Genomic DNA, 228,631 nt, shown 5'->3' with positions numbered 1-228,631 from the left:
AGGACCGGAGCGACCGGCCCCTCGGCCACACCCAGCCCGACCAGGCCTGCGGCCAGGTCCGCCGACCAGGTCGGCGAGCCGACCTGGTCATCCACCACGGAGATCGTCTCGCGCTGCGCCTGCAGGTTGGTCATCGTCCGCACGAAGTTGCCACCGTGCCGGCCGTAGACCCACGCCGTCCGGACGATCGACGAGTCGCCGTCCACCTCCTGGACGGCACGCTCCCCCGCCGCCTTCGTCCGCCCGTAGGCCGACCGGGGGGCCACAGGCGCATCCACCGGGTAGGGGATGTCGGCGTCGCCGCCGAAGACGTAGTCGGTCGACACGTGAACCAGGCGGCCGCGCCCGTCGAGCTCCTGGGCCATCCAGCCGGGCGCCCGACCGTTGACCACCAGGGCGGTCTCCTCGTCGGCCTCCGCGGCGTCGACCGCGGTGTAGGCCGCCGCGTTGACGAGGACCCGCCGGTCCACGTCCGCAGACGAGGCGATCCACGCGCGGACCACGGACCTGACCGACGACTCGTCCGTCAGGTCCATCTCCTGCCGGCCGACGGCGGTGACGGCGTCGCCGGTCCGGTTCGACAGGACGTCCAGCAGGTCGTGCCCGAGCTGGCCCCGGGCGCCGGTCACCAACCAGGCGGTTCTCACGAGCGCGCCGTCGCGGCCGAGGCCTTCAGCGGCTCCCACCACGACCGGTTGTCCCGGTACCACTGCACGGTGAGCGCGAGGCCGTCCTCGAACGTCATGCGGGGGGCGTAGCCCAGCGCGCCGGTCTTGGAGTAGTCGACCGAGTAGCGCAGGTCGTGCCCGCCGCCACGCGGGTCGACGATCTCCTGGACGAAGCTCCAGTCCCGACCGGTCGCCTCCAGCAGCTTCTCCGTGAGCTCACGGTTGGACAGCTCCCGACCGCCACCGATGTTGTAGTACTCCCCGGGCTGGCCCTTCTCCACGACCAGTTGGATCCCCCGGCAGTGGTCGTCGACGAACAGCCAGTCCCGGACGTTGGCGCCCTCGCCGTAGAGCGGGACCTTCTGCCCGTCGAGCAGGTTGGTCACGAACAGCGGGATGACCTTCTCCGGGAAGTGGTACGGCCCGTAGTTGTTGCTGCAGCGGGTGATCGAGATGTTGAGCCCGTAGGTCTTGGCGTAGGCCCGGGCGATCAGGTCGCTGCCGGCCTTCGCGGCCGAGTAGGGCGAGTTGGGCTCCAGGATGTGGTCCTCGACCCAGGAGCCCTCGTCGATGGAGCCGTACACCTCGTCGGTCGAGACGTGCACGACCCGGCCGACGCCGTGCCGCAGCGAGGCCTCGAAGACCTGCTGGGCGCCGAGCACGTTGGTCAGCACGAACTCCGCGGCGCCGGTGATCGACCGGTCGACGTGGGACTCGGCGGCGAAGTTGACGACGACGTCGTGACCGGGCAGGGCCGCGTCCAGGTCGGCCGGCACGCAGATGTCGCCCTGGACGAACCGGTAGCGCGGGTTGTCGGCGACCGGGGCGAGGTTGGCCAGGTTCCCGGCGTAGGTGAGCTTGTCGAAGACGGTGACCTCGGCGTCCTCGTACCCGGGGTAACCCCCGGAGAGCATGGTCCGGACGTAGTGGGAGCCGATGAAGCCGGCGCCGCCGGTGACCAGGATGCGCATCGAGTCGGTGTCCTTCGCAGTGGGTGGTCGGAGCAGACGATCGGGTCCGCAGTCTTCCAGAGACCGGGGCGCAACCTCGTCCTCCCCGGTCCTCGACGTATCGTCAGGCCTCGACTCCGCGCGCCGGACGACCCCGGTGCGGCACCACGGCGCACCGGCACGACGTGAGGACACCCGTGAGCAGATCCGACGACAACCTCCGCCCGCTGCCCCCGCGGCTCGACCCGCGCGCCGGGCGGGCGTCCCGTCATGCCGCCGCCGAGCCGGCCGGCCGGCCGCGGTCGGGAGCCCGGACCGGCACCAGCCGCGCGGCCGTCGGGGCCCGCCTGGTGGCCGGGTTGGTCGCCGCGGTCCTCCTGGGCACCAGCGGCTGGGGCTGGTACCTGGGCCGGGTGGTGGAGGCCAGCGTGAACCGCACAGACGCCATCCCCGCAGACGGCAACGAGGACGGCGCCGGCGTCGACGGCGAGGCGATGAACCTGCTGCTAGTCGGCAACGACAGCCGCGCCAGCGCCACCGATGAGCAGCTGGCCGAGCTCGGCACCGAGGCCAACGAGGGCACCAACACCGACACGATGATCCTGGTGCACATCCCGGCCAACGGGGCCAAGGCCTCCTTCGTCTCGTTCCCCCGCGACTCCTACGTCGAGATCCCGGGCCACGGCCAGGACAAGCTCAACGCCGCCTACGCCTACGGCATGGCCGACGCCCCCGCCGGCGCGACGGACGCCCAGACCCAGGCGGCCGGGGCCCAGCTGCTCATCCAGACGATCAGCCAACTCACCGGGCTGGCCATCGACCACTACGCCGAGGTCGACCTGCTCGGCTTCTTCAACCTGTCCTCGGTGATCGGCGGGGTCGACGTCAACCTGTGCAACGCGGTGCAGGACGACTTCTCCGGCGTCGACCTGCCGGCCGGCGTCTCCACCATCGAGGGCACCCAGGCCCTGGCCTTCGTCCGGCAGCGGCACGGCCTGCCGCGCGGCGACTTCGACCGGATCATCCGGCAGCAGTACTTCATCGCCGCCATGATCCGGAAGATGCTGTCGGAGAACGTGCTGCTCGACCTCGGCAAGCAGCGCGAGCTGGTGCAGGCGGCGGCCGACTCGCTGACCGTCGACCAGACCCTCGACCTGTTCGACCTGGCCGCCCAGATGCAGTCGGTCAGCGCCGGGAGCATCGACTTCCAGACCATCCCCTACGTCGGCGACAGCGAGGACGACGCCGGCCGGTACATCCTGCAGCTGCAGGACGAGGACACCCTGCACACCTTCTTCGCGAACCTGTCCGCCGACGCCGCCGCGCCGACCGAGGCCCCGGTGAGCGAGGCCCCGGTCGAGACCGTGGACCCAGCCGACGTCTCGGTGGCGGTCTTCAACGGTTCCGGGGTCGGCGGGGTCGCCGGGACCGCCGCCGACGACCTGACCGCCGCCGGGTTCACCATCGCGAGCACCGGCAACGCCGACTCTGCCGCCTACACGGCGACGGAGATCCGCTACGCCGCCGGTGACGAAGCGCTCGCCGCGACCCTGGCCGGCCAGATCCCCGGGGCCACCACGGCCCAGGTGGACGACGTCACAGCGGGCACGGTCCAGCTGGTCATCGGCTCGGACTTCAACGGCATCGGCGCTGCTCTCTCGACCCCGGCCGCCGCGACGTCCGAGGCGACCGTCCAGGGCGAGGACCCGCGCACCGCCGACGACACCGGGTGCATCAACTGATGCCGGTCCCCGCCGACCTGCTCGCCGCGGTCGTCCGCCGCGACGGTGCCGCGCCGCTGATCACCCACTACGACGACGCGACCGGCGAGCGGGTCGAGCTGTCCGGTGCCACCACGGCGAACTGGGTGGCCAAGACGGCCAACCTGCTGCAGGACGAGTTCGACATCGGGCCCGGCAGCCGGGTGGCCCCGGCCCTCCCGGTGCACTGGCAGACCGCCGCCGTCCTGCTGGCCGTGTGGTCCTGCGGGGCCGCCGTCGTCGACACCGCGGCGGAGGACGACGGCCACCTGGCCGACGTCGACCTCGTGCTCGCCGAGCAGGGCCGGCTGGCCGCGATCGAGGAGCAGGGCGCCGCCGAGCTCGTCGGGTTGTCGCTGCACCCGCTCGGCCTGGGCATGACCGGGTACGCCGGCGAAGCCCGAGACTTCGCCCTCGAGGTCCGTGCCCACGGTGACCACTTCGCGCCCTACGTGCAGCCGGACCCTGCCGCACCGGGTCTCCTGGTCGCCGGGCTCGAGCTCACCCTCGGCGGCCTGGTCGACTCCGCCGTCGCGCTCGCCGACCGGCTCGGGATGGTGGCCGGCGACCGGGTGCTCGTCGACGAGCGCACCGCCACCGAGGCCGGCCCCGTGGCCTGGTTGCTGGCCCCGCTCGCCGCGGGCGCCTCCCTCGTGCTGTGCCGCAACCCGGTTTCCGCCCAGTTGCAGCACCGGGCGGAGACCGAAGGGGTCACCGCTACCCTCGGCCTCAGGCTCGACGGGATCCGCGAGCTGGGCCGCCCCGCCGCGAGCTGATCCGCCCAGCCACTCGATGGATGGTGGTCGCTGCATGGACAAGGTCGTCGCCAGTGCTGCGGAGGCGGTGGCCGACATCGGCTCCGGCTCGTCGTTGGCCGTGGGCGGGTTCGGTCTCTGCGGGGTGCCGATCAAGCTGATCGACGCCCTGCTCGAGCAGGGCGCGGACCGGCTGACCACGATCAGCAACAACTGCGGGGTCGACGACGCCGCCCTGGGCGTGCTGCTCTACGCCGGTCGGATCACCCGCACGATCTCCTCGTTCGTCGGGGGGAACAAGGAGCTGGCCCGGCTGTACCTGTCCGGCCAGCTGGACGTGGAGCTGACCCCGCAGGGCACGCTGGCCGAGCGGCTGCGCGCCGGCGGCTGCGGCATCCCCGCCTTCTACACCCCGACCGGGGTGGGCACGATGGTCGCCGACGGCGGCATCCCGGTGCGCTACGACGCCGACGGCGACGTCGTCGAGACGTCGAAGCCCAAGGAGATCCGCGAGTTCGACGGCGTCCAGTACGTGCTGGAGACCGCGCTGACCGCCGACTTCGGGCTCGTCCGCGCCGCCGTGGGCGACCGGCACGGCAACCTCGTCTTCCACTCCTCCGCCCAGAACTTCAACCCCCTCGCCGGGATGGCGGGGAAGGTGACCATCGCCGAGGTCGAGGAGCTGGTCGAACCCGGGGAGATCCCGCCCGGGTCCATCCACCTGCCGGGGGTCTTCGTGCAGCGCGTCGTCGAGGTCGGCCCCGAGGGCAAGGACATCGAGAAGCGCACCACCCGCCCCCGCCCCACCACCGGACAGGAGAACTGACGTGGCCCTCACCCGCGACCAGCTCGCCGCCCGCGTCGCCCTGGACCTGGCGGACGGCTCCTACGTCAACCTCGGCATCGGCATGCCCACCCTGGTGCCCAACTTCATCCCCGACGGCGTGCACGTGGTGCTGCAGTCCGAGAACGGCGTCCTCGGCGTCGGCCCCTACCCCTTCGAGGGCGACGAGGACCCCGACCTGATCAACGCCGGCAAGGAGACCGTCACCCTGCAGCCCGGCGCGAGCTTCTTCGACTCCGCGCTGTCGTTCGGGATGATCCGCGGCAAGCACATCGACGTCGCCGTCCTCGGTGCCATGCAGGTCAACCCGCGCGGAGACCTGGCCAACTGGCTCATCCCCGGCAAGATGGTGAACGGCATGGGCGGGGCGATGGACCTCGTCCACGGCGCACGCCGGGTCATCCTGATGATGGAGCACGTCGCCCGCGACGGGTCGCCCAAGCTCGTGCAGGAGTGCACCCTGCCCCTGACCGGCAAGGGCTGCGTCGACCGGGTCATCACCGACCTGGCCGTCGTCGACGTCACCGACGGCGGCTTCGTGCTCCGGGAGACCGCACCCGGGGTCACCGCCGACGAGGTCGTCGCGGCCACCGGCGCGCCGCTGACCGTCGCCGACGACGTGCGGGAGATGCAGCTCCCCCTGAGCGCCTGAGGCGGCTGCGGGGCCGTCCGGTGGACGGCCCCGCGGCGCTCAGCGCAGGATGTTGCGCGCGATCACCATCCGCTGGATCTGGTTGGTGCCCTCGTAGATCTGGGTGATCTTCGCGTCGCGCATCATCCGCTCGACCGGGAAGTCCTGGGTGTACCCGGCCCCGCCGAACAGCTGGACGGCGTCGGTGGTCACCTGCATCGCGACGTCGGAGGCGAACGCCTTGGACGACGCCGACACCATGGTCAGGTCCGGCCCGCCGGTCTCCCCGCGCGCAGCGGCGACGTACACCAGGTGCCGGGCGGCCTCGATCTTCATGGCCATGTCGGCGAGCATGAACTGCACGCCCTGGAAGTCCGAGGTGCTCTTCCCGAACTGCTTGCGGTCCTTCGTGTAGGCGATCGCTGCGTCCAGAGCGCCCTGCGCTACGCCGACGGCCTGCGCGCCGATGGTCGGCCGGGTGAAGTCCAGCGTCTTGAGCGCGGTCTTGAACCCGGTACCGGGCTCGCCGATGATCCGGTCGGCCGGGATCGTGCAGTCGGTGAAGTGCAGCTCGCAGGTCGGTGATCCCTTGATCCCCATCTTGCGCTCCTTGGCGCCCACCTCGAAGCCGGGGTCGTCGCGGTGCACGACGAAGGCGGAGATGCCGTTGGCGCCCTTGTCCGGGTCGGTGACGGCCATGACCGTGTACCACTCGCTGACCCCGGCGTTCGTGATCCAGGCCTTGGCGCCGTTGAGCACCCAGGTGTCGCCCTCCAGGCGCGCCCGGGTCTTCATGGCCGCGGCGTCGGAGCCGGCCTCCCGCTCGGACAGGCCGTAGCTGATCATCGCGTCACCGGCGGCGATCGAGGGCAGCACCTTCTGCTTGAGCTCCTCGGAAGCCGACAGGATCACCGGGACCGAACCCAGCTTGTTCACCGCGGGGATCAGCGAGGCGCTGACGTCGACCCGGGCGACCTCCTCGATCACGATGCAGGTCGCGATCGCGTCGGCACCCTCGCCGCCGTACTGCTCCTCGATGTGGGTGGCGTGGAAACCCGCCGCCGTGAGCGCCTTCTGCGCCTCGATCGGGTACCGGGAGTCCGCGTCGCACTCAGCGGCCCACGGGGCGATCTCGCGCTCGGCGATGTCACGGACCGCCTCCCGGATCGCCTGGTGCTCCTCGGTCAGCGCGTACAGCCCGCCGGCGTTGTTACCCACGGGTACAGATTAGGCCGCCGTCACTCCGCGGGGGAAGACAACCGCTGCTGCAGCTGCGCGTCGCGGGCCACCACGGAGTCTGCGAGGTCGGCCTGGAACTGCTCGACCCGCGCCCGCAGGACGTCGTCCGAGGCCGCCAGGATCCGGACGGCGAGCAGGCCGGCGTTGCGGCCACCGCCGATGGACACCGTCGCCACGGGGACGCCGGCCGGCATCTGCACGATGGAGAGCAGGCTGTCCATGCCGTCGAGCTGGCCGAGCGCGCGGGGGACGCCGATGACCGGCAGCGGCGTGGCCGCGGCGACCATGCCGGGGAGGTGGGCCGCTCCCCCGGCGCCGGCGACGACCACCCGCAGTCCTCGACCCGCGGCCCCCTCGGCCCACTCGAGCATGCGCCGCGGCGTGCGGTGCGCGGAGAGGACGTGCGCTTCCCAGCCGATCCCGAACTCGTCGAGGGCTGCGGCCGCCGGCTCCATGGTGGGCCAGTCGGAGTCGCTGCCCATGACGATGCCGACCAGAGGGGTGGTCATGCCGGGTGCTCCTCAGTGCTCGTCGGGGAACGTGAAGGCCGGGTCGACGACGCCGTCGGCCAGGTAGCGGGCCGCGGCGACTGCCCGGGCGCGGACCTCACCGACCTCGTCGCCCAGCGCGGTCACGTGGCCGAGCTTGCGGCCGCGCCGCTGACCCTTGCCGTACCAGTGCAGCTTCACGTCGGGCCAGTGCGCCATGAAGTGGTGGATGCGCTCGTCCAGCCCAGGCCCGGACCAGTCCTCGGCCGCGGCATCCCCGCCGAGCACGTTGGCCATGACGACCACGGGGGCCGTCATCGCCGTCGAACCGAGCGGGTAGTCCAGAACCGCGCGCAGGTGCTGCTCGAACTGGCTGGTCACCGCCCCCTCGATCGACCAGTGCCCGGAGTTGTGCGGGCGCATGGCCAGCTCGTTGACCAGGACGCCGTCCTCGGTCTGGAACAGCTCCACGGCCAGCATCCCGACCACGCCGAGCCGGTCGGCGATCCGGATCGCCAACTCCTGTGCCGCCGTCGCGAGGTCGTCGGCCAGCCCGGGCGCCGGGACGAGCGCCTCGTTGCAGACGCCGTCGCGCTGCACGGTCTCCACGACCGGGTACACGGCCACCTGGCCGAACGGGGAGCGGGCGACCTGCGCGGCGAGCTCGCGGACCATCACCACCCGCTCCTCGGCCAACAGGGTGCCGTGCCGTTCGACCAGCTCGACCGCGGTGCTCGCATCGGGGACGACGAACACCCCCCGGCCGTCGTATCCGCCCCGCGGGGTCTTCAGCACGACCGGCCAGCCGTGGACAGCGGCGAAGGCAGCGACGTCAGCACCGGAGTCGACCTGCGCCCACGCCGGCTGCGGCTCGCCCGCCGCCGCGAGCGCCCGGCGGAGCACCAGCTTGTCCTGGGCGTGGACGAGCGCCCCGGGGCCCGGCGCCACCCGGTGCCCGGCGGCCTCCAGCGCATGCAGGTGGTCGATGGGCACGTGCTCGTGGTCGAACGTGACGACGGTTGCGCCGTCGGCGAAGGCGACCAGGTCCTCGAGGCTGGTGTGCTGCCCGATCCGGACATCACCCGCGACGAGCGCGGCCGACTCCGCCCGGTCGGCGGCGAGCACCCGCAGTGACTGGCCCAGGGCGATGGCTGCCTGGTGGGTCATCCGCGACAGCTGACCGCCCCCCACCATCGCGACCACCGGCACGGAGGTTGGGGCATCTACGGGCGGAGACATGGTGCCCAGAGGTTAACCACCGCGGACCAACTCCGGCGCAGGCCGCTGCCCGGTGAGAGCTGACGCATCGGACGGCGAGAGTCGTCAGGTATCGCCCGAGACCATGAATCCGACACTCCAAGCGCGCTCTGTGACGGACCGTCCTCACCACGTAGCGTCGTGTTGCCCTCGAGGGTGTGGCGGTCCACATCCAGGAACCGCCACGCCGAGGTGCCGCTCACGGGGAGAACCAGATGACACGCATGCGCCGACGACGCCTGTCCGTCACGATCGCCGTCCTGGCTCTCGCCCTGGCGGTGGCGACCTGGATCGTCACGACCCGGACGACTCCCGGGTCCGCAGAAGCCAGCCGACGCGGCCCGACCAGTACCTCCAGTGAGCCCTCGGCGATGCCGACCATCGCCCCGACCCCACCGCCGGCCGCCACGACCTCGGGCGTCTACGGGGTCTCGACGACGGGGCCCATCCCGACGTCCGTCCCCGGGGACGTGGCAACCGACCGCCCCGTCGACGTCGGCTCGGGCTCGCGGGTCGTCGTCACCTACGCAGCGTGGTCCTCGGACACGGGGAAGATCGACGCCAGCGCGTACGTCGCGGGTGTCGTCGAGGACGGCGGGACGTGCACCGTCACCGCGACCTCGGCCGCCGCCACCCGCTCGGCCAGCTCGGCCGCGTCGGCCGATGCGACCACGACCGTCTGCGCCGACCTCGTGGTGCCGTGGTCGGCAGCCGACGGCAGTCCGTCCGTGGTCGTCGGCTACCAGTCCGCGACCACCTCTGCCCAGAGCGACCTGACGACCGTGGAGGTCGACCGATGATCCGCTCCGCACTCCGCAGCCTCGTGGCAGGCACGCTGGTCCTCGCGGCCGTGCTCGTGCCGGCCATCGCCCGGCTGGACGGGCACAGCGCGCAGGCCGCCGACCTGAGCACGTTCTCCCCCGGCAACATCATCAGCGACGCCGTCTTCTTCGACTCGCTGTCCATGGACGCAGCTCAGGTGCAGGCATTCCTCCTGGCCAAGGGGTCCTCGTGCGTCGCCGGCGAGATGCCGTGCATCAAGGACTTCCGGCAGGACACCTCGACCCAGGCCGGGGACGCCTTCTGCTCGGCCTACCAGGGTGCAGCGCAGGAGTCCGCCGCCGCGATCATCGCCAAGGTCGGCGTGGCGTGCGGCATCAACCCCCGGGTCCTCGTCGTCCTGCTGCAGAAGGAGCAGGGCCTCATCACCGGCACCCGTCCCGCGGCGCGCAAGTACGACAAGGCCACCGGGTTCGCCTGTCCGGACACCGCGGCCTGCAACCCGGCCTTCTCCGGTTTCGTGAGCCAGGTCTACTTCGCGGCCCGCCAGTTCCAGCGCTATGCCGACGGGCTCGCCGGGAGCTACCGCGCAGGACGCACGCAGAACATCCTCTACAACCCCAGCGCTGCATGCGGGAGCCAGCCGGTCTACATCGCCAACGTGGCCACGGCCGGGCTCTACAACTACACGCCCTACGTGCCGAACGCCGCCGCCCTGGCCGCCGGTTACGGGACGGGCGACAGCTGCTCCGCGTACGGCAACCGGAACTTCTTCAGCTACTTCACGGACTGGTTCGGGTCCACCCAGTCCCCCGGTGGCGAAGCCATCCTTGCCCTGTACCAGAACTCGGGTTCGGCTGGAGGTGCCCTGGGGACGGCGGCCGGACCGATCCGGTGCGGCCTGGTGGGCAACGGATGCGTCCAGACCTTCCAACGCGGGAACATCTACTGGAGCGACCGGACCGGTGCCCAGGTCGTCCTGAACGGCGCGATCAGTAGTAGCTGGGCGGCTCGGAGCTACGAGGCCGGACCACTGGGTTACCCCAGCAGCCCTCAGGTGTGCGGGCTGACTGGGGGCGGCTGCCTGCAGAGCTTCCAGAACGGGACGCTGTACAGCCTCGCGTCGCTCGGCACGTCGGCGGTCATGCGGGGCACGATCGCCGACAGGTGGGCCAGTCAGATGTGGGAGGCCGGCGCGCTCGGCTACCCCACCGGCGACCCGCGGTGCGGCCTGGTGGGCAGCGGGTGCCTGCAGAACTTCCAGGGCGGGACCATCTACGCCACCCCGGCCACCGGCGCGCAGGTCGTCGGCAACGGGGCCATCGGGTCCTACTGGGCCGCGCGGGGGTGGGAGGCCAGCCCTCTCGGCTACCCGACCGCCGCCCAGTTCTGCGGGCTGGCAGCGGGTGGGTGCCTGCAGAGCTTCCAGGCAGGCACGGCCTACACGACCTCGGCTGCCGGGACGTGGAGTGTCATGACGGGGCCGGTCGGATCGGCCTGGGCCGCGCAGCGCTGGGAGTCCGGTCCGCTCCGGTACCCGACCGGCGACCAGACGTGCTCGAGCAGCACCGACTGCGTGCAGCCGTTCCAGGGCGGGCTCCTGACGGTCAGCCAGGCCTTCGGCGCGCGCACGGTGCCACTGGGCCCGATCGCCGACGCATGGGTCGCTCGAGGTGCGGGTGGCGGGGTTCTCGGTCAGCCGACCCGGGATCAGTTCTGCGGCCTGACCGCAGCCGGCTGCGGCGCCAACTTCCAGGGCGGCTCGTTGTACACCACCGCAGCGACAGGGACGCACGCCGTCCTCAACGGGCCGATCGGTACTGCCTGGGCCGCACAGCGATGGGAGAACGGGCGGCTCGGCTACCCGACGGGGGAGCAGAGCTGTACGAGCGCGACGGACTGCACGCAGGCGTTCCAGGGTGGGCTGTTGGTGACCAGTTCGACCACCGCTGCCCAGGTCATACCTCCTGGCGCCGTGGCCGATGCCTGGCTCGCCCGCGGCGGGGCCGCCGGTGTGCTGGGGGCGCCGACCCGGGAGCAGTTCTGTGGCCTGGCAGGCAACGGCTGCGTCCAGAACTTCCGCGGCGGCTCGCTCTACACGAGCCCGGCGAGCGGCACCCATGCCGTCCTCGACGGCCCGATCTCCGCGCGCTGGGCGAGCCAGGGATGGGAGGCGGGGGCTCTCGGTTACCCGATCAGCGAGGCCCAGACGACCGCAGGAGCGGTGAGCCAGGACTTCCAGGGTGGCCGCCTCGTCCTCGACACAGCCACCGGACAGGTCCGGACCACGTCCACGCCGGCCCCGACCACTGCGTCGGCGACGGCACCGGCACCGGCCACGCAGCCTGCTCCCGCGGCGACGACCGGCCCGTCCAGCCCGTCCAGCAGTTCGTCCTCCCCAGGACCGACCGAGGACGCGGGGACCACGGGCCCGGCAACCCCGACGGACGTACCGTGACGCCGTGACCCAGGGCACCCACACAGACCCGCGGTCGATCAGGAAGTGGTCGCCGCGACTGCGCGAGCTGAGCGCGTTCGTCGTGGTGGGCGCACTGTGCTCCGTCCTCGACGTCGGGCTGTTCCAGCTGCTGTACGTGCACGTCGGCCTGGGTGCGGTGACGGCCAAGATGGTCTCGACACTGGTGTCCATGACGGCCGCGTACTTCGCGCACCGAAACTGGTCGTTCAACCACCGAGCGCAGACCGGCATCCGGCGCGAGTACTCGCTGTTCCTGGTCATCAACGGCGTGACTCTCGCGCTGGGGCTGGCCGTCGTCGCCGTCGCCCGCTACCCCCTCGGTCAGGACGGGGCGCTAGTGCTGCAGCTGGCGAACGTTGCGTCGATCGGGCTGGGGACGGTCATCAGGTACGCGAGCTATCGCACGTGGGTGTTCCCGGCCGAGCCGGCGGCGGAGCACCGCGACCCGGTCGACTGACGCACCTGGGCCGACCCCGTGCGGTGCTCGCCCACAGCACTTCCGGGCATCGGCGCGCGTCGTCCTCCAGGGGCCTGGGTGCGGTCATCCTGGTCACGCGTGCGCCCGGAGGCGCTCGACCGCGTTCAGTCCGCCATCCACGGACCGGCCTGCGGGCACGGACACCCCGGCCTGCCCGCGCGCCGATGCCGGGCGGGCCGGCTCAGCCGGTCCACCTCGACCGCCAACCACCGGCCATCAGCTCGCGATCGCTGATCCCGACCGACCTGTGGTGACCTCCACGCGGCTGGGGATGCGGGTGCGCAACTCCTCGACGTGGCTGACCACCCCGACGGTGCGGCCCCCGCGGCGGAGCTCGTCGAGCACGTTCATGACCGCGTCCAGCGCCAGCGGGTCGAGCGATCCGAAGCCCTCGTCGACGAAGAGGGTGTCGATCTGCACTCCGCCGGACTCCGCGGTGACCACGTCGGCCAGCCCCAGCGCCAGCGCCAGCGAGGCCATGAAGCTCTCCCCGCCCGACAGGGTCTTGGTCGGCCGCTGCTGACCGGTGTACTCGTCGAGCACGTCGAGGCCGAGCCCGCCGCGGGCACCGTTGCGGCCGGCGGCGTCGCTGTGCCGGAAGGTGTACCGGCCGCCGGACATGTCCTGCAGCCGGATGCTGGCCACCTCGGCGACCTGCTCGAGGCGGGCGGCGAGCACGAAGGACTGCAGCCGCATCTTCAGGGTGTTGCTGCCGCGGCCGTTGACCAAGTCGGCCAGCGACCCGACGTGGTCGGCGTCCGCCCGGCGCTCGTCGAGCTCCACCTGGACCGCGGTGAGGTCGCCGGCCAGACGGTCGAGCTCGGCCAGGCACCGCCCGGCGGCACCGGCTTCGGCCACGGCCAGCTCCCGCCGCTGCGCCGCGGTGCGGTGCACCAGCTCGACCGCGACCAGGTCGGGCCGCTCCCCCAGGTCGGTCAGCTCCGGTTCGGCGAGCACGGCCCGGGCCACTGCGGTGGCCCGGTCGTGCTCGGCCACCCGCTGCTCTGCCCTGGTCGCCTCACCCGGCTCGAGGAGTGCCTCCGCCGCGGTGCCGAGATCGGTGAACCCTGCCGCAGACAGGCGCTCCTCGGCGCGGGCCGTGGCTGCCCCCAGCTCGGCACGGGCCCGGCGGTCGGCCGCCGCGGCCTCGATGTGGTCCTCGCACCGCTGGGCCTCGTCCGCGAGGCGACGCCCGCGGGCCGGCAGGTCGACGTCCCCGCCCACCGCGGCGGCCAACCGGTCGCGCAGCTCCACCCAGCTCTCGGCCACCGAGTCCCGTTCCGCCTGCCGGGCCGACAGCTCGGTGCGGGCTGCGCCGAGCTGCTCGTCGGCGCAGGCGGCTTCGGCCAGGAACACGTCCAACGACCGCTGGACGGTCGGCACGCTCCTCGCCAGCCCGCTCGCCGCGTCGACAGCCGCCAGGGCCTCGGCCTCCGCAGCCTGCAGCTCGTGGACGGGCAGCTCACCGGCCACGGCCTGCAGCGCGGACAGCTCGGCGCCGAGGTCGGCCCGCTCGGCCTGGGCGGACGTGAGCTCGACGTCGACCAGCTCCACCCGGGCCCGGGCGGCGTCCTCATGGTCCGCGGTCACGGCCGGTCCGCCGGCGGTGGCCGGGCGGGGGTGCTCGGCGGACCCGCAGACGGGACACCCGTCCCCCGGTCGCAGACCGGCCGCCAGCTCCGCCGCCATCCCGTCCAACCGGGCCGCGCGGAGGTCGGCCACCAGCTCCCGGGCCGTCACGAGCGACTCGCGCAGCTCGAGGACCCGCGCGTCGGCCGTCGTGATGCGGGTGGCCACCGTCCGGGCGGCCACGGCCGCCCGGACCCGCTGGGACCGGCGGTCCTGCTCCGCGACCAGCCCGGGGAGCTGCGCTGCTGCCTCGGCGCACAGCGCGACCTGCCGCTCGAGCTCTGCCTGTCGGGCAGGACGCCGGGGCGCCGTCTCCTCGGCCTCGACGATCTGCCCACGCAACGCTGCGATGCGCCGGTCGAGGGCGGCGACCCGCTCCGCGAGCTGTGCCGCCCGGCGGGTGTCGGCCCGCAGCTCGGTGACCACGGCGGCCTCGTCCCGGAGGGACCGGGCCACCACGGCGTCGGCGGGCCGGCCCGCCGAGATGCGGTCCCACGCGGCGGAGGCGGCGGCCAGGGCGCCGGCCGCCACCTCGGCCGCGACCGCGCACCGGTCAGCGGTCTCGAGCACCTCGCGGACCCCCTCGGCCCGGCGGCCAGCAACCACCCGCGCCCGCAGCGCCGTCACCGCCGGCTCGACGGCGCGCAGCCGGTCGGGGTCGGCAGCAGCCCTGTCCCGGCGGTCGTGCCGCCCCGCCGCCGAGCGGGCAGCGGTCAGCACGGCCGCCGCCGCGCCCAGGTCCTCGCCGGTCTGCGCGACGGTGGCCCGCGCCCGGTCGTCGCGGGCGTGGGCGGCCGCGGTCGTGACCCGCACCCACCGGTCCACGGCACCGTGCCCGGGGTCGTGGGCCAGCTCCTCGGGCAGGTCACCGCCGGACACCTGGGCGATCCGCGCGAGCAGGGAGCCCAGCGCCCCCCGGGCCAGCTCGAGTCGCTGCCCGGCCGTGCGGCGCTCCTCGGCCAACCACTCCTCGGCCCGGGCGAACCGGCCGACGTCGAACAGCGTGCGGAGCAGGCGGCCGCGGTCGTCGGGCTCTGCCCGGAGGAAACGGGCGAAGTCACCCTGCGGCAGCAGCACCACCTGGCAGAACTGCTCGGCGGACAAGCCCAGCCGGGTGCGCAGGTGCTCGGACCCCTCGTCGATGCGGGTGCTGACCGGTTCCCACCCACCGTCGGTGAGCCGCTGCACCAGCAGCATCGCCTGCTCGGTGGTCCACCCGGTGCCCCGCTTCTTGGGGCGGACCTGCTCGGGCCGCCGGGTGATCCGCAGCCGCTCACCGCCGATCGTGACCTCGCACCCGACCTCGGTGCGTACCCCGGCCACCGCGTGGTCGCTCCGCAGGCGCTTCTCCTGCCCCCGGGGGCCGGGCACCGAGCCGTAGAGCGCGAAGACCACCGCGTCGAGCAGGGTGGTCTTGCCCGCCCCCGTGGGACCCCAGAGCAGGAACAGACCGTCGCGCCCGACGTCGTCCAGGTCGACCGACACCGTCCCGGCGAAGGGGCCGAACGCGCTCAGCGTCAGCGAGTGCACCCTCACCGGGCTGCCTCCTCGCGGTCGGCCACCGCGAGGGCACGGCCCAGCAGCTCGCGCTCGGCGGGTGTCGGCCCCACCCCGCCGCGGACGTGCCCCACGAACTCCCCGGCGACCGACAGCGGGTCGCGGCCGCGGAGCCGCTCGGTGTAGCTGCGCTCGTCGGAACCCGTGGGCGCCCCCGACCACTCCAGGTGCACGCAGTGCGGGAACCGGCTCTGCAACCTGCGCATGGCGTCGGTCGGGCGCACCGGGTCGGTGAGCCGGGCGGACACGAAGTGCTCCACCACGTCCTCGTGGGCGGGGTCGTCCAGCAGCTCGGCCAGCGTGCCGCTCAGGACGGACAGCTGCCGGGGCACCGGCAGCGGGACGGCACGGACCTCGGCGAGGCCGGTGGCGTCGAGGTCGACCAGCCAGACCTGCTTGGTCTGCCCCGCCTCGCCGAAGGAGTACGGCAGCGGTGAACCGCTGTAGCGCAGCCGCGGGCTCAAGGTCTGCGGACGGTGCAGGTGCCCCAGCGCGACGTAGTCGACGCCGTCGAACACCGACGGGCTGACCAGGTCGACCCCGCCCACGGCGATGTCGCGTTCGCTCTCGCTCGGCAGCCCACCGCCGACGAACGCGTGCGCCAGGACCACCGAACGGGCACCCGGGCGGAAGTACAGGTCGGCCCGCACCTTGTCCATCGCCGCCGAGAGCACGGCCTGGTGGGAGCGGGCGAGATCGGCGCCCAGCTCGTGGCGGGCGACCTCGGGCTCGAGGAACGGCAACCCGTAGACGGCGACCTCACCGTGCTCGTCGGCCAGCAGGACCGGCTCGTCCAACGAGGCCGTGGTGGCCCGGACGTGCACGCCGGACACGGCCAGCAGCCCGGCGGCGAAACCCAACCGCCGGGCGGAGTCGTGGTTGCCCGGGGTGAGCACCACGGTGGCCCCGGCAGCTCGCAGGCGGGACAGCACCCGGTCGAGCACCCCGGTGGCGTCGGCCGAGGGGACCGCGCGGTCGTAGACGTCACCGGCGACGAGCACGACGTCGACCCGCTCGGCGCGGACGACGTCGGCCAGCCGGGACAGCACGGCCTCCTGCTCGGCGAGCAGGTCGGTCCCGTGCAGGGACCGGCCCACGTGCCAGTCGGAGGTGTGCAGGAACCGCATGGCCACGACGCTAGGCGGCCCCTCCGACAAAAGCGCCCCCGGTGGGACCGGTGGGGCCGACGTGCAGGTCAGCGCTGGGGCGGGACCGGCCCGGTCTCGCCGCGGTAGTACTGGCCGATGTAGCCGGCGCTCTCCTGCGCCCGCCGGTCGGCGTCCTCCTCGACCATGTGGTTGAGCAACTGCTGGACGCCGTCGGAGTCCGGGATGGCCGACCAGATCGTCGACCCGCCCTCGCCCGCGGTCTCGATCGTGAGCGTGCCGGAGTTGATGATCCGGTCCCACAGCGTCTGGCTGTAGGAGACGTCGGTGATCCGGGACAGCCCGATGTCCCGGCCGGTCCGGGAGAGGATCCCGACCCGGTAGAGGATCCGGTGCGAGGTGATCACGTAGTGCGTCGTCCGCCACTTCAGCACCGGGACGACGACGAACGCGACCGCCAGCAGCACGGCCAGGACGACGATCACCAACCGGTAGACCCCCTGGTTCGACCCCTCGGGGATCAGGGCGGCCCCGAAGGAGCCCAGGCCCACCAGGACCAAGAACGCCACGATCGGCCAGAAGACGGTCAACCAGTGCGGGTGCAGGTGCCGGATGACCCGCTCGTCGTCGGCCAGCAGCTTGTCGGGGTACGCCACGGCGACAGGATGACCGATGCCGGGCCCGACGTCACCCAGCCTGCGTCCGACCCCGGACGTGTCGGACGTCGCCTGCCGCTAGGTCGTGACGGCCCTCCGGGGTGCGGACGACGAGGCGGCCGTCCCAGTCCACCGCCTCGGCCACGCCCTCCAGCGACGAGCCGTCGGGCAGCGTGACCACGACGCCGGCACCCACCGTGGAGCACCAGGCCAGGTAGTCCGCGGCCAACCCCGACGAGACCGGGTCACCGGCGTGCTCGACCCACCGGCGGTAGCGGATCTCCAGCGCGCGGAGGTAAGCCAGCAGCACCGGGGCACGGTCGACGGGGCGACCGGCGACCTCGCCCAGGGAGGTGCCGGTGTCGGGCAGCTCATCGGCGCGGGTGGACACGTTCAGCCCGACCCCCACGACCACCCCGCCGTCGGCGACCTCGGCCAGGATCCCGGCCAGCTTGCGCCCGTCCGGCGCGAGCAGGTCGTTGGGCCACTTGAGCGACGTCCGAGCCGTGTCGGCCACCGACTCGGCCAGGGCGATCCCGGTGAGCATCGACAGCCAGCCACGGCGGGCGGCGGGGACGTCGGGGCGCAGCAGCACCGAGACGGTCACCCCGGCCCGCGGCGGCGACGTCCAGGTGCGGTCCAGGCGCCCCCGGCCGGCGACCTGGTGCTCGGCGACCAGCACCAGCCCCTCCGCCTCGCCGTCGGCGGCGCGGACGGCGAGCGCGGCGTTGGTCGAGCCGATCTCGTCGACCACCTCGACCGCTCGCCACAGGCCGTCGCCGCGCTGCAGGGCTGTGACCAGCGCCACGGCGTCCAGCCCGGGGCGGTCCAGGTCCCGATAGCGCCCCGCGCCGGTGTCACCCATGTCCCCTACGCTACGGCCGGTGCAGGCGGGTCCCGCAGCGGAGCGGGCACACCCGAGCGAGGCTGATGGCCTGGGAGGTCCCGAGTGAGCGCGGCTGAACTGCAGGACGCCGGCGAGAACGTCCCTGACGACGTCGACGTGCACACCACCGCGGGCAAGCTCGCCGACTTCGCCCGGCGCCAGGCCGAAGCCCTGCACGCGGGCTCGGACAAGGCCGTGGAGAAGCAGCACGCCGCCGGGAAGATGACCGCCCGCGAGCGGGTGGAGTTCCTGCTCGACGAGGGCTCCTTCACCGAGTTCGACGAGTTCGCCCGGCACCGGTCGACGAACTTCGGGCTGGAGAAGAAGCGGCCCTTCGGCGACGGCGTGGTCACCGGCTACGGCACGGTCGACGGACGTCCGGTCGCGGTGTTCAGCCAGGACGTCACCAGCTTCGGCGGCAGCCTCGGCGAGGTCTACGGCGAGAAGATCGTCAAGGTGCTCGACTTCGCGCTCACCAACGGCTGCCCGGTGGTCGGCATCAACGAGGGCGGCGGTGCCCGGATCCAGGAGGGCGTGGTCTCCCTGGGCCTGTACGGCGAGATCTTCCGCCGCAACGTGCACGCCTCCGGGGTCATCCCGCAGATCTCGCTGATCATGGGCGCCAACGCAGGCGGGCACGTCTACTCCCCCGCGCTGACCGACTTCGTGGTGATGGTCGACAAGACCAGCCAGATGTTCATCACCGGGCCCGACGTGGTGAAGACCGTCACCGGCGAGGACGTCACCCTCGAGGAGCTCGGCGGCGCGCGCACGCACAACACCAAGTCCGGCGTCGCGCACTACCTCGGCTCGGACGAGGAGGACGCCATCGACTACGTCAAGGCGCTGCTGTCCTACCTCCCGGCCAACAACCTGGACCCGCTGCCGGCCCTCGACGTGGCCGCGGTCGACACCTCGGTCGAGGGCGTGACCGACGAGGACCGGGAACTCGACACCTTCATCCCGGACTCCGCGAACAGCCCGTACGACATGCACGCCGTCCTGGAGCACGTCCTGGACGACGGTGAGTTCCTCGAGGTGCAGGAGCTCTTCGCCCCCAACATCCTCACCGGCTTCGGCCGGGTCGAGGGCCGGCCGGTCGGGGTGGTGGCCAACCAGCCCACCCAGTTCGCCGGCACGCTGGACATCGACGCCAGCGAGAAGGCCGCCCGGTTCGTCCGGACCTGCGACGCCTTCAACATCCCGGTCCTGACCTTCGTCGACGTGCCGGGCTTCCTCCCGGGCACGTCGCAGGAGTGGGACGGCATCATCCGCCGCGGCGCGAAGCTCATCTACGCCTACGCCGAGGCCACGGTCCCGCTGGTCACGGTGATCACCCGCAAGGCCTACGGCGGCGCCTACGACGTCATGGGCTCCAAGCACCTGGGCGCCGACGTCAACCTGGCCTGGCCCACCGCGCAGATCGCCGTCGTCGGTGCCCAGGGCGCCGTCGGCATCCTGTACCGCCGCGAGCTGGCCGACGCCGAGAACCCGGACGAGCGGCGGGCCGAGCTGATCGCCGAGTACGAGGACACCCTGGCTAACCCCTACATCGCCGCCGACCGGGGCTACGTGGACGCCGTCATCCTGCCCTCCCACACCCGGATCCAGGTCGCCAAGGCCCTGCGGGTGCTGGCCAACAAGCGCCAGACCCTGCCGGCCAAGAAGCACGGGAACATCCCGCTGTGAGCGACGACGTCGTGCGCCCTCTGCTGCGGGTCGTCCGGGGCGAGCCGTCGGCCGAGGAGCTGGCCGCCCTCACCGCCGTCGTCGCCGCACTGTCCCAGCGCCGGGACCGCCCCCGGCCCACCCCGGTCGGCGCCTGGGCGTCGCGGTCGGACGCCGTCCGGCGGCCCCTGCACCACGGTCCGGGCGGCTGGCGCGCCTCGGGACGGTTCGCATGACCCGCCGGCTGGTCCTCGCCTCCGCCTCGCCGGCCCGGCTGCAGCTGCTGCGCCAGGCCGGGCTCGCTCCCGAGGTCGTCGTCAGCGGGGTCGACGAGACCGCGACCCGCTCCCCCCGGGTGGCCGAGCTGGTCGCCCTGCTGGCCACAGCCAAGGCCCAGGCCGTGGCCCGGCAGGAGTCCGACGCGCTGGTGATCGGCGCGGACTCCGTGCTGGAGTTCCGCGGCCAGCCGCTGGGCAAGCCCGCCGACGCGGCCGACGCCCGGCAGCGCTGGCGCCGGATGGCCGGGCGCAGCGGGGTGCTGCACACCGGTCAGGCCCTGTTCGACGTGCAGGGCGGTGCGGTCGCCCGCCGCGACGTGGCCGTGTCGTCGACGACGATCCACTTCGCCACCCCCACCGACGCCGAGATCGACGCCTACGTCGCGTCCGGCGAGCCGCTGCAGGTCGCCGGGGCGTTCACCCTCGACGGCCTGGGTGCTGCGTTCGTCCGGAGGGTCGAGGGCGATCCCACCGGCGTCATCGGGCTGTCGCTGCCGCTCCTGCGGGTCCAGCTGGGCCGCCTGGGGCTGACCATCACCGAGTTCTGGGACCACTGAGCCTGCTGGCCGGAGTCCGCCCACATCGAGGAGGCTGTGCACTGTGCAGAAGGTCCTGATCGCCAACCGTGGTGAGATCGCCGTCCGGGTCGCCCGCGCCTGCAAGGATGCCGGGCTGACCAGCGTCGCGGTCTACGCCGAGCCCGACCGGGACGCCCTGCACGTGCGGGTCGCCGACGAGGCCTTCGCCCTCGGCGGGAACACCCCGGGCGAGTCCTACCTGGTGATCGACAAGATCATCGAGGTCGCGAAGGAGTCCGGCGCCGACGCCGTGCACCCCGGCTACGGCTTCCTCTCCGAGAACGCCGACTTCGCCCAGGCCGTCCTCGACGCCGGGCTGACCTGGATCGGCCCCTCCCCCGCGGCGATCATCGCCCTGGGCGACAAGGTGCAGGCCCGGCACATCGCCACGAAGGTCGGCGCTCCGCTGGTCCCCGGCACCACCGACCCGGTGAACGGCGGCGACGAGGTCGTGGCCTTCGCCGAGGAGCACGGTCTGCCCGTGGCCATCAAGGCCGCCTTCGGCGGTGGTGGCCGCGGACTCAAGGTCGCCCGCACCATGGAGGAGATCCCCGAGCTGTTCGACTCCGCCGTCCGCGAGGCGGTCTCCGCCTTCGGCCGCGGTGAGTGCTTCGTGGAGAAGTTCCTGGACAAGCCCCGGCACGTCGAGGCCCAGGTGCTCGCCGACACCCACGGCAACGTCGTCGTGGTCGGCACACGGGACTGCTCGCTGCAGCGCCGCAACCAGAAGCTGGTCGAGGAGGCCCCGGCGCCGTTCCTCACCGACGAGCAGCGCGAGCGCATCCACTCCAGCGCCAAGGCCATCGTGCGGGGAGCTGACTACGTCGGCGCCGGCACCGTGGAGTACCTGGTCGGGGTGGACGGCGACATCTCCTTCCTCGAGGTCAACACCCGGCTGCAGGTCGAGCACCCGGTCAGCGAGGAGACCAGCGGCATCGACCTGGTCCGCCAGCAGTTCCGCATCGCCGACGGCCTGCCGCTGGAGATCACCGAGGACCCGACCCCGCGCGGGCACTCCATCGAGTTCCGCATCAACGCCGAGGACGCCGGCCGCAACTTCATGCCGGCCCCCGGCCCGGTCACCGCGCTGTCGGTGCCCCAGGGCCCGGGCGTGCGGTGGGACTCCGGCGTCGTGGCCGGCGGCGAGGTCGCCGGGGCCTTCGACTCCATGCTGGCCAAGCTGATCGTCACCGGTGCCACCCGTGCCGAGGCGCTGCAGCGGGCCGCCCGGGCGCTGGACGAGCTCGTCGTCGAGGGCATGCCCACGGTCATCCCGTTCCACCGCGCCGTGGTCCGCGACGAGGCCTTCACCTCCGAGCCGTTCACCGTGCACACCCGGTGGATCGAGACCGAGTGGGACAACCAGGTGCAGCCGCACGGGGCGGCCGCGGAGACCGAGGAGCCCGAGGAACGGCAGACCGTCGTCGTCGAGGTCGGGGGACGCCGGCTCGAGGTCTCCCTGCCGGCCGGCCTGGCCGCCGGGGGTGGAGCATCCGCCGGCGCCAAGGCCAAGCCCCGCAAGCGCGGTGGCGGATCCGGTGGCGCTGCCGCCTCGGGTGACAGCCTCACCTCGCCCATGCAGGGCACGATCGTCAAGGTCGCCGTCTCCGACGGCGCGACCGTGGCCGCCGGTGACCTGATAGTCGTGCTCGAGGCGATGAAGATGGAGCAGCCGATCGTGGCGCACAAGGCCGGCACGATCTCCGGCCTGTCGGCCGAGGTCGGTGCCACCGTCACCAGCGGCGCGGTTTTGTGCACGATCACGGAGTCGCAGAACTCCTGACTGCCCGGTCCCGGCCGCGTGGTGACGATTCACGCCGTCGTGATCGATCGACACCCCAGCGCAGCGTGCCCAGCAGCCGGATCCACGTCGATGGCATAGACGCACACCGAGTGCACCCCCGGCGCCACCCGCGCGGTGTAGGAGAACCCGTGCCGCGAACCGCCACCAGGGAACCGCGCAGCCACATCACCCCGCTCACCATCAGCAGTCACCGCCACACCCACACCATCGACGTACACGTGCACCGCACCTGACACAGACACCTGATCCGGGTCCACCGACCAACCCGACACCACCACCTGGCCACCCACGGCCGACAAGGACTCCCAACTGGCCACCGGGGACGCCAACTGCGTCGTGATCGACCGACACCCCAGCGCAGCGTGCCGAGCAGCCGGATCCACGTCGATGGCATAGACGCACACCGAGTGCACCCCCGGCGCCACCCGCGCGGTGTAGGAGAACCCGTGCCGCGAACCGCCACCAGGGAACCGCGCAGCCACATCACCCCGCTCACCATCAGCAGTCACCGCCACACCCACACCATCGACGTACACGTGCACCGCACCTGACACAGACACCTGATCCGGGTCCACCGACCAACCCGACACCACCACCTGGCCACCCACGGCCGACAAGGACTCCCAACTGGCCACCGGNCCCCCACGGAGTTGCCCGCCCCCCCGGCAACGCCGTGGGGGCGGCGGTCGTCGTAGGAGCAAGGTCGGTGCTGGGCTCCGCCGTGGTCGCGGCGGGGGTGTCGGCCTGGGCGGCCGGCGCGACGACGAAGGACGCCAGCACGGCTGCGGACGCGGCGAGCACGGTGCAGCGCAGCGCGCGGCGACGTCGAACCTGGGACACGTGTGACTCCTGAGCAGTGGGGACCTGCCAGGTGATCGGCCCGGCCGGGGCTCACCTTGAGGAGGGCACCCGTCCGAGGCAGTTTCGAGCCACCTGACCCGCCCGCGCCCCGTACCCGCCGCCGAACAGCACCGCGTGCAGCAGCAGCGGGTGCGACCGGTGCCCCCCAACCGGTCCTCCCACCGGTCGGCCAGAGGTCGCATGTCCCGGTAGCCGCGATCGACCTCGTCGAGGACGGGCGCACCGAACAGGTGGAGCAGCGCGAGGTCTGCCTCCGAGTGCCCGGCGTGCACAGCCGCCGCGTCCGCCAACCAGACCTGGCCGTCCGTGCCCCACACCAGGTTGCCGCTCCACAGGCCGCCGTGCAGCAGGGACGGCGGCTCCGCCGGGGCCAGTTCGTCCAACCGGGCGCACACCGCCTCCACCGCCGACGCGGCGTCCCGGTCCACGTGCCCGGCGTCCACCGCCAACCGCACGAGGGGCAGCAGGCGGGCCTCGGCGAAGAACGGCGCCCTGAGCTGCGCGGATCGCTGAGCGGTCGAACCGCGTGCCGTCCAACGGCACCGTCGCCACGAACCGGGCGCCCCCGAACGCGTTCTGCGGCGCGGCGTGCAGCCGGGCGAGCTCCGCCCGAACCTCCGCGCTGCGTCCGAGGACGGTGCGCCAGCCTCGAGCCAGGCGAGCACCAGGGACGTGGGTCCTACGTCCATGACCTCGGGCACCGGCGACCCGCAGCCTGTCCAGCCCCTGCGCCTCGGCGGCGCGAGGAAGCCCTCGGGCGCCCTGCCCAGCTCCTTCACGAACACCGGTCCCCCGGGCCGCTCCTCCCGGTACGCGACGCAGATGTCCCCGCCCGGGACGGCGACCCGCCGGCTCAGTCGTCCTGGCTGTTCATCAACCGCCGCCCGGCCTCGGTGATCGAGCCCGACAGCGACGGGTAGATGGAGAACGTCTGCGCCAGGTCGTCGACGGTCAGCCCCTTGCTCACCGCCAGCGTGATCGGCAGGACCAGCTCCGAGGCACCCGGAGCAACGACCACACCCCCCACCACGACCCCGGTCGACCGCCGGGCGAAGATCTTGACGAACCCGTCGCGCAGGTCGCTCATCTTGGCCCGCGCATTGGTCGCCAGCGGCAGCTGGACGCTCTCGATGTCCGACCCCTCGGGCAGGGTCTTCTCCTGCACGCCGACCGTGGCGATCTCCGGGTGGGTGAAGACGTTGCCGGCCACCGTCTTCAGCCGGATCGGCGAGACCGCCTCGCCGAGCGCGTGCCACATCGCGATGCGGCCCTGCATGGCCGCCACCGAGGCCAGCTGGAACACCCCGGTCACGTCGCCGGCGGCGTAGATGCCCGAGACCGACGTCCGCGAGACCCGGTCCACGACGACGTGGCCGGACGGCGAGGTGACCACCCCGCACTGCTCCAGGTTCAGCCCGCCGGTGTTGGGCACGGTGCCGACGGTCATCAGCGCGTGCGACCCGGTCACCACCCGGCCGTCGGTCAACCGCACCTCGACGCCGGTCGCGGTCCGCTTCACCGACTCCGCGCGCCCGCGCTCAGCGATCTTGCCGCCGCGGGACTGGAACACCTGCTCGACCACGGCCGCGGCGTCGGCGTCCTCACCGGGCAGCACCTGGTCGCGGGACGAGACCAGGGTGACCGGCACGCCGGCCTCCAGGTACCCGGACGCGAACTCCGCCCCGGTGACGCCCGAGCCCACGACGACGAGGTGCTCGGGCAGCTCCTCGAGCTCGTACACGTCGCGCCAGGACAGGATCCGCTCACCGTCGGGCTCCGAGCCGGGCAGGACCCGCGGGTCGGCGCCGGTCGCGATCAGGACGACGTCGCACTCGATCTCCTGCTGAACCCCGCCGTCGAAGTCGCAGACCTCGACCCGGTGGGCGATCAGCCCGCGGATCTCGTCGGAGAGCCGGGCCTGGCCGCTGACGCAGCGCACCCCGACGCTCTCCAGCCGGGCGTGGATGTCGGCCGACTGCGCCACTGCCAGGCCCTTGATGCGCTGGTTGACCGTCGCCAGGTCCAAGCTGACGGTGGCCAGGTCGGTGCCCTGCAGGCCGAGGACGGCGGAGTCGCGCACCGCGGTCATCGCGCCGGCCGCGGCGATGAAGGTCTTGGACGGCACGCAGTCGGTCAGCACGCTGGCGCCGCCGAGGCCGTCGCGCTCGACGACGGTGACCTCGGCACCCAGCTGTGCGGCGACCAGGGCGGCTTCGTAGCCGGCCGGTCCGCCGCCGATGATCACGATGCGGGTCATGGGTGAGCTCCAGGGCAGTGCGGGCGGGGTTCCCCTCCAGTGTCCCCGGTCCGGAGCCCGACGTCCGGCGTCAGGGGGTCGGGTCGGCCAGGAACGTCGTCAGCAGCTCCCGCGCCGCCAGCGCCGGCGTCAGCTCACCGGCCAGCACCTGCCGCTCCAGCTCCCCCACCGACGCCCGGACGGCGGGGTGCTCGCGCAGCCGGGCGTCCAGGCCGTCGCGGACCAGCTGCCAGGTCCACCGCACCTGCTGCGCCTGCCGCCGCCGCTCGAACTCCCCCGACGCCCGCAGCCGCTCCTCGTGCGCGACCACCTGGGCCCACACCTCGGCCAGACCCTCCCCGGTGAGCCCGGCGCAGGTCAGCACCGGCACGTCCCAGTCCGACGCACCGCGCAGCATCCGGATCGCCCCGGCCAGCTCGCGGGCCGCCGTCCGGGCATCGCCCGCGGACGGGCCGTCGGCCTTGTTGACCGCGATGACGTCGGCGATCTCCAGGATCCCCCGCTTGATGCCCTGCAACGAGTCACCGGTGCGGGCCAGCGTGAGGAACAGGAAGGTGTCCACCATCTCGGCGACGGTGGTCTCGCTCTGCCCCACCCCGACGGTCTCCACCAGCACCACGTCGTAGCCGGCGGCCTCCACGACCACCATCGACTCCCGGGTGGCCTGGGCGACCCCGCCCAGCGTGCCGGCGGTCGGCGAGGGCCGGATGAACGCGGCGGGGTCCGCCGACAGCCGGGCCATCCGGGTCTTGTCGCCCAGGATCGAGCCCCCCGACCGGGCGGACGACGGGTCCACGGCCAGCACCGCCACCTTCGACCCCTGAGCCGTCAGGTCGATGCCCAGCTGGTCGATGAAGGTCGACTTGCCGACCCCCGGCACCCCGCTGATCCCCACCCGGCGGGCACCACCGGCGTGCGGCAGCAGTTCGACCAGCAGCTCCTGCGCGCGCTCCCGGTGGTCGGCCCGCCGGGACTCCACCAGCGTGATCGCCCGGGCCACCGACCGCCGGTCGGCAGCCAGCACCCCTTCGGCGAGCTCCATCAGTGACCGAGGCGGGACGACAGCTCGCGCAGCAGCTCCTGCGCCGCCTGCGCGATCACCGTCCCGGGCGGGAAGACCGCCGCTGCCCCCATCTCGCGCAGCGTCGGCACGTCGTCGGGCGGGATCACCCCGCCGACCACGATCAGCACGTCCTCGGCGCCCAGCTCGGCGAGGGCGTCGCGCAGCGCAGGCACCAGGGTCAGGTGGCCCGCAGCCAGCGAGGAGACCCCGACGACGTGCACGTCGGCCTCCACCGCCTGCCGGGCGACCTCCTCCGGCGTCTGGAACAGCGGCCCCACGTCCACGTCGAAGCCCAGGTCGGCGAACGCCGTGGCGATCACCTTCTGGCCGCGGTCGTGGCCGTCCTGGCCCATCTTGGCCACCAGGATCCGCGGACGACGTCCCTCGGCCTCGGCGAAGGCCTCGGTCAGCCGGCGGGTCTCCTCCACCGGACCACCCTCCCCTGCCTCCTCGCGGTACACCCCGGAGATCGTGCGCACCTGACCGGCGTGCCGGCCGTAGACCTCCTCGAGGGCGTCGGAGATCTCCCCGACCGTCGCCTTCGCCCGCGCGGCGTCCACCGCGAGGGCCAGGAGGTTCATCTCCAGCTCCTGCCCCCGCTTGCCGTCCGCGGCGGCCCGGGCGGCCTCGGTCAGCTTCCGCAGCGCCGCCTCGCACGCCGCGGTGTCCCGCTCCTCGCGCAGCTCCCGCAGCCGCTGCACCTGCTGGGCCAGCACGTCGGCGTTGTCCACCCGCAGCACCTCGATGGCCTCGTCGGCCTCGACCCGGTACTTGTTCACCCCGATCACCGGCTGCCGGCCGGAGTCGATCCGGGCCTGCGTGCGGGCGGCGGCCTCCTCGATGCGCAGCTTGGGGATGCCGTCGCTGATCGCCTGCGCCATCCCGCCGTGCGCCGCGACCTCCTCGATGTGCGCCCAGGCCTTGCGGGCCAGGTCTGCGGTCAGCTTCTCCACGTACGCCGACCCGCCCCAGGGGTCGATGACCCGGGTCGTGCCCGACTCCTGCTGCAGCAGCAGCTGAGTGTTGCGGGCGATCCGGGCGGAGAAGTCGGTCGGCAGCGCCAGCGCCTCGTCCAGGGCGTTGGTGTGCAGCGACTGCGTGTGGCCCTGGGTGGCGGCCATGGCCTCCACGCAGGTGCGGACGACGTTGTTGTAGACGTCCTGCGCGGTCAGCGACCAGCCCGAGGTCTGCGAGTGCGTGCGCAGCGACAGCGACTTCGGGTTGGTCGCGCCCTCCCGCTCGACCAACTTGGCCCACAGCAGCCGGCCCGCCCGCAGCTTCGCGACCTCCATGAAGAAGTTCATGCCGATGCCCCAGAAGAAGCTCAGCCGCGGGGCGAAGGTGTCGACGTCCATCCCGGCGTCCCGGCCGGCCTTCAGGTACTCCACGCCGTCGGCGAGGGTGTAGGCCAGCTCCAGGTCGGCCGTCGCCCCGGCCTCCTGGATGTGGTACCCGGAGATCGAGATCGAGTTGAAGCGCGGCATCCTCTGCGACGTGTAGGCGAAGATGTCGCTGATCACCTGCATCGAGGGCCCCGGGGGGTAGATGTAGGTGTTGCGGACCATGAACTCCTTGAGGATGTCGTTCTGGATGGTCCCGGAGAGCTGCTCCGGCGCCACCCCCTGCTCCTCGGCCGCCACGATGTAGAGCGCGAGCACCGGCAGCACGGCGCCGTTCATGGTCATCGACACGCTCATCCGGTCCAGCGGGATGCCGTCGAAGAGCTGCCGCATGTCGTAGATCGAGTCGATCGCCACCCCTGCCATGCCGACGTCGCCGGGCACCCGCGGGTGGTCGGAGTCGTAGCCGCGGTGGGTGGGCAGGTCGAAGGCGACCGACAGGCCCTTCTGCCCGGCCGCCAGGTTGCGCCGGTAGAAGGCGTTGGACGCCGCGGCGGTGGAGAACCCGGCGTACTGGCGAACCGTCCACGGCTGGGTGGTGTACATCGTCGGGTAGGGCCCGCGGCCGAACGGCGGCAGCCCGGGCAGCCCGTCCAGGTGGTCCAGCCCGGCCAGGTCGTCGTCGGTCAGCAGCGGCGGGACGGCGATGCCCTCGGGCGTCTCCCAGGTCGCCTCCCCCACCGACCGGCCGGTGCGCTGCGCGAACTCCTCGGCCCACGCGGCGGCCGGGGCGGGGTCGGTGGTGCCCAGCTCGAGGGACCCGAAGTCGGGGATGCCGCTCATGCCCGTGCTCCCAGCAGCTCGTCGAGGGTGGTGGTCAGGACGTCGACGGCGTCGCAGCCGGCGAACACGTAGCCGTCGACGCCGTCGACGGCGAGGTCGGGCTTGCCGGCCAGCCAGACCCGCTGCGCACCGGCCGCACGGAGCTCGGCGGCCAGGTCCGCGGCGGCGGCGTAGTCGCGGTCGGCGCCGCAGATGCAGGCGACCGTGGCCCCGCCGAGGTCCGCGGCCCCGTCGCCGGACGGCGTGGCGAGGCCGCCGGCCTGGAACAGGTTGGTCGCGAACGACAGCCGTGCGGTGTGCGCGGCGGGCTTGCCGAGCGTCGCCAGGTAGCCCGCCGGCCGGTCACCGGGTGCGTCGGACCGGTCGCGCAGCTGCTCGAAGGCCTGCGCGGCCCGCACCCGCGGCAGCCCGCCGGGCCCCGGCGGGAGGGCCTCCCCCGCCGGCCGGCGCTCGGGCAGCTTCTCCGCCAGGTTGGGGAACTCGCTCACCCCGGTGATCGGGTCCCGGCGGGTGGCCAGCCGGCGGGACCGGTCGGCCCAGGCGGCGGCGACCCGGTCGCGGACCAGGCCGGAGGCCAAGGCCGCGGCGTACCCGCCGGCCCGCTCGAGCTCGGTGAACCAGTCCCAGGCGGCGTGCGCGAGGGCGTCGGTCAGCGACTCCACGTACCAGGAACCACCGGCCGGGTCGAGCACCCGACCCAGGTGGCTCTCCTCGGTCAGCAGCGCCTGCGTGTTGCGGGCGATCCGGCGGGCGAACGCGTCGGGCAGGCCCAGCGCGGCGTCGAAGGGCTGCACCGTGACGGCGTCGGCGCCGCCCACACCGGCGGCGAAGCAGGCCACGGTGGTGCGCAGCATGTTCACCCACGGGTCCCGCGCGGTCGTCATCACCGAGGACGTGACGGCGTGCTGCCGCATGCCCCGCACCTGCGCCGGGACGCCGGCCGCCTCGCCCACCCGGTCCCACAGCCGGCGCGCCGCCCGCAGCGTCGCGATGGTGGTGAACTGGTCGGCGGTGGCGGCGAAGCGGAACTCCAGCTGCTGCGCGGCCTCGGCCACCGACAGGCCCTGCTCGGTCAGCGCGCGCAGGTAGGCCACGCCCGCCGAGAGCGCGCAGCCCAGCTCCTCGACCGCGGTCGCACCGGCGTCGTGCACGACCGTGGCGTCGACGACGACGGTGCGCAGGTCGCCGTGCTCGGCGGCCCGGCGGGCGAACCCGGCCAGCCCGGACAGGTCCTGCTCCTCACCCGAGGCGGCCTGGACGCCCAGCGGGTCCAGGCCGAGGTTGCCGCCGGGCGCCAGCTCGCGCCCGGCGACGAGGTCCAGGAAGGCCTCCGCCGCGGCGGGGCCGCCCTGCAGGGTCACCGGCGCCAGGTCCAGCAGCACGTCGGCCAGCACCTCGCCCAGCGCGTCGACCGGGACGCCGCCCTCGCCGAGGACGAGCCACAACGACGTGACGCCGTGCTCCAGGTCGGCCCCGATCGCGTCCCTCGTCGTCCCCACGTCGGGGTCGGCGTGGCGCTGCCGGACGTCCCAGCCGGCCGGCGTGCTGGTGGCGGCCTGCCCGTCGGCGGCCGCCGGGGCCGGGCGGACCACGCGGGACCCGCGCACGAACGGCGGCAGGCCGGGGGCGCCGGTGCCGGGCAGGTCGGCGGTGTCGGCCGCGGTGTAGAGCGGCCGGACGGAGACGCCGGTGGCCACCGTGCTGCGCAGCGCCTCCTCGACCGGCTCGGGCAGGTCCTCGCGGCCGGCCTTGCGCAGCACCCCGGCGACCAGGTCGCGCCACTGGTCGAGGGTGGGCTGCGGGAAGTCGGCGGCCAGGGCCAGGTCGTCGGGCGGTGCGACCGGCGCGGTCGTCGCGTCGGGGGTGGGGTGGCTCATCGTCGAATCACCGTTCTCCTGCTGTGTGCAACGCCGGGGTGGGCGTCGCCGATGTGTCTACCGGACGCCACCGACGACGGCGCCCGGACCGGCTGTCGCGACCGTCACACCGTCCCGGCGCGGGAGGGGGCTACGGCGTCCGCAGCCAGGGAGTGCAGGGCGGTCCGGGCCATCAGCCGGACGCCGACGCCGATCGCCCGCTCGTCGACGTCGAACGTGCCGCGGTGCAGGTCGAGCGGGTCGCCGCCGCCGTGGGTGCCCAGCCGGGCCAGCGCGATGGGCAGCCGCTCGGCGAACCAGCCGAAGTCCTCCCCGCCCATGCTCTGCGGGGACAGCACCACGCCCTCGCCGCCGACGGTCTCGATCGCCGCGGACCGCAGCAGGGCCACCCCGCGCGGGTCGTTGACCACCGGGGGCACGCCGCGCACGTACTCGACCGCGACCGTCGCCCCGGAGTCCTCGCCCACCCGGTGGACCAGGCGGCGGACGAGCCCCTCGGCTGCGTCCCAGACCTCGCGGTCCAGCACCCGTACGGTGCCGCGCAGCGACCCGGTCTCCGGGATGGCGTTGGCCGCGACGCCGGCGCCCACCGCGCCCCAGACCAGGGACATCGCCGCGCGCGGGTCGACCTGTCGACCCAGCAGGCCGGGCACCTCGGTGACCACCCGGGCCAGGGCGTGCACCAGGTCGACGGTCAGCTGCGGCCGGGCGGTGTGCCCGCCGGGACCGGTCAGGGTGACCTCGAGCCGGTCGCAGGCGGCGGTGATCGAGCCGGTGCGCAGGCCCACCCGGCCGACCGGGACCGAGGGGTCGCAGTGCAGGGCGAAGGCCCGGGTCGCGCCGTCCAGCGCCCCGGACTCGAGCACCTGCAGCGCACCGCCGGGCACCTGCTCCTCGGCGGGCTGGAACACCGCCCGCACGGTGCCCGGCAGGTCGCCCTGCGCGGCCAGCGCCCGGGCGACCCCGAGCAGGACGGTGGTGTGCACGTCGTGCCCGCAGGCGTGGCACAGCCCCGCGCGGGTGGACGCGTAGGGCACGTCCTTGAGGTCGGGCAGCGGCAGCGCGTCGATGTCGGCCCGCAGCACCGTGACCGGCCCCCCGGACCCGATGTCGCACACCAGACCGGTTCCCCCGGGCAGCCGCTGCGGGGTCAGCCCCGCCCGGCGCAGCTGGCGCTCCAGGTACGCGGTGGTCTCGTGCTCGGCGAACCCCAGCTCGGGGTGCGCGTGCAGGTGCCGACGGGTGGCGACCAGCTCGTCGGTGTGGGTGTCGACCCAGCGGTCGACGGCGTCGGCGGCGCTCACGCAGGCGCCGTCGGCAGGCCGTCCACCAGCTCGGCCAGCAGGCTGTCCACCACCGGCTCCAGCCGCCCGTCGTGGGCCGCGGCCACCGCACGCTGGCGCTGGTAGGAGCCGCCGACCTCCAGGATCCGCAGCACGTCGTGCAGCTCGTCCAGGCAGTCCAGCTTCTTGGCCGTCGGGGTGAGCTGGTCGACCAGGTCGCGCAGGGCCTCCCGGACCGGCTGCACGGTGCCGCGGTCGTCGACGATGATCTCGGCGTCCAGGCCGTAGCGGGCCGCCCGCCACTTGTTCTCCCGCAGCACCCAGCTCGCCGGCACCGGCAGCGTGTAGCCGCGGTCGATCTCGCGGTCGAACTGCTCGACCAGGCACTGGCTGAGCGCGGCGACCGCGCCGATCTCGTCGAGGGTGGGCAGCCCGTCGCAGATCCGCAGCTCGACGGTGCCGAAGTCCGGGTGCGGGCGGATGTCCCACCACACCTCGCGGACGCTCTCGATGGCGTGCGTGGAGATCAGCGTCTCCATGTAGCGCTCGAAGCCGTCCCAGCCCGACAGCTGGTAGGGCAGCCCCGCCGTGGGCATGCCCTCGAACACCTTGGACCGGGCGCTGGCCAGGCCGGTGTCGGCCCCCACCCAGTACGGCGAGGACGCCGACAGCGCCAGGAAGTGCGGCACGTACTGGGTCAGCGCGTTGACGATCGGGATGATCTTGTCCGGCGAGCGGACGCCGACGTGCACGTGGACGCCGAAGATCTGCAGCCGGCGGGCCAGCCACTGCATCTTCTCGATGAGCTGCTCGTAGCGCTCCTTCGGGCTGATCTGCTGGGTCTGCCAGTCGGTGATCGGGTGCGTGCCCGCGCACATCACGCCCAGCCCGCGCCGGTCGGCCGCCGTGACGACCTCGGCCAGCGTGCCGGCCAGGTCGGCCTTGGCCTCGGCCACCGTGCCGCAGATGCCGGTGATGATCTCGATCGTCGACTGCAGGAGCTCGTGCTTGGCCTTGGGGTGCTCGTCGGCGTCGTCGGGCTTGAGCTCGGCGAGGATCTCGGTGGCACCGGACGTGAGCTGACGCGTCTCGCGGTCGATGAGCTGCAGCTCCCACTCGACCCCCAGGCTCGCGCGCTCGGACGAGGTGAAGGGGATCTGCACCGGGCGAGTGTAGGAGCGCCGCGGACAGCGGGCCTGCTGTCGGTCCCCTCCGCTAGCGTGCCGGGGGTGAGCCAGCCGACCGAGACCTCCCCCACCGACCCCGCCGCCCTGGCCGCCCGCGCCGCCGAGGACCTCGTCGCCGCGCTCGGCGATGGCCACGACACCGCCGTCGTCATGGGGTCGGGCTGGGCACCCGCCGCCGACGCGTTCGGCGAGACACTGGCCAGCGTGGGCATCGGCGAGCTGCCCGGTTTCGCCGCGCCGACCGTGCAGGGGCACGGCGGGGAGATCCGCTCGGTCGTCGTCGGCGACCACAAGGTGCTGCTGTTCCTCGGCCGCACCCACCTGTACGAGGGCCGCGGGGTCGAGCCGGTCGTGCACGGCATCCGGACGGCGGCTGCCGCCGGGGTGCGCACCGTGCTGCTGACCAACGCCGCCGGCGGGCTCTCCCCGCAGCACACCGTGGGCCAGGCGGTGCTGATCAGCGACCACCTGAACCTCACCGCCCGCTCGCCGCTGGTCGGCGCCCGGTTCGTCGACCTCACCGACCTCTACTCCCCCCGGCTGCGCGAGCTGGCCAAGCAGATCGACCCGTCCCTGGTCGAGGGTGTCTACGCCGCCCTCCCGGGCCCGCACTTCGAGACCCCCGCCGAGATCCGCATGCTGACCACCCTCGGCGCCGACCTGGTCGGCATGAGCACCGCGCTGGAGGCCATCGCCGCCCGCGCCGAGGGCCTGGAGGTCTTCGGCCTGTCGATGGTCACCAACGCCGCGGCGGGGATGACCGGCCAGCCGCTGGACCACCACGAGGTCCTCGCCGCCGGCCAGGCCGCGGCCACCCGGCTGGGTGCCTTCCTCGTCGACCTGATCGGCCGCTCGTGACCGGCCCCGTGCTGGTCACCGGCGCGGCCGGCTACATCGGCCGGTTGCTGCGTGCCGGGCTGCCCGAGCGCGGGCACGCGGTCCGCAGCCTGGACGTCGTCCCGATCACCGACCCGCGCCCGGGCGAGGAGCACCTGGTCGCCGACGCCACCGACCTGGCCGCGGTCACCGCCGCCGCACAGGGCGCCGGCGCCCTGGTGCACATGGCCGGCATCGCCACCGAGTCCTCCTGGGCGGCGATCAGCCACGCCAACATCCAGGGCACCTATGTCGCGCTGGAGGCCGCCCGGCTGGCCGGCGTGCGCCGGGTGGTGCTGGCCAGCAGCAACCACGCCACCGGGATGTCCCCGCGGTCGGAGAACGCGCAGACCGACGCCCAGCCCCGGCCGGACACCTACTACGGGGTGTCCAAGGTGACCATGGAGGCGTTGGGCTCCCTCTACGTCGACCGCTACGGCCTGGACGTCGTCTGCCTGCGCATCGGCTCCGCGCTGCCCGAGCCGCGGGCCCCGCGCCACCTGTCCACCTGGCTCTCCCCCACCGACACCGTCGGCCTGGTCGAGGCGGCCCTCACCGCACCCTCCCCCGGCTTCGCCGTGGTCTGGGGCGTGTCGGCCAACACCCGCGGCTGGTGGGACCTGACCAGCGCCCGGGCGCTGGGCTACGACCCGGTGGACGACGCCGAGTCCTACGCCGCGGCCATCACCGCCGCGCACGGCGAGCCGACCCCGGGCACCGTGGAGTTCGACCGGGTCGGCGGTGAGTACGCCGGACCCGACTTCGCCGTGGACGCGGTCGCGGCCCGGGCCCAGCAGGCATGAGCGCGGTGGACCGGGCGGCCGTCCAGGAGTGGATCGCGGCCGACCCGCACCCCGGTGACGCCGCCGAGCTGCAGGCCCTGCTGGACGCCGGCGACTCCCCCGACGCCGCAGCCGAGCTCGCCGCCCGGTTCGCCGGGCCGCTGACCTTCGGCACCGCCGGCCTGCGCGGTCCGCTGCGGGCCGGCCCGGGCGGGATGAACGCCGCCGTGGTCGCCCGCGCCGCGGCCGGGCTGGGCCGGTACCTGGCCGACCAGGGGCGCGGCGGGCAGGGCGTGGTGGTCGGCTACGACGGCCGGCACCGCTCCGACGAGTTCGCCCGGGTCACCGCCGAGGTGCTCAGCGGCGCCGGGTTCGCCGTCCAGGTGCTGCCGCGCCCGCTGCCCACGCCGGTGCTCTCCTTCGCCGTCCGCCACCTGGGCGCGGTCGCCGGCGTCATGGTCACCGCCAGCCACAACCCGCCGCAGGACAACGGCTACAAGGTCTACCTCGGCGACGGCGCCCAGCTGGTGCCCCCGGCCGACCGGGAGATCGAGGCCGCCATCGCGGCCGTCGGACCCGCGCGCGACCTGCCCCGGGCCGACGACTGGCAGACCCTCGGCGACGACGTCGAGGCCGACTACGTCGCCGCCGTCGTGGCCGCGCTGCAGCCCGAGCGGGTGTCCGGCCGCGGGGACCTGACCATCGCCTGCACCGCGATGCACGGCGTCGGGACGGCGACCACCCGCGCCGTCTTCCGCGCCGCCGGGTTCGCCGAGCTGCACGCGGTGCCCGAGCAGGAGCACCCGGACGCCGACTTCCCGACCGTGGCCTTCCCGAACCCGGAGGAGCCCGGCGCGGTGGACCTGCTGGTCGCCCTCGCCGAGCGGGTCGGCGCCGACGTCGCGCTGGCCGAGGACCCCGACGCCGACCGGTGCTCGGTGGTCTGCGGTGGCCGGCAGCTGACCGGCGACGAGGTCGGAACCCTGCTCGGTGACTGGCTGCTCCGCCGCGGCGTCGCGGGCACCTACGCCCGCTCCCTGGTCAGCGGGTCGCTGCTGGGCGAGGTGGCCGCCGCGCACGGCCAGCCCACCGAGGAGACCCCGACCGGGTTCAAGTGGATCATCCGGGCCGGCACGCCGGCGGCGCCGCTGGTCTTCGGCTACGAGGAGGCGCTGGGCTACGCGGTCGCCCCGCAGGTGGCCCGGGACAAGGACGGCATCTCCGCCTCGCTCGCCGTCGCCCTGCTGGCCGCCGAGCTCGCCGCCGACGGGCGCACCCTGCTCGACCGGCTCGACGAGCTGGCCGCCGAGCACGGCCTGCACGCCACCGGTCAGCTGTCGGTGCGGGTGACCGACCTGTCGCTGATCACCGACGCGATGGCCCGGCTGCGCGCCGCGCCGCCCACCGAGCTGCTCGGCCGGCCGGTCGCGGCGCAGGACCTGCTCCCCGACGTCGACGGCGTGCGGCTGACCGGGGACGGCGTCCGCGTGGTGGTCCGGCCCAGCGGCACCGAGCCCAAGCTCAAGGCCTACCTGCAGTCCGTCGTCGAGGTGGCCGACGGTGTCGACGCCGCCCGCGCGCAGGGCACGGCCGACCTGGCGCGTCTGCGCGCGGAGATGTCGACCGCCCTCGGGCTGTGACCGCCCGGGGTCAGCGCCAGTCCGACGGCGGGTAGTCCGGCGCCCGGTCCGCCGGACCGGGGACCCACGGCTGGTCCGGGGCGACGACGGGCCCGGCCACGGCCGGACCGGTCGTCGGCGGGCCGTACCGGTTGGCGACGGGCTGGCCGGGCACGAAGCCGCAGATGCCCAGCAGCGCCAGCTGCCCGAACAGCGGGACGGCGTTGAGCAGCAGCCACCAGGCCGACCGGCCCAGGTCGTGCAGCCGCGCGGACTGGGAGCTCAGCGTCGGCAGGATCGTCAGGTAGCCGATGACGGTGGTCGCCGCGCCCAGCTCGAGCACCGTCTCGCGGCCCTCGGCGACCGCCATCAGGTTGGTGTCGCCGAAGGACAGGTCGACGCCGACGGCCAGGATGGTCAGGAGGGTGGTCGGCAGCACGTAGTGCAGCCAGAACACCCGGCGGTCGATGCGGCCCCGCCGCACGTACCAGTTCACGAACTCCACGACGCCCCCTCCGACCCGGTCCCCGGTGGACGACCGTACTGGTTGGCACCCGGGGTGCCCCGCAGGAAGCCCACGGTCACGACGAGCACGAGCCAGCCGACCAGGGGCACGAGGAACCACAGCAGCCAGAGCGCCGAGTGGTCCCGGTCATGCAGCCGGCAGACCAGCGCGCCGACGTTCGGCACCAGCAGCAGCAGGCCGGTCACCGCGGTGACCGGTCCACCGGTGTCCGGGAAGGGCCACAGCACGTCGAACCCGTCGTCCCCGCGGACCTGCGGGAAGGCGTCGGGGAACCAGGTCCGGTCGACCCAGGTCGTGAGCAGGCCGAGCAGCACGAACGCCACCACGTAGCCCAGCCACCACCGCCGCCGCGGGATGCGGCCGCGCGGCAGGTACCAGGACCCGGCCATCAGACCTGCTGCCGCGCCCCCGCGGAGATGGCCGCCTCGGCGGCGGCCAGCACCCGGACCTGCTCGGCGCCGTACGCCGCGTCGCACGGGTGCGCCCCGCCGGTCAGCGCGGCCGCCTGCAGCTCGGTGACCGCCACCGCGTGCGCCAGGTGGGCCGTGCGGCCCTCCTCGGGCAGCAGCACCAGGCGACCGGCGTCGCCGTGCACCCAGAACTCCTCGCCGGCCGACAGCGGGGAGGCCGTCGCCGAGAGCGTGAGCGTGCTGGTCTGCCCGGCCTCGTGCTCCAGGATCACGTTCACGGTGCCGTCGGCGGCCCGACTGCCCTGCGCGGCGACCACCGGCCCCAGCACGGGGGTGAGCAGCGAGAGGGCGTGCGGGCCCAGGTCCCACAGCGGTGCGCCGGGCTCGGCCCGCCACTGCGACCCGCGGAACGGGCTGTCGGCGGCGAAGGTGCTGGCCAGCCAGGTCACCGCGCCGCCCACCAGCGTGGAGCGGGAGGCCTGCTCGAGCCAGGTGGTCGCCGACGTCCGGAAGCGGTAGGTCAGGAAGACCACCGAGGCGACCCCGGCCGCCGCGGTGGCCGCGGCGACCCGGTCGGCGTCGGCGACCGTCATCGCGACCGGCTTCTCCAGCAGCAGGTGGCAGCCGGCCTCGGCGGCCCGCACCGCCAGGTCGGGCTGCACGGACGGCGGCACCGAGATGCTCACGGCGTCCACGTCGGCCAGCAGCGCGTCCAGGTCGTCGGTGCCGTGGACGTCGTAGCGCGCGGCGGCGGCCTGCGCCTTGCCGGCGTCCCGGCCCCAGATGCCCACGAGCTCGGCGTCGGGGTGCTCGGCCAGCGACGCGGCGTGCACCTCAGTGGCCCAGAACCCGCTGCCCAGGACGGCGAAGCGCATCAGACGGCGCCGAACTGGCGGTCGCCGGCGTCGCCCAGGCCCGGGACGATGTAGGCGTTGTCGTTGAGCTCGACGTCGACGCTGGCGGTGAAGACCCGCAGCGGCAGCCCGGACTCCTCGAGCCGGGTGAGGCCCTCGGGGGCGGCCAGCGCGCACAGCACGGTGATCGAGGTGCAGCCGCGCGCGGTGAGCAGCGAGCAGCAGTGCACCAGCGAGCCGCCGGTGGCCAGCATCGGGTCCAGCACGAACACCTCGCGGCCGACCAGGGATTCCGGCAACGACGCCATGTAGGCCTCGGGCTCGAAGGTGACCTCGTTGCGGGCCAGCCCGACGAAGCCCATCTGGGACTCCGGCAGCAGCGAGTGCGCGGTGTCGGCCATGCCGAGACCGGCCCGGAGCACCGGGACGATGAGCGGGGGTGCGGCGAGCCGGTAGCCGGTCGTCGTGGTCACCGGGGTGGTGATCTCGTACTCCTCCACCGCCAGCTCGCGGGTGGCCTCGAAGACCAGCAGCTCGGTGAGGTCCCGCAGCGCGGCGCGGAACGCGGCGTTGTCGGTGCGCTCGTCGCGCATCCGGGTCAGTCGGGCGCGGGCGATCGGGTGGTCGACGACGGTGAGCTGCACGGCGGTCACCGTAGCGGCAGGCAGCTGTCCTGTCGGCGGCATCGGGGATGATGGCGGGCATGACGCACGTGCTGGACCCCACCGCGCTCGGCGACCTCCCGGGGCCACCGCCCCGCGGGACCCCCGACGCGTTCGCCGACGTCACCCGGTCCGACGCCGCCTTCCGCGCCTTCCTGCACGGCCTGCCGGGCGTGGACCAGGTCGGCGCCGAGGCCCGAGCCGCCCAGCTGGGCACCCGCTCGATCAAGACGACGGCGAAGGCCTGGGCCATCGACACCGCCATCTCGATGGTCGACCTGACCACGCTGGAGGGCGCCGACACCCCGGGCAAGGTGCGCTCGCTGGCCGCCAAGGCCCGCCGTCCCGACCCGACCGACCCCGGCTGCCCCGCCGTGGCCGCGGTCTGCGTCTACGGCGACCTGGCCGGGGTGGCGTCCGACGCCCTGGCCGGCACCGGCATCCACACCGCCGCCGTGGCCACCGCCTTCCCGTCGGGCCGGGCCAGCCGGGAGGTCAAGCTCGCCGACGTCCGGGACGCCGTGGCCAACGGCGCCGACGAGATCGACATGGTCATCGACCGCGGCGCGTTCCTGTCCGGCCGCTACCTCGACGTGTTCGAGGAGGTCGTGGCGGTCAAGGAGGCTTGCGGGTCCGCGCACCTGAAGGTGATCCTGGAGACCGGCGAGCTGCGCACCTACGACGCCGTCCGCCGGGCCTCGTGGCTGGCGATGCTGGCCGGCGGGGACTTCATCAAGACCTCCACCGGCAAGATCTCCCCCGCCGCGACCCTGCCGGTCTGCCTGGTGATGCTCGAGGCGGTGCGCGACTTCCGCGCCGCGACCGGCGTGCAGATCGGCGTCAAGCCCGCCGGCGGCATCAAGACCACCAAGGACGCCGTCAAGCACCTGGTGATGATCAACGAGGTGGTCGGGGAGGACTGGCTGTCCCCCGACTGGTTCCGGTTCGGCGCCTCCAGCCTGCTCAACGACCTGCTCCTGCAGCGCCAGAAGCTCCGCACCGGCCACTACTCCGGCCCCGACCACGTGAGCGTCGACTGATGAGCCTCTTCGAGTACGCCCCCGCCCCCGAGTCCCGCTCGATCGTGGACCTGCAGCCCAGCTACGGCCTGTTCGTCGACGGCGAGTTCACCCCCGGCCAGGGCACCCCCCTGAAGACGGTCAACCCGGCGACCGAGGAGGTGCTCAGCGAGATCGCGGTGGGCACCGACGCCGACGTCGACCGCGCCGTCCGCGCCGCCCGCCGGGCGTTCACCCGGGTCTGGGGCCCGATGCGCCCGGCCGACCGCGGCAAGTACCTGTTCCGGATCGCCCGCCTGCTGCAGGAGCGGGCCCGGGAGTTCGCGGTCCTGGAGACCCTGGACAACGGCAAGCCGATCACCGAGTCGCGCGACGTCGACGTGCCCCTGGCCGCGGCGCACTTCTTCTACCACGCAGGGTGGGCCGACAAGCTCGACCACGTGGGCCTGGGCGCCGCCCCCCGCCCGCACGGCGTGGCCGGCCAGGTCATCCCGTGGAACTTCCCGCTGATGATGCTGGCCTGGAAGGTTGCCCCGGCCCTGGCGGCGGGCAACACCGTCGTCCTCAAGCCGGCCGAGACCACCCCGCTGACCGCGCTGCTGTTCGCGGAGATCTGCCAGCAGGCCGACCTGCCCCCGGGCGTGGTCAACATCGTGACCGGCGCCGGCGACACCGGCCGGGCGGTCGTCGAGCACCCCGACGTGGACAAGGTCGCCTTCACCGGCTCGACCGAGGTGGGCAAGCAGATCGCCCGCGCCGTCGCCGGGACGCAGAAGGTGCTGACCCTGGAGCTCGGCGGCAAGGCGGCGAACATCGTCTTCGACGACGCACCGGTCGACCAGGCCGTCGAGGGCATCGTCCGCGGCATCTTCTTCAACCAGGGCCACGTCTGCTGCGCGGGGTCCCGGCTGCTGGTGCAGGAGTCGGTGCACGACGAGGTCATCGCCTCGCTGCAGCGCCGGATCGGCACGCTGCGGGTCGGCGACCCGCTGGACAAGAACACCGACATCGGCGCGATCAACTCCGCCGAGCAGCTGGCCCGGATCCGGGAGCTGGTCGACATCGGCGAGGCCGAGGGCGCGCACCCCTGGCAGCCCGCCGGCGAGCTGCCCGAGCGCGGCTTCTGGTTCAAGCCGACCGTCTTCACCGACGTCTCCCCCGCGCACCGGATCGCCCGCGACGAGGTGTTCGGCCCGGTGCTGTCCGTGCTGACCTTCCGGACGCCGGACGAGGCGGTCGCCAAGGCCAACAACTCCACCTACGGGCTGTCGGCCGGCATCTGGTCGGAGAAGGGCTCGCGGATCCTGTCGATCGCGAACCAGCTGCGGGCCGGCGTGGTGTGGGCCAACACGTTCAACCAGTTCGACCCGACGTCGCCCTTCGGTGGCTACAAGCAGTCCGGCTACGGACGCGAGGGCGGCCGTCTGGGCCTGCGCGCGTACCTGAAGGAGTCCTGATGCCCGAGCGCCTCGAGGTCCGCAAGACCTACAAGCTCTACCTGGGCGGGAAGTTCCCCCGCACGGAGTCCGGCCGCACCTACGAGGTCACCGACGGCCGCGGCCGGTTCCTGGCCAACGCCGCGTGGGCCTCGCGCAAGGACGCCCGGGACGCCGTCGTGGCCGCCCGCGGCGCCTTCGCCGGCTGGTCGGCCGCCACCGCCTACAACCGCGGCCAGGTGCTCTACCGGGTCGCCGAGGTGATGGAGGGCCGCGCCGCCCAGTTCGCCGAGGAGGTCGCCGCCGGCGAGGGCCTGTCGGCCGCCAAGGCCCGGGCCGCCGTGGACGCCGCGGTCGACCGCTGGGTCTGGTACGCCGGGTGGACCGACAAGCTGGCCTCGGTGCTCGGCGGCACCAACCCGGTCGCCGGCCCCTTCTTCGACTTCTCGGTGCCCGAGCCCTCGGGTGTGGTCGTCGTCCTGGCGCCGCAGCGGTCCTCGCTGCTGGGCCTGGTCAGCGTGCTGGCCCCGGTGCTGGCCACCGGCTGCACCGCCGTGGTGGTCAGCTCGCACGACCGGCCGCTGCCGGCGATCACGCTGTCGGAGGTGCTGGCCACCTCCGACGTGCCCGGCGGGGTGGCCAACCTGCTCACCGGGGACGCCGGCGAGATCGGCCCCTGGCTGGCCGAGCACGACGACGTCGACGGCATCGACCTGGCCGGCTGCACCGGGACGGCGGCCATGGAGCTGGAGCGCTCGGCGGCCGGCAGCCTCAAGCGGGTGCTGCGCGCCCCGGCCGAGGAGTCGGACTGGACCGCCGACCCCGGCCTGTCCCGGATGACCCCGTTCCTGGAGACCAAGACGGTGTGGCACCCGATCGGCGTGTGACCGGCGGTCAGGGGCGGGCGAGGCGTTCGAGCACCGCGATCAAGGCCGAGTCGTCGGCGGGGCCGGGCAGCCCGGTGAGCCCCTCCAGGTAGAGGCCGTCGCCGACCAGCCGGACCAGCCGGGCCACCACCGGGTCGGCGATCAGCTCCTCGAGAGCAGCGCTCCAGCCCCGCTCGACGTCGGCGATGGCCCGGCGGGCGCTGGGCTGACCGGTGCCGGCCAGCCCGAGCAGGGCCTGGTACGTGCGGGACAGCCCGGCCGCGACGTCCTCGTTCGCCGTCCGGACCCAGTAGGCGACCGGGCCCTCGGGTGCCGCCCGCAGCCGCTCGACGTCCTCGGCGGCACGCGACCGCAGCCGGTCGGCCAGACCGTCGACCAGCGCGTCCTTGCTCGGGAAGTGGTAGAGCAGCCCGCCCTTGGACACCGCGCCGGCCTCGGCCACCGCGTCGAGGGTGACGGTGGCCCCGGCCCCCTCGACCAGCAGGGTCTCGTAGGCGTCCAGCACGCGGTCGCGGTTCGACGGTCTCGCCATGGTCAATTACTGTACCGTCTGGACGGTACGAACCACACCGACTGATCGAGGGACCATGAGCACCACCCCGACCGCCGCGGCGGTCGACGCCAGCACCCCCCGGGCCGGACGGCGGGAGTGGACGGGCCTGCTCGTCCTGATGCTCCCGGTCCTGCTCGTGTCCGTGGACGGCACGGTGCTGACCTTCGCCGTCCCGTCCATCACCCGCGCGCTGGTGCCCACCGGCACCGAGCTGCTGTGGGCGGTGGACGTCTACCCGCTGGTGCTGGCCGGCCTGCTGATCACCGCGGGCACCCTGGGCGACCGGTTCGGCCGGCGCCGCATGCTGCTGATCGGCGCCGCCGGGTTCGGCATCGCCTCCGTGCTGGCCGCCTACGCCCCCGACGTCCGGTGGCTGATCGCCGCCCGCGCCCTGCAGGGCCTGTTCGGCGCCGCGCTCATGCCCTCCACCCTGTCGCTGCTGCGCAACCTGTTCCTGGACCGGCAGCAGCGCCGCCTGGCCATCGCGGTGTGGGCGGCCGGCTTCTCCGGCGGCGCCGCCCTGGGCCCGATCCTGGGCGGCTGGCTGCTCGAGCACTTCTGGTGGGGCTCGGTCTTCCTGGTCAACGTCCCCGTGCTCGCCCTGCTGCTGGTGGTCGGCCCGGTCCTGCTGCCCGAGAGCCGCGACCCCTGCCCCGGCCGGCTCGACCCGGTCAGCGTCGCGCTGTCGCTGTCGACGATGCTGCCGGTGGTCTACGCGATCAAGACCCTCGCCGCCGGCTCCGCGCCGCTGGCCGGGGTCGCCGCCGGGGTGGTCGGCGTGGCCAGCGGTGTCGCGTTCGTCCGGCGCCAGCTCACCGGCCCCGACCCGCTGATGGACCTGCGGCTGTTCCGCTCCCGCGTGGTCAGCGCGGCGATCAGCGCCAACCTGCTCAGCATCGCCGCGCTGACCGGGCTGCTGCTGCTCACCTCGCAGTACCTGCAGCTCGTGCTGGACGTCAGCCCGCTGGACGCCGGCCTGCTGCTGGTGCCCGGCCTCGTCGCCTCCGTGCTCGCCGGCCTGGCCGCCGTCCCGCTGGCGAAGGTCGCCCCGGTGCGCTGGCTGGTGGTGGCCGGGCTGCTGCTGGGTGCGGCGGGCTACGTCGTCGCCACCCGGCTGGGGCCCGACTCCGGCGTCGCGCTGGTGGTCGTGGCGTTCGGCCTGGTCGCCGCCGGCGCCGGGCTGTCCGAGACGCTGACCAACGACGCCATCCTCACGGCCGCACCGCCCGAGCGGGCCGGCCAGGCCAGCGCCGTCAGCGAGACCGCCTACGAGCTCGGCACCGGTCTGGGCGTCGCGGTGCTGGGCAGTGTCCTGGGCGCGGTCTACACCGCCCGGCTCGTGCTGCCCGAGGGGTTGGACGCCGGCCAGCGGGCCGCGGCCAGCACGCTGGGCGGCGCCGTGGACGTCGCCGAGGGCCTGCCCGGCGGCACCGCGACCGCGGTGGCCGACAGCGCCCGGGCCGCGTTCAGCGCCGGCATGGACGTCGCGGCCGGCATCGGCGTGGCCGTGATGGTCGCCGCCGCGGTCCTCGTCGCCACCGTCTGGCGGGAGCGCTCCGTGCCCGCGGTGGACCCGCAGGGCTGATCCCAGCCGGACACGGCAGGATGTGCCCGTGGCCAGGCCCAGCATCGTCCCCATCGCCCTCACCCTCGACGACCGCACGGGCTACACCCTGTGGGCACCGCCGTGGGAGGAGGACGGCGAGGAGTGGCAGGCGTTCCTCGGCGGCACCAAGGGCGACACCTCCGTGGTGCACCTGTTCCCCTCCCCCGCGGCGCTGGCGGTGTTCTGCCGCACCCGCACCGACCACGACCTGGCCGACCACCCCGTGTGGCCGGTCGTGGCCGGGCTCGACGCCGCCGACGTCACCCCCGACGACGACCACCGGTACGACCTGGACGGCGTCTACGACGTCATGGCCGAGAACCCCGACCGCTGGGCCGTCGAGGAGCTCGCCGCGACGTTCGAGATCGTCGGCCGGCTCGCCGAGGTCTGCGACACCGCCCCGGACGACGACGAGGACGACGACGAGGACGACGACGACACCGCGTTCGAGTCCGTCGCCGAGCTGATGGCCAAGCCCGAGGTCGCCATGCTCGGCCTGGGCATCGACGCCTTCGTCGGCCGGGCCGGCGAGGACGCCTGGATCCGCCTCGGCGGCGCCGTCGACGAGCTCTGGGAGGACGTCGTCGAGGAGCTCGACGAGCACCTGGACTGGACCGGCGCGGGCACCACCGAGCTCGACGCGTACCCCTCGGCCAGCGAGTCGGCCGCCGTCGAGCCGGCCGGGGACGACGAGGTGGACGACGACGACGAGGACATCGAGGTGGTCGAGGGCGACACCGCCGCGGCCACCCCCACCAGCACGATCAGCAGCGGCAGCCGGGTCGCCGTGGACCCCGCAGCGGTGGCCGCCGCGGCCGGGTTCTGGGAGGGCGTCGGCATCCTGCCCGTCGAGGTCGTCGTCCCCGAGGGCGCCGGGCTCACCCTGCGCTGCTACGTCGAGGACGACTCCCGCTTCCTGGGCGCCGACCGCGAGGTCTACCTGTTCGGCACCCCGGCGGAGCTGCGGGCCTTCGTCCGCGGCGACGAGGACCACGACCTGACCGAGGTCGCCTCCTGGCCCGAGGTGGCCGACACCGACACGCTGCCGCTGCCGGTGGACCAGGACCGCTACGACCTGGTCGAGGTGGCCGAGGTGCTCGCCGAGGTCGCCGACGGCGCGGCCGGGCTGGTCGACCACAGCGTGCTCGTGCAGCCGCTGGAGGGCGTCCGGGACCTGGCCGAGTACGCCCGGCTGGAGCGCGTCGACGCGCTGCTGGCCCCGGGCACCCCGCTGGGCCAGGCCGCCGCCCGCGCCGAGGCCACCCCCGGTGCGGCGCTGCGGGCCGAGGACGCCGCCGTGCTGACCGGTCCCTGGGACGAGCTGGTCCGCGAGATCAGCACCGCCCTGGTCTTCCGCGACTGAAGAAGGACCCGGGGAGCAGCCTCCCCGGGTTCGGGACCCGCGGCCGCGGCGGCCACGCCGCCCGGCAGCTGTTGATCATCGTCAGGTGCAGGGGTGACACGCCGTCGGGCGGCGCGTCCGGCCTGCAGATGACGATGATCAACCCCTGCAGGGACCCCACGACGACCGACGGCCGGTCCCCCCGTGGGGGGACCGGCCGTCAGCGGTGGATCAGCTCAGAACGAGCGGGCCGGGCGCGGCGGGCGCCCACCGGCGCCGCCGCCCTGGGGACGCGAGCCCCCGGGGCGCCGGTCGCCGTAGGAGGGCCGGTCACCCGACGGGCGGGCGGGACGGTCCCCGTAGGCGGGGCGGTCCGAGCGGACCGGGCGGTCGCCGTAGGCGGGGCGCTCGGTGCGCTCGCCGTAGGCGGGCCGGTCACCGGCCGGGCGGGCCGGACGGTCGCCGAAGGAGCGGGCCGAGCGGTCGCCGTCCCGACGCGGGGGACGACGGTCGCCGTCCCGGCGCGGGCGGCCGCTGCCCCGGCCGCCCCGCGAGGGGCGGGCGGGGCGCTCGACCGGCCCCACGTGGACGCCGGCGGCGACCAGCTCGGCGATCGGGGCGTCACCCGGACGGATCCGGGAGACGTCGGTGTTGATGGCGGCCTGGCGGAACCGGCGCTTGGCCTGGCCCACCTGGTCGGGCAGCAGCAGCGACACGACGACACCCGCGGCACCGGCGCGCGCGGTGCGGCCGGAGCGGTGCAGGTAGGTCTTGTGGTCGGCCGGCGGGTCGTAGTGCACGACCAGCGAGACGTCGTCGACGTGGATGCCGCGGGCGGCGACGTCGGTGGCGACCAGGACCGGCGAGCGGGCGTCGGTGAACGCCTCGAGCGCGCGGCGGCGGGCCGACTGCGGCAGACCACCGTGGATCGGCTCGGCCTTGATGCCGACCTGCTGCAGGTTGTCGGCGAGCCGGTCGGCACCGTGCTGGGTGCGCACGAAGATGATCGTGCGGCCCGGGCGGGCGGCGAGCTGCTCGGTGACCTTGAGGCGGTCCGGGAAGGACACGCTGTAGGCGCGGTGCTCGGCCGGCGGGGCGGCGTCGGCCGCGGTGACGACCGAGTGGCGCGCCGGGTCCTTGAGGTAGCGACGGACCAGGCTGTCGACCTCGCCGTCCAGGGTGGCCGAGAAGAGCAGGCGCTGGCCGTCGGAGCGGGTCTGGTCGAGCAGCTCCTTCACCACGGGCAGGAAGCCCAGGTCGGACATGAAGTCCGCCTCGTCGATGATCGAGATCTCGACGTCGGTGAGCGAGCACTCGCCCTGGTTGATCAGGTCCTGCAGGCGACCCGGCGTCGCGATGACGACGTCGACGCCGCGGCGCAGCTGCTGGATCTGGCGGTACATCGAGGCGCCGCCGTAGACCGCGGCGAGCTGCACGCCGTTGGACTGGCCCAGCGGGGCCAGCGCGTCGTGCACCTGCTGCGCGAGCTCACGGGTCGGCACGAGGACCAGCCCGCGCGGGGCGCGGCGGCCCTGCTGGACGTCCTGGCCGAGGCGGTGCAGCAGCGGCAGGCCGAAGGCGAGGGTCTTGCCCGAGCCGGTGGCTGCCTTGCCGAGGACGTCGCGGCCGGCCATGGCGTCGGGCAGGGCCGACGTCTGGATGGCGAAGGGGTGCTTGATGCCCTTGCGCTCCAGGGCGGTGACCAGCTGCTGCTGGAGACCGAGCTGGGCGAACGAGGGGCCGGTGGGCTCCGGGGCGGTCTCGACGGCCTCGGGGGCGGTCTCGACGACGGCCTCGGGAGCGTCGGTGGGAACGGTGGTGCTGGTGTCGACAGTGTCGAACGAGGACAAGCGGGGACTCCGATGCGTATCGGGCGCGTCCCGTGATGTAGTGCCGGGCCCGCCTGGGGGGCGGGACTCACTGGGCGACCCCAGGATGCGTCTGCGGTGACGCGGGAGGTCTGCACGGATGCGCTCTACCCCGGGCAGAACCGCCCGGGAGGTGTGGCCGGCGAACGCCGACTCGCCCAGGTTAGCAGCGATCCGGGCTCCGGCATTCCCGCGGACCCGTGGGGGTGATCACCCCGGGAGGGCGGCGTACCCCTCGCGCACGCGCGCCAGCAGGCGGGCGCGGTCGGCGTCGTCGAGGAAGGCGGCGGCCACGGCGCGCTCGGTCACCGTCTGCACGTCGTCCCGGGTCCAGCCGTGCGCCTGGACGACGGCGGCGAACTCGCTGCTCACCGACACCCCGCTCATCAGGCGGTTGTCGGTGTTGAGGGTGACGGCGAACCCGAGGCGGTGCAGCCGGCCGACGGGGTGGCGGGCCAGCGAGGAGTAGGCGCCGGTCTGCACGTTGGACGACGGCGCGACCTCGAGGGTCACCTGCTCGTCGAGCACCCGCTGGGCGAGCGGGCCCAGCGGACCGCCGTCCTCGGGCACCTCGTCGGCGATCCGTACGCCGTGGCCCAGCCGCTCCGCGCGGGCGCCGTCCAGGGCCCCCCGGATGCTCCCGACCCCGTCGGCCTCGCCGGCGTGGATGGTGCGGTGCGCACCGGCGGCGTCCAGGGCGGCGATGGCCGAGGGGTGCCGGTCGGCGGGGAACCCGATCTCCGGGCCGGCCAGGTCGAAGCCGACGACGCCGGCGTCGCGGTAGCGGACGACGAGGCCGGCCACCTCGTCCCACCGGTCGGCCTGGCGCATGGCGCACAGCAGCGCACCGACGCCGATCGTGCCGGCCTCCCGGGCACCGGCGGCGTAGCCGTCGAGCATCGCCTCGACGGCGGCCTCGATCGGCATCGCGGTGAGCAGCTCGGGGGCCATCCGCACCTCGGCGTGCACGACGCCGTCGGCGGCCAGGTCCAGCGCGCACTCCCGGGCCACCCGCTGCACGGCCTCGGGGGTCTGCATGACCGCGACCGTGTGCGCGAAGGTCTCCAGGTAGCGGACCAGCGAGCCGGAGTCCGCGGCCTGGCGGAACCAGGCACCCAGGGACTCCGCGTCGTCGGCCGGCAGGCCCGTGTAGCCGATCGCGTCGGCCAGCTCCAGCACCGTCTGCGGCCGGAGCCCGCCGTCCAGGTGGTCGTGCAGCAGCACCTTGGGGGCGCGGACGAGGGTCTCCTGGGTCAGCGGTGCGGGCATCCCCGGGACGCTACCCGGCGGCCTCACCCGTCCGCCTTGTCCCGCCAGCGGAAGGTGCGCACGCACAGCAGCAGGCCGACGGCCACCCAGGCCGTGAGCACGAGCGCGACCCGGCCGAGCTCCCACGAGCCGGCGGGCTCCTGGGCGGCGAGCACGTCGGGCAGGAAGACCGACCGCAGGCCCTGGGCCATCCACTTGAGCGGGAAGACCGCGGCGATGGTCTGCATCCACTCCGGGATCTGGTCGAACCGGAAGAACACCCCGGAGATGAACTGCAGGATCAGCGCGAACGGCGTGACCGTGGCCGAGGCCGAGCGGCCGTTCTTGGCCAGGCTGGACACCGCGATGCCCAGCAGCGTGCACGCCGCGGACCCCAGGACGGCGACCCAGGTGAAGGTCAGCCACTGCGTGCCGCTGGGCAGGTCGATGCCGTAGAGCACCACGCCCACCACCAGCAGGATCACGATGGTGGCCACGGTGACCGCCACGACCTGGGCGATCTTGCCGACGAAGTAGGCGCTCTTGGGCATCGGCGTCCCGGCCAGGTTCTTCAGCGTGCCGTCGCTGCGCTCGGTGGCGATGCCGATCGCCATGTTCTGCAGGCTGGCGCCCAGGATGCCGGCCGCGATCACCCCGGCCATGAAGTACTGGGTGAAGGTGACCCCGCCGCCGATCTCGTAGTCCAGGACGGCGCCGAAGACCACCAGCAGGATCACCGGGAACATCAGGGTGAAGACCACCGACTCCCGCTGCCGGAAGAACTCCTTGAGCTCGACGCCGGCGCGCACCCGGTAGACCCGGGCCAGCGCCGGGAGCTTCGTGGCGGTCGAGGGGGCGGTCACGATGTCTGGCCGATCATCTGCAGGTACACGTCTTCCAGGGTCGGGCGGGCGACGGCCAGGTCGGGCACCTCGCCGGGGAACCGGGCGGCGAGGTCGGCGACCAGGGCGGTGGGGGTCTGGGTGGCCTCGGTGCGGCGGCGGCCGTCCTCGGTCCAGCTGACCACCGCGGGCGCGGTGCCCCGGCCCCCCAGCTCGGCGGGGACGGCGACCTCGACCAGCCGTCCGGCGGTGATGACCCCCACCCGGTCGGCCAGCTCCTCGGCCTCGTCCAGGTAGTGGGTGGTCAGCAGCATCGTCGTCCCGAGCTCGCGCAGGGAGCGGATCAGCGACCAGAACTGGCGGCGGGCCTCGGGGTCGAACCCGGTGGTCGGCTCGTCCAGGAACAGCAGGGCCGGGCCGCCGACGATGCCCAGGGCGACGTCCAGCCGGCGGCGCTGGCCACCGGACAGCGACCGCCCGCGGGCGCCGGCCTTCTCGCTCAGCCCGACGAGCTCGAGCACCTCGTGCGGGTCCCGCGGTGCCGGATAGTACGACGCCTGGGCGGTGAGCAGCTCCAGGCAGGTCAGCTGGCTGTCGCCGGCGCCGGCCTGCAGCACGATGCCGATGTCGGAGCGCCAGCGCCGTCCGCCCACCGCCGGGTCCACGCCCAGGACGGCGACCTGGCCGCCGTCCCGGCTGCGGTAGCCCTCGAGCACCTCGACGGTGGTGGTCTTGCCGGCGCCGTTGGGGCCCAGCAGCGCGAAGATCTCCCCGCGCCGGATGTCCAGGTCCAGGCCGTCGACGGCGTTGCGGTCGCCGTAGCGCTTCACCAGCCCGCGCACGCTGATCGCCGCATCGGGGTCCAGCGGGGTGGTCGGCTGCTCGGTGACGGGCGCAGGGGTGGTGCTCACGAGGGACGAGTGTCCCCCATGACACTGCGACGCTCCGCGCCGCACCGCGATCAGGAGCCGTTCCCCGGCCGCGGCGAGCGAAGCTGCTCCCTCCTCGGGGAGGGGACTCGTGCCTCGCCCCTCCCGTCGTCGGGAAAGGACGAGTCCTTCGTCGGGGGACCCTGCGGGCCCCCGCTCCTCAGGACGTGATGCGGTCGACCACCAGCGGCAGCACGGTGTCCTCGGTGTCGACGCCCACGGCGCCGTCCAGGGCCGCCAGCGCCCGCTCGATCCGCGAGGCGTCGTCGGTCTGCAGCTCCAGCAGCGGCTGGCCGGCGGTCACCTGCTCCCCCACCGACGCGTGCCAGACGACGCCGGCCGCGGCCGACACCGGGTCCTCCTTGCGCGCCCGGCCGGCACCCAGCCGCCAGGCGGCCACGCCCAGGGCGTAGGCGTCCAGCCGGGTGAGCGTGCCGGTGGCCGGCGCGGTGACCACGTGGCGCTCGGTCGGCTGCGGCAGCGGGGCGTCGGGGTCACCGCCCTGGGCACGGATCATGGCCTTCCAGGAGTCCATGGCCCGGCCGTCGGCCAGCGCCGCGGCGGGGTCGACGTCCGGGCGCCCGGCGCCGGCCAGCATCTCGCGGGCCAGGGCCAGGGTCAGCTCGACCAGGTCGGCCGGTCCGCCGCCGGCCAGCACCTCGAGGGACTCCGCGACCTCGACGGCGTTGCCCGCCGAGCGGCCCAGCGGACGGTCCATCGCGGTCACCAGGGCCACGGTGCGCACGCCGGCGGCCTCGCCGAGGCCGACCATGGTGCGGGCCAGCTCGCGGGAGCTCTCGACGTCCTTCATGAACGCGCCGCTGCCGGTCTTGACGTCCAGCACGAGCGCGTCGGCGCCCTCGGCGATCTTCTTGCTCATGATCGAGCTGGCGATCAGCGGGATCGACTCGACCGTGCCGGTGACGTCGCGCAGCGCGTAGAGCAGCTTGTCCGCCGGGGCCAGGTCGTTGCCGGCCGCGCACACCACGGCACCGACGTCGCGGAGCTGGGCGAGGTACTCGTCCTCGGTCAGCGCCGCCCGCCAGCCGGGGATGGCCTCCAGCTTGTCCAGCGTGCCGCCGGTGTGCCCGAGCCCGCGGCCGGACAGCTGCGGGACGGCGACGCCGCACGCGGCGACCAGGGGCGCCAGCGGCAGGGTGGTCTTGTCCCCCACGCCGCCGGTGGAGTGCTTGTCCGCGGTCGGGCGGCCCAGCCCGGACAGGTCCTTGCGGACGCCGGAGTCGATCATCGCCTGGGTCCACGCGGCGAGCTCTGCCGGCGTCATGCCGCGGAAGAACACGCTCATCAGCAACGCGCTCATCTGCTCGTCGGGCACCTGGCCCGCGGTGTAGGCGCCGATGACCCAGCGGATCTGGTCGCCGGACAGCTCGACGCCGTCCCGCTTGGCCCGGATGACGTCGATCGCGTCGTGGGTGCTCATGCCCGCTCCGCCGCCTTCACCAGGTCCTCGGGGCCGAACGCGTCGGGCAGCACCTCGCGCATCGGCACGATCCCCAGCGACACGGTCTCGATCATCATGTCCGCGCCGCCGAACTCCCAGAGCAGCTGCCGGCACCGGCCGCACGGCATGAGCGGCTGGCCGTCACCGCCGACGCAGGCCACCGCGACCAGCCGGCCGCCGCCGGAGCGGGCGAGCTCGCTGACCATCCCGCACTCGGCGCACAGCCCGATGCCGTACGAGGCGTTCTCGACGTTGCAGCCGGTGACCACCCGGCCGTCGTCGACCAACCCGGCGACACCCACCGGGAAGTGCGAGTACGGCGCGTAGGCGTGCGTCATGGCCTCGCGCGCCGCGGCGCGCAGGGCATCCCAGTCGATCAATGTTCGCCTCTCCGGTAGACCAGTCCGTCGGCCTTGGGCATCCGCAGCCGTTGGGAGGCCAGGGACAGCACCAGCAGCGTGGTCAGGTGCGGGGTGAAGCTGACGATGCCCTCGGGCAGCTCGTCGATGACGATGTAGCCCACCAGCGAGGCGGCCGCGAAGGCTGCCGCCGTCACCGCCTGGGTGATCTTGCCGCGGGCGCCCTGCACCACCGCGACGGCCAGCAGCAGGATCGCCACCAGCAGCAGCAGGGCGACCACGCCGGTGCGGCTGCGCAGCTGCAGGGCGTCGGCGAACCCGAACAGACCGGCGCCGGCGGCCAGGCCACCGGGGCGCCAGTTGCCGAAGATCAGCGCGGCCAGGCCGATGAACCCGCGGCCGTTGGTCTGGCCCTCGCGGTAGATGTTGGCGATGAAGACCAGGAACACCCCGCCCAGCCCGGCGAGCGAGCCCGAGATGACCACGGCGATGTACTTGAGCCGGTAGACAGGCACGCCCAGGGAGTCCGCCGCGGCCGGGTTCTCCCCGCAGGAGCGCAGGCGCAGCCCGAACGCGGTGCGCCACAGCAGCAGGTAGGCCCCGGGCACCATGAGGACGGCGACGACGGTGAGCACGCCGACGCCGTTGGTGAACCCGCGCAGCACCCCGGCCAGGTCGCTGAGCAGGAACCAGTGCAGGTTCTCCAGCTTGCCCAGCAGGTCCGGGCCCGAGGAGAGCACCGGCAGCGAGAACGTCGGCGGTCGGGAGGACATCGCCGGGGACTGGGTGACGCCACCGCCGGCCGGGTTGTCCACGTAGATCGACTCGGACAGGAAGCGGACGACGCCGGCGGCCAGGATGTTGATCGCGACGCCGGAGATCACGTGGTCGACGCCGAAGGTGACGGTGGCGACCGCGTGCAGCAGCCCGCCCAGGGCGCCCATGAGGATGCCGCCGAGCACGGCGCCCTGCCAGCCCCACTGGTAGCCGGCGAAACCGGCCCCCCAGGTGCCCAGGATCATCATCCCGTCCAGGCCGATGTTCACCACGCCGGCCCGCTCGGCGAACAACCCGCCCAGCGCCGCCAGCAGCAGCGGCACGGCCAGCAGCAGCGTGGCGGCCATCGTCGAGGACGACGTCAGCGCCTGCTGCCCGGAGATGACCCGGACGGCGGAGACCAGCAGCAGCAGGCCGACCAGGATCCAGGTGAGCCGGCGCCCGCGGCCGCCGCCCATGAAGAGCTCGGTCACCGGGCCCCGGGACGGGGCGGTGGTGCCGGCGGTGGTCGCGGTGCTCACGAGGCGCTCCCCATCGGGTCGGTGCGGCCGGTGGCGCCGGAGGCGTTGCTCAGCGCGGGCCCGCTCGGCGGACCGGCGTCGGGCTCGCCGCTGCTGCCGTCGCCGGCGGCCGGCGGGGCGACCGCCGTGCCCGACTCGGCCTGGCGGCGGGCGATGCGGCGGGCGACCTCGTTGGCGATGACCACCGCGAGCACGATCGTGCCCTGGATGATCGTGACCACCGAGGACGGGATGTTGGCGATCTGCAGCGGCACCGACGCCCGGTCCAGGAAGGCGAAGAGCACCGCGGCGACCGCGATGCCGATCGGGTTGTTGCGGCCCAGCAGGGCGATCGCGATGCCCAGGAAGCCCAGCCCGGAGGTGAACTGGGTGCCGTAGTTGTGGTCGGCGCCCAGCAGGTCGGGCAGGCCGATCAGCCCGGCGATCGCACCGGAGATCAGCATCGTGGTGATGACCATGCGCTTGGCGTCCACGCCGCTGGCCGAGGCCGCCGACGCCGACAGGCCGGTGGCCCGCAGGTCGAAGCCGAACCGGGTGCGCTTGAGCAGCACCGCGACCACGACGCCCACCACGACCGCCACCAGCAGGAAGCCGTAGAGCTGCCGCGGCGGGTTGGCCAGGCCGAGGGCGCCGAAGACCCCGTTGAGCGAGGGGAACCAGCCCGACTCCGGGATCTCCTTCGTCGTGACGATGGAGGCGCCCGGCTCGCTGCCCCGCAGCGGGCCGGTGAGCAGGAAGGACGCCAGCCCCAGCGCGATGAAGTTCAGCATGATCGAGCTGATCACCTCGGACACGCCGCGGGTGACCTTGAGGACGCCGACGATGCCGGCCCAGATCGCGGCCATGCCCATCGCGACCACGATGATCAGCAGGACGTGCAGCGGGCCCGGCAGCGACACCGAGGCCCCCACGCCGGCGGCGACGACGGTGGCCATCCGGTACTGGCCCTCGACGCCGATGTTGAACAGGCCCATGCGGAAGGCGACGGCCACCGCCAGCCCGGCCAGGAACAGCGGGACGGCGCGGTTGAGGACGACGACGATCGCGGTGACCTGCTGCGAGGGGGTCTCGCCGAAGTCGGTCATGACCGACAGCGCCCGCAGCGGGTCGACCCCGATGGCGGCCATGACCGCCCCGGAGATGACCAGGGCGATGACCACGGCCAGCAGCGGCGCGAGCAGCGCCTGGCCGGTGCGGCGCAGCACGGTCACGCCGCACCCGCCGCGGTGCCGGCGACCGCGCCGGTCATGTACCCGCCGAGCTGCTCGGGGGTGACCGCGCCCGGGTCGAGGGTGGCGACCACGGCGCCGCGCAGCATGACCTGGAGGGTGTCGGACAGGCCGATCAGCTCGTCCAGGTCGGCCGAGATCAGCACGATCCCCATCCCCTCCGCGCGGGCGTCCTTGAGCAGTTCCCAGATGACCGACTGCGCGCCGACGTCGACGCCGCGGGTGGGGTGCGCGGCGATCAGCAGCCGCGGCTTGGCGCTCATCTCGCGACCGACGATGAGCTTCTGCTGGTTGCCGCCGGACAGGGCGACGGCCAGGGTGTTCGGCCCCGGGGCGCGGACGTCGTACTCCCGCATGATCCGCTCGGTGTCGGCCCGGGCGGCCTTGCGGTCGATGAACAGGCCGCGGGCGTTGGGGGCCTCGGTCTGGTGGCCCAGCACCCGGTTCTCCCAGAGCGGGGCGTCCAGCAGCATGCCCTGGCGGTGCCGGTCCTCGGGGATGAACCCGATGCCGCGCTCGCGCCGGGTCCGGGTGGTCCAGGCGGTGATGTCGTCGGTGCCGAGCACGACCGTCCCGGCGGCCAGCGGGCGCAGGCCCATGATCGCGTCCACCAGCTCGGCCTGGCCGTTGCCCTCGACGCCGGCGATGCCCACGACCTCGCCCTCGCGGACGGTCAGCGTGACGTCGTCGACGGCGGGGCGGGCGCCCTGGCCGGCCACGGTGACCCCGCGCAGCTCCAGCACCGGGGTGTCGCGGACGGTGGAGGTGCGGGTCTCCGGGGTGGGCAGCTCGGCGCCGACCATCATCTCGGCCAGCTGCTTGGCCGTCGTCGTCCGCGGGTCGGCGGTGCCCACCGTGGTGCCGCGGCGGATGACGGTGATCGAGTCGGCCACCTTCCGCACCTCGTCGAGCTTGTGGGAGATGAAGATGACCGTGAGGCCCTCGCGCTTGAGCTCGGCCAGGTTGCCGAACAGCTCGTCGACCTCCTGCGGCACCAGGACGGCGGTGGGCTCGTCCAGGATCAGCGTGGTCGCGCCGCGGTAGAGCACCTTGGCGATCTCCACCCGCTGCCGGTCGCCCACGCCGAGGTCCTCGACCAGGTCGTCGGGCTCCAGGCCCAGGGCGTAGGACTCGGAGATCTCGGTGATCCGGCGGCGGGCGGCGGCACCGATGCCGTGCGCCTTCTCCGCGCCCAGGACCACGTTCTCCAGGACCGTCAGGTTGTCGGCCAGCATGAAGTGCTGGTGCACCATGCCGACGCCGGCCGCGATCGCGTCGCCGGGGCTCTTGAAGACGACCTCGCGGCCGTCGAGCAGGATCTGGCCCTCGTCGGGCCGGTGCATGCCGTACAGGGTCTTCATCAGCGTCGACTTGCCGGCGCCGTTCTCGCCCACGATCGCGTGGACCTCGCCGCGGGCGACCCGCAGCTCGATGTCCTTGTTCGCGACGACCCCCGGGAACCGCTTGGTGATCCCGCGCAGCTCCACCGCCGACGGTGCTGACTCCGTCACTGCCACTCCCGGTGCTCCTCGGTGGACGATCTTCGGTCGGCTGGGCGCTGGGCCCGCCGGAGTCCCGACGGTGGGACGGTACACAGCAGAAACGACGGGCCCGGGCGCTACCGCCCGGGCCCGTCGTCCTGCTGCTGGAGGCGACCCGACGTCAGTCGGTCGGGGTCTCCGGGACGGTGATCTCGCCGTCGACGATCTGCTGGGTGTAGTCGTCGATCGTCGACTGGATGTCGTCGATGAACCCGCCGGAGTAGGACAGGCCCACACCCTCGGTGGACAGGTCGTTGACCACGTCGGTGCCGCCCTCGACGCTGCCGTCGACGAAGGTGCCGATGTAGGCCTCGACCGCGTTGTCCACGCGCTTGAGGACCGAGGTCATGATCACGGCCTGCAGCGAGGCGTCGCCGACGGTCTCGTACTGGTCGGAGTCGACCCCGATGGCCCGGCCACCGGAGGCCGCGGCGGCCTGGAAGACACCGATGCCCGAACCACCGGCGGCGGCGTAGACGATGTCGGCGCCGGCGTCGAACATGCCCTGGGCCACGATCTGGCCGCGGGCGGGGTCGTTGAACCCGGAGAAGTCACCGGCCGGCGAGATGTACTGCCGGTCGATGATGATCTGCGGGTTGACGGTCTGCGCACCGGCGACGAAGCCGGCCTCGAAGGCCTGGATCAGCGGGGTCTCGACGCCGCCGACGAAGCCGACGTGGCCGGTCTCGCTCTTGGTCGCGGCCGCGACGCCACCCAGGAACGAGCCCTGGTTGGCGGCGAACTGCAGGCCGGTCACGTTGTCGGCGACGTCCACGCCGGTGGAGTCGACGATGGCGAAGTCGACGTCGGGGTACTGCTGGGCCACGTCGCCGATCACGTCGCCGTAGGCGAAGCCGACGGCGATGATCGGGTTGAAGCCCTGGTCGGCGAGCTGGGTCAGCAGGTCGGCCCGGTCGGAGGCGTCGCTGTTGGGCGAGACCTCCTGCACGGAGCCGCCGTTGGCCTCGATGGCCGCCTCGACGCCGGCGTAGGCCGAGTCGTTGAAGGACTTGTCGCCGCGGCCGCCGGTGTCGTAGGCGAGGCCGATCTTCGGGCCGTCCTCGCTGCCGCCGCTGCTCGCGCTGCCACCGCTGCCGCTGGTGTCCTCGTCGCTGGCGCAGGCCGCCAGGGCCAGGCTGCCGGCGATGGCCAGGGCGGCCAGCTTCATCCCACGCGCTCGGCGCAAGGGGTTCTCCTCTCGTGTGGGGCGACGCCCACCCGGAGGGGGTGCGCCCCGGGGTGTGCTCTCGGGTGTCCCACCGCCCCGGGCCCGCGGAGGGGCGAGGCGGCGATTCCGGCACGCTAGCCGCGGCCGGTGTCCCCCCGGCACCACCGCAGGGACACCGAGACCCGATCGTTAGGACCCGGCGACGTGGCCGACACGTGGCGCCCGCCCCGGCACACCCGGCACATGCGTCACGCGACGGAGCCGACACGCACCCGGGCCACCCCGGTCCGCCCCTCCCACGGTTAGCGTCGCGCACCATGCGATCCCTGCTGCCCGGTGCCCGCGCGGCCGCGGTGGCGCTGGTCACGGGCGTCGTCCTGCTGGCCGGCGTCCCGGCCGCCCTGGCCGAGGACACGTCCCGGCCGACCGTCGACCCGGCTGCCCTCGACCGACTCGTCCTCGGTGGTGCCCTCCACGACGAGCGCCGGGNGCGCGGGACCGCCCCCCAGGACGGCGGTCCCGCGCAGGGCCACGCCCCCGACGGCAGCACCGTGGGCGGCGACGGCCTGGACACCCGCGGCCTGGTCACCGTCGCCGGGGCACCGGCCCTGCCCGAGGGCATCGGCGCGCGCGGCTGGGTGGTCGCCGACCTGGACACCGGCGAGGTGCTCGGCGCCCAGGACCCGCACGGCCGCTACTACCCGGCCAGCACGCTGAAGACGCTCACGCTGCTCACCCTCGCCCCGGCGCTGGACCCGGCGCTCGTCGTGGAGGGCACCACCGAGGACGAGTCGGTCGAGGGCAGCCGGGTCGGCCTGGTGGCCGGTGGCCAGTACCCGGTGTCGCTGCTGTTCGACGCCCTGGTCATGCAGTCGGGCAACGACGCCGCCAACGCCCTGGCCCGGGCCGCGGGCGGGGTGCCGGCGACGCTGGCGGCGATGAACGCCACGGCCCAGCGGATCGGCGCCCTGGACACCGTGGCCGGCACGCCGTCCGGGCTGGACGTCGCGGGCCAGACGTCCTCGGCCTACGACCTGGCGCTGATCATGGCCCAGCTGGTGGACGACCCCACGACCGCGGCGATCCTGCAGCAGACGACCGCGCAGATGCCCGCGGTCCCCGGCAAGAGCGACGGTTACCAGATCCAGACCCAGAACACCCTGCTCACCGAGTACCCGGGCACCCTGGGCGGCAAGACCGGCTTCACCGACGCCGCCCGGCACACCTTCGTGGCCGCCGCGCAGCGCGACGGCCGCCGGTTGGTGGTCAGCCTCATGCAGACCGAGCGCTACCCGGTCTCCACGACCCAGCAGGCGGAGCGGCTGCTGGACTGGGGCTTCGCCACCCCGACCGGCAGCGGGGTGGGCACCCTGGTCGCACCGGGCGAGGTCGGCAGCGACGCCGCGTCGGCCGACCTCGCCGTCCCCTCCCCCGCCGACGGCACGCTGAGCTCGGCCGAGGCCGCCGACGCCGCGGCCGCCGCACAGAGCGCCGCCGTGCAGCCGGCGTCCACCCAGGCGCCCGCCGAGTCCGTCCTGCTGCCCGTGGCCCTCGGCACGGCGGCGGCGGCGGTCGTGGTCGCCACGGTGGTCGGCCGCCGGCGGGCCGTCCGGCTGGTGCCGGCCGGCGGGTGGTCCGACGACCGGGCGGTCAGGCGTCCGCCGCCGCGTCGGGACGACGGGCCGGCCGGCGGCCCCGGCGACGGACCACGGCGGGGACCCGGCGCCCTGCCGCCGCACCCATCAGCGCCCCTGCCCCCAGCAGCCCCGCCGCGAGGGCGAGCGGAGCCGGGCGCGGACCGCGTTCGTCGACCAGCACCACGTCGGGCAGCCGGGTCGGGCTCGGCGGGCCGTGCGGGACCCCCGCGGCCGAGTGCTCGACCGCCGGGAGGGTCGCGGTCCACGCGGCCGTGAAGAAGGCGAACCGGGCGACCACGTTGATCCAGATGATCAGCCCGACGAACCCGCCGAACGCCGAGACGGTCACGTTGCCGCTGAGGATGTTCAGGTAGTAGCCGCCCACGAACTTCAGCACCTCGAACCCGACGGCGCCGAAGACGGCACCCGGCAGCAGCATCCGGATGCCGAAGGGCGTGTTCGGCACGCCCTTGAGCACCCACAGGAAGACCAGGGTGTCGCCGACCAGGGCCAGCCCGATGCCGAGCACCCCGGTGAGCAGGAAGAACCCGGGTACCTGGTCGATGCCCAGCAGGTCGAAGGCGTAGCCCGCCGCCGCCGTCGTCCCCGTGCTCAGCGCGATGGACAGCACGCCGGCGCCGGCCAGCCCGAGCAGCACCAGCAGGTCCTTGAGCCGGTCGCCGAGGAAGTCGGGCTGGTCGGGTCTGCCGCGCCAGACCACGTCCATCCCGACCCGGAGCTTGTCCACCGCGCCCAGGCCGACGACCAGGAAGCCCACCAGCCCGATCACCCCCGTGGTGCTCCGGGCGTTGATGGCGCCCACCACGGCCTGCGCCAGGTCGCTGCCGGTCTTGCCGGGGACGGCGTCCTGGATGGCCTCGACCAGCTCCAGCTGCAGCGCGGTGTTCCCGGCCAGCACGAAGCCGGCGATCGAGGCCAGCAGCAGCACGACGGGGAACAGCGCCAGGAAGGCGTAGTAGGTCACGGCCGAGGCGAGGACGTCGCCCTGCGCGCGGTTGTAGTGCCCGCCGGCGTGCACCAGGTGGTCGAACCAGGGCTGGGCGGCCCGGCCGCGGTGGATCAGGTCGCGGACGCCGTCGACGGTCCGGGTGATCACGTTGCCGCCGGGGGCCGGCTCCTGCGCTGTGGTCACGGCGCCGATTCTCCGGGTCGGGGCGGGCGGGCGCCGACCGGGACGGTCAGGCGCGCGGCGGGCCGGTCAGCGGGTGCCGGCGGGCCACGGCCCAGGCACCGCTGGGCTGCTGCTCGAACTCGGTGAAGTGCCCGACCGGGAAGGTGCACTCCAGCCCGGCCAGCTCGGTGGCCGCCATGTCGAGGGCCTCGGCGGGCACGTCGTGGGCCACGGTGACGTGCGGGTGGTACGGGAACGACAACGGCCGGGCCAGCGGGCCGCTGCGGACGTCGGTGGCGATCGCCGCGCAGTCGGCGACGCCCGCGGCGACGGCCACGAAGACCACCTCGGAGACCGGCCGGAAGGTGCCGGTGCCCTGCAGGCGGATCTCGAAGGGCGGGTGGCTGCGGGCCACGGCGGCCAGGTGGGCGGAGATCAGCGACCGGTCGACGGTGGCGACCTCGGTGGGCGGCAGCAGGGTGACGTGCGGCGGCACCACCCCGGCCTGCGGGTCCCCGCACTTGGCGCGCCAGTTGACCAGCAGCTGCGCCCAGGGCTCGGGGATGTCCACGACGACGCCCAGCACGGCGGTCGCGCCGACGGCGCGGTGGGCGTTGCGCGGGACGAACGTGTCGTCGTGCCGGCGCGGGGGCTGCTGTCGGGGAGGGGGTACCGGCCTGGTCACCGGGCCCCCGAGGGAGGCAGGAAACCGATCCGGTCGTAGACGGCGGCCAGGGTGGGGGCGGCGACCTCGCGGGCCCGGGCGGCACCGGCGGCGAGCACCAGCTCCAGCTCGGCGGTGTCGGCGAGCAGCTCGGCGGTGCGGGCCTGCACCGGGGCCAGGGCCTCGACGACGACCTCGGCGAGCTCCTTCTTCAGGTCGCCGTAGCCGCGGCCGGCGAACCGCTGCTCGAGCTCGGGCACCGGCACCCCGGAGAAGGCGGAGTGGATGGTCAGCAGGTTGCTGACGCCGGGCTTGCCCTCGGGGTCGAACACGACCTCGCGGCCGGTGTCGGTGACGGCGCTGCGGATCCGCTTCCCGATCACCTTGGGGTCGTCGAGCAGGTTCACGCAGCCGGCCTCGGGCAGGCTCTTGGACATCTTCTTGTCCGGCTGCTGCAGGTCCAGGACCTTGGCCGCACCCTGCGGGATGTAGGCCTCCGGCAGCACGAAGGTCTCGCCGAACCGGCTGTTGAACCGGGTGGCCAGGTCGCGGGTCAGCTCCAGGTGCTGGCGCTGGTCCTCACCGACCGGGACCCGCTGGGCCTGGTACAGCAGGATGTCGGCGGCCTGCAGGATCGGGTAGGTGAACAGCCCGACGCTGGTGCTGGACTGGCCCTGCCGCGCGGACTTGTCCTTGAACTGGGTCATCCGGCCGGCCTCGCCGAAGCCGGTGATGCACTGCAGCACCCACCCCAGCTGGGCGTGCTCGGGCACGTGGCTCTGCACGAAGAGCGCGCTGCGGTCGGGGTCGACGCCCAGCGCCAGCAGCTGGGCGGCGCTGACCAGCGTGCGCCGGCGGAGCACCGCCGGGTCCTGCTCGACGGTGATCGCGTGCAGGTCCACGACGCAGTAGAAGGCGTCGTGGTCGGCCTGCATGCTGACCCACTGCCGCAGCGCCCCGAGGTGGTTGCCGAGGTGGAAGGAGTCCGCCGTCGGCTGGATGCCGGACAGCACGCGGGGAGCAGGCACGTCCCTCATCGAACCACGCACCCCACCCGTCCCCCGCCGGACCCGCCTAGCCGCGGACGATCTCGTCGAGGGCGGCCAGGAAGACGTCGTCCTCCTCGGGGGTCCCGACGGTGACCCGCAGGCCCTCGCCGGCGAAGGGGCGGGTGATCACGGCCCGGGCCTCCAGGGCAGCGGCGAGCTCGGCGGTGCGCTCGCCCAGCGGGAGCCAGACGAAGTTGGCCTGGCTGTCGGCGACGGACTGCCCGCGCTCCCGCAGCGCGGCGGTCAGCCGCTCCCGCTCGGCGGTGACCTCGGCGACCCGGGCGCGCACCTCGTCCTCGCTGGCCAGCGCGGCGACCGCGGCGGCCTGGGCGACCATCGAGACGCCGAAGGGCACGTGCGTCTTGCGCACCGCCTCGGCCACGGCGGGGTCCTCGGCCAGCAGGTAGCCCACCCGCAGGCCGGCCAGCCCCCAGGCCTTGGAGAACGTGCGCAGGACCGCGACGTTGGGCCGCCCGCGCATCAGCTCGACGCCGTCGGGCACCTCGGGGTCGGTGACGAACTCCCGGTAGGCCTCGTCCAGCACGACCAGGGTGGTGGCGGGCACGGCGTCCAGGAAGCGCTCGAGCGCCGGCCGCCGGACCGCCGTCCCGGTCGGGTTGTTCGGGTTGCACACGAGGACGACGCGGGTGGTCTCGTCCACCGCGGCCAGCAGGCCGTCGAGGTCGTGGGTGTCGGCCCGGCCGCCGTCGGTGCCCGGCACCAGCGGCACCTGGACGGCGGTGGCGCCGGCGACCCGGGCCAGCAGCGGGTACATCTCGAAGGACCGCCAGGCGTAGACCAAGCCGGTGCCGGGGTCGCAGTAGGCCTGGGCCACCTGCTGGAGCAGCGTGACCGCACCGCACCCGACGGCCACCTGGCCGGGGTCGACGCCGTAGCGGCGGGCGAGGTCGCCGGTCAGCACCGCGGCGCCGTTGTCCGGGTAGCGGTTGGTCTCCCCCGCCACCTGCGAGATCGCCGCGACCACGGCCGGCAGCGGCGGGAAGGCGACCTCGTTGCTGGCCAGCTTCACGGCCTTGGGGACGCCGATCTCACGGGCCAGGTCGGCCGGGTTCCGGCCGGGCCGGTAGGCCGGGAGGGCGCTCACCGCCGCGCGCGGGCTGACCATGGGGACGTCCTCCGTAGGCTGGGGACATGCGAGTTCTCGTCGCCGGCGGCGCCGGCTACATCGGCAGCGTAGTCACCGCGGCCCTGCTCGACCGGGGCCACGAGGTGACCGTGCTGGACGACCTGTCGACCGGCCACGCCGACGCCGTCCCCGAGGGCGCGACCTTCGTCCGGGCGTCCCTGCACGACTCGGGCCCGGTCCTGGCCGACGTCCGGCCCGAGGCCGTGCTGCACTTCGCGGCCAAGAGCCTGGTCGGGGTCTCCCAGACCCAGCCCGAGGACTACTGGCACACCAACGTCGGCGGGTCGCTCGCGCTGCTGGAGGCGATGCGGGCGGTGGACTGCCGGCGGATCGTCTTCTCCTCCACCGCGGCCACCTACGGCGAGCCGGAGTCGGTGCCGATCCGGGAGGACGCCCCCACCCGCCCGACCAACACCTACGGCGCCTCGAAGCTGGCCGTGGACCACATGTTGACCTCCTACGCGGTGGCGCACTCCTTCGCCGCGGTGAGCCTGCGGTACTTCAACGTGGCCGGCGCCGGGTTCGGCCGGGGCGAGCGGCACGCCACCGAGACCCACCTCATCCCGATCGCGCTGCAGGTCGCCGCCGGCACCCGGGACGCGATCACCGTCTTCGGCGAGGACTACCCGACCCCCGACGGCACCTGCATCCGCGACTACGTCCACGTGCTGGACCTGGCCGAGGCGCACCTGCTGGCCCTGCCCGCCCCCGCGCCGGGCGAGCACCGCGTCTACAACCTGGGCAACGGCACCGGGTTCAGCGTGCAGCAGGTGGTCGATGCCGTCCGCGAGGTCACCGGGCACCCGGTGCCGGTCGTCGTCGGCGCCCGGCGGGCCGGCGACCCGGCCCAGCTGGTCGCCTCCTCGGACCGGATCCGCGCCGACCTGGGCTGGACGCCGGAGCACGCGGACCTGACCACGATGGTCGCCGACGCGTGGGCCCAGCTGAGCCGCTAGCTGGCTGCGTCCGCTCGGAGGGTGTCGCCGTCGACCTCCGGCGGCGGGGCGGGTGACACCGCGATCCGGGCGATGCGCCGGCCGTCGAGCTCGGTGACGGTGAGCTCGCGCCCCTCGTGCGACGCGGTGTCCCCGACGGCGGGGATCCGGCCCAGCTCGGCCAGCACCCAGCCGGCCACCGTCTCGTAGGGCCCCTCGGGCAGGTGCAGCCCGGTGGCCTCGGCGAAGTCGTCCAGGTTGAGCAGGCCGTCGACGTCGTGCGGGCCCTCGGCGGGGTCGTCGTTCTCCGGGACGGCGTCCTCGTCGTACTCGTCGTAGATCTCCCCGATGACCTCCTCGATGAGGTCCTCCAGGGTCACGATGCCGTCGGTGCCGCCGTACTCGTCGACGACGATGGCCAGGTGCTGGCTCTCCCGGCGCATCTCCGACAGCGCGGTGAGCACCCCCGCCGTCCCCGGCAGCTGCTTGACCTCGCGGGCCAGGTCGCCCACGGTGGCCGCCCGGCCCGCCGGGTGGTTGGGCAGCAGCAGGTCGCGGACGTGCACGAAGCCGACGACGTCGTCCTGCGTGCGGCCGACCACCGGGTACCGGGACCGGCCCGACTCCGCGATCAGCTTGGCCGCGCGGCTGGCCGTCATCGAGGCGTCGAGGAAGTCGACCTCGGTGCGCGGGGTCATCACCTCGCGGACCTCGCGGTCCCCGGCGCGGAAGACCTCGTCGATGAGCCGGCGCTCGTCGCTGGACAGCGACTCGTGGGCGGCGACGAGGTCGCGCAGCTCCTCCTGGCTGATCGACTCACCGCTCTGCTTGGGGTCCCCGCCCAGCAGCCGGACCAGCAGGTCGGTGGACCGGGACAGCAGCCAGATGACCGGCCGGAACGCCGAGGCGATGCGGTTGAGCGGGCCGGCGACGACGAGGGAGAAGCCCTCGGCGCGCTGCAGGGCCAGCCGCTTGGGGGTCAGCTCGCCGACCACGAGGGACAGGTAGCTGATGGCGATGGTGACCAGCACGAAGCTCAGCGGGTCGGCCACGCCCTCGGCCAGGCCGAGGGACACCAGCCACTCCCCCAGCGGGGCCGACAGGGTGCTGGCGCCGAAGGCCGCGGAGAAGAACCCGGCCAGGGTGACCCCGACCTGCACCGCGGCGAGGAACCGGTTGGGTTCGCTGAGCAGCTTGGTCAGCGCGGTGCCGCGCTTGCCCTTCTCCCCCAGCGCGCGGACCTGCGACTCCCGCAGCGAGACCAGGGCGATCTCCGCACCGGCGAACGCGCCGCCGATGAGGACGAAGACGACGACCATGACGATGTTGAGCCAGACGTCGCTCACGAGCGGGCGTGCTCCTTCGGGGGTGCGGGGCGGGACGGGCGTCCCAGGATCCCGGTCGGGACGCGGACGGTCCACCCGGCAACGGCCGGCCGGCGGCGCACGTTCCGCCGCGCGGGGCCCAGGCCCGGTTAGGGTCGACGGCCATGACCGATCCCGGGCGTGACCGCCGGCTGCTGCGCGGGCTGCCCTGGGGACGGCGGTGGGTGCCCGCCCTCGCCGTCCTGGCCGTGCTCGCCGTCCTGGCCGGCGTGCTCTGGACGCTCCCCGGCCGCACCGACCCGGTGCCGGCCGCGGCGACCTCCCCGAGCGCGACCACCACCAGCGCTGCGCCGACCACCACGGCGGCCCCGACCACGACGGCCGCCTCGACCACGCCGCCCACCACCGAGCCGACCACCACTCCCCCGCCGGCGCCCGAGACCTCCCCGGCGGGGGAGTGGTGGTCGGCTCGGTGGTGGGCNCCTGCTCCGGCCCCGGCTCCCGCCGCGAGCCCGGGACCCGAGGGCGCCGTGCTGGACCTGGTCAACGCCGAGCGCGCCGCGGCCGGCTGCGGGCCGGTCGTCGCCGACGGCGGGCTCGCCGCGGTGGCCCGGGCGCACAGCGCGGACATGCGCGACCGCGGGTACTTCAGCCACACCACGCCCGACGGGCTCAGCCCCTGGGACCGCGCCGCGGCCGCCGGGGTGTCCGGCGCGAGCGCGGAGAACATCGCCCAGGGCTACGGCGACGGCGCGTCGGTCATGGCCGGCTGGATGGACAGCCCGGGCCACCGCGCCAACATCCTGGACTGCGGCAACACCCGCCTGGGCGTCGGCGTCGCCGACGGCTCCGGCGGCCCCTGGTGGACCCAGCTCTTCGGCCGCTGACCCCGGACGCACGACGGCCCCCTCCGCGGTGCGGAGGGGGCCGTCGGGGCGACTGCGTCAGGCCATGGCCTTCTGCAGGTTCGCGTCGATCGCGGCGAGGAAGTCCTGGGTGGTGAGCCAGGGGGCGTCCTTGCCGATGAGCAGGGCGAGGTCCTTGGTCATCTGACCGCCCTCGACCGTCTCGACGCAGACGCGCTCGAGGGTCTCGGCGAACTCGGTGACCTCGGGGGTGCCGTCCAGCTTGCCGCGGTGGGCCAGGCCCCGGGTCCAGGCGAAGATCGACGCGATCGGGTTGGTCGACGTCTCCTTGCCGGCCTGGTGCTGGCGGTAGTGCCGGGTGACCGTGCCGTGCGCGGCCTCGGCCTCGACGGTCTTGCCGTCCGGGGTGGCCAGCACCGAGGTCATCAGGCCCAGCGAGCCGAAGCCCTGCGCCACGGTGTCGGACTGCACGTCGCCGTCGTAGTTCTTGCACGCCCAGACGTAGCCGCCCTCCCACTTGAGGTTGGCCGCGACCATGTCGTCGATCAGGCGGTGCTCGTAGGTGATCCCGGCGGCGGCGAACTTCTCCGCGAACTCGGCGTCGAAGATCTCCTGGAAGATGTCCTTGAAGCGCCCGTCGTAGACCTTGAGGATCGTGTTCTTGGTCGACAGGTACACCGGGTAGTTGCGGGCCAGGCCGTAGTTCAACGAGGCCCGGGCGAAGTCCCGGATCGAGTCGTCGAGGTTGTACATCGACAGCGAGATGCCGGCCGAGGGGGCCTGGAAGACCTCGCGCTCGATGGTCTCGCCGCCGTCCTCGGGGGTGAAGACGACCTTCAGGGTGCCCGCGGAGGGGAACTTGAAGTCGGTGGCGCGGTACTGGTCGCCGTAGGCGTGGCGGCCGACGATGATCGGCTTGGTCCAGCCCGGCACCAGGCGCGGCACGTTCTCCATGATGATCGGCTCGCGGAAGATCACGCCGCCGAGGATGTTGCGGATCGTCCCGTTGGGCGAGCGCCACATCTGCTTGAGGCCGAACTCCTCGACCCGCGCCTCGTCCGGGGTGATCGTCGCGCACTTGACGCCGACGCCGTGCTCCTTGATGGCGTTGGCCGCGTCGATCGTCACCTGGTCATCGGTGGCGTCGCGGTTCTCCATGCCCAGGTCGTAGTACTCGAGGTCGACGTCGAGGTACTTGAGGATCAGCTCGTCCTTGATGAACTGCCAGATGATCCGGGTCATCTCGTCGCCGTCGAGCTCGACGACCTTGCCCTGCACCTTGATCTTGCTCACGTGTGGGTGATCCCTCTCTGTTGGAGGCCGACTCAGAGGTCGGCCACGTCCGCCTGCTTGGCCCGTACGGCCTCGGCTGCATCGCGCAGCCCGGCCAGCTCGTCGTCGGTCAGGTCGCCCTCGACCACCCGGCGCACACCCTCTCGGCCCAGTTCGGCCTCGACCCCCAGGTAGACCCCGGAGATCCCGTACTCGCCGTCGACCCACGCGCACACCGGCATGACCGCACCGGAGTCCTCGATGACCGCCTTGGCCATCCGGGCCGCGGCGGCCGAGGGCGCGTAGTAGGCCGAGCCGGTCTTGAGCAGCGCCACGACCTCGGCCCCGCCGTTGCGGGTGCGGTCGACCAGGTGCGCGATGCGGTCGGCGGCCAGCACGTCGGACAGCGGCTTCCCGTCGACGGTGCACCGGCTGGGCACCGGGACCATGGTGTCGCCGTGGCTGCCCAGGGTCAGCGTCCGCACCGAGGCGGTGGGGACGCCGAGCTCGCGGGCGACGTTGTCGGTGAACCGGGCGGTGTCCAGCATCCCGGCCTGGCCCATGACCCGGGCGGTCGGGAAGCCGGTGGCCAGCTGGGCCAGCGCGGTCATCTCGTCCAGCGGGTTGCTCACCACGATGACCACGGCGTCCGGGGAGGTCCGGGCCACGTTCTCGGCCACCGACCGGACGATGCCGGCGTTGGTCTCGATCAGGTCCATCCGGCTCATGCCCGGCTTGCGCGGCAGCCCCGCGGTGATCACGACGACGTCGGAGCCCTCGGTGCCCTCGTAGGACCCGCCGCCGACGCCGACGACCTCGGTCTCGAAGCCCTCGATGGAGCGGGACTGGTTGATGTCCAGCGCGAGGCCCTCGGGCTTGCCCTCGACGATGTCGGTGAGCACGACCGTGCGCACGATGTCGTACTGCGCGAGGCGCAGTGCGGTCGTCGAGCCGTAGAAGCCGGACCCCACGACGGTGATCTTGCCGGTACCGGGCTGCGCTGCCATGGCCGCCAACCTAGCGCCGGAGCCCGTCGGCTGCGCCCCCGGCCCCGATCAGGTGGGCGGGATGGCCAGCGCGACGAGGACCAGCGCGATCCCGCCGCCGGCGGTCAGGACGACGTCGGTGGTGCTGCTGCGGACGGCGAGGAACCCCACCCGGCGCACGGGCAGCAGCATCCGCAGCACCGCGGCGCCGACCAGGGCCAGGCCCATGACGACCAGCCCGCGCCGCCAGTTGCCCGCGGCCACCGTGACCAGGCCGACCGCCACGACCACCAGCACCGCCGTGAGCGGCAGCTGCCGGAGGACGCCGGCCAGGAACGGCCGGCGGGTGTACAGCGGGGCGCGGGCCACCGGGGGCCTCAGGCCGTCGCGGGGGCGGCGGACCGCTCGGCCAGGGTGACCACGTTGCTCAGCAGCATCGCCCGGGTCATCGGACCGACCCCGCCGGGGTTGGGGGCGACGTGCCCGGCGACCTCGACCACGTCGGCGGCGACGTCACCGGCGATCTTGCCGTCGACCCGGCTCACGCCGACGTCGAGGACGGCGGCGCCGGGCTTGACCATGTCGGCGGTGACCAGCCCCGGCACCCCGGCCGCGGCCACGACGACGTCGGCGCGCCGGGTGTGCGCGGCCAGGTCGCGGGTGCCGGTGTGGCACAGCGTCACGGTGGCGTTCTCCGACCGCCGGGTCAGCAGCAGGCCCAGCGGTCGGCCGACGGTCACCCCGCGGCCGACGACGACGACCTCGGCCCCGGCCAGCGGGACGTCGTACCGACGCAGCAGCTCCACGATGCCCAGCGGGGTGCAGGGCAGCGGGCCGGGCACCCCGAGCACGAGCCGGCCCAGGTTCGTCGGGTGCAGGCCGTCGGCGTCCTTGTCCGGGTCCATCGCCTCCAGGACGGCGGCCTCGGAGACCTGCGGGGGCAGCGGCAGCTGGACGATGTAGCCGGTGCAGGCGGGGTCGGCGTTGAGCTCGGCCACCACGGCCAGCACGTCGGCCTGCGAGGCGTCGGCGGGCAGCTCACGCTGGATGCTGGCGATGCCGACCTGGGCGCAGTCGGCGTGCTTGGCGTTGACGTACCACCGGCTGCCCGGGTCGTCGCCGACCAGCAGCGTGCCCAGCCCCGGGCGCCGTCCGGCAGCGGTCAGTGCGGCCACCCGCTCGGTCAGCTCGGTGCGGATGGCCCCCGCTGTGGCCTTGCCGTCCAGTCGCGTCGCCGTCACCCGCCCAGTCTGCCGCACCCCGGCCGTGACCGGCTGGAACGGCCTCGTCCCAGGGCCCCACGGCGCGCGGAGCGTGTCGTGGGGAGGGACGAGGTCCTCCTGCTTCTCCTAGGCTCGGCGGCAGAACCGGTCGACGCCCCAGGAGGACCCGTGAGCGAGCCCGAACGGACCGATGCCGACCGCACCCAGGTGTTCGGCGCGCCCGGACCCGGCCCGGACCCGGCCGACCAGCAGACGACCGAGGTGCACCCCGTGGCGCCCGCCCCCCGCCCCCCTCCCCGGCCACGCCGGCGGCCCGCAGCCGCTCGGCGCCGCCGCCCGCNGATGTTTTTTTTGTTAACGCACGGGCGACCACGGGGACTGCGAGTCGTCGGAGGTGTATATCGGAGGTAGGTGTATAAGAGCCAGCCCGGCGCCCGCGGACGGGACGTGGCGGCCACCGGTCGACCCGGCGACGACCGCGCCCGCCTGGTCCACGAAGCCCGTGGCGGTCCGCCGCGGCGACGCGTTCGGCGCACTGTGCCTCCTGCTGGCCGGCGTGGCCGCGGCGCTGAGCCTGCTGCTGCCCTGGACGCCGGACGGCCCGACCGGCCTGGACCTGGCCCGCGACGTCGTGGACCAGGCCCGCACCGACTGGACCGGGTTGTTCGACCGCGGCCTCTGGCAGCCCGGTGCCGTGCTGGCCGGCGGCGCGGTCCTCTTCCTGCTCGGGCTGCTGCTGCTGGTGCCGGCGCGCGCGCACCGCGCGCTGGGCGTGCTGGCCCTGCTGGTCGCCGGCCTGGTGGTGGCCGCCGTCCTGGTGCCCTCCTACGACCGGGACTGGCAGCTGGGCACCTTCGACCTCGGCTTCTACTTCGCCCTCGGCGTCGCCGGCCTGGGCCTGCTCGGCGCGCTCAAGGCCCTGCTCACCGGCCCGAAGGTCCGCTGACCCGCTACCGGACGCCGCAGGACCGCAGGATCGCCAGCACCAGCGCGCGGGTCACGGTGACCACCTCGTCGAGGTCCACGGCCTCGTCGGGGCCGTGCGCCAGCCGGACGTCGCCGGGTCCGTAGTGCAGCGTCGGGATGCCCTGCCCGGTGTACTGGCGCAGGTCGCTCCCGTAGGGCACGCCCCGCTCGCGCAGCGGCGCCCCGCCGGCCACGTCGGCGTGCACACCGGTCACCAGGTCGCGCAGCCCGTGGCCGGCGGGCAGGTGGCCGCCGGCGAACTGGCCGCCGGACCAGGTGACCACCGGCGGGTGGTCCCGCAGCCAGGGGTCGCGCGCGGCGACCGCGGCGATCCGCTCCTCGAACTCCCGCCGGGCGGCGTCCGGGTCCTCGGTGATGCGCAGGCCGAACCGGCCCTCGGCGACCAGCCGGTCGGGCACGCTGCTGGACCAGTCACCGGTCTGCAGCCGCCCGACCACGATCGGGTAGGGCACCGGGTACTCCCGCATCAGCGGCTCGACCACCCGGTTCCGCTCGGCGGACAGCTGGGCCAGTGCGTGGTGGAGGGCCACGTAGGAGTCCAGTGCGCTGTGCCCCGCGTAGGGGGTGCTGGCGTGCGTGGCCTGCCCGGCCAGCTCCAGGGTGAACGTCAGCGCGCCGGCCGCCCCGGTGACCACCGTGCCGCTGGTGGGCTCGGTGATGATGCAGGCGTCGCCGGTGTGACCGCGGGCCAGGGTTCCGAAGGCCCCCAGCCCGCCGTCCTCCTCGCCGACGACGAACTGCAGGGCCAGGCCGCGCCGCAGCCGGGCGCCGGACCGCACCCCCGCGGCGTAGGCCGCCAGGTTGGCCACGACCCCGGCCTTCATGTCGCAGGCGCCGCGGCCGTGCACCGTGTCCCCCCGCCAGGTGGGCTCGAACGGGTCGTCCCGCCACTGCGCCCGGTCCCCGGCCGGGACGACGTCCACGTGGCCCTGCAGCACGAGCGCCGGCCGGTCGCCTTCACCGTGCTCGGTCCCCACCAGCCCCCACGCCTCGGTGCGCTCGACCTCGGTGCCGGGGAAGCCGGCGGACGCGGCGAGACCGGGGAGGTCGAGCTGCCAGCTGTCGACGTCCAGGCCTGCCGACACCAGCTGCTTGCCCAGCAGGTGCTGGACGTCGGACTCGGCGTCGCTGCCCGAGACGCTCGGGACGGCGAGCAGCTCGGTCAGCGTGCGGGCGACGGCGTCGCGGTCGACGGCGTCGAGCGCACGCGCCTCGGTGGGGGTGATCGGCACGGGTTCCTCCTGGGCTCGGGGACGACGCGAGCGTAGGGAGGCCCAGGTGCAACCGATCGCGGCGACGCACCTCGTCCATGCACAACTTCATTGCGTTGTCAGCTGTCCAACGCAAGGTCCTATCGTTACTGCGTGGACGACATCGACCGGCTGCTGCTCACCCGGCTCGCGGCCGACGGCCGGGCGCCGTACGCCGAGCTCGGCAAGGCCGTCGGCCTCTCCCTGTCGGCCACCAAACGACGGGTCGACCGGCTGGTCGCCGAGGGCACCATCCGGGGGTTCACCGCGCTGCTGGACCCGGCCGCCGCCGGCTGGGCGCTGTCGGCGTCGGTCGAGCTGTTCACCACCGGCACCGTCGCCGCCGACCGCATGCGCCGGGACCTCGCCGCCATGCCGGAGGTGGTGTCGGCGCACAGCGTGTCCGGCGCCGCCGACACCCTGCTGCGCGTCGTCGCCGCCGACGCGCAGCACCTGGAGCGGGTGATCAGCCGGGTGCGCGACCTGCCCTACGTGCAGCGGACCAGCACGGTGCTGCTGCTCAGCGACCTGCTGACCCGGCCCGCGCCGCTGAGCCCCGACCGAGCCCCGACCTAGTGCGCGAAGTGCCGGGTGCCGGTCAGGTAGAGGGCGATCCCGGCCTCGGCGGCGGCGGCCACGACCTCCTCGTCGCGCACCGAGCCACCGGGCTGCACGACCGCGGTGACCCCGGCGTCCAGCAGCACCTGCAGCCCGTCGGCGAACGGGAAGAACGCGTCGGAGGCCGCGACCGACCCGGCGGCCCGCTCCCCCGCCCGCTGCACGGCCAGCCGGGCGGCGTCCACCCGGTTGACCTGGCCCATGCCGACGCCCACGGTCGCGCCGTCGGCGGCCAGCAGGATCGCGTTGGACTTGACCGCCCGCACGGCCCGCCAGGCGAAGACCAGGTCGTCCAGGGTGGCCGCGGGGACCGGCGAGCCGGTGGCCAGCGTCCAGGACGTGGGGTCGTCGCCGTCGGCGGTGATCCGGTCGGCCTGCTGCACCAGCAGCCCACCGCCCACCGGGCGCAGCTCGACCGGGTCGGCGACGGCGTCGGCGGGCATGCGCAGCAGCCGGACGTTCTTCTTGCGGGTCAGCACCTCGACCGCGTCGTCGGTGAACGACGGGGCGACGACGACCTCGGTGAACACCTCGGCGATCTGCTCGGCGGTGGACAGGTCGACCTCGCGGTTGGCTGCGATGACCCCGCCGAAGGCCGACACCGGGTCGCAGGCGTGCGCCTTGCGGTGCGCCTGGGCCAGGTCGGTGCCCACGGCGATGCCGCAGGGGTTGGCGTGCTTGATGATCGCCACGCACGGCGCCTCGTGGTCGTGCGCGGCCCGCCAGGCGGCATCGGTGTCGACGTAGTTGTTGTAGCTCATCTGCTTGCCGTGCAGCTGCTGCGCGTGGGCGAGACCGGACTGGCCGTGCCGGTAGAGCGCGGCCGCCTGGTGCGGGTTCTCCCCGTACCGCAGCACGTCGGCCCGCTCCCACACGGCGCCGCGCCAGGCCGGGAACCCGCTCTCGTCGGGGGCGACGACGTCGCCGAGCCAGGTCGCCACGGCCAGGTCGTAGGACGCGGTGTGCCGGAAGGCCTCGGTGGCCAGCTGCTGGCGCTGGACCAGCGTCGTCCCGCCGTCCCGGACCGCGGCGAGCACCTCGTCGTACCGGGCCGGGTCGACGACGACGGCGACCGACGGGTGGTTCTTGGCCGCGGCGCGCACCATCGCGGGGCCGCCGATGTCGATCTGCTCGATGCACTCGTCGGGGGTGGCGCCCGAGGCCACGGTCTCGCGGAACGGGTAGAGGTTGACCACCACCAGGTCGAAGGCGGCGATCCCCAGCTCCTCCAGCTGCGCGACGTGGTCGGGCTTGCGCCGGTCGGCCAGGATCCCGGCGTGCACGCCCGGGTGCAGGGTCTTGACCCGGCCGTCCAGGCACTCGGGGAAGCCGGTGACCTCCTCGACCGGGGTGACCGGCACGCCGGCCTCGGCGATCCGCCGGGCGGTCGCGCCGGTGCTGACCAGCTGGACGCCGGCCTCGACCAGCCCGCGGGCCAGCTCCTCGACGCCGGTCTTGTCGTAGACGCCCAGCAGCGCCCGGCGGACGGGGGTGCGATCGGTCATGGGGTGCCACTCCTCGAGCTGGTGAGTGTGGTGATCGTGTCGACGAGCAGCGCCCGCTCGACGGTCTTGATCCGGTCGTGCAGCCGGGCCTCGTCGTCGCCGGGCAGCACGGGGACCGGGGTCTGCGCCAGGACGGGGCCGGTGTCCAGGCCCGCGTCGACGAGGTGGACCGTGGCGCCGGTCGTGGTCACCCCGGCGGCCAGCGCGTCCCGCACGGCGTGCGCGCCGGGGAAGGCCGGCAGCAGCGCCGGGTGGGTGTTGACCAGGCGGCCGCCGAACCGGGCGAGCACGGCCGGCCCCAGCAGCTTCATGAACCCGGCGCACACGACCCAGTCGGGCTCGTGCGCGGCGACGGCGTCGGCCAGCGCGGCGTCCCAGGCGGCCCGGTCGGGGTGGTCACCCAGCCGCAGCACGAAGGTCGGCAGCCCCCGCTCCCGCGGACCGGCGAGCCCGGGCGCCTCCCGGTCGGCGCCGACGGCGACCACGGTGAACGAGGGCCGCCCGGCGTCCAGCAGTGCCGCGCACAGCGACCCGGTGCCCGACAGCAGCACGACCACCCGGGCGGGGGCGGCCGGGCCGGTCGGCGCGTCCGCGGCGGTCACCCGCCGTCGGCCGTGCCGACGGACTGCAGCAGGCCCTCGTACCAGGGCACCTGCGGGGCGTCCTCGGCGATGCCGGGGGTGCGGGCGGGCTCCTCGCCGGCCACGACGGTGCCGTCGGCCACGATGACCAGCCGGTCACCGGGCAGCACGAAGTTCAGCCGCTGCCGGGCCTGCTGGGCCAGGTAGGCGGGGTCGCCCTGCCGGTCCAGCTCGGCCTGCAGCTGCTGCTCCTGCAGGGACAGCGCCTGGTTCTCCGCGGCCAGCTCGGCGAGCTCCTGCCGACCGGCCACGAAGGACCGGACCGGACCGGCCAGGGTGAGCGCCAGCAGCAGGACCAGGACACCGAGCAGCACGGCCCGCCCGGTGACCAGCGGGCTGCGCCCGGTGGTCGAGGTGCTGCGGGCCGGCCGGCGGGTCCGCCGCCGACCCTGCCGGGCGTCGGCGGCGCCGCGACCACCGGCCGCGGCGGGCCGGGCGGCGGCGCGGCGACGGGGTGCCGAGCGCCCGCCCCCGCCGGGGGACGTGCCCCGGCGGGAGCGGGCGTCAGCCACGAACGGTGCCCGGGGTCAGGACGCCGGGGTCAGCCGCGGGAAGGCGGCTGCACCTGCGTACCGGGCGGCGTCGTCGAGCTCCTCCTCGATGCGGAGCAGCTGGTTGTACTTGGCCACCCGCTCCGAGCGGGCCGGGGCGCCGGTCTTGATCTGCCCGCAGTCGGTGGCGACGGCGAGGTCGGCGATCGTGGTGTCCTCGGTCTCGCCCGAGCGGTGGCTCATCATGCAGCGGTAGCCCGAGCGGTGCGCCAGGTTGACCGCGTCGAGGGTCTCGGTGAGCGTGCCGATCTGGTTGACCTTGACCAGCAGCGCGTTGGCCGCGCCCTGGGCGATGCCGTCGGCCAGCCGGACCGGGTTGGTGACGAAGAGGTCGTCGCCGACGATCTGCACCCGGTCGCCGAGCGCGGCGGTCAGGTCGACCCAGCCCTCCCAGTCCTCCTCCGACAGCGGGTCCTCGATCGAGACGATCGGGTAGGCGTCGAGCAGCCCGGCGTAGTACTCGGTGAGGTCACCGGCGGTGAGCGTCTTGCCCTCGAAGGCGTAGCCGTCCGCCGAGTGGAACTCGGTGGCCGCGACGTCCAGGGCGTAGGCGATGTCGGTGCCCGGGGTGTACCCGGCCTTCTCGACGGCCTCGGTGATCAGGTCGAGGGCGTCGCGGTTGCTGGGCAGCGACGGGGCGAAGCCGCCCTCGTCGCCCAGGCCGGTGGACAGCCCGCGCTTCTTCAGCACGGCCTTGAGCGCGTGGTAGACCTCGGCGCCGGTGGCCAGCGCCTCGGCGAAGGTGGCCGCCCCGATCGGGGCGATCATGAACTCCTGGACGTCGACGTTGGAGTCGGCGTGCGCTCCGCCGTTGACGATGTTCATCATCGGCACCGGGAGCACGTGCGCCGAGGGGCCGCCGACGTAGCGGTACAGCGGGAGGCCGGCGGAGTCGGCCGCGGCCTTGGCGACGGCGAGGCTCACGCCGAGGATCGCGTTGGCGCCCAGCCGGGACTTGTCCGGGGTGCCGTCGAGGTCGATCAGCGCCTGGTCGACCAGCCGCTGCTCGGACGCCTCGAAGCCCATCAGCTCCGGGCCGATGACGTCCAGGACGCCGTCCACGGCCTTGGTCACGCCCTTGCCGAGGTAGCGGTCACCGCCGTCGCGGAGCTCCACCGCCTCGAAGGCGCCGGTCGACGCGCCGCTGGGCACCGCTGCCCGCGCCATCGTCCCGTCGTCGAGGAGCACCTCGACCTCCACGGTGGGGTTTCCGCGCGAGTCGAGGATCTCCCGCGCGCCTACTGCTTCGATGGTGGCCACGGCCAGCAGCGTATCGGGACCGGACCCGCGCCGGTGACGCCGCCGGTGCGGGACCATGGCCGGTGATGACCCAGCCGACCGCCCCCCGTCCGCACACCCGGGCCCGCACCCAGCTGCTGGTGGGGCTGGTCCCCGTGCTGGTGGTCGGCGTCGTCCTGCTGGTGGTCCTCGCGCTGCGGCTGGGCACCACCCAGGAGCCCCTGGCCCGGGCGAGCGCGACCGCCACGGCGACGGTCTCCGACGTCGCCGACCGCACCGTGTCGGTCACCTTCACCGACGCCGACGGCGCCGACCGCGACGGCCGGCTCGAGCTGCGGGAGGCCGTGGACATCCCGACCGGGGCGGAGATCGCCGTGCAGTACGACCCGGCCGGGGGTGTGGTCGTCTACGCCGACGGGGACGCCGCGCACGCCGCCGTCCAGGACGTGCTGTTCGGGATCGTCCTGGTGGCGCTGACCGTGCTGGTGGTCGGCCTGCTGACCGGGCTGCGGCTGGTCACCCGGCCGCGGCTGGTCCGGGCGCCGGCGACCACGGCCACCGCCACCCACCTGGTGGTCCGGCAGGGCCTGCTGGTGCGCAGCTGGCTGGAGCTGGTCACCGGTCGCGGGGTGCGCTGGCTGCCGGTGCACTGGAGCCCCGAGCTGGACCGGCTGCGCCCCGGCACGGCGGTCACCGTGCACGGCGACCCGGCGACCGACCCGCGGGTGCTTCCCGTGGTGGACGGGCAGCAGCTCTGGCCCTCGGGCCGGCTGCGGCGGTCCGAGCCGCGCGGGGACATCCGGCAGGCACCGGTGGACCCGACCGCCGCCGACGTCGGGATGGCCCGCCAGCTGCGCGGGGACGTCGTGGCCGTCGCGCTGGCCCCCGTGGTCGGGCTGCTGTGGGCCTACGTCGACGGCAGCGGCCCGGCCGGGTTCGCGGTGGCCACGGCGCTGGCGGCCGCCGTCCTGCTCTGGCTGCCGCAGCTGCTGGGCTCCTCACCGGCCTCGGCCGCCGATCAGGGCTGAGCGACCCCGGCGGCCGCGTCGAGCTCGGCGGCGTACCGGCGGACGGCGGTGCGCAGCGCGTCCTCGACGTCCCACCCGCGGTCGGCCGCGGCGGCGACCACGCCGAGCAGCTGCTCCCCCAGCGCCGCCTGGTCGGCGACGGCCAGCTCCGCCGGCGGCGGCGTGGGCAGGCCCGCCCGCCGGGCCCGCGACACCAGCGCGGCACCCCAGGCGGCCGCCGACTGCGTCGAGGAGACGCCCTCGGTGGGCGACCGGCGCTGCTTCTCGGCCTTCTTGATCGCCTCCCACCCGGCCTCGACCCCGGCGACGTCGAGGTCGCCGGCGTCGGCGAACACGTGCGGGTGCCGGCGGACGAGCTTGGCGACCAGGCCGTCGGCCACGTCGTCGACGTCGAAGCCGGTCGGGGACTCGGCCGCCACCCGGGCGTGGAAGGCCACCTGCAGCAGGACGTCGCCGAGCTCCTCGCGCATGGCCACCGGGTCCTCGTCGGTGATCGCGTCGTAGGCCTCGTGCGCCTCCTCGAGCAGGTACCCGCGCAGCGAGGCGTGGGTCTGCTCGGCGTCCCAGGGGCAGCCGCCGGGCGAGCGGAGCCGGTCCATCACGGCGACGACGTCCAGCAGCCGGGCGCCGGTCGGCTCGGGGGCGCCCACCACCACCGACGCGTCGCCGGCCTCCTCGGCGGTCAGCAGCACGACGTCGCCCGGGCCGGCCGCGGCGGCGTCGGGCACCTCGCCGACCGCCACCCCGGCATCCCGCAGGACCGCCGCCGTCGCCGCGGCCCCGGGCAGCGCCACCACCGCGGGCGCCCGGCCGAGCAGCTGCCAGGCGGCGGGGCCCAGCAGACCGGGGAGGCGGGGGCTGACCGTCAGGAGGAGGGGCACCCGGTCAGTCTCCGGCAGCCGCCCCGTCGGCCGCGTCGTCCGCCGTGTCGTCACCGGACAGGATCTGCACGACGCCGCCGTCGCCGGCCACCACCGAGCCGTCCTCCAGGGTGCCGAAGCGGGGGTTCACCGTGACGTCGAGCCCGGCCTCGAGGTCGTCGACCAGCGGCTGGGCGGCGTCCGAGGCGTCCTGCCGCGCCTGGCCGGTGAGGTCGTCCTCGAGGTCGGCCAGCGGCGGGAAGGACACCTGGCCGACCACCACGCCCCCGGTCTCGGCGACCGCGACGGTGAACACGCCCTCGGGCAGCGCGCCCTGGACCGGGCCGGCGAGCACGTCGGGCAGCTGGTCGGCGGTGCGCAGCTGGGGCGCGGCCAGGGTGTACGTGCCGGCGTACTGGGTGGCCAGGGCGGCGTAGCTGGTCGGGTCGGCCCGCAGCTGGGCGGCGACGGCGTCCGCGGTCGCCTGGTCGGGCACGGTGATGTAGCCCAGGTCGAACTGGCCGCCGGCGGTCTGCGCGTCCTCGTAGGCGGCCTGGATCCCCTCGTCGGTCAGGTCGGCCAGCCCCTCGGCCTGCGCGACCTGCTCGCGGACCAGCAGCTCGCGGATGATCTCGCGGGCGTCGTCGGGCAGCAGGCCCTGCTGCTGGGCGAGCTGGGTGAACAGCGCGTCCTCGTCCTCGCCGGCGAGGAGCTCGGTGATCCGGTCGCGCACCTGGCCGGGGGTGACGTCGATGTCGTAGCGCTCCTCGACGGCGTCGTAGACCCGCTCGCCGATCATCAGGTCCAGCACCTGGCGGGTGAAGGCGCCCTCGTCCTGGCCCGCGGCGTAGGCGGCGACGTCGTCGTCGGCCAGCCGCTCCGCCACGGCGTCCTGCAGCTCGGTGACGCCGACCCGGTCGTCACCGACGTAGGCCGCGACGTCGGGGGACGTCCGGCAGCCGGCCAGGCCGACCACCGCCAAGCCCAGGACCAGCAGGGACACGATCGGACGACGGCGCACGAGGTGACCTTCTCACGCCCGGGGTGATCCAGGACTCACCCCGACGCGGGCGCGGCCTGCTCCCGACCGGTGCCGAGCAGCCGGACGGCGGCGACCAGGGCCAGCGCGCACCCGGCCACGGCCGGGATCCCCCACCCCGGGCGGACCCCCTCGGCCAGCAGCCAGTGCCCGACCGCGGCCGGCGCGATGGTGCTGACCACGTACATGATCGCCAGCACCGGGACGGCCGGTGCGCCGGTCAGCCCGCGGGTGAGGTGCAGCTGGCCGAGCAGCAGCCCACCGGCGGTCAACGCTCCGGCCAGCCAGGAGCTCGCCGGCAGCTCCCACACCTGCCACCACCGGGTCGGCAGCTCCGACACCAGCACCCGCGCGCCCACCGCCCCGACGGAGAAGGCGATGCCGGCCAGGGTGCCGGCCACCCAGGTGCTCGGCGGCAGCAGCACGCCCACGACGGCCACCAGCAGCCCGGCGGCGAGCCAGCCGAGCACCGCTCCCCCGCGGACGACGGCCGGCCCGGTCAGCGTGGCCGCCGACAGCAGGGCCAGCCCGGCGATCGTCCCGACCACCGCCAGGACCTCACCCCGCCCCCACCGGCGGGTGCCGGTGAGCCGCTGCAGCACGGCGGGGACGGCGAGGGCGGCCACGATCGCGGACTGCACCACCAGCAGGGGCAGCTCGCGCCGGGCGACCAGCGCCAGCAGGAAGGCCCCGGCCTGCAGCCCGGTCCCGGTCCACCAGGCGCGGGACCGCAGGGTGGGGCCGGCCGCCTGCGCGCCGACGCTCAGCCGGTCGCCGGCGACGCCGTAGCAGAGGACGGCGCCGGCGAGGGCGACCACGGCGAGGATCACGCCGAGGCCGCGACCGGCTGCTCCACCACCGACGTCATGAGAGCGTGCAGCTTCTCCAGCAGCGCCACGTCGCGCAGCGGGGTGCGGCGGTCCGGGCCGACCGGCACCTTGATCGACACCAGGTTGCCGGCCGACTTGTAGGACGCGCCCTCGGCCAGCCGGGCCAGCTTCATCTGCTGGGACTCCCGCAGGTCGACCGGGCTCAGCCGCACGTTGCGCCCGGCCATCGACACCTCGGTGATGCCCAGGCCACGCATGGCGGCCCGGAAGCGGGCCACCGCCAGCAGGTTGAGCACCGGGGCGGGCGCCGGCCCGTAGCGGTCGGTGAGCTCGTCGAGCACGGCCTGGGCCTGGTCGTCGTCCTGCACGGAGGCGACCTTGCGGTAGGCCTCCATCCGCAGCCGCTCGCCGGGCACGTAGTCGTGCGGCAGGTGCGCGTCGACCGGCAGGTCGACCCGGACGTCGGCCGGCTCCACGGCCGGGGACTCCCCCGTCGCCCGCGCGCGGTAGTCGCTGACCGCCTCGCCGACCAGGCGCACGTAGAGGTCGAAGCCGACCCCGGCGATGTGCCCGGACTGCTCGCCGCCCAGCAGGTTGCCCGACCCGCGGATCTCCAGGTCCTTCATCGCCACGGCCATGCCGGCCCCGAGGTCGGTGTTGTTGGCGATGGTGGTCAGCCGGTCGACCGAGGTCTCGGTCAGCGGCCGGCTGGGGTCGTAGGTGAAGTAGGCGTACGCCCGCTCCCGGCCACGGCCGACGCGGCCGCGGATCTGGTGCAGCTGGGAGAGCCCGAAGGTGTCGGCCCGGTCGACGATCAGGGTGTTGGCGTTGGGGATGTCCAGCCCGGACTCGACGATCGTGGTCGCGACCAGGACGTCGTACTCCTTCTCCCAGAAGCCGACCATGATCTTCTCGAGCTCGTGCTCCTTCATCTGCCCGTGGCCCACGGCCACCCGGGCTTCGGGCACCAGCCGGCGGATGGTGGCCGCGGCCTTGTCGATGGACTGCACCCGGTTGTGGATGACGAAGACCTGGCCGTCGCGCAGCAGCTCGCGGCGGATGGCCGCGGCCATCTGCTTGTCCTCCCAGGCACCGACGTAGGTCAGCACCGGGTGCCGCTCCTCGGGCGGGGTGAGGATCGTCGACATCTCCCGGATGCCGGTGAGGCTCATCTCCAGGGTGCGCGGGATCGGCGTCGCGGACATCGACAGCACGTCGACCGCCGTCCGCATCGACTTCAGGTACTCCTTGTGCTCGACCCCGAAGCGCTGCTCCTCGTCGACGATCACCAGGCCCAGGTCCTTGAACCGGGTGGTCGGCTGCAGCAGCCGGTGCGTGCCGACCAGGACGTCGACCTCGCCGTCGGCCAGCTTGCGCAGCGTCTCGTCGGACTCGGTCTTCGACTGGAAGCGCGACAGCACCGCGACGGTGACCGGGAACTGCGCCATCCGCTCGGAGAAGGTCTTGAAGTGCTGGTTGGCCAGCAGCGTGGTCGGCACCAGGACGCCGACCTGCTTGCCGTCCTGCACGGCCTTGAACGCTGCGCGGATGGCGATCTCGGTCTTGCCGTAGCCGACGTCGCCGCAGATGATCCGGTCCATCGGCACCGGCTGGGCCATGTCGGCCTTGACCTCGTCGATCGCGGCCAGCTGGTCGGGGGTCTCCTGGAACGGGAAGGCGTCCTCGAGCTCGCGCTGCCACACGGTGTCCGGGCCGAAGGCGTGGCCCTTGCTGGCCATGCGTGCCGAGTACAGCCGGATGAGCTCGGCGGCGATCTGCTTGACCGCCTTGCGGGCCTGGCCCTTGGTCTTGGCCCAGTCGGCCCCGCCGAGCTTGGAGAGCGCCGGGGCCTCGCCGCCGACGTACCGGGTGAGCTGGTCCAGGGCGTCGGTGGGCACGAAGAGCCGGTCCGGCGGCTGGTTCCGCTTGCCGGGGGCGTACTCGACGATCAGGTAGTCGCGCTGCCCGCCGTGCACGGTGCGGCTGACCATCTCCAGGTACCGGCCGACGCCGTGCTGCTCGTGGACGACGAGGTCGCCGGGCTGCAGCTGCACCAGGTCGACGGCGTTGCGGCGGCGGGCCGGCATCTTGGTCGCGTCGCGCATCGAGGTGCCGCGCTGGCCGGTGAGGTCGTGCTCGGTGAGCAGCGCCAGCTTCACGCCCGGGAAGGCGAACCCGGCCTCCAGGTTGCCCTGGGTGACGTAGGTCAGGCCGCTGTCCTGCGGGGCGGCGATGTCCGGGACCAGCCGGACGCCGAGGTCGGCCTCGGTGAGCTGGTCGGCGGCGCGTTGGGCGGGGCCCGGGCCGGCGAAGGTGAGCACCACCCGCCAGTCCTCGCGGCCCCAGTCGCGCAGCGTCGCCTGGGCGGCGTCGGCGTCGCCGTGGAACCGGTCCACCCCGGTCGCGTCCAGGGTGATGTGGGTGTCGTCGTCCTCGCTGGCCAGGGTGAACGCACCGGTGGTCCACCACGGCAGACCGCGGCCGCGGGCGTCGTCGGCGACGTCCTCCAGGTCGCGGAAGGAGGAGGCGCCCAGGTCGATCGGGGCCTGGCCGGCCTCGGCGGCGGTCTGCCAGGAGGCGGCGAGGAACTCCTCGGCCGTGCGGACCAGGTCGGCGGCCCGGCTGCGCACCCGCTCGGGGTCGCAGACCAGCACGTGCGTGCCACGCGGCACGAGGTCGGTGAGCAGCTCCATCCGGGCCGCGCCGATCAGCGCCGGGATGAGGGCCTCCATGCCCTCGACCGCGATGCCCTCGGCGAGCTTGTCGGTGACCTCGACCAGCTCGGGGTGCTCGACGCCCAGGGCGCGGGCGCGCTCGCGGACCTCGGGGGTGAGCAGCAGCTCGCGGCACGGCGGGGCCCACAGCCGCTCGGGCCGCTCGTCCAGGGAGCGCTGGTCGGCAGCGGAGAAGTAGCGCAGCTCGTCCACCTCGTCGCCCCAGAACTCCACCCGGACCGGGTGCGGCTCGGTGGGCGGGAAGACGTCGAGCAGACCACCGCGGACGGCGAACTCACCGCGCTTCTCGACCAGCTCCACCCGGGTGTAGGCCATGTCGGCGAGCTGCCGGCTGACCACGTCGAGCTCCGCGGCGTCGCCCGACCTCAGCTCCACCGGGACCAGGTCACCCAGGCCCGGGGCCAGCGGCTGCAGCAGGCTGCGGATGGGGGCGACCAGCACGTCGATCCGGCCGGTGGCGGCCTCGGGGTGGGTGAGGTCGCGCAGCACGGCCAGCCGGCGGCCGACGGTGTCCGCCCGGGGGCTCAGCCGCTCGTGCGGCAGCGTCTCCCAAGCCGGGAACACCTCGACCCGGCGGTCCGGGACGAAGCAGCGCAGCAGGGTGGCGGTCGCGTCGGCGTCCCGCTCGCCCGCGGTGACCACCAGGACCGGGACGTCGGCACCCGGCGACGGGGCCGCCAGGGCGGCGGCCACCAGCGGCTGGACGGTGGGCGGGGCGGTGACGGCCAGGTCGGCGGCGCCGGCCCGGTCCACCACCCGGGCCACACCGGGGTCGGTCAGGACGACGTCGAGCACGCCGCGCAGGCTCACGAGGGTTCTGCTCCATCGGGTCCCGGCCGCACCGCTCACGCTTCCCGGCAGGGCGCACGGGTGCGCGGGGGGCCACGGACGAGGTTAGTCCCCGCGGCCACCCCCTGCGCCCGCCCAGGTCAGTAGGCTCCTGCGCCCTTGATCACCGCACGCGCGGTTCGCCACAGGATCGCCAGATCGCGTCCGAGCGACCAGTTCTCCACGTACCGCACGTCGAGCTCGACCGACTCGTCCCACGACAGATCGGAACGGCCGCTCACCTGCCACAACCCGGTGATGCCGGGCTTGACCAGGAGTCGGCGGTGCATGTCGTCCCCGTACTGCTCGACCTCGCGCGTCACGTGCGGGCGCGGACCGACCAACGACATGTCCCCCCGGAGGACGTTGATCAACTGGGGCAGCTCGTCGAGGGAGAACTTGCGCAGGAACGCCCCGACACCCGTGATCCGGGGGTCCTGCCGCATCTTGAACTGGACGTCGTTCCCGTCGCTCATGACCACCAGCCCCTCGAGCTGGGCGTCGGCGCCCACCACCATGCTGCGGAACTTGAGGAGGTCGAACTCGCGACCGCGCTTGCCGATGCGCCGATGGCGGTAGAACACCGGCCCTGGACTGCTCGTCTTCACCGCGATGGCGAGGGCCGCGAACAGAGGTGCCCCGATGAGCAGCACGACACCGGCCGCGGCACGGTCGATCGCAGACTTGACCACCCTCCGCAACCCGCGGAACTCTGGCTCGCCGACCTGGATGAGCGGGACGCTCGATGTGGGGCGGATCTGGAGCCGGTCGGGTGCCACCTCGATCAGACCGGGCACGACGAGCAGCTCGATGTTGGTCCCCTCGAGCGTCCAGGACAGCTCACGCAGGTACAGCGCGGCCGTCTCGCTGGCCGATGCGACGATCACGGCGTCCGCCCGGACGTTGTCCAGCACCGACGCCACGTGGTCCAGGCCGCCCAGCACGTGGACGCCGTCCCTGCCCAATCCGCCGGCGCTGCCCGGGTCGGGGACGCAGGCGCCGATCACCTGCCAGCCCGCTGCAGAGTCCCGACGCAGTCTCCTGACCAGGTCGACCAAGGCGACCTCGCGGCCGACCACGACGACCCGCTTGGCCATCCGACCCTCGCGGCGGGCCCGGTGCAGGCGGCGCCGCTGCAGGTTCCGACCGAGCAGCCCCAGCATCGTGGCCATGGGCAGACCCACCAGCAGCAGCGCACGCACCGGCGCCTCTGGAGCAGCGGCGAGGCCGGCGCCGAGCCCGGCGGCCAGGGCGATGCCCGTGCCCAGCACACGGCGGTACTCGTCCGGCCCCCCGCCGAGCCGGCGTTCGGCGTAGGCCCCGAGCAGCCCCAGGGTCGCCACCCACCCGCCGAGCACGAACGCGCCCGTGCTCGACGTCAGCCAAGCTGCGCCCCCCAAGAGGTCGACGAGGACGAGGGCCAACGCTCCGGCGGCCAGGTCGCCGAGGACCAGGCCCGCGGTGTAGTTGACCAGCCATTCAGGAGTGCGCCGGCGGCGGGCGGTGAACGGGTCGTAGGCCGGCCCGGTGGCGACGTGGGCCAGGCCGCGGTCGCTCACCCGCCGGTTGAGGCCGGCGACGGCTCGGCTCACGCCGGCGGTCCGACGCGACGGAACCGGGCGGGGTACGCCGATGGGTCGCACGGAGGCCGCGCCGATCAGCGCGTCGCTGTGCAGCCCAGCTGCAGCCGCTTCCGCAGCGAGCTCGGCCGCCCGACCGAGTTCCTGCTTCCGGGCCGCGCGCGCGGACGTGGTCAGCTGCTCGGACCGGAGCTCGGGGGGCTGCACGCCGGGCACGCCGCCGACGTCGTCGCCGTCGGCCGGCTGAGTCGTGGTCCCGCTCGAAGTCACGCTGTCGTCCCCCTGGTGCCGGTGAAGTACGCACGACGAGACCAGGTGGTCCCGCTGCGCTCGCCGTCGGTGACGACTCGCGCTCTTCATCGACAACCTTGAACGGGCTGATCACGCAGGGTCAATTGGTTGCGAGGCCGAACCACCCTTACGAGGGACCACCTGGACCCCGGCGGTTCACGAACGGGGGTGCACCACGTTCTGCGCGGCCTCGAGGCCCCTCTCCAGCAGCAGCTCGGTGGCGTCGGCGGCCTCGCCGACGAGCAGCTCGAGTGTCTTCCGCTCGGTGGCGGAGAAGTCCTTGAGGACGAAATCGGCGGGGTCCTGCCGACCGGGCGGGCGGCCGATGCCGACCCGGACCCGCAGGTAGTCCTTCGTCCCGGTGGACCGGGAGATCGAGCGCAGCCCGTTGTGCCCGCCCTCGCCGCCGCCGCGCTTGAGCCGGACGACGTCGAAGTCCAGGTCGAGCTCGTCGTGGAGCACGACCAGCTCCGTCGGGGAGATCGAGTGGTAGCCGAGCAGGCCCTGGACAGGTCCGCCGGACTCGTTCATGTAGGTGGTGGGCTGGGCGAGCACCACCCGGCGCCCGGCCAGCCGGCCGTCGCCGGACAGCGAGCGGGACCGCGGGCCTTTGCCCGGCGACAGCTTCGCCCCCGCCCGGGCGGCCAGCTCGGCCAGCACCATGGCGCCGACGTTGTGCCGATTGCCGGCGTAGCCGGGTCCGGGGTTGCCCAGTCCCACGACGAGGAACGGGCCCTCGGGGACCGGCGGCGGGGACGCCGCAGGGGCGCCGGCGGTGCCGGCGCCCCTGCGGGTCGTGCTCTCGGTCAAGGGACCGCTCAGTTGTCCGCGGAGTTGCTGGCGGCGTCCATCGACTCGCCGCTGCCCTGGTCCGACGGCTCCGGGACGACGTCGCCGTCGGCGTCGGACTCGTCGCGCTCGATGCCGGCCTCGGCCTCGGCCTCGGCGAGCTCGGCCTCGAGCGCCTCGGCGGTCGGGGCGGCCAGGAAGCCGACGACCTGGGCCTCGGGGTCGGTGAGCAGGGTCGCGCCCTCGGGCAGGACCAGGTCGGCCGCGCTGATGCCCTCGCCGGCGGCGCGGCCGGTGATGTCGACCTCGATCGACTCGGGGATCTTGGTGGCGTCGGCCTCGAGCGAGATGGTGTTCAGCTCGTGGTTGGTGATGGTCTCCGGCGCCGGGTCGCCCACGGTGATGACGGGGACGTCGACGGTGACCTTCTCGCCGCGGCGGACGACCAGCAGGTCGACGTGCTCGTGGACGCGGGTCAGCGGGTCGCGCTGGATGGCCTTGGTCAGCGCCAGGTGCTCGGTGCCCTCGAGGGTCACGGTCAGCAGCACGTTGGTGCCGCCGTTGCGCAGCGCGGCGGCGAACTCCCGGGCGGGGACGGACAGGTGGACGACGTCCATTCCGTGCCCGTAGAGGACGGCGGGGACGCGACCGGCCCGACGGGTCCGGCGGGCGCTGCCCTTGCCGAACTCGGTGCGGGGCTCGGCGGCGAGGCGGAAATCGGCCACGGTGGTGTGCTCCTAGCTAGACGGTGTGCGGGCCGGCGGGACGCGCGGCACACCTGCAGCAGGCACACGCACGTCGATCACGGAGCACAAGCTCCCTCGCCGGGCAACAGGCGAGACAGTACACCGGCGAGCACGACGCCCCGACCACAGGAGGCCGCAGGCCGTCCGCCCGAGCGGGAGGGGTGAGGCACGATCCCCTCCCCGAGGGTGGACTCGTCAGACGGCCGAACTCGCCATCCGACCGGAGGTCGGGCGAGGGCGACGGGAGGGGCAGAGCCTCTCCCCGAGCCGTCGCAGCAGCAGCTCAGCGCCCCAGGGGGACGGCTCCTGGCCGCGGTGGGAGCGCGCAGCGCGACGATGTGCTCATGTCACGACGCCCCGTCGAAGAGGCTCGTCACCGAGCCGTCCTCGAAGACCTCCCTGATCGCCCGGGCGAGCAAGGGGGCGATGGAGAGCACGGTGAGCTTGTCGAACTGCCGCTCGGGCGGGATGGGCAGCGTGTTGGTGATGAGCACCTCGGCGGCCCGGCTGTTCTTGAGCCGGTCGACGGCCGGGCCGGAGAGCACGCCGTGGGTGGCGGCGATGACGACGTCGGCAGCACCCTCGGCGAACAGGGTCTCGGCGGCCTTGGTGATGGTGCCGCCGGTGTCGATCATGTCGTCGACCAGGATGCAGACCCGGCCGCGGACGTCGCCGACGACGCGGTTGGCGACGACCTCGTTGGGCCGGGTCATGTCACGGGTCTTGTGGATGAAGGCCAGCGGGGTGCCGCCGAGCTTGTCCGACCAGCGCTCGGAGACCCGGACGCGGCCGGAGTCGGGCGAGACGACGGTGAGGTCGCGGTCGCCCCACTTGCGCTTGACCTCCTCGATGAGGAGGTCCATCGCGAAGAGGTGGTCGACCGGGCCGTCGAAGAAGCCCTGCACCTGGGCGGTGTGCAGGTCCACCGACATCAGCCGGTCGGCGCCGGCGGTCTTGAACAGGTCGGCGACCAGGCGGGCGGAGATGGGCTCGCGGCCGCGGTGCTTCTTGTCCTGCCGGGCGTAGGGGAAGAAGGGCGCGACGACGGTGATCCGCTTGGCCGAGGCACGCTTGGCGGCGTCCACCATCAGCAGCGACTCCATCAGCCAGGTGTTGATCGGCGAGGTGTGGCTCTGCAGGATGAACGCGTCGCACCCCCGGACGGACTCCTCGAAGCGCACGTAGAGCTCACCGTTGGCGAACTCGTAGCTCGAGGTGGGGGTGGGCGTGATGCCGAGGTGGCCGCCGATCTCGTCGGCCAGCTCGGGGTAGGCCCGCCCGGAGAAGAGCATCAGGCTCTTGGTGGGCGTCTGGGTGATGGCGCTCATGACCGGGTCCCCTGGGCATCGTCGGTGCCGCGGCCGTGGGCGGCCTCGGCGGCTGCGGCCGCGGCCGTACCAGGACGGCGGCGGCCCACCCACCCTTCCACATTGCGCTGGGTGGCCCGGGCCACACCCATGGCCCCCGGCGGCACGTCCGTGGTGATCACCGAGCCGGCCGCGGTGTACGCGCCGTCCCCGACCGTCACCGGCGCGACGAACATGTTGTCCGCGCCGGTGCGGGCGTGGTCGCCGATCGTCGTGTGGTGCTTGGCCACGCCGTCGTAGTTGACGAAGACGGTGGCGGCCCCGATGTTGGTGCCCTCCCCGATCGTGGCGTCCCCGACGTAGGACAGGTGCGGGATCTTCGACCCCTCCCCCAGCGAGGCGTTCTTCGTCTCCACGAACGTGCCGACCTTCGAGCCGCGGGCCAGCCGGGTGCCCGGCCGCAGGTAGGCGAACGGCCCGACCTGGACGTCGGGCCCGACGACGGCGAGGTCGGCGTGGGTGCGGACGACGCGGGCACCCTCGCCCACCTCGGTGTCGGTGAGCGTGCTGTCCGGGCCGACGACCGCGCCGCCGGCCACCATCGTGGCGCCCAGCAGCTGGGTGCCGGGGTGCAGCACGGTGTCCGGCCCGACATCCACGGTCACGTCCACCCAGGTGGTCAGCGGGTCGACCACGGTCACCCCGCCGCGCATGAGGTCGTCGAGCACCCGGTCGTTGAGGGTGCGTCGGCGGGCGGCCAGCTCGCGTCGGTCGTTGCAGCCCAGGGTGTCGTCGGCGTCCGCGGCGCGGTGCCCGCCGACCGGCGCCCCGTCGCCGACCAGCAGGCCCAGGACGTCGGTGAGGTACTGCTCGCCCTGGTCGTTGGCCGCGCCGACCCGGGACAGCGCGGCGCGGACGGCGGCGCGGTCGCCGAGGTACACCCCGGCGTTGACCTCGGTGATCGTCCGCTGCTCCGGGGTGGCGTCGCGCTCCTCGACGATGGCGGTCACCCGACCCTCGCCGTCGCGCACGATCCGGCCGAGCCCGGTCGGGTCGGGCACGGACGCGGTGAGCACGGTGAGCAGGTCCCCGGCCGAGCGGTGGGCGTCGACCAGCGCCTGCACGGTGCTGGTCCGCAGCAGCGGGGCGTCGCCGTTGACGATGAGCACCGGACCGTCGACGTCGGTGAGCGCGTCCAGCGCGATCGCCGCGGCGTGCCCGGAACCGTTCTGCTGCTCCTGCAGCACCGCGCGGGCGTCGGGCGCGATGTCGGCGAGGTGGGCCTCCACCTGGTCCCGGCCCGAGCCGACCACGACCACCGTGCGCGCCCCGCCCAGCGGCGCGACCGCGGCCAGCACGTGGCCGAGCATGCTGCGCCCGCCGATCGCGTGCAGCACCTTCGGGGTGCGGGACCGCATGCGGGTGCCCTGGCCCGCCGCGAGGACGACGACGGCGGCGACGGACGGCTGAGCTTGGGTCAACTTCTGCTCCCGGGACGGCGGTGGGGACATCCGGCGCACCGGATCCAGCTGGGGGACTCGGACTCGAACCGAGACTGCACGGCACCAAAGGCCGGCGGGCTGCCGATTACCCCATCCCCCACCGCCCCCGGTCGGGCCGGAGGCGCGTCCGAGCCTAGGGCGCGGTGGCGGGCAGGTCGACCACGGGGACTCCCTCAGCCGGCCAGCCGTGCGCCGGGAACGGGGCCGTGCACCGCGTGCGCCAACCGGAACGCCCCGGCGGCCACCAGGGCGTCGGCGGTGCCGGCCGCGGCGTCGGCATCCTCGACCAGCCCGGCCACGGTCGGGCCGGATCCGCTGACCAGGGCACCCAGCGCGCCGGCGCCGGTCATCGCCGCCAGCCCGGCCCGCAGGTCGGGCCGCAGCTCGAGGGCCGGGGCCTGCAGGTCGTTGGCCAGGAACCCGGCGAGGGTGGCGTCGGGTCCGTCGCGCAGGGCGGTGAGCACGTCGTCGGGCTGCCCGGCACCGGCGTCCGCCGCGACCTGCCCGGTGGCGCGCAGCCGGTCCAGCTCCCGGTAGACCTTGGGGGTGGACAGCCCGGTCCCGGCCACGCCGAGGACCCAGTCGGTGCGCCGCCGGCTCAGCGACGGCGACAGCTGCTCACCGCGACCGGTGCCCAGGGCCACGCCGCCGACCAGGGAGAAGGGGACGTCGCTGCCCAGCCGGGCGGCCAGCCCGGCCAGGTCGCCGCGGGTGCAGCGGGTCCCCCACAGGGCGTCGAGGGCGACCAGCGCGGCGGCGGCGTCGGCCGACCCGCCGGCCAGGCCGGCCGCGGCCGGGATCGACTTGTCGATGTGCAGGGCGGCGTCGGCGCGCACACCCGCGTGCCGGGCCAGCAGCTCGGCGGCCTGCCAGACCAGGTTGCGGGAATCGGTGGGGACGTCGCCGCCGGCACCCTCGCCGGTCACGGTCAGCGAGAGCCCGTCGTCGGGCCACGCGGTCACCGAGTCCAGCAGCGAGACGGCCAGGTACACCGTGGTCAGCTCGTGGAAGCCGTCGGCGCGCAGCGGCCCCACCGCCAGGTGCACGTTGATCTTCGCCGGCGCGTGCGCGGTGACCGACCCGTCCCCGTGGATCCGGCCGGGTCCCCCGGCGGTCGCGTGCGGCATGCGCTCAGCCTGCCGGGACCGGTTCGGTGGCCGCCAACCGGGCGAAGTCCTCGACCGACAGCCGCTCGCCGCGCCAGGTCGGGTCGATGCCGGCGGCCCGCAACCGGGTCTCGGCGGCGGCCGGGCTGCCCGCCCAGCCGGCGAGGGCGGCGCGGAGCCCCTTGCGCCGGGTGGCGAAGGCGGCGTCCACCGCGGCGAAGGTGGCCAGCCGGTCGCCGGGCGGGGGCTCGCGCCGGGTCAGCCGGACCAGGCCGGAGTCGACGTTGGGCACCGGCCAGAACACCGGGCGCCCCACCGCGCCGGCGCGGCGTACGTCGGCGTACCAGGCCGCCTTCACGCTGGGCACGCCGTAGGCGTCGCTGCCGGCGGCCGCGGCCAGCCGCTCGGCCACCTCGAGCTGCACCAGCACCAGCGCCGTGCGGATGGTCGGGAACCGCTCGAGCAGGTGCAGCAGCACCGGGACCGAGATGTTGTAGGGCAGGTTCGCCACCAGCGCGGTGGGCGCCGGACCGGGGAGCTCGGTGAGCCGCATCGCGTCCGCGGTGACCACGGTCAGCCGGTCGGCCAGCGCCGGGGTGCGCTCGGCGACGGTGCGCGGCAGCTGCTCGGCCAGGCGCGGGTCGATCTCGACCGCGACGACCCGCTCGGCGGCGGGCAGCAGGCCCAGGGTCAGCGACCCCAGCCCGGGCCCGATCTCGCAGACCACGTCGTCGGCCCGCAGCTCGGCGGTGCGCACGATGCGCCGGATGGTGTTGGCGTCGTGCAGGAAGTTCTGCCCGAGCTGCTTGGTGGGACGCAGGTCGAGCTGCTGGGCCAGGCTGCGGATCGCAGCCGGGCCCAGCAACCCGTCCGAGGCGTCGGCGGTCGTGCTCAGCGGTTCAGAGCCGGCGGCCGCAGGAGGGCCACGGCGAGGCACCGCGGGCGGCGTAGGTGCGCTCCCCCACGGCGATCTGCTGCTCACGGGTGGCGAGGTCGGGGCGGGAGGCGAACTCCGCGCCGCCGTAGGCGTTCCACGTCGAGATGTTGTACTGCAGCCCGCCGTAGTAGCCGTTGCCGGTGTTGATGGACCAGTTGCCGCCGGCCTCGCACTGCGCCAGGGCGTCCCAGTCCAGCCCGCTGGTCGACGCCGGGGCCGAGGCGCCGGTGTTCGAACCGCCCGCCGGTGCCGAGGCGGCCGGGGCCGGGGCCTCGGCGGTGCCGACGGAGACCTGCTCGTCGACCGGGGCCCGGGTCACGGTGACGGGACCGGGCACGCGGCTGGTCTCGACGCCGTCGGTCACGGTGACGGTGTAGGTGGTGGTCTGCTCGCCCTCGACGCCCTCGGTGGTGACCTCGCGGGTGCCCTCCGGGGACGCGGGGTCCTCGGTCTCCACCGTCTGGTAGTCCACGACCTGGGTCTCGGTGACCTCGCTGACCTGCACCCGCCACACCTGCAGGACCATCCGGTCCATGAGCGGGGCGGTCGGGTAGAGGCTGGCGCGGTCGGTGGCCGACAGCGTCAGCCCCTGCTCGGCCAGCAGGTCCCCGGCTGTGCCGGCGGTGGTGGTGACCTCGCGCGTGACGCCGTCGGCGATCACCGTGACGGTCTTGGGCGTCGTCACCTGCAGGGCCATGCCGTCCAGGGGCAGCCGCTCGCTGCGGGAGGCGCTCAGCACCAGGCCGTCGCCGCGGTAGCCGAGCTGGTCCAGCGCCTCATCGACCGACAGCGCCGTGGTGGTGATCGTGTCGGTGACGCCGTCGACGGTGAGCTCGAGGGGACGTGCCCGGTTGAGGACGACGGTGTCGCCGTCGTCGACCGCGCTGTCGACCGAGGGCAGGACGACGTCGTCCGCGGCGACCTGGATGTCCTCGTCGGAGAGGACCTCACCGGCGGTCGAGGCGTAGGTGCTGACCTCGCGGGACTGGCCGTCGACGGTGATCGTCACCGACTTCTGGGCGACCAGGTAGGCGAAGGAACCGCCCACGAGGCCGACGAGGACCAGGGCGAAGAGACTGAGCTTGAGCGTTCGGTGCACGGCACATCCACGGGTCACGGGGGCCCGGGCAGGAGACGGCTGTCCCCACCCCGACGGGTCGGTCACGACACGGTAACGAACGTTTGGGGTCCTGCGGCGCTGCTGACGACATGAGATCAGGTCGATCAGTCGACATGGAGTAGCCACGCCGACACCAACCGTCACGTAGGCCCTGTTCTGTCGCGGACTACCCGACGGGGCGTGACGTGACCAGCGTCACCGTGTGACCTGGGTCAGCCGGCCAGCACCGGGGCCGCGTGCCGCACCGGGCGGATCCAGGTGGCGAGGAAGAACGCCACCGCGAGCCCCGCGGTGATGGCCGAGAAGCCACCGGCGACCAGGGCGACCGGCACCAGGTCGACCCCGTCGGTCACCCGGTCCCCCAGGTCGACCCCGGCGACCAGCAGCAGCGCCCCCAGCGGGATGAGCGCGACCACGCTGACCGCTGCCGTCACCAGGTGCGCTGTCCAGGTGCGCAGCGCCTCGTCGACCGGGACGTCGGCGCCGTCGGCGGCCAGCGGGCGCACGACGAGCCGGAGCAGGGCGACCTCGGCCAGCAGCCAGCCCGCCGCCGGCACGACCAGCGCGGTGATCGCTACGCCGTCGTCCAGGGACCCGCCCGACCACAGCAGCCAGGCCGTCGCCAGCTCCGCGACCACCGCGGCCCGCATCGTCCACAGCAGCCACGGCGAGATCTGCTCCCCGCGACGCGGCCGCCGCGACCCCGCGGCCCAGCGCGGTCGGGGGCGCGTCGCCTCGGCGAGCAGCACCCCGGCCAGCAGGCCCACCACCAGCGCGGGCACCCACAGGAACACTGACGCCTCGGCGAGGAGGACCACGCTCACGCCCACCAGGACGACGCCCAGCACCAGCCCCAGCTGCCGTACCCGGCGCCCGTGCCGGGCCTGCCGGGCGAGCACCGCGGCGCCCGCCTCCGAGGGCGGCACCAGCTCCACGGACCCACCGGCCACGAGCCGGCGGTCGGCCGCCCTGGCCCACCCGCGGGCCAGCAGGCCCGAGGGCACCATCACGGCGATGAAGAGCACGACGGCGATGAGGCGACCCACCCTGCTCATTGTCGTCCTCCGCGCGGCGCCGCGCCCGGGGGGCGCCCGGACGGGCCGCGGGCGGCGTCCTACCAGCTGCCGAAGACCCGCTCCGCCGTGGCCGTGAGCTGGTCGCACAGCGCCGGCAGCTCGATCCCGGTCACCTCGGCGAGGGCACGCACCGTGTGCGGCACCAGCCGGGAGGCGTTGGGGCGGCCCCGGTGCGGGACCGGGGTCAGGAACGGGCTGTCGGTCTCGACCAGCAGCTGGTCCGCCGGCGCGATGGCGGCGGCCTCGCGGAGGTAGCCGGCGTTGCCGAAGGTCAGGGTGCCGGCGAAGGAGAGCACGGCGCCTCGGTCCAGACACTGCCGGGCGAAGGCGGCGTCGCCGGAGAAGCAGTGGAAGACGGTGTGCTCGGGCAGCCCCACGTCGTCGAGCACCCGCAGGATCTCCGGGTGGGCGTCCCGGTCGTGGATGACCAGGGCGATGCCGTGCCGCTTGGCGATCGCGATGTGCGCGCGGAAGGAGGCCTCCTGGGCGTCCCACCCCTCGGGCCCGGTGCGGAACCGGTCCAGCCCGGTCTCCCCCACCGCCCGGACCCGCGGCAGCGCGGCGAGCCGGTCGATCTCGGCCAGCGCCTCGGGCGTGGCCGCGCCGGCACCGGCCTCGTTGGGGTGCAGCGCCACGGCGGCCAGCACCGACCGGTGCCGCGCGGCCAGCGCCGCCGACCACCGCGAGCTCGGGACGTCGACACCCACCTGCACCAGCCGGGTCACCCCCACCGCGGCCGCGGCCGCGATCTCGGCGTCCACCTCGTCGTCGGCGGGCAGCCGGTCCTCACCGCCGACGGCGATGTCGAGGTGGGTGTGGCTGTCCAGCGCGGGTGCCGGCAACGGCTCCGGGGACGGCGGTGGCTCGCCCCGCTTGTTCGCGCGGGAGGACGCCGAGCGGCTCACTCCCCGCCCTCCCCGAACCGACGGAGCTCCTCCTCCACGATCGACTCGTCGAGCTTGGTGAACACCGGCGTCGGCGTGGCCAGCGGCGTCCCCGGGGTGATCGGCACCGAGGCCCAGACCGCCTGGCCGGTCTCGTAGTCCCCGGTGATGATCGGGTACCCGCGGCCGTCGTCGAGGTCGGTGACCTCCTCGATCCGCGGCTGCACCGACCAGGTGCCCTCCCCGCCCAGCAGCTCGTGCACCTGCTGCGCGGCGTGCGGCAGGAACGGCGAGAGCAGGCCGTTGCAGTCCTTGATCGCCTGCAGCGCGGTGAACAGCACGGAGTCCCGGCGGGCCGGGTCCTCCTTGAGCTTCCACGGCGCCTGGTCGGACAGGTACTTGTTGGCCTCGCCGACCACCCGCATGGCCTCGTTGATCGCGGCCTTCTGCCGGTTGCGGCCCAGCAGGTCGCCCACGGTGCCGAACGCGCCGGAGGTGGTGGACAGCAGGTCGCGGTCGGCGTCGGTCAGGTCACCGGGCTGCGGGACGGCACCCACGTTCTTGGCGGCCATCGAGATCGACCGGTTGACCAGGTTGCCCCAGCCGGCGACCAGCTCGTCGTTGTTCCGGCGGCGGAACTCGGCCCAGGTGAAGTCGGTGTCCTGGTTCTCCGGGCCGGCGACGGCGATGAAGTACCGCAGGGCGTCGGCGTCGTAGCGCTCGAGGAAGTCCCGGACGTAGATGACCACCCGGCGCGAGGAGGAGAACTTCTTGCCCTCCATCGTCAGGAACTCGCTGGAGACCACCTCGGTGGGCAGGTTCAGCGCCCCGTAGGACCCCGGCGTCCCGCCCTTGTCGCCCCCGCCGTTGTAGCCCAGCAGCTGCGCGGGCCAGATCTCGGCGTGGAAGACGATGTTGTCCTTGCCCATGAAGTAGTAGGCGTCGGCGTCCGGGGACTGCCACCACTGCCGCCACGCCTCGGCGTCCCCGGTGCGCCGCGCCCACTCGATCGACGCCGACAGGTAGCCCACGACCGCGTCGAACCAGACGTAGATGCGCTTGTCGTCGCGCTCGCGCCAGTCCGGCAGCGGGATGCGGATGCCCCAGTCGATGTCGCGGGTGTAGCTGCGCGGCTTGAGGTCGGCCAGCAGGTTGATGCTGAAGTTCAGGACGTTGGGCCGCCAGCTCTTCCGGGTGCCCAGCCAGTCCCCCAGCGCCTTGGCGAAGGCCGGCAGGTCCAGGAACCAGTGCTCGCTCTCCACGAACTTCGGCGTCTCGCCGTTGATCTTGGACACCGGGTTGATCAGGTCGACCGGGTCGAGCTGGTTGCCGCAGTTGTCGCACTGGTCGCCGCGGGCGCCGTCGTAGCCGCAGATCGGGCAGGTGCCCTCGATGTAGCGGTCGGGCAGCGTGCGGCCGGTCGACGGGCTGATGGCACCGAGCGTGGTCTGCGGGAAGACGTACCCGTTCTTCAGCAGCCCGAGGAAGATCTCCTGGCTGACCGCGGCGTGGTTGGCCGTCGTCGTCCGGGTGAACAGGTCGTAGCTGAGCCCCAGGCCGGTCAGGTCCCCGACGATGATCCGGTTGTTCCGGTCGGCGATCTCCTGCGGGCCGACGCCCTCGGCGTCGGCGGCCACGGTGATCGGGGTGCCGTGCTCGTCGGTGCCGCTGACCATGAGCACCTTGTTGCCGGCCATCCGCTGGTACCGGCTGAACACGTCGGAGGGCACACCGAAGCCCGAGACGTGGCCGATGTGCCGGGGGCCGTTGGCGTAGGGCCAGGCGACCGCGGTCAGGATGTGGCGATCACTCACGCCACGAGACTAGTGAGCGCTGTCGACCGAGCTCGTGGCCGCGGTCCCGACCGGTGCCGGCTGACCGGTCAGCGACACCGTCACCAGGGCCAGCCCGATGACGGCCAGGGTCACCGCGCGCACCCTGCGGTGGGCCGCCGGCGGGCGCGGGGCCCGCGCCGGACGGCGGGGGGTCGCCGTCCACGACCCGGCCGCCGGCGACGTGCCCAGCAGGAGCTTGGTCAACGGGACGACGGCGGCCGTCACCGCCAGGGCCGACAGCGACACGGTCTGCCCGGCCAGGGCGACCTGGCGGACCCCGTCGGCGACGCCGCCCAGGGCGAGGACGCCGAGCAGCACCAGCTCCCCGACCGCCACCGCGACGAGCAGGCGGTTCCCGGCGCCGTCGACGAGGGTGGCCCCGCCCGCGGCGACGAGCACGACCCAGGCGGCCAGCCCGATGAGCGTGCCGGCGACCAGGGCGCCGGGCGGGCGCAGGCCGTCGCCCCACACGGCGTCCAGCGAGGTGAGACCCAGCGCCAGCAGGCCGACGGCCTGCACCACGGCCAGCGCCCCGACGGCCAGCACGGCCAGCGGTGCGCGCGGTCGTCCGGTGGCCCGGGTGCGCGGCAGACGGGGCAGCGCGACGGCGGTGCTGGACAACGTGACTCCCTGGCCGGTGACGGTTGGTCACCGATGAGGTCGTCCCCCCGCGCACGGGTCCGGAGACGCGGACGGGGCCGCCTCACCCGGGTGGGTGAGACGGCCCCGCCGTCGTCGTCGCGCAGAGCTACCGCTGGTGGCCCTGCCCGGTGGTGCCGTCGCCGGTCTCCACGCTGTGGTCGTGGTCGCCGCCCTTGGCCAGCCGGCTGTGCCGCCGTCCGTAGGCGTAGTAGACGCCCACGCCGATCAGCATCCAGACCGCGAACCGGATCCAGGTGTCGGTGGGCAGGTTCAGCATCAGGTAGAGGCTGGCCAGCGCGGCCACGATCGGCAGCACCGGCATGAGCGGCACCCGGAAGGCCCGCGGCAGGTCGGGACGGGTCCTGCGGAGCACGATGACCCCGACGCTGACCAGCACGAACGCGAACAGGGTGCCGATGTTGACCAGCTCGGCCAGGGTGCCCAGCGGGATCAGCCCGGCCATGACCGCCACGACCACACCGGTGATCAGGGTGATCCGGTACGGCGTGCCGTAGGTGGGGTGCACCTTGGCCAGCCCGGCGGGCAGCAGGTGGTCCCGGCTCATGGCGAACAGCACCCGGGACTGGCCCAGCAGCAGGATCATCACCACGCTGGTCAGGCCGGCCAGGGCGCCGACCGAGATGACCCCGGAGAAGAACGGCAGCCCGACGCTGGAGAACGCACCGGCCAGCGGGGCCGAGGCGTTGAGCTCGGTGTAGTTCTGCATGCCCACGACGACCAGGCTGACCAGGACGTAGAGGATCGTGCAGACGGCCAGGGAGCCGAAGATGCCGCGCGGCAGGTCCTTGGCCGGGTCCTTGGTCTCCTCCGCCGCGGTGGCCACGATGTCGAAGCCGATGAAGGCGAAGAACACGACCGCGGCACCGGCGATGACGCCCTCGACGCCGAAGCTCGCCGGGGCGAAGCCGGTGAGCAGCTGGATGAACGGCTGGGTCAGGCCCGACCCGCCGCCCTCGGCCGGCTCGGTCGGCGGGATGAACGGCGAGAAGTTGGCGGCCTTGACGTAGAAGACGCCGACCACGATGACCAGCAGCACGATCACGACCTTGATGGCCACGATGATCGAGGTGATCCGCGAGGAGAGCTTCACCCCGAGGATCAGCACCCCGGTCATCAGCAGCGCGATGAACATGGCCGGGATGTTGAAGCGGGCCGTCTCGCCGGCGATCGTCTCGGGCAGCCCGATGCCGATGTCGCTCAGCAGCTGGTTGAGGTAGCCCGACCACCCGACGCTGACCGTCGCGGCGCCCAGCGCGAGCTCGAGCACCAGGTCCCAGCCGATGATCCAGGCGACCAGCTCGCCGAAGGTGGCGTAGGAGAACGTGTAGGCCGACCCGGCGACCGGCACCGTCGAGGCGAACTCGGCGTAGCAGAGCGCGGCGAGCCCGCAGACGATGCCGGCGATGACGAAGGAGATGGCGACGGCGGGGCCGGCGGTGGTCTGCGCGACCTCGCCGGTCAGCACGAAGATGCCGGTCCCGATGATGACGCCGACGCCGAAGACGGTGAGGTCCAGGCCGGACAGGTTCTTCTTGAGCTGGTGCTCCGGCTCCTCGGTGTCGCTGATCGAGTCCTCGACGCTCTTGACGCGCCTGCCGTTGGCGACGGCCATGTGCGTTCCCCCTGCGTTGCTTGTTGATCACGTGTGGTGTGCGGAGCGTGCCACGCGTCACGTCGGCCCGCACGCCTACGCTCGCCGTCGACCGCGCAGCGGAGGAGAGACATGAGCAGCACCGACGCCCGCACCGACGCCGCGGCCCCGAGGCCCCGGCCGCGGCACGTCCCGCGGCCCGCCGGGGTGCCCCTACACCCCGCCCCGCAGCGGCCCGAGGGGGACCCGGTCGTCGGCTGCGGGGTGTACGTCGAGGGCCACCGCGTGCCCGACGTCGGCCCCGCTGACGCCCTGCGCGTGGCCCGGGAGCGCGGCGGCTTCGTCTGGCTGGGCCTCTACGAGCCCTCCGAGGCGGAGTTCGAGTCGATCGCCCAGGAGTACGGGCTGCACCCGCTCGCCGTCGAGGACGCCGTCTACGCCCACCAGCGGCCCAAGCTCGACCGGTACGACGACGCCCTGTTCGTGGTGCTGAAGACCGCCTCCTACGTCGAGCACGAGGAGCTGACCTCCACCAGCGAGGTCGTCGACACCGGCGAGGTGATGATCTTCCTCGGCGAGCACTACGTGATCACCGTGCGGCACGGGCAGCACGGCGGGCTGGCCGAGCTGCGGCACCGCCTGGAGGAGCAACCCGACCTGCTCTGCCACGGTCCGTCCGCGGTGCTCTACGCCGTGGCCGACCTGGTCGTCGACCACTACGTGGAGGTCGCCGCCGACGTCGAGGAGGACGTCGACGAGCTGGAGGCCTCGGTCTTCTCCCCGCAGCGCACCGACGACATCCCCCGGCTCTACCAGCTCAAGCGCGAGCTCATGCAGCTGCGCCGGGCGGTGACCCCCCTCGACGTCCCGCTGCACGCGCTGGCCGAGCGGCAGGTGCAGGTCGTCCCCGAGGAGATGCGGTCCTACTTCCGCGACGTGCAGGACCACACCATCCGGGTGCGCGACCAGATCGCCTCCCTGGACGAGCTGCTGTCCTCCATCCTGCAGGCGTCGCTGGCCCGGACCTCGCTGTCGGACAACGAGGACATGCGCAAGATCTCCGCGTGGGCCGGCATCATCGCCGTCCCCACCGCGATCGCCGGCATCTACGGCATGAACTTCGAGTACATGCCCGAGCTGAAGTGGCACCTGGGCTACCCCCTGGTGCTGCTGCTGATGGCCGCCGCCTGCGGCGCCCTCTGGCGCGCCTTCAAGCGCAGCGGCTGGCTCTAGCCCGGCGACTCCCTCCTCCGCCGCCGCCGTCCACAACCGACGGCGTTCGCCGCTCGCCACCCCCTGAACCCGGCATAGGAGCCCATGCACCCATCCACGGGACTCAGAGGTGGGTGCATGGGCTCCCATGCCTGGCCAAGTCGTGGGTCGACGGGTTCGCTCGCTGTCCACAGGACGGCGGGGGCCGATTCCCGGCGCGGACGAACTGCTGCAACCTCCACGCCGTGCAGCGGCCGTGGATCGAGCTGGTGGGTGACCTGCTGTCGACCCAGCGCGGGCTCGCGACGCGCCAGGAGCTGCTCCGCGTGGTCCCGCGCACGGTGCTCGACGGGTTCGTGGAGCGAGGTGTCCTGCGCCGGGTGTTCCCGCACGTCTACACGGCGAAGGGGAACCCGGCCACGGGCGACCGCCGACTGCTGGCAGCCCTCCTCTCCGTGGGTCCGCACGCAGCCCTGAGCCACCGCAGCGCACTCGCCCTGCGCGGACTGGTCGAGCCGGCCGGCCCGGTGCACGTGGTGGTGGACCACCGCAGGCGCCTGTCCGGCGCCCGGGACCTGCACGTGCACCGGCGCCAGGGCCTGGACGACGACCAGGACGCCGTCGAGGTCGTACGGGGCCTCCGGGTCACCGCGCTCGCCGACAGCCTGGTCGACGCCTGGCCGGACCTCCCGCGTGCCGACCGCCGGCCGACGGTGCTCGACGCGGTCCGGCGCACGCGGTTGGACCCCGCGCTGCTGGCTGCGGCAGCGCAACGCCGGCCGAACATCGGCGGTCACCGCGACCTCGCCCGGACCGCGGCCCTGCTCGCCGACGGTGTGACCAGCGAGCTGGAGGCCCTGGCCGTGGTCGGGGTCTTCTCCCACCGGTCCCTTCCGCGCAGCCGGGGCCAGGTAGCGGTGCTCTGCCCGGACGGCATCACCCGCCACCACGACCGGGCGTGGAAGGAAGCGATGCTGGCCGTCGAGCTGGACGGCGCGGCCTTCCACTCCTCGCCGCAGCAGCGGGCCGACGACCTCGCCCGCGATGCGATGTTCGCCTCGATGGGCTGGCTGGTGCTCCGCTTCACCTACGCAGAGGTCCTCCGCGACCCGGACGGCGTGCGGGCGAGGGTCCTGGCCGTCTACCGCATCCGCGTCCAGCAGCTGCGCGCGTCGGCCTGACCCACCCCGGCATGGGAGCCCATGCACCTAGTCCCGGCGCCCCGAGGTGGGTGCATGGGCTCCCATGCCGGGAGAGCCGAGTCGACTGCGGCGGGGTTGCACTACGGGCCGCGGGGGCGGGTGGGTCAGGGGGTCTTCGCCGCGACGACGGCGTCGTAGACGACGCGCTTGGGCAGGCCCGTGCGCGACACCACGGCGCGGATGGCGTCCTTGCGGGTCTCCCCCGCCGCCTCCTCGCGGGCCACCTCGGCGGCCAGCTCGTCGGCGGTCAGGTCGGCGGGCCCGGCCGGCGCCCCGGCGACGACCAGGGTGATCTCGCCGCGCACGCCCTCGGCGGCCCAGACGGCCAGCGAACCGAGGGTGCCGCGGACGACCTCCTCGTGGGTCTTGGTCAGCTCGCGGCAGACGACGGCCGGCCGGTCGTCCCCCAGCACCGCGGCCGCGTCGACGAGCGCGTCGGCGAGGCGGTGCGGGGACTCGAAGAACACCATCGTCCGCGGCTCGGCGGCCAGCGCGGTGAACGACGTCCGGCGGCCGCGGCGGGGCAGGAAGCCCTCGAAGGTGAACCGGTCGCAGGGCAGCCCGGACACGGCCAGGGCGGTGGTGACCGCCGAGGGCCCCGGCACCGACGTCACCAGCACGCCGGCCTCGACGGCGGCGCGCACCAGCGTGTAGCCGGGGTCCGACACCGAGGGCATGCCGGCGTCGGTGAGCAGCAGGACGGTCTGCCCGGCCTGCATGGCGGCGACCAGGCCCGGCAGGCGGGAGGCCTCGACGGTCTCGTGGAAGGTGACGACGCGGCCGGTGAACGTGACCTCGAGGTCCTGCGCCAGCCGGTGCAGCCGGCGGGTGTCCTCGCAGGCCAGCACATCGGCCTCGGCCATCACCGCGCGCAGCCGCGGACCGACGTCGCCGGGCTGACCCAGCGGCGCACCACCCAGCACCAGTCGTCCCGCCACCGCACGAGCCTGTCACGCCGGCCCCCGCAGGACCGCCGCCTACCCTTCAGGCCATGGCGGTGCTGGCCCCCGATCGGGGGGACGACGAGCCCGCCCCGCCGGCCCGCCGCCGCCCGCGCCGACCGGCCGGGCGGCTGCCCCCGCCGCTGCCCACCGACCGGGTGCTGTCCTGGGTGCTGACCGCCGTGCTCGGCGTGGCCACCTTCGTCAGCCGGCTGTGGGACCTGTCCTACCCCGGCGACCTGCTCTTCGACGAGGCCTACTACCCGCCCGAGGCCAACGAGGTCCTCGAGTGGGGCTACGAGTACAACCGCGGCTACACGTTCATCGTCCACCCGCCGCTGGGCAAGCTGCTGATCTCCCTGGGCATCAAGGTGTTCGGGTACGACAGCACCGGCTGGCGGTTCCCCAGCCTGGTGGCCGGCACCGTCGCGGTCGTCGTGCTGACCCGGCTGGCCCGCCGCCTGACCGGCTCCACCCTGCTCGGGGTGGTCGCCGGGCTGCTGATGGCGCTGGACGGCTTCGCGTTCACCGTCGGCCGGATCGGGCTGCTCGACGTCTTCCTGCAGGCGTTCGTGGTCTCCGCGGTGGCCTGCCTGGTCGTCGACCGCGACCGGGTGCGGGCCCGGGTCCGGGCGCACGTCGGGGCCGCGACCGGGTTCGCGCTGGGCCCGCGGGGCTGGCGGATCGCGGCCGGCGTGCTGTTCGGCTGCGCGGCGGGGGTCAAGTGGTCCGGCGTCTACTTCCTGGCGTTCTTCGCCGTCCTCAGCCTCTTCTGGGACCGGGCCGCCTGGCGCGAGCTCGGCGTGCCCAGCCCGACCCGCACCGCGCTGCGCCGCGGGCTGCCCGGCGCCGCCTGGGCGCTGGGCGTGCTGCCGGTGCTGGCCTACCTGGCCACCTTCACCGGCTGGTTCCGCGGCGAGAACTCCCAGGGCCGGCACTGGGCCGAGCAGCACCCGGACACCGCCTGGCCCTGGATCCCGGACCCGCTGCGGTCGCTGTGGCACATGCACGGCGAGTGGCTCAGCTTCCACAACGGGCTGTCCACGCCGCACCCGTGGGAGTCGGGACCGTGGTCGTGGCTGGTCGACGGCCGGCCCATCCTGCTGTGGAACCCGCAGGGCCTCACCGACTCCGCCGGCGACCAGGTCATCCGCTACATCCTGATGGTCGGCACGCCCACCCTCTGGCTGGTGTTCGCCCCGGCCATGCTGTGGCTGCTGTGGCGGATCGTCGCCCGCCGCGACCCGGCTGCGATCACCGTCGCGGTGGGCATCGCCGCCGGCTGGCTGACCTGGTTCGTCAACCTCGAGCGGACCATGTTCATCTTCTACATGGCGCCGGTGCTGCCGTTCTTCGTGCTGGCCGTGACGCTGGCCCTGCAGGACGTGCTCGGGCGGCAGACCGGCCCCGACCGGGCCACCCCGTTCCGCCGGCAGCTGGGCCTGGGCGCGGTCAGCCTGTACCTGGCCGTCGTGGCGCTGACCTTCGTCTTCTTCTACCCGGTGCTCACCGGGCAGCCGCTGTCCTACGCCGACTGGGTGCAGCGCATGTGGTTCCCCTCCTGGTTCTAGAAGGAACCACGTCTCCCCCCACGACGCGCTCCGCACGCCGCGGGTCCCTGAGACGTAGCCGTTCCATCGGGTTGTCCGTTAGATAGTTGAGTAGTACAACTGAACGTGTGGACGACGACCGGACCGCTCTCGCGGCGCAGCTGGACGACGTGGTCGTCGGGCTGCGCCAGCTGACCAGCACCCGGACCGACCTCAGCCTCACCGCGGCCGCCACCCTGGCGACGCTGCAGCGCTCCGGCCCCGCGCGGCTCACCGAGCTGGCGGTCGCCGAGGGGGTCAGCCAGCCATCGATGACCGCGCTCATCGCGCGGCTGGCCGGCCAGGGGCTGGTCGACCGGGCGGCCGACCCGACCGACGGCCGGGCCGTCGTCCTCAGCCTGACCGACGCCGGTGCGGATCTGCTGGCCCGCCGGCGCACCGAGCGCGCAACCCGCCTGGCCGGGCCGCTGTCCGACCTCGGCGACGACGACGTCGCGGCGATCTCCGCAGCGCTGCCCGCCCTGGCCCGGCTCGCCGGCGCCCTGCACCACTGACCCCTACCCCGCACCACCCACCACGGAGGTGACCTGGTGAGCACACACGGCTCCACCAGCCAGAAGTCCAGCATGCTCGGCCAGCCCAAGGCGGTCTACGCCGTGGCGTTCGCCTGCGTCGTCAGCTTCATGGGCATCGGCCTCGTCGACCCCATCCTGCCCTCGCTGAAGACCCAGCTCGGCGCCAGCGAGAGCCAGGTGACCCTGCTGTTCACCAGCTACCTGGTGGTCACCGCGGTCGCCATGCTCGGCACGAACTGGGTGTCCAGCCGGATCGGGGCCAAGCAGACGCTGATCACGGGCCTGGCGGTCATCGTGGTGTTCGCCGCCCTCGCCGGGTCCAGCGACTCCATCGGCGGCATCGTCGGGTTCCGCGCCGGCTGGGGCCTGGGCAACGCCCTGTTCATCGCCACCTCGCTGGCCGTCATCGTGGCCAGCGCGTCCGGCGGGTTCGCCGGCGCGATCGTGCTCTACGAGGCAGCCCTGGGCCTGGGCATCGCGGCCGGCCCGCTGGTCGGCGGCCTGCTGGGCAGCATCAGCTGGCGCGGGCCGTTCTTCGGCGTGGCCGCGCTGATGGCGGTCGCGCTCGTCGCCACCGTCGTCCTGCTGGACGCCACCCCCAAGCCCACGCACAAGACCCCGCTGTCGGCCCCGCTCAAGGCGCTGCGGCACCGCGGGCTGCTGACGATGGCGATCACGGCCCTGCTCTACAACTGGGGCTTCTTCACCATGCTGGGCTACGCGCCGTTCCCGATGGAGCTGTCGGCGATCAAGCTCGGTTTCGTCTTCTTCGGCTGGGGTCTGCTGGTCGCGTTCTTCTCCGTCGTCGGCGCCCCGCGGCTGCAGGCCCGGTTCGGCACCGCCCGCAGCCTCTACGGCGCGCTGGGCCTGTTCGCCGTGGACCTGCTGCTCATCGCGGTCTTCACCGACACGAAGTGGGCGCTGATCACCTGCGTCGTCGTCGCCGGGGCGTTCATCGGCATCAACAACACCCTGACCACTCAGGCGGTCATGCAGGTCAGCCCGGTCGAGCGGCCGGTCGCCTCGGCCGCCTACGGGTTCGTCCGGTTCCTCGGCGGCGGCCTGGCGCCGTTCGCCGCGGGCAAGCTGGTCGAGGCCTTCGACGTCCACGTGCCGTTCTACGTCGGCGCGGTCGCGGTCCTGGCCGGCGTCGCGGTCCTCGCCACCGGGCACCGGATCCTCGCCGCCGCCGACGCCGGGATGGACGAGGACGGCCACGAGGCCGCCGAGCACGGCAGCCCCGAGGACGTCGCCGGCGAGGTGGCCGACGAGTTCGGCGGCGCACCCGCGGCCATCGACGGCGAGGTCGAGCCCGAGCTGGCGCACCGCCCCCGCTGAGCAGCCCTCCCCCGACGCCCCCGGTNCGTCCCGGCCGGCCCGCCCGGCCGGGACGCGACGCGGGCCTGGCGGCGGGCTGCGGCCCGGCGCTCCCGCTGCGCAGCGGCCCGGGTGACCATGAGGTACCCGACGACGGCGAGGTCCAGCAGCACCTGCGGGGCCCACAGCCACGTGCGGTAGGTCAGCGCACCGACCAGCGCCAGGACGGCGAGGGCGGCGAGGCCGGCCAGCGTGCGGCGGCGCAGCGCGTGCACGTCCACCTGCAGCTCGCCGGTGCGGTAGAGCTGTTCGCGGTCGACGGCGACCCGCTCGGTGTCGGCGTGGACCACCGGGTCCACCACCCGACGGCGGCGCAACGTGCGCCCCGAGTCGACAGCACCGACCCGGGCCGGTGCTGCGTCGCCGCGGGTGACCACCATCGGCACCAGCACCACGAACCACAGCACGACCAGAGCGGCCAGCAGCACACCCGATCCCATCGCAAACCACCCCGTCCCTGGCATCCCGCGTGTGCGACGCCGATCCCTGGCGTCACACGAGTCACACGGGTCACTCGAGGAGCACGTTAGGGCGCGCGCTCCCCCGGACGAGGGAGGCGCACCGGGAGGTGCCCGTGTCGTGTCGCGCCGGTCCGGCGTGTCGCACGGATCGGCGTGTCGGTCACGGCGACCGACGGAGGTGCGCGACCACCCCGGCAGGGTGGTCACCGGCGAGCAGCGCGTAGCCCAGGTGGTCGCGCCAGTCGCCGTCGATGTCGAGGTACGAGCGGAACGTCCCTTCCTCGCGGAAACCCAGTCGCTCTACCAATCGGCGGCTTCGACCGTTCTCGGGACGTATGTCGGCCTGGATTCTGTGCAGGCCTGCCGGTCCGAACGCGTGGTCGCACACCAGGGCCACCGCGGTGGACGCGATCCCACGCCCGGCGGCGGCCTCGTCCAGCCAGTAGCCGACGTGCGCCGAGCGCAGCGCGCCGCGCACCACGTTGTCGAGGGTGACCTGGCCGACCAGCCGGTCGCGGTGCCGGACGGCGAAGGGCAGCGCCATCCCCAGCTGGGCGCGCCGGCGGGCGGCCCGGCGCATGGCCCGGTAGACCGCCGGGCTGTGCCGCGCCTCCCACGCACCGGGTGCCGACGGCTCCCAGGGCGCCAGCCAGTCCCGGTTGGCCAGCCGCAGCTGCGACCACGCCGCGGCGTCGGAGCGGCGCAGCGGGTGCAGCCGGACGTCGCCGTCCACGAGCTCGGCTGGCCAGCCCGGGTGCAGGGCGGCGTCGGTCCAGAAGGACGTCAGGTCAGCCGCCGAGGAGCATCGGCATGACCGTCACCAGTCCGCCGGGCGAGACCTCGGTGACGTCCTCGTCGATGACGACCAGGCAGTTGGCGCGCGCGGTGCGGGCCAGCGCGGCGTCGTGCCCGCTCTCCCCGCCGCCCACGGGCTCCACGACGTAGCCGCCGTCGGGGTGCCGCATGACCTGGCCGTGCAGGTACTGCCGGTAGCCCAGCGGCGAGAGCAGCTGCTGGGCCGACACGGCCTGCACCGTGCGCCGGAACAGCTGGCGCTTGCCCAGCATCAGCCGGATCGCCGGTCGGACGAAGACCTCGAAGGCGACCAGCGCGGCCGCCGGCTCGCCCGGGATGCAGATGACCGGGACGCCGTCGCGGCCCAGCCGCCCGAACGCCTGGATCGGACCGGGGTGCATCGCGACCTGGGCGAAGGTGACCTCGCCCAGCTGGGCCAGGGCCTCCTGCACCAGGTCGAAGCCGTTGCCGGCGAACGTGCCGGCGATCAGCACGATGTCGCTGCGCAGCAGCTGGCTCTCCAGCAGCTCGACCAGCCGGCGCCGGTCCCGCGGCACGATGCCCGACCGGTAGGCCTCGGCCCCGGCGTCGCGCGCCGCGGCGGCCAGGGCGTAGCTGTTGACGTCGACGACCTGGCCGGGGCCGGGCATGCGGCCGACGTCGACCAGCTCGCTGCCGGCCGACAGCACCGCGATCCGCGGCCGGGGGTGCACGAGCACGCGCTCGCGGCCCACGGCGGCCAGCAGGCTGATCTGCGCCGGGCCGATCGGGGTGTTCAGCGCCACGGCGGTGTCGCCCACGGCGACGTCCTCCCCGGCGTGCCGCACGTAGGTGCCCGGCTCGAGCTCGGCGTGCACGCCGACGTGCGCGGCACCGGAGTCCGTCCACACCGTCGGGACGACGACGTCGGCGCCGCTGGGCAGCATCGCCCCGGCGGCGACCTTGTGCGCCAGACCGGGACCGATGGCCGAGGGCTCGGCGGGGCCGGCCTGGCTCTCCCCCACCACCGCGAGCCCGACCGGGTCCTCCAGGGTGGCGCCGACGGTGTCGGCCGAGCGGGCGGCGTAGCCGTCGAGGGCGGCCTGCTCGAAGGAGGGCAGGTCGCGGTCGCTGACCACGTGCTCGGCGCACAGCAGCCCCTGCGCGTCGAGCACGGCGAGCTCGATCGGGTCGGGGGTCGGCGCGGCGGCGAGGATCAGGTCCAGGTGCTGCTCGACGCTGCGCACCACGGGTGCCTCGGCGACCGCCCAGCTGTCGGTGCGGGGCTCGTCGCCGCCGGACAGCTCGGGCAGCTGGTCGCGGTCGACCTGCACCGTCGGGTGCGGGCCGGTGCCCGCGATCTGGCGGGTCGACTGGACGCCGACCGGCGCCCCGGTGGTCAGGTCGATCTGGGTGGTCTCCCGGGTCCCCCGGAACCAGCCCCGCGTCCTGTCCTCGGTCATCCCCGCCACCGTCACCACCGCCGTCTGCGCTCTCGGCGCACCTGGATCGGGCGCCCGGCCACCGATGGTGCCCGCTCCGCGTGCCCGGTCAGGCCTGCGACGCGCCCTCCGGAGCAAGGTCACCGACGAAATCGCGCAGCCAGGGCCGCAGCGCCGGGCCCAGGTCCTCGCGCTCCACGGCCAGCCGGATGACGGCCTTGAGGTAGTCGAGCTTGTCGCCGGTGTCGTAGCGGCGGCCGGAGAAGACCACGCCGTGCACCGGGACGCCGTCCTGGACCAGCTTCAGCAGCGCGTCGGTCAGCTGGATCTCCCCGCCCCGGCCGGGCGGGGTGGCCCGGATCGCGTCGAAGATCTCCGGCGCGAGCACGTACCTGCCGATGATGGCCAGGCTGGACGGCGCCTCCTCCTTCGCGGGCTTCTCGACCATGCCGGTGATCCGGACGACCTGGTCGCCGTCCCCGGCGTCCGTCTGCGGCGCGTCGTCGATCGCGACGCAGCCGTACTTGTCGATGTCGTCCGCGCCCACGTCGAGCAGGGCGATGACGCAGCCGCCGTGCTCGGCCTGCACCGCGAGCATCTGCTCGAGCAGGAGGTCGCGGGCGTCGATCAGGTCGTCGCCGAGCAGCACGGCGAACGGCTCGTCGCCGACGAAGGAGGCGGCCTGCAGGACGGCGTGGCCCAGGCCCTTGGCCTCGCCCTGGCGCACGAAGTGCACCTGCGCCACGTCCGTGGACTCGGCGACGGCGTCGATGCGGGCCTGGTCGCCCTTCTTCTCCAGCGCGGCCTCGAGCTCGGGGGTGCGGTCGAAGAAGTCCTCGATGGCGGCCTTGCCGCGGCCGGTGACCATCAGCACCTCGCCCAGGCCCGCCCGGGCGGACTCCTCCACGATGTACTGCAGCGCGGGCCGGTCCACGACCGGGAGCAGCTCCTTGGGCACGGCCTTGGTGGCCGGCAGGAAGCGGGTGCCCATCCCGGCGACCGGGATGACGGCCTTGCGGGCGGGACGGCTGTTCGTCGAGCTCGGCATGGGAGGACCCTAGCTAGCCTGCGGCGGTGGGCACCTCCCCCGACGTGGTGAGCGCCAAGGTGGCGCTGCGCACAGCCCTGCTCGCGGCCCGGGCCGCCCGGCCGGCCGACGTCCGGCGGGCGGCGGCGCGGGCGCTGGCCGCGCACCTGCGCACCGGGCTGCCCGACGACGCGGTGGTGGCCGGGTACGTGCCGAACGCCGAGGAGCCCGGGCACGGTGAGCTGGTCGCCGCCCTGGGCCCGCGGGCCCTGCTGCCGGTGGTCCCGCCGACCGGCCGGGTGCTGGGGTGGGCCCGGGTCGGCGGCGACCTGGTCCCGGGCCGGTTCGGGTTGCTGGAACCGGCCGGCCCCCGGCTGCCGGCCGACGCGCTGGGCGGGGCCGCGGTGGTCGTCGTCCCGGCGCTGGCGGTGGGCCGGGACGCCTCGCGGCTGGGCCGGGGGGCCGGGTTCTACGACCGGGCACTGGCGCACGCCCACCCCGCCGCCGTCCTGGTGGGCGTGGTGTTCGACGAGGAGCTGCGCGACGCCGTCCCCGTCGATGTGCACGACGTCCGGCTGCACGCCGTGGTCACCCCGTCGGCGGGCTGGACCTACCTGCCGGGCTGACCGCCGCCCAGCAGCGGGACGTCGGAGACCATCTGGATGTGCGCGGCCATCGCCGCACCGGCGGCGGCCTCGTCCCCGGCGCGGATGGCCTCGGCGATCGCGCGGTGGCCGTCCAGGGAGCGGTGCGGGCGGCCCTCCTGGGCGAGGGACTCGATCCGGCTCTCCCGGACGCGGTCGCTGATCTCGGCCATGAACCGGGCCAGCAGCGCGGAGTGCCCGGCGGCGGTGACCGCGGCGTGGAAGCGCTCGTCGCCGGCCACCCCGCGCCCGCCGGCCGCCACGTCGGCGGCCATCGCGTCCAGGGCGGCGTCGATCTCGGCCAGGTCCGCCTCGGTCCGCCGGCGGGCGGCCAGCCCGGCCAGCCGGACCTCGAGTGCCTCCCGGGCCTCGATGACGTCGCCGAGGTCCTCGCGCCGGGTCTGCAGCGCGGCCAGCACGGTGTCCGCCCGCGGCGCCACCAGCAGCACGGTGCCGTCGCCGTGCCGGACGGCGACCACCCCGGTGACCTCCAGGGCGACCAGCGCCTGGGCCAGCGTCGCGCGGCTGACCCCCAGCGAGGCGGCCAGCTCGCGCTCGGCCGGCAGCCGGTCCCCCGGGCCGAGCCCGGCCGACGACGCCCAGGTCAGCAGCTGGTGCACGACCTGCTCGTAGAGCCGGTTGCGGCGCAGCGGCCCAGGTCCGACGCTCACGGCACCCTCCTGGTCTCCCGTGCGTGGTGGTTGACACACTAGCGACTGGCCGAGAGGCTAGGCCACTGAACCAGTGACCGGGGTCATACGACCCGCCCCTCGACGACGTGGGAGTCCGACGTGTCACCCGAGATCATCTCGATCCTGGCGTTGGTGGCGATCTTCGCGATCGCCACCTTCCTGCCGATCAACATGGGCGCCCTCGCGTTCGTGGCCGCCTTCCTGGTCGGCACCCTCGCCGTCGGGATGACCACCGACGACATCCTCGCCGGCTTCCCGGGCGAGCTGGTGCTGACCCTGATCGGGGTCACCTACCTGTTCGCCATCGCGCAGAACAACGGCACCGTGGACCTGCTGGTCCGCGGCGCGGTGAAGCTGGTGGCCGGCCGGGTGGCCCTGATCCCGTGGATCATGTTCGCCGTCACCGGCGTGCTCACCGCCATCGGCGCCCTCGGCCCGGCAGCGGTCGCGATCATCGCCCCCATCGCGCTGGGCTTCGCCGCGAAGTACCGGATCAGCCCGCTGCTGATGGGCATGATGGTCATCCACGGCGCCCAGGCCGGCGGGTTCTCCCCGATCAGCGTCTACGGCGTCACGGTCAACAACATCGTGGCCCAGAACGACCTGCCCAGCAGCCCGCTGACGGTGTTCCTGGGCAGCCTGTTCTTCAACCTGGCGATCGGCATCGTGCTGTTCGTCGTCCTGGGCGGGCGCAAGCTCATGGGCCGCCGGGTCGGCGACGAGGCCGTCCCCGAGCCCGCCGACGGCGACACCGACGCCGAGGTCACCGGGCACGGCACCTCCGCCGGGTCCACGGCCGGGTCGTCGGTCGACGTCGCCGAGAAGACCGGCCGGGTCACCGTCGAGCAGATCCTGACCCTGGTGGGCCTGGTCGTCCTCGTCGTCCTCGCCCTGGTCTTCGACCTGGACATCGGGTTCGTCTCGATCACCATCGCCACCGTGCTGGCCCTGTTCTCCGCCGCCCGGCACAAGGGCGCGGTCATGCAGATCAGCTGGTCCACCGTGCTGCTGATCGCCGGCGTGCTCAGCTTCGTCTTCGTGCTGCAGGAGGCCGGCACCATCGACTACGTCGGGGAGAGCGTGACCTCGATCGGCGCCCCGCTGGTCGTGGCCCTGCTGCTGGCCTACATCGGCGGCGTCGTCTCGGCCTTCGCCAGCTCGACGGCGATCATCGGCGTGGCCATCTCGCTGGCCGTGCCGTTCCTGCTGGCCGGCGAGATCGGGGCGGTGGGCGTCGTCGTGGCGCTCTCGGTCGCCTCGACCATCGTCGACGTCAGCCCGTTCTCCACCAACGGCGCGCTCGTCCTGGCCAACGCCCAGGACGTCGACCGCGACCGCTTCTACAAGCAGATCCTCGGCTACTCCGGCATCGTCGTCCTGGTCGGCCCGCTCCTGGCCTGGCTGGTCTTCGTCGTCCCCGGGTGGCTCTGATGACCGGAGGAACCGTGACCGCAGGACCCCTGGACGGCTTGCTCGTCGTCGACCTGACCCGCGCGCTGGCCGGCCCGCACGCCGGGATGATGCTCGGCGACCTCGGTGCCCGGGTGATCAAGGTGGAGAACCCCGACAGCGGCGACGACACCCGCGGGTGGGGTCCGCCGTTCGTGCAGCCCGAGGGCGCCGACCGGGAGTCCACCTACTTCCTGTCCACGAACAAGAACAAGGAGTCGATCACCCTCGACCTCAAGGACGACGCGGACAAGGCGACGCTGACCGAGCTGCTGCGCCGCGCCGACGTGCTGCTGGAGAACTTCCGGCCCGGCACGCTGGCCCGGCTGGGCTTCGGCACCGACGTGCTCGCCGAGCTCAACCCGCGGCTGGTGACCCTGGCCATCAGCGGCTTCGGCCACGACGGTCCCGAGGGCGGGCGGGCCGGCTACGACCAGATCGCCCAGGGCGAGGCCGGGCTGATGTCGCTCACCGGCTCCGGGCCCGAGGACCCGCAGCGGGTCGGCGTCCCGATCGGCGACCTGCTGGCCGGCATGTACGGCGCCTACGGGGTGCTCGCCGCGCTGCTGGAGCGGGAGAAGACCGGCCGCGGCCAGGTCGTGCGCACGTCGCTGCTGGCCGCCGTCGTCGGCGTGCACGCCTTCCAGGGGACGGCGTGGACGGTGGCCGGCAAGGTCGGCCACGCCCAGGGCAACCACCACCCCTCGATCGCCCCGTACGGGCTGTTCCGCTGCGCCGACGGCGGCAGCGTCCAGCTGTCCTGCGGCAGCGAGTCGCTGTGGCGCAAGCTGTGCGCGGAGTTCGGGCTGGACGCCGAGGCCGACGGCCTGGCCACCAACGGCGAGCGGGTGGGCAACCGCGAGCGGGTCATCGAGCTGCTGGAGACCGCGTTCGTCGGCATCGAGGCCGAGGCGCTGCTGGCCCGGCTGTCCGCGGCTGGGGTGCCGGCCGGCAAGGTCCGCACGATCGACGAGGTCTACGGCTGGGACCAGGCGCAGTCCCAGGGCCTGCTGGTCGACGTCGACCACGCCACGCTGGGCACCGTCCAGCTGCCCGGGCCGCCGCTGCGGTTCTTCGCCCCGTCGCCCGACGGCGAGACCGAGACCACCCGGACGGCGCACACCGCTCCCCCGGTCCTCGGCGCCGACGGCGACGCGATCCGGGCCTGGCTGCGCTCGTGAGCACCCGGATGGACGCCCGCACCCTGCGCGACCTGGTGCTGGACCCCGGCACCTGGATCTCCTGGGACACCCCGGTCGGGCCGCGCGACGTGTCGCCGGAGTACGCCGCCGAGCTAGCCCGGGCGCAGGAGAAGACCCGGCAGGACGAGGCCATCGTCAGCGGCGAGGGCCGGCTGCGCGGGCGCCGGGTGGCCGTGGTGGCCGGGGAGTTCGGCTTCCTGGCCGGCTCCATCGGCGTCGCGACCGCGGAGCGGCTGATGGCCGCCGTCGAGCGGGCCACCGCCGAGGGGCTGCCGCTGCTGGCGGCCCCCGTCTCCGGCGGCACCCGCATGCAGGAAGGCACCGTCGCCTTCCTGCAGATGGTCGGCATCACCCAGGCCGTCGCCCGGCACAAGGAGGCCGGGCTGCCCTACCTGGTCTACCTGCGCTCCCCCACCTTCGGCGGCGTGCTGGCCTCCTGGGGCTCGCTGGGCCACGTCACCATCGCCGAGCCCGGCGCCTCCATCGGCTTCCTCGGCCCCCGGGTCTACGAGTCCCTGTACGGCGAGAAGTTCCCCGAGGGCGTGCAGACCGCCGAGCACCTGCACGAGCGCGGCGTCATCGACGCCGTCGTCCCGCACGAGCAGGTCGCCGATGTCGCCGACCGCGCGCTGCGGGTGCTCGCCGCCCGGGCCACCTGGCACCGCGACGCCCAGGTCGCCGGACCGGTCGAGGGCGACGGCACCGACGCCGACGACCCCGAGGACGGCCGCAGCGCCTGGGACGTCGTCACCGCCTCCCGCCGCACCGACCGCCCCGGCGTCCGGCGGCTGCTGCGCACCGCGGCCACCGACGTCGTCGCCCTCAACGGCACCGGCGCCGGCGAGTCCGACCCCGGCCTGCTGCTGGCGCTGGCCCGGTTCGGCGGCGCGCCGTGCGTGGTGCTCGGCCAGGACCGGCGCGGGCAGTCGCTGAGCGCCCCGCTGGGCCCGGCCGCACTGCGGGAGGCCCGCCGCGGCATGCGGCTGGCCGCCGAGCTGCGGCTGCCGCTGGTCACCCTCATCGACACCCCCGGCGCGGCGCTGTCCAAGGAGGCCGAGGAGGGCGGGCTGGCCGGCGAGATCGCTCGCTGCCTGTCCGACCTGGTCACCCTCAAGGCACCGACGCTGGCCGTGCTGCTGGGCCAGGGCACCGGCGGCGGCGCGCTCGCGCTGGTGCCGGCCGACCGGGTGCTGGCCTGCGCCAACGGCTGGCTGGGTCCGCTGCCGCCCGAGGGCGCCTCGGCGATCGTGCACCGCGACGTCGACCACGCCGACGTCATGGCCGCCCAGCAGGGCGTGCGGGCCACCGACCTGTGGCGGGCCGGCATCGTCGACCGCGTCGTCCCCGAGCGCCCGGACGCCGCCGACGAGCCCGACGAGTTCTGCGCCCGCCTGGGCCGGGTGCTCGCCGAGGAGCTCGCCGGGCTGCTCGGCCGGGACGACGTCGAGCGCCAGCGCAGCCGGACCACGCGCTGGCGCCACCTGGGCCGCCGCGCCCGCTGACGGCTGTGTCCGGCATCGATCAGCTGCGACGACGCCCGTGCATCCTCAGCCGCCGACGCGCGTGGCTGAGGATGCACGCTGGTCGACGCAGCTGATCCACGCCCAGGCAGGATGAGGAGCATGGCGCGGCCCGGGGTGCGACGGGTGCGCGCCGACGCCGGTGCGCCCCCGCCGCTGGACGCCATGTGGCCGATGACCGTGCCGGCGGTGGCCCCGCTGTGGGCCGAGGGGCTCGAGCTCGCGCCGGGGGCCACGGTCCTGGTGGGCGAGAACGCGTCGGGCAAGTCGACCCTGGTCGAGGTGCTCGCCGTCGCGCTGGGCCTCAACCCCGAGGGCGGCTCGGCCGGGGCCCGGCTGGAGACCCGGCGGACCGAGCCCGACGCGCTGCCGCTGGTGGTGGAGCGGGCGCCGGGCGCCCCGCGGTGGGCCTACCTGCTGCGCGACGAGACGCTGCACGGTCTCTACACGTACCTGGAGGAGTCCGGGCCCAGCTACCACCACCTCAGCCACGGCGAGGCGTTCCTCGCGATCTTCGAGGACCGGGCGCGCGGGGCGGGCACCTACCTGCTCGACGAGCCGGACGCCGCGCTCTCCTTCGCCGGCCAGCTCCGCCTGGTCGCCGGGTTGGTCGACGTGGTCGACCGCGGCGCGCAGGTCGTGGTGGCCACGCACTCCCCGCTCGTGGCCGCGCTGCCGGGGGCCACGATCCTCGAGGTCGGGCCGTGGGGGCTGCGGCCGGCCGCCTGGGACGACCTGGAGCTCACCGCGAGCTGGCGGCAGTTCCTGGACCGGCCGGAGAGCTTCCTGCGGCACCTGCGTTAGGGCTCAGCCCCGGCCCGCGCGCTCGGAGTGGTCGGGGTCCAGCCGGTCGAGGACGGCGGCCAGCGCGTCCTGCAGCGCGGCCGCCTGCTCGGGGCTCAGCGCGGCGAACAGGCCCTCCCGGACGGCGGCGACGTGCCCGGGTGCGGCGGACCGGACGACCTCCCAGCCGGCGTCGGTGAGGACGGCGACGTTGCCCCGGCCGTCCTCGGCCGCCTTCTCCCGGCGGGCCCAGCCGCGCTCCTCCAAGCGGGCCACCGTGTGGGACAGCCGGCTCTGCGACTGGTTGGCCATCCGGGCCAGCTCGCTCATCCGCCGGCTGCGGCCGGGCGCCTCGGACAGCATCGCCAGCACGATGTAGGCCGCGTGGGTCAGGCCCGCGTCGCGCTGCAGCTGGGCGTCGAGGGCGCGGGGCAGCAGCTCGGACACGGCCAGCCAGGTCCGCCAGGTCCGTTGTTGCTCCTCGTCCAGCCACGGCGACGTCACGTCGGGACCGTAAGGGGTGCCTCGTGGACGACGCACCTGCGGTGGCGCATGATTGGCAGTCGCCGGGTGCGAGTGCCAGCCCGGAGCACCACGAGAGAAGCACCGACCGAGGAGTCCAGCACCGTGCCCACGTACCAGTACGCCTGCACCAACCCCGAGACCAAGCACTCCTTCGAGGTGGTCCAGTCGTTCACCGACCCGGCGGTCGCCACCTGCCCGGAGTGCGGCGCCCCGGTGCGCAAGGTCTACGGCTCGGTCGGTGTCGTGTTCAAGGGCTCGGGCTTCTACCGCACCGACAGTCGCGACTCCGGCTCGAAGAAGTCGGCCACCTCGTCGTCCTCGTCGGGCAAGGAGTCCGGGTCGTCGTCGGGCAGCGACTCGTCGTCGGGCGGGGGCAGCAAGGACAGCTCGTCGTCCAGCTCGAGCACGACCTCGTCCTCCTCCTCGTCCTCGGGCTCGTCGTCGCCCTCCGGGTCGTCCGGGTCCTCGACCGGCGGGTCGTCGACCAGCTGACGTAGCACGGGGGACGCCGGCCTGCCGGCCGCCGTCCCCACCCGGGGGCGCCGTCCACAGGTCGGACTCGGCGAGCGGTGCCCGACGGTGCCGCCGGCGACCCCGCCGAGCTGGTCGGCGCCGTGCTCGCGTCCCCGCTGCGGCGCGGGGAGCCGGTGACCGATGCCCGGGTGGTCGGTCCGGGGCTGTGGTCGCAGGTCCCCCCGGGCCAGGTCGCCGCACCGGTCCGCCTGGCCGACCTCGCCGTCGCCGACCTGCTGCGACCCGGTGACCGCGTCGACGTGCTGGCGTCGGTCGACGGCGCGGGCACCGAGGTGGTCGCCGCCGGCGCCCTGGTGCTGGCCGTGCCCGGGGGTGGATCCGCGGACGGGTCCGGAGCCGGCAGCGGGCTGCTGGTGCTCGCCGTCCCCGCCGCCACCGCGTCGGACCTGGCGACGGCCACCACGGCGGCCACCCTGACCGTTACCCTCGGCCCGCCCTGACCTCCCGGATCGGGGCCCACTACCAGCTGAGGAGCACCATGCTCAAGGGTTTCAAGGACTTCCTGCTCCGCGGCAACATCGTCGACCTGGCGGTGGCGGTCGTCATCGGCACCGCGTTCACCGCACTCGTGGCCGCGTTCACGGCCTCGTTCCTCACCCCGCTGATCGCGCTGGTGAGCGGCGGCGGCGGCACCGGGGGCAGCTTCACCGTCAACGGCGAGACCTTCACCTACGGCGAGTTCATCGGCGCCGTCATCACGTTCGTGCTGACCGCCGCGGTCGTCTACTTCGTGGTCGTCGTCCCGATGAAGAAGATCATGGAGCGTCGCCAGCGCGGCGAGGAGGCCGGCCCGGCCGCCCCGACGCAGGTCGAGCTGCTCGTCGAGATCCGCGACCTGCTCGTCGCCCAGCAGGGCCAGGCCCCGCGGGCGGACCCGTCGGGCCCCGGCACCACCAGCCTGCCCGGCCAGCTCTGAGCTAGTCCGACCCCCAGTGGGGGGGCCGGTCGGCGAGGTAGCGCGTCTCCTCGTCGGCCGGCGGCCGGTCGCCCCAGCCGACGTCGCTGTCGTCGGGCGCCGGCTCGGCCGGGACGGCGTCGGGCTCGACCGGGCCGGTCCCCGGTGAGGTCGCCCGGCGCCGCGGCCGCATCCGGGGCGGCGCCGTCGGGGGGCGGTAGGAGCCCTGCCCCACCGGTCGCGGCTGGCTGTCGGTCATGCCCTCGACCGTAGGCGTCGCCCCCGGTTCACGCCGGGACGGGACGGCCCAGCCCCTCCAGCACGACGGCGCCCGGCAGCGCGGCCAGGACCGACCCCGGCACAGCCAGCTTCGACCCCCGCGTGCCTGAGCCCACGACCAGCAGCTCGGCGGCCGCGACGGCCGCGTCGACGAGCACCGGCCACGACGCCGGCAGCCCGACCGGGGTGATCCCGCCGTAGGCCATGCCGCTCTCGGCGACCGCGACGTCCTGCGGCGCGAAGGAGGCCTTGCGGGCGCCCAGGTGCTGGCGGACCAGCCCGTTGACGTCGGCCCGGGTGGTGGCGAGCACCAGGCAGGCGGCCAGCGTGGTCTCCCCGCCGCGCCGGGCCGCCACGACGACGCAGTTCGCCGACGCCTCGCCCGGCACCCCGTAGGCCTCCCCGAACGCGGCGGTGTCGGCCAGGTCGTCGTCGATCTCGGCCACCCAGGCGGGTCCGGCGAGGCCCGGCAGCGCGGCGGCCACCGGGGCGGCGAGCAGGTCGGGGCGGTCGGCGGCGGGGGCCCAGGTCAGCGTGCCCAGCTGCGGTGCGGTCATGGGTCCGATCGTGCACCCCGCGGGGTTGGGCCAGGATGGCGGGCGTGATCGGTCAGCTGCACTCCTACGTCATCGACGCCCCCGACGCGCACGCGCTGGCGACCTTCTACGCCGAGCTGCTGGGCATGCAGGTCCAGGGCTCGCCGGGCGACGACTGGGTGGTCGTCAGCGGGCAGGGCTACCGGCTGGCCTTCCAGCAGGCGCCGGACCTGCAGCCGCCGGACTGGCCCGACCCGGCCCGCCCGCAGCAGGCGCACCTGGACGTCCGGGTGGCCGACGTGGACACCGCCGAGCCCGCCGTCCTGGCCCTGGGTGCCCGCCGGCTGCCCGGCGGCGGGGGTGACTTCCGGGTGTACGCCGACCCGGTCGGGCACCCGTTCTGCCTGGTCTGGGACGCTCCGGTCCCGCCGCCGGCACCCGAGGAGACCCGATGACCACCCCCGACCTGGCCTCGATGAGCGCCTTCGTGGCCGCCACCGGGTTCACCCCCGACGAGATGACCGGGACGCGGGTGACCGGCACCGTCGAGCTCGGCCCGGACCAGCACACGCCCTGGGGCGTCGTGCACGGCGGCGTCTACGCCGCGGTCATCGAGTCCGCGGCCAGCATCGGGGCCAGCGCGGCGGTGGCCGACCGCGGGCAGTTCGCCGTCGGGGTCAACAACTCCACGGACTTCCTGCGCCCGGCCACCGAGGGCCGGCTCGACGTCCTCGCCGAGCCCGTGCAGCAGGGCCGCACCCTGCAGCTGTGGCTGGTCACCCTCACCCGCGCCGAGGACGGCAAGACCGTCGCCCGCGGCCAGGTCCGGCTGCAGAACGTGCCGCTGCCGGGCGCCTGACCGACCGGTCCTGTCGGACCCCGGTGCCACGATCACGGCACCGACCCGACCCGACCTGCCGGAGGCACCCGTGACCCTCGACCGCGAACGCGCGGACCTGCTCGAGACCCTCGCCGCGCACCGCGGGCTCCTCCGCCGCACCGCCGACGGGCTGGACGACGAGCAGGCCCGGCAGCGCACCTCCGCCAGCGAGCTGACCGTCGGCGGCGTGCTCCGGCACGTCGTGGCCCAGGAGCGGATCTGGACCGACTTCCTGCAGCGCGGGGCCGCCGCGCACGAGGAGGTCACCCCCGAGGCCTTCGCGGCCCAGTTCGCCCTCGGCCCCGACGACACCCTCGCCGGGGTCCTCGCCGACCACGACACGGTGGCCGCCGCGACCGAGGCGCTGGTCCGGTCCTTCGACGACCTGGACACCGACGTCGAGCTGCCGGCGATGCCCTGGTTCCCGCCGGGCACCCGCTGGTCGCGGCGCCGGGTGCTGGTGCACCTCGTGGCCGAGACCGCCCAGCACGCCGGCCACGCCGACGTCGTCCGGGAGGGCATCGACGGCGCCAAGACCATGGGCTGACCGACGACGGGCGCTCAGCGCGGCACGGCGGCGGGGTCCAGCACGACGCGGAACAGCGCCCGCGGGTCCTGCATCGTCGCCGGCCGGCGCACCGCCGACCGGGGGACGACGACGTCGAACCGGGCCGGCCGGCGGTGCGGCAGCAGCTCGCGCCCGGCGAAGGCGTAGTCGCCGGTGACCTCCCCGAGCAGCAGCCCGGCGCCCCCGGTCACCGGCAGCGCGACCCGGTCACCCGCCCGGACCTCGTCCAGGAACGCCGACAGCTGCCGCAGGTCCTTGGCCGGCCGCTTGCCGGTCAGCTCGTGGGCCAGTGCCCGCAGCTGGGCGGCGTCCAGGCCGGTGGCATCCACGTCGACCCCCGACTGGGTGCCCAGCCCGACCACCCCGTTGGCCAGCGCCGCGCCCAGCTCCGGGTGCGCCCGGGGCCGGACCACCCACACCGGGACGCCGTCGGGCGCGGGGGTCGGCGGCAGGTCGTCGGCCGCGGGCCAGACGTAGTCCAGGTCGTCGGGGTCCTCGGCGAACAGCGACCGGTAGGTGGCCGGCTCCTTGGCCAGCAGCTTGGACCGGTGCGAGCGGTGCACCGACTCCTCGCCCAGCCAGCCCGGCAGCTCACCGGCGGCACCCAGCTCGGCCTGGCTGCCCACCCCCGGCGCGAACTCCTCGATCTGGGCCGCGGTCGAGTCGGCGAACCCGCGGGCCACCCACTCGGCCACCATCTCCAGCCCGTACCGGACCAGCGCCGGGGTGCGGCCGCGCCACATCACCACCGCCGGGTGGGTGGTCCAGCCGTAGTCGGGCAGCTCCAGCGCCCGCAGGATCTGCAGCGTCTCCACCCGCTGCTTGCCCAGGCGCGGGCTGTCCAGCAGCCGTGCGCTGCCGGCGAAGTCGGCGACGGGGAGGAAGGTCTGCACCGGGTCCAGTCTGGGTCAGCCGGCGTCGTCCAGCGCGGCGAGCGCGGCCTCCCAGCGGGCGCGGCGCTCGTCGTCGGACTGCTCCCACCACTTCGCCCCGCGCTCGCCCAGCCCGGTCTTCGCGGCCTGCACCAGCGCCCGGGCGGCGGTCACCGCGGCGTCGTCCCCGGCCTTCTTCGCCGTCCGCACCCCGCTGCGGCCGACCCCGAGGTGGTGCAGCAGCCGCTCCCGGACGTCGTCGGGCAGCTGCGGGTCCTGGGCCCGCCACCGGCGGCCGTCCACCACGATCCAGCGACCGTCCTCGGTCCGCTCGACCTCTCGGGTCACCGGGACAGCCGGCCGGCCAGCTCGGGGAGCACCCGGCCGAGCGGGGCGTCGACCCGCACGTCGGCCTTCTCGTCGCCCCGGGTCGGCCCAGCGTTGACGATGGCGACCGGGATGCCGTCCTTGGCCGCCCGCAGCACGAAGCGGTAGCCGCTCATCACGGTCAACGAGGACCCGAGCACCACCAGCGACCGCGCGCACCGCACCAGGTCGAAGGCGGCCTGCACACGGTCGGCCGGCACGGTCTCGCCGAAGAACACCACGTCGGGCTTGAGCGGACCGCCGCCGCAGACCAGGCAGTCGACCATCACGAACCCGTCCAGCGCGGACTCCGGCAGCTCGACGTCGCCGTCGGGGTTGACCTCGCCGTCGACCGGTTCGGGCCGGAACCCGGGGTTGGCCTCGCGCAGCCGCACGTCGAGGGCGGCCCGCGGCGCGACGTCGCCGCACTGCAGGCACACGGTGCGGTCCAGCCCGCCGTGCAGCTCGAGCACGTCGGTGGCGCCGCCGGCCTGGTGCAGGCCGTCGACGTTCTGGGTCACGATCCCGCCGACCAGCCCGGCGTGCTGCAGCTCGGCGACCGCGCGGTGGCCGGCGTTGGGCCGTGCGCCGGCGATCTGCCGCCAGCCGACGAAGCTGCGCGCCCAGTACCGGTGCCGGCCACGCGGGTCCCGGGTGAACGTCTGCCAGGTCATCGGGGTGTGCCGGCGCAGCGACCCGGTGGCGCCGCGGTAGTCCGGGATGCCCGAGTCGGTGGACAGCCCGGCGCCGGACAGCACGACGACGTTGCCGTCGCCGACCAGGGCGGCCAGCTCGTCCAGCCCGGGGACGACGGTGGGTGCTGCGGTCACCCCACCCATGGTCCCTGGTTCAGCGCAGTTCTGCGTCCAGCCGCTCGAGCATGCCGGTGTAGGTGCGGGCCAGGCCCTTGGGGGCGAAGGTGCGCTCGAAGAACCCGCCGATGCCGCCGGCGCCGTCCCAGGTGGTGCGCACGCGGACCGTGGTGGTCTCACCGGCCGGGTGCAGCGTCCACGTGGTGACCATGGAGGACTTCGTGTCGCTCTCGACCAGGCCGCCGCCGTCGGGCAGCTCGCTGACCGAGACGACCTGGTCGCGCACCCGCTTCTCGGTGGCGGCGAACTTCCAGTGCACCCGGGTGCCGCCGCCCTCGCCGCCGGACTCGACCCGGTACTCGCTGAACTGCGGGCCGGCGATCCGCTGCCGGGTGCCGGCGTAGTCGCCGAGGGCGACCCGCACCCGGTCGGCGGGAGCGTGGACGACGTGCTCTGCGGTGGCGACGACCTGACCCATGCCGACCAGTCTGCCCCGGGCTGCCGGAGCTCGACGCCCCAGGCCGGGGACCGACCCCTGAGCGCTGCTGCCAGCAGACGCACAGGTGGGCGAGACCCGGGCGCAACACGCACAGCAGATCCTCGGCGACTGCACCGCCCCTGCCGGTGCGACGTCGACCGCGCAGACGAGGACCTCCCATGGCGACCAGCACGGCACCGGTACCCGACACCACCACGGCGGACGCGGCGGCGGAGAAGTCCAAGCTGCAGAAGCACTTCGGCCGGGCCGACGTCTTCTTCTTCCTGGTCTGCACCCTGGTCGGGATCGACGGCCTCGGCACCCTGGCCACCGAGGGCGGGCAGGGCTTCACCTGGCTGGTGGTCTGCGTGCTGCTGTTCGCCGTCCCCTCGGCGATGGTGCTGGCCGAGCTCGGCGCCGCGTACACCGACGAGGGCGGCCCCTACGTCTGGGTCCGGATGGCGTTCGGCCACCTCGCCGGCGCGGTCAACAACTTCTTCTACTGGGTGACCAACCCGGTGTGGATGGGCGGCACGCTGGTCGGCACCGCGCTCGGCGGGCTGATCGTGTTCTTCAACGACGGCGCCGAGTACTCGACGGCGACGACCTACGTCTTCGCCGCGGTGTTCATCTGGGCCGGCGTGCTGTTCGCCGTCCTCTCCTTCCGGGTCGGCAAGTGGGTGGCCACGATCGGGGCGCTGGCCCGGTTCCTGCTGCTGGGCCTGTTCAGCGTGCTGGTCATCGCCTACGGGTTCGACCACGGCTTCCACGGGCCGAGCCTGGGCGACTACGCCCCCACCTTCGCCGGCTTCGTCGCCCTGGTCCCGCTGGTGCTGTTCAGCCTGGTCGGGTTCGAGCTGCCCAGCGCCGCCGGGGAGGAGATGAGCGACGCCGCGAAGGACGTCCCGGCCGGGATCGCCAAGTCGGTGGTGGCCACCGGGCTGCTGTACGCCGTCCCCGTGCTGGGCATCCTCCTGGTGCTGCCGACCGAGCAGGCCAGCGGGCTGGCCGGGTTCCCGGAGGCGATCCGGCAGGCGCTGACGGTGTTCGGCGGCGAGGTGGTCACCGCGGCCGACGGCACGGTCACCGCCACCCTGACGCCCTTCTCCACCGCGGTCGGCTGGGTGCTGGGCGCCCTGGTCGCGCTGGTGGCCTTCACCAGCGGGCTCACCTGGATCATGGGCTCGGACCGCACCCTGGCCGTGTCCTGCTACGACGGCGCCGGGCCGCGCTGGCTGGGCCGGTTCTCCGCCCGCTTCGGCACCCCGACCCGGGTGAACGTCCTGTCCGGGGTGATCAGCAGCGTGGTGTTCGTCGGGGTCACCGAGATCACCGGCGGCGACATCGCCAAGTTCTTCGGCGTCGCGCTCAGCCTGGCCATCTCGACCACGCTGATCTCCTACCTGGGCATCTTCCCGGCCGCGTGGAAGCTCCGGCGCACCCGACCGGACCACCCGCTCCCCTACCGGGCGCCGGCGCTGGGCCTGCTCACCGTCGTGTCGATGGCCTGGATCGCGTTCTGCACGGTGCAGCTGCTGTTCCCCGGCCTGGGCGACGGCTGGTTCGGCGCGGACTACCGCCTCGACGGCTGGGCGGCCTCGGAGAAGTGGGTCTACCTGTTCACCGAGCTGGTCCCGCTGGCGGTGTTCGTCGCGATCGCCGTCGGGTTCTGGGCCGCCGGCCGGAGGAACGTCCGCCGCACGGAGGAGGTCGAGCCGGTCGAGCAGCCGATCCGCTGACGGTCACCGCGCGGCGGCCACCGTGCGCAGGGCATGCCGGGCGATCTGCAGCTCCTCGTCGGTCGGGACCACCAGGACGGCGACGGGGGTGTCGTCCGGGCTGATCCGGCGGACACCCCGACCGCGTGCCTCGTTGCGCGCGGGGTCCAGCTCGATGCCCAGGTGCCCGAGCCCGGCGCAGACGCGGGCCCGCACCTCGGGGCTGTTCTCCCCCACCCCGGCGGTGAAGACCAGCGCGTCCAGCCCGCCCAGGTGCGCGAGGTAGGCGCCGACGTAGCCGCGGACCCGGTGCGCGTAGACGCCCAGCGCCCGCTCGGCCCGCTCGTCGCCGGCGCCGGCCGCGGCCAGCACGTCCCGCAGGTCGCCGCTCCCGGTCAGGCCGGTCAGCCCGCTGCGGCGGTTGAGCAGGGTGTCCACCTCCTCGACCGTCGACCCGGTGCGCAGCAGGTGCAGCACGGCGCCGGGGTCCAGGTCCCCGCCGCGGGTGCCCATGACCAGGCCCTCCAGCGGGGTCAGCCCCATCGAGGTGGCGATCGACCGCCCGTCGGAGACCGCGCAGGCCGAGGCGCCGTTGCCCAGGTGCAGCACGACGAACCGGCCCGCGCCGCCCAGGAACGCGGCCGCGGCCTGTGAGACGTACTCGTGCGAGGTCCCGTGGAAGCCGTACCGCCGGATGCCGCGCTCGGCGGCCAGCTCCGCGTCGATCGCGTAGGTGGTGGCCTCCGGCGGCATGGTGGCGTGGAAGGCGGTGTCGAACACCGCGACCTGCGGCACGCCGGGGAACGCGGCCCGGGCGGCCCGGATGCCCAGCAGCCCGGGCGGGTTGTGCAGCGGCGCGAGCACGGACAGCTCCTCGACGGCGGCCTCGACCTCGGCGTCCACCAGCACCGGGGCGCTGAACCGCTCGCCGCCGTGCACCACCCGGTGCCCGACGACGTCGGGCGCCAGCACCGGCCCGTGCTCGGCGAAGGTGGCCGCCATCAGCGCCAGCGCCCCGGCGTGGTCGGGCACCGGCGCGGCGACCGACACCTCCCCGCCGGGCCCGCGGTGGGTGATCGTGCCCTCGCCGCCGATCCGCTCGACCAACCCCGAGGCCAGCACCTGCTCGGCGTCGTCCAGCAGCTGGTACTTCAGCGACGAGGACCCGCTGTTGACCACCAGCACGGTGGTCACGAGCCGGCCGCCTGCACCGCGGTGAGGGCGATGGTGTTGACGATGTCGCGCACGGTGGCTCCCCGGGACAGGTCGTTGACCGGCTTGTTGAGCCCCTGCAGCACCGGGCCCATGGCGACCGCGCCGGCCGAGCGCTGCACCGCCTTGTAGGTGTTGTTGCCGGTGTTGAGGTCCGGGAAGACGAACACGGTGGCCCGGCCGGCGACCGGCGAGCCCGGCATCTTCGACGCCCCGACGGCGGGGTCGGCCGCGGCGTCGTACTGCATCGGGCCGTCGACGACCAGCTCCGGGGCGCGCTCGTGGACCAGCCGGGTGGCCTCCCGCACCTTGTCGACGTCCGCGCCGGAGCCGGAGTCCCCGGTGGAGTAGGACAGCATGGCCACCCGCGGCTCGATGCCGAACCGGGCGGCGGTGGCCGCCGAGGAGATCGCGATGTCGGCCAGCTGCGCGGCGTCGGGCAGCGGGTTGACCGCGCAGTCGCCGTAGACCAGCACCCGGTCGGCCAGCGCCATGAGGAAGACGCTGGAGACCACCGAGACCCCGGGCCGGGTGCGGATGATCTCGAAGGCCGGCCGGATGGTGTGCGCCGTGGTGTGCGCGGCCCCGGAGACCATGCCGTCGACCAGGCCCAGCTGCACCATCATCGTGCCGAAGTAGGACACGTCCGGGACGACGTCCCAGGCCAGCTCCTCGGTCATGCCCCGGTGCGCCCGGAGCCCGGCGTACTCCCGGGCGAACCGACCGCGCAGCTCCTCGTCGAACGGGCTGACCACCTCGGCGGCGGCGATGTCCAGGCCCAGCTCCGACGCCCGGCCGCGCACCTTGGCCTCCTCGCCCAGGATGGTCAGCCGGGCCACCCGCCGGGACAGCACGGTGGCCGCCGCGCGCAGGACCCGGTCGTCGTCCCCCTCGGGCAGCACGACGTGCTGCTCGGCCGCCCGGGCGCGCTCGGTGAGCAGGTGCTCGAACATCAGCGGCGTGACGACGGCCGACGGGCCGACGTCCAGGCTGTCCAGCAGCTGCCGGGTGTCCACGGCTTCCTCGAAGAGCGCCAGCGAGGTGTCGGTCTTGCGCGGGGAGTCCGAGGCGATCAGGCCGCGGGTGTGGATGACCCGGGCGGTGGTGTCGAAGGTGCCGAGCTGGGTCGCGACGATCGGCAGCGACGAGCCCAGGCCGGCGATCAGCTGCAGCACCGGCTCGGGCAGGTCGATGCCGCCGTTGAGCAGGATGCCGGTCGGCGAGGGGTAGGTGCCCGCGGCGTGCGCGGTCATGACGGCCAGGACGACGTCGGGCCGGTCCCCGGGGACGACGACGACCGCGCCCTCGGTGAGCCGCGGCAGCACGTTGACCATCGACATCGCCGCGACGACGACGCCCATCGCCTCGCGGTCCATCAGCTCGGGGTCCCCGGCCACCAGCTCGCCGTCCACCGCCTCGGCGACCGCCCGGAAGGTCGGCGCGATCAGGAACGGCTCCTCCGGGATCGCCCAGACCGGCCGGTCGGTCACCGCCTGCACCGCGGCGACGCCCTCGGCCAGCCGCTCCGGGTCCGCGCGGTTGAGCACCACCGCGACCACCCCGGCGTGCTCGTCGGCCAGCTCCCGCAGCGCCGGCTCGGCCACCGCGGCCAGGGCGGCCGGGGGCCGGGCCGGCGCCTGGCCGAGCTGCTCGGCACCGGCCGGGTCGCGGCCGCCCAGCACCAGCACGACCGGGGTGCCCAGGTTGGCCGCGATCCGGGCGTTGAAGGACAGCTCGGTGGGCGAGCTGACGTCGGTGAAGTCCGAGCCGACCACGACCACGGCGTCGCAGCGGGCCTCGACGGCCTTGTACCGCTCGACGATGCGGGCCAGGGCGGCGTCGCCGTCGGCGTGCACGTCGTCGTAGGTGACCCCGACCGCCTCGGCGAAGTCGACCTCCGCGGTGGTGTGCCGCAGCAGGGTGTCCAGCACCGGGTCGGTCGCGCCCCGGGCGATCGGGCGGAACACCCCGACCCGGCCGACCTCCCGGGTGAGCAGGGCGAGCAGGCCGAGGGCCACGACGGACTTGCCGGAGTGACCCTCCACGGAGGCGACGTACACGCTGCGGGCCACGGGACCCCTCTCGGGCAGTGCTCGCGGCAGGCGGCGCCGTCGAGCTGCGGGTCGCTGTCCGCCGCAACGTAACCGACCCGCGCGCCGGTCACCTGCCGGGATCGGGGCGCACCAACCGCGTCTCGTAGGCCAGCACCGCGGCCTGCGTCCGGTCGCGCAGGCCGAGCTTGCCCAGGATGCGGCCCACGTGGGTCTTCACGGTGAGCTCGGAGAGCACCAGGTCCGCGGCGATCTCGGCGTTCGAGTGCCCGCCGGCGACGTGCACCAGCACCTCGCGCTCGCGGTCGGTCAGGGCGTCCAGCCGGGTGTCCCGGGCGCCGGGGTCGGGGAGCTGGCCGGCGAAGGTCTCCAGCAGCCGGCGGGTGATCCGGGGCGAGACGACGGCGTCCCCGGCGGCCACGGTGCGGATCGCGGCCAGCAGGTCGCCCGGCTCGGTGTTCTTCAGCAGGAACCCGCTGGCCCCGGCCCGCAGCGCGGCGAAGGCGTGCTCGTCCAGGTCGAACGTGGTCAGCACCAGCACCCGGCTGGCCAGCCCGGCGGCCACGATCTGCGCGGTCGCCGCCACCCCGTCCAGCACCGGCATCCGCACGTCCATGAGGACGACGTCGGGGAGCAGCTGCCGGGCCAGGGACACCGCGGCGGCGCCGTCACCGGCCTGGCCGACCACCTCGAGGTCGGGCTGGCTGTCCAGCACCATGCCGAAGCCCACCCGGACCAGGGGTTCGTCGTCGACCAGCAGCACCGTGGTCATGCCGGCACCTGCGCGGCGACCGGCAGCGCAGCCCGCACCCGCCAGCCGCCGCCGTCGGTGGGTCCGGTCTCGACGGTGCCGCCCCAGGCGCCGAACCGCTCCCGCATGCCGACCAGGCCGTGCCCGGGCGGCCGGTCGGGGTCGCGCGGCCGGCCGCCGCGCCCGTCGTCGGTCACCTCGACCACCAGCTCCTCGGCCGACCAGCCCAGAGCGACCCGGGCGGCGCGGGCGCCGGCGGCGTGGGTGAGGGTGTTGGTCAGCGCCTCCTGCACCAGCCGGTGGACGGCGAGCTGCGCGGTGGCGGGCAGCGGCGCCGGGGTGCCGGACACGGTGAGGGTGACCGCCAGGCCGGCGGCGCGGACCTGCTCGACCAGGGCGTCGAGCTGGGCCAGCCCGGGCGCGGGGGCGTCCGGGCCGGCCGGGTCGCCGTCGGTGCGCAGCACGCCCAGCAGCCGGTGCATCTCGGCGATCGCCTCCCGGCCGGTGCCCGCGATCTGGGCCACCGCCCGGCGGGCCTGGTCGGGGGCGGTGTCGATGGCGTAGCCGGCGCCGTCGGCCAGCGCGGTCATCACCGAGATGTTGTGCGCCACGACGTCGTGCACCTCCCGGGCGATCCGGGTGCGCTCCTCGGCGACCGCGGCCCGGGCGCCGGCGTCCCGCTCCCGCTCGGCGCGCAGCGCGCGCTCCTCCAGCGCCTGCAGCAGCGACCGCCGGGTGCGCCGGTTCCGCCCGGCGACCACGGCGAGCACGGTCAGCGCGCTCAGCGGGACCACCGCCTCCCCGCCGGGTCGGCCCAGCAGCGCGAGCACGACCAGGGTCACCGGCAGGGCCGCCACGACGACGGCCGCGGCGACCACCTCGCGAACCGGACGGCGGTCGGCCACCGAGGCCAGCAGCCACAGCAGCACCACGCCCGCCGGGAGCAGCCGCTGCGCGTCCAGCCCGTGGCCCACCCACCAGACGCCGAGGACCAGAGCGGCGACCCCGAGCGCCGGCAGCGGTGCCCGGTACCGGGCCAGCGCGGTGCCGGCCAGCAGCACCGAGACCACGACCGCCGCGGGGTCCAGCTCGCCGAACCGCAGCAGCGGACCCAGCGAGACCACGGCCAGCACGACGACCGGGACGACGAGCCGACCCCGCGGGGTCATGCCGGCCATGGTCCTCGTCACGCGTCGCGGGTCCGCAACCGCCACACGGCCGCGGCCAGCCCCACGACCACGTAGCCGACCAGCACGGCGAACCCGGTCCACGGCGCGAACTGGTCGGCGGTGGTGGTCAGCCGCAGCAGGCTGCCCCCGGCCGACCCGGGCAGCCAGCGCACGACGTCGGGGCCCCAGTCGGCCGGCAGCAGGTTGCCCAGGATCGGCAGCAGGAAGACCAGGCCGAACAGCGTGGCCACCCCGCCGGCGGTGGAGCGCAGCAGCCAGCCCAGCGCGGAGCCGAGCAGGGTGATCGCGGTCAGGTAGAGCGCCGTCCCCAGGACGACCCGCAGGACGCCGTCCTCCCCCAGCCCGGGCATGCCGTCGGTGACGGCCGAGCCGACCGCGTAGGCGACCAGCGCGGCGACCGCGGAGGTGACCAGCACGAGGCCGCCGAGCACGGCGGCCTTGGCGACGACGACCGGCCAGCGCCGCGGCGCCGCGGCGAAGGTGCTGCGGATCGTGCCGGAGGTGTACTCGCCGGTGACCAGCAGGACGCCGAGCACGCCGAGGGCGAGCTGGGCCAGGTTGTAGCCGGCCAGCGCCAGGGTGAGCGGCTGGGCGAAGTCCACGCCGGGCGGCCCGCCGCCGTTGCCCCCGGGTCCGCCGTCGTCGGCGGTGGAGGTGAACAGCAGGCCGAGCAGCACCATGCCGACCAGCGAGCCCACCAGCACGTACCAGGTGGAGCGCAGCGAGCGGGCCTTGATCCACTCACCGCGCAGCAGTCCGGCGGTGGTCGGGGGGCGCTCCAGGGTGGTGGTCATGCCGGCTGCTCCTCGGTGCGGTACTCGCGGTCGTCGGCGGTGAGCGCCATGAACGCCTCCTCCAGGGAGGCCTGGACGGCGGTCAGCTCGTGCAGGGCGATGCCGGCGGCCGCGGCCCGGTCGCCGATCACCTCGGTCGGCACACCCCGGACCAGCAGGACGCCGGCCTCGGCGGACTCGACGGCGACGTCCGGCCCGGCCAGCAGCCCGGCGAGCTCGGCGGCCCGCGGGCTGCGCACCCGGACGCCGTCCCCGCCGGCCCGGCGGAGGAACTCCGCGGTGGACACGTCGGCGACCAGCCGGCCGCGGCCCATGACCACCAGATGGTCGGCGGTCACCGCCATCTCGGCCATCAGGTGGGAGGAGAAGAAGACGGTGCGGCCCTCCGCGGCCAGCCGGCGGGCCAGGGTGCGGATCCACAGGACGCCGTCGGGGTCCAGCCCGTTCACCGGCTCGTCGAGGACGACGGTGGCCGGGTCGCCGAGCAGCGCGGTGGCCACGCCCAGACGCTGGCCCATGCCCAGGGAGAACCCGCCGACCCGCTTCCCGGCGACCCCCGTGAGGCCGGACAGCTCCAGCACGGTGTCCACCCGCTCCCGGGGCAACCCGCCCGCGGCGGCCAGGGATTGCAGGTGCGCCCGGGCGGTGCGGCCCGGGTGCAGCGCGCGGGCCTCCAGCAGCGCGCCGACCTGGCGCAGCGGGTCGCGGTGCTCGGCGTAGGGCTTGCCGTTGACCAGGGCGGTGCCCGCGGTGGGCCGGTCCAGGCCCAGGACCATCCGCATGGTGGTGGACTTGCCGGCGCCGTTGGGGCCCAGGAAGCCGGTGACCACGCCCGGCTGGACGGTCACCGTCACGTCGTCGACGGCGAGGCGGTCGCCGTACCGCTTGGTCAGCCCGCGCAGTTCGATCATGCCCACGATCCTGCTGCGGTCGACCGCCGGCCGCGTCGCCCGCGCGGCGTCACCTGCCCCGCCCGGACTACGCCTGCAGGGGTAGGCGCTCGTACCGTGCGGGCATGAAGATCGCCGAGGCGCTGTCGCTGCGCACCGACGCCCGCCGCCGGGTCGACCAGCTGCGGGCCCGGATCACCGCCAACGCCCGGTACCAGGAGGGCGAGGAGCCCACCGAGAGCTCCGCCGAGCTGCTGGTGGAGGCCGAGCGGGCCCTCGACGAGCTGGAGTCGTGGATCGGCCGGATCAACCGGACCAACGCCGCGGTCGACCTGGGCGCCGACGGCACGATGACCGACGCCCTGGCCACCCGGGACGTGCTCCGGCTGCGGCACGCGCTGCTCACGTCGGCCGCCGACGCCGCCGCCGGCACCGGGTTCCGGCAGCTGCGCAGCGAGCTGCGCCAGCTCACGTCCCTGCCGGTGCGCGAGCTGCGGAGCCGGGCCGACGACGTCGCCCGGCAGCTGCGCGAGCTCGACGTCCGGATCCAGCAGGCGAACTGGACCCACGATCTGGTGGACTGAGCACGGCCGCCGCGGGAGTCGGTAGCCGCAGGAGGGTGGACACGAACCCGACGGGCCGGCGGGTCATCCGGCCCACCGATGGCGGGCGAGGGGCAGCCCGGGGGGTTCGACTCCCCCGATCACGACGCAGCCCGGAACCGCGCACCGGTGACCGCGCAACCAGCACGCACCACCACCACCACGTGTCAGCTCCTGCGGCGAGGGCGGGTCCGGGGACCTCCCGCGGCGGCCGCTCTCCACCCCTGGGTGGAGGGCGGATGGGCCCCACGGCCGATGTGCGCGGGCCGCCTGCGCCCGAGACTCGTCGGCATGGAGAACGTGTCGCACGGCCCCGAGATCGCCCGGGTGCTCCGCCAGCTCCGGCTCGCCGTCCACCGCGGGGACGTCGTCCTCGACGCCGCGCGGGTGGACTCCTGGCCGCCCGGCGCCCGGTTGGCGCTGGACCAGTGCGCGCGCCGGGCGCAGGCCCGCGGGCACCGGTTCGTGGTCCGGGCGGCCGCCTGAGTCAGTCCGGGAACCGCCGCGGCTTCACCACCGGCGGCGCGGGTTCGGGGTCCAGGCCCGTGAGGTAGCCGGCCTGCACCCAGGTGTCGATCACGGCCGGGCCGAGGTCCCGGGGCACCGAGTAGGTGACCCGCCCCCACCACCGGCCCTCGGCGTCCTGCCGCCAGGCCAGCAGGACGGCGGGGTAGACGTCCTGGAGCTGCCCGGGCATGCCGGCCACCCAGCAGTGGCGAGCCGGTTCACCGGCCCGGTCGGCAGCAGCAGCCATGCGCCCATGATGGCACGCCGTCGAACGTGTGTTCGACTCAGTCGGTCATGGGTTCAGGCGGACCAGTCGGGGTCCGAGCGCACCCGGTGGGTGGGGTCCGCGCTGTTGCCCACCCCGGCGGTCCGGCTGCCCTGGTGCGCGCGGCGCAGCGCCTCCCGGGAGCTGACCAGCCCGCCCTCGGGGTCGGGCACGATGCCGCGGATGCGGTGGTCGGTGGACCCCATGCTGTTGGGCAGGCTCATGATCAGGTCCGCGGCGAGCTCGTGCGGCAGCGGCGTCAGCCACGACGCGATCGTGGCGACCAGCTTCGGCGGCACCGGCGGGAAGGGCACCCACAGCCGGCGCAGCCCCGCCTCGGCGGCGTAGGCCTTGATCAAGTCGGCGTACGTGGGCTGCTCGCCGTTGGAGACCTCGTAGGCCCCCGCCGGGAGGAGGTCGCGGTCGGCGGCGGCGACCAGGTAGTGCAGGACGTCGGTGACCGCGATCGGGGACACCGGGTGCTGCATCCAGGTCGGCAGGGGGATGACCGGCACCCGGTCGGCGATGTGCCGGACCAGCTCGTAGGACGTCGACCCACCGCCGAGCACGACCGCCGCGCGCAGCCACACCAGCTCGACCCCGGCCTCCCCGAGGGCGTCGCCGACGTCGGCGCGGCTCTCCAGGTGCTCGGAGAGCTCCTCCTGCTGGGGCACGAACCCACCCAGGTAGACGATCCGGGACACCCCGGCGTCCCGGGCGGCCGACGCGAACTGCCGGGCGCTGTCCAGGTCCTGGGCGGCGAAGTCGCCCTCGCCGATGGAGTGCACCAGGAAGTAGGCGACCTCCACGTCCCCCGCCTCGGCGAACGCCTGCCGGCAGGACCCGGCGTCCGAGACGTCCAGCGCCACCTCGGCCACGTCGTCGGACCAGTCCAGGTCGGCCAGCTTCGCGACGTCGCGGGCGGTGGCCACCACCTCGTGGCCGGCGCGGTCGAGCTGCACCACGAGCCGGGACCCGATGTAGCCGGAGGAACCTGTCACCAGACAACGAGTCACCAGTGGTGGATGCCTCCGCCGTGACCTGCGCAAACCGGAGGAGACGAGTCCCTCACGGCGACGGTGTGCCCCCGGCAGGATTCGAACCTGCGGCACACGGTTTAGGAAACCGATGCTCTATCCCCTGAGCTACGGGGGCCCGGGTGCGGTCCCGAGGTTAGCGGGCGCGTCGCTGCGGGCCGGGAACACCCGGACGGGGAAGATCGTCGGAGAGGGCAAGGCGGAACCGATGCGGAACGGTTACCGTGTCTGTCCGGAGTCGGGTGGTCACCCGGCACCAGGTCCCGGCACCGACGCCGGGCAGGAGGTGGAACCAGCAGCATGAGCAGCACGCAGCAGGTGCACGTCGAGGACGCCCCCATGCGCGGGCGCTTCGAGGTGATGGTCGACGGCCAGGTCGTCGGCATGGCCAGCTACCACGTCGAGGGCGACGTCATGACCCTCCCGCACACCGAGGTCTCCCCCGCGGTCGCCGGGCGGGGCATCGGCACCGTGCTGGTCGCCGCCGTCCTGGCCGCCGCCCGCGAGCGGCACCTCACCGTGCTCCCCTACTGCTCCTTCGTGCGGCACTACCTGCAGACGCACCCCGAGGACGTCGACCTGGTCGCCCCGGACGAGCGCCCCCACTTCGGCCTCTAGCCCGCCCAGGCCGCCTGCAGGGGCCCGTCGCGAGCTTGCTCGTGGCGGGGTGCAGGCGTGTCCTTTCCGTTACGGTCGGGTGTGCCGACCGCCATCCACTGGTTCCGCCGCGACCTCCGCCTGGCCGACAACCCGGCGCTGCTGGCCGCGCGCGACGCCGGCGACGTGCTGCCGCTGTTCGTCGTCGACCCGGCGCTGTGGGAGGTCTCCGGTGACCCGCGCAAGCACTTCCTGGCCGGCTGCCTGGCCGACCTGCACGAGGCCACCGACGGCCGGCTGGTGATCCGGCACGGCACGCCGCAGGACGTCGTCCCCGCGCTGGCCCGGGAGGTCGACGCCGCCTCGGTGCACGTCGCCGGGGACACCGGGCCCTACGGACGACGCCGCGACGCCGCGGTGGAGAAGGCCCTGGGCGACGTCGACCTGGTCCGCACCGGGTCGGCCTACGCCATCGCCCCGGGCACGATCACCAAGGACGACGGCGACCCGCTGAAGGTCTTCACCCCGTTCAAGCGCCGCTGGCTCGACCACGGCTGGCCCGACCCGGCCCCCCGCCCGCGCTCGGTCGGCTGGGCCCGCGCGGACTCCGAGGACCTGCCCGAGGCCCCCGACCTCGGCGGCACCGAGGTGCTCGAGCCCGGCGAGACCGCCGCCGGCAAGCGCTGGCGGGAGTTCCGGGACGAGCGCCTGGTGGACTACGACGGCCAGCGCGACCGCCCTGACCTGGACGCCACCAGCCGGATGTCCGCGCACCTGCACCTGGGCACCGTGCACCCGCGCACCCTGCTGCACGACATCGCCCGGTCCGGGCTGACCGGCCCCGGCGTGGACACCTACGTCTCCGAGCTGTGCTGGCGGGAGTTCTACGCCGACGTGCTCTGGCACCGGCCCGAGACCGCCCGGGAGTACTACAACCCCGAGCTGCAGGGCATCACCTACTCCACCGGGCAGGGCGCCGAGGAGGACTTCGAGGCCTGGGCCCAGGGCCGCACCGGCTTCCCGATCGTGGACGCCGGCATGCGCCAGCTGCTGGCCCAGGGCTGGATGCACAACCGGCTGCGGATGATCGTGGGCAGCTTCCTGGTCAAGGACCTGCACCAGGAGTGGACCACCGGCGCCCGGTACTTCATGCAGCACCTGGTCGACGGCGACCTGGCCAGCAACAACCACGGCTGGCAGTGGGTGGCCGGCACCGGCACCGACGCCTCGCCCTACTACCGGGTGTTCAACCCGACGACCCAGGGCAAGAAGTTCGACCCGGACGGCGGCTACGTCAAGCGCTGGGTGCCCGAGCTGCGCGACCTGGACGCCAAGCACGTCCACGAGCCCTGGACGGCGCCCGGCGGCGTCCCCGACGGGTACCCGGAGCCGATCGTGGACCACGCGCACGAGCGGCAGGTCGCCCTCGACCGCTACCAGGCGGCCAAGGGCCGCTGAGCCGGGTCCGGCGGGGCTGTCCCCGCAGGGACAACGTCCGGGTCAGCTGAGCCAAGACCGGAGGGGGCTGCCGGGCGAGGGTGGGGAGGACACCCCGACCGCTCCCTCGGAGGCCCCCGTGACGCTCGCGCCGCCGGAACCCAGCACCGCCACGCCGCAGCAGACCACCGTCGTCCGCGGCGCCTGCCCGCACGACTGCCCGGACACCTGCGCGATGCTCGTGACCGTCACCGACGGCGTCGCCGTCCAGGTGGCCGGCGACCCCGACCACCCGTACACCGCGGGCGGCCTGTGCGTGAAGGTCAACAACTACCTGGACCGGGTGTACGACCCCGGCCGGGTGCTGTTCCCGATGCGCCGCACCGGCCCCAAGGGCAGCGGGCAGTTCGAGCGGATCAGCTGGGACGCCGCGATCGGCGAGATCGCCACCCGGCTGCGGGCCACCGTCGAGGAGTTCGGTCCCGAGTCGGTCATGCCGGTCAGCTACCTGGGCACCCAGGGCATCCTCAACGGCCTGAACGTGGGCGACCCGTTCTTCGCGAAGCTGGGTGCCACGGTCGCCGAGCGGACCTACTGCGACTCCGGCTCGTGCACCGCCTACGCGATGACCATCGGCGACACCGCCGGGGGTGGACCCGGAGAGCCTGGTGCACTCCCGGTTCATCCTCATCTGGGCCTGCAACGTGCAGAGCACCAACCTGCACCTGTGGCCATACATCGCCGAGGCCCGCAAGCGCGGCGCCAAGGTCGTCGTGGTCGACCCGGTGCGGACCCGGACGGCCGCCGCCGCCGACCAGCACATCGCGCTGCGCCCGGGCACCGACGGCGCGCTGGCCCTGGCGATGGCGCACGTGATCATCGCCGAGGGGCTGACCGACGACGACTACGTCGAGCAGTTCACCGTCGGCTACCCCGAGTTCGCCGAGCGGGTCGAGCAGTACACCCCGGAGTGGGCCGAGGCGGAGACCGGCGTCCCCGCCGAGACCATCCGCACCCTGGCCCGGGAGTACGCCACCGCCCAGCCCTCGGTCATCCGGATCGGCGTCGCCGTCGAGCGGCACGCCGGCGGTGGCCAGGCGGTCCGGGCGCTGTCCTGCCTGCCCGGGCTGGTCGGCGCGTGGCGCAAGCCCGGCGGCGGCATCCTGCAGCTGCCGCTGTGGGCCTTCCCGGTCAACTGGGGTGCGTTCATGCACCCGGAGATGCTCACCCCGGGCACCCGGGTGATCAACCAGTACCGGTTGGGCTCGGCCCTGGCCGGCGAGCTGGACGGGCTACCGCTCAAGGCCCTGTTCGTCTACAACTCCAACCCGGTCGTGGTCTGCCCCGACCAGGACAAGCTGGTCGCCGGGCTGCAGCGCGAGGACCTGTTCACCGTGGTCAGCGAGCAGTTCATGACCGACACCGCGGACTACGCCGACATCGTGCTGCCCGCGACCACCCAGCTCGAGCAGGACGACATCATGTTCAGCTGGGGCCACCTGTTCGTGACCTACAACCACCGGTCCATCGACCCGCTGGGCGAGGCGGTGCCCAACACCGAGATGTTCCGCCGGCTGGCCGCGGCGATGGGCTTCGACGAGCCGGTCTTCCGGCGCACGGACGCCGAGATGGTCGCCGAGGCCTTCGACTGGTCGCACCCGAACATGGCCGGCATCACCGTGGAGTCGCTGCAGGAGAAGGGCTGGCAGCGGCTGGCCGTGCCCTCGCCCGACGAGTACGCCCCGCACGCGCAGGGCGGCTTCCCGACCGGGTCGGGCAAGGTCGAGTTCGTCGCCTCGGCCGCGGCCGGCGGGAACTTCGTCGTCCCGCTGTTCCGGCAGGGCTCGAACGACCACCAGCCCGGGCAACCGGTCGACCCGTTGCCGCACTACATCCCGCCGCGGGAGAACGCCGCCGGCGACCCGTCGCTGGCCGGCCGGTACCCGCTCAACCTGCTGACCCCGAAGTCGCACGCCTACCTGAACTCCAGCTTCGGCAACCACGAGTTCCACCGGAGGGTGCAGAAGGAGGCCACGCTCGTCCTGCACCCCGACGACGCGGCGGCCCGCGGCATCACCGAGGGCGCCCAGGTGCAGGTGTTCAACGACCGCGGCCGGTTCACCCTGGTCGCCAAGCTCGACGCCACCCTGCTGCCCGGGGTGGTGGTCAGCGCGATGGGCTCGTGGCGCAAGCACTCCCGGGCCGGCGCGACGCTGGCCGCGGTGAACCCGACGGCGTTCGCCGACCTGGGCAACGCGCCCACGTTCTCCGACACCCTGGTGGAGGTCGAGATCGCATGAGCTACGTGATCACCGACGCCTGCGTCGACGTGCTGGACCGGTCCTGCGTGGAGGAGTGCCCGGTCGACTGCATCTACCCCGGCGCCCGGATGGCCTACATCCACCCCGACGAGTGCGTGGACTGCGGCAAGTGCCTGCCGGCGTGCCCGAGCGACGCGATCCACTGGGAGTACAAGATGCCCCCGGAGCTGGAGCTCTTCGTGGCCGTCAACGCCGAGTTCGTCGCCGAGCACGGGCTCTCCGGGGGCGCCGGGGACGACGCCACCGACGCCGACCACCCGGTCGTGTCGCAGCGGAAGCCGGCGTGAGCGAGGTCCTCACCGCGGACCTGGTGGTGGTCGGCGCGGGTCCGGCCGGGCTGTACGCCACCTACTACGCGGGCTTCCGCGGCATGTCGGTCGTGGTGGTCGACGCCCTGGCCCAGCCCGGTGGCCAGATGACCGCGCTGTACCCGGAGAAGCCGGTGTTCGACGTCGCCGGCTTCCCCCGGGTGCGCGCCCAGGACCTGGTCGACGACCTGGTCGCCCAGGCCGCGCTGGCCGAGCCGACCTACCTCCTGGGCCACCGCGCGCTGGAGCTGGAGGAGGACGCGGACGGCGTCACGGTGCGCACCGACCGGGGCGCCGAGGTGCGGGCCCGGGCGATGCTGATCACCGGCGGCATGGGCGGGTTCCGGCCCCGACCGCTGCCGGCCGGCGGGGAGTTCGAGGGCCGCGGGCTGCGGTACACCGTGCCCCGGCCCGCGGACCTGGCGGGCAAGCACGTGCTGGTCGTCGGCGGCGGGGACTCCGCCGTCGACTGGGCGCTGGTGCTGGAGCCGCTGGCCGCCAGCGTGACCGTGGCCCACCGGCGGGACGCCTTCCGGGCGCACGAGCACAGCGTCGCCCAGCTGCGGGCGTCGTCGGTCCGGCTGCTGACGCCGTTCGAGGTGTCCGCCGTCCGGGGCGGGGACACCGTCGCCGAGGTGGACCTGCTCGGCCCGGCCGGCGGGCTGACCGTCGCGGTGGACGAGGTGGTCGCCGCGCTCGGCTTCCAGGCCGACCTGAAGGCGCTGGCCGGCTGGGGCATCGAGCTGACCGGCCGGCACATCCCGGTCGACCGGTCGATGCGCACCAACCGCGCCCGGGTGTTCGCCGCCGGGGACATCACCGACTTCCCCGGCAAGGTGCGGCTGATCTCCGTCGGGTTCGGCGAGGCCGCCCTGGCCGTGAACAACCTGGCCCCGCTGGTCCGCCCGGACCTGGCCGTCGTCCCGGGGCACTCCAGCGACTCCGCCTGACCCGGTGCACGATGGCCCCCTGACCCACGCACCTCATCGAGGAGGAGCTGCATGACGACCACGGCCACCGACGCCTACCGCGCCGCCCGGGACCAGCTGCTGGCGCTGCGGGGTGAGCACGCGCGCGCGGTCGCCGAGTTCGCCTGGCCCGACCTGGGCGACCGGTTCAACTGGGCGCACGACTGGTTCGACGCCTACGCCCGCGACGACCAGGGCACTGCGCTGTGGATCGCCGAGGCCGACGGCAGCGAGGCGAGGTACACCTTCGCCGAGGTGGTCCGCCGGTCGGACCAGGTGGCCCGCTGGCTGTCCTCGGTCGGGGTCGGCCGGGGCGACCGGGTCGTGCTGATGCTGGGCAACCAGGTCCAGCTGTGGGAGTCGATGCTGGCGGTGATGAAGCTCGGCGCGGTCATCATGCCCACGACCACCGCGCTGGGCCCGGCCGACCTGGTCGACCGGATCGAGCGCGGCGGCGCGGCCCACGTGGTCGCCAACGCCGCGGACACGCCCAAGTTCGCCGACGTGCCCGGGGACTACACCTGCATCGCCGTCGGCGACCCGGTCGAGGGCTGGCTGCCCTACGCCGCCGCCGACGAGGTGGACGACGCCCCCGTCGAGCACCCGGGGACCGCGCCGGGTGACCCGCTGCTGCTGTACTTCACCTCCGGGACGACGTCGCGGCCCAAGCTGGTCGAGCACACCCAGGTCAGCTACCCCCTGGGCCACCTGTCCACGGTGTACTGGCTGGGCCTGCAGCCCGGCGACGTGCACCTGAACATCAGCTCGCCCGGGTGGGCCAAGCACGCCTGGTCGTGCTTCTTCGCCCCGTGGATCACCGGCGCCACGATCTACCTCTACAACTACGCGCGCTTCGACGCCCCGGCCCTGCTCGACCGGATCCGCTCGGCCGGGGTCACCACGTTCTGCGCCCCGCCCACGGTGTGGCGGATGCTCATCCAGGCCGACCTGTCCGGCGGCCCGGGCGCGCTGCGCGAGGTCATCGCGGCCGGCGAACCGCTCAACCCCGAGGTCATCTCCCAGGTCGAGAAGGCGTGGGGGCTCACGCTGCGGGACGGGTTCGGCCAGACAGAGATGACCGCCGTCGTCGGCAACACCCCCGGCTCCCCCGTCAAGCCAGGCTCCATGGGGCGGCCGCTGCCGGGCTGCCCGGTGGTGCTCGTCGACCCGGTCACCGGCGAGGTCGGCGACGAGGGCGAGATCTGCCTGGACCTGTCGGCGCGACCGCTGCCGCTGATGACCGGCTACGCCGGGGACCCGGTGCGCAACGCCGACGCCATGGCCGGCGGGTATTACCACACCGGGGACGTCGCGACCCGGGACGCCGAGGGCTACATCACCTACGTCGGGCGCACCGACGACGTCTTCAAGGCCAGCGACTACAAGATCAGCCCGTTCGAGCTGGAGAGCGTGCTGATCGAGCACCCGGCCGTCGCCGAGGCCGCCGTCGTCCCCGCCCCCGACCCGGTCCGGGCCGCCGTCCCCAAGGCCTACATCGCCCTGGCCGCCGGGTACGAGCCGACCGCGGAGACCGCCCGGTCGATCCTGGCGCACGCCCGGGCGAACCTGGCCCCGTTCCTGCGGGTCCGCAAGGTCGAGTTCCACGAGCTGCCCAAGACCATCTCCGGCAAGATCCGCCGGGTCGAGCTGCGCCAGCGCGAGGAGGCCGGCGACGGCGGGGCGACCGAGTTCAGCGACACCGACTTCCCCGACCTGCGCGGCTGACGCGCCGCGGGCTCAGCCGCCGAGCTGGGCCCGCCGCGCGCTGGGGGTCATGCCGAACCGGGCGCGGAACACCCGGCAGAAGTGCGCGTGGTCGGGCAGGCCGTGCCGGGCCGCGCCCGCCCCGATCGGCAGCGCCGCGGCGGCGGGGTCCACCAGCGCGCGCCAGCAGCGCTGCAAGCGCTGCTCCCGCAGGTGCTCCACCGGCGTCGTCCCGGAGGCCCGGAAGATCCGGTTCAGGTAGCTCAGCGAGATGGCGCAGGCGTCGGCGACGTCCTGCGGGCTGAGGTCGGCCTCGCCGAGGTGGGCCTCGACGAACCGCTGGGCTCGGTGCAGGTGCAGGTCGGTGCTGCGGGCGGCCGGGGCCTCGCTGCGCACCAGGGCGACGATGAGGTCGCCGACGGTCTGCGTCATGGCCGCCGCGGCCGGGCCGGCCAGCTCGTCGCCGTCCAGCCGGTGCAGCGCGGAGAGGAACGGCGGCACGGTGGCGGCGATCCCGTACCGGCCGTCGAACCGGACGGCGGTGACCTGCTGCATCTCCGCGGCCGACAGCGGCAGCAACCGCTTGGGGTGCAGGCACACCGAGTAGGCGAAGGACCCGCTCGTCTCGAAGACGAAGGGCCGGCTGCTGTCGTAGAGCACGAAGTCACCCGGACCGATCACCGCCTCCCGGCCGTCCTGGGCGACCAGGGTGCTGCCCTGGCGGGCCAGGGCGATCTGCAGGTACTCCTCGTCGGCCCGGCGGACCAGCGACTGGGTGCGGGCGAACCGGTGCGGGCCGGCCTCGATCCGGCGGACCAGCGTCTCGCCGACGTGCGCGGCGGTCGCCCGTCCGCGGCTGGGCACGTCCTCCAGCGGCCGGACGTCGAGGGTGACGAACTGGTCGCAGACCGCCTCGCGCCAGAAGTCCAGCCGGTCGGGTGCGGCCACCGTCGCGGTGTCGATGCTGGTGATGGCCATGCCCGATCGTGGCCCATCCGTGTGACGTTGTCATCACACGGGTGTGACGCACGGCTCAGCCGGCCAGCGCCAGCCGCTCCGCCGCACGCGCCCCGACGTCGGAGTCGCAGCAGAACCCGCGGCCGCTGCGCTTGAGGCAGAGCAGGCCGAGCAGCCGGCCGTCGGCGTCGACGACGGCCGAGCGACGGCCGCCCTCGGCCAGCAGCCGGCGGTGGACGACGGCCAGGTCGGCGTCCGGGCGCACGGTCCGGCCCACCAGCGTGCCCCGCGGCGCGGCCGGGTCGGTGGGTGCGGCCCCGACCAGGTCGGCGCGCTCGACCACGGCGAGCAGGCGGTCGCCGTCGACCACCAGCAGGGCGTGCACGTGGTCGTCGGCGAAGAAGGCGCGGGCCTGCGCGACCGTGGTGGCCGGCGGGCTGGTGCGGGGGTGGGCGAGGAGGGCGGAGGCCACGGTCGCCCCGCGGGTCACGCCCCCGCGGCAAGGTCCCTCCACGATCCCCTCCTCACGTCGTCCTGCCCCCAGCGTGCCCCACCGACCGCGCGCAGGCTTGCCCGAGCGGCCACACCCCTTGTGCGACCGGGCACACCGGCCCGCGCCGTGGTGGGTCCTCAGCCGCGGGAGCGGATCCAGTCGGGCAGGACGCCGCTGGCCAGCACCTGCTCGCGCAGCGGGGTGACCAGCTCGACCAGCCGGCCGATCCCGTCCTCCCCCAGGTGCGCCCACCCCTCGACGGCGAGGAAGTCGGTGACGGTCTCGACGTCGTCCCGCAGGTCCCGTCCGGCCTGGGTCAGCCCGTCGTCGTCGACCAGCCCACGGGCCCGCAGGCGCTCGACGCCGGCGGCCCACTCCTCGTCGGTCCAGCCGCGGGTGGTGCGCACGAACTCGGTCGAGTCCGACGCGAGTCCGCCGGTGACCAGGGCCTCGACCGGGTCCAGACCGGCCGACAGCAGCGCCGTCACGTGGCCGTCGCCGCGGTGCTCGCGCAGCAGCAGCCCGGCGTGCCAGAGCTGCAGCAGCGGGTCCTCGGGCCACGGCTGCGCCGACCAGGCCGCGTAGACCGGCCGGCCGGCGGGCGTCAGGCCGGCGCAGGCCTCGCGGGCGAGCTCGACCGCCTCGGCCACGTCGGGCTCGCCGAGCACGTCGTGCAGCCGGGCCGCGACGCCGTCCCGCCGGGCGGTCGCCCACTCCTCCGGCGTCCCGGCCGCCCAGACCGCGGGCACCGCGGCCCGGACCAGCTTCGGGGCGAACACGTAGAAGGTCGAGATCACCAGCTCGGGGGCGCACGGCCCGAACGCCGAGCCCCGTGCCGCGAAGTAGCCGGCCCGGGTGGCCGGGACGCCGAACCGGTCGTAGGCCGCGGTGACCTCGGGGGCGAAGAAGCCGGTGACGTGCAGGGTCTCCAGGGTTCCCCAGGCGCGGCGGGCCAGGGCGGGGGTGACGGTCATGCCGCGATCCTGCACCCGGGGGACAATGGCGGGCGTGACTGCTGGTGCCTGAGGGCCACACCCTGTTCCGTCTCGCCCGTGACCAGCAGGCCGCGTTCGCCGGCCGCGAGGTGCACGTGACCAGCCCGCAGGGCCGGTTCGCCGCCGAGGCCGAGCTGGTCGACGGCCGGGTGGTCGACGAGGTCACCAGCTACGGCAAGCACCTGTTCGCGCTGTTCGGTCCGGACGTCGTCCACGTGCACCTGGGTCTCTACGGCAAGTACACGTCGGGCACCGGCCTGCCGCCCGAGCCGCGCGGTGCGCTGCGGATGCGCTGGGAGGGCCCGGGCACCGACGGCGCGGGCGCCTGGACCGACCTGCGCGGCGCCACCGCCTGCGAGCTGATCACCGACGGCGAGATGGGCCTGATCCTCGACCGGCTGGGCCCCGACCCGCTGCGCAGGTCCGACCCGGCGAAGGCCTACGCCCGGATCTCCCGCTCCCGGGTCACCGTCGGCGCGCTGCTCATGGACCAGGCCGTGCTGGCCGGCGTGGGCAACGTCTACCGGGCCGAGATCCTCTTCCGGCACGGGATCTCGCCGTTCCGCCCGGGCAAGCAGCTCACCGAGACCGAGTGGCTGGCGATGTGGACCGACCTGGTCGTGCTGATGAAGGCCGGCGTCCGCTCCGGCCGGATCATCACCACCCGGCCCGAGGACCGGGACCGCAAGCGCGGCGCCCCCACCCGGACCGACGCCAGCTACGTGTACCGCCGCACCGGCCTGCCGTGCCGGATCTGCGGCACCCCGGTGCGCACCGAGGTGATGGCCACCCGCAACCTGTTCTGGTGCCCCACGTGCCAGGCGGTCTGAGCATCCGGGTCGACGACCTCACCGACCCGCGGGTGCGCGAGCTGGTCGCGCTGCACGTGGGCGCGATGCTGGCCGACTCCCCGCCCGGCACGTCCTTCGCCCTGGACCTGACCGGGCTGACCGGCCCGGGCATGACGGCCTGGACGGCGTGGACCGACGACGACGGGCTCGCCGGCCTGGTCGCGCTGTCCGACGCCGGCGAGCTGAAGTCGATGCGCACCCACCCCGACCACCTGCGCCGCGGGGTGGCCGCGACGCTGCTGGTGCACGTGCTGGACCAGGCCCGCGCCCGGGGCCTGGACCGGGTGGTGCTGGAGACCGGCACGGCCCCCGCCTTCGGGCCCGCGGTGGCCCTGTACCGCCGGCACGGGTTCACCGACCGCCGGCCCTTCGGCGACTACGTGGCCGGCCCGGACAACCAGTTCCTGGAGCTGCGGCTCAGCTGAGCGCGCCCTTGGCCGGGTCGCCGGCGGGCACCGGCTCCAGGATGTGCACGACCAGCGGCTCGGCCAGGTCGTCCTTCACGCCCTCGCTGAGCTGGTTGAACGTCGTCCCGGCGCCGTGGGCCTCCAGGGCTGCGCCGTCCCGCCAGCGCTCGACCATGACCAGCACGCCCTTCCCGGCGTGCAGGGCGTAGAGCTCGCAGCCGTCCTCCTCGTGGACGGCGGGGATCGCCTCCGCGAACGAGTCGCGGACGGCGTCGAAGCGGTCGGGCTTGGGGGTGATGGTGGCGACGACGGTGATGGGCATGCCCCTGCCCTGCCCGCTGGGGGCCGGGCTCACGCCTGTCCGAGCACCTCGACGTGCACGGTGACGACGTCGCCCAGCTCGACCAGCTCGGTCCGGCGCAGCGCAGCCTTGAGCGGGACGACGTAGTTGCCCTGCCGGGGCCACAGCGCGGTGGTCGAGCTGGTGGCCCCGATCCGCACGCGCACCGGCACCATGCCCCAGCCGTAGGTGACCTCCCGGGCCAGCTCGTGCACCAGGTCCGCCGGCTCCCCGGCGACCTCGACGAAGTGGTGCGGCGCGGGCCCGCGCCACTCCACGACCGGACCGGTGACGTCGAACTCCGCGACCGTGCGCATGCCCGCCAGCCTGCCGGGGTCTGGCGCCGCCGTCGACCGTCGGGCATGGTGCGGCCATGGACCGACCGTTGCGGGTGGCCGTCGTCGGTGCCGGTCCGGCGGGCATCTACGCCGCCGAGGCGCTGGCGAACCAGGACGACGTCCCGGTGGTGGTCGACCTGCTGGACCGGCTGCCCACGCCGTTCGGGCTGGTCCGGCACGGCATCGCCCCCGACCACCTGAAGATGCGGGCGCTGGCCGACACGCTGCGGCACACCCTGGACCACCCGGGTGTGCGCTTCGTCGGTGACGTCGAGGTGGGCCGGGACCTGTCGGTGGCCGACCTGCGCGCGCACGCCGACGCCGTCGTCTTCACCCACGGCGCGTCCGGGGCCCGCCGGCTGGGCATCGAGGGCGAGGACCTGCCCGGCAGCCTGGCCGCCACCGACGTGGTCGCCTGGTACACCGGCCACCCGGACGCCGACCGGCCGCGGGTGGAGGCGGCGCTGGCCCGGGCCCGGGACGTCGTCCTGGTGGGGGTCGGCAACGTGGCGCTCGACGTCGCCCGGGTGCTGGCCCGCTCCCCCGCCGAGCTGGAGCACACCGACATGCCCCAGCACGTGCTCGACGTGCTGGCCGCCGCGCCGGTCGAGCGGATCACGCTGCTGGGGCGGCGCGGTCCGGCGCAGGCCACGTTCACCACCCAGGAGCTGCGCGAGCTCGGGCACCTGGCCGCGGCGGTCGCCCTGGTGGACCCCGACGGCCTGGACGAGGAGTCGGAGGTGCGCGCGGTGGCCCGCAACCTGGCCGCGCTGCGCGACTGGGCCGACCACGTGCCCGAGGAGGGCAAGGCCAGCGTGCGGCTGCGGTTCTTCGCCCGGCCGGTGCGGATCCTCGGCGACGACGCGGTGACCGGCGTCGTCGTGGAGCGCACCGCGGTCGACCCCGCGGACCGGTTGAGCGGCACCCGGGAGACCGACCTGCTGCCCGCCGACCTGGTGGTCGCCGCGATCGGCTACGTCGGCCACGACCTGCCCGGGCTCGAGGTCGACGGCGGCACGGTGCCCAACGACGGCGGCCGGGTGCTGCGGGACGGCGCGGTCAGCCCCGGCGAGTACGTCGCGGGGTGGATCAAGCGCGGTCCGACCGGCGTCGTCGGCACCAACAAGCACGACGCCCGGGAGACCGTCGCCGCCCTGCTCGCCGACGCCCCGACGCTGCCCCGGGTCGAGGGCCCCGACCTGGTGGAGACCCTGCGCGCCCGCGGCTGCCGACCGGTCCTGCTGGACAACTGGCGGGCCATCGACGACGCGGAGCACGCCTTGGGCGCGACGAAGGGCCGGGCCCGCACGACGATGCACGACCGCGCCGACCTCCGCGCCGCCGCCCACCCCGCCGACCCGCAGCGTTGATCAGCCGGGTGCAGCAGCGGCCGTCCTGGCTCACCGGCGTCGGTGAGCCAGGACGCACGCCGGTGAACCCAGCTGCTCACTGCCGCGACGGCGGGGTCAGCCGGAGTTGCGGAGGGCGGTGGCGACGCCGTTGATGGTGAGCTGGATGCAGCGGCGGACCAGCTCGTCGTCGTCGCCCTCGCGCCGGCGGCGGAGCATCTCGACCTGCAGGTGGTGCAACGGCTCCAGGTAGGGGAACCGGTTGCGGATCGAGCGGGCCAGCGAGGGGTTGTCGGCCAGCAGGTGGTCGTCGCCGGTGATCGCCAGCAGCACCGCGACGGTCCGCTCGTGCTCCGCGGTGATCACGTCGAACACCCGGTGCCGCAGCTCCTCGTCGGGCACCAGCGAGGCGTAGCGGGCGGCCAGCTCCAGGTCGGTCTTGGCCAGCACCATGCCCATGTTGGACAGCACCGTGCGGAAGAACGGCCACCGGCCGTGCAGCTCCTGCAGCTTCGCCAGCCGCTCGGGCGAGCCGTCGATCCAGGACTCCAGCGCCGTCCCGGTGCCGAACCAGCCCGGCAGCATGATCCGGGCCTGCGACCAGCTGAACACCCACGGGATCGCCCGCAGGTCGGCGATCTTGTCCCCGGCCTTGCGCGACGGCGGCCGCGACCCGATGTTCAGCTCGGCCAGCTCGCGGATCGGCGTCGCCGCCCGGAACCACTCCACGAACCCCGGGGTGTCGTGCACCAGCGCCCGGTAGGCGGCCTGCGCGCGGGCGGCGAGGTCGTCGAAGAGCGCATAGACCTCCTCGGCGTCGCCGTCCAGGCCCTCCAGCGAGAGCAGCGAGGACTCCAGGGTGGCCGCGACCAGCGCCTCCAGGTTGCGGCGGGCCAGGTGCGGCTCGGCGTACTTGGCCGCGATGACCTCGCCCTGCTCGGTGATCCGCAGCTGCCCGGCCACCGATCCCGGCGGCTGCGCCCGGATGGCCTCGTAGGAGGGACCGCCACCGCGCCCGACGGTGCCGCCCCGGCCGTGGAACAGCCGCAGCTTCACCCCGGCCTCGCGGGCGACCTCGACCAGCGCGAGCTCGGCCCGGTAGAGCGCCCAGTTCGCAGCCAGGTAGCCGCCGTCCTTGTTGGAGTCGGAGTAGCCGAGCATGACCTCCTGGGTGCCGCCGCGACCGTCGACCATCGAGCGGTAGAGCGGCTCGGCGAGCATCGCGGCCAGGGTCTCCCCGCCGCCCTGCAGGTCACCGATCGTCTCGAACAGCGGGGCGATCATGATCGGGGACGCCGGCAGGCCCTCGTCGTCCAAGGTGACCAGGCCGACCTCCTTGAGCAGGACAGCGACCTCCAGCACGTCGGACACCGACTCGCACATGCTGATCACGTAGTTCGGGATCGCCCGCGCGCCCAGCAGCCGCACCTGGTCGGCCGCGGCCACCAGCAGGTCCAGCTCGCCGCGGGCCAGCTCGGACAGCTCGGCGTCGGCCCGGACCAGCGGGCGGCGCAGCCGCAGCTCGCCCAGCAGCAGCTCGCGCCGGGCGGTCTCGTCCAGGGCGGTGTAGTCCGCGCAGACCCCGGCCCAGGCCAGCAGCTCGGCGAGCACCTCCTCGTGCACCGAGGAGTTCTGCCGCATGTCCAGCCCGGACAGGTGGAAGCCGAACACCTCGACGGCGTCCCGCAGCCGGCGCAGCCGGTCGTCGGCCAGCGCGCCGGCCCCGTGGGTGCGCAGCGAGGCGTCGACGACGTCCAGGTCGGCGATCAGCTGCGCGGGCTCGTCGTAGGGCTCGAGCTCGACGTCGGGCAGCGGACCGGGCACGTGCCCGAGCACGCGCTCCGCGGTGGCCGCGAGCCGCCGGTAGATGCCGCGCAGCGCCCGCCGGTAGGGCTCGTCGGCGCGGAACGGCGACTCGTCCAGCGCGGCGTCGGCGAGGGCCTCCAGCTCGGGCGTCGGGGTGACCAGCCGCTCGGACATCGACAGCTCGTCGGCCAGGCAGACCAGCTCGGCCAGGTGGTGGCCCAGCGCGGTCTCGGCCGCCCGGGTGGTGGCCCGGCGGACGGCGGCGGCGGTCACGAAGGGGTTGCCGTCGCGGTCGCCGCCGATCCAGGACCCGGTGCGCAGCATCGGGGTGGGCAGCAGGTCGGCGTCGGGCCAGCGCTCGTGCAGCGCGGCCCGCAGGTCGGCGTTGATCGCCGGGACGACGGCGAACAGCGACAGGTCGTAGTAGCGCAGCGCCTCGTCGATCTCGTCCTCGAGCCGCAGCCGGGACAGCCGCAGCAGCGCGGTCTGCCAGAGCGTGAGGACCTCGCGCCACAGGTGCGCCGACCACTGCGCCTCGTCGGGGGCGGTCTCGCGGGTGCGGATCAGCTCGGTGACCTGCCGCTGCACCTGGGAGACCGTGCGCCGCCGGACCTCGGTCGGGTGCGCGGTGACCACCGGTACGACCTGCGCCCCGGCCAGCTCGCGCTGCACGTCGGCGACGTCGAGGCCCGCGGCGTCCAGCAGCTGGAAGCTGGCCGCCAGGGTGCCCTTCTGCGGCGGGGAGCCCTCACGGCGGTGGTGCCGGCGGCGGCGCTCGTGGTGGACGTCCTCGGCCAGGTTGGCCAGCAGCGAGAAGTGGCTGAACGCCCGGATGACGTGGTTGGCGCTGCGGACGTCGAGGCCGGCGAGGGTTTCGGCGAGCCCGCCGCGGCCCACCTCGGAGCGGCGGATCCGGAAGGCCTCGACGCGGGCGGCCTCCACGACGTCGAAGACCTCCTCGCCGGCCTGCTCCCGGACCACCTCGCCCAGCACCCGGCCCAGCAGCCGGATGTCCTCCCTCAGCGGGGCCTCGTCCTCCGGCCCGTCGGGGTCGGTGCGGCCCAGGTCGGCGACGTCCACGGTGGCTTCAGACACGGGCGCATTGTGCCGAGCGGGTGTGACGGGCTCGTGTCCCGGGGAGGATCGCAGTGTGCAGACACCCACCGCGACCCCTGTCCGGAGCGTCCCGCCCGCCGTCCACGGCGAGGGACCGACCTGGGACGCCGCCCGCCAGGAGCTGCTCTGGGTGGACATCGACGCCGGTCAGGTGCGCCGCGCGACGGTGTCCGCCGGGGGCGAGGTCGCCGAGGTGGCGGTGCACACCGGCGGGGAGACGGTGGGCTTCGTCGTCCCGGCGTCCGACGGCGGGTGGCTGCTCGGCGCCGACGGCGGCTTCACCCACCTGGGCCCCGCCGGGCGGGCCACCGTGCTCGTCGCGCTGGACGGCGAGGGCCCGGCCGCCGGCACCCGGATGAACGACGGGGCCGTCGACCCGACGGGCCGGTTGTTCGGCGGCACGATGGCCTTCGACGGATCCCCCGGCGCCGGGTCGCTGTACCGGGTGGACCTGGACGGCTCGGTGCACACCGTGCTGACCGGGCTGACGATCAGCAACGGGATCGAGTGGACCGCCGACGGGCGCACCGTCTACCTGGCCGACTCGGGCACGTCGACGGTGCGCGCCTACGACTACGACGTGACCACCGGGGCGTTCGGCGCCGACCGGGTGTTCCTGGACCTCAGCTCCGACGCCGGCCCGGCCGACGGGCTGACCATGGACGACGAGGACCACGTGTGGGTCGCCCTGTGGGGGGCCGGCCGGGTGCGCCGCTACTCCCCCGCCGGCGAGCTGGTGGCCGAGGTCCGCGTGCCGGCCCGCAACACCTCGAGCTGCGCGTTCACCGGCCCGGACCGCGACCTGCTGGTGATCAGCACGTCGACCCAGGACCTGGACGACGCCGCCCGCGCCGCCGAGCCCGACGCCGGCCGCCTGTTCGCCGTCCGCCCGGGCGTGACCGGGCGCCCCGCGGGCACCTACCGCGGCCCGGTCGACGCCCTCCGCCAGGCCTGAGCGCCCGCCCGGCCCCGGTGCGGCAGAGGAACCTCTGCACCCCCTCCTCGGCCCGAAGTGGGGTGCAGAGGTTCCTTCGCCGACACCCGTCAGTTGATGGGCGAGCCGCCCGTGACGCCGATGACCTCGCCGCTGGTGAAGCTGGCGTCCTCGCTGGCCAGGTACACGAACGCCCCGGCCAGCTCGGCGGGCTGCGCGGCCCGGCCCAGCAGGGCCTGCTCGCCGAACCCCTCCACCTGGTCCTCCGGCATCGTCGCCGGGATCAGCGGTGTCCACACCGGTCCGGGCGCGACGCAGTTGACCCGCACGCCGACCTGCGCGAACTCGTCGGCCATCGACTTGGTGAGGTTGACCAACGCAGCCTTGGTCGCGGCGTAGGCGGCCAGGTTGGGCGACGGCGTGAACGCCTGCACCGAGCTGGTCACGATCACCGACGAGCCGGGGGCCAGCTCGGGCTTGGCGGCCTGCAGCAGCCAGAAGAACGCGTAGACGTTGGTCCGGAAGGTGCGGTCGATCTCCTCGGTGGAGAACTCCAGGACGTCGGTGACGACGTTCTGGAACGCGGCGTTGTGCACCAGCAGGTCCAGCCCGCCCAGGCCCTCGACGGTCTGGGCGACCAGGCCCTTGGCGACGGCCTCGTCGGAGATGTCGCCGGGCAGCAGCACCGCCGTCCGGCCGGCCTCGCGGACCAGCCGCGCGGTCTCCTCCGCGTCGGCGTCCTCGGACAGGTAGGAGATCGCCACGTCGGCACCCTCCCGGGCGTAGGCCAGGGCCACGGCGCGGCCGATGCCGGAGTCGGCGCCGGTGATCAGCGCCCGGCGTCCCTCGAGCCGGCCGGAGCCGCGGTAGGACTCCTCGCCGTGGTCAGGCGCGGGCGTGAGCTCCGCCGTCGTGCCCGGGTGCTCCACCTGCAGGCCGGGGATCTCGGAGGTGTGCTTGCTGCGGGGGTCGATCAGGGTCATGTCGTCTCCGGTGTCGGGATGGGTCTCAGGACCCGAAGGCGGCACGCCAGGCGGGCATGAGCTCGCGCTGGGTCCACTCCAGGTAGGGCTGCTGCTGGTCGCCACCGATCTGGACCAGCGCCAGGTGGGTGAAGCCGGCGTCGGCGTAGGCCTTCGCGGCCTCGATGACGGCGTCCACGTCGTCCCCGCACGGGATGGAGCTCTCGACGTCCTCCTCGCGGACGAACTGGCTGGCCGCCTCGAAGCCCGCCGTCCCGGGCAGGTCGGCGTTGACCTTCCAGCCCAGGCCGAACCAGCGGAACAGGTCGTGGGCGCGGGTGACCGCGGCGGCCTTGTCGGTGCCGTAGCTGATCGGCATCTGCCCGACCCGGTTCTTCCCGGCGCCACCGGCGGCGTCGAACATCTCGCCGAGCTCCGGCTTGGGCTCCGTGCCGATCATGACGTCGGCGTACTCACCGGCCAGCTCGCAGCTGCTGGGCCCGGAGACCGCGATGCCGATCGGGACGCCGCCCTCGGGCAGGTCCCAGATCTTGGCGCCGTCGGCCTCGAAGTAGTCACCGTGGAAGGTGGTGTAGCCGTCGCCGGCGAGCAGCTCCTTGATCAGCTGCACCGCCTCGGCGAACATCTCCTGCCGGACCGAGACCGCCGGCCAGCCCTCGCCGGCGACGTGCTCGTTGAGGTTCTCCCCCGAGCCCAGCCCGAGGGTGAAGCGCCCGTCGGCCAGGATCTGCAGCGTCGCCGCCTGCTGGGCGACGACGGCCGGCCGGTAGCGGAAGGTCGGGCAGGTCACGTAGGTCATCAGGTCGATCCGGCTGGTGGCCTGCGCGGCCGCGCCGAGGGTGACCCAGGCGTTGGGCGCGTGGCCCATCGAGTCCAGCCACGGGAAGAAGTGGTCGCTGCTGACCGCGAAGTCGAACCCGACCTCCTCGGCCCCGACCACGTGCGAGACGAGGTCCTTGGGACCCGCCTGCTCGGTCATCATCGTGTAGCCCAGCTGCATGCTCATGCGGCTGCGCTACCCCCGCCCCATGGACCCCCAACCGCCCACCGGGGCTCGCCCATCACCGCCGCCCGTCCTGGCAAGGGAGCCCTTGCGCAACGCCTGGCCCGATTGCATTCGGGAGGGGCTCCCTTGCCCTGGCCACGGGACAGGTCAGGCAACCGCGCAGCGGCCGAGGCGCGCGCGGTAGACGGCCAGCACCTGGGCCCGGACCCCTGCCGGGTCCCGCACGACTTCGGCGTAGGTGAACCGCAGCACCAGCCACCCGGCAGAGGCGAGCAACCGATCCCGCTCGAGGTCGGCCCGGCGGTCCTCGGGAGACGTGTGGTGCGCCTTGCCGTCCAGCTCCACGACGAGTCCGGCCTCGGACCAGCACCGATCCAGGTAGAAGCGCCGACCGGCGACCTCCACCCGTCGCTGTCCCTGGCTCGTCGGGAGATCGGGGTGCTGGAACACGCCCAGCACCCCGAGTGCCTCGAGCTCACTGCGAACGCCGTCCGCGATGAGCGCGATCGTGCGGTGGAGCTCGACGTGCCCGGCCACGTTGGACCGCGTCGCCAGGGCGGCTGCCAGCTCCGCAGCTGTCGTGGTGCCCCGCCCGACGACGTCGATCGCGGCCGGCCGTCGGTCGCGCGCCGGGAGCAATGGCCACGAGTCGACGACCGTGCGGGCGGGTTCGGTCACCAGCAACCCTCGCACCGAACGGCAGTGGGGCGCCTCGGCTCGGAAGCCCACCCGGCGGTGGACCCGCAAGGCCGGACTCCCGGCGAGCCGGCGTCCGTGATCCACGGTGATGTGGACGACGCCGCCCATCGCCTCCCCGGCGTACCAGGACAACGCACTCAGGTGGCTCACCGCGGCCCCGCGGACCGCGTACCGGAGCGCCGCGCGCGCCCGGACCAGATCGGTCACCGTCGCCGAGGCCGGCACATAGGTGTGCGGATGGACGCGCGTGACCCATCGCAGACGGGTCCCGGCGTCCAGCGTCGCGGCGTCGACGGCCTGCAGCAGCTGCTGCCGGGTGGCGATGCCGCCGTGGGCGGCGACGGCGGTGAGGAGGTCCTTCTTCCCGGGCACGCCCGCACCCTGCCGGGGGTGTCACCGTCCCCGCCGCCGTCCCTGTGGACGACGCACCGCCGTCCACAGATGCCCGGAACCACTGGCAGCCGGCGCCCGGATGTGCCTCGAACCCTCGCTGCGCCGAGGCAAGGGAGCCCTTGCGCAACGGAGCAGCCAGAAACGTTGCGGAAGGGATCCCTTGCCTCGGCGCGAGGGGCGGCAAGGCGCGCGCAGGCGCTCAGGCGCGCTCGGCGCGCAGGGCCTCGCGGAGCTTGACCTTGCTGCCGGTGCGCAGCAGCGCCCCGGCGTACACCCGGCCGCCGATCCGGACGACGAGCGCGATCGCGACCAGCATGAGCGCCACCGAGACGGCGATCTCCCAGCCGGCGGCCTCCCCGGCGGCGATCCGGACCGGCATCACCAGCGGCGACATGCCCGGCACGAACGAGGTCACCGTGGCCACCGTCGAGCCGGGGTCCTGGGCGGCCTGGATCGACACGATGAAGCCGACGACGAGCAACAGGGTGGTGGGCGTGAGGACGCTGCCCAGGTCCTCCTGCCGGCTGACCAGGGAGGCGGCCGCGGCGAAGATCGAGGCGTAGAGGGCGTAGCCGAGGACGAACCAGGCGATGACGGTCAGCACGGTGCCGATGAGCTGGCCGGGCAGGTCGACGACGTCCAGCGCCAGCGCGCCGGTCACCCCGATCACCGCGATCAGCACGATCTGGATCAGTCCCAGCACGCCGAGGCCGAGGATCTTGCCGGCCAGCAGCTGCCACGGCTTCATCGTCGCCAGCAGCAGCTCGACCACCCGGGAGGACTTCTCCTCCACCACGCCCTGGGCGACGAACTGCCCGAAGAGGATGTAGAGGGCGTAGAGGACGACGACGCCGAGCAGCGCGACGACGACCTGCTGGCCGTTGCCCTCGGTGGCGGGGTCCAGCACGTCGTAGGAGATGGCCGGCGGCGGGGTCAGCTGCACGCCCTGCTCGCCGAGCTGGCGGGCGACCGACAGCGCGCCGACCGCCGTCCCGGCGATCCCGGAGGCGGCGTCGTCCCGGCTGGACTCCACGACGACCTGCGGGTCGTCACCGGCCCCGCCGACCAGGACGGCGTCGACGTCGCCGTCGGCGACCGCCTGCCGCGCGGCGGCGACGTCGGCGAACTCGGTGACGGTGACGTCGGTGCCGACCTGCTCGCCGGAGCGGACCAGGGCCTGCTCGACCTGGGCGCCGCCGTCGACGGTGCCGATGGTGGTCGAGGAGCCCGACCCGCCGGCGAGCAGCTGGAAGACCATCACCCCGAGGACCAGCAGCACGATGACGGCCGAGCTGATCAGGAATCCCTTGTCCCGGGCGCGGGTGGTGATCTCCCGGCCCGCGACCAGCCGGATCCGGGCTGCCGTGCTGGGGCTCGCGATGCCGGTCACGCCGCCACCGCCGGCGCCGCGACGGCCTCGCGGAACAGCTCGACCAGCGTGGGTTCCCGCCAGCCGAAGTGGGTGACCCGGCCGGTCCGCAGGGCGGCGGCCAGCACGGCCTGGTCGTCGGTGCCCGGGCCCAGCTCGAGCAGGGTGTCCCCGCGCTGCTCGCTGACCACCCGGACCCCGGGGAGGGCACCGGCCCAGCCGTGCAGCGCGTCGGGGGCGACGACCCGCAGCTGCCGGCCGCCCTCGGCGGCGCGCAGCTCGGGGACCGTGCCGCTGGCCACGATGGTGCCGCGGGCGAGGATGCCGACGGCGTCGCAGAGCCGCTCGACCAGGTCGAGCTGGTGGCTGGAGAACACCACGGGCACCCCGTTGCGGCACTGCTCGAGCAGCGCCTCGGCCAGGGAGTCGACGCCGACCGGGTCCAGGCCGGAGAACGGCTCGTCCAGGATCAGCACCTCGGGCCGGCCGACCAGGGCCGCGGCGAGCTGCACCCGCTGCTGGTTGCCCAGCGACAGCTTCTCCACCCGCTCGTCGCGGCGGTCACCGAGACCCAACCGCTCGGTCCAGTGCTCGGCGGCCGCGGCGGCGTCGGCGGCGGTCAGCCCGTGCAGCCGGGCGAAGTAGGCGAGCTGCTGGGCGACCTTCATCTTCGGGTACAGCCCGCGCTCCTCGGGCATGTAGCCGATCCGCTGCCGGCTGGCCTCGTCCAGCGGCTGCCCGCGCCAGCGCACCTGCCCGGCGTCGGCCCGGGCCAGGCCCATCGCGATCCGCATCGTGGTGGTCTTGCCGGCGCCGTTGGCCCCGCAGACCCCGTCCATCTGGCCGGGCGCGACGGTGACCCCGCCCCCCTGCAGCCCCTGGTTCCCGCCGTAGGCCTTGTGCAGCCCGTCGAACTCCAGCACGTCAGCTCCTCGCTCGGGGGTGGCCTGGCCCCGACCGTAGGCGATGACCGGTACGCCCCCGTCTCACCCCCCGACGGGGGCCGTCCCCGGGACCGGGCGCGGGTCGTGGGCGGCGCAGCACGGGGTCGGGTGCTCGGTCTCGAACGGCGCGACCGTGCCGTCCTCGACGAACGGGCGCACGAGGAGCACGATCCGCCCCCCGCTCAGCTCGGGCCGGACGAAGCCCCTGGTCTGCAGTGCTGCGCCCACGGTGGCGGTGCCGGCCAGACCGACCACCTGCTCGACGGCGGACAGCCGGGGGACGTCGTCGGCGGGCACGGTGCCCACCAGCCGGTCCTGGCCCGGGAACTGCACCAGCCGACCGGCGGAGCGGTCCCGCAACTGGGTAGCGGCCTCCCGGGCGCCGCCGTCGGCCCCGCCCGGCAGCAGGACGACCGACGCCGGGAGCTGCGCCGCCAGCCGGTCGACGAGCCCGGCGTCCGGGCGGTCACCCACCAGCTCCAGGGCGCCCGCCCAGTGCCGCTCGTCCGTGCCCACCACGTGCGTGCCGGCCAGCCGGACCGCCAGGCCCGCCGCGACCACGAGGTGGCCGGCGCGGGCCAGCAGGTGCTCCAGGTCGGCGCGCTCCCGCTGGCCCGCGTCCAGGCCGAGGTGGTGCAGGGTCACCGGGGCAGCACGAAGATCGGGTTCGTGTAGAACCACAGGTCGGTCCACGGGTCGGCGTTGCCCAGCGCGTCGACCGCCGGACCCGCGGGGTCGACCGCCGCACCGAGCAGCCCGGGCGCCGTCCGGTTGCCGTCGCTGCCGCGCAGCCGCACGTAGAACGGACGCCTGCGCCGGCCGAAGCGGTGCCGGATGGTGAACGTGCCGCTGGCGTTCGCCGGCACCTCGTAGCTGGCCGTCACCGTGGTGTCCGGGGCGAGGAAGGAGTCCTGGTCCCCCGCCGCGCCGGTGATGCTGCCGACGACCACGTCGACCTTGCGCAGCCGGGGCACGTCGCCGTGCTGGTTGGGCCGCCGGGCCAACTGGACGTCGACCTGCAGCTCGACGTCGTTGCCGCCGTTGACCATGGTCGTCCCGCCGAGGGTGGCCGGGGCGGCCCCGCCTCCGGTCACCTGGGCGGACAGCCCGCCGATCAGCCCGCCGTGCACCACGTACATCCGGCCCGCCCGGATGCCGGCCATGACGGCGCCGTAGGAGAAGTCGGTCGCCCCGACGACGGTGCGGCTGTAGTAGCCGGGCCAGAAGTCGCCGTAGGAGGGGATCGGGGCACCGGTGTCGACCGGGGCGCCACGGCTGCCCGTGGTGGCGTGGACGCCGGGGCCGGGGGCGAAGGTGTCCTGGTAGACCTGGTGCGAGTCGGAGTTGGCGGTGATCCACCACGGCTTCCCCTCGGCCAGCAGGGAGTCCCAGAGCCCGCCCACCGTCGCCGTCATCCAGTCGAACCCGCCGTAGGTCAGGTAGGACTCCCGCGGGTACGCGGCGAAGCTGTCGGCCGACGGTGAGCTGTCGTAGTAGCCCCGGCCGTTGGTCGCGTGGCCGGGGCCGGGGATGGCGGCGGCCTGGTGACCCGGTGCGCCCTCCATGCCCACCGCGATCGTGGGGGCGGTGTCCCGCCAGCCGCGGATCTCGTGCGGGCTGTCCAGGCCCTTGCGTGCGGGGTGGTTGGCCAGCATCAGCGCGTCGGCGACCCGACCCTGCTGCACGGCGGTGCCCAGGAACGCCAGCCCGTCGCGGGCCAGGGCCTCGTTGGCGGCGTTCGGGGCCGTGGCGCCCTTGACCGATCCGTCGTAGCTGCCCTCGAACTCCTTGAGCAGGGCCACGTCGCCGTCCCCGGGCGCGACGAAGACGGTGCCGTGCTCGGCGGCGGGGATGTTCCACTCCACGCCCTGGAACACCAGCGTCCGGGCGTTCTGCGCCCGCGCCGCGACGACGTCGGCGTGGGTGACCTCCACGTCGAACTTCTGGTGGGCAGCCCCGCCGTGGTCGGTGATGACCATCCAGTCCAGCCCGTACCGCGCCCCCTGCCCGACCTGCTGGGAGACCAGGTACTGGGCATCGGGGCTGTACTGCGTGTGGATGTGGTGGTCGCCGGCCAGCCACATCAGCGACGCCGGGGCGCCGGGGCCCGCGCCGCCCGGCCGACGCGCCTGGGCCGTGCCCGTGCCGAGGCCACCGAGGGCACCCATGCCCGCGGCCGCCGCGGCGCCGACGCCGAGCAGACCAGCCCGGCGGAGGAACGACCGGCGTCCCAGCTCGCCGGGCGACAGCTCCGCGTCGGGGATCTGCAGGTCGACCGCGGCACCGGTGTCGGTCACCGGGTGCTCGTGGTCGTGGTCGTGCGGGTGGCTGTGGCTGTGCCCGTCGTGCTGGTGCTCGTGCGTCATGGTGGTCCCCGTCCTGGTCCGGCGCGGTCGTCACCCCACACTTCCGCAGGTCACGGGCCGGCGAGCTGTGCTGCGGATGACCACCCGGTGAACGCTCGGCGACCTGCACCGGCTGCGGACGCCCCCGGATCAGTTCCGCTCGGGCTCCGGCAGCCGCCCACCGGCCGGCACCACCGCGCCGGCCTCCAACCGCGCCGCCCGGCCGACCAGCGCGATGTCGCCGTCGGCCGAGCCGTCCCCGCCGACCGTCGCGTCCCGTCCGACGTCCACGCCGTCGTCCAGCACGGCCCGGTGCACCCGCGCACCGGCCCGCACCCGGGCACCGGGAAGCAGCACCGAGTCGGTCACCGTCGCCCCCTCCTCGACGACGACGCCCGGGGAGAGCACGGAGCCGCGCACCGTCCCGGCCACCCGGGTGCCCCCGGACACCAGCGACGACTCGACCGCAGCACCGGGCAGGAGGCGGGCCGCGGAGTGCCGGCCGCCGCGGGTGTGCACCGGCCAGGCGGTGTCGTCCAGGTCGATCGGCGGGTCGGCGGCGAGGAAGTCCATGTGCGCCTGCCAGTAGGCCGGCACGGTGCCCACGTCGCGCCAGTAGCCGGCGAACCGGTGCGCCCGGGCCAGCCCGTCGGCGGTCTGCGCCGGCAGCAGCGCATCGCCGAGGTCGGCCAGGCCGTCCTCCCCGGCGTCGGCGGCCAGCGCCTCGAGCCGGTCCAGCGTGGCGCCGGGGGTGAACACGAAGACCTCGTTGGTGGCCGTGGTGGTGGCCGGCTCGTCGGGCTTGTAGGCGTAGTCGGTCACCCGGTCGCCCTCGAGCTGCACGATCCCGTAGCGGGCGGCGTCGTCCGCGGCGACCTCGGTGGTCACCATCGTGACCTCGGCACCGGACTGCCGGTGCTCCTCGACGACCTCCCGGTAGTCCAGCTTGTAGACCGCGTCCGCGCTCACCACGACCAGCGCGTCCGGGGCGGCCTCGCGGACCAGGTCGGCCTGCCGCCAGAGCACGTCCGCCGTCCCGGTCGCCCAGCCGCCGCGGTCGGTGCCGCGGAACGGCGGCAGCGTCATCAGCCCACCGACCGTGCGGTCCAGGTCCCAGGGCCGGCCGTTGGCCAGGTGGTCGGCCAGCGACGTCGGGTGGAACTGCACGGCCACCCGGACGTCGGCGATCCCCGAGTGCTGGCAGTTCGACAGCGGGAAGTCGATCAGCCGGTAGACCCCCGCGAACGGGACCGCCGGCTTGGCCCGCCGCTCGGTGAGCAGTTCGAGGCGGCCGCCGGCGCCGCCGGCCAGCACGAGCACGAGGATCTTGGTGAGGGCCATGCACCCCCTGTGCCCCGGTCGGTCAGGACGTACGCGCCTCGCGGGAGGCCCGGAACAACCAGAACGAGGGGACGGCGACCGCGACGACCGCCATCGCCACCACGATGACCACCCCGCCGGTCCACATCGCCACCGAGACGCCGAACGCGCTCGCCAGCGCGCCGGACCGCAGGTCGCCCAGCCGCGGCCCGCCGGCCACGACCACGATGAACACGCCCTGCATCCGCCCGCGCATGTCGTCGGGGGCGGCCAGCTGCAGCATCGACGAACGCAGCACCGCGCTGACCATGTCCCCGGCGCCGGCCACGGCCAGGCACAGGACGGCGAACCACAGCGAGCCGGCGAAGCCGAACCCGATGATCGCCACGCCCCACACCGCGATCGCGACCAGCACCACCGCGCCCTGCCGGTCCACGCGGGAGACCCACCCCGACGTCAGCCCCATGACCAGCGAGCCGATCGAGATGCCGGCGTAGAGCCAGCCCAGGCTGTTGGCGTCGCCGCTGAACTCGGTGGCGGCCAGCTGCGGGAAGACCGCCTGCGGCCAGGCGAAGAGCATCGCGATGATGTCCACGACGAAGGTCATCAGCAGCACCGGCTGGGTGCGCAGGAAGGTGAAGCCCTCGCCCACCCCGCGCACGGCCGCGCCCAGCCGCAGCTTTGCGGCCGCGCCGGCCACCGGCAGCGGCGGGAGCCCGCGGACCAGCAGCACGGCGACGGCGAAGCCGACCGCGTCCACGACGTAGGTCAGGAACAGCTCGCCCTGGCCGATCAGCACGCCGGCCAGCAGCGGTCCGACGATGACCCCGACCTGGCGGACGGTCATCGCCAGCGCGTTGGCGGCGGGCACCAGCTCCGCCCCGACGATGGCCGGGATCGCGGCGCTGCGGGTGGGCTGGTTGACCGCGGCGAACGCCGACACCAGCGCGGTGAGCACCCACAGGACGGCGAGGGACTCCATCCCGAGGCCGGCCTGCACCGCCAGCAGCGCGCTGGTCACGGCCGCGCCGATCGAGGTGATGAGCATCAGCCGGCGCCGGTCCATCGCGTCGGCGATCGCCCCGCCGAGCAGGCCGAAGACCACCAGCGGGACCAGCGCGACCACCGACGTCACGCCGACCAGCAGCGAGGACCCGGTCATCGCGTAGACCTGGAACGGGACGGCGACCAGCGTCATCTGCTGACCGAGCATGGTGACGGTGATGCCGCCGAACAGCCGCCGGTAGGCCGGGTTCCGCAGCGGGGTGGTGTCGATCGCGAAGCCCCGCCGCTCGGTGCGGGGTGGGGTCTCCTCGGGGGCGGGGCCGNGCACATGGCGGTCGCCGGGGCGCACGGGTACCGCGCCGAGCTCGCCGCGGCCCTGCCGTGGGGGCCGGCGGAGCTGGCGCCGCGGGTCACGGCGGGCGCGGGTGGGCCTGGCCCCCGGGCGGGCCCGGGGGTGCCGCGGGGGGGGGCGCCGGGGGGCGGGGGCCGGGCGCCCGGGGGGGTCCCGGAGGGGGCCGGGGGGGCCGGCCGCGCGCGGCCGGCTGGCGCGGCCACCGCGTGCGCGCGCGGGCGGTGGAGTTCTGGCGGGGCGGCCGCGGCCGGCTGCCCGGCCGGCGTCGGTCCGGGTGAACCGCAGCCGGTCGTGCAGCCGGTCGTGGCCGCCCTGCCAGAACTCCACGGTGCGCGGGTGCACGCGGTAGCCGCCCCAGTCGGCCGGGCGGGGCAGCTTCCCCTCCGTCCGGTCACCGAGCTCGCGGAAGGCGGCCACCAGCTCCTCGCGGGAGGCCACGACCGAGGACTGCACGGTGGCCGCCGCGGCCAGCTGGGCACCGCGGGGGCGGGGGTCCCACAGCGCGTCGGAGCCGGCGTCGTCCAGCCGGGTCGCCGTCCCGGTCACCCGCACCTGGCGCTGCAGGGCGTGCCAGGGGAACACCAGCGCCACCCGGTCGTCGGCGGCGAGCTGCGCGCCCTTGGCCGAACCGCCGTTGGTGACGAACACGAAGCCGTCCGCCGACAGCCCCTTGAGCAGCACCACCCGGGCGTCCGGTGCGCCGTCGGGGTCGGCCGTGGCCAGCACCATCGCGTTGGGCTCGGGCAGCTCGGCGGCCACCGCGTCGTCGAACCACCGCTGGAACTGGGCCAGCCATGTCTCGGCGAGCGTGTCCTCGGAGAAGCTGCCCTCGTCGTAGTCGCGGCGCATCGTCGTCAGGTCGGGCACCGGCCCATGCTCCCACCCTGCAACCAGTCCACGACCAGGTGTGACGCCGGTCGCAGCTCCCACTGGGCGGGCGGTCCGGGTGCGACCAGGTCGGGGGGTTCCCCTAGGTTGTGGCCAGTCGTGCGCCCAGTGGCGCACGGGTCCCGCGCGCAGAGGAGCATGCAGGATGGCGGACGACTTCGTACCCGGCCTGGAAGGCGTCATCGCCTTCGAGACCACCATCGCCGAGCCGGACAAGGACGGCGGTTCCCTCCGCTACCGCGGCGTCGACATCGAGGACCTCGTCGGCAAGGTGACGTTCGGCGACGTCTTCGGCCTGCTGGTCGACGGCCGCTTCGGCCAGGGCCTCCCGCCCGCCGAGCCCTTCCCGATCCCGGTGCACACCGGCGACGTCCGGGTCGACGTCCAGGCGGCGCTGGCGATGCTGACCCCGATCTGGGGCTACCGCCCGCTGCTGGACATCACCGACGAGGAGGCCCGCGACGAGCTGGCCCGCGCCGCGGTCATGGCGCTGTCCTACGTGGCGCAGTCCGCCCGCGGCATCGGGGTCCCGGCCGTGCCGCAGCGGCGCGTCGACGAGGCCTCGACCATCGTCGAGCGCTTCATGGTGCGCTGGCGCGGCGAGCCCGACCCCAGGCACGTCGCCGCGGTCGACGCCTACTGGACCTCGGCCGCCGAGCACGGCATGAACGCCTCCACCTTCACCGCCCGGGTCATCGCCTCCACCGGCGCCGACGTGGCGGCGGCGATGTCCGGCGCGATCGGCGCGATGAGCGGCCCGCTGCACGGCGGTGCGCCGTCCCGGGTGCTGCACATGCTCGACGAGGTCGAGGGCACCGGCGACGCGGAGAAGTACGTCAAGGACCTGCTCGACCGCAAGGAGCGGTTGATGGGCTTCGGCCACCGGGTCTACCGCGCCGAGGACCCCCGCGCCCGCACGCTGCGCCGCGCCGCCAAGGAGCTCGGCGCGCCCCGCTTCGACGCCGCGCTCGCCCTGGAGAACGCTGCGCTCAAGGAGCTCCGCGAGCGCCGTCCGGACCGGCCGGTCGAGACCAACGTCGAGTTCTGGGCCGCGATCGTCCTGGACTTCGCCGAGGTGCCCAGCCACATGTTCACCTCGATGTTCACCTGCGCCCGCACCGCGGGCTGGAGCGCGCACATCCTGGAGCAGAAGCAGACCGGCCGGCTCGTCCGCCCGTCGGCCCGCTACGTCGGCCCCGACCCCCGCAAGCCCGACGCCGTCGAGGGCTGGGAGACGGTGCAGACCAAGGAGATCAGCGAGTCCGCGCCCGCCTGAGCGAGCCGCACACCGCACGACCGACGGCCCGGCGCAGACCCTGCGACCGGGCCGTCGTCCACTCCCCACTCCCCCGAGGACCCCTGCATGACGATCCAGATCCCCGCCGAGCTGCTCCCCGCCGACGGCCGCTTCGGCTGCGGCCCGTCCAAGGTCCGCCCCGAGGCCATGGCTGCGCTCGCCGCCGAAGGTGCTGCGCTCATGGGCACCTCGCACCGGCAGGCACCGGTCAAGAACCTGGTGGGGCGGGTCCGCGAGGGCCTGTCCCAGCTGTTCGACCTGCCCGAGGGCTACCAGGTGGTGCTCGGCAACGGCGGCACCACCGCGTTCTGGGACGCCGCCGCGATCGGGCTGGTCCGCGACCGCGCGGCCTTCGGCACCTACGGCGAGTTCTCCGCGAAGTTCGCCTCCGGGGTCGCCGACGCGCCGTTCCTGGCCGACCCGGTGATCACCAAGGCGGCGCCGGGCTCGGTCGCGCTGCCCGAGGCCGTGGCCGGGGTGGACGCCTACGGCTGGGCGCACAACGAGACCTCGACCGGTGCCATGGCGCCGGTGCGCCGTCCCGAGGGAGCCGACGAGGACGCCCTCGTGCTGGTCGACGCCACGTCGGGTGCCGGTGGGCTGCCCGTCGACGTGCTGGAGACCGACGTCTACTACTTCGCGCCGCAGAAGTGCTTCGCGGCCGACGGCGGCATCTGGCTCGCGCTCATGAGCCCGAAGGCCCTGGACCGGGTGGCCGAGATCAAGGCCTCGGACCGCTGGATCCCCGGGTTCCTCGACCTGTCCATCGCGGTGGACAACTCCAGCAAGGACCAGACGTACAACACCCCGGCGGTGGCCACGCTGTTCCTGCTGGCCGACCAGCTCGACTGGCTCAACGGCCTCGGCGGGCTGTCCGGTGCGGTCGCCCGCACCCGCGACTCGTCGTCCCGGCTGTACGACTGGGCCGAGAAGTCGGAGTACGCCACCCCGTTCGTGACCGACCCGGCGCACCGGTCCTACGTCGTGGGCACGGTCGACTTCGCCGACTCCGTCGACGCCGCGGCCATCGCCAAGGCGCTGCGGGCCCACGGCGTCGTGGACACCGAGCCCTACCGCAAGCTTGGCCGCAACCAGCTGCGGGTGGGCATGTTCCCCGCCGTCGACCCCGACGACGTCACCGCGCTGACCGCCTGCATCGACCACGTCGTCGGCCAGCTCTAGCGGAGTCGCAGCGCATCGGTTCCCGGTGCGCTGCGACTCCACCGGCACTCACAGCAGCAGCCAGGTGTCCTTGCTGCCGCCGCCGCGGCTGGAGTTGACCAGCAGCGAGCCCTCCTCCAGCGCCACCCGGGTCAGCGGCGCCGGCACCGCCCGGGTCACCGCGCCGGCGACGGCGAACACCCGCAGGTCGGCCCGCCGCGGCTGCACCACGCCGTCGACCAGGGTCGGCACCGTGGAGAAGTCGACCGGCTCCTGCGCCACGAACCGGTGCGGTGTCGCGGCCACCTCCGCCTGCAGCTCGGCGAGCTCGGCGGCCGAGCAGGTGGGGCCGAAGACCACGCCCTGCCCGCCGTAGCCGTCCACCGGCTTCACCACCAGCTCGCCCAGGCGGTCCCGCACGGCGGCGTAGTCGGCCTCGTCGGCCAGCACCCAGGTCGGGACGGCGTCCAGCACGGGCTCCTCGCCCAGGTAGAACCGGATCATCGCCGGCACGTGGCAGTAGGTGGCCTTGTCGTCGGCGACGCCGTTGCCCGGCACGTTGGCCAGCGCCAGCCGGCCGGCCCGCACCGCCTCGCCCAGCAGCACGTCCAGCGGGGTGCCGACCGGGTTGAGGTGCGCGGCCAGGTCGTCCTCGTCGAAGCGCCGGTACAGCACGTCGACCGGCACCCGATCCCCGTCCACGGCGACCTCGACCCCGCCGTCGGCGCGGGCCCACAGCGTGTCCGGGGTGGCGATCGGGATGCCCATGGCCTCGGCGAGCAACCGGTGCTCGAACCAGGCGGTGTTCACCGGGCCGTCGGTCAGCAGCGCCAGCCGGGGCGTCCCCGCGCAGGCCGGCGGCGCCGCGTCGGCCAGCGCGGCCCGCAGCACGGCCACCGCGTCGTGCGGCTCGGCCAGCCCGGGCACGCCGTCGAAGAGGCCCGGCAGGGCGGCGCGGGCGCTGTCCCGGTTGACGATGGCGTAGCCCAGGCCCGAGGGCACCCGCAGGTTGTCCTCCAGCACGACCCACCCGTCGGCCGCGCGCAGCAGGTCCATCCCGGCCACCGCCACCCGCGCCTGGCCCGGGCCGGCCAGCGACGCCGCACCGGGCCGGTAGCCGGGGCTGCGGGTCACCAGCCACTCGGGCAGCACCCCGGCCCGCACGGCCTCGGGCCGGTCGGCGCCGGCGTCCCCACGCCGGCGACCGGCCGGGCGGTAGGCGTCGGCGAGGAAGGCGTTGAGCGCCCGGGTGCGCTGCTCGACCCCGCGGGCCAGCTTCGCCCACTCGGCCGCCGGCACCAGGCGGGGCAGCGGGTCCAGCGGGAACGGGTGCTCGACCAGCTCGCCGTCGACGAAGGTGCCGAACACGACGCCGCGGGCCCGTCGCTCGCGGCCCATCTCCCCCACCGCGGCGGCCAGGCCGACCCCGCCGAGCTCCTCCAGGGCAGGGACGACGGGGCCGTAGCCCGACCGCACCGTGCCGGCGTCGTCCACCGCCTCGTCCACCGTCGGCGAGCGGTAGTGCTCGAACAAGCCCGTCGTGCCGGTCACCTGCACCTCACAGCCAGCGGTCGAACCACTCCGCGATCGCCTCGGTCAGCGTCACCAGGTTCTCCCGGCCCACGACGGTGTGGCCCTCGCCGGGGAGCAGGAGCAGCTCCGCCGGCTTGCCGAGGGCCGCACACGCCTGGTGGGCCTGGACGGACTCCGCGACGGGGACGTTGGTGTCCCGGTCACCGTGCGCCAGCAGGACCGGTGAGCGCAAGCGGTTCAATGCCGTCATCGGACTGATCGTGGCCAACATCTCGCGGTCGGTGACCGGATCGCCGTACTCGGTCACCGATGCGGCGGCCATCCACGGCTCGGTACCGGCGAAGAAGCTGCGCAGGTCGCTCATGCCGGCCAGCGAGGCGCCGGCGGCGAACAGGTCGGGCCACCGGGTCAGCGCGACCATGGTCAGGTAGCCGCCGTAGGACCAGCCGTGCGCCCCGACCCGGCCGGGCAGCGCGATGCCGGCGTCGACCAGGTGCGCGACGGTGTCGGCGACGTCGGTGAAGGACGCCTCCCGCGCGTCGACGTCGTCCAGGCCCATGAACGCCGTCCCGCGGCCGCCGGACCCGCGCACGTTGGGGGCGAAGACCGCGAAGCCGGCGGCGACCAGCGCCTGGGCCACCGGCGACCAGGCCGGCCGCTCCTGGCCCTCCGGTCCGCCGTGGAAGCTGACCACGGTGCGGTGCGGACCGCGGACGCCGGGCGGGGTGTAGAGCCAGCCGTCCAGCTCGAGACCGTCGGTTGCCCGGTAGTGGTGGCGGACCGGGGTGACCAGCAGGTCGTGGTCGGGCAGCCGCGGCGAGCTCGGCAGCCGGACGACGGCCCCGGACGCCAGGTCCACGGTGTGCAGGCTGCGCGGGGCGCCCGGGCCGGTCAGCTCGGCGACCAGCGACCGGCCGTCGGCGGCCAGCGACCAGCCCGGCATGACCGGCTGCGGCAGCGGCACGCGGGCGACCACCTCGCCGTCGTCCACCCGCCGGACGTCGAGCTCGGTGCTGCCCTCGGCGTTCCAGACGCACAGCACGGTGCCGTCGGCCCGCACCGCGTAGCCGTCCAGGTCGGCGTCCCGGCGGCGGACGAGGACCCGCGCCGGACCGGGCTCGCCGGCCTCCGACAGCGGGACGACGACCAGCGCGGTGCGGTCCTCCCCCGCCGGGCCGGGCTGCGCGGCCCGCAGGTAGACCGACCGCCCGTCCGGGCCGAACCGGCCGTCCTCGCTCTGCCGGCCGCCGGCGTCGTCGGCCGGGATCACCCGCCGCTGCTCACCGGTCGCCACGTCGACGAGCACCACGTGCCGCCACCCGCGGGGACCCCGCCGGGCCAGCAGCCGGGACTCGTCGGCGGCCACCGCGGTCACGGCCAGGAACCCGCCGGTGGCCAGCGTGCGGCGGGCGCCGGAGACCACGTCCACCAGGACGACGTCGGCGCCCGGGCCGTCGGCGATCGTGCATGCGTAGTGGCCCGGTCGGGCGGTCCAGCCACCGGCGAACACGGTGCACCGCGGGTCCTCCCCGGCGACCAGCCGGCGGTCGGTGCCGTCCGGGCGGACCACCCACAGCTCCGCGCAGATCGAGCCGCCGGGGCTGACCAGGTAGGCCAGCCACTCGCCGTCGGGCGACCAGGCGACCGAGACGACCTCCTGCTCGGGGCCGGAGACCACCGCGGGCGGCGTCCGCTGGTCCAGCGTGGCGACCTCCAGCCGCGGGCGGCCGGACCGGTCGGCCACGTAGGCGACCCGCTCCCCGTCGGCGGCCAGCGCCGGGCACCAGGCGCCGGGCGCGGCCGCGATCTGGGTGAGCGCCAGCCGCACCTCGGTGGGCAGACCGGGTGAGGTCTGCAGGGCGGTCTCGTGCCGGGTCATGCCACCTCCAGGGGTCGCGGGCATCTCGGGGGTGCAGCGGGGAGCGCCCCCGGGTTGTTCCAGGGGTTATCGGCGGGAGGGGTCAGCGGATGCCGTGCCGCTGCAGCCACAGCTCCAGCAGCCCCACCTGCCACAGCTGGTTGCTGCCCAGCGTCGTGCGGTGGGTGTTGGGGTCGGCCAGCAGTCGCTCGGCGTAGTCGGTGCGGAACAGCCCGCGCTCCTTGGCCTCGGGCGCCCGCAGCGCCTGGGCGACGCTGGCCAGGTACTCGCCCTCCAGGTGGATGATCGCCGGCACCGGGAAGTACCCCTTGGGCCGGTCGATCACGTGCGCCGGGATGACCGCCCGGGCGGCCTCCTTGAGCACGCCCTTGCCACCCTGGGCCAGCTTGAGCTCCGGCGGGACCGCGGCCACCAGCTCGACGAACTCGTGGTCCAGGAACGGCACCCGGGCCTCCAGGCCCCAGGCCATCGTCATGTTGTCCACCCGCTTGACCGGGTCGTCGACCAGCATGATCGTGGAGTCCAGCCGCAGCGCCCGGTCCAGCGTGGTGTCCGCGCCCGGCCGGGCGAAGTGGTCGGCCACGAAGGCCCGGCTGACGTCCTCGGTGGTCAGCCAGCGCTCGGTGAGGATGCCGGCCAGCTCGGCGTGCGGGCGGTCCACGAACACCGAGGCGTAGGCGTCGACCGCGCGGTCGACCGGCACGCCGTCCAGCGGCGGGCACCAGTCGTACCCGGCCAGCACCTCGTCGGCGCCCTGCCCGCTCTGCACCACCTTCACGTGCTGGCTGACCTGCTGGGAGAGCAGGTAGAACGCCACGCAGTCGTGGCTGACCATCGGCTCGCTCATCGCCCCGATCGCGCCGTCGAGCCCCGCGTGCACGTCGGCGGTGGGCACCAGCAACCGGTGGTGGTCGGTGCCGAAGTGCTCGGCGATCACGTCGGAGTAGGCGAACTCGTCGCCCTCCCGGCCGCCGACGGCCTCGAAGCCGATGGAGAAGGTGGCCAGGTCGCGCTGCCCCTCCTCGGCGAGCAGGCCGACGATCAGCGAGGAGTCCAGGCCGCCGGAGAGCAGGACGCCGACCGGGACGTCGGCGACCATCCGCCGGCGCACGGCCGTCCGCAGGCTGTCCAGCACCGCGTCCTGCCACTCCCGCGGCGACAGCCCGGCCAGGTCGGCGCGGCGCTCGTGGACCGGCGTCCAGTAGACGTGGTCGGACTCCCGGCCGTCGGCCTCGTAGGTGCGCACGGTGGCCGGTGGCAGCTTGCCGACGCCGGCCAGGATCGTCCGCGGCGCCGGGACGACGGAGTGGAAGCTCAGGTAGTGGTGCAGCGCCACCGGGTCGATGCTCGTGTCCACCCCGCCGGCCCGGACCAGCGCCGGCAGGCTGGAGGCGATCCGCACCCGGCCGGGCCCGCGGCTGACGTAGACCGGCTTGATGCCCAGCCGGTCGCGGGCGACCACGACCCGGCCGGTGCCGCGCTCGACGACGACCACGACGAACATGCCGAGGAACTTCTCCACGAACGCCGTGCCCCAGCGGTGGTAGGCCTTGAGCACGACCTCGGTGTCGCTGGTGGAGGCGAACCGGTAGCCGGCGGCCCGCAGCTCCTCGCGCAGCTCCCGGTAGTTGTAGATGATCCCGTTGAACACGCAGGTCAGGCCCAGCTCGATGTCCACCATCGGCTGCGCGCCGGCGTCGGTCAGGTCGATGATCTTCAACCGTCGGTGCCCCAAGGCGACCGGGCCCGACTGCCACACCCCCGACCCGTCGGGACCGCGCGGGGCCAGCTGGTCGCACATGGCGGCCACGGCGCCGACGTCGGCCACCCCGCCGTCGAACCGGATCTCGGCCGATATGCCGCACACGAGCGACTCCCCTCGCCCCGGCGCGCCGGGTCCGTCGAAGCACCCACCCTGCCCGGTCCGTGTTGCACCGGCATGTCGCGACCGGAACTCGACCGCCCGCCGGCACCGGGCGTGTCCGGCCGCGGGCACCCGGCCGGCGCGGTTAGCCTCAGCTCGGTCCCTGTCCGCCGTCGAAGATCCGAGAGGTCGTCTCCCCATGCGCACCCTGCGCCTCGTGGCCCTCTCCGACGACGGCCGCAGCCTGGTCCTCGCCGCGGACGTGCCCGACTCGATCGACAACGGCGAGCGCTTCTACCTGCCGATCGACGACCGGCTCAAGGCCGCGTCGCGGGGCGACGCGCAGCGGATGGGCCAGATCGAGCTCGACGCGGCCAACGCACTGTCCCCCCGGGTGATCCAGGCGCGCATCCGCGCCGGCGAGACCCCCGAGCAGGTCGCGCACGCCTCGGGCACCCCGGTCGAGCGGATCATGCGCTTCGCCCACCCCGTCCTGCAGGAGCGCGCCCGGGTGGCCGAGCAGGCCCAGGGCGCCCGGGTCCGGCTCAGCGAGGGCACCCAGGGCGTCGCCCTGGAGCAGTTCATGTCCGACCGGCTGCGGCTGCTGGGCGCCGACCTCGACGCCATCCGCTGGGACTCCCACCGCACCGACGACGGCACCTGGCAGGTCCGCGCCGCCTGGAAGGCCGGGCACAAGTCGGGCACCACCAAGTGGAGCTACGACACCAGCACCCGCACGGTCACCCCGGTCGACGCCACCACGATGGACTTCGCCGAGGGCACCCGGCTGGTGCGCGTCGTCCCCGACGTCCCGGCCGGCCTGCCGGCCAGCCCGCCCCCGCGGCGGACCATCGCCGCGGTCGTCGAGCAGCCCTGGGTCCCCGAGGAGGAGGCCGAGCCGGCCGTCGAGGACGACGAGGTGCGCAACGTGGTGCCCGTCGACGGCAGCCCGGTCGACGTGCTGCTGTCCGGCGACGGCGGCCCCGAGCACGACACCGTGGTCTTCGACCGCGTCGACGGCGAGGCCGAGGACCCCCGCGCGGCCATCCCCGCCTGGGAGGACATCGTCTTCGGGGTCCGCCGCCACCGCTGAGGGGTGACCGGGCACTCGGTGTCCGACCTGCGCGTTCTGGGTAGTGCTGGTTCCGGCAACAACGCCGCAGCACGAGGAGGACGACAGCCATGACCGCATCGGTGTCCATGCCCGCCGGGGGTGTCCAGGTGGGGACCTACGCGGACTACGCCCAGGCGCAGCGCGCGGTCGACTACCTGTCCGACGAGAACTTCCCGGTCGAGAACGTCCAGATCGTGGGGACCGACCTCCGCTCGGTCGAGCAGGTCGTCGGCCGGCTGACCTACGGCCGGGCCGCCGCGGCCGGGGCCGCCTCCGGCGCCTGGTTCGGTCTGTTCGTCGGGCTGCTGCTGGGCATCTTCGCCCCCGACGGCTCCAGCTGGATCAGCTCCGTGCTGACCGGCCTGGTCATCGGACTGGTGTTCGGCGCGCTGTTCGGCCTGGCCGGGTTCGCCGCCACCCGCGGCCGCCGCGACTTCGCCACCACCGGCCAGAAGATCGTCGCCGGCCGGTACGACGTGCTGTGCAACCCGCAGTTCGCCGAGCAGGCCCGCGCCCACCTGGCCCGGCTGAGCCTGCGCGGCTAGCGGAGCTGGGCGAACGCGACGGCGGCGGCCGCCGCGACGCCCAGGGAGTCCACGCCCGAGCGCATCGCGATCCGGGCCCGGACGTCGACGGCGGCCATCGCCCCCTCGGTGAGCCCGGGGCCCTCCGCGCCCAGCAGCAGCGCCGTCCGGGGGTGCTCGACCGGGTCCAGCGACCGCAGGTCGACCGCCCCCGGGTCCGGCGTCAGCGCGACCGTCGTGAAGCCGGCAGCGCGCACCGTGGCCAGGTCGCCGGGCCAGTCCTCGAGCGCCACGACCGGCAGGGTCAGCAGGTGCCCCATGGACACCCGCACCGACCGCCGGTAGAAGGGGTCCGCGCAGCTGGGGTCCAGCAGCAGGGCGTCCACGCCCAGCGCCACCGCCGACCGGCCGATCGAGCCGATGTTCTCGTGGTCGTTGAGGCCCTCGAGCACGGCGATCCGCCGGGACCGGGCCAGCACGTCGGCCAGCGACGGCGGCACCGGTCGCTCTGCCGACGCCAGCACCCCGCGGGTCAGTCGGAAGCCGATGGTCTCCGAGACCACCCACTTGTCCGCCTCGTAGGCGGGCACGCCGGCCGGGATGTCCAGCGCCGCCAGCCGCCCGGCCACGCCGTAGAGGGCCCGCAGCTGCAGGCCGGTCTCCAGCAACCGCTCCACCGCGGTCACGCCCTCGACCACCACCGGGCCCGACCGGCGCTCGGTGCCCGGCCGGCGGTCCCCGGCGTGCAGGTCGTGGAAGTCGGCCACCCGGGGGTCACGCGGGTCGGTGATCAGCTCGGGCACGGCTCACGATCATGCCCGACCCGGGTGGTCCGCCCGCTTCTCGGACTGCAGGGCGACCGCCCGACCCGCACGCTGGGCCGTGTGACCACCACCGTGATCGGCGCCGGCATCGCCGGCATCGCCGCCGCCCGAGCCCTGAGCGACGTCGACCAGCCGGTGCGGGTGCTCGACCGGGGTCGCCGCCCGGGGGGCCGGATGTCCGGGCGCGAGCTGCACGGCCGGGTGGTGGACCTGGGCGCCTCCTACCTCACCGCGGCCGAGGGCAGCGAGTTCGCCGACGTCGTCGCCGACTGGGTGGCCCGCGGGGTGGCCCGGGAGTGGACCGACACCTTCTCCGTCGCCGGTCCCGAGGGGATCACCGACCGCAAGACCGGTCCCATGCGCTACGGCGCGGCCGGCGGCATGCGGTCGCTGGTGCTCGACCTGGCCCGCGACCTCGACGTGGTCACCGGGCGCCCGGTGCAGCACGTCGGCCCCGGCCCGGTGGTCGACGCCGAGGCGGTGGACGCCGTCGTCCTGGCGCCGCCCGACCCGCCGGCACGGCGGCTGCCGGCCCCCGGGGCGCCGACCGAGCAGGCCCTGGACCCCCGCGGCTGGCAGGCCACCCTGGCCGTCGTCCTCGGCTGGGCCGACCGCCGCTGGGACACCGACCTCAACGGGGTCTTCGTGCACGACCACCCCGCCGTCGAGTGGATCGCCGACGACGGCGCCCGGCGCGGGGACGGCGCGGCCGTGCTGGTCGCGCACACCTCCGCGGCCTTCGCCGCCGGCCACCTCGCCGAGCCCGACGCCGCCGGCCCCGGGGTGGCCGCCGCCGTGTGCGCGATGCTGGACCTGCCCGAGCCGGAGTGGACCCACGTGCACCGGTGGACCTTCGCCAAGCCGGCCCACCCGCGGGAGGAGCCCTTCCACCTGGCCGACGGGATCGGCCTGTGCGGCGACGGGTGGTCGGCGCCGTCCAAGGTGCAGAGCGCCTGGACGTCGGGGCACCTGCTGGGCCGCGAGCTGGCCGCCCGGGCGGGCGGCTGACCCGACGGGTCAGGACGGGACGGCGACCGGCCCCAGGACGCCGCCGGCGATCGCCAGCTCGTCGGCGGCCGCCCGCTCCAGCGCCCGGGCGAAGAGCCAGCCCTGGGCCGACTGGCATCCCTCGTCGCGCAGCAGGTCCCGCTGCTCGGTGGTCTCCACGCCCTCGGCGACCACCGACAGGCCCATGACCCGGGCCAGCTCGAGCAGACCCTCGACGATCCGCGGCTGGGCGCCGTCCCGGCCGATGGTCGCGACGAAGGACCGGTCGACCTTGAGCACGTCGACCGGGAACTGCCGCAGGTGGGTCAGCGAGGAGTAGCCGGTCCCGAAGTCGTCGACGGCCAGCCGGACACCCAGACCGCGGAGTCGATGGAGCGCCCGGGCGGCCTGCTCGGTGTCGTGGACCAGGGCGGTCTCGGTGAGCTCCAGGCACAGCGCGGCCGGGTCCAGCCCGCTGTCGGTGAGCGCTGCGGCGACGTCGTCCACCAGGTGCGGGGAGCGCAGCTGGCGGACCGAGACGTTGACGGCCACCCCCGGCGCCGGGTCGGCGCCGTCGTCCCGCCAGCTCGCCGCGGCCCCGCAGGCCTCGCGCAGCGCCCACCGCCCGATCGACTCGATCGAGCCGTCCTCCTCCGCGATCGGCACGAAGACCGCCGGCGACACCTCGCCGAGCAGCGGGTGCTGCCAGCGCAGCAACGCCTCGAAGCCCTCGACCGCCCCGCTGCCCAGGTGGACGACCGGCTGGTACACCAGCCGGAGCTGCCCGGCGGCGAGCGCCTCGGGCAGGTCGGCGGCCAGCCGGGTGCGCAGCAGCAGCTCGGCCCGCATGTCCGCCTCGAAGCTGACCACCCGGCCCTTGCCGCCCGCCTTGGCCCGGTACAGCGCGGTGTCGGCGTCCCGGAGCAGGCTCGCGGCGGTGCCGTCCCCGTCCAGGTCCGCGCAGACCAGGCCGATGCTCACACCGACCCGGACCACCCGGCCGGCCACCTCGTAGGGCGCGCAGAGCAGCGCGCGCAGGCGCTCGGCGACCGCCAGGTGGTCCTCCACGTGGTCCCCGGGGCCCGGTTCCAGCAGCACGGCGAACTCGTCCCCGCCCAGGCGGGCGACGGTGTCCGCGGGGCGGACCCCGTCGCGCAGCCGGCCGGCTACCTGCCGGAGCAGCTCGTCGCCGGCCGGGTGGCCCAGGGTGTCGTTGACCGTCTTGAAGCCGTCCAGGTCCAGGGAGAGCACGGCCGGGTCCAGGCCGGTGCGACCGGTCCGGGTCAGCGCGTGGGCGACCCGGTCGTCGAACAGGGACCGGTTGGCCAGCCCGGTCAGCCCGTCGTGGAAGGCCTGGTGGGCCAGCTCGTCCTGCACCCGGTGCCGCTCGCTGACGTCCTGCATCGTGACGACGAGGCCCTGGACGTCGGGGTGGGCGGTGCGGTCCACGGCGCGGACCTCCACCCAGCCGCCGCCGGTCGAGCTGGGCAGCTCGGCGACGCAGACCCGCCCGGGCTGGGCGGCCGCCCGGTCCAGCAGGTCCTGGCGCCCGGCCGGGTCGGCCTCCCCGACGGCGTCCCAGACGGCCGAGCGGGGGTGCTCCCCGGGCAGCGGCCGACCGACGGCGTCGACGACGACCAGCGCGTCGGCGGAGTCCGCCGCGAGGGCGGCCGCCCGCCGGGCACGCAGCTCCAGCACCCGGCGCAGCTGCGCCTGCTGGCGGGCCAGCCGGGTGGCCCGGCCGAACGCGAGCCCCACGACGACCGCGGTCACCAGCACGCCGGCCGCGGGGTCGATGTCGGTGCCGCGGGCGAACGCCCAGACCTCGACCGCACCGGGCAGCACCAGGGGGAACAGCGTCAGCCCGATCTGGGCACCGCTGACCGGCAGCTCGCGCACCGCGGGGGGCGCGGCAGCGGTCGACCGACCGGCCAGGGCCGCCCACGAGGACGCCGCGAGGGCCAGCGAGCCGATCGTCCAGCCGGTGTCGAAGACCGCCGAGGAGCTGGCGGCGACCAGGTAGCCCAGGTCCGCGGCGAACCAGGTGGCCGCGCCGACCGCGATCCAGGCGGCCTCGGCCCGCAACCCCGCCCGGGCGAACCACAAGCGGACGACGAGGGCCAGCAGCCAGGCGTCGAGGACCGGGTAGGCCGCCCACACGGTGCGCACCAGCGGGGACAACGCGTCGTCGGACACCGTGGCCTCCAGCGCGAGGACCCACTCCAGGTAGACCACCACGACGAAGACCGCGGCGGTGTCCACGAAACGGTCGAACCGGGACCCCTCGGCGACCCGGCCGACGACGCGGCGCAGGCCCAGCCCGACCGCCAGGTACGACGCCAGGTAGGCCACGTCGGCCACCGACACGTCGGCCTCGGGCGCACCGGACCACGCCCGCAGCTGCCAGACCAGGTCACCCACGGCCGACAGCGTCACCCCCGCCGCGGTCCAGGTGCCGGCCCGCCAGCCACGGGCCACCGCGCACCAGGCCAGGACGGCGGCGCCGAGCACGACCACCAGGTAGCTGACCTCGGCGACCGTCCCCGCGGGCACCAGGAGCCGGCCGACCGCCAGCACGGCGAGCGCGACGAACGCTGCGGCGCACGGGGTGGGCAGCCCGACGGCAGGTCGGGCGCGGGGCTCCGCGTGGGGTGGCACTGGTCCTCCGGGTGGTGGTCGACGAACGACCCACGGTCTCGAGGTCCGTTGCACGCATCGGCTCCCACCGGTCCGCCCTGGTGCGGTCGGGGCCCCGTCTCACCCGACCGGGTCAGACGGGCATCAGCCCACGGCCACCCTCAGGTCGGCCCGGGCGGCAGCGGCCAGCACCCGGGCGGCGTTGGGCTCGTCGACCGCGGCCACCCAGGCCCGCGCCTGTGCCGGGTCCTTGCCGAACTGCACGTGCCGGGCCACCAGGCGCGCGGTGCGGACGGCGTCGTCCAGGTCCAGCGACCAGACCTCGTCGCAGGCCGCCCGCACCTGCGGCCACGGGTCGTCGGGCAGCAGCAGGTAGTTGCCCTCGGTGACCACCACCCGGGTGCCCGGCGGCACGCCGATCGCCCCGGCCAGCGGCTGCTCCAGGTCGCGCTCGAAGGCCGGCGCCCAGACCGTGCGGTCGGTCTCGGTCCGCAGCCGACCCAGCAGCGCCCGGTAGCCGTCGGCGTCGAAGGTGTCCGGTGCGCCCTTGCGGCCCCGTCGACCCAGGGCGTCCAGGGCGACGTCGGCGAGGTGGTAGCCGTCCATCGGGACGCCGACGGCCGGCAGCCCGGCCGCGGTCAGCGCCGGGACCAGCGCGGCAGCCAGCGTCGACTTGCCCACCCCGGGCGGCCCGGCCAGGCCGACCACCACCCGGTCCCGGGTCCGGGCGAGCTCCCGCACCCGCTCGACGAGGAATTCGGGTGCGCCGGAGGCGGTCATGCCGCGATTGTCGTACCCGCGACCGATGATCCTGGCCCAGCGGTCCGGTCCTACCCGTGACGCACCCCCGGAGGAGGAACCGTGACCCGCACCCACGCCCTGGACCTGAGGTCGGGCACCCAACGGGTGTTCGCCCACCTGCTGGCCAACAACCTGCTGGTGTCGGTCATGAACTACACCGTCTGGTTCGCGCTGACCTTCTGGGTGTTCCTGGAGACCGGGTCGGTGTTCGCCACCGGTCTGATCGCCGGCATCTTCCTGGTCGCCACCTCCACCACCGGCATCTGGTTCGGCAGCCTGGTCGACCACCACCGCACGCACACCGTCATGCAGGCCTCGGCGGTGGCGTCGGCGGTGTTCTACGCGGTGTCGCTGGCGGTGCTGATGCTGGCGCCGGAGGAGTCCTTCCGGACCGCGGCCAGCGTCCCGCTGTGGGTGCTCGTCGTCCTGCTGATGCTCGGGGTGATCGCCGGCAACCCGCGGTCGATCGCGCTGCCCACGCTGGTGACCCTGCTGGTCCCGGCCGACCGGCGGGACCGGGCCAACGGCCTGGTGGGCACGGTCACCGGCGCCTCCATGCTGGTCACCTCGGTGATCAGCGGCCTGCTGGTGGCCTACGGCGGGATGACCGCCGTCCTGGTGCTGGCCCTGGCCGTGCTGGCCGTCGCCGTCGGGCACCTGGCCCGGGTGGACATCCCCGAGCCCCGGGTGGTGGGCACCGGGGGCACCGACGGCGCCGGGGACGGCGTCGACCTGCGCGGCACGCTGCGGCTGGTCCGCGGGGTGCCCGGGCTGCTGCCGCTGATCCTGTTCTCCTGCTTCAACAACTTCCTCGGCGGCGGGTTCATGGCGCTGATGGACCCCTACGGGCTGTCGCTGATGTCGGTGCAGGCCTGGGGGCTGCTGTGGGGCGGGCTGTCCGCGCTGCTGATCGTGGGCGGGCTGCTGGTGGCGAAGGTCGGCCTGGGCAGCCGGCCGATCCGCCTGCTGCTGCTGGCCAACGTGGTCATGTGGGCCGGCATGATGCTCTTCCCGCTGGTGTCCTCGATCCTCACGCTGACCGTCGCGATGGGCCTGTTCATGCTGGTCATGCCGTTCGCGGAGGCCGCCGAGCAGACCGTGCTGCAGCGGGTGGTGCCCTACGAGCGGCAGGGCCGGGTGTTCGGGTTCGCGCAGAGCGTGGAGCAGGCCGCCTCGCCGCTCACCGCGTTCCTCATCGCCCCGATCACCCAGTTCCTGGTGATCCCGTGGATGACCGGCGGGGCGGGCGCCGACGCGATCGGCAGCTGGTTCGGCACCGGCCAGGCCCGCGGGATCGCGCTGGTCTTCGTCGTCACCGGGGCGCTCGGGCTGCTGACGGTCGGGCTGGCCTTCCTGACCCCGGCCTACCGGCGGCTGTCCGCGGCCTACGCCACCAGCCCCGCCCCGGAGCCCACCGAGGGGCCCGTGCCGCCGCCGGCGCCCGGGGTGCCGGCCGCCCTCGCCGCCGGGGGTGAGCCGTCCTAGGCTGCCGGCGATGACGTCCGCCCCACCCGGTCCCGCCGCGTCCTGCGAGCGGGTGGTGAAGACCTACCGGACGGCGACCGAGTCGGTGCCCGCGCTGACCGACGTGAGCGTGCAGATCCCGCGCGGCCGGGTGACCTGCGTGGTGGGCCCGTCCGGGTCTGGCAAGAGCTCCCTGCTGCGCCTGCTGGCCTGCATCGACTCCCCCGACTCCGGCACGGTCACCGTGGGCGGGCAGCGGGTGGACGACCTGGGCGCCCGGGGCCGGCGGCGGCTCCGCCGTCGGCAGGTCTCCTACCTGTTCCAGCGGCCCGGGGAGAACCTGCTGCCCTACCTGACCGCCACCGAGCAGCTGCGGCTGGCCGCCGACCTGCGCGGCGTGCCGGTGCCCGCCGACGAGCTGCTCGACCTGCTGGACCGCCTGGGCCTGGCCGACCGGGCCGGGCACCGGCCGGCCCAGCTGTCCGGCGGGGAGCAGCAGCGGCTGGCGGTGGCCTGCGGGGTGGTGGGTGGCCCCGCGCTGGTGGTGGCCGACGAGCCGACCGCCGAGCTGGACACCGCCGCCGCGGTCCGGGTCCTGGAGGCGATGGAGTCCCTGGCCGCCGGCGGCGTCGGCTTCGTGGTCTCCAGCCACGACCCGCGGGTGATGGCGATCGCCGACGGGTTCGTCCGGCTCGACCAGGGCCGCACCGCGTGACGGGGTTCGCCGCCACCGGGCTGGTCAAGCGGTTCCGCCGCGGGGTGGAGACGGTGACCGCGCTGGCCGGGGTGGACCTCGCGGTGGCCGGCGGGGAATTCGTGGCGTTGGTCGGCCCGTCGGGGTCGGGCAAGTCCACCCTGCTGGCCCTGCTGTGCGGCTGGGAGACCCCCGACGCCGGGTCGCTGCAGGTCGGCGCGGGCACCGACCCGGGCGGCCAGGGCTGGACCGAGCTCGCCGTCGTCCCGCAGGCCCTCGGCCTGGTCGCGGACCTGTCGCTGGCCGACAACGTCCTGCTGCCCGCCCGCCTCCGCGGCGGCCGGTCCGACCGGCCCGGCGACCCCGCTCCGCTGGCCGAGCGGCTCATGGCCGACTTCGGGCTGGCGCACCTGGCCGACCGCTACCCCCACCAGGCCTCGCTCGGCGAGCAGCAGCGGGCCGCCGTCGCCCGCGCCCTGGTGCTGCGACCGGCGCTGCTGCTGGCCGACGAGCCCACCGCGCACCAGGACCGCGGCCACGCCGACCGGCTGCTCGACGCGCTGCGGGACGCCGCGTCCGACGGCACCGCCGTGCTGCTGGCCACCCACGACGAGGTGGCCTGGTCGCGGGCCGACCGGGTCGTGTCCATGCGCGACGGGCTGCTGGTCGAGGGAGCACCGCGGTGAGGCTGCTGCCGCCGTGGTCGCGGGCGCCGCTGCTGGGTCTCCGCCAGCCCGCCGCGGTCGTCGCCGTCCTGGTGACCACCGCGATCCTGGCCTGCGCGGTGGCCAGCGCCCCGCTGTTCCTGTCCTCGGCCCGCTCGGCGGCCCTCCAGCAGCAGCTCGCCCCGCAGTGCGCCGAGGCCGCCTGGCCGGCGGTCACGGCCTCGGCCGACGCCCCGGTCGGCGACGCCGCCCAGGAGGTGGCCGGCGCCCCGGTGGCCGCCTGGGCCGCGGTCGGCCGCACCGCGGAGCCGAGCCTGACCGTGGGGTCGACGGCGAACGCCAGCGGCAACGTGCAGCAGGGCGTCCCGGTCACCGCGGCCGACGGCGCGCGGCTGAGCCAGCCGGCCACCCTGCTGTGGCGGCCGGACGCCCTGGCCCACGTCGAGGTGGTGGACGAGGTCGCCGGCACCGGGGTGTGGTTGCCGGCGTCCTACGCGCAGGCCGCCGGCGCCACCGCGGGCGGCACCGTCGACGTCGGCGGTACCCCGACCCCGGTCGTCGGGGTCTACACCGACCTGTTCGACACCGTCCCCGGCGCGTACTGGTGCGACGACGAGCCGTACTTCACCAACGCGAGCAGCGCGGACACCCCGCCGCCGGCGCTGGTGCTCACCACCGACGCGACGACGCTGGTCGACCTGGCCGTGGCCGCCCGGGGGTCGCTGTCGGCCCCCGCCTCGGTGCCGGTCGACGGCAGCACCCTCCCCACCTCGCGGGCCACCGAGCTCGACGAGCTGACCACCGCGGCGCTGGACGCCCCGCCGCTGCGCGGGTCCGGCGCCACCCGGGACCCACGGCTGGCCGAGGCCGCGGACCGGGCGCAGGTGCTGGAGGGCGGGCTGCGCGGTCCGGTCATCCCGGTGGCGGTGGCCGGCGGGCTGCTGGCACTGGTCCTGGTCGCCGCCGCGGGCAGCTTCTGGGCCGACCGCCGGGCGACCGAGGTGCGGTTGCTCGCCGCCCGCGGGGTCGGCCCCGTCCCGCTGGCCGGCAAGGCCGCCCTGGAGCTGGCGCTGCCGGCGCTGGTCGGCGCGGCGGTCGGCTGGGCGGCGTCCCGGCTGCTGATCGGTGCCCTCGGACCGGCGCCCGAGCTGGACCCCGCCGCGGCTGCCGCGGCGGTCGGCGCGGGGGTGGCGGCCTTCGTCGGGGGGCTCGGTGCGGCCGCGGTCGTCGCCGGGCTGCGGGCCCGGGGCACGGTGGAGCGGCCGCTGGGCGCCGCACCGCGCTGGCCGGCGCAGGTGCCCTGGGAGGTCGCCCTGCTGCTCGCGGCCGGCGCCTGCTGGCTGCTGCTGGAGGGCCGGGACGCCGTCGTGTCGCAGGGCGGGGTGGCCCAGGTCAACGGGTTGCTGGTCGCCTTCCCGCTGCTCGCGGTGGCCGGTGCCGCCGTCCTGGCGGCCCGGCTGCTGACCGCGCTGCTCCCCCGGCTGCGCCGGTGGGCCGGCCGCCGTCGTCCGCCGCTGTTCCTGGCCGTCAACCGCTGGACCGCCGCCCGGGCCGCCACCGCCACCCTGCTGGTGGCCATCGCGCTGCCGGTCGCCGTCCTGGGCTACACCGCGACGCTGACCGCGAGCTCCCGGGCCACCCTCGACGCCAAGGTCGGCGTCCAGCTCGGCGCCGGGGCGTACGCGGCCACCGCCACCCGGGTCGACCCCGACGCGATCACCGGACCCGACGGCACGACCGTGCTGCGGTTCTCCGACGCGACGCTGACCGGGTCCGCCGACCGCACCCCGGTGCAGGTCCTGGGCATCGACCCGACCACCTTCGCCGGCACGGCGACCTGGGTCGACTCCTTCGCCGGGTCGCCGCTGGAGGACCTGGTGGGGCGGCTGACCCGGGACTCGGCGGTGGTCCCGGTGGTGGCCAGCGGCGTCCCGGCCGGCAGCTACGAGCTGCGGCTCGGTTCCGTGCCCGTCGACGTCGAGGTGGTCGGCACCGCCGACGTGCTGCCCGGCCGCCGCACCGCCGACCCCGTGGTGCTCGTGGACCGGTCGCGGCTGCCCGAGGTCCCGCCGTCGGCCGGCTCGGACCAGTCGGTCGAGCGGTGGACCGACGGCGACGTCGCCGCGGCGGGCGCGCAGCTGCGGGACGCCGGCGCCGTCCGGGTGACCGGGACCGAGCCGGCCGACGTCCAGCGCGCGGCGAACTTCCTGGGCGTGACGTGGACGTTCGGCTACCTGTCGGCGCTGGCGGTGTTCAGCGGGGTGATCGGGGCGGCCGGGTTGCTGCTGTACCTGGAGGCGCGGTCGCGGGCCCGGGTGAGCGGGTACGTGATGGCCCGGCGGCTCGGGCTGTCCCGCGCGGCGCACCTGCGGTCCCTGGTCCTGGAGCTGGGCGGGGTCGCCGTGGCCGGGGTCGTCGTCGGCGGGCTGCTCGCGGTGGGCGCCGTGGCGGCGGTCTACCGGCGGCTGGACGTCGACCTGGTGCGTCCGCCCACGCCGCTGCTCGACGTCCCCTGGCCCGCGGTGGCCGGCACCGCGGTCGCGACCCTGGCGGTGGCCGTGGTCGCCGCGCTCTACGCCCAGCACGCCGCCGACCGCGCGGACCCCGCCACCGTCCTCCGGGAGGACGCCTAGGACCTCGGCAGCCGGGCCAGCTGGCGCGACTGGGCGACCAGGCGGCCGGTGGAGTCCCACACCCGGTAGTCCTCGTCCACCCATCCGTCGGAGGCCTCCCCGCCGCGGGCCTCCACCAGGCACCAGCCCGGCGCCGGGACCGCGCGGACGAGCGTCTGCAGCTGCACCGTCGGCGCCCAGCCCAGCCGGCCGGTCGCCCAGGACGTCGGCGGCAGCACGTCGGTGAACGCGACCAGGCCCAGCGGGTCGGGGTCCCGGCCGTCGGTGAACCGCACCCAGGCCCGCATCACCGGCTCGTCGGTGAACTCGCCGAGCGCCCAGCCGGCGGTGAGCGGGTCCAGCCGGGTCTCCACCCGCTGCGACATGCCCGGGACCGGCATCCCCGCCGGCGCCAGGTGGGCGTTCTCGGCGATGGAGAAGCAGTCCTCGACCGGGGTCGCGGCCGGCGGCGGGACCTGGTGGTCGGCGGGCACGTCGTGCAGCGTCGCCGTCGTCACCTGGACCGAGACCGCCGGCCCGGTGGCGTCGGACAGGACGACGAACGCGTGCTGCAGGGTCCGCCCGGCCGGGCCGGGGGTCACCGCGAGGGTGGCCGGGCCCGGCGTCGCCGCCCGCAGGTAGCTGGCCGACAGCGCGACCGGGTGCGCGTGCGGGGACACCTCGACGGCGGCCCGCGCGACCACCGCGAGCAGGTAGCCCCCGTTGAGGATGCCGCCGCCGACGTCCCACCCCGGGTCCAGGTCGACGGCGAACCCGCCGTCCACGGGCGTCAGGGCGGTGGCGGACTCGAAGCTCTGCGGCACGCGCCCCAGGGTGCCAGTGTGGGAGGCATGGAACAGACCCACCTCGGCCGCAGCGGACTGTCGGTCTCCCGGCTGTGCCTCGGCACGATGAACTTCGGTCCCGAGACCTCCGAGCCCGACTCCCACGCGATCATGGACCGCGCCCACGCGGAGGGCGTCAACTTCTTCGACACCGCGAACGTCTACGGCTTCGCCGCCGGCAAGGGCCGCACCGAGGAGATCCTCGGCACCTGGTTCGCCCAGGGCGGGCAGCGCCGGGAGAAGACGGTGCTGGCCACCAAGGTCTACGGCTCGATGACCGACTGGCCCAACGACACCTTCCTGTCCGCCCGCAACCTGGTGCGGGCCTGCGACGCCTCCCTGCAGCGGATGCAGACCGACTGGATCGACCTCTACCAGTTCCACCACGTCGACCTCAGGACGCCGTGGGAGGAGATCTGGCAGGCCTGCGAGACCCTCGTCGCCCAGGGCAAGGTGCTCTACGTCGGGTCCTCGAACCACGCCGGCTGGCAGCTCGCCGCCGCGCAGGAGGCCGCCCGCAACCGGCACTTCACCGGGCTGGTCAGCGAGCAGTCGATCTACAACTTGCTGGTCCGCGACATCGAGCGCGAGGTGATCCCGGCCGCCGAGCACTACGGCATCGGGATCATCCCGTGGAGCCCGCTGCAGGGCGGCCTGCTCGCCGGGGTGCTGGCCAAGCAGGAGGGCAACCGGCGGACCAGCGAGCGGAACCAGAAGAGGGTCGAGGAGGTCCGGCCGCAGCTGCAGCGCTACGAGGACCTGTGCGGCGGGTGGGGTCTGTCCCCCGCCGACGTCGGCATCGCCTGGCTGCTCAGCCGGCCGGCGGTCACCGCGCCGATCATCGGCCCGCGCACGATGGAGCAGTTCGAGTCCTCGCTGTCCGCGGTGGAGATCAGCCTGGACGACGCCCAGCTCGCCGCGCTCGACGAGGTCTTCCCCGGGCACAAGACCGCGCCGGAGGACTACGCCTGGTGAGGTGAGGGCCAGCCGGTGACCCGCTCGTAGGGCCGGCCGGGCGGTGACCGCCACAGCACCACCTCGGTCACCGGCCAGGCCGGCCCGTGGTCACCGGCCAGCCGGTCGACCAGGGCGGCGTCCGGCGTCCCGGCACCGGGCCAGCGGCCCAGGGTCAGGTGCGGCCGGAAGGGCCGCTCGTCGACCGGTACCCCCGCGTGCCGGGCGGCCGCGGCCAGCCGGTCGGCGAGCACGGTGAGCGCGTCGACGTCCCCGCCGACCCCGGCCCACAGCACCCGCGGGCGCCGGCTGCCGAACCGGCCGGCCCCGGTCAGCTGCAGCGTGACCGGCGGCGACCCGGCGACGGCCGGACCGAGCGCCGGCAGCAGGCCCGACAACCCGGCCCGCGGGACGTCGCCCAGGAACGCCAGCGTCACGTGCAGGTCGGTCGGCGCGGACCAGCGCGGCGCTCCCGGGTCGTCGCGGACGCGGTCCACCGCGGCGACCAGCGCCGCGACCGCCGCAGCGGGCGGCGCGACGCCGAGGAAGAGCCGACCGACGCTCAGCCGCGGTCCTGGCGGTCGCTGATCACCAGGCCGGTGTCGGCCAGGGCGGCGGCCAGCCGCAGCCGCTCGACCTCGCGCTCCTCGCCGGGGCACGTCTCCGGCAGCCGGTGGGCCACCTCCAGCGACCGGGCGGCCTCGACCAGCACGTCGTCGTAGGCGGCGAGCACGCCGGCCCGGTGGGCGGCGGACCCGATCGAGACCAGGGCCAGCTCGCGGCGCAGCCGGCGGAGGTCGGCCGCGATCGCCTGCACCGACCGCCGCTCGGGCACCGCAACGGCGACCGGACGACGCGCCGGACGACGGGCCGCGACCCGGGCCGGGCGCACCGGGCGCCGGCGGCGGCGCGGGCGGCGCAGCGTGCCGGTGAACGCCCGCAGGCTCAGGTCCATCAGCCAGGCGGCACCCACGGTCATGGCGACGACGGCGGCGAGCTGGGCCCACCAGGCGGTCAGGACGGCGGAGGCCACCCCCGAACCGTAGGACACCGGTGACCCCCGCCACAACGGCGGGGCGGCCTCGGTTCGGCCTCGGTTCTGCGTCGGTCCGGCGGCGGGTCAGCGCCGTGCTGCGGTCGACGCCCCGGGCGCCTCGGCGTCGGCCTCCTCCACCGCCGGCGCCACCTGCGCGGGGGCGACGGCGGCGACCGGCAGCGGGTCCACGTGCAGCCGCACGCTGGGCGGGGCCACGTGCGCCTCGACCCGAACGTGCCGGCCGCGGGACAGCACGGCGCCCACGGCGGCGGCGACCACGACGACGACCAACCCGCTGGAGACCAGGCCCCACCGGGCACCCAGGTGCTGGGACACCCAGCCGATCAGCGGCGCCCCGACCGGCGTCCCGCCCATGAAGCACATGAAGTACAGCGCCAGGATCCGGCCGCGCATCTGGGGCTCGACCCCCAGCTGCACGAAGCTGTTGCAGGCGACGCTGAACACCAGCCCGGCCGCCCCGCAGGGCACCAGCAGCAGGGCGTAGGACCACTGCGTGGGCATGAGCCCGCTGACCACGGTGAGCGCACCGAACGCGATCGCGGCCAGCAGGAGGAACCGCTGCAGCGGGCGGGCATCCCGCCGGGTGGACACCAGCGCCCCGCTCAGCGAGCCCACCGCGAACGCCGTGGACAGCAGGCCGAACGCGCCGGCGCCCAGCCCGAACACCTCGCGGGCCATCAGCGCGATGGTGATCTGGGAGTTGAAGCCGAAGGTGCCGACCACGAAGGCCAGCACCATGGCCAGCTGCAGGTCCGGGTGGGCCCGGGTGTAGGTGAGCGCGGCCCGCAGCTGCCCGCGGGCGCGGGCCACGGGCACGCTGTGCTGCAGCTCGGCGTCCCGCATCAGGGCCAGCGCGACGATGGTCGCCGCGAAGCTGGCGGCGTTCACGAAGAACGCCGGTGCGGTGTTGCCGCCCGAGGCCGCGATCACGCCGCCGGCGACGGCCGGCCCGACCAGCCGGGCGCCGTTGAACACCGTGGAGTTCAGGCTCACCGCGTTGCCCAGCAGCGCGGGGCCGACCATCTCGGACACGAACGACTGCCGGGCCGGGGTGTCCAGGGAGCTCACGACGCCCAGCGCGAGGGCGAGGGCGAACACCTGCCACAGCGCGATGCCGCCGGTGGCCACCAGCAGCGCCAGCGCCAGCGCCAGGACGCCGAGCACGGCCTGGGTGACCATCAGCATCCGGCGCTTGTCGTACCGGTCGGCGAGCAGCCCGCCGTAGAAGCTCAGCGCCAGGGTGGGCGCGAACTGCAGCGCGGTGACCACGCCGAGCGCGGTGCCGCTGCCCCCCGACAGCTGCAGCACCAGCCAGTCCTGGCCGATCCGCTGCATCCAGGTGCCGGTCATCGAGACCAGGTTGGCGCTGACGTAGAGCCGGAAGTTGTGCACGGCGAGGGCACGGAACATGCCCGCCCGGCGGGGCGCGGTGCTGGTCGGTTCAGCCGTGGTGTGTCGCCTCCACCCTCACCCGGAGGCGAGGTCGTCCATGATGCGGGCAGCCTCCCGCAGGGTCGCCCGGTCCTCGGGCGAGAGGGCGTGCAGCTGACCCGACAGCCACGCCTCGCGGGCCCGGGCCTCCTCGGTCAGCAGGGCCTCCGCGGCCGGCGTCAGGTCGATGACCACCTGCCGGCGGTCGGTGGGGTGCGGCGTCCGGGAGACCAGCCCCTTGCCCTCGAGCGCGACGACCACCCGGGTCATCGACGGTGGCTGGACCCGCTCGTGGCCGGCCAGCTCACCCGGGCTCATCGCGCCGTGCCGCTTGAGCGTGGACAGCGCGGCGAGGTGGGTCAGCGTGACCGAGGTGTCCACCCGCTGGTTGCGCAGCCGACGCGAGAAGCGCATCACCGCCAGGCGCAGGTCGTGCGCGAGCGCGGCGGTGTCCAGCGTCGTCCGCGCCACGTGTCACTCCACCCGTTGATTAGCACCGGTAAGCATACTCCCGCGGGCCGGCGGCTCAGAACAGCTGCTGCACCGGCTCGATCGCGAAGTAGACCACGAAGAGCACGCCGACGACCCACATCAGCGGGTGCACCCGCCGCGCCTTGCCGGTGGCCGCCATCAGCACCACGTAGCTGACCGTGCCGGCACCGATGCCGTTGGTGATCGAGTAGGTGAACGGCATCAGCGCGATGGTCAGGAACGCCGGGATCGCCAGGGTCAGGTCGTCCCAGTGCAGGTTCTTCACCTGGGCGATGAGCAGCGCGCCGACGATCACCAGGATCGGCGAGGCCGCCTCGGAGGGGACGACGTCCACCAGCGGCGAGAACAACGTCGCCACCAGGAACAGCGCGCCGGTCACCACGCTGGCCAGGCCGGTGCGCGCACCGTCGGCGACGCCGGCGGTGGACTCCACGTAGGTCGTGTTGGACGAGACGCTGGCCAGCCCACCGGCGGCCGCGGCGACCGAGTCGACCAGCAGGACCGGCTGCGAGCGGGGCAGGTTGTTGTGCTCGTCGAGCAGCCCGGCCTCGGCGCCGACGGCGGTCACCGAGCCGACGGTGTCGAAGAAGTCGGCCAGCATCAGCGCGAAGACGATGAGCAGCGCGGCGACGACGCCGATCCGGGAGAACCCGCCGAACAGCGAGAACTGGCCGATCTGGGAGAAGTCGGGCAGGCCGACGACCTGGTCGGGCAGCGTGGGCACCTGCAGGGCCCAGCCCTTGGGGTTGACGCTGCCGTCGTCGAGGAAGGTCGGCCCGACCTTGGCGATCGCCTCGATGACGACGGCCAGGACGGTGGTGGCGACCAGCCCGATCAGCAGGGCGCCGCGGGTCTTGCGGACGACGAGCACCGCGGTGAGCAGCAGGCCGACGACGAAGACCAGCTGCGGCCAGCTGGCCAGGCTGCCGTCGATGCCGAAGGTGATCGGCACCGTGCCGGTCTGCGCACGCCGGACGAAGCCGGAGTCGACCAGCCCGATGAGCGCGATGAAGAACCCGATGCCGACCGCGATGGCCGTCTTGAGCTGGTCGGGGATGGCCTCGAAGACGGCCTTCCGGAACCCGGTGAGCACCAGGACGGTGATCAGCAGGCCCTCGAGCACGACCAGGCCCATGACCTCGGGCCAGCTCAGCTGGGTGGCCGCGTAGGCCGCGACGACGGCGTTGATGCCCAGCCCCGCGGCGAGGGCGAAGGGGTACCGGCCGACGATGCCCATCGCGATGGTCAGCACGCCGGCGACCAGCGCGGTGACCGCGGCGACGGATCCGAAGTCCAGGGTGTTCCCGCTGATGTCCGCGCCGGACAGGATGATCGGGTTGAGCACCACGATGTAGGCCATCGTGAAGAACGTGACGAACCCGCCGCGCACCTCGCGGCCCACGGTGGAGCGCCGCTCGCTGATGGAGAAGTAGCGGTCCAGCCCGTTCTTGGGCTTCACCTTCGGCCCCTGGCTGCGGCGCTTGGTGGCGCCCGTCGGGGTCGCGTCGGTGGTCTCGATGTCGTCCGGCACGGCGACAGGGTGCCACGCGCGGGGCCGTGCGCAGGTCTCTGCTCGATTACATTCGTCCGGTGCCCGCCCCGACCCGCCCGTCGCCTCCCCCGCTCCGCGTGGAGACCAGGCGCGTCGTCCTCATCGGCGCGGTCCTCTGGGCCCTCGGTCTGGTCGTCGTCCTCCTCCTCGGCGACCGCGTCGACCGCGTCTGGACCTGGACCTGCGTGTGCGGCCTCGTCCTGGCCGTCCTGGGCCTGGCCCTCATGCGCTGGCAGCACCAGCGCTAGGAGAAGCGCAAAGCCAACCGTCCCGGATACGGACCGGAGCGCAGCGACCGGGCAACGCCGAGGCGAGGGGGCCGAGGCACGAGTGCCCCCTCCCCGAGGCGGTGCGAGGGGAGCTCAACGCAGCGCCCCCAGCCCCCCTGGCCGCGGTGGGAGTCCGGAGGACGACATCAAAGACTGTCGTACGCCTGCGTGTCGTAGAGCGGGATGTTGGTGATCTCGGTGGTGTCGACCGGCACCACGCTGGCCTCGCTGTGCGCGCCGCAGCCGTGGTCGGTGGTGACGACGTGGCCGTCGGAGGGCGCGTAGGCGTTGGCGCAGACGCCGAGCTCGAGGCGCAGGGACCCAGCCAGCGGCATGAGGAAGGCGCAGTCGCCGCAGGACCCGGGGGCGTGCCGGGCGATGGCGGCGGTGGGGCCCCACTCGCCGGTGCTCCAGCGCGCCAGGGCCTCCCGTCGTCCCTCGGCGGACAGCACGCGCTCGCGGCCGATGCCGATCTCCTGGGCCACGACCATGCCGGCGGGGTCGGCCGCCGAGTCGTCGTCGGCCAGGTAGGACGGCACGAGGCGGGGGTCGTCCTCGGTGACGGGCAGGACGTCGCCGACCGACAGGTCGCCGGGGCGGATCCGCTCGTGCCAGGGCACCCAGGACGGCGCGAGCAGCGCGTCCTCGCCGGGCAGGAGGACGACCTCGTCGACGGTGACGTGCTCGTCGCCGGGGACGTGGGCCAGGGTGACGGCCCAGTGCCAGCCGACGTAGCCGGGCAGCTGGGCGGCGAAGGTGTGGGTGAGCACCTCGCCCAGGACAGCGGGGTCCGGGACCGCCTCGCGGGAGGTCCCCAGGTGCTCCCCGACCTCGGCGGCGAGCCCGGCGACCTCGACCGCGGCGGTCCGCGCGGTCTCGACGGCCGCGGTCAGGACGTCGACCGAGGACGTCTCGGGTGCGGTCACGGGAGCGGGATCGGGAGCGGACACGCCTCCCATGGTGCCTCACACCGCACCCGTGGGTCTGCGACAGGCGCGCGGGTGCCACCCGCGGGTGGGGCACGATGGTCGGGTGAGCGAGCGGTCGAGCGGGCGGGCGGGCCGGCACCGGTGAGCCGTGCCCGGCGCTGGGGCCGGTCGGGGCGCGCGGAGGCCGACCGGGAGCGCACCGGTCCGCTGCACGTGCCGCGCTCGCAGACCCGTCCGATGCCGCAGGCGTCCGCGCCGGCCGGGGACGACTCCCCCACCGTGGTGACCGCCTCGGCGGACCCGGCGCGCCCGCAGACCTGGCGCCCGGCACCACCGCCCCCGCAGGACACCCGTCCGGCCGGCTCCGCACCGACCGCGCCCGTGCCGCCGCCGGGGCTGGGCGCCCGGCCGCCGAAGATCACCGTGACCCGGGTGGCCGCGCGCCGGTCCCGCGAGCTGACGGTGGCCGCCGTCCGCCGGGTGAACGCGGCCAGCCGGGCCGACGGCGCCGGGGACAGCGGGCTGTCCCACCTGCTGTGGGTGAACGCGCTGCACGCCGCGGGCGACGCGATGATCGCCGTCTCGCTGGCCGGCACGCTGTTCTTCGCCGCCTCCTCCGACGCCCAGCGCGGCAACGTCGCGCTGTACCTGCTGGTCACGAGGGCGCCGTTCGCGGTGGTCGCGCCGCTGCTGGGCCCGTTGCTGGACCGCCTGCAGCGGGGCCGCCGGTGGGCGATGGCCGCCAGCCTGGCCGGCCGCGCGGTGCTGGCGCTGGTGATGGCCGCCAACTACGACGGGCTGTGGCTATACCCGGCGGCGCTCGGGGTGCTGGTGCTGTCCAAGGCGCTCAACGTGCTGCGGGCCGCTGTCATCCCGCGGGTACTGCCCGCGACGATGTCGCTGACCAGCGCCAACGCCCGGACGTCGGTCTTCGGCCTGGTCACCTCGGGGGTGTTCGGCGGGGTCGGCGCCGGCGTCGCGCTGGTGGCCGGCTTCCCGCCGCTGCTGTGGACGATCGCGGCGGTCTTCCTCGGCGCGGCGGTGCTCGCGGTGCGCCTGCCCCGGCACGTGGACGTCCCCGCCGGCGAGGAGTCCTCGGACCTGCTGACCACGACCATGGAGATCCCGGTCGGCGGCCGGCGCCGGCGTCCGGTGCGCCAGGCCGTGGTCGACGCGCTGCGCAGCGCCGCGCTGCTCCGGGTGCTCGGCGGCTTCCTCACCATCTACGCGGCGTTCCTGGTCCAGGCGCAGGTGCCCGGCGGCTGGGAGCGGACCGCCGCCCTCGGCGCGATCGCCGGCGCGGCCGGGCTGGGCAGCTTCCTGGGGACCGGCATCGGCTCCCGGCTGCACAGGGCCACCCCCGACGTGCTGGTGCTGTGGGCCACCGTCGCCGCCGTCGCCACCGCCGCGGTGGCGACCGGGTTCTTCTCCATCGCGCTGTTCGCGGTCACCGCCGGCGTCTCGGCGCTGGCGGCCGGGCTGGGCAAGGTCTCGCTGGACGCGATCATCCAGCGTGACGTGCCCGGCGCCCAGCACGCCTCGGCGTTCGCCCGCTCGGAGACCCTGCTGCAGCTGGCCTGGGTGCTCGGCGGCGCGCTGGGCATCGCGCTGCCCGCCGACCGGCCGATGCTCGCCTTCGGGGTGACCGCGGGGCTGCTGGTGGTGGCCACAGGTCTGCTTGCTTGGCTGGGGCACCGCCGCCCCGCCCGGGGACGCGGGACGACGCCGGCCCAGGAGTGGACATGAGCAGCGCACGGACGACCGTCGCCGGGGGCATCGCCGTCCTGGCGCTGCTGGCCGGCTGCAACGCCGGCGGCAGCAGCGACGCCGAGAGCTCGCCCGACAGCGCGCCGACGGTGCGCGTGCGGTCGGGCACCCAGGACGTCGCGGTGCAGCCGACCCAGTACTGCCTGGACGGGTCCGGCGAGCGCTACGCGGGCACGCCGCCGGTCGTCGAGGTCTCACCGGACAGCACGATCGCGCTCACGGTCAGCCAGGCCGTCGCCGACCAGGGCTGGAGCGTGCAGGTCTACGACGACCAGCTCGAGACGCCGATCGGGGAGATCGACGTCGAGGACGGGACGACGGTCTACACCGGCATCAACAGCTCCGACGTCGTCCCGCCCTCGTTCTACCTGGTGGTCGTGGAGGACTCCGACGACTCCGAGTGCGGCGGGCTGTCCGGCGCCTGGCCGGTCGGCTTCATCCGTGCCGAGGCCGCCGCCCCGACCAGCTGAGCGCTACCGAGCGCTCAGCCCTCCAGGTCGCTGGCGACGGCGCGCAGCACGGAGGCGACCTTGCCGGCCGCCTGCTTGTCGGGGTGCCGGCCGTGCCGCAGCCCGTTGCCGATGCCGTCGAGCAGGCGGATCAGGTCCTCGATGATCGGCACCAGGTCGTCGGGCTTCTTCCGGGTGCCGGCCACGACCGAGGGCAGCGGGTCCAGGACGACGACCTGCAGCGCCTGGTCACCGCGCCGGCCGGCGACCACGCCGTACTCCACCCGCTGGCCCGGCTTGAGCTCCGTCGTCCCGTCCGGCAACGCGTCCCGGTGCACGAACACGTCGGGCCCGTCCTCCTGGGAGAGGAAGCCGAAGCCCTTCTCCGGGTTGAACCACTTGACCTTGCCGCTGGGCACGAGGGGATCCTTCGTTCTGCATCACGCACGGACGGCGACCCACCCGGGTCGCCGCGGCCCAGGCTAGTCCGCGGGCGGGTTCCGGTCCGCCGAGTTCCCGCAACGACGTTACCGGCGGGTAGCCCCGCTCCGGGGCGGATGGGATGCTGCCCCCATGGCTGCCCGCACCGCTGCGTCCCGCGTCGTCACGTCCCTCGCCGCGGCGATCCGGTTGATCACCTCGGTGGTCGGCGGGCTGATCGTGCTCTACGCGGTGTTCGTGCTCTTCGAGGCCAACCCGGACAACCCGATCGTGCAGTTCACCGCCGGGGTGCGCGACGACCTCGGCGGCTTCACCCGGGACCTGTTCACCCCCGACGACCCGAAGATCGCCGCGACGGTGAACGCACTCATCGCGGCGATCGTCTGGGTCGTCGGCGGGAACCTGCTGTCCAAGGCGGTCACCCGCCTGGCCCCCCGCGCGAAGGCCTGAGGCGCCTCAGGCGGTCGTGACCTCGCTGAGGCCCAGCTCGGCGCTGGAGACCTGGCGCATCTCCACCTTGCGCACCTTGCCGGTCACGGTCATCGGGAAGCTCTCGACGACCTTGACGTAGCGGGGCACCTTGAAGTGCGCCAGCTTGCCGGTGCAGAACTCCTTGAGCGTCGCCGCGGTCATCTCCTCCGCGCCGGGCCGCAGCTGCACCCAGGCCATCAGCTCCTCGCCGTACTTCTGGTCCGGGACGCCGATGACCTGCACGTCGGCGATGTCGGGGTGGGAGTAGAGGAACTCCTCGATCTCGCGGGGGTACACGTTCTCCCCGCCGCGGATCACCATGTCCTTGATCCGGCCGACGATGTTGAGGTAGCCCTCGGCGTCCATGACCGCGAGGTCGCCGGTGTGCATCCAGCGGGCGGGGTCGAGCACGTCGGCGGTCTTCTGCGGCTCGTCCCAGTAGCCGAGCATCACCGAGTAGCCGCGGGTGCACAGCTCGCCGGTGGTGGCGCGGGGCACGGTCAGGCCGGTCTCGGGGTCCACGACCTTGCTCTCCAGGTGCGGGTGGGTGCGCCCGACGGTGGAGGTGCGGCGGTCCAGGTCGTCGTCCGCGCCGGTCTGGGTGGACACCGGGGAGGTCTCGGTCATGCCGTAGCAGATCGTCACCTCGGCCATGCCCATCTCGTCGACCACCCGCTTCATCACCTCGACCGGGCACGGCGAGCCGGCCATGATCCCGGTGCGCAGGCTGGACAGGTCGTAGGAGGCGAAGTCGGGCAGCGCGAGCTCGGCGATGAACATCGTGGGGACGCCGTACAGCGACGTGCACTTCTCGTCCTGCACCGCCTGCAGGGTCAGCGCGGGGTCGAACCCGGGCGCCGGGATGACCATGGTGGACCCGTGCGAGGTGCAGCCCAGGTTGCCCATGCCCATGCCGAAGCAGTGGTAGTACGGCACCGGGATGCACACCCGGTCGGCCTCGGTGTAGCTGCAGCCCTCGCCCACGAAGAACCCGTTGTTGAGCAGGTTGTGGTGGGTGAGCGTGGCGCCCTTGGGGAAGCCCGTCGTCCCCGACGTGTACTGGATGTTGACCGGGTCGTCGGCGGACAGCTGCGTCTCGCGCTCGGCCAGCAGCGCGCGGTCGGCGGCCCGCCCGGTGTCCATCAGGCGGTCCCAGGCCGGGTCGCCGAGGAAGAGCACCTCGCGGAGGTCCGGGCAGTCGCCGCCGACCTCGGCGACCATCGCCCGGTAGTCGCTGGTCTTGAACGCCGGTGCCGCGACCAGCACGGAGATGCCGGCCTGCTTGAGCACGTAGGACAGCTCGTGCGTGCGGTAGGCCGGGTTGATGTTGACCAGGACGACGCCCAGCTTGGCGGTGCCGTACTGCACGAAGACCCACTCGGCGCAGTTGGGCGCCCAGATGCCGACCCGCTCGCCCTTCTCGATGCCCAGGGCGTGCAGGCCCAGAGCGAAGGCGTCGACGTCGTCGACCAGCTGCGGATAGGTCCACCGGCGACCGGTGGCGCACTCGACGAGGGCCTCGTGGTCACCGACCCGCGCTGCCGTCCGGTCCAGGTTGGCGCCGATGGTGTCGCCCAGCAGGGGGACCGTCGACGTCCCGCTGGTGTAGGAGGGCAGCGCGGGCGCGGTCATGCCCGCTCGCCCGGACGCAGCTGGACGCCGGCCCGGTTGGGCTTGTCGGTCGGGTGGGCGTAGCGCAGCCGCTCGGGCGGGAGCGGGAACGAGTGGTCCTCGCCGAAGGGCGACAGCGAGCCGGTCATCTCGCTGACGAGCTCGGTCAGCGGCGGGCCGCCGTCCTCGGACTGGCCCCAGGTGGGCTCGACGAGGTGCGCGTTCTTGCTGTTCTTCTTGGCCACGGTCGCCTCCGGTGCTCGGGCCCGCTCGTGCCTGCGGGCTGCTCGAGGGACATCTTCCCGTGCATCCCACCCCACCGGCGACACCCCACGCCACCCCTGGTGCAGCGGGGACGCAACGAGCGGGGTCCCGGCGGGGCTCGTCAGGTCCCGAGGCGCGGCCGTGGGCGGACCCCGGCGACAGCCGCGGGATGGCCGCCTAGGGTCGGTTCCCCGTGAGCCGGATCAGCGAGGTCGTCGCGCCGTCCCGCCTGGGTCTGGGCTTTCGCTGGCTGCTGGCCTCCTCCTGGACGTCGAACCTGGGCGACGGGATCGCGCTGGCCGCCGGGCCGCTGCTGGTCGCCTCGCTCACCCGCGACCCGTTCCTGGTCTCGCTGGCCGCCGGGGTGCAGTGGCTCCCGCCGCTGCTGTTCGGGCTGCTCGCCGGGGCGGTGACCGACCGGGTCGACCGGCGCCTGCTGGTGGTGCTGGTCGACCTGCTCCGCGCCGCCGTCCTGGTCGTGCTCACCCTGGCGGTGGCCACCGACCTGGTGACGATCGCCGGGGTGCTGGTCGCGCTGTTCGTGCTGGGGACGGCGGAGGTGTTCGCCGACAACAGCTCGCAGACCCTGCTGCCCACGCTGGTCCACCGCGACGACCTGGCCGTGGGCAACGCCCGGATGATGACCGGCTTCATCACGGTCAACCAGCTCGCCGGACCACCGCTGGGCGCGGCGCTGTTCACCGTCGGCGCGGCGTGGGCCTTCGGCGCGGTGGCCGTCCTGGTCGCGCTGGGCGCCGTGCTGGTCTCCCGCATCGTGCTGCCCCCGGCCGAGCGGACCGAGCGGGGCCCGGTGCACACCGAGATCGTGGAGGGCTTCCGCTGGGTGCGGCACCACCCCGCCGTCCGCACGCTCGTGCTCACCATCTTCAGCTTCAACCTGACCTTCGGCGCCGCCTGGTCGGTGCTCGTCCTCTACGCCACGCAGCGCCTGGGCCTGGGCGAGATCGGCTTCGGGCTGGTCACCACCGCGCAGGCGGTCGGCGGCATCCTCGGCATCGCCGCCTACGGCTGGATCACCGCGCGGGTCAGCCTGGGCAACCTGCTGCGGGTCGGCCTGGTCGTGGAGACCCTGACCCACCTGGCGCTCGCGCTGACCACCAGCCCGTGGGTGGCCATGCCGGTGTTCGTGGTGTTCGGCGCGCACGCCTTCGTCTGGGGCACCACGTCGGTGACCGTCCGGCAGCGCGCCGTCCCCCGGCACCTGCAGGGCCGGGTGGGCAGCGTCAACCTGGTCGGCACCTTCGGCGGGCTGGTGATCGGCGCCGGCATCGGCGGGCTGGTGGCCCAGCGGTTCGGGGTGACCGGGCCGTTCTGGTTCGCCTTCGCCGGCTCGGCGCTGTTCGTGGTGCTGATCTGGGGTCAGCTGCGGCACGTGGCGCACGCCGACGAGGCGCCCCCGGCCTGAGGCCGCTTGCGGCGGACCGGACCGGCGCGCCATCGTCGCCGGGTGACCGACGACGTGCAGTCCCGGACCGCGGCCAACCGGACCTCCCTGGCGGACCTCTGCGCCGGGCTGACCGACGCCGAGCTCGACACGCCCAGCCTGTGCGCGGGGTGGCGGTGCCGGGACGTGCTGGGGCACCTCGCAATGGCCCTCGAGCTGTCGTTCCCGCGCTTCCTCCTCGAGGTGGTGCGCGACCGCGGCCGGGCATCGCGGACCTCGTTCCGCGTGGCCCGCGCGTTCGGTGACCGGCCGACCGCCGAGCTCGTCAGCATCCTGCGGGAGCACAGCGGGGACGTCGTCTCCCCGCCCGGGATCGGCCCGCTGGGCCCCTTCACCGACTCCTGCATCCACCTGCGCGACATCGCCCTGCCGCTCGACATGCCCAGCACGCCGCCCTACGACGACTGGGTGCGGGCGCTGGACTTCCTGGTGACGCCGCGCGCGGTGCGGGCCGGGTTCGTGGCCCGTGGCCGCCTCGCCGGTCTCCACCTGGTCGCCGACGACGGCTGGTCCTGGGGCGCCGGGGCCGACGTCACCGGCCCTGCCGAGGCGCTCGCGCTGGCGGTCAGCGGCCGTCCGGTGGCCCTGGCCGACCTGGCCGGGGACGGAGTGCCCGTGCTCCGCGACCGCCTGGTCCGCGGCTGACCCAGCCGGTCACGGCGTCCGGGCGCCGTAGAGGGTGCCGAGGCCGTCGGCGGTGAGCACCCAGCGGCCCTCCCCCACCGCGGCGAACCGGACCTCGTGGGCGTCCAGGCGCTGCACCGCCCGGGTGCGCCAGGGCGCGGTCGACAGCAGCCGCAGGTCGACGTCCTCGCCGCCGTCGTCGGGCTCCACCCGCAGGACGGCGGGCCCGGCGATCCGCAGCCGACCGGTCCGCCACGGGGTGCCGGCCAGGCCGCGGGTCCAGGCGCTGACCCGCAGCAGCGACCCGGCGCCGGCCACCAGCGCGGCCAGGCCGAGCAGCACCAGCGCCACCACCGCGAGCCCGGCGAAGGGCAGCCGCTGGCCGCCCGAGGACACCGTCTGCACGGTGGCCACCCCCAGCAGGACGGCGAGCACGAGCGCGATCACCCCGCCGCCCAGCCAGCGCAGCGCCCCCGCACGGGTGGCCGCGAGGTCGGTGCGGGTGGTCGGGTCGTCCAGGGCGCCGGGCACGCGCCGATGCTGCCACCCGCGCCGCGACGTAGCGTGGATGAGATGGCCACCGACCCTCCCGCCACGCTGGCCGCGTGGCTGCGCACCCGCTCCGACGAGCAGCTGGGTGCGCTGCTGGCGCTGCGCCCCGACGTCGCCCGCCCGGCTCCCTCGGACGTCGTGGGTCTGGCCACCCGCCTGGCCGTCCCGGTCTCGGTGGACCGGGCGCTCGACGAGCTCGACGCCGGCACCCTGCAGGTGCTCGACGCCGTCCTGCTGTCCCCGACCGACGGCATGAGCCGGGCCGACCTGGCCGCCGCGCTGCCCGACGCCCCGGTGGAGGCGGCCCTGGAGCTGCTGACCGCCCGCGCCCTGCTCTGGGGCGACGACGTCGTGCACGCCCCCGAGCCGGTGCGCCGCGCCGTCCGGTTCCCCGCCGGGCTGGGCCGCCCGCGCACCCCGCCGCCGGCCGACGTCGAGGGCGACCTCGCCACGGTGGACGACGAGGAGCGCACGGTGCTGGAGGCGCTGGCGCAGGACAACCCGCTGGGCCGGCTGCCCGTCGACCACTCCACCCGGGCCGACGCCGCCGACGAGTCCCCCGCGCGGCGGCTGCTGCGCCGTGGCCTGCTCACCCGGGTCGACGCCGCCACCGTGGAGCTGCCCCGGCAGTACGGCCTGGCGCTGCGCGGCGACCGGCCCTACGGACCGACCCGCACCCGCCCCGAGCCCACCACGACCCACCGCGACCCCGAGGTCACCGACCGGCGCGCGGCCGGGGCGGCGCTGGAGGTCGTCGGCCGGGTCGGCGAGCTGCTCGCCGCCGTCGAGGAGGACCCGGCGGGCCTGCTGCGCAGCGGCGGCATGGCCATCCGTGACCAGAAGCGGCTGGCCAAGGCGCTCGGCGTCGACGAGCGCCAGGCCGCCTTCCACATCGAGGTCGCGCACGCCGCCGGCCTGCTCGACCTCGGCGGGCCGCACCGCGACGAGTGGCTGCCCAGCCGCGGCTACGACACCTGGCGCGAGCAGCCCCTGCCCGAGCGGTGGGCGCTGCTGGCCGCCGGCTGGCTGGACTCCCTGCGGGTCATCGCGCTCGTCGGCCAGCGCGACCCGGCCGGCAAGGCGGTGAACGTGCTGTCCCCCGACGTCGTCCGGCACACCGTGCCGGCGGTGCGCCGGGCGGTGCTGGCCACCCTGGGCGAGCTGCCGGCCGGGGAGGGCCTGGCCACCGACGACCTGCTGGACCTGCTGCGCTGGCAGAGCCCGCGCCGCGGCGACCGGTACACGCTGGTGCCGGCCCTGGTCGAGGAGGCCGAGCGCCTCGGGGTGGTCGTGGCCGGCCGGCTGTCGTCGGGCGGGCGCGGGCTGCTGGCCGCCGGCGAGGAGGGCGCGGCCGACGGCATGCGCGGGCTGCTGCCCGAACCGGTCGACCACGTGCTGGCCCAGCCCGACCTGTCCCTGGTCGCCCCGGGCCCGCTGGTCCCCGAGCTGGCCCGCACGCTGGCCACCGTCGCCGACGTGGAGTCCTCGGGCGGGGCCACGGTGTTCCGGGTGGACGAGGGCAGCATCCGGCGGGCGCTGGACTCGGGTTGGTCGGCGTCCGAGCTGCACGACTTCTTCGCCCGCGCCTCCCGCACCCCGGTGCCCCAGGCGCTGGACTACCTGGTCGACGACGTCGCCCGCCAGCACGGCCGGCTGCGGGTCGGGGCGATCGAGAGCTACGTGCGCAGCGACGACCACGGCCTGCTCTCCCAGGTGCTGTCGGACAAGCGGTCGGCCCCCGCCGAGCTGCGCCGGCTGGCCCCGGGTGTGCTGGTCAGCGGGTTGCCGGCCGACGAGGTGCTCGCCGTCCTGCGCACGGCGGGCTACGCCCCCGCCGGGGAGTCCGCGGGCGGCGCCGTCCTCACCCGTCCGCCGGGACGGCCCCGGGCGACCGCGCGGCCGGGCGGCCGACCCGCCGCGGGACCGCGGCCGCTGCGGGCCGAGGAGGTCGAGGCGACCGTCCGGGAGATCCGGGCCGGGGACGCCGCGCTGGCCGCCCGCCGGACCGATCCCGCCCGCCAGATCCCGGGGGTGACGACGGCGAGCACGCTGGAGCTGCTGTCCCGGGCGGTGCGCGAGCAGCTGCCGGTCTGGCTGGGCTACGTGGACGCCCAGGGCTCCGGCAGCCGGCGCACCGTCCAGCCGCTCACCCTGGGCGGTGGGTTCCTGTCCGGCTTCGACGAGGGCCGCGGCGAGGAGCGCACGTTCGCCGTCCACCGGATCACCTCCGTGGACCTCGTCGACCGGGGCTGACCCCTCCCCCGGATCCCCGCGCATACCCGGGCGGAATGCACGGTTAGGTGATCGACTTGTCCCGTTCGTTGGTACAGGCAACGAGTTGCACGGATGGTGTCGGATGGGTCGAGGAACGGTCGCGGACCGGTTGGCGACGGTGCTGGGCACCGTCCTGGGGAGCACGCAGATGCCGGTGCGGCTGCGCGGGTGGGACGGGTCGGTGGCCGGTCCTGCGGGCGCACCGGTGCTCGCCGTCCGGAACAGGCGGGCGCTGCGCCGCCTGCTGTGGTCGCCGGGGCAGCTCGGGCTGGGGCGCGCGTACGTCGCCGGCGACATCGACGTCGAGGACGACATCTTCGACACCTTCGCCGCGCTGAGCTCGGTGGGACGGCTGTCCGAGACCGGCCAGATGCGCCCGGTGACCGCCGCCGAGCGGGTGGCCCTGCTGCGCACGGTCGCGGGCCTGGGCGGGCTGGGCACCGACCCCGCGCCGCCGGCCGAGGAGGCCGACCTGGGCCGGCACGGCCTGCGGCACTCCCGCCGCCGGGACGCCGCCGCCATCGCCCACCACTACGACGTGGGCAACGACTTCTACGAGCTCGTGCTCGGTCCGTCGATGGTCTACAGCTGCGCGGTCTGGGACACCCCCGAGGTGGGCCTGGACGCAGCGCAGGAGGCCAAGCTCGACCTGGTCTGCCGCAAGCTGGGCCTCACCGAGGGCTCCCGGCTGCTCGACGTGGGCTGCGGCTGGGGCTCGATGGCCATCCACGCCGCCGGCCGGTACGGCGCGACCGTCGTGGGCATCACCATCTCCGACGAGCAGGCCACGCTGGCCCGCAAGCGGGTGGCCGAGGCCGGGCTGACCGACAAGGTCGACATCCGGGTGCAGGACTACCGGGAGATCGACGACGGCCCCTTCGACGCGATCAGCTCGATCGGCATGGCCGAGCACGTCGGCCGGGCCCGGCTGGGCACCTACGTCGACCAGCTCGCCGGGCTGCTGCGCCCCGGCGGCCGGCTGCTCAACCACGCCATCGCCTGGAACGCCGGGGAGGCCAGCTGGAGCGAGGACACCTTCATCGCCCGCTACGTCTTCCCCGACGGCGAGCTGCTCGGCCTGGGCGAGATGGTCGGCGCCATCGAGACCGGCGGCCTCGAGGTCGTCGACGTCGAGGCGCTGCGCCGGCACTACGCGCTCACCCTGCGGGCGTGGGTGCGCCTGCTCGAGGAGCACTGGGACGACGCGGTGGCTGCTAGCACCGAGGGCCGTGCCCGGGTCTGGCGGCTGTACATGGCCGCCTGCGCGCTGGCCTTCGAGGCCGGCGCGATGGGCGTGGACCAGGTGCTGGCCGTCAAGCCCGGCGGCGAGCAGCCCCCGCTGCGCCGCACCGACTGGGTCTGAGCCGCACAGAGGGTCGCCTCGCAGTCATCGGGTCGCGTCGTGACGCGGCCCGATGACTGCACGGTGACCCGCGGCACCGCCCGCGGCGGGAGCAACCTGTCGGTAGCGGTGGTTACCGTGGAGTACCTGCTCCTAGCCGAAGGACACCTGTGAGCGACGGCCCCCTGATCGTCCAGTCCGACAAGACCCTGCTGCTGGAGGTCGACCACCCGCAGAGCAAGGAGTGCCGGGCCGCGATCGCACCCTTCGCCGAGCTGGAGCGCTCGCCGGAGCACGTGCACACCTACCGGGTCACCCCCCTGGCGCTGTGGAACGCACGCGCCGCCGGCCACGACGCCGAGCAGGTCGTCGACGCCCTGGTGCGGTTCAGCCGCTACCCGGTGCCGCACGCGCTGCTGGTCGACGTCGCCGACACGATGGACCGCTTCGGCCGGCTCACGCTGGCCAACAACCCGGTGCACGGGCTGGTGCTGACCACCACCGACCGCGCCGTGCTGACCGAGGTCGCCCGGAGCAAGAAGGTCGCCCCGATGCTGGGCGCCCGGATCGACGACGACACCATCCAGGTGCACGCCTCCGAGCGCGGCCGGCTCAAGCAGGCGCTGCTCAAGGTGGGTTGGCCGGCCGAGGACCTCGCCGGCTACGTCGACGGCCAGGCGCACCCGATCGAACTCGACCAGGCCGACTGGCACCTGCGGGACTACCAGCAGGAGGCCGTCGACGGGTTCTGGGCCGGCGGGTCCGGCGTGGTCGTGCTGCCCTGCGGGGCCGGCAAGACCCTGGTCGGCGCCGCGGCGATGGCCGAGGCCAAGGCGACCACGCTGATCCTGGTCACCAACACCGTCGCCGGCCGGCAGTGGAAGCGCGAGCTCATCGCCCGCACCACGCTCACCGAGGAGGAGATCGGCGAGTACTCCGGCGAGCGCAAGGAGATCCGCCCGGTCACCATCGCGACCTACCAGGTGATCACCACCCGCCGGAAGGGCGAGTACCGGCACCTGGACCTCTTCGACGCCCAGGACTGGGGCCTGATCGTCTACGACGAGGTGCACCTGCTCCCCGCGCCGATCTTCCGGCTCGCCGCCGACCTGCAGTCCCGCCGCCGGCTGGGCCTCACGGCCACGCTGGTGCGCGAGGACGGTCGCGAGGACGACGTCTTCTCCCTCATCGGTCCCAAGCGCTACGACGCCCCGTGGCGGGACATCGAGGCGCAGGGCTACATCGCCCCGGCCGAGTGCATCGAGGTCCGGGTCGCCCTGGACGACGAGGAGCGGATGACCTACGCGGTCGCCGAGCCCGAGGAGCGCTACAAGATCGCGGCGACCGCGCAGTCCAAGATGCCGGTGATCCGCCGGATCCTGGAGCGGCACCCCGAGGAGCAGAAGCTCGTCATCGGCGCCTACCTCGACCAGCTCGAGGAGCTCGGCACCGCCCTGGACGCCCCGGTCATCCAGGGGTCCACGACGAACAAGGAGCGCGAGCGGCTGTTCGCCGCCTTCCGCACCGGCGAGATCAAGACGCTGGTGGTCTCCAAGGTCGCCAACTTCTCGATCGACCTGCCCGAGGCCGCGGTCGCCGTCCAGGTGTCGGGCACGTTCGGGTCCCGGCAGGAGGAGGCCCAGCGGCTGGGCCGGGTGCTGCGCCCCAAGGCCGACGGCCGGACGGCGCACTTCTACACCGTGGTCAGCCGGGACACCCTGGACAGCGAGTACGCCGCACACCGCCAGCGGTTCCTCGCCGAGCAGGGCTACGCGTACACGATCGTCGACGCCGCCGACCTGGCCGGCCGCGGCGAGGTCAACGGCCCCGACTGGGTCGAGCCCACCGCCGACTGACGCCGAGTGCACGACTGCGGTGGTCATCCGGGCTCCGGGACCACCGCAGTCGTGCACTCAGCGCAGCAGCTCCGGCCCGCCCACCGGCACGATGCCCTCGGCGCGGGCCCGGGCCGCCTCGTCGACGCTGACGAACACGTCGGCCTGCAGGCGGGTGACCGCCAGGTACTCGGCGACGGCGAGGTCCAGCCCGTGGTCGCGGGCGATGCCCCAGGCGGTCCAGCGGCTCACCCGGTCCCCCAGCGACCGCACCTTCAGCCGGGTCATCGCCTCGTGCTGCTCCCGGGCGGCCGCCTCGGTCAGCTCGCCCCGACCGACCGCGGCGAACAACAGCGCCAGCGCCTGCGGCCGCAGCGACTGCGGGGCCACCAGCTGGTGAGCGGGCCCGATCTCCGCACCGCCGGAGACGACGTGCAGCAGCGTCGGTGCGTCCAGCACGATCCGCGTCATGCGCGGGACCGTAGCGGCCCCGCGTGGTCTGCGGGGCCGACGGGACGGAACGGTCCAGCCCCGGCGAGACCCTGACCACAGATCATCCGCGGTGCCGGGTGAATCCGCAGGTCAGCGAGGTGCGACCGGCTCCACTACACGACGGGCGACGGCATGCCCAGGGCAACCCGGGCTGGGCGTGTCGGTCGATCCCGGGTCAAGATGGTCGACGCCATGGCCTCTCCTGCACCCGTCTACGCCGCCGGCGCACGCCCCCTCCGGGCCTGGCAGCAGCAGGCGCTGGAGCGCTACGAGGAGGAGTCCCCCAAGGACTTCCTGGTCACCGCGACCCCCGGCGCCGGCAAGACGACCTTCGCCCTGACGCTGGCCGCCCGGCTGCTGCAGCGCCGCGAGATCGCCCGCATCGTCGTCGTCGCCCCGACCGACCACCTGCGCCTGCAGTGGGCCGACGCCGCCGACCGCGCCGGCATCGTGCTGGACCCCGGCCTGACCAACGCCGTCGGCCCGGTCCGGGCGGGCACCCAGGGCTACGTGACCACCTACGCCCAGGTCGCCGGCAAGCCGATGCTGCACGCCGCCCGCTCCACCACGGTCAAGACGCTGGTCATCCTGGACGAGATCCACCACGCCGGCGACGGCCTGTCCTGGGGCGAGGCCGTCGCCGAGGCCTTCGGCAGCGCCCGTCGCCGGGTGTGCCTGACCGGGACGCCGTTCCGCACCAAGGTCGACGAGCGGATCCCCTTCGTGCGCTACGAGGAGGACACCTTCGAGGCCGACGACGGCGAGCGCGGCGTCGGCCTGGCCTCCCGCGCCGACTACACCTACGGCTACAAGGAGGCGCTGGCCGACAGCGTCGTCCGGCCCGTGGTCTTCGCCGCCTACACCGGCACCGCGCGCTGGCGGAACTCCGCCGGCGAGGTCATCGCCGCCTCGCTCACCGAGGCCGGCACCAAGAGCGTCGAGATGGCCGCCTGGCGCACCGTGCTGGACCCCAAGGGCCAGTGGGTGCCGCACGTCATCGCCGCGATGGACGAGCGGATCACCCACCTGCGCGAGCACGGCATGCCCGACGCCGCCGGGCTGGTGCTCGCCTCCGACCAGGACGACGCCCGCGCCTACGCCAAGATCGTCCGCCGGATCACCGGCAAGGCCCCCGAGCTGATCCTCTCCGACGACCCGAAGGCCTCGAAGAAGATCGAGCGGTTCGCCACCGGCTCGGCCCGGATCGCGGTCTGCGTGCGGATGGTCTCCGAGGGCGTCGACATCCCCCGGGCCGCCGTCCTGGCCTGGATGACCTCCTACCGGACGCCGCTGTTCTTCGCCCAGGCCGTCGGCCGCGTCGTCCGCGCACGGGACCCGAAGGAGTCCGCGACGGTGTTCCTCCCCGCCGTCCGGCCGCTGCTGGCGCTGGCCGCGACGATGGAGGAGCAGCGCAACCACGTCATGCCGCCGCCGCGGAAGACCGAGGAGGACCTCGAGCAGCTCGACCTGCCCGAGCGCGAGCCCCGCGAGGGCGAGCTGCAGAAGTGGGAGGCCCTGGAGGCCGACGCCCGCTTCGCCCACGTGCTGCACGGCGGGACGGCGCACACCGGCGCCGGCAACCGGCCGGCCACCCCGCTCGGGGACGACGAGGCCGAGTTCGTCGGCATCCCCGGCCTGCTCACCCCCGAGCAGACCGCCGAGCTGCTGAGCAAGCGGGACGACGAGCTGCGGCTGCGGATCGCGGCCAGCCACCGGGCCGACACCGACGAGTTCATGCTGGTCGACGAGCACCCCGAGGAGGAGACCAACGGCTGGCGGGATGCCGCCGACCTGCGCCGGGAGATCAACCGGCTGGTCTCCCGGGTCTCGGCGAAGACCTCCACCCCGCACGCGGTGGTGCACACCCAGCTGCGTCAGTCCGTGCCCGGCCCGCCGTCGGCGTCGGCGTCGGTGGACGTGCTGCGCATGCGCCGGGAGCGCCTGCGCACGATGCTCTGATCAGCCCCGGACGTCGACCTCGGACCAGTCCAGGCCGGCGAGGTTGACCACGACCGCCTCCTGGGTGGTGCGGGCGATGACGACCACCGCCTCCACGTCGGGGTCCGGGTTCTCCTCGCGGTGCGGCACCCACGGCGGCACGAACACGTAGTCCCCCGGCGCGGTCTGCACCACCCGCTCCACCGGCTCGTCGCCCTCGAGGTCGAGGAACACGAACCGCGGCGTGCCCGAGACGACGTAGATCGCGGTCTCCGACGCCCCGTGGTGGTGGTTGCCCGAGTTCGTCGCGCCGGGCACGTGGGTCTGCCCCATCCACAGGTTGCGGGCCCCGACCGTCGTCCCGCTGATCGCCTCCCGCCGGCGCATCCCGCTGGTCTGCGCGGTGCCGCCCACCAGCCCGGACGGCGCCACGTGGTGCAGCACCCGGTGGAACGGGTCGATCGAGGCGGGCACGAGCACCCCGCTGGGACTGCGGACCAGGTCGTCGGGCACCCCTCCACCCTGGCCCCTCCCGGCGGGGACCACCAGGGGGATCAGGGCCGGTCGAGCCGGCCGGCCTCCGGCGGCACCACGACGGCGCCGGCCGGGACGTCGCTGCGCACCACCGCGCCGGCGCCGACCACCGCGCCGTCGCCCACGTGCACCGGGCCGACCACGACCGCACCGGCACCCAGCCGCACCCGGTCGCCGATGACCGGTTGACCCCGGCCGGTGTGGCCGACCGTCACGCCCTGGTTGACCCAGCAGTCCTCCCCCACCGACGCCGCGGTCAGCACGGTGCCGAAGCCGTGCTCGACGAACAGCCCGGGCCCGACGTGCGGGGCGCCGATGTGCAGCGTGGGCAGCGGCGGGTAGGCCCGGCGCAGCAGCCAGCGGAGGACGGCCGGCAGCGGGGTGAGCCGGTAGTGCACCACGGAGCGGAACTCCGGGGGGTGCACCACCAACCGGCCGAACCGGGCCCGCGGCGACAGCCCCGACCACGCCGGCCGGGGCAGGCACTCGGCGAACCTGTCGGCGTCGCGGCGGAGGTACGGCCCGGCCGCGGCGCGCTCGACGACCCACCACAGCGGGGCGGTCAGCACCCGGCTCACGGCAGCAGTCCCCGCTCGGCGGCGATCGCCACGGCCTCGGTCCGCCCGGAGGCGCCCAGCTTCGCCAGCACCCGGGACAGGTGCACGCTGGCGGTCTTCTCGCTGATGTAGAGCGCCGCGCCGACCTGCCGGTTGGTCATCCCCCGGGCGACCAGCGCGAGCACCTCGGCCTCGCGCGGGGTGAAGACCGCCGCCGGGTCGGCGACCCGCACGCCGGGCAGGCCGAGGTCCAGCCGGCCGCGCCGGGCCAGCGCCTCGACCCGCGCGCGCAGCGGCCGGGCACCCAGCTGCTGCGCCACCGCGTGCGCGTCCCGGGCGGCGTCGAGCGCCGCCTCCCGGTCACCGGCCGCCAGCAGCGCCTCGGCCTCCCGGGCCCGGCTGCGGGCGCGCTCGTGCACGTCGCGGCCGTCGAACGCGGCGACGACGGCCGCCCACGCCGCAGGGTCGACCCGGCCGTGCAGCCGGCCGCGCTCGGCGTCCAGCCGCAGGGCCCATGCCCGGCCCTCCCACAGCACCGGGCCCACGTGCTCGGCGAAGACGGCCTGCGCCTCGTCGGCGAGCTCGGCCAGCCGCTCGCCGGTCTGCACCCACCGGTCGGCGGTCGCGGCGTCGCCGGTGGCCCGCGCGGCGGCCGCAGCGTCGGCCACCGTGCCCACGCACAGCGCGACGAGCCGGACGGCGACGAGGAAGTCCAGCGGCCACACCTCGCGCACCCGCCGGACGGTGCGCTCGGTGACCGCGACCGCCGCCGCGGCGTCCCCGCGCCAGCCGGCCAGCTCCACCCCCGCGCTGCCGGCCGACAGCAGCAGGCTGGCTCGCCCCATCCGCTGGGCCACCGCCTCGGCCTGCTCCACCTGCTCGGTCAGCCCGTCCTCGCCCCGGGCGATCGCCACGTGCAGCCCGGCGACCCGGACGTGCGCGGCGGTGTCGGGCACCCGGCCCAGCTCCTCGGCCGCGGCCCGCGCACCGTCCCAGTCACCGGCCCCGATCCGGACGAGCACCTGCAGGAAGCGCAGCTCGGCCGGGTAGTAGCTCCACTCCACGCCCAGCTCGTGGGCGCGGCGCACGGCCGGGTCGATCCAGCCCGCGGCCGCGGCCAGGTCGCCGTCCTCGTAGGCGGCCGAGGCCAGGTTGAACGCCGCCCGCATCTCCACGTCGGGGTCCCCGGCCCGGCGGGCGCGGGCCAGCGCCTCGGTGAGCCGGGCGGTGCGGGTGCCCGGGTCGCCGCCGCCGGTCATCCGGGCCAGCGAGATGACGGTGTCCGACCACGCGTCCTCCAGGCCCAGCGCCTCGGCGCCCTGCAGCGCCTCCCGGGCGGCCTGCTCGCCGATGTCGTCCTGCCCGCCGGCGGCCCAGGCGGTGCGCGCCCGGGTGGCCAGCGCCCAGACCCGGTCGGGCCCCAGGGGCTCGACGGGGGCCAGCTCGACGGCCCGCTCGGCGGCCTCGACCGCGCCGGGGACGTCGTCCAGGCGGAGCAGCAGCTGGGCCAGCCGGTGGTGCACCCGGGCGGCGAGCGCGGCGTCGGGGCGGCCGGCCACCAGGTCCCGGGCGGCCCGCAGCAGCGAGGCCCCGCGGTGCAGCTCCCCCGCCGAGCGGGCCTGGGCGGCGGCGCGCAGCAGCAGGCCGACCTCGCCGTCGGGGACCGCGGCGTGCTGGCCGGGCACCGCGGGCCAGAGGGTGAGCGCGCTCTCCAGCTGCTGCAGCGCCTCGGCCGGCGCGCCGACCGCGGCGGCCTCGTCGGCGGCCTGCAGCGCGGCGGCGAAGGCGGCCGGCAGGTCGTTGCTCCCCCGGGCGTGGTGGGCGAGCTCGGCGGCGGTGCCGGTGCCGTCGGCGCGCAGCCGGGCGGCCACCGCGGCGTGCAGCCGGGTCCGCTCGCCGGGCAGCAGGTCGGCCAGCACCGCCTCGCGCAGCAGGGCGTGCCGGAACCGGTAGCGCCCGTCGGGGTCCACGACGAGCAGGTGCCGGGACACCGTCTCCCCCACCGCGGCGTCCAGTGCCGGGCCGTCGAGCCCGGCGACCGCGGCGAGCAGGGCGTGCGGGACCCGGCGGCCGGCGACGGCGGCCACCCGCAACACCTGCTGGGCGGCCTCGCCCAGCTCCTCGACCCGGGTCAGCAGCACCTCGGTGAGCCCCAGCGGCAGCGCGCCGCCGCGGACCCCGGCGGCCAGCAGCTCCTCGGCGTAGAACGCGTTGCCCTCGGCCCGGGAGACCACGTCGGCGACGACGCCCTCGGCGACCCCGCCGTCGCCGGCGGCCACGGCGCGGACCAGGTCGGCCATCTCGGCGTCCGGCAGCGGGGCCCGGTCCAGCCGCTCGACGCCGGGCAGGCGGGCCAGCTCGGCCAGCAGCGGGCGCAGCGGGTGCCGGCGGTGCAGGTCGTCGCTGCGGTAGCTGGCCAGCAGGGCCACCGGCTCGTCGACGAGGCGGGCCAGCAGGTAGCGCAGCAGGTCGCGACTGGACCGGTCGGCCCAGTGCAGGTCCTCCAGCACCAGCAGCAGCGGCTGCTCGGCGGCGAGCTCGCCGAGCAGGCCGGCCACGCCCTCGAACAGCTGGAGCCGGTCGTCGGCGCCCTCGGGGCGGGCCGCGGCGCCGGGCGCGGCCAGCAGCGGGGCCACCGCGGGACGGCGGGCGGCCGCCGGCGGCTCCTCGCGCAGCGGGCGCAGCAGGTCCACGAAGGGCAGGTAGGGCAGCCCGACGTCGCCGAGGTCCAGGCAGTGCCCGGTGAGCACCCGGACGCCGCAGGCACCGGCGTGCCGGGCGACCTCGGTGAGCAGCCGGCTCTTGCCCACCCCGGCGTCCCCGGCGACGAGCACCGCCGACGGTCGGCCCTCGCGGGCACGGTCGACGGAGGCGGTCAGCCGGGACAGCTCCCCGGCCCGCCCGACGAGCGCACCCTCGACCCACTGCGGCACGTCGGCGATGGTGGCACGGCCCTCCGACACGGGCGGCTCAGCGACGGCGCAGCCGCCAGGGCCGCCGCTGCCCGGGCGGGGTGCGCCGGCGCAGGGCGCCCAGCTGCTCGCGCCGCCAGGCCAGCTCGGCCTCGGTCCCGGATCCCCAGTAGCTGTCCACGGTGTGCTCCTCGTCGTCCGTCGGTGGTGCGGTGACGGTGACGCTCGGCCTGAGGGGGGCCCTCGGGCATGGGGTGGTCACGTCGTCCTGCACCGGGACGGCGACTGAGGGGGTGCGGCAGGCTGGGGTCGTGCTCCCCGTCGTGCCGCCGTCCGTGACCACCGCGCTGCTCGTCGTCGGCGTCCTGCTGATGGCCACCGGCGCCGGCCTGGTCGTCCTGCGGGTGCGGCGCACCGCGGCCTGGGTGCCGGCCCGGGGCGAGGTGACCGGGTACCGGCAGACCAACGGGCAGTCCTTCCCCGTCGTCCGGTTCACCACCCGGGAGGGCCAGGTGGTGACCGCCACCCAGTCCACGACCGTGGACGTCGGGGTGTACCCGACCGGGGGCCCGGTCGCCGTCCGCTACGACCCGGAGCGGCCGGAGCGGTTCGTCCGGGACGGCGGCCTGCGGATCGGGCTGCTCGGCCCGGTGCTGGACGTGCTCGGCGTGCTGCTGGTGGCCGCCGGGGTCGTGCTGGCCTGACCCCGGCGGCGCCCGCTCAGCGCAGCTCGGTGCCCTTGGTCTCCTTGAGGCCGAGGATGACGGCGAAGGCGATCGCGGCGGCGACGGCCACGTAGACGAAGAAGAACACCGGGTGCCCCGCGTCGGACAGCGCGGTGATCACCAGCGGTGCCGTACCGCCGAACAGCGCGACCGTGAGGTTGTACCAGGAGCCGATCCCGGTGGCCCGCAGCTCCGTGGGGAACAGCTCGCTCATCACCGCCGGCGCCAGCGACGCCATCATCGCGTAGAGGCCCAGCCCGACGCAGAAGACCACGATCAGCGAGAGCAGGTCGTCGCGCACCAGGAACGACAGCGGGATGATCAGCACCGCCATCGCCCCGGACCACACCAGCATCTGCGGCTTGCGGCCGACCCGGTCCGACAGCGCACCGAACGGGTAGCAGAGCGCGACGAACAGCGCGGTGCCGATGCTGAGGGCGATGAAGACCTGGTTGCCGTCGGCCCCGCGGAAGTTGATGGCGAACGGGGTCAGCGCGGAGAAGAACGTGTAGTAGCTCAGCGTGGACAGCAGGGTGAAGGCGCACAGCTGCAGCACCGCCCGCGGGTGCTCCTTGATGGTCTGCATCAGCGGGTTCTTGGTGGCCCGGGCCTTGGCGGCGTTCTCCTCGAACTGGTCGGTCTCGACCAGCGAGCGGCGCAGCCACAGGCCCACGAAGCCCAGCAGCCCGCCGGTGGCGAACGCGATCCGCCAGCCGTAGGCCTGCAGCTGGTCCTCGCTGAGCACCGTGGTGAGCAGGACGCCCAGCAGCGAGGCCAGCAGCAGCGCCGTGCCGGTGGAGATGTAGAAGAAGGCCGAGTAGCGGCCGCGGCGGGCCGGCGGGGCGATCTCGGCGAGGTAGGCCGAGGCGTTGGAGACCTCGCCGCCCAGCGACATGCCCTGCGCGATGCGGGCCAGCAGCAGCAGGACCGGGGCGAACCAGCCCACCTGCTCGTAGGTCGGCAGGATCGCGATCACCAGGGACCCGCCGGCCATCAGCAGGATCGTGACCAGCATGCCGGCCTTGCGGCCCTTGAGGTCGGCGAACCGGCCGAGCACGTAGCCGCCGAGCGGGCGGAAGAAGAACGCCAGCGCATAGGTCGAGGTCGCGCCGATCAGCGCGAGCGCGTCGTTCTCGGCGGGGAAGAACTGGCCGGCGAAGTAGACGACGAACGTCGCGTAGACGGTCCAGTCGAACCACTCCACGGCGTTGCCGATGCTGGCCGAGACCAGGGTCTTGACCGGCAGCTTGTGCTCGGCCTCGCGTGCGACGGTGCTGGTCACGGGGTCCTCCGTCGGGGCGGCGCTGGGACCTGCGTCACGTTAGCGATCACGGTCCCAGCGCGCTCACCGAGCACCCACAGGTGGATCAGGTCAGGCGGTAGTCCGCGTCGTCGTCCACCGCGTCGTCATCGTCGTCGTCGTCGTCCTGCGGCTCCGGGACGGCCTGGTCGGTGCCCTCGTCGTAGCTGCCGTTGCCGTTCGTGTCCGCGACCAGGGTCGCGGTGATCTCGGTGCCGTCGTCGTCGTCCGTGGCCGGCGGGACCGGGGTGTCCAGGTCGACCCGGACGTCGGTGCTGGTGCCGGCGGGCACCTCGGCCGAGCCCAGCAGCTGCCCGGGCCCGGCCTGGTCGTCGTCCAGCGTGACGACGACGAAGCCGTCCTCGACGGCGGTCACCGAGGCCACCTGCACGGTGGCCCCGTCGCCGGTCTGGTCCTGCAGCTGCAGCGCGGCGGCCGCGCTGCTGCCGCCGTCGACCGCGGGGGCGGAGGCGTTCGAGGACGAGGACGGGCCGCCGGCGGTGCCCGAGGTCGCGGCGCCGCGGACGTCGTCGTCGGAGCCGCAGGCGGGGAGGAGGGCGACCGCGGCGACGGCGGGCAGGGCGAGCAGGAGGCGTCGTGTGGTCATGGCAGGGATGCTGCCCGTGGACCGGGAGGCACCCATGAGGTCCGGATGAGAGCTGTCTCATCCAGATCCCGAGGCGTACGTCCTGGTGGGCGGGGCATGCTCCGCACCGAGAACTGCCGACGAGAGGACCACCGTGCCCGAGAACGGGACGACCGACCGCAAGTCCCCACCCACCGTCTTCGTGCTGTTCGGGGCCACCGGCGACCTCGCGCGCCGCATGGTGCTGCCCGCCTTCTTCCAGCTCGCCCAGCACGGCCTGCTGCCCCCGGACTGGCGGCTGATCGGCAGCGGCCGCGGCGAGCGCTCCGACGACGACTTCGTCGAGCACGTGCGCGGGGCCCTGGAGGAGTTCGGGCCCTCCCCGGACGACGGCCCCTGGGACGAGTTCGCCGCCCGGCTGCGGTTCGCCGGCGGCGGCTTCACCGTCGAGGACCCCGGTCAGCTGCTGGACGCGGTCTCCGCGGCGCGCGAGGACCTGGGCGAGGAGTCCCAGCTCGTGCACTACCTGTCGCTGCCGCCCAAGAACTTCCTGGACTACACCAAGGCGCTGGGCGAGCACGACCTCGCCGAGGGCTCCCGCGTGGTCTACGAGAAGCCCTACGGCGCCTCGCCCGACGGCTTCCGCGAGCTCGACGAGGTCGTGCACTCGGTGTTCGACGAGCAGCAGGTCTTCCGGATCGACCACTTCCTGGGCAAGGAGGGCACCCAGGACCTGCACGTGCTGCGCTTCGCCAATGGCCTCTTCGAGCACGTCTGGAGCCGGGAGCACGTCGCCCAGGTGCAGATCGACGTGCCCGAGGACCTCGACGTCGCCGACCGGGCCGACTTCTACGACGGCACCGGCGCCACCCTGGACATGCTGGTCACCCACCTGTTCCAGGTCGCTGCCGAGGTGGCCATGGAGCCCCCGGTCAGCTTCGCCGCCGACGACATCCTCGCCGCCCGGGAGTCCGTGCTGGCCGCCTTCCGGCCGTTGGCGCCCGAGGACGTCGTCCTGGGCCAGTTCGACGGCTACCGCGACCTGGACGGCGTCCCGGACGACAGCACCACCGACACCTTCGTGGCCGCGCGGCTGTTCATCGACTCCGGCCGCTGGCGCGGCGTGCCGTTCATCCTGCGCACCGGCAAGCGGATGGCGGCCAAGGAGCAGCGGGTGAGCCTGGTGCTGCACCGGCCCAAGGGCCCGGTCAACGACGTGCCGGCCAACGGCAACGTGATCTCCCTGTCGCTGGCCGGTGCCGGCGCGGTCGACATCGACGTGATGGCCAAGCGGCCCGGCCCGGACCTGGCGATGGCCCCGGCCCGGGTCTCCCTGGACCTGTCCAAGATCCCCGGCGGGGACCCGCTGCCGCCCTACGTCTCGCTGATCCACGACGTGCTCACCGGCGACCGGTCGCTGTTCACCACCAGCGAGGGCTTGGCCCAGACCTGGCGGGCCCTGCAGCCGGTGCTCGACGACCGGCCCGAGGTGCACCCGTACGAGCCGGGCTCGTGGGGCCCGGCCCAGGCGACCGCGCTGGCCGGCGAGCACGGCTGGCTCCTCGGCCAGACCGAGCAGTAGGACCCGGAACGACGAAGGCCCCCTCCGTGCGGGAGGGGGCCTTCGTCGTGCGGTGGGGTCCGAGCCGGACGCTGGTCGCCTCGCGGCGAGTTGCGCATCCGGGGCTCCAGCCTCGTGAGAGCGGTATTCCCCGGCGGCAGTTATCCAGTGGAGCCCGGGGACACAGATCGCCCGGCCCGGACGTCGTCCACGGTACGCGTCCCGGGCCCGCTCGTCAGCCGAACCCGCGGTCGTCCTGCTTGAGCGCCGTGTCGACGGTGAGCGCGGAGGCCAGCACCAGGCTCGCCAGCGGGTCCTCCAGGCGCCGGTGGACCTGGACGGCGTAGTTGTCGGCCGTGGTGAACATCGTCCGGGCCAGGCCCTCCCAGGTCTTGGTGATCCGGGCGACCTCCTGGCCGGTGTGGTCGGTGACCGCGAAGTTCCACGCCCGCCAGTTCTCCGCCTGGATCGCGCCGACGACCTGGCCGCCGACGACGAGGTCGAAGCGGATCTTGCCGAAGGCGTTGGCCTGGACGATCTCCCCGACCGGCTCGCCGGACCCGCGCGACACCTGCACCCGGGACTTCACCAGCTTCGCCGGCCGGACCAGCACCAGCACCACCCCGGTGGCGTCCCGCACCTCCAGGGTGTGGGTGAGGAACTGGTCCAGCGAGGAGACGAACCGCAGCGCCTTCTTCGCCGCCGACTGGCCGACCTGGACGACAGCGCCCAGCTGCTGGCCGTTGCCGTCGAAGACCGCGTACTCGTTCGTCAGCTCGATCAGCTTCGTCTTCTGGGACACCACCAGCGTCGGCTGCTCGAGCAGGATCGACCGGCCGTGCTGCTGCGGCGCGTACTGCTGCTGGACCTGCTGCGGTGCGGCCTGCGGGGGTGCGGCCTGCTGCGGCTGCTGCAGGTGGTCGGTCCAGTTCTGCCCGTCCCACCAGCGGCTGGCCGGGGTGCCGGCGGGGTCCGGGTACCAGCCCGGCGGGGGCGGCGGAGAGGTCATGGCGTGCAAGGTAGTGCGCCAGACTGGGCCCGTGGCCGACCTGACAGACACCGAGGCCCGCGTCCTCGACGCGGTCGACGACGGGTGGCTCCTGGCGCGCCTGCGCGAGCTGGTGGCGGTGCCCTCGGTGGGCGGCACCGCGGCGGAGTCCGAGGCCCAGCACCTGGTGGCCGGGTGGCTGCGGGACATGGGCGCCGACACCGACGTCTGGGCGATCGACCTGACCGAGGCGGCCACCGCACCCGACGCCCCGGGCCAGGAGGCCGTGCGCGAGGAGGCCGTCGGGGTGGTCGGCACCCTCGGCGCGGGCGAGCCCGGGCTGGTGCTCTGCGGGCACAGCGNTCTTTCTCTTTTTGTCTGACCGACGCCCGCAGCGCCGCCCACAGGGAGTGTCGTAGCGTCAGATGGATGTGTATAAGAGCCGGGGCGGTCGCCGCGTCCGGGGTCCGGCTGGCCCGACCGCTGGCCGTGCACAGCGTCGTCGGCGAGGAGGACGGCGGGCTGGGCGCCTGGGCGACGCTCCGCCGCGGCCACCGGGGTGCGGCCTGCATCATCCCGGAGCCCACCGCCGGTGCGGTGATGACGGCGAACGCCGGCGCCCTGACCTTCCGGCTCACCCTGACCGGCCTGGCCGCGCACGGCGCCATGCGGGACCGCGGGGTCAGCACCGTCGAGGCCTTCGCCGACCTGCACGCCGGCATCCGGGAGTTCGAGGCCGGCCGGCAGCGCGACGTCGACCGGTTCCTGGGCACCGCGCTGCCCTACGGCATCTCGATCGGCACGGTGCAGGCCGGCGACTGGTCCTCCACCGTCCCCGACCGGCTGGTCGCCGAGGGCCGCTTCGGGGTGCAGGTCGACGAGCCCGTGGAGACGGCGAAGGCCGCGTTCGAGGCCGCGGTCGCCGCCTCCTGCGCCGGGCACGGGTGGCTGAACGACCACCCCGCCCGGGTGGAGTGGGTCGGCGGCAGCTTCGCCAGCGGCCGGCTGCCGCAGGGGTCACCCATGCTGCCGGCCGTGCAGGACGCCGTCGTCGACCTGGGGCGGGCCCGCCCCGTCGAGCGGTACGTGCCGGCCGGCACCGACCTGCGGCTCTACGCCGCGGCCGGGGTGCCGACGCTGCACTACGGGCCCGGGGACCTGGCCCTGGCGCACGCCCCGCGGGAGCAGGTCCCGGTGGCCGACGTCGGGCACGTGGCCCGGGTGCTCGCGCTGACCGCGCTGCGGCAGTGCACGGTGGAGCCGTGACCGTCTCCTACGAGGACTTCGCCGCCCTGACCGAGGACTCCCCCACCACCCGCACCGAGTGGGCCGCGCTGGTGGCCGCCTGGGGTGAACCGCACCGCAGCTACCACGACCTTGCCCACCTGGCCGCCGTCCTCGGGCTGGTCGGCGAGCTGTCCGGGCACGCCGCCGACCCGGTCGCCGTGGCGCTGGCCGCCTGGTACCACGACGTCGCCTACGACCCGACCGCCGCGGACAACGAGGAGGTCAGCGCGCAGCGCGCCGAGGTGGGGCTGCGCGGCCTGGTGCCCGACGGGCAGCGCGCGGAGGTCGCCCGGCTGGTCCGGCTGACCGCCGGCCACGACCCGGCCGACGCCGACGCCGACGGCGCGGTGCTCTGCGACGCCGACCTGGCCGTGCTGGCCTCCCCGCCCGCGGCCTACGCCGGCTACGCCTCGGCGGTGCGGGCGGAGTACGGGCACCTGGCCGACGACGTGTTCACCGCCGGCCGGATCGCCGTCCTGGAGCACCTGCTCGCCCTCCCCCGGCTCTACCGGACGCCGACCGCCCAGCCGTGGACCGAGCCGGCCCGGGCCAACCTCACCGCCGAGCTGCAGCTCCTCCGCGCCCGGGCTTCCTGACCCGCAGCCCGGCCGCGAGCAGCCGGGCCAGTAGCTCCCGGGCCGGCACCGACTCCGCCCCCGCCGCCACGGCGACGGCGTGCAGCTCCTCCGGGACGTCGTAGTGGTCGCCCTGGAACGCCCGCCGCGGGATGCCCAGCTCGGCCTCGACGAAGGCGTGCAGCTCGTCGTAGGAGGTGTCGCTGACCAGGTGCGACCACAGCCGCCCCCGCCAGGGCCAGACGGGGGTGTCGATCAGCACGGCCACCGTGCCATCGTCGCAGCATGACCGAGGCCCGGGCGTGCCCGATCCTGCCCGTGACCGACCTGGACCGGGCGTTGGCGCACTACGCCGCCCTCGGCTGCACGGTGAGCCGGCACGACGACACCTACGGGTTCGCCGCGCTGGCCGGGGTGGAGCTGCACCTGTCCGTCGTCGCCGACCACGACCCGGCGCGGACGGCCTCCGCGGTGTTCCTGCACGTGCCCGATGCCGACGACCTGGCCCGGCGCTGGGCCGACGTGCCGCGGACCGGCGGGCCGGTGGACACCGACTACGGCATCCGCGAGGGCTGGCACATCGACCCGGACGGGAACCTGCTGCGGTTCGTGTCCCCGCTACCGTCGTCCGGGTGAGTGCTGAGACCCGCTGGGGCATCGTCGGACCGGGCCGGATCGCCGAGAACGTCGTGCGGGACTTCCCGCACGTGCCGGGGGCGCGGGTGACCGCGGTCGGGTCCCGCTCCCTGGACCGGGCACGGGACTTCGCCGACCGGCACGGCGTCCCGACCGCCTACGGGTCCTACGCCGAGCTGGTCGCCGACCCCGACGTCGACGTGCTGTACCTGGCCACCCCGCACCCGCAGCACCACGCGGTCGCCCTGCAGGCCATCGCCGCGGGCAAGTCGCTGCTGGTGGAGAAGGCGTTCACCGCCACGCTCGCCGGCAGCCAGGAGGTCGTCGACGCCGCCCGGGCGGCCGGGGTCTTCGTGATGGAGGCGATGTGGACCCGCTTCCAGCCGGCCGTCGTCCGGCTGCGGGAGCTGATCGCCGACGGCGCGGTCGGCGAGGTCCGCTCGGTGCAGGCCGATCTCGGCGTCGCGCGCGAGTTCGACCCGGCCGACCGGCTGTTCGCCAAGGAGCTCGGCGGCGGCGCGCTGCTGGACCTCGGCGTCTACGTGGTGTCCTTCGCCCAGATGCTGCTCGGCGACCCGGACACCGTGCGGGCCACCGGTTCGACCTTCCCCACCGGCGTGGACGCCGAGGCCGCGCTGCTGCTGGGGTGGGCCGACGGGCGCTCGGCCACGCTGCAGACCTCGCTGCGCAACGCCCTCCCCGGCCAGGCCCGGGTCTTCGGGACGACGGGGTGGGTCGACGTGCTCCCCCGCTTCCACCACCCGGCGACGATCGTGCTGCACCGCGCCGGTGCCGACCCCGAGGAGATCACCCTCCCGGCCGCCGGCACCGGCTACAGCCACGAGATCGCCGAGGTGCACGAGGGCGTGCTGGCCGGGCGGACCGAGTCCGCGGTCATGCCGCTGGCCGACACACTCGCCGTGATGCGAGTGCTCGAGGAGGCCGCCGCCCAGCTGGGCGTGAGCTTCACCGAGGCGCCCCCGGAGGCATAGGAACCTCTGCACCCCCTCCGCGGCGCGGGAGGGGGTGCAGAGGTTCCGTTGCCTGCGCCGCGGCGCGGATCAGATGGCGATCTGCTCCACCGGGGTGGCCGGGTCGGCGTCGGCCGCGGCGGCCAGCGGCGGCACGATCAGCTCCAGCGCGTAGGGCAGCGACAGCGGGCTGGTGAAGCCCAGGGCGGCCGGGAACTGCTTGTCGAACCCGCCGACGAAGACGGTGCGGTCCTCGGCCACCACGGGCAGCGCGGCGAACAGCGGCTCGGCCAGCAGCGTGGCCTGGTCGGTGCCCGCGGCGACCAGGACGTCGCCGTCCAGCGCCTCGAGGGACTCCGCGGACAGCGAGCCGGTCGTGGCCGGTGCCTGGAAGCCCAGCTCGGTGAAGAACTGCATGCGCAGGTCGGTGTCCGGCAGCGCGCCGTGGGTGCCCTGGAACCAGTAGTCCAGCGCCAGGGTCTGGCCCTCGAAGGAGGGGTTGGCCTCGCGGGCGTCGGCGAAGGCGCCCTCGACGTCGGCGACCAGCGCGTCGGCCTCGTCGGCCTTGCCCAGGGCGGCGCCGTCCATCCGGGTCTGCTCCTGCCACGGGGTGGCGCCGAGCTCGTAGTCGGCGGACTCGGCCACCGTCGGGGCGATCTGCGACAGCAGGTCGTAGGTGCTCTCGTCGATGAACGAGTAGACACCCAGGATCAGGTCGGGCTGCAGCGCCGCGATCGCCTCGAGGTCCAGCTCCTCGGCACCCACGGTCGGCAGCGGCTCGTCGGGCAGCAGGTCCACCGCCCAGGGCCGGGTGTTCGCGTCGTAGCTCAGGTACTCGCGGACGCCGACGGGGGTGACACCCAGCGCGAGGGCGAAGTCCTGCTCGTTGAAGCCGATGGTCACCACCCGCTCGGGCTCGGCCTCGATCGTGGTCTCGCCGAAGGTGTGCTCGATGGTCACCGGGAAGGCGCCGTCGGACGACGAGGAGCCACCGGCGGCCGGGGTCTCCTCGTCGGAGCTGCCGCAGGCGGTCAGGGTCAGCGCCAGGGCGGCGGTGGCGAGGGCGGCCAGGGGACGACGGGTCATGAGGGGGTGCGCTCCAGGGTGGGTCCGACGGGTACCGGATGAGGTTAGCCTGCCCTTGCCAACCGCTCGGACCCCGGTCTGTGCGCACGCTGTGCGGACGCCGAACGGGGCGGCCTCCCTGAGGAGACCGCCCCGTCCGGGCAGTGCAGGTGGTGCTGGTGCCGGCTCACGCCGGCGGTGGTGCGGCGGGACTCAGAAGTCCATGCCGCCCATGCCGCCGTCGCCACCGGGCATCGCCGGCGCGGACTTCTCCGGCTTGTCGGCGATGACGGCCTCGGTGGTGAGGAAGAGCGCCGCGATGGAGGCGGCGTTCTGCAGGGCCGAGCGGGTGACCTTGGCCGGGTCGATGATGCCGGCGGCGACCAGGTCGACGTACTCGCCCGAGGCAGCGTTCAGGCCCCAGCCGATCTCGGAGTTGCGGACCTTCTCCGCCACGACGCCGCCCTCGAGGCCGGCGTTGATCGCGATCTGCTTGAGCGGGGCCTCGAGGGCCACGCGGACGATGTTCGCCCCGGTGGCCTCGTCGCCGGTGAGCTCGAGCTTGTCGAAGACGGAGTAGGCCTGCGCGAGCGCGACGCCACCCCCGGCGACGATGCCCTCCTCGACGGCGGCCTTCGCGTTGCGGACGGCGTCCTCGATGCGGTGCTTGCGCTCCTTGAGCTCGACCTCGGTCGCGGCGCCGGCCTTGATGACGGCGACGCCACCGGCCAGCTTGGCCAGGCGCTCCTGCAGCTTCTCGCGGTCGTAGTCGGAGTCCGACTTCTCGATCTCGGCGCGGATCTGGTTGACCCGACCGGCGATCTGGTCCTGGTCGCCGGCACCCTCGACGATGGTGGTCTCGTCCTTGGTGACGACGACCTTGCGGGCGCGGCCCAGCAGGTCGATGCCGGCGTTCTCCAGCTTGAGGCCGACCTCCTCGGAGATGACCTGGCCACCGGTGAGGATGGCGATGTCGCCGAGCATGGCCTTGCGGCGGTCACCGAAGCCGGGGGCCTTGACGGCGGCCGACTTGAAGGTGCCACGGATCTTGTTGACCACCAGGGTCGCGAGGGCCTCGCCCTCGACGTCCTCGGAGATGATCAGCAGCGGCTTGCCGGACTGCATGACCTTCTCCAGCAGCGGCAGCAGGTCCTTGACCGAGCTGATCTTGGAGTTGACGACGAGCACGTACGGGTCGTCGAGGACGGCCTCCATGCGCTCGGTGTCGGTCACGAAGTAGGGCGAGGTGTAGCCCTTGTCGAAGCGCATGCCCTCGGTGAGCTCGAGCTCGAGGCCGAAGGTGTTGCTCTCCTCGACGGTGATGACGCCTTCCTTGCCGACCTTGTCCATCGCCTCGGCGATGAGCTCGCCGATGGCCGGGTCAGCGGCGGAGATGGAGGCGGTGGCAGCGATCTGCTCCTTGGTCTCCACGTCCTTGGCGGTCGAGAGCAGGTACTCGGAGACGGCGGCGACGGCCTTCTCGATGCCCTTCTTCAGGGCCATCGGGTTCGCGCCGGCGGCGACGTTGCGCAGCCCCTCGCGGACGAGGGCCTGGGCGAGCACGGTGGCGGTGGTGGTGCCGTCACCCGCGACGTCGTCGGTCTTCTTCGCGACCTCCTTGACGAGCTCGGCCCCGATCTTCTCGTACGGGTCCTCGAGCTCGATCTCCTTGGCGATGCTCACACCGTCGTTGGTGATGGTGGGGGCACCCCACTTCTTCTCCAGCACGACGTTGCGGCCCTTGGGGCCGAGGGTGACCTTGACGGCGTCGGCGAGGGTGTTCATGCCCCGCTCGAGGCCGCGGCGGGCCTCTTCGTCGAAGGCGATCATCTTGGCCATGTGGTGGTGTCCTCCATGCGTGGCTCGCTGCTGGTCGGGCGGCGCCCGCGACGGACGGCACCTGCACCGTGGACGCTCCTGCGGCCCACGTGCCGATGCCTCACCGGCCCGACCTGGTTGGCACTCAGATGCTCCGAGTGCCAGCCCGAGTCTGGCACTCGACCCAGGCGAGTGCAAGAACGGGGGTCACCCCCGCCGTCGGCGGAGCACCTCGCCGGCGGCCAGGTCCAGAAACGCGACCAGCACGGCGGCCACCACGAGGGCCAGGACGTACACCCAGAGGTAGAGCGCCAGGACGCCGAGCAGGGGCCCGGTGTACCCGGACAACCCGGCCACGCCGAGCACGTACCAGACCCACGGGCCCACGACGGCCAGGCCGAGCACCGTCGACCAGCGACCCCCGCGGGTCTGCGGCCGGGTGCCGAACCGGCGTGCGACGGCCCCGACGACCAGCAGGCCCACCAGCACGGCCGCCAGGGGTCCGCCGACGGCCCGCTCCCCCGCCCCGGCGACCAGCAGGACGAGCGAGATCACCACGAGGACGACGGCCAGCGCGACGTGGCCGACCAGCAGCGCGGGCGCCCACGACCGCGGCCGGACGACGACCGGCACCGGTCGGGGCACCTGGCGCGAGGGCTCGGAGGGCGTGGTCACCGCGCCGGCCTCCGGCCCCACGCCGGCGCCCGGCGCAGCCTGGGTGGACCCCCCGCGCAGACCCTCACCCCAGGTCGTGGACTGGGGTGAGGAGCCACGGGGTGGGTCGACCCAGGTTGCGGCACCGACGCGGCCGACCTCAGGCGATGAGGCCGGCCTCGCGCAGCGAGCGCAGCGAGGGCTGCACGTGGTGGGTGGGGCCGACGACCGGGGCGAGCGGGTCGAGGGTCTTGAGCCCCTCGCCGGTGTTGAGCACCACCGTCTCCTGCGCGGGGTCCAGCAGCCCCTTCTCCACGAGCTGGCGGAGCACGGCCGTGGTCACCCCGCCCGCGGTCTCGGCGAAGACGCCGGTGGTGCGGGCCAGGTCGCGGATGCCGGCCACGATCTCGTCGTCCCCGACCCGGCCGACCGAGCCACCGGTGCGCCGGATCGCGTCCAGGGCGTAGGGCCCGTCGGCGGGGTTGCCGATGTTCAGGCTCTTCGCGATGCCGGTCGGCTTCACCGGCTTGACGACGTCCCAGCCGTTGTCGAACGCGGTGGCGATCGGGTCGCAGCCGGCCGACTGGGCACCGAAGACCTTCCAGGGGGTGTCCTCGACGATGCCGGCGGCCACCAGCTCCTTCCAGGCCTTGTCGACCTTGGTGAGCAGCGACCCCGACGCCATCGGGATCACGACCTGGGCCGGGATGCGCCAGCCGAGCTGCTCGGCGATCTCGTAGCCCACGGTCTTGGAGCCCTCGGCGTAGTAGGGCCGGACGTTCTGGTTGACGAAGGCGCAGTCCTCGAACTCGTCGGTCTCGGCGAGCTCGCTGGTCAGCCGGTTGACGTCGTCGTAGGAGCCGTCGACGGCGACGAGGGCCTGGCCGTACACCGCCGACTGGACGATCTTGCCGGGCTCCAGGTCGCTGGGCACGAACACGAACGAGGGCAGGCCATTGCGGGCGGCGTGGGCGGCCACCGAGTTGGCCAGGTTGCCGGTCGAGGCGCAGGCGATCTTGGCGTAGCCGAACCCCTTGGCGGCGGTGGCGGCCAGGCTGACGACGCGGTCCTTGAACGAGTGCGTCGGGTTGGCCGAGTCGTCCTTCACCCACAGCGGGGCGGTGAAGCCGAGCTCGTCGCCCAGCCGCTGCGCCCGCACCAGCGGGGTCATCCCCGGGTCCAGGCTCACCCGGTCGGCCGGGTCCTGGCCGGTGGGCAGCAGCGGGGCGTAGCGCCAGATGTTGTGCGGGCCGGCCTCGATCTGCTCGCGGGTGACCGCGCGCATGAGCTCGGGGTCGTAGTCGACCTCGAGCGGGCCGAAGCACTCGGCGCAGGCGTGCTCGGCGATCAGGCCGAAGGTGGCACCGCAGTTGCGGCACACCAGCCCGCGGGCCGGGTTGGCGGCGACGGTGGTGGCGGGGCCGGGGGTGGTGGGGCCGGTGGTGGCCTCGGGAGCGGTCAGGGTCATGCGACGACTACCTCCTCATCTTCCCTGCGCCGGGTCGTCGACCGCGCAGGACGGATGGGGCACCTGCTGCTCGCGCAGTGGTTGCCGGGGCTTCATCGGGCCGTGTCCCTCTGCCCCTCTGGATGAGTGGAACGCCCCGGACCTTACTGCAGGATGGGCGCCGTGCCCGCAGCCATCGTCTACACCGACCTCGACGGCACGATGGTCGGCCCGCGCGGGTCCTTCGTGCACACCGCCACCGGGGAGCTCACCGCGCAGCCCTGGACGGCGCTGCTGGAGCTGCACCGGGCCGGCGTGCCGCTGGTCCTGGTCTCCGGGCGCACCCACGCCCAGCTGCAGGAGGCCGGCCGGGTCTTCGCCGTCGACGGGCACATCGCCGAGCTGGGCTCGCTGGTGAGCTGGGCCGGCGGCCGGGAGACCCACCTGCTGACCGGCGACCTGCCCGCGGAGTTCGCCGGGCGCACCCCGGTCGAGGTGATGGCCGGGCTCGGCGTGGTGGACGCGCTGGTGGCGGCCTGGCCGGGGCAGCTGGAGTGGCACTCCCCCTGGCACGCCACGCACACCGGCGACGCCATGCTCCGCGGCCGGGTGGGCACCGCCGAGGTCGACGCGTGGCTCGCCGACCGCGGCTGGGGGTGGCTGACCCTCAAGGACAACGGCCGGGTCCCCCGCACCTCGCGGATGACGCTGGACGTCGAGGGCGACCCGCACGTCTTCCACCTGATGCCGCGCGGCATCGGCAAGGGCTCCGCGATCGCCTGGGACCTGGCCCGGCGCGCGATCGACCCGGCCGACGCGGTGGCGGTCGGCGACTCGGTCAGCGACCTGGAGATGGCGCCGGCCGTCGGTCGGCTGTTCATCACCGCGAACGGCGCCGCCGTCCCCGGCATGGCCGAGGCGATCGCCGCCCTGCCGGACGTGGCGGCGACCGCCGGCGCGATGGGTCTCGGCTGGGCCGAGGCCGTCCGCGCCGCCCTCGGGTAGCTGCCTAGCTCGTGACGTCGCGGCGGGCGAAGTGCCGGAAGGCCAGCGCGGTGAACACCGCCGCGTAGAGCAGCGACTGGATGACCCCGCGGTACAGGTCCCCGCTGTCGACCGGGGTCTGCAGCAGGTCGGTCCAGGCGAACTCCTCGGCGGTCGGGAAGTAGTCCCTGATGCTGCCCAGCTGCTCGACCTGGTCGAGGATCGCGAAGACGAACATCGTGAACACCGACCCGCCGACCGCGGCCAGCGGCGCGTCGGTCACCGTGGACAGCCAGAACGCCAGCGTGCCCACGACCAGCAGGTGGACGGCGAGGTAGCCGACCATCCCGGCCAGCCGGAGCATCCCCTGGCCCTGGTCGATGCTGATCCCGATCGGGGTCTGGATGTCCTCGAAGCCGAACGCGATGCCGCCGGCGACCACGGCCACCACGGTGACGGTCAGCAGCGCCGACACCGACAGCACCAGCGCGGCCAGCCACTTCTGCCGGAGCAGCCGCATCCGCGGCACCGGGGTGGCCAGCGCGTAGCGCAGCGACCCCCACTGCGCCTCGCTGGCCACGGTGTCGCCGAAGAACAGCGCGTAGACGACCACCAGGAAGAACGAGGTGGTCGCGAACAGCACGAACAGGGTGAAGTTCAGCCCGGACGACGTCGCGACGTCGACCAGGTTGAGCCGGCTGTTGGCCTGCGCGTCCTCGCTGGCGCCCAGCTGCAGGGCGGCGATGAGCAGCAGCGGCAGCGCCACCATCAGCGCGAAGACGCCGATCGTGCGCCGCCGCTTGAACTGCCGGCGCAGCTCGACCGACAGCCGCAGGGTGCGCTCGGGCCGGTAGCCGGCGACGGCCCCGGTGGACTGGACGGTGCTCACGAGCTCTCCCCCACCAGCGACAGGAACGCGTCCTCCAGGCGGCGACGCGGGGTGACCTGGTCGACCCCGATGCCGGCCCCGACCAGGGCGGCGACCGCCGAGGCCCGGGAGGCACCGGCCAGCTCGACGACCAGGCCCTCGTCGGCGCGCTCGACCGAGGCGCCGTCCAGGCCCTCGAGGACGGCGACCGCGCGGTCGGCGTCCGCCGGGTCCTCGAGCACGACCAGCACCGCTCCCCCGGTGCCGACGATCTCCTCGACCGTGCCCTCGGCGACCTTCTGGCCCTTGGCCATCACGACGACGTGGCTGCAGGTCTGCTCGATCTCGGCCAGCAGGTGGCTGCTCACGATGACCGTGCGGCCGGTCGCCGCGTAGTCCTGCAGCACCTCGCGCATGGCGTGGATCTGCGGCGGGGCCAGCCCCCTGGTCGGCTCGTCGAGGGCGAGCAGGGCCGGCAGGCCGAGCATGGCCTGCGCGATGGCCACCCGCTGGCGCATGCCCTGGGAGTAGGAGCGGACGCGCTTGTCCAGCGCCGTCCCGAGGCCGGCGATGGCGATCGCCTCGTCCAGGTGGGCGTCGGCCAGCGGCCGGCCGGTGGCCGCCCAGTACAGCTCCAGGTTGTCCCGGCCGGACAGGTGCGGCTGCAGGCCGGTGCCCTCGACGAAGGAGCCCAGCCGGGACAGCACCGGGGCGCCGGGGGTGGCCGGGTGGCCGAAGACGGAGATGGTGCCCTCGGTCGGCCGGATCAGGCCCATGAGCATCCGCAGCGAGGTGGTCTTGCCGGCGCCGTTGGGGCCCAGCAGGCCGAGCACCTGGCCGCGGCGGACCTCGAAGGACAGGTCGCGGACGGCGGTGAAACCGTCCTTGTAGGACTTGGTCACCCCGGAGAAGCGCAGCGGCACGTCCTCGCCGTCGGGCTCGACGACCGACAGCTGCTTCCGGCGCCGGGCGCCCCACAGCTTCGCCACGACCACCCCGGCCAGGCCGAGCGCGACCAGCACGCCCAGCAGCACCCACCAGCGGGTGGCGCCAGAGGCGGTGCTGACGGTGCCGTCGACGGTGGGGGCGGCCAGCGCGGCGCCGTCGGCCAGCCCGACGGCGTAGACGCCGGACTCGGCCGGCGCGGCGAAGGCCTGGTCGGTGGAGGAGACCAGCACGCGCATCGTGTGGCCGACCTCGAACCGGTGCACGATCCCGGGCAGGGTCACCTGCACCTCGGTGGGCGCGGTCGGGTCGGTGGACAGCCCGGTCAGCGACAGCGGGGCCACCAGGCCCGAGGGGAGGGTCTGGCTGCCGTCGGCCGAGACGTCGTAGAGCTTGGCGAACAGCGTCGCCGTCCCGGTCGGCGAGGACACGGTCAGCGTGGTGGTGGCCGCACCGACCACGTCGACGGCGTCGGTCAGCGGCTCGGAGTCGAACGCCGCGAACTGGCCGGGGATCTCCACCGTCGTGCCGCCCAGGGCGGCGGTGACCGCGCCCAGGCCCGGGACGGTGGTGATGGCCGCGGGGTTGCCGCCCGGCGGGGTGACCACCGGGAACGTCGTGCCCGACAGCGGGACGTCGGTGCGCGCCACCGGGTCGCCGGACAGGCCCGGGTAGGCCGCGGCGGTCTCGGTCTGGCTGCCGCCCTGCACGCTGCCGGTCGCCGCCCCGACGCCGGTCGGGACCGGGAAGGTGAACTCGGTGCCGCGGTCCTCGCCGGTGCCGCGCAGGTGCACGTCGAACCAGCCGGCGACCAGGTCGCGGAGGTCGGCGGTGTCACCCTCCGACGCGCTGGCGTCGTGGCCGCCGTCGTACCAGACCACCGAGACCGGGGTGCCGTTCGCGGCGATGCCCCGGGCGTTGGCGTCGGCCTGGCCGAGCCCGAACAGCGAGTCCTGGGTGCCCTGCACCAGCAGCGTGGGTGCGGTGATCCGGTCGAGCACGGCGGCCGGCGAGGACCGGTCCAGCACCGCGGCGATCTCCGGGGTGAGCGTGCCGCTGGCCGCGGCGACCTGGTAGGCGGCGCAGATGTCGGCCCGGAACCGGCCGCAGGTCAGCGCCTGCTCGACGGCGGCGGAGTCCAGCGTCGAGGGGTCGACGTCGGGCAGCCCGCCGGCGCCGGCACCGCTCGCGCCGCCGGTCAGCGAGGCCAGCAGGCCGTCCCCGGTCGGGACCGACCCGGCACCGAAGAACAACCCGGACCACAGCCGCTTGAAGACCCCGCTGTCGCCGGTGGTCGGGGTGGCCGCCGGGGTCTCGCCGTCCACCGCCCCTGCCTGCGAGGGGAACAGCGCGGTGGTGAGGGAGTTCCAGGTGATCTGCGGGGCGATGGCGTCGACCCGGTCGTCGTAGGCGGCACCCAGCAGCGCCAGCGCACCGCCGTAGCTCGCCCCGGCCACGCCCACCCGCGGGTCGCCCGGGGCGTCGAGCTCGACGTCGTCCCGGTCGGCCAGCAGGTCGAGCATCGTGGAGAGGTCGGCGACCTCGTACCGGGGGTCGTCCAGCCCGATCTGGCCGGTGCTGTCGCCGAACCCCCGGGCCGAGTAGGTCAGCACCACGTAGCCGCGGCCGGCGAGGTCGCGGGCGTCGTCGGCCACCGAGGCCTTGCTGCCGCCGAAGCCGTGCGCGAGGACGACGGCCGGCGCCGGGTCGTCCGCGGTCGCCGAGGACGGCACGTAGACGGTGGTGTCGAGCTCCACGGCGTCCTCGCCGCTGCCCGAGGGCACGGTGGCGTCCTCGGTCGCGACGTCCTCGGCCGCCGACGCCGGCGCGGCGAAGGGGACGGCGAGCAGCACGGCGGCGGTCAGGACGGTGGTGAGGGCGGCGACGGTCGCGCGGGCGCCGGGGCGCGGGCTGGGTCGCACGAGCCCGCGGGTGGGACGCACGGGCGGTGAACGGACGGCGACCGGGCTGTGTTCCGCGGGCGACGGACCTGTGCGCGCGCTGTGCGGCCGGTCAGCCGGTCAGGGCTGCCAGTTGCCGGTCGCGATCACCACGAGGCCGGGGTCGGGCACTCCCTCCACCTCGAAGAACCGCTCAGAGGGCCCGCCCTGGATGTCCGGGAACTGCGCCTGGAGGGTGGCCGCCGCCTGCTCCTGCTGGGCGTCGCCAGCGGTGTAGAAGACCGTGGTGACCGCCACGTCCTGCTCGCCGTAGCTGCCCTCCTCCCGGATCTCCCAGCCGCCGTCGGCCAGCACCGTGCCGATGTCGCCGGCCAGGCCGTTGACGGTGGTCGCGTTGAGCACGGTCACCGGCGCGAACACCGGACCGGTCGGCCCCGCAGGCGTGGTGACCGGGGCGGGGGGCGGCGCGGCGGTGGTGGTCGCCGACGCGGCGGTGGAGGTGGTGGCCGGTGCGGTGCTGGCCGACTCCTGGGTGTCCGGGCCCTGGAAGGACCACACGCCGAGCAGCACGAGCGCCACGACGACGAAGGACACCAGACCGATGACCAGGCCGCGGGAGCCGCGGCGGCCCTCCTCGGGCAGCGGCGGGATCGGCGTGATGCCCTGCCGGCGCTCCTCGCGGCGGCGCACGACGTCGACGGCCTGGCGCTCGGCCCGGGTAGTGGCCCGACCGCCGATGACCCCGGTCTCGCCGGTGCCCGGCGCGGCTGCTCGCCCGGGCGTCCCGGCGGGTGGGGCCTCGTCGGCGGCCCGCCTCTCATACACAACTCCGAGGCCACGAGAACAGAGAGGACTTCGTATGCCGGCCTCCGGTTTG

General features: G+C 74.5%; 211 protein-coding genes, 2 tRNA genes, 5 pseudogenes and 1 riboswitch (1 of these 219 only partly in view). Of the genes and pseudogenes, 82 read left to right on the top strand and 136 right to left on the bottom strand.

Annotated features, from left to right (window positions below):
- Window positions 1-629 carry the 5' portion of a dTDP-4-dehydrorhamnose reductase gene (rfbD, locus tag LFA75_RS16280; protein ID WP_225234659.1) on the bottom strand. It extends 238 nt beyond the left edge of the window, so 629 of the gene's 867 nt are visible here — the first part of the coding sequence; it begins with the start codon at window positions 627-629; the stop codon falls past the left edge of the window.
- 14 nt (window positions 630-643) lie between these two features.
- Window positions 644-1,639: a dTDP-glucose 4,6-dehydratase gene (rfbB, locus tag LFA75_RS16275; RefSeq protein ID WP_225234658.1), complete on the bottom strand. Its 996-nt coding sequence runs from the start codon at window positions 1,637-1,639 to the stop codon at window positions 644-646.
- Between the two features lie 176 nt (window positions 1,640-1,815).
- Between rfbB and LFA75_RS16270 the strand changes: the two genes are divergently transcribed.
- The 4 genes from LFA75_RS16270 to LFA75_RS16255 are packed head-to-tail and all read left to right on the top strand — an operon-like array spanning window position 1,816 to window position 5,629.
- Entirely contained in the window at window positions 1,816-3,360 is a 1,545-nt protein-coding gene (locus tag LFA75_RS16270; protein WP_225234657.1) for an LCP family protein, read from the top strand.
- Window positions 3,360-4,154, top strand: a complete 795-nt coding sequence (locus LFA75_RS16265; RefSeq protein ID WP_225234656.1) for a TIGR03089 family protein — start codon at window positions 3,360-3,362, stop codon at window positions 4,152-4,154. Before LFA75_RS16270 ends, LFA75_RS16265 begins: the two co-directional genes overlap by 1 nt.
- Window positions 4,155-4,188: 34 nt before the next feature.
- Complete coding sequence (locus LFA75_RS16260; protein ID WP_225234655.1) at window positions 4,189-4,959, top strand: CoA transferase subunit A; 771 nt, start codon at window positions 4,189-4,191, stop codon at window positions 4,957-4,959.
- A 1-nt stretch (window position 4,960) separates the two neighbouring features.
- Window positions 4,961-5,629 carry a CoA transferase subunit B gene (locus tag LFA75_RS16255; protein WP_225234654.1) on the top strand — a complete coding sequence of 223 codons (669 nt, stop codon included), beginning with the start codon at window positions 4,961-4,963 and terminating at the stop codon, window positions 5,627-5,629.
- A gap of 39 nt (window positions 5,630-5,668) precedes the next feature.
- Here the strand turns inward: LFA75_RS16255 and LFA75_RS16250 are convergent, their stop codons facing one another.
- Genes LFA75_RS16250 through LFA75_RS16240 form a run of 3 tightly spaced genes read right to left on the bottom strand, consistent with a single transcriptional unit; the run spans window position 5,669 to window position 8,574 of the window.
- Window positions 5,669-6,826, bottom strand: a complete 1,158-nt coding sequence (locus tag LFA75_RS16250; RefSeq protein ID WP_225234653.1) for an acyl-CoA dehydrogenase family protein — start codon at window positions 6,824-6,826, stop codon at window positions 5,669-5,671.
- A 20-nt stretch (window positions 6,827-6,846) separates the two neighbouring features.
- Entirely contained in the window at window positions 6,847-7,356 is a 510-nt protein-coding gene (gene purE / locus LFA75_RS16245) for a 5-(carboxyamino)imidazole ribonucleotide mutase (RefSeq protein WP_225234652.1), read from the bottom strand.
- A 12-nt stretch (window positions 7,357-7,368) separates the two neighbouring features.
- Window positions 7,369-8,574 carry a 5-(carboxyamino)imidazole ribonucleotide synthase gene (locus LFA75_RS16240; protein ID WP_225234651.1) on the bottom strand — a complete coding sequence of 402 codons (1,206 nt, stop codon included), beginning with the start codon at window positions 8,572-8,574 and terminating at the stop codon, window positions 7,369-7,371.
- Window positions 8,575-9,062: 488 nt separating this feature from the next.
- Between LFA75_RS16240 and LFA75_RS16235 the strand changes: the two genes are divergently transcribed.
- The 3 genes from LFA75_RS16235 to LFA75_RS16225 are packed head-to-tail and all read left to right on the top strand — an operon-like array spanning window position 9,063 to window position 12,308.
- The gene (locus LFA75_RS16235; protein WP_225234650.1) at window positions 9,063-9,392 is read left to right on the top strand and encodes a hypothetical protein; all 330 of its coding nucleotides are present in this window, start codon (window positions 9,063-9,065) and stop codon (window positions 9,390-9,392) included.
- The gene (locus LFA75_RS16230; RefSeq protein WP_225234649.1) at window positions 9,389-11,830 is read left to right on the top strand and encodes an LGFP repeat-containing protein; all 2,442 of its coding nucleotides are present in this window, start codon (window positions 9,389-9,391) and stop codon (window positions 11,828-11,830) included. The genes LFA75_RS16235 and LFA75_RS16230 overlap by 4 nt, the downstream gene beginning before the upstream one ends.
- Window positions 11,831-11,834: 4 nt before the next feature.
- Complete coding sequence (locus tag LFA75_RS16225) at window positions 11,835-12,308, top strand: GtrA family protein (protein WP_225234648.1); 474 nt, start codon at window positions 11,835-11,837, stop codon at window positions 12,306-12,308.
- A 237-nt stretch (window positions 12,309-12,545) separates the two neighbouring features.
- Here LFA75_RS16225 and LFA75_RS16220 read toward each other — a convergent pair whose 3' ends face one another.
- The 4 genes from LFA75_RS16220 to LFA75_RS16205 form a co-directional block, all read right to left on the bottom strand.
- Entirely contained in the window at window positions 12,546-15,494 is a 2,949-nt protein-coding gene (locus tag LFA75_RS16220; protein ID WP_225234647.1) for an AAA family ATPase, read from the bottom strand.
- On the bottom strand, window positions 15,491-16,642 hold the full coding sequence (locus LFA75_RS16215; protein WP_225234646.1) for an exonuclease SbcCD subunit D: 1,152 nt from the start codon (window positions 16,640-16,642) through the stop codon (window positions 15,491-15,493). Before LFA75_RS16215 ends, LFA75_RS16220 begins: the two co-directional genes overlap by 4 nt.
- Before the next feature lie 68 nt (window positions 16,643-16,710).
- Window positions 16,711-17,277 carry a PH domain-containing protein gene (locus LFA75_RS16210; RefSeq protein WP_225234645.1) on the bottom strand — a complete coding sequence of 189 codons (567 nt, stop codon included), beginning with the start codon at window positions 17,275-17,277 and terminating at the stop codon, window positions 16,711-16,713.
- A 31-nt stretch (window positions 17,278-17,308) separates the two neighbouring features.
- The gene (locus tag LFA75_RS16205; protein ID WP_225234644.1) at window positions 17,309-18,142 is read right to left on the bottom strand and encodes a biotin--[acetyl-CoA-carboxylase] ligase; all 834 of its coding nucleotides are present in this window, start codon (window positions 18,140-18,142) and stop codon (window positions 17,309-17,311) included.
- 84 nt (window positions 18,143-18,226) lie between these two features.
- Here LFA75_RS16205 and LFA75_RS16200 point away from each other — a divergent pair, with 84 nt between their 5' ends.
- Genes LFA75_RS16200 through LFA75_RS16185 form a run of 4 tightly spaced genes read left to right on the top strand, consistent with a single transcriptional unit; the run spans window position 18,227 to window position 22,470 of the window.
- Window positions 18,227-19,852 (top strand): acyl-CoA carboxylase subunit beta, encoded by a 1,626-nt coding sequence (locus LFA75_RS16200; RefSeq protein ID WP_225234643.1) that lies wholly within the window; start codon window positions 18,227-18,229, stop codon window positions 19,850-19,852.
- Window positions 19,849-20,067: an acyl-CoA carboxylase subunit epsilon gene (locus tag LFA75_RS16195; protein WP_225234642.1), complete on the top strand. Its 219-nt coding sequence runs from the start codon at window positions 19,849-19,851 to the stop codon at window positions 20,065-20,067. Before LFA75_RS16200 ends, LFA75_RS16195 begins: the two co-directional genes overlap by 4 nt.
- Window positions 20,064-20,666 carry a Maf family protein gene (locus LFA75_RS16190; protein WP_225234641.1) on the top strand — a complete coding sequence of 201 codons (603 nt, stop codon included), beginning with the start codon at window positions 20,064-20,066 and terminating at the stop codon, window positions 20,664-20,666. The genes LFA75_RS16195 and LFA75_RS16190 overlap by 4 nt, the downstream gene beginning before the upstream one ends.
- A 43-nt stretch (window positions 20,667-20,709) precedes the next feature.
- Window positions 20,710-22,470 (top strand): acetyl/propionyl/methylcrotonyl-CoA carboxylase subunit alpha, encoded by a 1,761-nt coding sequence (locus LFA75_RS16185; RefSeq protein WP_225234640.1) that lies wholly within the window; start codon window positions 20,710-20,712, stop codon window positions 22,468-22,470.
- 29 nt (window positions 22,471-22,499) lie between these two features.
- Here the strand turns inward: LFA75_RS16185 and LFA75_RS16180 are convergent, their stop codons facing one another.
- The 8 genes and pseudogenes from LFA75_RS16180 to LFA75_RS16145 all read right to left on the bottom strand — a co-directional run bounded on the left by LFA75_RS16180 (window position 22,500) and on the right by LFA75_RS16145 (window position 33,178).
- A complete protein-coding gene (locus tag LFA75_RS16180) occupies window positions 22,500-23,126 on the bottom strand; it encodes a C2 domain-containing protein (RefSeq protein WP_225236127.1) in 627 nt (208 codons plus the stop codon).
- Window positions 23,127-23,513: 387 nt separating this feature from the next.
- Window positions 23,514-24,053: pseudogene (locus tag LFA75_RS24145) on the bottom strand (fructosamine kinase family protein); the annotation flags it as partial.
- A 152-nt stretch (window positions 24,054-24,205) separates the two neighbouring features.
- Entirely contained in the window at window positions 24,206-25,609 is a 1,404-nt protein-coding gene (locus LFA75_RS16170) for an NAD(P)H-quinone dehydrogenase (RefSeq protein ID WP_318250013.1), read from the bottom strand.
- 70 nt (window positions 25,610-25,679) lie between these two features.
- Window positions 25,680-26,651 (bottom strand): methylmalonyl Co-A mutase-associated GTPase MeaB, encoded by a 972-nt coding sequence (gene meaB / locus LFA75_RS16165; protein WP_225234639.1) that lies wholly within the window; start codon window positions 26,649-26,651, stop codon window positions 25,680-25,682.
- Window positions 26,651-28,855, bottom strand: a complete 2,205-nt coding sequence (scpA, locus tag LFA75_RS16160; RefSeq protein WP_225234638.1) for a methylmalonyl-CoA mutase — start codon at window positions 28,853-28,855, stop codon at window positions 26,651-26,653. Before scpA ends, meaB begins: the two co-directional genes overlap by 1 nt.
- Window positions 28,852-30,732, bottom strand: a complete 1,881-nt coding sequence (locus tag LFA75_RS16155) for a methylmalonyl-CoA mutase subunit beta (protein ID WP_225234637.1) — start codon at window positions 30,730-30,732, stop codon at window positions 28,852-28,854. The genes scpA and LFA75_RS16155 overlap by 4 nt, the downstream gene beginning before the upstream one ends.
- Window positions 30,733-30,836: 104 nt before the next feature.
- On the bottom strand, window positions 30,837-32,036 hold the full coding sequence (locus LFA75_RS16150; RefSeq protein WP_225234636.1) for an amidohydrolase: 1,200 nt from the start codon (window positions 32,034-32,036) through the stop codon (window positions 30,837-30,839).
- Window positions 32,033-33,178, bottom strand: coding sequence for a glutamate--cysteine ligase (locus LFA75_RS16145; protein ID WP_225234635.1), 1,146 nt, complete (start codon window positions 33,176-33,178; stop codon window positions 32,033-32,035). The genes LFA75_RS16150 and LFA75_RS16145 overlap by 4 nt, the downstream gene beginning before the upstream one ends.
- Before the next feature lie 66 nt (window positions 33,179-33,244).
- On the opposite strand from LFA75_RS16145, the gene LFA75_RS16140 reads away from it, so the two are divergent.
- The 3 genes from LFA75_RS16140 to LFA75_RS16130 are packed head-to-tail and all read left to right on the top strand — an operon-like array spanning window position 33,245 to window position 36,500.
- On the top strand, window positions 33,245-34,060 hold the full coding sequence (locus tag LFA75_RS16140) for a purine-nucleoside phosphorylase (protein WP_225234634.1): 816 nt from the start codon (window positions 33,245-33,247) through the stop codon (window positions 34,058-34,060).
- Window positions 34,057-34,881, top strand: a complete 825-nt coding sequence (locus tag LFA75_RS16135) for an NAD-dependent epimerase/dehydratase family protein (RefSeq protein ID WP_225234633.1) — start codon at window positions 34,057-34,059, stop codon at window positions 34,879-34,881. Before LFA75_RS16140 ends, LFA75_RS16135 begins: the two co-directional genes overlap by 4 nt.
- Window positions 34,878-36,500, top strand: a complete 1,623-nt coding sequence (locus tag LFA75_RS16130; protein ID WP_225234632.1) for a phospho-sugar mutase — start codon at window positions 34,878-34,880, stop codon at window positions 36,498-36,500. Before LFA75_RS16135 ends, LFA75_RS16130 begins: the two co-directional genes overlap by 4 nt.
- A gap of 10 nt (window positions 36,501-36,510) precedes the next feature.
- Here LFA75_RS16130 and LFA75_RS16125 read toward each other — a convergent pair whose 3' ends face one another.
- From LFA75_RS16125 to upp, 4 genes are read right to left on the bottom strand one after another with little or no spacing between them, the layout of a single operon-like run.
- Entirely contained in the window at window positions 36,511-36,984 is a 474-nt protein-coding gene (locus LFA75_RS16125; RefSeq protein WP_225234631.1) for a DUF805 domain-containing protein, read from the bottom strand.
- Window positions 36,972-37,394 carry a DUF805 domain-containing protein gene (locus LFA75_RS16120; RefSeq protein ID WP_225234630.1) on the bottom strand — a complete coding sequence of 141 codons (423 nt, stop codon included), beginning with the start codon at window positions 37,392-37,394 and terminating at the stop codon, window positions 36,972-36,974. The genes LFA75_RS16125 and LFA75_RS16120 overlap by 13 nt, the downstream gene beginning before the upstream one ends.
- Window positions 37,394-38,290, bottom strand: a complete 897-nt coding sequence (locus LFA75_RS16115; protein ID WP_225234629.1) for a Gfo/Idh/MocA family protein — start codon at window positions 38,288-38,290, stop codon at window positions 37,394-37,396. Before LFA75_RS16115 ends, LFA75_RS16120 begins: the two co-directional genes overlap by 1 nt.
- Window positions 38,290-38,913: a uracil phosphoribosyltransferase gene (gene upp, locus LFA75_RS16110; RefSeq protein ID WP_225234628.1), complete on the bottom strand. Its 624-nt coding sequence runs from the start codon at window positions 38,911-38,913 to the stop codon at window positions 38,290-38,292. The genes LFA75_RS16115 and upp overlap by 1 nt, the downstream gene beginning before the upstream one ends.
- A gap of 59 nt (window positions 38,914-38,972) precedes the next feature.
- On the opposite strand from upp, the gene deoC reads away from it, so the two are divergent.
- Genes deoC through LFA75_RS16095 form a run of 3 tightly spaced genes read left to right on the top strand, consistent with a single transcriptional unit; the run spans window position 38,973 to window position 42,273 of the window.
- Complete coding sequence (gene deoC / locus LFA75_RS16105; protein ID WP_225234627.1) at window positions 38,973-39,971, top strand: deoxyribose-phosphate aldolase; 999 nt, start codon at window positions 38,973-38,975, stop codon at window positions 39,969-39,971.
- Window positions 39,971-41,407, top strand: a complete 1,437-nt coding sequence (locus tag LFA75_RS16100) for an aldehyde dehydrogenase family protein (RefSeq protein WP_225234626.1) — start codon at window positions 39,971-39,973, stop codon at window positions 41,405-41,407. Before deoC ends, LFA75_RS16100 begins: the two co-directional genes overlap by 1 nt.
- Window positions 41,407-42,273 (top strand): aldehyde dehydrogenase family protein, encoded by an 867-nt coding sequence (locus LFA75_RS16095; protein WP_225234625.1) that lies wholly within the window; start codon window positions 41,407-41,409, stop codon window positions 42,271-42,273. Before LFA75_RS16100 ends, LFA75_RS16095 begins: the two co-directional genes overlap by 1 nt.
- A gap of 7 nt (window positions 42,274-42,280) precedes the next feature.
- On the opposite strand, the gene LFA75_RS16090 is transcribed toward LFA75_RS16095, so the two are convergent.
- On the bottom strand, window positions 42,281-42,805 hold the full coding sequence (locus LFA75_RS16090) for a TetR/AcrR family transcriptional regulator (RefSeq protein WP_225234624.1): 525 nt from the start codon (window positions 42,803-42,805) through the stop codon (window positions 42,281-42,283).
- Between the two features lie 55 nt (window positions 42,806-42,860).
- Here LFA75_RS16090 and LFA75_RS16085 point away from each other — a divergent pair, with 55 nt between their 5' ends.
- Both LFA75_RS16085 and LFA75_RS16080 read left to right on the top strand, forming a co-directional pair.
- Complete coding sequence (locus LFA75_RS16085) at window positions 42,861-44,411, top strand: MFS transporter (RefSeq protein ID WP_225234623.1); 1,551 nt, start codon at window positions 42,861-42,863, stop codon at window positions 44,409-44,411.
- A gap of 28 nt (window positions 44,412-44,439) precedes the next feature.
- Window positions 44,440-45,795, top strand: a complete 1,356-nt coding sequence (locus LFA75_RS16080; protein WP_225234622.1) for a hypothetical protein — start codon at window positions 44,440-44,442, stop codon at window positions 45,793-45,795.
- Window positions 45,796-46,010: 215 nt separating this feature from the next.
- On the opposite strand, the gene LFA75_RS16075 is transcribed toward LFA75_RS16080, so the two are convergent.
- The 10 genes from LFA75_RS16075 to LFA75_RS16030 all read right to left on the bottom strand — a co-directional run bounded on the left by LFA75_RS16075 (window position 46,011) and on the right by LFA75_RS16030 (window position 57,736).
- On the bottom strand, window positions 46,011-47,624 hold the full coding sequence (locus tag LFA75_RS16075; RefSeq protein ID WP_225234621.1) for a DEAD/DEAH box helicase: 1,614 nt from the start codon (window positions 47,622-47,624) through the stop codon (window positions 46,011-46,013).
- 228 nt (window positions 47,625-47,852) lie between these two features.
- Window positions 47,853-48,911: an adenosine deaminase gene (locus LFA75_RS16070; protein ID WP_225234620.1), complete on the bottom strand. Its 1,059-nt coding sequence runs from the start codon at window positions 48,909-48,911 to the stop codon at window positions 47,853-47,855.
- A gap of 23 nt (window positions 48,912-48,934) precedes the next feature.
- Complete coding sequence (locus tag LFA75_RS16065) at window positions 48,935-49,753, bottom strand: ABC transporter permease (RefSeq protein WP_225234619.1); 819 nt, start codon at window positions 49,751-49,753, stop codon at window positions 48,935-48,937.
- Window positions 49,750-50,643 carry an ABC transporter ATP-binding protein gene (locus LFA75_RS16060; RefSeq protein ID WP_225234618.1) on the bottom strand — a complete coding sequence of 298 codons (894 nt, stop codon included), beginning with the start codon at window positions 50,641-50,643 and terminating at the stop codon, window positions 49,750-49,752. Before LFA75_RS16060 ends, LFA75_RS16065 begins: the two co-directional genes overlap by 4 nt.
- A gap of 178 nt (window positions 50,644-50,821) precedes the next feature.
- Window positions 50,822-52,102, bottom strand: a complete 1,281-nt coding sequence (locus tag LFA75_RS16055; RefSeq protein ID WP_225234617.1) for a thymidine phosphorylase — start codon at window positions 52,100-52,102, stop codon at window positions 50,822-50,824.
- On the bottom strand, window positions 52,099-52,503 hold the full coding sequence (locus LFA75_RS16050) for a cytidine deaminase (RefSeq protein WP_225234616.1): 405 nt from the start codon (window positions 52,501-52,503) through the stop codon (window positions 52,099-52,101). The genes LFA75_RS16055 and LFA75_RS16050 overlap by 4 nt, the downstream gene beginning before the upstream one ends.
- Window positions 52,500-53,780 (bottom strand): ABC transporter permease, encoded by a 1,281-nt coding sequence (locus tag LFA75_RS16045; protein WP_225234615.1) that lies wholly within the window; start codon window positions 53,778-53,780, stop codon window positions 52,500-52,502. Before LFA75_RS16045 ends, LFA75_RS16050 begins: the two co-directional genes overlap by 4 nt.
- A complete protein-coding gene (locus tag LFA75_RS16040; RefSeq protein WP_225234614.1) occupies window positions 53,777-54,991 on the bottom strand; it encodes an ABC transporter permease in 1,215 nt (404 codons plus the stop codon). The genes LFA75_RS16045 and LFA75_RS16040 overlap by 4 nt, the downstream gene beginning before the upstream one ends.
- Entirely contained in the window at window positions 54,988-56,520 is a 1,533-nt protein-coding gene (locus LFA75_RS16035; protein WP_225234613.1) for an ABC transporter ATP-binding protein, read from the bottom strand. Before LFA75_RS16035 ends, LFA75_RS16040 begins: the two co-directional genes overlap by 4 nt.
- 151 nt (window positions 56,521-56,671) lie before the next feature.
- On the bottom strand, window positions 56,672-57,736 hold the full coding sequence (locus tag LFA75_RS16030) for a BMP family lipoprotein (protein ID WP_225234612.1): 1,065 nt from the start codon (window positions 57,734-57,736) through the stop codon (window positions 56,672-56,674).
- Between the two features lie 299 nt (window positions 57,737-58,035).
- Between LFA75_RS16030 and LFA75_RS24320 the strand changes: the two are divergent.
- A pseudogene (locus tag LFA75_RS24320) lies at window positions 58,036-58,986 on the top strand (D-alanyl-D-alanine carboxypeptidase family protein); the annotation flags it as partial.
- Between the two features lie 382 nt (window positions 58,987-59,368).
- On the opposite strand, the gene LFA75_RS24315 reads toward LFA75_RS24320, so the two are convergent.
- From LFA75_RS24315 to hisC, 4 genes are read right to left on the bottom strand one after another with little or no spacing between them, the layout of a single operon-like run.
- The gene (locus LFA75_RS24315; protein ID WP_455428461.1) at window positions 59,369-60,508 is read right to left on the bottom strand and encodes a YihY/virulence factor BrkB family protein; all 1,140 of its coding nucleotides are present in this window, start codon (window positions 60,506-60,508) and stop codon (window positions 59,369-59,371) included.
- Between the two features lie 46 nt (window positions 60,509-60,554).
- Window positions 60,555-61,172, bottom strand: coding sequence for a 2'-5' RNA ligase family protein (locus LFA75_RS16015; protein WP_225234610.1), 618 nt, complete (start codon window positions 61,170-61,172; stop codon window positions 60,555-60,557).
- Window positions 61,169-62,188 carry a tryptophan--tRNA ligase gene (gene trpS / locus LFA75_RS16010; protein WP_380093418.1) on the bottom strand — a complete coding sequence of 340 codons (1,020 nt, stop codon included), beginning with the start codon at window positions 62,186-62,188 and terminating at the stop codon, window positions 61,169-61,171. Before trpS ends, LFA75_RS16015 begins: the two co-directional genes overlap by 4 nt.
- Before the next feature lie 37 nt (window positions 62,189-62,225).
- On the bottom strand, window positions 62,226-63,326 hold the full coding sequence (gene hisC / locus LFA75_RS16005) for a histidinol-phosphate transaminase (protein ID WP_225234608.1): 1,101 nt from the start codon (window positions 63,324-63,326) through the stop codon (window positions 62,226-62,228).
- Between the two features lie 26 nt (window positions 63,327-63,352).
- On the opposite strand from hisC, the gene galE reads away from it, so the two are divergent.
- Window positions 63,353-64,303, top strand: a complete 951-nt coding sequence (gene galE / locus LFA75_RS16000; RefSeq protein WP_225234607.1) for a UDP-glucose 4-epimerase GalE — start codon at window positions 63,353-63,355, stop codon at window positions 64,301-64,303.
- Here the strand turns inward: galE and LFA75_RS15995 are convergent.
- On the bottom strand, window positions 64,300-65,628 hold the full coding sequence (locus LFA75_RS15995; protein ID WP_225234606.1) for a hemolysin family protein: 1,329 nt from the start codon (window positions 65,626-65,628) through the stop codon (window positions 64,300-64,302). The genes galE and LFA75_RS15995 overlap by 4 nt on opposite strands.
- 143 nt (window positions 65,629-65,771) lie before the next feature.
- Here LFA75_RS15995 and LFA75_RS15990 point away from each other — a divergent pair, with 143 nt between their 5' ends.
- Window positions 65,772-66,494: a CAP domain-containing protein gene (locus LFA75_RS15990; RefSeq protein WP_225234605.1), complete on the top strand. Its 723-nt coding sequence runs from the start codon at window positions 65,772-65,774 to the stop codon at window positions 66,492-66,494.
- A gap of 57 nt (window positions 66,495-66,551) precedes the next feature.
- Here LFA75_RS15990 and LFA75_RS15985 read toward each other — a convergent pair whose 3' ends face one another.
- The 4 genes from LFA75_RS15985 to LFA75_RS15970 are packed head-to-tail and all read right to left on the bottom strand — an operon-like array spanning window position 66,552 to window position 69,972.
- The gene (locus LFA75_RS15985) at window positions 66,552-67,766 is read right to left on the bottom strand and encodes an NADP-dependent isocitrate dehydrogenase (protein WP_225234604.1); all 1,215 of its coding nucleotides are present in this window, start codon (window positions 67,764-67,766) and stop codon (window positions 66,552-66,554) included.
- A 32-nt stretch (window positions 67,767-67,798) separates the two neighbouring features.
- On the bottom strand, window positions 67,799-68,752 hold the full coding sequence (gene mdh / locus LFA75_RS15980; protein WP_225234603.1) for a malate dehydrogenase: 954 nt from the start codon (window positions 68,750-68,752) through the stop codon (window positions 67,799-67,801).
- A 48-nt stretch (window positions 68,753-68,800) separates the two neighbouring features.
- Window positions 68,801-69,100, bottom strand: coding sequence for a DUF3017 domain-containing protein (locus LFA75_RS15975; RefSeq protein WP_225234602.1), 300 nt, complete (start codon window positions 69,098-69,100; stop codon window positions 68,801-68,803).
- Window positions 69,101-69,108: 8 nt separating this feature from the next.
- Window positions 69,109-69,972, bottom strand: coding sequence for a bifunctional methylenetetrahydrofolate dehydrogenase/methenyltetrahydrofolate cyclohydrolase (locus LFA75_RS15970; RefSeq protein ID WP_225234601.1), 864 nt, complete (start codon window positions 69,970-69,972; stop codon window positions 69,109-69,111).
- Window positions 69,973-70,456: 484 nt separating this feature from the next.
- Between LFA75_RS15970 and LFA75_RS15965 the strand changes: the two genes are divergently transcribed.
- Window positions 70,457-70,900, top strand: coding sequence for a hypothetical protein (locus LFA75_RS15965; RefSeq protein WP_225234600.1), 444 nt, complete (start codon window positions 70,457-70,459; stop codon window positions 70,898-70,900).
- A gap of 4 nt (window positions 70,901-70,904) precedes the next feature.
- Here the strand turns inward: LFA75_RS15965 and LFA75_RS15960 are convergent, their stop codons facing one another.
- Window positions 70,905-72,173: an ArgE/DapE family deacylase gene (locus LFA75_RS15960; protein WP_225234599.1), complete on the bottom strand. Its 1,269-nt coding sequence runs from the start codon at window positions 72,171-72,173 to the stop codon at window positions 70,905-70,907.
- A 132-nt stretch (window positions 72,174-72,305) separates the two neighbouring features.
- Here LFA75_RS15960 and LFA75_RS15955 point away from each other — a divergent pair, with 132 nt between their 5' ends.
- On the top strand, window positions 72,306-72,767 hold the full coding sequence (locus tag LFA75_RS15955) for an Lrp/AsnC family transcriptional regulator (protein WP_225234598.1): 462 nt from the start codon (window positions 72,306-72,308) through the stop codon (window positions 72,765-72,767).
- Here LFA75_RS15955 and purH read toward each other — a convergent pair.
- From purH to eno, 4 genes are read right to left on the bottom strand one after another with little or no spacing between them, the layout of a single operon-like run.
- The gene (gene purH / locus LFA75_RS15950; RefSeq protein ID WP_225234597.1) at window positions 72,764-74,314 is read right to left on the bottom strand and encodes a bifunctional phosphoribosylaminoimidazolecarboxamide formyltransferase/IMP cyclohydrolase; all 1,551 of its coding nucleotides are present in this window, start codon (window positions 74,312-74,314) and stop codon (window positions 72,764-72,766) included. The two genes, LFA75_RS15955 and purH, sit on opposite strands and share 4 nt — an antisense overlap.
- The gene (gene purN, locus LFA75_RS15945; protein ID WP_225234596.1) at window positions 74,311-74,916 is read right to left on the bottom strand and encodes a phosphoribosylglycinamide formyltransferase; all 606 of its coding nucleotides are present in this window, start codon (window positions 74,914-74,916) and stop codon (window positions 74,311-74,313) included. Before purN ends, purH begins: the two co-directional genes overlap by 4 nt.
- Window positions 74,913-75,467: an FtsB family cell division protein gene (locus tag LFA75_RS15940; protein WP_225234595.1), complete on the bottom strand. Its 555-nt coding sequence runs from the start codon at window positions 75,465-75,467 to the stop codon at window positions 74,913-74,915. The genes purN and LFA75_RS15940 overlap by 4 nt, the downstream gene beginning before the upstream one ends.
- 15 nt (window positions 75,468-75,482) lie before the next feature.
- A complete protein-coding gene (gene eno, locus LFA75_RS15935; protein WP_318250010.1) occupies window positions 75,483-76,766 on the bottom strand; it encodes a phosphopyruvate hydratase in 1,284 nt (427 codons plus the stop codon).
- A gap of 65 nt (window positions 76,767-76,831) precedes the next feature.
- Between eno and LFA75_RS15930 the strand changes: the two genes are divergently transcribed.
- Window positions 76,832-77,773 (top strand): hypothetical protein, encoded by a 942-nt coding sequence (locus LFA75_RS15930; RefSeq protein WP_225234593.1) that lies wholly within the window; start codon window positions 76,832-76,834, stop codon window positions 77,771-77,773.
- Here LFA75_RS15930 and LFA75_RS15925 read toward each other — a convergent pair.
- The 18 genes from LFA75_RS15925 to LFA75_RS15835 all read right to left on the bottom strand — a co-directional run bounded on the left by LFA75_RS15925 (window position 77,764) and on the right by LFA75_RS15835 (window position 99,513).
- A complete protein-coding gene (locus LFA75_RS15925; RefSeq protein ID WP_225234592.1) occupies window positions 77,764-78,654 on the bottom strand; it encodes a MazG family protein in 891 nt (296 codons plus the stop codon). The genes LFA75_RS15930 and LFA75_RS15925 overlap by 10 nt on opposite strands.
- A gap of 4 nt (window positions 78,655-78,658) precedes the next feature.
- Window positions 78,659-79,654, bottom strand: a complete 996-nt coding sequence (locus LFA75_RS15920; protein ID WP_225234591.1) for a SurA N-terminal domain-containing protein — start codon at window positions 79,652-79,654, stop codon at window positions 78,659-78,661.
- Window positions 79,655-79,689: 35 nt separating this feature from the next.
- A complete protein-coding gene (locus LFA75_RS15915; protein WP_225234590.1) occupies window positions 79,690-80,502 on the bottom strand; it encodes a hypothetical protein in 813 nt (270 codons plus the stop codon).
- Window positions 80,499-84,047 (bottom strand): transcription-repair coupling factor, encoded by a 3,549-nt coding sequence (gene mfd, locus LFA75_RS15910; protein ID WP_225234589.1) that lies wholly within the window; start codon window positions 84,045-84,047, stop codon window positions 80,499-80,501. The genes LFA75_RS15915 and mfd overlap by 4 nt, the downstream gene beginning before the upstream one ends.
- Before the next feature lie 119 nt (window positions 84,048-84,166).
- Entirely contained in the window at window positions 84,167-85,657 is a 1,491-nt protein-coding gene (locus tag LFA75_RS15905; RefSeq protein ID WP_225234588.1) for a sugar transferase, read from the bottom strand.
- Between the two features lie 435 nt (window positions 85,658-86,092).
- Complete coding sequence (gene pth, locus LFA75_RS15900) at window positions 86,093-86,746, bottom strand: aminoacyl-tRNA hydrolase (protein ID WP_225234587.1); 654 nt, start codon at window positions 86,744-86,746, stop codon at window positions 86,093-86,095.
- 8 nt (window positions 86,747-86,754) lie between these two features.
- Window positions 86,755-87,450 (bottom strand): 50S ribosomal protein L25/general stress protein Ctc, encoded by a 696-nt coding sequence (locus tag LFA75_RS15895; protein WP_225234586.1) that lies wholly within the window; start codon window positions 87,448-87,450, stop codon window positions 86,755-86,757.
- Window positions 87,451-87,818: 368 nt separating this feature from the next.
- Window positions 87,819-88,799 carry a ribose-phosphate diphosphokinase gene (locus LFA75_RS15890; protein WP_225234585.1) on the bottom strand — a complete coding sequence of 327 codons (981 nt, stop codon included), beginning with the start codon at window positions 88,797-88,799 and terminating at the stop codon, window positions 87,819-87,821.
- The gene (glmU, locus tag LFA75_RS15885) at window positions 88,796-90,289 is read right to left on the bottom strand and encodes a bifunctional UDP-N-acetylglucosamine diphosphorylase/glucosamine-1-phosphate N-acetyltransferase GlmU (protein ID WP_225234584.1); all 1,494 of its coding nucleotides are present in this window, start codon (window positions 90,287-90,289) and stop codon (window positions 88,796-88,798) included. The genes LFA75_RS15890 and glmU overlap by 4 nt, the downstream gene beginning before the upstream one ends.
- An 18-nt stretch (window positions 90,290-90,307) precedes the next feature.
- Window positions 90,308-90,380, bottom strand: a tRNA-Gln gene (locus LFA75_RS15880).
- A 73-nt stretch (window positions 90,381-90,453) separates the two neighbouring features.
- Complete coding sequence (locus LFA75_RS15875) at window positions 90,454-91,407, bottom strand: 4-(cytidine 5'-diphospho)-2-C-methyl-D-erythritol kinase (RefSeq protein WP_225234583.1); 954 nt, start codon at window positions 91,405-91,407, stop codon at window positions 90,454-90,456.
- A 4-nt stretch (window positions 91,408-91,411) separates the two neighbouring features.
- Entirely contained in the window at window positions 91,412-92,323 is a 912-nt protein-coding gene (gene rsmA, locus LFA75_RS15870; RefSeq protein ID WP_225234582.1) for a 16S rRNA (adenine(1518)-N(6)/adenine(1519)-N(6))-dimethyltransferase RsmA, read from the bottom strand.
- A complete protein-coding gene (locus LFA75_RS24020; protein ID WP_318250009.1) occupies window positions 92,286-93,422 on the bottom strand; it encodes a transglycosylase family protein in 1,137 nt (378 codons plus the stop codon). The genes rsmA and LFA75_RS24020 overlap by 38 nt, the downstream gene beginning before the upstream one ends.
- Window positions 93,423-93,655: 233 nt before the next feature.
- Window positions 93,656-94,489, bottom strand: coding sequence for a hypothetical protein (locus tag LFA75_RS15855; RefSeq protein WP_225234581.1), 834 nt, complete (start codon window positions 94,487-94,489; stop codon window positions 93,656-93,658).
- A 68-nt stretch (window positions 94,490-94,557) separates the two neighbouring features.
- Window positions 94,558-95,424: a TatD family hydrolase gene (locus LFA75_RS15850; protein WP_225234580.1), complete on the bottom strand. Its 867-nt coding sequence runs from the start codon at window positions 95,422-95,424 to the stop codon at window positions 94,558-94,560.
- Window positions 95,421-97,217, bottom strand: a complete 1,797-nt coding sequence (gene metG, locus LFA75_RS15845; protein WP_225234579.1) for a methionine--tRNA ligase — start codon at window positions 97,215-97,217, stop codon at window positions 95,421-95,423. The genes LFA75_RS15850 and metG overlap by 4 nt, the downstream gene beginning before the upstream one ends.
- Before the next feature lie 9 nt (window positions 97,218-97,226).
- Window positions 97,227-97,859, bottom strand: a complete 633-nt coding sequence (locus LFA75_RS15840) for a hypothetical protein (RefSeq protein ID WP_225234578.1) — start codon at window positions 97,857-97,859, stop codon at window positions 97,227-97,229.
- A 127-nt stretch (window positions 97,860-97,986) separates the two neighbouring features.
- Window positions 97,987-99,513, bottom strand: a complete 1,527-nt coding sequence (locus tag LFA75_RS15835) for an amino acid permease (protein ID WP_225234577.1) — start codon at window positions 99,511-99,513, stop codon at window positions 97,987-97,989.
- Window positions 99,514-99,624: 111 nt separating this feature from the next.
- On the opposite strand from LFA75_RS15835, the gene corA reads away from it, so the two are divergent.
- Together corA and LFA75_RS15825 are read left to right on the top strand one after the other, a co-directional pair.
- Window positions 99,625-100,725, top strand: a complete 1,101-nt coding sequence (gene corA, locus LFA75_RS15830; RefSeq protein WP_225234576.1) for a magnesium/cobalt transporter CorA — start codon at window positions 99,625-99,627, stop codon at window positions 100,723-100,725.
- A 224-nt stretch (window positions 100,726-100,949) separates the two neighbouring features.
- Window positions 100,950-101,885 (top strand): DUF559 domain-containing protein, encoded by a 936-nt coding sequence (locus LFA75_RS15825; protein ID WP_225234575.1) that lies wholly within the window; start codon window positions 100,950-100,952, stop codon window positions 101,883-101,885.
- A 125-nt stretch (window positions 101,886-102,010) separates the two neighbouring features.
- Here LFA75_RS15825 and rsmI read toward each other — a convergent pair whose 3' ends face one another.
- Window positions 102,011-102,844, bottom strand: a complete 834-nt coding sequence (gene rsmI / locus LFA75_RS15820) for a 16S rRNA (cytidine(1402)-2'-O)-methyltransferase (RefSeq protein WP_225234574.1) — start codon at window positions 102,842-102,844, stop codon at window positions 102,011-102,013.
- A gap of 53 nt (window positions 102,845-102,897) precedes the next feature.
- Here rsmI and LFA75_RS15815 point away from each other — a divergent pair, with 53 nt between their 5' ends.
- The 3 genes from LFA75_RS15815 (at window position 102,898) to LFA75_RS15805 (ending at window position 106,310) form a co-directional block, all read left to right on the top strand.
- Window positions 102,898-104,418 (top strand): dolichyl-phosphate-mannose--protein mannosyltransferase, encoded by a 1,521-nt coding sequence (locus LFA75_RS15815; protein WP_225234573.1) that lies wholly within the window; start codon window positions 102,898-102,900, stop codon window positions 104,416-104,418.
- A gap of 107 nt (window positions 104,419-104,525) precedes the next feature.
- A complete protein-coding gene (locus LFA75_RS15810) occupies window positions 104,526-104,951 on the top strand; it encodes a MarR family winged helix-turn-helix transcriptional regulator (RefSeq protein WP_225234572.1) in 426 nt (141 codons plus the stop codon).
- Window positions 104,952-104,987: 36 nt separating this feature from the next.
- On the top strand, window positions 104,988-106,310 hold the full coding sequence (locus LFA75_RS15805; RefSeq protein WP_225234571.1) for an MFS transporter: 1,323 nt from the start codon (window positions 104,988-104,990) through the stop codon (window positions 106,308-106,310).
- A gap of 56 nt (window positions 106,311-106,366) precedes the next feature.
- On the opposite strand, the pseudogene sepX reads toward LFA75_RS15805, so the two are convergent.
- From sepX to LFA75_RS15790, 4 genes and pseudogenes are all read right to left on the bottom strand, one after another.
- Window positions 106,367-106,789, bottom strand: a pseudogene (sepX, locus tag LFA75_RS24310) (divisome protein SepX/GlpR); the annotation flags it as partial.
- Between the two features lie 181 nt (window positions 106,790-106,970).
- Window positions 106,971-107,543 carry a GNAT family N-acetyltransferase gene (locus LFA75_RS15800; protein WP_225234570.1) on the bottom strand — a complete coding sequence of 191 codons (573 nt, stop codon included), beginning with the start codon at window positions 107,541-107,543 and terminating at the stop codon, window positions 106,971-106,973.
- A gap of 55 nt (window positions 107,544-107,598) precedes the next feature.
- Window positions 107,599-109,047, bottom strand: a complete 1,449-nt coding sequence (gene glp / locus LFA75_RS15795; protein WP_225234569.1) for a molybdotransferase-like divisome protein Glp — start codon at window positions 109,045-109,047, stop codon at window positions 107,599-107,601.
- Window positions 109,048-109,135: 88 nt separating this feature from the next.
- Window positions 109,136-110,074: a UTP--glucose-1-phosphate uridylyltransferase gene (locus tag LFA75_RS15790; RefSeq protein WP_225234568.1), complete on the bottom strand. Its 939-nt coding sequence runs from the start codon at window positions 110,072-110,074 to the stop codon at window positions 109,136-109,138.
- A 26-nt stretch (window positions 110,075-110,100) separates the two neighbouring features.
- Between LFA75_RS15790 and LFA75_RS15785 the strand changes: the two genes are divergently transcribed.
- Window positions 110,101-110,679, top strand: a complete 579-nt coding sequence (locus tag LFA75_RS15785; protein WP_225234567.1) for a 5-formyltetrahydrofolate cyclo-ligase — start codon at window positions 110,101-110,103, stop codon at window positions 110,677-110,679.
- On the opposite strand, the gene LFA75_RS15780 is transcribed toward LFA75_RS15785, so the two are convergent.
- On the bottom strand, window positions 110,664-111,368 hold the full coding sequence (locus LFA75_RS15780) for a FadR/GntR family transcriptional regulator (protein ID WP_225234566.1): 705 nt from the start codon (window positions 111,366-111,368) through the stop codon (window positions 110,664-110,666). The genes LFA75_RS15785 and LFA75_RS15780 overlap by 16 nt on opposite strands.
- A gap of 120 nt (window positions 111,369-111,488) precedes the next feature.
- Between LFA75_RS15780 and LFA75_RS15775 the strand changes: the two genes are divergently transcribed.
- The 4 genes from LFA75_RS15775 (at window position 111,489) to LFA75_RS15760 (ending at window position 116,364) form a co-directional block, all read left to right on the top strand.
- Entirely contained in the window at window positions 111,489-112,820 is a 1,332-nt protein-coding gene (locus LFA75_RS15775; protein WP_225234565.1) for an SLC13 family permease, read from the top strand.
- A 14-nt stretch (window positions 112,821-112,834) separates the two neighbouring features.
- Entirely contained in the window at window positions 112,835-114,019 is a 1,185-nt protein-coding gene (locus LFA75_RS15770) for a CaiB/BaiF CoA transferase family protein (RefSeq protein ID WP_225234564.1), read from the top strand.
- Window positions 114,016-115,542: a carboxyl transferase domain-containing protein gene (locus LFA75_RS15765; RefSeq protein ID WP_225234563.1), complete on the top strand. Its 1,527-nt coding sequence runs from the start codon at window positions 114,016-114,018 to the stop codon at window positions 115,540-115,542. Before LFA75_RS15770 ends, LFA75_RS15765 begins: the two co-directional genes overlap by 4 nt.
- Window positions 115,543-115,662: 120 nt before the next feature.
- Window positions 115,663-116,364, top strand: a complete 702-nt coding sequence (locus LFA75_RS15760; protein ID WP_225234562.1) for an AAA family ATPase — start codon at window positions 115,663-115,665, stop codon at window positions 116,362-116,364.
- A gap of 3 nt (window positions 116,365-116,367) precedes the next feature.
- On the opposite strand, the gene LFA75_RS15755 is transcribed toward LFA75_RS15760, so the two are convergent.
- On the bottom strand, window positions 116,368-116,847 hold the full coding sequence (locus LFA75_RS15755) for a MarR family winged helix-turn-helix transcriptional regulator (RefSeq protein ID WP_225234561.1): 480 nt from the start codon (window positions 116,845-116,847) through the stop codon (window positions 116,368-116,370).
- Between the two features lie 48 nt (window positions 116,848-116,895).
- Between LFA75_RS15755 and LFA75_RS15750 the strand changes: the two are divergent.
- A pseudogene (locus tag LFA75_RS15750) lies at window positions 116,896-117,117 on the top strand (FmdB family zinc ribbon protein); the annotation flags it as partial.
- Window positions 117,118-117,131: 14 nt separating this feature from the next.
- Here the strand turns inward: LFA75_RS15750 and LFA75_RS15745 are convergent.
- Window positions 117,132-117,368 (bottom strand): hypothetical protein, encoded by a 237-nt coding sequence (locus LFA75_RS15745; protein WP_225236126.1) that lies wholly within the window; start codon window positions 117,366-117,368, stop codon window positions 117,132-117,134.
- Between the two features lie 69 nt (window positions 117,369-117,437).
- Here LFA75_RS15745 and LFA75_RS15740 point away from each other — a divergent pair, with 69 nt between their 5' ends.
- Entirely contained in the window at window positions 117,438-117,842 is a 405-nt protein-coding gene (locus LFA75_RS15740; RefSeq protein ID WP_225234560.1) for an RcpC/CpaB family pilus assembly protein, read from the top strand.
- Window positions 117,843-117,880: 38 nt separating this feature from the next.
- Window positions 117,881-118,318, top strand: coding sequence for a large conductance mechanosensitive channel protein MscL (gene mscL / locus LFA75_RS15735; RefSeq protein ID WP_225234559.1), 438 nt, complete (start codon window positions 117,881-117,883; stop codon window positions 118,316-118,318).
- Window position 118,319: 1 nt separating this feature from the next.
- On the opposite strand, the gene LFA75_RS15730 is transcribed toward mscL, so the two are convergent.
- Window positions 118,320-118,556 carry a hypothetical protein gene (locus LFA75_RS15730; RefSeq protein ID WP_225234558.1) on the bottom strand — a complete coding sequence of 79 codons (237 nt, stop codon included), beginning with the start codon at window positions 118,554-118,556 and terminating at the stop codon, window positions 118,320-118,322.
- A 28-nt stretch (window positions 118,557-118,584) separates the two neighbouring features.
- A complete protein-coding gene (locus tag LFA75_RS15725) occupies window positions 118,585-119,133 on the bottom strand; it encodes a YbaK/EbsC family protein (RefSeq protein WP_225234557.1) in 549 nt (182 codons plus the stop codon).
- 44 nt (window positions 119,134-119,177) lie between these two features.
- Between LFA75_RS15725 and LFA75_RS15720 the strand changes: the two genes are divergently transcribed.
- The 3 genes from LFA75_RS15720 to LFA75_RS15710 all read left to right on the top strand — a co-directional run bounded on the left by LFA75_RS15720 (window position 119,178) and on the right by LFA75_RS15710 (window position 120,539).
- Window positions 119,178-119,567 carry a VOC family protein gene (locus LFA75_RS15720; protein WP_225234556.1) on the top strand — a complete coding sequence of 130 codons (390 nt, stop codon included), beginning with the start codon at window positions 119,178-119,180 and terminating at the stop codon, window positions 119,565-119,567.
- Window positions 119,564-119,971: a PaaI family thioesterase gene (locus LFA75_RS15715; protein ID WP_225234555.1), complete on the top strand. Its 408-nt coding sequence runs from the start codon at window positions 119,564-119,566 to the stop codon at window positions 119,969-119,971. Before LFA75_RS15720 ends, LFA75_RS15715 begins: the two co-directional genes overlap by 4 nt.
- A gap of 70 nt (window positions 119,972-120,041) precedes the next feature.
- On the top strand, window positions 120,042-120,539 hold the full coding sequence (locus tag LFA75_RS15710; RefSeq protein WP_225234554.1) for a DinB family protein: 498 nt from the start codon (window positions 120,042-120,044) through the stop codon (window positions 120,537-120,539).
- A 14-nt stretch (window positions 120,540-120,553) separates the two neighbouring features.
- Here LFA75_RS15710 and LFA75_RS15705 read toward each other — a convergent pair whose 3' ends face one another.
- Genes LFA75_RS15705 through LFA75_RS15690 form a run of 4 tightly spaced genes read right to left on the bottom strand, consistent with a single transcriptional unit; the run spans window position 120,554 to window position 123,088 of the window.
- Window positions 120,554-121,453 (bottom strand): MSMEG_6728 family protein, encoded by a 900-nt coding sequence (locus LFA75_RS15705; RefSeq protein ID WP_225234553.1) that lies wholly within the window; start codon window positions 121,451-121,453, stop codon window positions 120,554-120,556.
- 15 nt (window positions 121,454-121,468) lie between these two features.
- A complete protein-coding gene (locus tag LFA75_RS15700; RefSeq protein ID WP_225234552.1) occupies window positions 121,469-121,780 on the bottom strand; it encodes a biopolymer transporter Tol in 312 nt (103 codons plus the stop codon).
- Window positions 121,777-122,637, bottom strand: a complete 861-nt coding sequence (locus LFA75_RS15695; RefSeq protein WP_225234551.1) for an NAD-dependent protein deacetylase — start codon at window positions 122,635-122,637, stop codon at window positions 121,777-121,779. Before LFA75_RS15695 ends, LFA75_RS15700 begins: the two co-directional genes overlap by 4 nt.
- 10 nt (window positions 122,638-122,647) lie before the next feature.
- The gene (locus tag LFA75_RS15690) at window positions 122,648-123,088 is read right to left on the bottom strand and encodes an SRPBCC family protein (protein WP_225234550.1); all 441 of its coding nucleotides are present in this window, start codon (window positions 123,086-123,088) and stop codon (window positions 122,648-122,650) included.
- A gap of 179 nt (window positions 123,089-123,267) precedes the next feature.
- Between LFA75_RS15690 and LFA75_RS15685 the strand changes: the two genes are divergently transcribed.
- Window positions 123,268-124,827 carry an APC family permease gene (locus LFA75_RS15685; protein WP_225234549.1) on the top strand — a complete coding sequence of 520 codons (1,560 nt, stop codon included), beginning with the start codon at window positions 123,268-123,270 and terminating at the stop codon, window positions 124,825-124,827.
- Between the two features lie 3 nt (window positions 124,828-124,830).
- On the opposite strand, the gene LFA75_RS15680 is transcribed toward LFA75_RS15685, so the two are convergent.
- The 6 genes from LFA75_RS15680 to LFA75_RS15655 all read right to left on the bottom strand — a co-directional run bounded on the left by LFA75_RS15680 (window position 124,831) and on the right by LFA75_RS15655 (window position 131,715).
- Window positions 124,831-126,000 (bottom strand): acetate/propionate family kinase, encoded by a 1,170-nt coding sequence (locus LFA75_RS15680; RefSeq protein ID WP_225234548.1) that lies wholly within the window; start codon window positions 125,998-126,000, stop codon window positions 124,831-124,833.
- Complete coding sequence (pta, locus tag LFA75_RS15675; protein WP_225234547.1) at window positions 125,997-128,090, bottom strand: phosphate acetyltransferase; 2,094 nt, start codon at window positions 128,088-128,090, stop codon at window positions 125,997-125,999. The genes LFA75_RS15680 and pta overlap by 4 nt, the downstream gene beginning before the upstream one ends.
- 88 nt (window positions 128,091-128,178) lie before the next feature.
- Complete coding sequence (locus LFA75_RS15670; RefSeq protein WP_225234546.1) at window positions 128,179-128,841, bottom strand: response regulator; 663 nt, start codon at window positions 128,839-128,841, stop codon at window positions 128,179-128,181.
- Window positions 128,838-129,989, bottom strand: a complete 1,152-nt coding sequence (locus tag LFA75_RS23885) for a sensor histidine kinase (protein WP_263639382.1) — start codon at window positions 129,987-129,989, stop codon at window positions 128,838-128,840. Before LFA75_RS23885 ends, LFA75_RS15670 begins: the two co-directional genes overlap by 4 nt.
- Before the next feature lie 17 nt (window positions 129,990-130,006).
- A complete protein-coding gene (locus tag LFA75_RS15660) occupies window positions 130,007-130,804 on the bottom strand; it encodes an ABC transporter permease subunit (protein WP_225234545.1) in 798 nt (265 codons plus the stop codon).
- On the bottom strand, window positions 130,801-131,715 hold the full coding sequence (locus tag LFA75_RS15655; protein WP_225234544.1) for an ATP-binding cassette domain-containing protein: 915 nt from the start codon (window positions 131,713-131,715) through the stop codon (window positions 130,801-130,803). The genes LFA75_RS15660 and LFA75_RS15655 overlap by 4 nt, the downstream gene beginning before the upstream one ends.
- Before the next feature lie 104 nt (window positions 131,716-131,819).
- Here LFA75_RS15655 and LFA75_RS15650 point away from each other — a divergent pair, with 104 nt between their 5' ends.
- Both LFA75_RS15650 and LFA75_RS15645 read left to right on the top strand, forming a co-directional pair.
- Window positions 131,820-132,278: a DIP1984 family protein gene (locus tag LFA75_RS15650; protein WP_225234543.1), complete on the top strand. Its 459-nt coding sequence runs from the start codon at window positions 131,820-131,822 to the stop codon at window positions 132,276-132,278.
- Between the two features lie 309 nt (window positions 132,279-132,587).
- Window positions 132,588-132,782, top strand: a complete 195-nt coding sequence (locus LFA75_RS15645) for a hypothetical protein (RefSeq protein ID WP_225234542.1) — start codon at window positions 132,588-132,590, stop codon at window positions 132,780-132,782.
- Window position 132,783: 1 nt separating this feature from the next.
- On the opposite strand, the gene LFA75_RS15640 is transcribed toward LFA75_RS15645, so the two are convergent.
- The 3 genes from LFA75_RS15640 to LFA75_RS15630 all read right to left on the bottom strand — a co-directional run bounded on the left by LFA75_RS15640 (window position 132,784) and on the right by LFA75_RS15630 (window position 134,223).
- On the bottom strand, window positions 132,784-133,050 hold the full coding sequence (locus LFA75_RS15640; RefSeq protein ID WP_225234541.1) for a hypothetical protein: 267 nt from the start codon (window positions 133,048-133,050) through the stop codon (window positions 132,784-132,786).
- A gap of 53 nt (window positions 133,051-133,103) precedes the next feature.
- Window positions 133,104-134,069 (bottom strand): NAD(P)H-binding protein, encoded by a 966-nt coding sequence (locus tag LFA75_RS15635; RefSeq protein WP_225234540.1) that lies wholly within the window; start codon window positions 134,067-134,069, stop codon window positions 133,104-133,106.
- Window positions 134,070-134,150: 81 nt separating this feature from the next.
- Window positions 134,151-134,223, bottom strand: a tRNA-Arg gene (locus LFA75_RS15630).
- Between the two features lie 182 nt (window positions 134,224-134,405).
- Between LFA75_RS15630 and LFA75_RS15625 the strand changes: the two genes are divergently transcribed.
- The 3 genes and pseudogenes from LFA75_RS15625 to LFA75_RS24140 form a co-directional block, all read left to right on the top strand.
- Window positions 134,406-134,723 carry a GNAT family N-acetyltransferase gene (locus LFA75_RS15625; RefSeq protein ID WP_225234539.1) on the top strand — a complete coding sequence of 106 codons (318 nt, stop codon included), beginning with the start codon at window positions 134,406-134,408 and terminating at the stop codon, window positions 134,721-134,723.
- 81 nt (window positions 134,724-134,804) lie between these two features.
- Window positions 134,805-136,160 carry a cryptochrome/photolyase family protein gene (locus LFA75_RS15620; RefSeq protein WP_225234538.1) on the top strand — a complete coding sequence of 452 codons (1,356 nt, stop codon included), beginning with the start codon at window positions 134,805-134,807 and terminating at the stop codon, window positions 136,158-136,160.
- A gap of 214 nt (window positions 136,161-136,374) precedes the next feature.
- Window positions 136,375-136,431: pseudogene (locus LFA75_RS24140) on the top strand (hypothetical protein); the annotation flags it as partial.
- Between the two features lie 38 nt (window positions 136,432-136,469).
- On the opposite strand, the gene LFA75_RS24135 reads toward LFA75_RS24140, so the two are convergent.
- Entirely contained in the window at window positions 136,470-136,634 is a 165-nt protein-coding gene (locus LFA75_RS24135; RefSeq protein WP_336391677.1) for a hypothetical protein, read from the bottom strand.
- Between the two features lie 155 nt (window positions 136,635-136,789).
- Between LFA75_RS24135 and LFA75_RS15610 the strand changes: the two genes are divergently transcribed.
- The 4 genes from LFA75_RS15610 to LFA75_RS15595 are packed head-to-tail and all read left to right on the top strand — an operon-like array spanning window position 136,790 to window position 141,461.
- Complete coding sequence (locus tag LFA75_RS15610) at window positions 136,790-138,439, top strand: molybdopterin-containing oxidoreductase family protein (RefSeq protein WP_225234537.1); 1,650 nt, start codon at window positions 136,790-136,792, stop codon at window positions 138,437-138,439.
- Entirely contained in the window at window positions 138,436-138,747 is a 312-nt protein-coding gene (gene fdxA / locus LFA75_RS15605; protein ID WP_225236071.1) for a ferredoxin, read from the top strand. Before LFA75_RS15610 ends, fdxA begins: the two co-directional genes overlap by 4 nt.
- Window positions 138,744-139,718 (top strand): NAD(P)/FAD-dependent oxidoreductase, encoded by a 975-nt coding sequence (locus LFA75_RS15600; protein WP_225234536.1) that lies wholly within the window; start codon window positions 138,744-138,746, stop codon window positions 139,716-139,718. The genes fdxA and LFA75_RS15600 overlap by 4 nt, the downstream gene beginning before the upstream one ends.
- Window positions 139,719-139,769: 51 nt before the next feature.
- Window positions 139,770-141,461, top strand: a complete 1,692-nt coding sequence (locus LFA75_RS15595) for an AMP-binding protein (RefSeq protein WP_225234535.1) — start codon at window positions 139,770-139,772, stop codon at window positions 141,459-141,461.
- A 12-nt stretch (window positions 141,462-141,473) separates the two neighbouring features.
- Here the strand turns inward: LFA75_RS15595 and LFA75_RS15590 are convergent, their stop codons facing one another.
- The 3 genes from LFA75_RS15590 to LFA75_RS15580 all read right to left on the bottom strand — a co-directional run bounded on the left by LFA75_RS15590 (window position 141,474) and on the right by LFA75_RS15580 (window position 143,864).
- Complete coding sequence (locus LFA75_RS15590; RefSeq protein ID WP_225234534.1) at window positions 141,474-142,418, bottom strand: AraC-like ligand-binding domain-containing protein; 945 nt, start codon at window positions 142,416-142,418, stop codon at window positions 141,474-141,476.
- A gap of 55 nt (window positions 142,419-142,473) precedes the next feature.
- A complete protein-coding gene (locus LFA75_RS15585) occupies window positions 142,474-142,887 on the bottom strand; it encodes a CBS domain-containing protein (protein WP_225234533.1) in 414 nt (137 codons plus the stop codon).
- Between the two features lie 140 nt (window positions 142,888-143,027).
- A complete protein-coding gene (locus LFA75_RS15580) occupies window positions 143,028-143,864 on the bottom strand; it encodes an SCO6745 family protein (protein WP_225234532.1) in 837 nt (278 codons plus the stop codon).
- A gap of 44 nt (window positions 143,865-143,908) precedes the next feature.
- On the opposite strand from LFA75_RS15580, the gene LFA75_RS15575 reads away from it, so the two are divergent.
- Together LFA75_RS15575 and LFA75_RS15570 are read left to right on the top strand one after the other, a co-directional pair.
- The gene (locus LFA75_RS15575; RefSeq protein ID WP_225234531.1) at window positions 143,909-144,715 is read left to right on the top strand and encodes an Fpg/Nei family DNA glycosylase; all 807 of its coding nucleotides are present in this window, start codon (window positions 143,909-143,911) and stop codon (window positions 144,713-144,715) included.
- Window positions 144,691-145,161 carry a GNAT family N-acetyltransferase gene (locus tag LFA75_RS15570; RefSeq protein ID WP_225234530.1) on the top strand — a complete coding sequence of 157 codons (471 nt, stop codon included), beginning with the start codon at window positions 144,691-144,693 and terminating at the stop codon, window positions 145,159-145,161. The genes LFA75_RS15575 and LFA75_RS15570 overlap by 25 nt, the downstream gene beginning before the upstream one ends.
- On the opposite strand, the gene LFA75_RS15565 is transcribed toward LFA75_RS15570, so the two are convergent.
- On the bottom strand, window positions 145,154-145,465 hold the full coding sequence (locus LFA75_RS15565) for a putative quinol monooxygenase (RefSeq protein ID WP_225234529.1): 312 nt from the start codon (window positions 145,463-145,465) through the stop codon (window positions 145,154-145,156). The genes LFA75_RS15570 and LFA75_RS15565 overlap by 8 nt on opposite strands.
- Window positions 145,466-145,494: 29 nt before the next feature.
- A complete protein-coding gene (locus LFA75_RS15560) occupies window positions 145,495-145,800 on the bottom strand; it encodes a DUF1905 domain-containing protein (RefSeq protein WP_225234528.1) in 306 nt (101 codons plus the stop codon).
- 56 nt (window positions 145,801-145,856) lie between these two features.
- Here LFA75_RS15560 and LFA75_RS15555 point away from each other — a divergent pair, with 56 nt between their 5' ends.
- The gene (locus LFA75_RS15555) at window positions 145,857-147,191 is read left to right on the top strand and encodes an FAD-dependent oxidoreductase (protein ID WP_225234527.1); all 1,335 of its coding nucleotides are present in this window, start codon (window positions 145,857-145,859) and stop codon (window positions 147,189-147,191) included.
- 96 nt (window positions 147,192-147,287) lie between these two features.
- Here the strand turns inward: LFA75_RS15555 and ppc are convergent, their stop codons facing one another.
- On the bottom strand, window positions 147,288-150,071 hold the full coding sequence (gene ppc, locus LFA75_RS15550) for a phosphoenolpyruvate carboxylase (RefSeq protein WP_225234526.1): 2,784 nt from the start codon (window positions 150,069-150,071) through the stop codon (window positions 147,288-147,290).
- A 55-nt stretch (window positions 150,072-150,126) separates the two neighbouring features.
- Between ppc and LFA75_RS15545 the strand changes: the two genes are divergently transcribed.
- Window positions 150,127-151,047 (top strand): SMP-30/gluconolactonase/LRE family protein, encoded by a 921-nt coding sequence (locus LFA75_RS15545; protein ID WP_225234525.1) that lies wholly within the window; start codon window positions 150,127-150,129, stop codon window positions 151,045-151,047.
- Between the two features lie 89 nt (window positions 151,048-151,136).
- Here LFA75_RS15545 and LFA75_RS15540 read toward each other — a convergent pair whose 3' ends face one another.
- The 9 genes from LFA75_RS15540 to pdxH all read right to left on the bottom strand — a co-directional run bounded on the left by LFA75_RS15540 (window position 151,137) and on the right by pdxH (window position 162,291).
- A complete protein-coding gene (locus LFA75_RS15540) occupies window positions 151,137-152,009 on the bottom strand; it encodes an SDR family oxidoreductase (protein ID WP_225234524.1) in 873 nt (290 codons plus the stop codon).
- Between the two features lie 25 nt (window positions 152,010-152,034).
- Window positions 152,035-153,015, bottom strand: a complete 981-nt coding sequence (locus LFA75_RS15535) for a TIGR03557 family F420-dependent LLM class oxidoreductase (RefSeq protein ID WP_225234523.1) — start codon at window positions 153,013-153,015, stop codon at window positions 152,035-152,037.
- A gap of 147 nt (window positions 153,016-153,162) precedes the next feature.
- Complete coding sequence (locus tag LFA75_RS15530) at window positions 153,163-154,086, bottom strand: DUF559 domain-containing protein (protein WP_225234522.1); 924 nt, start codon at window positions 154,084-154,086, stop codon at window positions 153,163-153,165.
- A gap of 220 nt (window positions 154,087-154,306) precedes the next feature.
- Window positions 154,307-155,497 carry an ABC transporter permease gene (locus LFA75_RS15525; RefSeq protein WP_225234521.1) on the bottom strand — a complete coding sequence of 397 codons (1,191 nt, stop codon included), beginning with the start codon at window positions 155,495-155,497 and terminating at the stop codon, window positions 154,307-154,309.
- Window positions 155,494-156,399: an ABC transporter ATP-binding protein gene (locus LFA75_RS15520; RefSeq protein ID WP_225234520.1), complete on the bottom strand. Its 906-nt coding sequence runs from the start codon at window positions 156,397-156,399 to the stop codon at window positions 155,494-155,496. The genes LFA75_RS15525 and LFA75_RS15520 overlap by 4 nt, the downstream gene beginning before the upstream one ends.
- Window positions 156,400-156,462: 63 nt before the next feature.
- The gene (locus LFA75_RS15515) at window positions 156,463-157,065 is read right to left on the bottom strand and encodes a hypothetical protein (protein ID WP_225234519.1); all 603 of its coding nucleotides are present in this window, start codon (window positions 157,063-157,065) and stop codon (window positions 156,463-156,465) included.
- On the bottom strand, window positions 157,062-158,786 hold the full coding sequence (locus LFA75_RS15510) for a PHP domain-containing protein (protein WP_225234518.1): 1,725 nt from the start codon (window positions 158,784-158,786) through the stop codon (window positions 157,062-157,064). The genes LFA75_RS15515 and LFA75_RS15510 overlap by 4 nt, the downstream gene beginning before the upstream one ends.
- Window positions 158,787-158,915: 129 nt before the next feature.
- Window positions 158,916-160,106, bottom strand: coding sequence for a glucose-1-phosphate adenylyltransferase family protein (locus tag LFA75_RS15505; protein WP_225234517.1), 1,191 nt, complete (start codon window positions 160,104-160,106; stop codon window positions 158,916-158,918).
- Between the two features lie 22 nt (window positions 160,107-160,128).
- Window positions 160,129-162,291 (bottom strand): pyridoxamine 5'-phosphate oxidase, encoded by a 2,163-nt coding sequence (pdxH, locus tag LFA75_RS15500; protein ID WP_455428481.1) that lies wholly within the window; start codon window positions 162,289-162,291, stop codon window positions 160,129-160,131.
- Window positions 162,292-162,475: 184 nt separating this feature from the next.
- On the opposite strand from pdxH, the gene LFA75_RS15495 reads away from it, so the two are divergent.
- A complete protein-coding gene (locus LFA75_RS15495) occupies window positions 162,476-163,606 on the top strand; it encodes a citrate synthase 2 (RefSeq protein ID WP_225234515.1) in 1,131 nt (376 codons plus the stop codon).
- A gap of 87 nt (window positions 163,607-163,693) precedes the next feature.
- The gene (gene serC, locus LFA75_RS15490) at window positions 163,694-164,809 is read left to right on the top strand and encodes a phosphoserine transaminase (RefSeq protein ID WP_225234514.1); all 1,116 of its coding nucleotides are present in this window, start codon (window positions 163,694-163,696) and stop codon (window positions 164,807-164,809) included.
- 48 nt (window positions 164,810-164,857) lie between these two features.
- Here serC and LFA75_RS15485 read toward each other — a convergent pair whose 3' ends face one another.
- The 3 genes from LFA75_RS15485 to LFA75_RS15475 form a co-directional block, all read right to left on the bottom strand.
- Window positions 164,858-166,339 (bottom strand): circularly permuted type 2 ATP-grasp protein, encoded by a 1,482-nt coding sequence (locus tag LFA75_RS15485; protein WP_225234513.1) that lies wholly within the window; start codon window positions 166,337-166,339, stop codon window positions 164,858-164,860.
- Between the two features lie 7 nt (window positions 166,340-166,346).
- The gene (locus LFA75_RS15480) at window positions 166,347-168,200 is read right to left on the bottom strand and encodes a S9 family peptidase (RefSeq protein WP_225234512.1); all 1,854 of its coding nucleotides are present in this window, start codon (window positions 168,198-168,200) and stop codon (window positions 166,347-166,349) included.
- An 82-nt stretch (window positions 168,201-168,282) separates the two neighbouring features.
- Window positions 168,283-170,067, bottom strand: a complete 1,785-nt coding sequence (locus LFA75_RS15475; protein WP_225234511.1) for an N-acetylglutaminylglutamine amidotransferase — start codon at window positions 170,065-170,067, stop codon at window positions 168,283-168,285.
- 196 nt (window positions 170,068-170,263) lie between these two features.
- On the opposite strand from LFA75_RS15475, the gene sepH reads away from it, so the two are divergent.
- Window positions 170,264-171,157, top strand: coding sequence for a septation protein SepH (sepH, locus tag LFA75_RS15470; protein ID WP_225234510.1), 894 nt, complete (start codon window positions 170,264-170,266; stop codon window positions 171,155-171,157).
- A gap of 89 nt (window positions 171,158-171,246) precedes the next feature.
- A complete protein-coding gene (locus tag LFA75_RS15465; protein ID WP_225234509.1) occupies window positions 171,247-171,723 on the top strand; it encodes a general stress protein in 477 nt (158 codons plus the stop codon).
- Here the strand turns inward: LFA75_RS15465 and LFA75_RS15460 are convergent.
- Window positions 171,720-172,505 (bottom strand): TrmH family RNA methyltransferase, encoded by a 786-nt coding sequence (locus LFA75_RS15460; protein ID WP_225234508.1) that lies wholly within the window; start codon window positions 172,503-172,505, stop codon window positions 171,720-171,722. The genes LFA75_RS15465 and LFA75_RS15460 overlap by 4 nt on opposite strands.
- 81 nt (window positions 172,506-172,586) lie before the next feature.
- On the opposite strand from LFA75_RS15460, the gene LFA75_RS15455 reads away from it, so the two are divergent.
- Window positions 172,587-173,534: an NAD(P)/FAD-dependent oxidoreductase gene (locus tag LFA75_RS15455; RefSeq protein WP_225234507.1), complete on the top strand. Its 948-nt coding sequence runs from the start codon at window positions 172,587-172,589 to the stop codon at window positions 173,532-173,534.
- A gap of 9 nt (window positions 173,535-173,543) precedes the next feature.
- Here the strand turns inward: LFA75_RS15455 and LFA75_RS15450 are convergent, their stop codons facing one another.
- Complete coding sequence (locus LFA75_RS15450) at window positions 173,544-176,171, bottom strand: putative bifunctional diguanylate cyclase/phosphodiesterase (RefSeq protein WP_225234506.1); 2,628 nt, start codon at window positions 176,169-176,171, stop codon at window positions 173,544-173,546.
- Window positions 176,172-176,294: 123 nt separating this feature from the next.
- Window positions 176,295-176,930: a nucleoside/nucleotide kinase family protein gene (locus LFA75_RS15445; RefSeq protein ID WP_225234505.1), complete on the bottom strand. Its 636-nt coding sequence runs from the start codon at window positions 176,928-176,930 to the stop codon at window positions 176,295-176,297.
- Between the two features lie 81 nt (window positions 176,931-177,011).
- On the opposite strand from LFA75_RS15445, the gene LFA75_RS15440 reads away from it, so the two are divergent.
- The 4 genes from LFA75_RS15440 to LFA75_RS15425 are packed head-to-tail and all read left to right on the top strand — an operon-like array spanning window position 177,012 to window position 182,407.
- Window positions 177,012-178,436 (top strand): MFS transporter, encoded by a 1,425-nt coding sequence (locus tag LFA75_RS15440; RefSeq protein WP_225234504.1) that lies wholly within the window; start codon window positions 177,012-177,014, stop codon window positions 178,434-178,436.
- Between the two features lie 10 nt (window positions 178,437-178,446).
- Complete coding sequence (locus LFA75_RS15435; RefSeq protein WP_225234503.1) at window positions 178,447-179,130, top strand: ABC transporter ATP-binding protein; 684 nt, start codon at window positions 178,447-178,449, stop codon at window positions 179,128-179,130.
- Entirely contained in the window at window positions 179,127-179,795 is a 669-nt protein-coding gene (locus tag LFA75_RS15430) for an ABC transporter ATP-binding protein (RefSeq protein WP_225234502.1), read from the top strand. The genes LFA75_RS15435 and LFA75_RS15430 overlap by 4 nt, the downstream gene beginning before the upstream one ends.
- Window positions 179,792-182,407: an FtsX-like permease family protein gene (locus LFA75_RS15425; RefSeq protein WP_225234501.1), complete on the top strand. Its 2,616-nt coding sequence runs from the start codon at window positions 179,792-179,794 to the stop codon at window positions 182,405-182,407. The genes LFA75_RS15430 and LFA75_RS15425 overlap by 4 nt, the downstream gene beginning before the upstream one ends.
- On the opposite strand, the gene LFA75_RS15420 is transcribed toward LFA75_RS15425, so the two are convergent.
- Complete coding sequence (locus LFA75_RS15420; protein WP_225234500.1) at window positions 182,404-183,210, bottom strand: acyl-CoA thioesterase; 807 nt, start codon at window positions 183,208-183,210, stop codon at window positions 182,404-182,406. The genes LFA75_RS15425 and LFA75_RS15420 overlap by 4 nt on opposite strands.
- A 27-nt stretch (window positions 183,211-183,237) precedes the next feature.
- Here LFA75_RS15420 and LFA75_RS15415 point away from each other — a divergent pair, with 27 nt between their 5' ends.
- Window positions 183,238-184,206: an aldo/keto reductase gene (locus LFA75_RS15415; protein WP_225234499.1), complete on the top strand. Its 969-nt coding sequence runs from the start codon at window positions 183,238-183,240 to the stop codon at window positions 184,204-184,206.
- Here LFA75_RS15415 and thpR read toward each other — a convergent pair.
- The 5 genes from thpR to LFA75_RS15390 all read right to left on the bottom strand — a co-directional run bounded on the left by thpR (window position 184,194) and on the right by LFA75_RS15390 (window position 188,696).
- Entirely contained in the window at window positions 184,194-184,751 is a 558-nt protein-coding gene (thpR, locus tag LFA75_RS15410) for an RNA 2',3'-cyclic phosphodiesterase (RefSeq protein ID WP_380095868.1), read from the bottom strand. The two genes, LFA75_RS15415 and thpR, sit on opposite strands and share 13 nt — an antisense overlap.
- Entirely contained in the window at window positions 184,748-185,218 is a 471-nt protein-coding gene (locus tag LFA75_RS15405; RefSeq protein ID WP_225234497.1) for a hypothetical protein, read from the bottom strand. Before LFA75_RS15405 ends, thpR begins: the two co-directional genes overlap by 4 nt.
- Window positions 185,219-185,305: 87 nt before the next feature.
- The gene (locus tag LFA75_RS15400) at window positions 185,306-186,652 is read right to left on the bottom strand and encodes an MFS transporter (protein WP_225234496.1); all 1,347 of its coding nucleotides are present in this window, start codon (window positions 186,650-186,652) and stop codon (window positions 185,306-185,308) included.
- Between the two features lie 57 nt (window positions 186,653-186,709).
- A complete protein-coding gene (locus LFA75_RS15395) occupies window positions 186,710-187,144 on the bottom strand; it encodes a MarR family winged helix-turn-helix transcriptional regulator (RefSeq protein ID WP_225234495.1) in 435 nt (144 codons plus the stop codon).
- A gap of 55 nt (window positions 187,145-187,199) precedes the next feature.
- Window positions 187,200-188,696 carry an NCS2 family permease gene (locus LFA75_RS15390; RefSeq protein WP_225234494.1) on the bottom strand — a complete coding sequence of 499 codons (1,497 nt, stop codon included), beginning with the start codon at window positions 188,694-188,696 and terminating at the stop codon, window positions 187,200-187,202.
- Between the two features lie 26 nt (window positions 188,697-188,722).
- Between LFA75_RS15390 and LFA75_RS15385 the strand changes: the two genes are divergently transcribed.
- Window positions 188,723-188,965 carry a DUF2530 domain-containing protein gene (locus LFA75_RS15385; RefSeq protein WP_318250005.1) on the top strand — a complete coding sequence of 81 codons (243 nt, stop codon included), beginning with the start codon at window positions 188,723-188,725 and terminating at the stop codon, window positions 188,963-188,965.
- 167 nt (window positions 188,966-189,132) lie between these two features.
- Here LFA75_RS15385 and LFA75_RS15380 read toward each other — a convergent pair whose 3' ends face one another.
- A complete protein-coding gene (locus LFA75_RS15380) occupies window positions 189,133-189,912 on the bottom strand; it encodes a DUF3027 domain-containing protein (RefSeq protein ID WP_225234492.1) in 780 nt (259 codons plus the stop codon).
- 144 nt (window positions 189,913-190,056) lie between these two features.
- On the opposite strand from LFA75_RS15380, the gene LFA75_RS15375 reads away from it, so the two are divergent.
- Both LFA75_RS15375 and LFA75_RS15370 read left to right on the top strand, forming a co-directional pair.
- Window positions 190,057-191,661, top strand: coding sequence for an MFS transporter (locus tag LFA75_RS15375; protein WP_225234491.1), 1,605 nt, complete (start codon window positions 190,057-190,059; stop codon window positions 191,659-191,661).
- Window positions 191,658-192,152, top strand: a complete 495-nt coding sequence (locus LFA75_RS15370) for a DUF2771 family protein (protein ID WP_225234490.1) — start codon at window positions 191,658-191,660, stop codon at window positions 192,150-192,152. Before LFA75_RS15375 ends, LFA75_RS15370 begins: the two co-directional genes overlap by 4 nt.
- 14 nt (window positions 192,153-192,166) lie before the next feature.
- Here the strand turns inward: LFA75_RS15370 and LFA75_RS24305 are convergent, their stop codons facing one another.
- Complete coding sequence (locus tag LFA75_RS24305; protein ID WP_455428460.1) at window positions 192,167-192,550, bottom strand: cold-shock protein; 384 nt, start codon at window positions 192,548-192,550, stop codon at window positions 192,167-192,169.
- Window positions 192,551-192,704: 154 nt separating this feature from the next.
- On the opposite strand from LFA75_RS24305, the gene LFA75_RS15360 reads away from it, so the two are divergent.
- Window positions 192,705-193,022: a hypothetical protein gene (locus LFA75_RS15360; RefSeq protein WP_225234489.1), complete on the top strand. Its 318-nt coding sequence runs from the start codon at window positions 192,705-192,707 to the stop codon at window positions 193,020-193,022.
- 6 nt (window positions 193,023-193,028) lie between these two features.
- Here the strand turns inward: LFA75_RS15360 and LFA75_RS15355 are convergent, their stop codons facing one another.
- Window positions 193,029-194,675: an AMP-binding protein gene (locus tag LFA75_RS15355; protein WP_225234488.1), complete on the bottom strand. Its 1,647-nt coding sequence runs from the start codon at window positions 194,673-194,675 to the stop codon at window positions 193,029-193,031.
- Window positions 194,672-194,899: a hypothetical protein gene (locus LFA75_RS15350; RefSeq protein WP_225234487.1), complete on the bottom strand. Its 228-nt coding sequence runs from the start codon at window positions 194,897-194,899 to the stop codon at window positions 194,672-194,674. Before LFA75_RS15350 ends, LFA75_RS15355 begins: the two co-directional genes overlap by 4 nt.
- A 212-nt stretch (window positions 194,900-195,111) precedes the next feature.
- Here LFA75_RS15350 and LFA75_RS15345 point away from each other — a divergent pair, with 212 nt between their 5' ends.
- A complete protein-coding gene (locus LFA75_RS15345; RefSeq protein WP_225234486.1) occupies window positions 195,112-196,344 on the top strand; it encodes an MFS transporter in 1,233 nt (410 codons plus the stop codon).
- 42 nt (window positions 196,345-196,386) lie between these two features.
- A complete protein-coding gene (locus LFA75_RS15340; RefSeq protein ID WP_225234485.1) occupies window positions 196,387-197,028 on the top strand; it encodes a maleylpyruvate isomerase family mycothiol-dependent enzyme in 642 nt (213 codons plus the stop codon).
- A 9-nt stretch (window positions 197,029-197,037) separates the two neighbouring features.
- Here LFA75_RS15340 and LFA75_RS15335 read toward each other — a convergent pair whose 3' ends face one another.
- Window positions 197,038-197,538, bottom strand: coding sequence for a hypothetical protein (locus tag LFA75_RS15335; RefSeq protein ID WP_225234484.1), 501 nt, complete (start codon window positions 197,536-197,538; stop codon window positions 197,038-197,040).
- Window positions 197,539-197,580: 42 nt separating this feature from the next.
- On the opposite strand from LFA75_RS15335, the gene LFA75_RS15330 reads away from it, so the two are divergent.
- The 3 genes from LFA75_RS15330 (at window position 197,581) to LFA75_RS15320 (ending at window position 203,031) form a co-directional block, all read left to right on the top strand.
- Complete coding sequence (locus LFA75_RS15330) at window positions 197,581-199,812, top strand: helicase C-terminal domain-containing protein (protein WP_225234483.1); 2,232 nt, start codon at window positions 197,581-197,583, stop codon at window positions 199,810-199,812.
- A 103-nt stretch (window positions 199,813-199,915) separates the two neighbouring features.
- Window positions 199,916-201,196 (top strand): SAM-dependent methyltransferase, encoded by a 1,281-nt coding sequence (locus LFA75_RS15325; protein ID WP_225234482.1) that lies wholly within the window; start codon window positions 199,916-199,918, stop codon window positions 201,194-201,196.
- A gap of 149 nt (window positions 201,197-201,345) precedes the next feature.
- The gene (locus LFA75_RS15320; protein WP_225234481.1) at window positions 201,346-203,031 is read left to right on the top strand and encodes a DNA repair helicase XPB; all 1,686 of its coding nucleotides are present in this window, start codon (window positions 201,346-201,348) and stop codon (window positions 203,029-203,031) included.
- A 57-nt stretch (window positions 203,032-203,088) separates the two neighbouring features.
- Here LFA75_RS15320 and LFA75_RS15315 read toward each other — a convergent pair whose 3' ends face one another.
- The gene (locus LFA75_RS15315) at window positions 203,089-203,481 is read right to left on the bottom strand and encodes a hypothetical protein (RefSeq protein ID WP_225234480.1); all 393 of its coding nucleotides are present in this window, start codon (window positions 203,479-203,481) and stop codon (window positions 203,089-203,091) included.
- Window positions 203,482-203,694: 213 nt separating this feature from the next.
- On the opposite strand from LFA75_RS15315, the gene LFA75_RS15310 reads away from it, so the two are divergent.
- Window positions 203,695-205,461, top strand: coding sequence for a DEAD/DEAH box helicase (locus tag LFA75_RS15310; protein WP_225234479.1), 1,767 nt, complete (start codon window positions 203,695-203,697; stop codon window positions 205,459-205,461).
- Here LFA75_RS15310 and LFA75_RS15305 read toward each other — a convergent pair whose 3' ends face one another.
- The 4 genes from LFA75_RS15305 to LFA75_RS23875 are packed head-to-tail and all read right to left on the bottom strand — an operon-like array spanning window position 205,462 to window position 209,624.
- Window positions 205,462-205,953, bottom strand: a complete 492-nt coding sequence (locus tag LFA75_RS15305; protein WP_225234478.1) for a cupin domain-containing protein — start codon at window positions 205,951-205,953, stop codon at window positions 205,462-205,464.
- 41 nt (window positions 205,954-205,994) lie between these two features.
- Window positions 205,995-206,552, bottom strand: a complete 558-nt coding sequence (locus LFA75_RS15300; protein ID WP_225234477.1) for a DapH/DapD/GlmU-related protein — start codon at window positions 206,550-206,552, stop codon at window positions 205,995-205,997.
- Window positions 206,549-209,464 (bottom strand): helix-turn-helix transcriptional regulator, encoded by a 2,916-nt coding sequence (locus tag LFA75_RS15295; RefSeq protein WP_225234476.1) that lies wholly within the window; start codon window positions 209,462-209,464, stop codon window positions 206,549-206,551. The genes LFA75_RS15300 and LFA75_RS15295 overlap by 4 nt, the downstream gene beginning before the upstream one ends.
- A gap of 37 nt (window positions 209,465-209,501) precedes the next feature.
- Window positions 209,502-209,624 carry a hypothetical protein gene (locus LFA75_RS23875; protein ID WP_263639381.1) on the bottom strand — a complete coding sequence of 41 codons (123 nt, stop codon included), beginning with the start codon at window positions 209,622-209,624 and terminating at the stop codon, window positions 209,502-209,504.
- 130 nt (window positions 209,625-209,754) lie between these two features.
- On the opposite strand from LFA75_RS23875, the gene LFA75_RS15290 reads away from it, so the two are divergent.
- Window positions 209,755-210,147 (top strand): DUF3592 domain-containing protein, encoded by a 393-nt coding sequence (locus LFA75_RS15290; RefSeq protein WP_225234475.1) that lies wholly within the window; start codon window positions 209,755-209,757, stop codon window positions 210,145-210,147.
- A 16-nt stretch (window positions 210,148-210,163) separates the two neighbouring features.
- Here the strand turns inward: LFA75_RS15290 and LFA75_RS15285 are convergent, their stop codons facing one another.
- Window positions 210,164-211,450: an MFS transporter gene (locus tag LFA75_RS15285; RefSeq protein WP_225234474.1), complete on the bottom strand. Its 1,287-nt coding sequence runs from the start codon at window positions 211,448-211,450 to the stop codon at window positions 210,164-210,166.
- Window positions 211,451-211,535: 85 nt separating this feature from the next.
- Window positions 211,536-212,075, bottom strand: a complete 540-nt coding sequence (locus LFA75_RS15280; protein WP_225234473.1) for a DUF7282 domain-containing protein — start codon at window positions 212,073-212,075, stop codon at window positions 211,536-211,538.
- Window positions 212,076-212,208: 133 nt separating this feature from the next.
- Here LFA75_RS15280 and LFA75_RS15275 point away from each other — a divergent pair, with 133 nt between their 5' ends.
- Entirely contained in the window at window positions 212,209-213,636 is a 1,428-nt protein-coding gene (locus LFA75_RS15275; protein ID WP_225234472.1) for a glucose-6-phosphate dehydrogenase, read from the top strand.
- A gap of 214 nt (window positions 213,637-213,850) precedes the next feature.
- On the opposite strand, the gene LFA75_RS15270 is transcribed toward LFA75_RS15275, so the two are convergent.
- Window positions 213,851-214,624: a phospholipid scramblase-related protein gene (locus LFA75_RS15270; protein WP_225234471.1), complete on the bottom strand. Its 774-nt coding sequence runs from the start codon at window positions 214,622-214,624 to the stop codon at window positions 213,851-213,853.
- 408 nt (window positions 214,625-215,032) lie between these two features.
- Between LFA75_RS15270 and LFA75_RS15265 the strand changes: the two genes are divergently transcribed.
- On the top strand, window positions 215,033-215,869 hold the full coding sequence (locus tag LFA75_RS15265; RefSeq protein ID WP_225234470.1) for a M20/M25/M40 family metallo-hydrolase: 837 nt from the start codon (window positions 215,033-215,035) through the stop codon (window positions 215,867-215,869).
- Entirely contained in the window at window positions 215,866-216,486 is a 621-nt protein-coding gene (locus LFA75_RS15260) for an HD domain-containing protein (protein ID WP_225234469.1), read from the top strand. The genes LFA75_RS15265 and LFA75_RS15260 overlap by 4 nt, the downstream gene beginning before the upstream one ends.
- Here LFA75_RS15260 and LFA75_RS15255 read toward each other — a convergent pair.
- A complete protein-coding gene (locus tag LFA75_RS15255) occupies window positions 216,446-216,733 on the bottom strand; it encodes a DUF4031 domain-containing protein (RefSeq protein WP_225234468.1) in 288 nt (95 codons plus the stop codon). The genes LFA75_RS15260 and LFA75_RS15255 overlap by 41 nt on opposite strands.
- 17 nt (window positions 216,734-216,750) lie before the next feature.
- Here LFA75_RS15255 and LFA75_RS15250 point away from each other — a divergent pair, with 17 nt between their 5' ends.
- Both LFA75_RS15250 and LFA75_RS15245 read left to right on the top strand, forming a co-directional pair.
- On the top strand, window positions 216,751-217,101 hold the full coding sequence (locus LFA75_RS15250; protein WP_225234467.1) for a bleomycin resistance protein: 351 nt from the start codon (window positions 216,751-216,753) through the stop codon (window positions 217,099-217,101).
- Entirely contained in the window at window positions 217,098-218,093 is a 996-nt protein-coding gene (locus LFA75_RS15245; protein ID WP_225234466.1) for a Gfo/Idh/MocA family protein, read from the top strand. The genes LFA75_RS15250 and LFA75_RS15245 overlap by 4 nt, the downstream gene beginning before the upstream one ends.
- Window positions 218,094-218,162: 69 nt before the next feature.
- Here LFA75_RS15245 and LFA75_RS15240 read toward each other — a convergent pair whose 3' ends face one another.
- The 4 genes from LFA75_RS15240 to thrC form a co-directional block, all read right to left on the bottom strand.
- Complete coding sequence (locus LFA75_RS15240) at window positions 218,163-219,158, bottom strand: iron-siderophore ABC transporter substrate-binding protein (protein WP_225234465.1); 996 nt, start codon at window positions 219,156-219,158, stop codon at window positions 218,163-218,165.
- Between the two features lie 192 nt (window positions 219,159-219,350).
- Window positions 219,351-220,976 carry a chaperonin GroEL gene (groL, locus tag LFA75_RS15235; RefSeq protein ID WP_225234464.1) on the bottom strand — a complete coding sequence of 542 codons (1,626 nt, stop codon included), beginning with the start codon at window positions 220,974-220,976 and terminating at the stop codon, window positions 219,351-219,353.
- Window positions 220,977-221,162: 186 nt separating this feature from the next.
- The gene (locus tag LFA75_RS15230; RefSeq protein WP_225234463.1) at window positions 221,163-221,630 is read right to left on the bottom strand and encodes a hypothetical protein; all 468 of its coding nucleotides are present in this window, start codon (window positions 221,628-221,630) and stop codon (window positions 221,163-221,165) included.
- A 139-nt stretch (window positions 221,631-221,769) separates the two neighbouring features.
- Complete coding sequence (gene thrC, locus LFA75_RS15225; protein ID WP_225234462.1) at window positions 221,770-223,077, bottom strand: threonine synthase; 1,308 nt, start codon at window positions 223,075-223,077, stop codon at window positions 221,770-221,772.
- A gap of 12 nt (window positions 223,078-223,089) precedes the next feature.
- A riboswitch (SAM riboswitch) is annotated at window positions 223,090-223,206 on the bottom strand.
- A 33-nt stretch (window positions 223,207-223,239) separates the two neighbouring features.
- On the opposite strand from thrC, the gene LFA75_RS15220 reads away from it, so the two are divergent.
- Entirely contained in the window at window positions 223,240-224,061 is an 822-nt protein-coding gene (locus tag LFA75_RS15220; RefSeq protein ID WP_225234461.1) for an HAD family hydrolase, read from the top strand.
- A 4-nt stretch (window positions 224,062-224,065) separates the two neighbouring features.
- Here LFA75_RS15220 and LFA75_RS15215 read toward each other — a convergent pair whose 3' ends face one another.
- The 3 genes from LFA75_RS15215 to LFA75_RS15205 form a co-directional block, all read right to left on the bottom strand.
- Entirely contained in the window at window positions 224,066-224,929 is an 864-nt protein-coding gene (locus LFA75_RS15215; RefSeq protein WP_225234460.1) for an ABC transporter permease, read from the bottom strand.
- Window positions 224,926-227,775: an alpha/beta fold hydrolase gene (locus LFA75_RS15210; RefSeq protein WP_225234459.1), complete on the bottom strand. Its 2,850-nt coding sequence runs from the start codon at window positions 227,773-227,775 to the stop codon at window positions 224,926-224,928. The genes LFA75_RS15215 and LFA75_RS15210 overlap by 4 nt, the downstream gene beginning before the upstream one ends.
- A gap of 99 nt (window positions 227,776-227,874) precedes the next feature.
- Window positions 227,875-228,579, bottom strand: coding sequence for a LytR C-terminal domain-containing protein (locus tag LFA75_RS15205; RefSeq protein ID WP_225234458.1), 705 nt, complete (start codon window positions 228,577-228,579; stop codon window positions 227,875-227,877).
- Window positions 228,580-228,631 lie beyond the last annotated feature (52 nt).

The organism is Klenkia terrae, from assembly GCF_900491935.1.
Lineage (GTDB): Bacteria > Actinomycetota > Actinomycetes > Mycobacteriales > Geodermatophilaceae > Klenkia > Klenkia terrae.
Note: the sequence above shows the minus strand (reverse complement) of the source record. Positions and strands in the feature narration are given on the sequence as shown.

Excerpts from the sequence above, each read along its gene's own strand:
- LFA75_RS15495 (WP_225234515.1), top strand. The coding sequence starts at position 162,476 with ATGGCGGACGACTTCGTACCCGGCCTGGAAGGCGTCATCGCCTTCGAG.
- LFA75_RS15815 (WP_225234573.1), top strand. The coding sequence starts at position 102,898 with ATGGCGGTGCTGGCCCCCGATCGGGGGGACGACGAGCCCGCCCCGCCG.
- LFA75_RS15790 (WP_225234568.1), bottom strand. The coding sequence starts at position 110,074 with ATGCCGAGCTCGACGAACAGCCGTCCCGCCCGCAAGGCCGTCATCCCG.
- LFA75_RS16170 (WP_318250013.1), bottom strand. The coding sequence starts at position 25,609 with ATGACCCGCATCGTGATCATCGGCGGCGGACCGGCCGGCTACGAAGCC.
- LFA75_RS15725 (WP_225234557.1), bottom strand. The coding sequence starts at position 119,133 with ATGACCGCACCGCAGCTGGGCACGCTGACCTGGGCCCCCGCCGCCGAC.
- LFA75_RS15690 (WP_225234550.1), bottom strand. The coding sequence starts at position 123,088 with ATGGGTCAGGTCGTCGCCACCGCAGAGCACGTCGTCCACGCTCCCGCC.
- LFA75_RS16130 (WP_225234632.1), top strand. The coding sequence starts at position 34,878 with ATGAGCGCGGTGGACCGGGCGGCCGTCCAGGAGTGGATCGCGGCCGAC.
- deoC (WP_225234627.1), top strand. The coding sequence starts at position 38,973 with ATGACGCACGTGCTGGACCCCACCGCGCTCGGCGACCTCCCGGGGCCA.
- trpS (WP_380093418.1), bottom strand. The coding sequence starts at position 62,188 with ATGAGGGACGTGCCTGCTCCCCGCGTGCTGTCCGGCATCCAGCCGACG.
- LFA75_RS15930 (WP_225234593.1), top strand. The coding sequence starts at position 76,832 with ATGACCCAGCCGACCGCCCCCCGTCCGCACACCCGGGCCCGCACCCAG.
- corA (WP_225234576.1), top strand. The coding sequence starts at position 99,625 with ATGAGCAGCACCGACGCCCGCACCGACGCCGCGGCCCCGAGGCCCCGG.
- LFA75_RS15645 (WP_225234542.1), top strand. The coding sequence starts at position 132,588 with ATGGAGAACGTGTCGCACGGCCCCGAGATCGCCCGGGTGCTCCGCCAG.
- LFA75_RS15590 (WP_225234534.1), bottom strand. The coding sequence starts at position 142,418 with ATGGCCATCACCAGCATCGACACCGCGACGGTGGCCGCACCCGACCGG.
- LFA75_RS15625 (WP_225234539.1), top strand. The coding sequence starts at position 134,406 with ATGAGCAGCACGCAGCAGGTGCACGTCGAGGACGCCCCCATGCGCGGG.
- LFA75_RS15835 (WP_225234577.1), bottom strand. The coding sequence starts at position 99,513 with ATGGCCGTCGCCAACGGCAGGCGCGTCAAGAGCGTCGAGGACTCGATC.
- LFA75_RS16205 (WP_225234644.1), bottom strand. The coding sequence starts at position 18,142 with ATGGGTGACACCGGCGCGGGGCGCTATCGGGACCTGGACCGCCCCGGG.
- LFA75_RS15445 (WP_225234505.1), bottom strand. The coding sequence starts at position 176,930 with ATGACCGCCTCCGGCGCACCCGAATTCCTCGTCGAGCGGGTGCGGGAG.
- scpA (WP_225234638.1), bottom strand. The coding sequence starts at position 28,855 with ATGAGCGGCATCCCCGACTTCGGGTCCCTCGAGCTGGGCACCACCGAC.
- LFA75_RS15270 (WP_225234471.1), bottom strand. The coding sequence starts at position 214,624 with ATGACCTCTCCGCCGCCCCCGCCGGGCTGGTACCCGGACCCCGCCGGC.
- LFA75_RS23885 (WP_263639382.1), bottom strand. The coding sequence starts at position 129,989 with ATGACCCCGCGGGGTCGGCTCGTCGTCCCGGTCGTCGTGCTGGCCGTG.
- LFA75_RS15685 (WP_225234549.1), top strand. The coding sequence starts at position 123,268 with ATGGCGACCAGCACGGCACCGGTACCCGACACCACCACGGCGGACGCG.
- LFA75_RS16230 (WP_225234649.1), top strand. The coding sequence starts at position 9,389 with ATGATCCGCTCCGCACTCCGCAGCCTCGTGGCAGGCACGCTGGTCCTC.
- LFA75_RS15580 (WP_225234532.1), bottom strand. The coding sequence starts at position 143,864 with ATGACCGTCACCCCCGCCCTGGCCCGCCGCGCCTGGGGAACCCTGGAG.
- LFA75_RS16100 (WP_225234626.1), top strand. The coding sequence starts at position 39,971 with ATGAGCCTCTTCGAGTACGCCCCCGCCCCCGAGTCCCGCTCGATCGTG.
- LFA75_RS16115 (WP_225234629.1), bottom strand. The coding sequence starts at position 38,290 with ATGCGCTTCGCCGTCCTGGGCAGCGGGTTCTGGGCCACTGAGGTGCAC.
- LFA75_RS15540 (WP_225234524.1), bottom strand. The coding sequence starts at position 152,009 with ATGACCCTGATCGACCCCCGCAGCAAGCACACCTCCGAGATCCCCGGC.
- LFA75_RS16070 (WP_225234620.1), bottom strand. The coding sequence starts at position 48,911 with ATGCCCGCACCGCTGACCCAGGAGACCCTCGTCCGCGCCCCCAAGGTG.
- LFA75_RS16215 (WP_225234646.1), bottom strand. The coding sequence starts at position 16,642 with ATGCGGTTCCTGCACACCTCCGACTGGCACGTGGGCCGGTCCCTGCAC.
- LFA75_RS16190 (WP_225234641.1), top strand. The coding sequence starts at position 20,064 with ATGACCCGCCGGCTGGTCCTCGCCTCCGCCTCGCCGGCCCGGCTGCAG.
- LFA75_RS15650 (WP_225234543.1), top strand. The coding sequence starts at position 131,820 with ATGAAGATCGCCGAGGCGCTGTCGCTGCGCACCGACGCCCGCCGCCGG.
- LFA75_RS15315 (WP_225234480.1), bottom strand. The coding sequence starts at position 203,481 with ATGACGCGGATCGTGCTGGACGCACCGACGCTGCTGCACGTCGTCTCC.
- LFA75_RS15240 (WP_225234465.1), bottom strand. The coding sequence starts at position 219,158 with ATGACCCGTCGTCCCCTGGCCGCCCTCGCCACCGCCGCCCTGGCGCTG.
- LFA75_RS15280 (WP_225234473.1), bottom strand. The coding sequence starts at position 212,075 with ATGACCACACGACGCCTCCTGCTCGCCCTGCCCGCCGTCGCCGCGGTC.
- LFA75_RS24135 (WP_336391677.1), bottom strand. The coding sequence starts at position 136,634 with ATGACCGACTCGGGACCGAACTCCTCGACGGTGGCCCGCAGCCGGGTG.
- LFA75_RS16260 (WP_225234655.1), top strand. The coding sequence starts at position 4,189 with ATGGACAAGGTCGTCGCCAGTGCTGCGGAGGCGGTGGCCGACATCGGC.
- LFA75_RS15730 (WP_225234558.1), bottom strand. The coding sequence starts at position 118,556 with ATGACCGACAGCCAGCCGCGACCGGTGGGGCAGGGCTCCTACCGCCCC.
- LFA75_RS16085 (WP_225234623.1), top strand. The coding sequence starts at position 42,861 with ATGAGCACCACCCCGACCGCCGCGGCGGTCGACGCCAGCACCCCCCGG.
- LFA75_RS15660 (WP_225234545.1), bottom strand. The coding sequence starts at position 130,804 with ATGACCACCACCCTGGAGCGCCCCCCGACCACCGCCGGACTGCTGCGC.
- LFA75_RS16095 (WP_225234625.1), top strand. The coding sequence starts at position 41,407 with ATGCCCGAGCGCCTCGAGGTCCGCAAGACCTACAAGCTCTACCTGGGC.
- LFA75_RS15370 (WP_225234490.1), top strand. The coding sequence starts at position 191,658 with ATGAGCAGCGCACGGACGACCGTCGCCGGGGGCATCGCCGTCCTGGCG.
- thrC (WP_225234462.1), bottom strand. The coding sequence starts at position 223,077 with ATGACCCTGACCGCTCCCGAGGCCACCACCGGCCCCACCACCCCCGGC.
- LFA75_RS15415 (WP_225234499.1), top strand. The coding sequence starts at position 183,238 with ATGGAACAGACCCACCTCGGCCGCAGCGGACTGTCGGTCTCCCGGCTG.
- groL (WP_225234464.1), bottom strand. The coding sequence starts at position 220,976 with ATGGCCAAGATGATCGCCTTCGACGAAGAGGCCCGCCGCGGCCTCGAG.
- glp (WP_225234569.1), bottom strand. The coding sequence starts at position 109,047 with ATGACCGAGGACAGGACGCGGGGCTGGTTCCGGGGGACCCGGGAGACC.
- glmU (WP_225234584.1), bottom strand. The coding sequence starts at position 90,289 with ATGTCCCCACCGCCGTCCCGGGAGCAGAAGTTGACCCAAGCTCAGCCG.
- LFA75_RS15555 (WP_225234527.1), top strand. The coding sequence starts at position 145,857 with ATGGACCGACCGTTGCGGGTGGCCGTCGTCGGTGCCGGTCCGGCGGGC.
- LFA75_RS15480 (WP_225234512.1), bottom strand. The coding sequence starts at position 168,200 with ATGACCCGGCACGAGACCGCCCTGCAGACCTCACCCGGTCTGCCCACC.
- purE (WP_225234652.1), bottom strand. The coding sequence starts at position 7,356 with ATGACCACCCCTCTGGTCGGCATCGTCATGGGCAGCGACTCCGACTGG.
- meaB (WP_225234639.1), bottom strand. The coding sequence starts at position 26,651 with ATGGAGCTCGCCGAAGGGGTGCTGGCTGCCGACCGGCGGTCGGTGGCC.
- LFA75_RS15510 (WP_225234518.1), bottom strand. The coding sequence starts at position 158,786 with ATGACGCACGAGCACCAGCACGACGGGCACAGCCACAGCCACCCGCAC.
- mdh (WP_225234603.1), bottom strand. The coding sequence starts at position 68,752 with ATGGCAGCGCAGCCCGGTACCGGCAAGATCACCGTCGTGGGGTCCGGC.
- purH (WP_225234597.1), bottom strand. The coding sequence starts at position 74,314 with ATGACCGATCGCACCCCCGTCCGCCGGGCGCTGCTGGGCGTCTACGAC.
- LFA75_RS15760 (WP_225234562.1), top strand. The coding sequence starts at position 115,663 with ATGGCGCGGCCCGGGGTGCGACGGGTGCGCGCCGACGCCGGTGCGCCC.
- LFA75_RS15265 (WP_225234470.1), top strand. The coding sequence starts at position 215,033 with ATGTGTATAAGAGCCGGGGCGGTCGCCGCGTCCGGGGTCCGGCTGGCC.
- LFA75_RS15640 (WP_225234541.1), bottom strand. The coding sequence starts at position 133,050 with ATGGCTGCTGCTGCCGACCGGGCCGGTGAACCGGCTCGCCACTGCTGG.
- LFA75_RS15360 (WP_225234489.1), top strand. The coding sequence starts at position 192,705 with ATGGCTGCCCGCACCGCTGCGTCCCGCGTCGTCACGTCCCTCGCCGCG.
- rfbB (WP_225234658.1), bottom strand. The coding sequence starts at position 1,639 with ATGCGCATCCTGGTCACCGGCGGCGCCGGCTTCATCGGCTCCCACTAC.
- LFA75_RS15330 (WP_225234483.1), top strand. The coding sequence starts at position 197,581 with ATGGCCACCGACCCTCCCGCCACGCTGGCCGCGTGGCTGCGCACCCGC.
- LFA75_RS15465 (WP_225234509.1), top strand. The coding sequence starts at position 171,247 with ATGACCGCATCGGTGTCCATGCCCGCCGGGGGTGTCCAGGTGGGGACC.
- LFA75_RS16240 (WP_225234651.1), bottom strand. The coding sequence starts at position 8,574 with ATGTCTCCGCCCGTAGATGCCCCAACCTCCGTGCCGGTGGTCGCGATG.
- LFA75_RS15325 (WP_225234482.1), top strand. The coding sequence starts at position 199,916 with ATGGGTCGAGGAACGGTCGCGGACCGGTTGGCGACGGTGCTGGGCACC.
- LFA75_RS16155 (WP_225234637.1), bottom strand. The coding sequence starts at position 30,732 with ATGAGCCACCCCACCCCCGACGCGACGACCGCGCCGGTCGCACCGCCC.
- LFA75_RS15535 (WP_225234523.1), bottom strand. The coding sequence starts at position 153,015 with ATGAGCATGCAGCTGGGCTACACGATGATGACCGAGCAGGCGGGTCCC.
- LFA75_RS16055 (WP_225234617.1), bottom strand. The coding sequence starts at position 52,102 with ATGAGCACCCACGACGCGATCGACGTCATCCGGGCCAAGCGGGACGGC.
- mscL (WP_225234559.1), top strand. The coding sequence starts at position 117,881 with ATGCTCAAGGGTTTCAAGGACTTCCTGCTCCGCGGCAACATCGTCGAC.
- LFA75_RS15695 (WP_225234551.1), bottom strand. The coding sequence starts at position 122,637 with ATGGGTGGGGTGACCGCAGCACCCACCGTCGTCCCCGGGCTGGACGAG.
- LFA75_RS16265 (WP_225234656.1), top strand. The coding sequence starts at position 3,360 with ATGCCGGTCCCCGCCGACCTGCTCGCCGCGGTCGTCCGCCGCGACGGT.
- galE (WP_225234607.1), top strand. The coding sequence starts at position 63,353 with ATGCGAGTTCTCGTCGCCGGCGGCGCCGGCTACATCGGCAGCGTAGTC.
- LFA75_RS15715 (WP_225234555.1), top strand. The coding sequence starts at position 119,564 with ATGACCACCCCCGACCTGGCCTCGATGAGCGCCTTCGTGGCCGCCACC.
- LFA75_RS15565 (WP_225234529.1), bottom strand. The coding sequence starts at position 145,465 with ATGCCCATCACCGTCGTCGCCACCATCACCCCCAAGCCCGACCGCTTC.
- LFA75_RS15595 (WP_225234535.1), top strand. The coding sequence starts at position 139,770 with ATGACGACCACGGCCACCGACGCCTACCGCGCCGCCCGGGACCAGCTG.
- LFA75_RS15310 (WP_225234479.1), top strand. The coding sequence starts at position 203,695 with ATGGCCTCTCCTGCACCCGTCTACGCCGCCGGCGCACGCCCCCTCCGG.
- LFA75_RS15400 (WP_225234496.1), bottom strand. The coding sequence starts at position 186,652 with ATGTTCCGTGCCCTCGCCGTGCACAACTTCCGGCTCTACGTCAGCGCC.
- LFA75_RS16090 (WP_225234624.1), bottom strand. The coding sequence starts at position 42,805 with ATGGCGAGACCGTCGAACCGCGACCGCGTGCTGGACGCCTACGAGACC.
- LFA75_RS15560 (WP_225234528.1), bottom strand. The coding sequence starts at position 145,800 with ATGCGCACGGTCGCGGAGTTCGACGTCACCGGTCCGGTCGTGGAGTGG.
- LFA75_RS15655 (WP_225234544.1), bottom strand. The coding sequence starts at position 131,715 with ATGATCGAACTGCGCGGGCTGACCAAGCGGTACGGCGACCGCCTCGCC.
- serC (WP_225234514.1), top strand. The coding sequence starts at position 163,694 with ATGACGATCCAGATCCCCGCCGAGCTGCTCCCCGCCGACGGCCGCTTC.
- LFA75_RS15670 (WP_225234546.1), bottom strand. The coding sequence starts at position 128,841 with ATGACCACGGTGCTGCTGGTCGACGACGAACCCCTGGTCCGGGTGGGC.
- sepH (WP_225234510.1), top strand. The coding sequence starts at position 170,264 with ATGCGCACCCTGCGCCTCGTGGCCCTCTCCGACGACGGCCGCAGCCTG.
- LFA75_RS15355 (WP_225234488.1), bottom strand. The coding sequence starts at position 194,675 with ATGACCGCGCCCGCGCTGCCCTCCTACACCAGCGGGACGTCGACGGTC.
- hisC (WP_225234608.1), bottom strand. The coding sequence starts at position 63,326 with ATGGTCAGCCCGCGCGCGGCGGTGAGCGCCCTCCCGGCCTACCGGCCC.
- LFA75_RS16120 (WP_225234630.1), bottom strand. The coding sequence starts at position 37,394 with ATGGCCGGGTCCTGGTACCTGCCGCGCGGCCGCATCCCGCGGCGGCGG.
- LFA75_RS15875 (WP_225234583.1), bottom strand. The coding sequence starts at position 91,407 with ATGCCGCACGCGACCGCCGGGGGACCCGGCCGGATCCACGGGGACGGG.
- LFA75_RS15890 (WP_225234585.1), bottom strand. The coding sequence starts at position 88,799 with ATGAGCGCCATCACCCAGACGCCCACCAAGAGCCTGATGCTCTTCTCC.
- LFA75_RS15435 (WP_225234503.1), top strand. The coding sequence starts at position 178,447 with ATGACGTCCGCCCCACCCGGTCCCGCCGCGTCCTGCGAGCGGGTGGTG.
- fdxA (WP_225236071.1), top strand. The coding sequence starts at position 138,436 with ATGAGCTACGTGATCACCGACGCCTGCGTCGACGTGCTGGACCGGTCC.
- LFA75_RS15505 (WP_225234517.1), bottom strand. The coding sequence starts at position 160,106 with ATGGCCCTCACCAAGATCCTCGTGCTCGTGCTGGCCGGCGGCGCCGGC.
- LFA75_RS15250 (WP_225234467.1), top strand. The coding sequence starts at position 216,751 with ATGACCGAGGCCCGGGCGTGCCCGATCCTGCCCGTGACCGACCTGGAC.